Source organism: Pandoraea communis (genome assembly GCF_902459745.1).
GTDB classification, from domain to species: Bacteria; Pseudomonadota; Gammaproteobacteria; order Burkholderiales; family Burkholderiaceae; genus Pandoraea; species Pandoraea communis.
The window spans coordinates 1-227,510 of sequence record NZ_CABPSJ010000001.1; the positions used below are offsets into that span (position 1 = coordinate 1).

Consider the following 227,510-nt stretch of genomic DNA (forward strand, 5'->3'; position numbering starts at 1 on the left):
CCCGAGAGAATCTGCGGCAGACTTGCGGGCAGAATGACCTCGCGCATCACCTGCGCGTTACTCGCGCCGAGGTTCTTCGCGGCGCGAATGAGCAACGGGTCGACATTGCGTGTGGCTTCGATCACATAGACCAGCGCCGGAGCGAACGTGCCCATGAACACGATGCTGTACTTCTGCGTCTCAGAGATACCGAACCACAGCAGCGAGAGCGGAATCCAGCTCATCGACGGCAGCGGGCGCAGGAACGACAGGATCGGATCGAAGGCCGCGCGGGCGTAGCTCGACGTGCCGAGCACGATGCCCAGGGGAATGGCCACGACCGTTGCAGCGATGAAGCCGGTCATCACGCGGCGCGTAGAGGCGAGCACATTGGCGAGCAGCGAGCCGTCGGCCAGCATCGAGACGATGCGTTCCCCGACAGCCGACGGCGGCGGCAAGAACAGGGGATCGACGATCCCCGAGCGGCAGGCCATCTCCCACGCGAGCAGGAACACGACCACGGACGCAAATCCCACGCCGAGCAACGTGGCGCGGGACGGTTGACGATGATTCACTATCAGACTCCTTTTGCGAACACCGGTACCCGTCGGGTGGGTACCGGCGCGCGACAGCTTACAGATACGACGTATTGACCCACTGACGCACGGCGGGCGCTTTATCGATCTGCTTGTACGTCACGAGCATTTCGGCAAGACGTTGCAGGCCGTCGACATAGTTACCCGGCGACTTGAGCAATTGAGTTTGCTGCTCGAGTGAGTACCACTCGGCGTCCTTGATGGCTTCAATCTGATCAAGCGCCGACATACCGGTCAGGGCGATCAGCGAGCGCGCTGCCTCCTCGGGCTTCGTTCGCAACATCTGACTGGCTTCGAAGTACGCGCTCAGATACTTGCGCACGGTGTCGACGTTCTTCTCGGCCCACGCGTTGCGCACGATCAGCACGTCGGGGCCCGGCGTTACGCCGTACTTCTTATGGAGCGAAAACTGTGTGTCGTCGGCGAACACCTTCATGCCAGACATGGCGCGGATGCGATTGAACTGCGGCGCCCAGACTGCGGCGGCGTCGATCTGGCCCGACTGAATCGCGCCAGGCAGCTCGGGCGCAGGGACATTCAGGAGGGTCACATCGTTCGACAGACCGGCGCTACCCAGCAGATCCAGCACCAGCAGGTGCGAGCTGGAGGCAAACGTCACCCCCACCTTCTTGCCCTTGAGATCCTGTATCGAACGCACGCTGTCGCGCACAAGTAGCCCTTCGACACGTGAGAAGCTATCCGGGATCGCCACGATGGAGAAGTGTTTGGAGCCGCGCGCCATCAGCGCGAGTGCCGACACGATGCCGGTGCAGGCGATGTCGATGCCACCTGAGAGCACGGCGCTCATGCGGGCAGATGACGTGCCGAACGATTGCCATTGCTGATTGATGCCGGCGGCCGCGAATGCACCGGTCTTCATGGCGAGATAGGCCGGATAGTGACCGAGCCACGCCGAGCCACCGTACTGAACCGTGATGGCGTCTGCGGCGCGGGCCGTGCCGGTCAGTGACAGACCGCCGACGGCGCTAACGGCGGACAGGGCTGACATGGTGGCGCTGGTGCGAAGGAACTGACGTCGTGAAAAGTTCATGCATTTCTCCTGGGAGGCTTCGTGAAACTCGCGTCGAACGTAGGGTGCGCCTCAGATTGGGGCTGCCCGCCTTGGCACGCCTCGTGCCGGAGGTGGTGCACCCCGGCAACGGCAGGCAGCCCAATTGTTGCGCCACAATGAATTTGCACTCGAATTTCCGGCGATTGTAGGGATGCGAGGAGAGGAAAAAAATAAGTGAAGTAAAACTAATACGGCTTATTAGGGGCTGTCGCCATGCTCCCCCCGGCATCCTTCCGTTCAGGGAATGGGTGGTTGGGGTGATTGGGGGGGTTGGCCCCGGCGAGCATTTGCCCGATGACCCGACGTAGTCGTTCAGAAACTGAAATCTTCAGTATTAGATCGTCTTATCCGGATTCATGTTTGGTCCCTCGAGTGGCATCTTTGTCATTTCTTATTCCCATGGACATCTTCTGTCGATGGGACAAGCTCGATCGACAGATCAATGAGTTGAGGAATCCGATGGGACCTGAAGTACAAAACGTTGCGCTGGACCCTGTCTTGCCGGAAAAGGTGGACGTCGTCGTCGTCGGTGGAGGAATTGTCGGCCTCTGTACCGCGCTGCATCTGTCCGAAAAGGGGTTGAGTGTTGCTGTCTGCGAGAAGGGACGTATTGCCGGAGAGCAGTCGAGTCGAAATTGGGGATGGGTTCGCGTCATGCGCCGCGACCTCCGCGAACTCCGCCTGAGCATCGAAAGCTCGAAAATGTGGAGACAGTTCGACCAGATGTTAGGTGGGAACACCGGCTATCAGCAATGTGGGTTGCTGTATATGACGTCGGATGAAAAGACGCTGGACACCTATGTGAGCTGGCTCAGACGCGCGAAAGATCTGGTGGGCGACGCACTTCACACGGAGTTGGTCGGCACCGAACAGATCGCCCGGCTGTTGCCACAGTCGGCAGTGCGATTCAAGGGCGGTTTGTATACGCCGACTGACGGCCGTGCCGAACCTCAGCAAGCGGCGCCCGCCGTTGCCGCTGCCCTACGTGCGCGAGGGGTCAGCGTGGTGGCGCCTTGCGCAGTTCGGGGCGTTGAGACGAGCGCTGGAGCGGTGAGCGGCGTTGTGACGGAATGGGGTGAAATCAAGTGTAAAGGCGTCGTGATTGCAGGCGGCGCCTGGTCGCGGCTGTTATGCCGCAGCCTGGGCGTTGAGCTTCCTCAGCTTCTGGCCAAAGGCTCGGTTCTACGGACCACCGCCGTCAAGGACGGTCCGGCAATAGGGGCGAGCAACAAGCACTTCGCGTTCCGGAAAAGAGCCGACGGCGGGTACACGATCGCGAGCGGTTTCCGGACGTATGCCGACCTTACCCCGGACGCATTTCGCTTGTTCTTCAAGTACATAGAAGCATTGAAAAGTCAGGGCTCGGCCTTGCGCCTGAGTGTGGGTTCGCGATTCTTCTCGGAACTCATGCGCCCCAGCCACTGGCCGTTGGACAAGAAATCGCCCTTCGAAGATGTGCGCGAGCTGGATCCGTCTCCGGTCTTGCAAAGTACGGAATACGCGCTGCGCGGATTTCTCGAGGCATTTCCGCAGCTTCGCGGCATCCAGGTTGCGCAACGCTGGGCCGGGTACATGGACGTTACCCCCGATGCCATTCCGGTCATATCCGGCGTCGCCTCGCATCCCGGCTTGTACGTGTCGACCGGTTATTCGGGGCACGGGTTCGGGATCGCGCCGGCAGCCGGCCGATTGATGGCTGACATCGTCTGCAACGACGACCCAATCGTCGACGCCAGAGACTTTCGTCTGGAGAGATTCAGTGACGGGTCTCCCACTATCGTGGACGCGGGATTCTAACGGCGGGCCGTCATCGACGGGTACCGCAATTCGACAGCATTCTTTTTGACCAGGAATTCACTATGAAGAAAAATCAATTTCTCCATGCCCTTCGCTTTGCGAACGGTACCGCGGCGTTCGGCGAAGACTGGGGAGGCGCCCCCGTCCTTGGTGATCCCAAAGCATTCGTTGTCAACCGATACGAGTCTCAGGACAAACAGTACCAAGTCGGTACCTGGGAGTCGTCAGTGGGCACATGGGCGCTCGACTACAGCGATTGGGAATATTGCTTTGTCCTTGAAGGACGTTTTTATATCCAGCCCGAGGGCGGCGAGCGCGTGGAGTTTAGCGCGGGAGACACCTTCGTGCTCGAGCCCGGATTTAAAGGGACGCTAGAAGTCGTGGAGCGTACACGGAAGTGGTACGTGTTCCACAACCGTTAATCCGGAACCCCTTGCGACGCGCCCACCAAGGTTAATTGAATAGTTCGAGCGGCAGAGCCGGCATCGCTTTGCGAAGCGTCGGCTCGACTTCATTGCGCAGTGTCCGGATGGCACAGTCGGCGAGTAATTTTGCGATGTCGTCCCATTCCCCGTTGCGCCTCAGCAGGAAAAAATGGCGCTTTGCCAGAGGACTTTCGGGTAATGGCGCCAGCGCAACGTTGGGCAGGTGGTGGCGCGCCTGAAGCAAACAGAGTGGCGTTGTCAACGCGCAGCCGCGGCCGGAGGCAACCAGACTAAGCAATGGGTCCGTCGCGTCGAACTCATACATGGGGGGGGCGTCAATTCCGATATGGCGGATGAATCGTTCCGCTTGCTGCGCAGTCATTTGACGCCGGGAGTAACGAATCAAAGGAATGCTGCGCGCAACTTCGACAAATGGCGCACCCGCATGTGACAGCGGAACGACGGCGATGAATCTCTCGGAGAAAAGCAGTTGCTGAGTGACACGTTCGGGGTCGACTGTCGACTCGGTACAAATGGCGAGATCCAGCTCGCGATTTACCAACTGCTCACTGACCATCGGCGTCAGGCCGGACCACATTCGAAGATTCTCTGCCGTACCCACCAGTTGTTCTACCAGGGCCGGCCCGATCGTTGCGGCGAACGAGTCGACACAGCCTATGCGCAACAGCGACAAGCTCGTTTTGGTGGCCGCGCGAACACTGAGGGCAACGTCCCGGGCATGAGCGAGCAATGGACGCGCCCTGTCGAGCAGAACGCGGCCAGCGGCGTTAGGTCTCAACGGCCGCATCTGCCGGTCGAATAAAACATCGCCGTGCTCGCGCTCAAGTACCTTGATACATTGACTAATCGCACTCTGCGATATGCCGAGTACACGAGCGGCTTCAGTCATCGAGGCGGTTTCGCAGACGGTGACAAACACCTGCAATGCGCGAAGGTCGATCGGCGGTGCGATGGAATTCATGAAGGCGCATCTCCAATCAAACAAAAAACGCCATGTAGGGGAAGCACAAAGCTCATTGCGGCCTAAGCGCGCAGCAAGAATCTTCAGCGTACTTGCTGCGGCATTATAGCGTTGGCGGGAAACGATCCTTGATCGTTGCGACGTCGCCCTGATTCCAATGGCACCTGGCCTTGGCATCCGGGGGCCGCGGCGTTGAAAACCCGGCTTCGCGCCGGCTAACCGGGCTTGCCTGCCAAGATGGCGACGATCGATCGGAAGGGTCAGCGACAATACCGGCCGTTTCAGGCATCGTCAAACACCGGGTTTACGTGTCCAGATGTTTGCGCATCAGGTCTTCGAACCAATCCAGAAAGACGGTCAATCGCCGCGAACGCTGGCGGCGGTGCGGGTACAGCAGCGAGATGGGCATCGGCGCTGCACGGTACGCCGGCATCACCTCGACCAGTTCGCCGGCATCGAGCAGGTACTGCACGTCGAAGCGGGGGATCTGGATGAGTCCCAGGCCGGCGCGGCAACACGCGATATATCCCTCGGCGTTGTTCGTCACGACCTGGCTGGGCACATCGAGCAAGCGCTCGACACCATCGACGCCCAATGACGCCCAAGGCAACGCTTGCCCCGTCGTGGGCGAAGCGTAACCCACCATCCAATGCCCCGACAGCAGATCGTCCGGTCGCTCAGGTGTCCCCTGTTCCTTGAGATAGTCGGGACTCGCGCAGTTGATCAATGTGATCGCCCCCAGCGAGCGCACGACCAGACTGCTGTCCTGCAACGTGCCGACACGTACCGCGCAATCCACGCCCTCCTGTACGAGATCGACCGTGCGGTCGCTTGATCGCAATATCAGGCGTAGCCGTGGATGGCGGCGTAGCAGCGCCGGCAGCGCCGGTACGATCAGCCGGCGTGCGATGCGGCTGGGTACATCGATCTGAAGCTGGCCGGACACTTGACGCTGACTGGCATGGAACAGCAGGTCGATCTCTTCCACGTCCGCCAGCAGCGCACGTACGCGATCGAGCAGCAGCGCCCCGTCGCCGGTCAGTCGCACCTGACGCGTGGTTCGGTGCAGCAAACGCGTGCCGACCTGAGCCTCCAACTGCTGAATGGCCGCTGACACGGACGCGCGAGGCACGTCCAGCGCGTGTGCGGCCTTGATGAAGCTTCCCATCTCCGCGACCTGCGCGAAGATTCGGTACTGGTCGAATCTGTCCATGGGCGTCTTTTGCACCGCGCCTGTCGGGCGACCGGCACTCTCCTTCGGCTTGATCCAGAGAAGCCGTCATTGTCGCCCATGACGAAGAGCCGCCAATACGTTTTACTTGGTCGTGTATCCGCCGTTGATCAAGATGGTCTGGCCAGTAATCCACCAGCCGTCGCTGACAAGATGACGAATAAACGGCACGACGTCCTCGATGTCGGTAAGACCTGTTTTGCTGAACGGCGACAACGCAGCCGCCGTCTTGTGATACGCCACCGCATCGGCCCCTTCTGCGGGGTAGAAGAACGGCGTATCCATGGGCCCCGGCCCGACCGCCGTGACTGAAATGCCACGTGCGCCGAACTCCTTGGCTGCCGCGCGGGTGAAGTGCTCCACCGGCGCCTTGGTGCCGGCGTACGACGCGTAGAACGGCGTGAACGCGCCCAGCAGCGACGTCACCAGGGTGAGCACCTTGCCGTTATCGTTGACGTGCCTGCCGGCCTCGCGCAGAAAGAAAAAGGCGGTCTTCGAATTGACTGCGCTCATTTCGTCATATTCAGCTTCGCTGATCTCGACGAAAGGCTTTTTCAGTACTTTGCCCACGGTGTTGATCGCGATATCCGGGCGCCCGATGGCGTCGATCGTATCGGCGAAGAGCTTTTCGACGGCCCCTGCGGTACTCAGATCAGCTTGAAAGGCCACCGCTTTGGCCCCCAAAGCTTCGATGGCGGCCACGGTGGCATCGGCGTGCGCCTTACTCGGGGCACTGTTGTAATGGATGGCAATGGCCTTGGCACCCTGCTGCGCCAAATCGCGAGCGATCAACCCGCCCAGGTTTTTGGCGCCGCCCGCGATCAGAACGGTCTTGCCCTTGATGGAATGGTCTGCCACGGAAATCTCCCTGCCTGAACGATGGAGCTTCCAATGTAGACGCGCCACGCTGTCGCATAAATACCCGGAATCTGGATAGAGAATCCAGGAAATCGTGCTAATCGATTCCCCCGCCCTGCCTTAGCCGTGCGATGACTCCCTCGGACTGCGCTGCGACGCTGAACATCGCGCGAAGGCTCTCGACGTGCAGGACATCAAGACCAAGATTGCGACAACGGTCGTTGGCTGAACGGTATGCGCATCTGGCGCGCTAGCCGGCCTCGTGCTGACTCATTCACGCGGCGCAATGGCCGTGGGCACATCGGAGGTAATGCCGCAGCCAGCCGGCCCGGCCAACCCCAAGCTACGAAGTTCGTCTTGAATATGATCGATCAGCACCATCAGCAGCCGGCGCTGCCGCTGTGAACGAGCAAATTGGGCTCGAAACCAGAACTCGGGTAACGCGAAGTTCTCCAGTACTTGAACGAGCGTCCCGCTGTCGATCGCCTCCTGAGCGACATAGTTCGGCAGGATACCGATGCCCAGGCCGTCGACCACCGCCTGGTACATCACCTTGATGTCGTTGGTCTGAAACGTACTGTTGACGTGCACGTCCACTTGCCCGCGAATGCCCTTGAGCGTCCACGTGACGCCGGGACTCAGATATGAGTATTGCAGGCAGCGATGATTCGCGAGGTCCTCGGCCTGTAACGGTGTGCCCTTCTGCGCCAGGTATGAGGGCGATGCGAAGAGCATTCGCTGAATCGGGAAAAGGGCGATTTCCTCGATTTGATCATAGGATGGCGGCAACCCGGTGATGACGAGATCGAACCCCTCGGTGACCGGATTGACTGGCCGGTCGATCAGCAGCAACTCCAGAATCACTTTGGGATGCTGGACCAGGAAGCGGTTGATGATCTTCGAAAAGTGCAGGTAGGTCAGTGCCGAAGGCGCCTTCACACGCAGCCGGCCGGACAACTCGGCAACGTCGTTAGAGATGTCTCCCATCATGCGATCGTGAGCCTGGACGAGGTCGCGCGCGTGGGATAGCACGGCCTTGCCGGTCGCTGTCAACTCGACTCGCCGCGTGGTGCGCACGAACAGTTGCCGGCCGATCTGCGCCTCGAGTTGACTCACGCGCTTGGTGATCACCGACGGCACCACCTGAAGGTGCTTTGCCGCCGCCGAGAAGCCTCCCGTCTCGGCCACTACCAGGAACGCACGAGCCTGGTCGATCGCATCCATTGTCATCCTCGCAGACCCGGCCGTCAGGTCGGGCATTATCCGGTCGCCGAATCGAGCGACCGAAGGGCCGCTAGCCGCCTAGCGGCCAGACGTCAGACGATGGCGTTCTGTTCGAGCAGCGCGTGACGCAGCGCAGCACTCGACACCAGCTTGCTTCCGGCCACGCTCAGCGCCGCCGATACCCCCGCCGCATGCCCGGTGGCGAACGCCGTGCCCATCACCCGGATCGAGCCGTACGCTTGACGATCGCTACCGATCGCGCGGCCGGCCAGTCGCAGATTGGTCACACCCTTCGGCAGCAGCGCCTGATGCGGAATATCGAAAAAGCCTTCGCCGCCAATGGGTGAATACTTGATCTTCCCTGGACTGGCATGCACTTCCATCGGCCAGCACCCTCGTCCAATGCCGTCTGGCGAGCGCAACCCCTCAACGGCATCCGTCACGCTGACATCGCGCACGGATTTCGGATGACGCGTCTCGCGAATGCCCAGTTGCGGTCCGGTCGTCACGATATACGCCCGCTCGAAGCCTGGCTGCTGGCGCAGCACGTCGAGATACGACCAGGCCAGCTCGCGCGCGGCAGTTTCGGCACGCCCCACGTCGTCGCCCGACAGGCCGCCAGTCTGCAAATCGACGGCCATCCACAATACGTCGCCCGATAACGGCAGGTCAAGCATGATGCCGCCATCGGCACGCGGAATCGGATATGGGGCCGCGCGATTGTACTGCTCGATGCTCTGGCGAAGCAGCGCACGATCGATCCGGGTGGCTTTTGCCACGCCACCGATGCGCACCGGCAAGGTCGCAGGTTGCAGTGGCGCGTCGCCGGCTGCGCCGGTCTGCAGGTCGACGCCGGAGAAAGCCGACAGGCTTGCCTCACCGCTGGCGTCAACGAAGGCACCTGCCTCGATCTCATGCATTCCTTCGTGATCGGCCACGACCACCGACGCAATAGTGTCACCGGCACGCTTAACATCCACCAGACGGCTATGCAGCTTGAGCTCGACCGCGGCAGACAGCAGCAGGCGGTCGAAAGCGAACTTGGTCGCTTCCGCGTCCAGCGAGATGATCCAGTTTCCGGTCCTGGTGAACACCGGGGTCGTGTCGATGCCCAGGCTGCGCATTTCGCGCAACACGTCCTCGCCGACGCCAGCCACCTGCTGCACCGGCGCCTGCCCCTGCCCATAGAAGCCGCAGTACGCGAGCACCTGTGCGTTGGTCGCCGCACCACCGAGAAAACCGTAGCGCTCGACCAGCGCAGTGCGAGCACCGGTACGTGCCGCGCCCACTGCTGCCGCCGCGCCGGCAGCCCCTCCGCCGACGACCACCACGTCGTACTGAGTTTTCGTCATCGCCGCCATCATTTGCCTTGTTCCGCGCTAATGTCGGCGGCGTCCGAAGTCATCACGTTCATGAACGCCCCCATCAGCGGCATTTGCGCGTGCGCCATCTCCGCGCCCGTCTGTATCTTGCAGCCACGTTGCACCGCCAGCGCTAGCCACTGGGTCAGTTCTGGCGAAGTCACCACATCGGCGACCAACGCGCCCGGTGCATTTGCCTCGATGACCCACGCGGGCAGCGGCAGCGACATATCGTCAGCCATCCCCGCAGGCGTGGCGTTCACGAGCAGATCGGCGTGCACGTCGACAAGTGCCTTCGGCGGCCCCCCTGTGCCGACGTCGACCCACGGGAAGTCATCCAGCAGCCGTGCCGCGAGCGATTCGGCGCGAGCGTCGTCACGATCCAGCACGATCAAGCGGGCGATACCCGCCTCGCACAGGGCGTGAGCAATGGCGCTGCCAGCGCCTCCGGCGCCGGCGATCATCGCAGTGCGCCCCCGCGCTGCGAAACCATGGCGCTGCGCAGCACGCAGGAAACCCAGTCCGTCGGTCATATCGCCGACCAGCCGACCGTCCGGCTCACGCCGAACGACATTGATCGCGCCCAGTGCTGCCGCGCGATCACTCAGACAATCGACACGCCCGGCGAGCTGCTGCTTGTAGGGCACGGTCACGACGCAACCGGCAAGGTTCTCCCAGCCGCGCAGCAACGCAACAAAACCGTCCAGCGCGGCGGGTAGCACGTTCATGGGAATCATGGCGATGTCGGCACCGACACATGCGAAATGCGCATTGAAGTTCGCGGGCGACTTCACTTGCGCCACCGGCGATCCGACGATTGCCACCAATCTAGTATGTCCAGTGATCAAACCAACCTCTTGCATGAGCTAAAAGGAAAAACCTGTCGCCGCGTTGCCGGGCAACGTCAGAACGAATGCCGGATGCCTATACGCGTGGCCAGTTGCGTCTGGGTGCTTGACGCACTCAGGGTCGCAATATTGGCGACGGCTTCCCCGCCCAGCGAGCTTTCGCCCGAGGCGTGCTGCCAGGCCACAATCGCGTACAGGTAGGTGAGTTTGGAGAGGTTGTACTGAGCGCCAAAGTTCACCTGGCTGTAATGCGCCTTCGGCGCCTTGGTGTAGTCGTAGCCGACACCGGCATCAACTGATGGCGAGAACTGGTAGGTGTAGCTGACCTCGACGTTCGAGAACTGCGCACTGCCCCTGTTCGGCGTGGAAGCGGTATGCACCATGTCGTCGAAGAGCGTGAGCGAATACTGGGCGCCAACGGTCGAAGCGCCGAACGAATACAGCCCCCCCACTGACGTCACCTGCAGACGGTTGGCCGAGATATAGCCGTTGAAGATGGGGTTCGTGATCGGATTGGCATAGCCGGCGCCTGCCACCGGCGCCGCACCGCCGTACAACGACACGGCCGGATTGCGCAGATTCAGATATGTCGCCCCAAACCTGAGGTTGCTGCCGGCATAGCCGGCGCCGAATTCATAGGCGCTGTTACGCGATCCGTCACCGGCCACGCCCCCGAGACTGACCATTGTCGCCGCCGAGAACCCTCCGAAGCTGGGGGTCACGTACTTGATGTCATTGTCGAGTTCGTAAGTGCCCCACAGGTTGTCGACGTCGCCCGCGTGCGTGGCTAGCGCACCGGCAAAGCGCAATGCGCCGGTCAGGCCCTGCGCATAGTCGATGGCCAGGTCGTACTGCCGGCCGACCGTCACCGTACCAAACGGGCCGGTGATGCCGACGTCAGCATAGCGTCCGAATTCGCGATTGCCGAGGTAAGTCCCGCTGATCGAACTGATCGCCCCTTCGAGATTGAAGATCGCCGCGTAGCCGTCGCCAAGATCTTCGCGCCCCTTGAGGCCCCACTTGCTGGCGCCCCGCGACCCACTGTTCTCTTGCCAACTCGCCGCACCGCTCTGGTTGTTCGTATACGTGATGCCGGTGTCGAGCGTGCCGTAAAGGGTAACCGCGCTTTGCGCAAGCACCGGCAGACTGGCACAGGCGAGCAGGGACGCAACGACGAATCGCTTTTGCATAGAAGTCTCCTTAATGTTGTAGTTTTGGGTACTGCGTGTTTCCACTGTCAACGGGCAGCGATGCCCGAATCGTTCGACGGCGCAGGCGCGCTCGCCTCGGCGTGCGTGACGGGCATCCGCAGGCCGGCGACGCAGATGGCTGCGACCAGCGCGGGGATCGACACCACCGTGAAGATCGTGCCGATGCTCCAGCCGCCGCCTAGCAGCAAGCCGCCCAGCAGCGAGCCCGCGATCGATCCCAGGCGACCAATGCCGGACGCCCATGCCACCCCTGTCGCGCGCATGGTGGTCGGATAGCACAACGTCGCCAGGCCATTGACACCGACCTGCGAGCCGCTGATGCAGAAGCCCCCGAGAAAGATTGCCAACGCGAGCACGACCGGCAAATCGACCAGGTGACTGATCGAGAAGATCACCGCGGCGGCGACGGTGTAAGCGCATGCCAGCACGACCTGCGGCATGGCGCGGTCCATCACGCGACCGAGCACCACGGCACCGCACGTGCCGCCGATCGACCACGTCGCCATCAGCAGCGACGCCGCACGTACCGAACCGCCGGCATTGGCGACGATCGTCGGCAACCAGCTGGAAAACAGATACAGGACAAGCAGCCCCGCGAAGAAGGTGATCCACAGCAGCACGGTGGCTTTCAGATGTGCGGCCGTGAGCAGGTCGCGCACGGGAGAGCGGCGTGTGACGACTTCCGCGGCAAACAATTGCGAAGCGTCTACCGTCGAGCCAGACGACATGCGCGCGACCATCTTCTGTAGTTGCGCCTTGCGCGCGTTCCCACGCAATCCCACGAAGCGGATCGATTCCGGCAACAGGACGTATAGCAACGGCCACAGCACCAGCGGCGTAACGCCGCCGAACACCAGCATTGCCCGCCAACCGGCATGGCCGATCAAGAACGACGCCACCAAGCCGCCGAAAGCCGAACCCAACGACAAGCCGCAGAACATCATCGTGACCAGCGAGAGCCGACGCTTCCTGGGAGAAAACTCGGCGGTCAGGGTCACGGCATTGGGCGCTGCCCCGCCCAGCCCGATGCCGCTGAGCAGGCGCAGCACCGTCAGGTCCGTCACGTCATGGGCCGACAGCGTCAGCAGGGTCGCGACGCCGAACACGAACACCGAGCACAGAATGACCGGCCGACGGCCGAAGCGATCCGCCATGGGTCCGAAGAGCAACGCCCCCAGGGTCAGGCCGATCAGGCCCGAAACGAAGATCGGCGACAGTTGCGCGGCCGTGAGATGCCACTCATGCCGGACCGACGGCGCGACATAGGCCGCCAGCCCCAAGTCGATGCCGTCGATGGCGACGATGAGAAAACACAGGAAGATAGTACGGATCTGAAAGCCTGAGAGCGGTACCGAATCGATGAAGTCCTGAATCTCCATGGGGCGGGGTGCCGTCATGGTGTCTCCTTTAATTATTTGTTGTACGCCTGGCGACGCTTGTTCGATGTTGGAGTGTAGCCACGACGATATCGGCAGAGAACGCATCGCCGGAGAAAACGACGATTTGCGATTCGCGAATGATGACTGTGCGTTTCAATAGACAACCCGGCGCTTACGCGCGCAGTGCCGAGCCCACGTGAACCATGACGCGTGTGTCATGGTGTCGTTGGTCATGAAGTCAAACGTTCAGTCTGGGGGGCGAGGTCGTTACCCAGCAGCGGATCGCCGAACCAGCAATCCACCAGTTGGCGAAACTTCAGCTCGAAGGTCATCGTCAGCGGGGTGCTGACGGCATCGCGCCGTCGCGAAATCACGAGTGGCGCCGCCATCGGCGGTGCAATTGGCAGCGTATGCAGACCACGCATGCCAGCCGACCTGGCGGTCAGGCCATCAACAATTGCCACCGCCGATTGTTGCTCGATCACACTGCACGCTGTCGCGCCGTTTCGCACGAGCACTGTCGGATCCGGTTCGAGCCCGCCAAGCCCGAACCAGCGCCGCACCGCCATGTCGCCGTACGAGCCCGGCAAATAGGAAACCAAGGCATGTCCTGCGAGATCCTTGGGGCCAACCCACAGCTTCTCGCTGAGTGCCGGCAGGTTTCTGAACACCGCAACCAATGGCACGTCGCCCATCGGATATACGCCGAAATCGTCATCCGGGAGGCCAAACAAGGTCACCGCGAGATCTGCCCGCCCTTGCTCAACGTAGGTGGCGAGCATTTCCTTTGGCAGACACTCGAACGTCAGTTGCGCCGCGGGAAATCGACGGCAAATGTCGGCGATAACGATGGGAATCAGTTCGATACCGGATTCCCGCGTCGAGACGATGCGCAATCGGCCTGCGGTCGTGCCACGAAGCGATTCTGCAAACGCGTTCAGGGAGTTGACCCATTGGCTGATCGGCTTGGCGTGTTCGTGAAGCGACAGTGCTGCCTGCGTCGGCCGAATGCCGCGGGGAGTGCGATGAAACAGACTGATACCGAGCCGGTATTCCAACAACGATATCGTTTTACTGACATTCGGGGTCGAAACGTGCAATTGCTGAGCAGCCGCCGTAAATCCACCATGGCGCATGACTGCATCAAATATCTCGATCTGCCGCATATTGATCTGCATGTTGGCCCTCATATCGAAGCATGTTGAGAATGCTGTCGGCGTCGCGTTGTTTTCTGTGAGTTTCGTTTTCACAACAGCGACATCGGGACTTCGCGGCACCAACTCTAATCCAAGAAATGAGCGCAAAAAACGTGCAACCGGGAAATCGATTTTTTCTCCGGCGAGAATAATTTCGGAATATTACAGATCGACATTCCCCGGACGATGCTTCCCCTCGGGAGAGGGACTGTTCGTCCGGAAGCGGGAGAAATGATGGCTTCCGGCGCGGGACGGCGCACCGCACCGGGCCGTTCTGCACGGGCGGCGCAGAGCCCGGCGCCCGTGTTAGCCGGCGAAAGCCTTTTCCACTACGTAATGACCCGGCGCGCTATTGTTACCCTCCTTGAAGCCCAGATCGTCGAGCAGATAACGGGTATCACGCAGCATCTCGGGACTGCCGCACAGCATCACGCGGTCGGCGTCCGGCGAGAAACTCGGCACGCCAAGGTCGCTGAAGAGCTTCCCGGTCTTGATCAGTTCCGTAATGCGGCCCCGATTCTTGAAAGTCTCACGTGTCACACTAGGGAAGTACAGCAGCTTCTCCCTGACGACCTCGCCCAAATGCTCGTGTGCGGGCAAATGATCCGTGATGAATTCCCTGTAAGCCAATTCGTCGACGAAGCGGCACGTATGCGTAAGCACGATGCGCTCGTACCGGTCGTAGGTCTGCGGATCCTTGATGATCGAAATGAAGGGTGCGAGACCGGTGCCCGTGGAAATCAGCCACAAGGTCCTGGCGGGCAAAAGACTGTCGGCCACCAGCGTACCGACGGGCCTTTTGCCGATCAACACCTGGTCGCCGACCCTCAGATGCTTCAAGCGCGACGTCAGCGGACCGTCCTTCACCTTGATGCTGAGGAACTCCAGACAGGCTTCGTAATGCGCACTCACAAGACTGTAGGCGCGGATCAGCGGTTTTCCGTCGACTTCGAGGCCCACCATGGTGAACTGCCCGCTCTCGAAGCGGAATGCCGGATCGCGCGTACACGTAAAGCTGAATAATGTGCTTGTCCAGTGATGCACGCTCAGGACCGTTTGTGAGGTCAGATTGGACATGGGCGTTCGATCATCATGCGAGCGGTGGGGTAGATCATTGCGTGCCGCCGCTTATATCCACACGTTGCGCGGCCACGACTTCCTGTTCCAACTGACATGCGCCGACATGGATCGCCTGGTAAATGGCTTCGACCATGCCTGCGTCAATCCCGTGGCTTGTCGCGGCAGCACGGAGCCTTGCCTTGATCTGCTGGAATCTGGCATCCGCCAGGACTGGCGCGCGAAGTCTGGCCTTCACTTTCGCCACTTCCCGTACATGCACGAACCGTTCTGCCAGCAATGCAATGATCCTGTCGTCGAGCACATCGATTGCATCTCGCAGAGGTTTAAGTTCGACATCCAGTCCGTGGTTCGATTGCGTGGTCATGTAGTAACTTCCATCCTTTGTAAATCGGCTTTCCCGTTTTCCAGTAAATCCCGGCCCTGATCGACGAGCGCATCGGAAACAAAGCCCCTGCCGCGGGACACGAGGTGGATCGTGGTTGCAGAGGTCGAACGCCGCGCGTTCAGGTACGTTCCAAAGGTCGTCGGAGCATCTTACGGTGCACCTCGCTCGCGACACACGATCTGAAGTGGAAAATCACTTTTCCTGAAACGCGAATAGTGGTGGGACGGGCACTATCCCGCGCCTTTCGCCGCGAGCGTTGGCTTCGAGTACAGCACCTGTCGAGAAAGCGCCGTGCGCGCAACCGAGGCCGCCCACGAGATCAGGCGAAGCTCGCGTCGTAATGAAGATGAACTCTCTCGACCAGATCGGAACGTCCTATGGCCGCCTGCGGCCAGCCCCCCGAGGCTACGTCGTGACACGCAAACGCGCACGCGAGACTGATCTCCAGCAAGGGATTGACGCCATCGGTGCGCTTCCAGACAGTTGTCAGCGCGTCGGCCCACGCCAAGGTTCCGGCTTCGGGGTCTGATCCGAATGCAAAATCGAAGAGGCCTGACGTATTGATTTCCTTCAAATTCCGGCCCCCCATCGCGCTTTCGGCAGGACCGCTGTTTCGGGAATCAACAGTCACCGCCTCCCATTCAATGGCGCGCGTTGCGGCGGCTCGGCGCGCAACCGCGTCATTGACGAGTGCTGCGCCAACGATACAGTTGACCAGCGCTACCCCCGGAAATCGGACCTTGTGTCCGCACCAGTAGCCGGTGCCGGCGGCATCGCCGACGGCAAACAGGTTGCGCATGCCCGCGACCGTGAAGCCGTCATGTGTCTCGATCCCCATGTGGCTGTAGTGATGCGACACACGACCCAGCTTCTCTGTCTGATCGGGGAACACAATCCGCACCACCCCGCCATGCCGGATAAATCGCTTCGATATCTCGGCAAACTGATAGTGCGCCTGATGTTGTGCCAGCAGATGTGTGGTTTCCTCGTCGAGGACATCGAAGTGTCCGCTCGCACTGCGAAGATAAATCGTGGCCTGATCGAGCACGTCGGTCTCGAAGCATCCGACGCGTGCAGCACCGGCGCGATCGCAGTTTCCCAGGATGTGGAACATCGTGAGGTCAAGGTCCGTGAGCGAAAGGCCGGCCTCCCAAGCAAGTTCATGCGGACTGTGCCGGATCTCGACGTTCGTCGATTGAAACAGGGCGCCCCCCGGATTCCCCCCGGCCAGGACATAGGTATCGGCACGCAGCAGGTTTCGCCCAATGGAACCATCCGGCTGTTTCGTCTGCACCGTGACATGCTCGATGATATCTGCCTGGCGGGACAGTCGCGTCACGGTCCCTTGCACCGTGCGTACGCCGAGTCCCTTCGCAAGCTCGGAAAGCCATTGCATCAACGCGAATCCGCGGGCGTTCCCCCATTCATTCGGCCGTCCCAGCTGCGGCCCGAACCACGTGGGTTCGTCATCGAAGTCGAGCGGCGGCAGGTCAATGCCATGATCGGCAGGGTTAAGCGACAGCCATCGTGACAGTTCCGAGACAGACAATAGGGCGAAGCGCTTCATGGCATCTGTCACGACACCGCCGTTTCGGTCTGCAAACAATTTCTCGAGTTGCTCTACCCGATCACCCGTCTGATGGGCAACGCGATTCCGAAACCGTTGGCCAGCCACTCGCGTATTGCTTGGCCTGGCATCGGTGACCAGAACAACCTCCTCGTCCAGGTCTGACATCTTCAGATTGATGGATAGCGCTATCCCAGCCAAACCGCCGCCAATAATGCATACCGACATGTCGACCTCTCCTGAAGCGTGGATTTTCAGTGCATTCCGGCGCGAAACACGAACCGTCGAACGCAATGCGTGCAGGGCGGAGTATCGAGGGGAGAATCACGGTCGGCAACCAGTTAACCGATAGTCAACGGCAAAGCAAATATGTTCGCTTGATAGACAACATCGGATAGCTAAACTTCTTCCCATTGCCAATCCGGTTTTTTCATTCCCCGACACACTCACTTTCCGGAGAAAGTCAATGACGCACGTGGTCACGGAGGCATGTATCAAATGCCGTTATGCGGACTGTGTGGCAGCTTGCCCGGTCGAGTGTTTTCATGAAGGTCCGAACTTCATGTGTATCGATCCCCGATCCTGCATCGACTGCGGCGTATGTGTCAGCGTGTGCCCCGTCGACGCAATCCGGCAGGCCGACAGCCTGGCCGAACACGAGAGAGTTTTCCTAACGATCAATGCTGAATTGGCGCAATCCTGGCCGGTCGCCTCACACCCCATCGAGGCGTTGCCCGAGGCCTCCGCCTGGCGAGCCAGCACCGGCAAGCTGCCATTTCTTGAGCGCTGACCGAACATCGTGCCGCAACGATGTCGAGACGCAAGCGTGTCTCGTACCAGAGTATTTGTGTGTCACAACACTTCGCAACCCGTGCATCGAGAAGACGAAGCCAGTCGCCCAACTCCTGAGAGAAATCGATCATGACGCAACAGCACGATCCTTACAACGCATTGCCCGCGCGGGGATATGCCGTGTTTAATGGCGTTCGCAATCGGGCCGAATATCTGAACCTTATTCAACGTCTTGGCCGCCCTACCCCTCAATACGACGGGAATATCATGTTCGACGTTGCCAGGGACGACTCAAGAATGCAGACGTACTACTCCAAAGGATCGGCCTCCATAGGGCCACATACCGACGGGCACGATCTGGAGGCGCCGCCGAAATACCTTTTCCTTTACTGTATCCGGGCGTCCCAGAATAATGACGGCGCTACTGAAGTGTCCGATTTTCGTCAGATTCATGACAACGTCGATACCGACGTCCGTCAGTTGCTGGAGACTCGCCCCTACGTGTTCAAGTCAAAGCCGAAACATCAGGAGGAGGCCACGCGCGAGGTCATGCCCATCCAATGCCCCATATACGACGCCGCACGTTCAATCTATCGATACAGCACCAACTACATCTCCCGGCAGAGCGACGACGCCCACACGAAAAAACTCGTCGCTGACATTGCGACCCGCCATGCGCAATCGAAAACATCCATCCTTCTGAAGCCTGGGGACGTTCTCGTCGTAGCCAATCACCATATGTTGCACTCGCGGACCGAATTCTCCGACCCAAATCGCCTCTTGGTTCGTGCGTGGGCGTCGGTGGATTGAGCGATCTTGGGGCAGGGTCAATCGCCTGCGGAATTTCCTCGAATGAGCCTTTTCCTGACGCGGCACAACCTCACACCCGCGCTTGATCTCAACGGTATTGGCGTTACCGCACGCCACCACGAGCGATTGGACCGGGCATTCTGTTCGGAATCCCGGGCCATTCCAGGGGTAACTTAGCCGACAGTTCTACTAAAAATCGCCCGCACTTATATTGAAGGTATGTCTTTTCGGCTGTACGAGACTTCGACTATCCATTCGTAAACCTCGCATTCGGAAAGGCAGAACCGTGAATACATACGATGTCGTTGTCATCGGCGCTGGCGTGATCGGTAGCTCAGTGGCATTTCACCTCGCCAAGTTCGGCGCAAAAAACGTGCTCGTGCTCGATCGCGGCACCATTGGCGCCGGCACGACGTCTCAGTCCTCGGGAATTCTGCGCACGCATTACTCCGTCAAGGAGAACGTCGAGCTTGCGCGTCACTCCTGGCAAGTCTTCAACAACTTCGCCGAGTATCTCGGCGACGACGAAGCCTCGTGCGGCATGGTCAAGTGCGGCTACATGATCGTCGCGCCTGAAGGTGACAAGCTCGAACCGCTGCGCGCCTCACTCGACCAACAGCGCGAACAAGGCATCCCGCTGGAGACCCTGTCTCAGGCTCAGGCACGCGAACTGCTACCCATCGCACAGTTCGACGACGCCGCACTGATCGGCTACGAGCCGGAAGCCGGTTTTGCCGACGCCTATCTTGTGGCGACCAGCTTCGCCCGTGCAGCACGCCGCGGCGGCGTGACAATTCGCGAGAATGCCGAGGTCAATCGCGTGCTGATCGAGAACGGCAAGGTCGTTGGCGTTTCCACGTCGATCGGCGACTTCAAGACGTCGATGGTCATCAGCGCGCAGAACATCTGGACGCCGGAACTCGCCGGCTGGACCGGACGCGAACTGCCGGTGACACCGGAGCGCCACGCGGTGCTCGCGCTCGAATGCGACGTCGCCAAGTACACCTTCTCGATGCCGGTGTTCAAGGATCTGGCGTCGCCGGGCATGCTCTACTGCCGTAGCTACGGTGGCAGTCAGATGCTCGTGAGCGAGGGTGTCGTGGGCGAAAGCCTTGCCGCCGCTCAGGTCGAACAGGGCGACATCCCGATGGACTATGTCGTCGAAGTGGGCGCCCAGGTCGCAGAGCGTTTCCCGGCCTACGAAGCGTCGGGCATTGCGTCGTCGTGGACCGGCGTCTATGACGTCACGCCGGACTGGAATCCGGTACTGGGCAAACTCCCGGGAATCGAGGGACTTGTCGTCGGTTACGGCTTCTCGGGCCACGGCTTTAAGCTCTCGCCGACGGTTGGCCGCATCCTCGCGCAGGAAGCGCTCGGCATGCCGACCGACGTGTCGCTTGCGCCGTACTCGATCGAACGCTTCCACACCGGCAAGCTGCTGACCGGCAAGTACGGCCTCGGCGCGGTGTCCTGATCGGATAGCGCACGCCATGATCGCGTCGCACAACGTCATCGCGCTCGATCGGGTGAGCGCGGAACCCTGGAAGAATGGCGGGGGGGTGACCCGGACACTCGCCGCGCACGACGGCTTGCGTTGCCAGTGGCGGGTGAGCCTTGCCGAGATTACCCAGGATGGTCCCTATTCGCGTTTTGACGGTGTAGTCCGTCATTCGTTGATCGTCGCGGGTCGTGGCATCGTGCTTCGCAATGGCAGCGATACGGTCGTGCTCGCCCCCGGTGCGCCCGCGCAGTATGACGGCGAGCCGGTATGGGAAGCCTCGCTCGTCGACGGCGCTTGCCAGGCCTTGAATGTCATGGTCGATCGCACCCGTTGGCTGGCGCGCGTCGAGACATTGGCCCCCGAAACCCTTGCCGAGTTTGTGCCGCGCATCGGTAGCGTCCTGGTCGTGTTCTCCGGCGACGGCAAATGCGAGATTCGTCGCGCAGGCGAGCGTTGCATGATGCCTCCCCGTACGTTCGTAACGCTCGACGCCGATGCATCGCCCCTCACATGCACGGTGACGTCGAGCGCGCTTGAAGACGCCATGCCGTGTGCGGTGGTCGTGATCGAGCCATTAGCTTGAGCGGTGAAACGCCAGGCCACGCCGACGAACCGCAAAATCCCCATGAATTCGGAAACGGCGCTGTGGCGCCGTCCGTGGAAGACTTTGTAATGAGGAATCTCTGATGAAAATAATTACGGCAGTCAAGCGCGTGGTTGACTACAACGTCAAAGTCCGCGTGAAGTCCGACCAGAGCGGGGTCGATATCGGCAACGTGAAGATGTCGATGAACCCGTTTGACGAGATCGCCGTGGAAGCGGCCACGCGTCTGAAGGAAGCTAACGTGGCGACCGAAGTCGTCGCGGTGTCTTGCGGTACGGCGCAGAGCCAGGAGACGCTACGCACCGCGCTGGCGATCGGTGCTGATCGCGCGGTGCTGGTCGACACCGATGCTGAGCTGCAACCGCTCGCGGTCGCCAAGTTGCTCAAGGCCGTCGTCGAGAAAGAACAGCCGCAACTCGTGATTCTCGGCAAACAGGCCATTGATGACGATGCGGGGCAGACCGGGCAATTGCTCGCCGCCCTGCTCGATTGGCCACAGGCCACGTTCGCCAGCGATATCCAGATCGAAGGCGGCTGGGCGACGGTTACGCGTGAGGTCGACGGTGGTCTGGAAGTTATCTCGCTGAAGTTGCCGGCGATCATCACGACGGATTTACGTCTGAATGAGCCACGCTATGTGACGTTGCCCAACATCATGAAGGCAAAGAAGAAGCCGCTCGACGTGGTGACGGCTGACGCGCTGGGTGTCGATCCGTCGCCTCGACTGAAGACGTTGCGCGTTGAAGAACCGGCGGGGCGAAAAGCCGGGGTGATGGTGCCCGATGTGGCGACGTTGATCGATAAACTGCAGAACGAAGCGAAGGTGATCTGAATGACAACGCTGGTAATAGCTGAACACGACAACACGCAACTCAAGGGCGCGACGCTGCATACCGTCGGCGCTGCGCGCAAGATCGGCGGGCCGGTGCATGTACTCGTCGCGGGCTTGGACACACAGGCTGTGACCGACGCGGTGGCACGCATCGAGGGTGTCGAGAAGGTGCTGGTCGCCGATGCGCCGCAGCTCGCCGAAGGCTTGGCCGAAAACGTGGCCGCGCAGGTGATCGCATTGGCGAGGGGGTATTCGCACATCTTGTTTTCCGCCACGGCGGCAGGCAAGAATGTGGCGCCGCGTGTGGCCGCGAAGCTCGATGCTTCGCAGATTTCCGAGATCGTTGCGGTCGAGGCACCGGACACGTTCAAACGTCCTATTTATGCAGGCAATGCGATGGCGACAGTGCAGTCGTCCGACGCCGTGATCGTGGCGACGGTGCGAACGACGGCTTTCGATGCCGCTCGCCCGGAGGGGGGGACGGCCACGATCGAGACGGTGGTGGCAGTACCTGACGCGGGTACCTCGCGTTTTGTGAAGCGCGAGGTGGTAAAAAGCGACCGTCCGGAACTGACAGCGGCACGCGTTGTGGTGTCGGGGGGGCGTGGGCTGGGTAGTGCGGAGAACTTCGCGATACTTGATCCGCTGGCGGAAAAACTTGGTGCGGCGATTGGTGCGTCACGCGCTGCGGTGGATTCTGGGTTTGCGCCGAATGATTATCAGGTGGGTCAGACAGGCAAGATCGTCGCACCGGAGTTGTACATCGCCGTGGGCATTTCGGGCGCAATACAACATCTGGCGGGGATGAAAGACTCCAAGGTGATCGTGGCCGTGAACAAAGATGCCGACGCACCGATTTTCAGCGTGGCCGACTACGGGCTTGTCGGCGATCTGTTTGAGGTCGTGCCGGCGCTGACGCAGTCGGTGTGAGGTTCATCGGGATGCGATGCCAACAAAAACGCCGAGGCTAGCGCGTCGGCGTTAATGAGATGGCCCCTCACCCTGTACGCGGTAACGCGGCAGGGTGTATTTCATTTGAAGAGGCCATCATGCGGAACGTGGCGCTCAAGGGAAGCACCCGGACACGACCGCTCACACCGCCTTGAGCGCATCCAACGCAGCCTGCATCATGCGTTCGACCACCGGACGCACGCCGTCCGCGAGGTCGGGACGATAGGCGAACGGTGAGCTTTCGTTCATATACGTCGACTGGCACATCTCCAGTTGAATCGCATGCACGCCCTGCTCCGGCCGGCCAAAGCTGCGCGTGATGTAGCCCCCCTTGAAGCGGCCATTGGCCACCCAGGTGTAAGGCTGCTCGCCCAACGTCGCGGTCACCGCATCGAGCACTCTCGCGTCGCAGCTCGCGCCGGAATTGGTCCCCAGGTTCAGGTCCGGCAACTTGCCCTCGAACAGGCGCGGCAGCACACTTGCAATCGAGTGCGCCTCCCACAGCAATACCGATCCAAATTCCGACTTCAGCCGCGCGATCTCTGCTTCCAGTTTTGCGTGATACGGCTGCCAATACGTCTGGAGTCGCATGGCTTGTTCGGCAGTGTCCGGTTCCGAGCCATTTCGGTAGAGCGGCTCACCACGGAACGTCTCCATCGGGTACAGGCCAGTCGTCGTCTGGCCCGGATAAAGACTCTCCCCCGTCGACGGACGGTTCAGATCGACGACATAGCGCGAGTATTTCGCGCCGAGTACCGACGCGCCCATGCGTTGGGCGAAATCGTACAGACGGTCGAGGTGCCAATCGGTGTCGGCCACCTCCAGCGCGTGCGGCTGCAACTGCGCGGCGATCGCAGCAGGAATTTCAGTGCCGAGGTGAGGTATCGAAATCAGCAGCGGCACGGTGCCCTGCTGGAAGTGGAATACGGATTCAGACATGATTTCAGCCATCCGGTAAAGTTTGCGATCTACGTTGATAACAGTCGTTACGCCACGCTCAGTCAAGCGACGATACACGTGGCTCGGGAGACGATGGCGAGGTCGAGCCGTACCTGCCCGCCGCATCGTGTCTTGCGCAATGCGCCGGTCGTTTGATCTGACGCGTGATGTCGACCTTGAGCGCCCCCCTTGTACTTGAGCGTCTCGTCGAAGTGCAATGAGCCGAAGCCGCGCTCCGAGCTGAAGGTGCCATAAAGCTCAACCGCAATGTCACACCACATGGCCGCCTTGTAGGCATTGATCCACGCTGACTCCACATTGAAACCAAGGGAAACCCTGAAGCAATGGGCGATTCAGGGATTGGTGTGCGATGGCGTCAAGCGTAAGCCGCACAAAAAAAGAGGCGCCTTACTTAAGGCGCGCTTATGTTCTAGGTCGGGCTTCGGTTATATCAGTCGCTCGCCAGTCCGAACGAGAACACATGGTCTGGGTTGAGCGAAAGCGCCTGCGCGATATCCTTCGCCACCTGCTTCTCATAGGCGCGGCATAGCAAGTCGTGCATTTCATTCGGCATGTTGCCGAGTTCGTTCTCGCGGGAACTTAGATAGAACGTGCGCGACAACGGCTCGTACGGACGGCCGTGGCGCGAGAAGTCCGACAGCGGCACTACCCGGAGTTCGGGCACGAAATGGCGCGACTGCCAAATGCACAGCGGCGTGGTGATTGCAAAGCCAAGACCCGCTGCTACGAGACTCAGCATCGGGTCAGTGGCGTCGAACTCGCACGTCCGCTCGATGTTGTCGGTGTGGGCCATCAGATAGGCGTCGACATGCTGCCCGATCACCGAGCGTGCGCTGTAGCGAATGAAGCGCAGATGGCGGCTGAGTTCGGTCAGCGAGGTGAAACGATCGAGCGCTGCCTCCTTGGGCAGCACCACATAGTAGGGCTCGGAGAACAGTTTCTGTCGACGCACGCCGGGCGTGCTGCTCACCCCCGTCGTGGTGACGGCCATGTCGAGTTGGCGCGCGTCGAGCAAGGCGTCGAGCGTCGGCGTGATGCCGGACCAAAGCCTGATCTGCTGCGACGTTCCGGTGAGCGCCTTGATGATGATGGGCCCCACGGTGGCAGCGAATGAATCGACGGCGCCAAGTCGCACGACGACCCGTTTGGCGCGCGTGACATTACGCACGCTTTCCACCATCTGGTCGGCGCTTTGCAAGATGGCGGTCGCATGTTCGAAGAGGCGCTGCCCCGCAGCGTTAGGACGCGCCGGACGTGTCGAGCGGTCAAGCAACACCGTATCGAGCATCGACTCGATGGCCTTCACGCGCTGCGACACGCCTGCCTGCGAAATGCGCAGGCGCTTGGCGGCGTCGGAGATAGACCCGGCTTCGACAACGGCCACCCAACTTTCGAGCAACTCCCAGTCAGGGTACCGTCCACTGACCACATCATTCATAGCCGTATAAATTGCATGCGAGAGCGACGACTTTAGCATAGCGAGTCACATGCACAAGGAAGCGACTCAAATTGTTGGGATAACGCGGTTGCCGAGTCGTTCTTCAGCAGTTTGAAAAAGTAGAGCATGCGCAAACGCCTTGGATTTTCCCCCGTCGCCACAATCTGCGCCAGTGCTTGATCGATATCCGCGTCGCCGGTCGGATGGGAATTCGGGGTTGTCAGAATTTCCGTGTTCAAGGCGGGTTGAGAGTCACACGGACGGTCGAACGAATCGATCCGCGTAAAGGATAGCGAGTTGTTTCATTGCTGTCTTCCAGTCCTTGGCTGCGCGGTCCCAATCAGCCGCGATGCTGCGTAGCGCCAGATAAACCGCCTTGTTGCGTACAACGGCATCCTCGCGAATCTTCACACGCATCGCGTCGAAGAACACGACCGGGTACATCGGTTCGAGCGGCCGGGACTACCGGGCGGTGACTTCACTCATCACCTCATCGGTGACCGAACTGATGAATTCGGGCGAGACTTCCATGCCGTACTGCTCCAGTACGAAACCCTGAATTTCACGTACGGTCATGCCACGGGCATACATGGCGATGATCTTGTCGTCAAAGCCCGTGAAGCGTCGCTCGTGTTTGGGAATCAACAGCGACTCGAAGCTGCCGTCGCGGTCGCGCGGCACCTCGATGCGGATCGGTCCGTCCTCTGTCAGGACCGTCTTGGCGCCACGGCCGTTGCGCTGGTTCGTCACGCTGGCCGGTTTGGCCTTGCCCGATGGGTAGCCGAGATGGTGGTTCATCTCGCCGCCCAGCGCTCGCTCGATCAACGCTTTCCTGGAGGCCAACGATGCGGCATTGATGGCGTCGCGGGCCGTTGCCGAACTGCTCAAGCAGCTCGGCGGGGATCGTCGGCGGCTCTGCCGGTGGGGGTTTCGGTTTGCGAGGCATAGTCACTCCTTAGCGACATGTTATGCCTTAAACACGAAATTAATGACAGGCCCAAGCGAGGTGGACGAACTGCAGGCTGGTGTTGAGCTTTCGACCAAACGCCCTCTCGCCGAAGCTTGCGGTGCTGCTCGAAAAGATCGCGGGAGGCGCGTCTGGGCCGGCGCCTCGCTGTCGGAGCGGTGGAAGCCAACCAAGTTTGTGCATGAAATCTCCAGCGACAGGTCGCCATGCACTGCTGTGGGGCCTCGAAGCGCTCCCGTTGGCACCGGCGTCACTTCTTCGGCTGCTCGGACGGCAAGCCGAAAATTGTGCGCAAATCTGCCTTTGAGCCAATTTTGACGCTCAAATCCAGGCTGGCTTCCAGGTCGTCCAGATGCTGGCGCATGGTGTCGATGGCACGCTTCGTGCGACGGGCCCTGAGGTGTCCGATCAGCTTGCCGTGATCGTCATGCCAGCAACTCATGCCGCTGGCGTTGTCGTACAGGCTCGTGACCAGCGACGTGCGCGCGACCAATTGCTTGACCAGGTCCGCGAGGATCGCGTTGCCGGCGATATCGGCCAGCAACAGGTGAAAGCGGCCCGACTCCTTGATCGCCTCGCGCATCCGCCCCGCACGGCGCAATGCGTCCTCGTCGGCAATGGATTTTTCCAGAACCTTGAAGTCGGCGCCAGAGGCTCGAGTGGCCGCCAGTTCGACGATGCCGGCCTCGATTGATTTGCGCGCTCCGAAGATGGCGCGCGCCTCCTGCGCGTCTGGCGACGCCACGAAAGCCCCTCGGTTCTGAATCGGCACCACGAGCCCCTCACACTCGAGTCGCGTAAACAAGTGCCCCATCTCCCGACGTGATACATCGAACAGCTTGCTCATTGCCAACTCATTTAGCCGGGTGCCGGGAAGCAAGCGCTGGTCGACGATCGCATCGATAAAAGTCCGATACAACGATTTGGCATCCGTTGCGCCTGGCGTCAATTTGTCCTGCGCATTTTCAATCGATTTCCCCGTACCTTTTCGTGCCATTTCCGTCTCTTTGATTAGCCGCTGCAATTGTGCGCAATTTTAATAAAAAATTGACCCAAAAAAAATATCAAAATAGCGAGCAACAATTGGCACATTAATTGCGTTGCTGGGGCTGTCAGCCGATATCCAAAGGAGAGCCCGCATGCGCACCATCCTGAAACACGGAAAAAACCACTACCTCAATCGGGGTCTGCACCCGCGTCGAATCGACGTACTCCCATCTTTGATTTCCAAGGTAATCGCTGCAATCTTCACAGCGATGCTTATTTACTTCGGATTGCTAGGTCAGGCGGCCGGGCAACCCGCCACCACAGTCAAGCTATCGCTCAACGCTCCCTTCGACGGTAGCAACGCGGCCTTCTTTTTGGCCCAGGAAAAAGGCTACTTTGCGGCAGAGGGACTTACCGTCGTCATGGACCCGTCGGGTGGATCGGGGGAGGCCGTGACGCGCATCGGGTCCGGTGCCTACGATTTCGGCTTCGCGGACGTCAACGTCCTGCTCGATTTCGCCGCGCGCAACCCGGCCAGCGCCGGCAAGGCGGTCTACATGCTGTACTACCGCTCGCCGTTGGCGATCGCGAGCTTCGCCAAGACCGGGGTCAACAAGCCCGGCGATCTCGCAGGCAAGAAGATTGGTGGCGCGCTGACGGACGGCGCCTACAAGTTGTTTCCCGCCTACGCCCAGGTAACGGGCGTGCCCGTGGGCTCGGTCAAATGGGAGTACGGCGACCTGCGCCTGCGCGAAGCCATGCTGCTCAAGGGTGATGTCGATGCGATCCTCGGCTTCGACTCGACCATGTATTTCAATCTCACCCGACAAGGCATCAAGCCCACCGATATCAAGCTGCTCTACTACTCGGACGCCGGCCTCGACCTTTACGGCAACGCCATTCTTGCGTCGAAAAAGATGCTGGATACACAACCGGATGTCGTCAGGCATTTCGTTGCAGCATCGGCCAAGGGCTGGCGCGACGCCATCGCCGATCCGGCCGCCGCCATTGCCGCGCTCAAGAAATATGCGCCGATGACTGACGAGACTCTCGAACTGGCCAAGTTGCGCTGGATCATCTCCCACCAGATGGAAACCGCCGAGTCGAAGGCCGACGGCCTGGGCGGTGTGCGCGCACCACGCTTTCAGAAGTCGGTCGTCTTGCTGACCAAGGCGTTCGAGCTGCCCGCGGAAGTGCCACCTGGCAACGTCTTCACCGACACGTTCCTGCCTGCCGCCGCTGTGCGCCGTCTGCCATGAACGCCCGTGCTCGCATGCTCGAAGGCGCCATGCCGTGGTGTTTCGTAACCGGCATCCTGGTTATCTGGGAAATCACCTGCCGCCTGTTCTCGATCCCGACATTTCTGCTGCCCAGTCCGTCGGCCGTGGCCGCATCGATCGCCAAATGGTCGGGGCCGATCCTGGAAAACGCAGGCTTCACCCTGCTCTCCACGCTGATCGGCTTCGCTCTGGCGGTGGCCGCCGGGCTCGTCATCGGGGTGGCCATCGGCTCGTCGCGTCTGATCTACCGCGGTCTTTTTCCGGTACTGGTAGCGTTCAATAGCGTGCCCAAGGTAGCCGTCGTGCCGGTCTTCGTGATCTGGTTTGGCGCGGGCACGATTCCGGCTGTGCTCACGGCGTTCATGGTGTCGTTCTTTCCGATCGCCGTGAACATGGCCACCGGCCTCGCCACCGTCGAACCGGAGCTGCTCGACGTGCTGCGTGCGCTGGGCGCGACGCGACGCGACATTCTTGCGAAGGTGGGCATGCCTCGATCGATGCCGTACTTCTTTGCATCGCTCAAGGTGGCCATCACGCTCGCTTTCGTCGGCACGATCATCTCCGAGACGGTCGCGTCCCGCCATGGCATCGGCTTCCTCATGATGTCGGCCACATCGAACTTCGACACGCCGCTTGTCTTCGGCGGTCTGGCTGTCACTTCCGTCATGGGTGTGGTGCTCTACGCCCTGTTTGCGCTGATCGAACGGCGCACCACCTTCTGGTCGCAGCGAGACGGCGGCCTGCTCTCGGCCACATGATGTCAGCACACTCCATCGACTTGTTCGATACCGTCATCCATGGCGGCACGGTCGCCACGGCCAGCGACACCGCGCTTTGCGACGTCGGCATCCGGAACGGCAAGATCGCCGCGCTAGGCCAGGACCTGCGGGGACGACAAATGCTCGATGCCCGTGACCGGCTTGTTCTGCCCGGAGGTATCGACGCCCATTGCCATCTGGATCAGCCGCGTGCGCAGGGTCTGGCGTCCGGCGGCGCACTGATGGCGGACGACTTTCACTCCGGCAGCCTGTCGGCCGCATTTGGCGGCAATACGACGATCATCCCCTTCGCCGTCCAGCATCGCGGACAATCGCTCGTGGCCGCAGTGGCCGATTATCACCAACGCGCCAATGCCCGGGCGTTCATCGACTACGGGTTCCACCTGATCGTCTCCGACCCGCGCCCGGAAGTCCTCTCCGACGAGCTTCCGATGTTGATCGCTCGCGGGCACGCGTCAGTCAAGGTCTATATGACCTATGAAGCGATGCGCCTGTCGGACCGGCAGATTCTCGACGTTCTCGACTGCAATCGACGGGCCGGGGCCCTGACGATGATTCACGCGGAGAACTACGAATGCATTTCGTGGCTCACCGATCGTCTGGAAGCGGAGGGAAAGCTCGCTCCGAAATTCCATGAAGACTCGCGCCCCATGGCCATCGAACGCGAAGCGACCCATCGGGCCATCACACTCTCCGAAGTCGCGCAGGCCGAGATGCTCATCGTCCATGTTTCCGGGCGAGAGGCCATCGAAGAAATCCGGCGTGCACGCGCGAGAGGCATCCGGATCTACGCCGAGACGTGTCCTCAATACCTGTTCCTGAGTACGGACGACCTCGATCAGCCCGACTTTCGCGGCGCGATGTGCATGTGCAGCCCTCCGCCGCGCGACCCCGTCAATCAGACGCATGTCTGGCAGGGAATCGAGGACGGTTTATTCGACATTTTTTCGTCGGACCACGCGCCGTATCGCTTCGATCCGTCGGGCAAGCTGATGTACGGACCGAAAGTCTCGTTCCGGCGAGTCGCTAACGGCATTCCGGGCCTGGAAACGCGCGGGCCACTGCTTTTCTCGGAAGGCGTGATGACCGGCCGCATCGACCTGAATCGCTTCGTCGCGCTCAACTCGACCAATTCCGCGAAGTTGTACGGCCTGCACCCCCGCAAGGGCACGATCGCCGTGGGTTCGGATGCCGATATCGCCATCTGGGACCCGGCGCGGCGCGTGACGATTACCAACGACATGCTGCATCACAACGTCGACTACACCCCTTACGAAGGTCGCGAGATTTGCGGCTGGCCGGTCACTGTCATCTCGCGCGGCGAAGTCGTCGTGCACGAGGGCGAGCTGCTCGGCCACGCAGGCCACGGTCACTTCCTCGAACGCTATCGTCCCGCGAAAGGAGCTGCATCATGGAACTAGGCATTATCGGCAAACGTGCCCTCGTACTCGGCGGCAACCGAGGCATCGGCCTCGGTATTGCGCGCGCACTCGTGGCGGAAGGCGCGAGCGTCGTCGTCACCGGACGCGATGCTACGCGACTGGGCGAGGCCGTTGACGAACTGAGGGCGATTGCATTCGACCGTGGCGGCAACAGCCAGCAACGCGTTGAAGGCCGCACCGTCGACCTCACGCGCGTCTCAACACTACCCGCCTTCGCGGCTGAGATCGTCGAGACGTTCGGCGACATCGACATCCTCGTCAACAACACGGGCGGCCCGGGATACGGCGGTGCCTCGGGGCGCAGCGCCAGCGATTGGAACGACAGCTTCCAGGAGATGGTGCTCTCGGTGATCACCGTGACGGACGCCCTCCTCCCCGCCATGCGAAAACGCGGCTGGGGACGGGTCATGACGGTTGTCTCGAGTGGTGTCGTGCAACCGATTCCGATCCTCGGTATTTCGAACGCGTTGCGCAATGCGCTCGTGACCTGGTCGAAGACGTTGTCGCAGGAAGTGGCACGCGAGGGCGTCACCGTCAACGTACTGGTGCCGGGTCGCATCGATACGGAGCGGGTGCGACTGACGGATGCGGCCGTGGCCGACAAGGAGAGGATCACGGCGGAGGAAGCCCGGGCCCGTTCCACCGCGACGATACCCATGGGACGGTACGGTACGACGGCCGAATTTGGGGCATTGGCAGCGTTTGTAGCAAGCGAGCCGGCCAGCTATATCACGGGCAGCCTGATGCGCTGTGACGGCGGCAATATCCGCTCTGTTTGAGGACCAGATCATGTCGAATTTCGTTGAGCGACTCAAGCTCACCCACGCCGGCGCCCAAGCGATCGTTACCGCCGCAGTCGCGCATGCACAGGCCATGGGGCAACCGCAGTGCATCGCCGTGGTGGACGATGGGTGCCGTCTGATGGCGTTCCTGCGCATGGATGGCGCGAAGGTGCTTTCGGAGCAGTCGGCCATCCGCAAGGCGATGACCGCTGCCTCGAACCGGGCACCGACCGGCAACGCGACACCAGGACTGGACATCAAGCTTGCGCTTGCGACCGACGGCTGTGTGACTCATCTGCTCGGTGGCTTGCCAATCGTGGTGTTCGGCCATGTCATTGGCGGCATCGGCGTGGGCTCAGGTACGGGCGAGCAGGACGTCGAGGTCGCAAAACACGCCCTGAAGTGCCTTGACGGCACGCCGTCGTTTGAATGAAGGAGTCCCCATCGATCATGAATACGCTGAAAAACGCCGTCCCGCTGGATCGAGTCGCCTCGCCGGCGCTTGCCGAAGCGCCTGAACATGAGCATTTCATCGACTTTCGCAACGTATGGCTGGCCTACGACGAGCGCCTGATGCGCCAGCGAAAATTCGCCGTCGAAGGCATCGATCTGAAGATCGCACGGGGCGAATTCGTCGCTATCGTTGGGCCTTCGGGTTGCGGCAAGTCCACGTTCATGAAGCTCGCCACCGGCTTGCGCTCGCCGTCGTTGGGCGAGATCCATATCGACGGCCGCCGACTCGACGGTCCGCTAAAAATTTCGGGCATGGCATTTCAGTCGCCGTCGTTGCTGCCGTGGCGCACGACGCTCGAAAACGTTTTGCTACCGCTTGAGATCGTGGCGCCATATCGCCATGACTTTCGCAAACGCCGCGACGAATACGCTGCGCGCGCGCAGCGATTGCTGGCCGACGTGGGGCTTGCCGGCTACGAGGACAAATATCCGTGGCAGCTATCGGGAGGTATGCAGCAGCGCGTCAGTATCTGCCGTGCGCTGATTCACGAACCGTCGTTGCTGCTGCTCGACGAGCCCTTCGGTGCGCTCGACGCATTCACGCGTGAGGAGCTGTGGTGCATCCTGCGCGACCTATGGCAGAAGCGGCGCTTCAACGTGATTCTGGTGACGCACGATCTTCGCGAGTCGGTGTTTCTGGCCGACACCGTCTACGTCATGAGCGCCAGCCCTGGGCGCTTCCTGCTACGCCAGCAGGTCGACTTGCCGCGCCCACGCCCGATCGATGTGACCTACACGTCTGACTTCGCCCAGATCGTGATGACGCTGCGCGGTCATATCGGGCACGCCCGTGCGACATCCGCAACCGTCGACGAGCCGCCGTCTGCGCGACACGTCGACGCTATTCCTTCGCTGATAGGAGACACACGCCACCTTCCGACCTGAACGCTTCACTACACAGCGGCATCCCGGGCACCCCGCGTCGACGGCGTAGCCCTCACATTACCGATAGAAAAAGGAAATAAGAAATGGCACTTGATCCGGCAAATGGCTACCCGACGACCGATCCGGCGATTGGCGCCTGGGCAGGCGACCTCAAGCAGCAATCCATGCAGTTCGTGCTCGATATCGATACGGCTATGCGTGCAAATTACGCGACCAACATCGAGATCATCGGACAACGAATCTTCCCGATGATGTACGTGGAATCGACCTTCGACGGCGGCCGCTACACGCTTCTCGTTGACGAGGACACGCGTTACGTGAAGCAGAACGTCGGCCCGGTGTATGACATCTGTAAAGCGATCGCACATATCCCGCTGGGTATCTATTCGATCATCGGCGGTTATATCGACGATCCCCGCCAAGGGCAGTGGATCCCGGCATTGACCAGCTATTTGGAGCAGGTGATGCTTGTTCGCAGCAACTATTTCGAGCTCGACATTGCGGGTACCGAAGCAGAGGAGGCGGGAATCACGATCGTTTTGTACATGTCGGACTGGATGAAAAAGGTGATTCAGCAGAAGACATTTACCCTGGACGATTACCTCAAGTATTGCCGATTTGTTACCGGGTCAATCGTCGTGTGCCAACAATTTGCGGCAAAGATCCAGGTCGACGAGATGACCGCCACACTCAAAGCGTGGAAAGCCGAAATCGGTGAAGCTCAGTGGAAAAAGCTCTATGTGGTGATCTCCGCGCTGTGGACCTTGTCGCAGGAAAACGCCCACGAAATGATCATTAAGTCGACCATGAGTCCGGACCAGCAGGAAACGAACGTCATCGTCTCAGAAGCGCCGCAGACATTGCAGGACGCACAAACGCTGCTCGGCCGCATTCTAGGCGATCGCGTGATGGCGGGATACGTGTTCAACAATAAGGGAACGCTCGACGAGAAGGAAAATATCTACTCTTTGTCGACAAAGCGCGACCTCCTGTCGCAGGCCGTGGAGCAGGTGTTAGCCAGCGAAGGCGCGGCCAAGGCAAGCGTCGCCATCGCGTGTCCGCACATGGTGGGCTGACCCTGCGGCAGTCCATGCCCGACACGCGACGGCGCTCGGGCACCCCCTAGCGGCACGGCGTCTGATCGCGAGCAGACGCCTCTGCCCCCCCCTTCAGGCACTGAACTATCCACGTCGGTTGGAGGGAAACGCACGTCCGAACGACGACTGATCACGACCGCAACGGCGCCTTCCGAGGCAAGCCCGCGCCAACGCGACAATGCAATGACGGGAAACGAGAACATGAAACTACGACCACTAGTCCTGTGGGCGGGATTACTCGCCGCAGGTGCAGCCCATGCGCAGTCTGGCGTCACGATATACGGGATTCTTGACGAGTATGTCGGCTACATCCGCAGCGGCACCGGCACCAACGTGACTTCGATCAATGACGGCGGCTTGTTTAAGAGTCGCTTCGGCTTCAAGGGTATCGAGGATCTCGGCGGTGGTTACAAGACCACATTCCAGTTGGAAAGCGGATTCAACGGCAACAACGGTGCGTCGACACAAAGCAACCGAATCTTCGATCGGCAGGCCTGGGTCGGCATGCAGACACCGGCGGGAGAATTTCGCGTCGGCCGGCAAGCCACGGCCATCTTCTTCACTGGTCTGATGAATGACTACACAGGCCGAACGACGTATGGGTCGGTGATGAACGACATCGGCAACCCGACGCAGTACGACAACGATATCTCGTGGCGCTCCCCTCGCTTGTCGGACCTTCAACTGGAGCTGCATTACGCAGTCCCCGGGATTGCTGGCGGGTCGGCAGCGCGCGGTATCTACCAGGCGGCGCTGGATTACAGCCATGGGCCGTGGCGTGGCGGCTATGCAGGCCTCGTCGCGCTGCCCGACGAGAAAACCGCGATCTACCGCAATGCGATTCAGTATCACAACGTGTACCTGAACTACAACTATGGTTCGGGCACGATCTATTTAGGCTACGTGCGTACCAACAACGTCACGTCCAGCGCCAACGGTAATACCGCAACCACAATCCTGAGCAATATCAGCAATCCGAACAATTCGTTCGCAGGCACCGACCCGAACGTGAAGCGTTTCTACAATATCTATCAGATATCGGTCGACTACGTGATTTCGGCCGCGTGGCGGGTCGGGGCGCTGTACGGCGAGTTGCGCGACACCTCCGGCGGAAGCGCGGGGGCGCGTGGCGGCAGCGTAGGGGCGTTCTACTCGTTATCGGTCCGGACTCAGATTTATAGCGTGGCTAGCTATCTCAAGAATGACAAGAACGCGGGCTTTCGTTTCAGTGGCTCAGGCGCCCCCAGCGGTAACCTGGCCGGAAGCGATGTCAACGGCAAGTCGCAACTCGGCTTGCAGTTGGGCGTTTTGACCAAGTTCTAGCCTACATAAAACCAATCACGCGGAGCTCGCCACGGTCCACTCCCGTAAAAGGCGATCGGAATGGCTCGATCAATTGGAAGCGGTAGGCGTGCCGTGCGGGCCCGTCAATAACCTTGAGGGGGTGTACAACGAACCTCACATGAAAGCGCGAGGGGCCGCGATGGACATTCCCTGCAAACGGGCACTGGGCGGGAGCGTCAAGCTGCTGGAAACACCGTCACCTGTGCCCGTCCCTCCCCGCCCTTGGCCGAATTCGTAAGCTCGTCGATGAGCAACCGTGCTGCAGCGCTCAATGAAGTGCCCCGTCTCGTGACGATTCCATAGGGCTCCGTGCGCGACTGGACATCGATGTCCAGTCGAATCGACAGTCCATGCTCGATCAGAAAGTCGGACATGTCGCGCGGCATGAGGGTCACCAAATTGGGGTCTGTTTGCAGGAGTAACATCGTGGCCGTCATCGATGCTGTCTCAATCGGGTGCGCGGGAAACGGGAGCCCCGCCTCCTTGAACTCTCGCTCGAGGAGACTGCGCAGCGGCATGACGCTTGGATAGACGATCCACCCACAGTCAGCAAGATCGGTGAGCGCGAGGCTTGGCGTGCGGGCCAGTGGATGCGTGGGACCCGCGATTATCGCCAGCGGTTCGTCGCGCAAGGGGATATAGACAAAATTCTCCGGCTGGCGCGCGACACTCAACCGGCAAAGTGCTAACTCGAGCCTTCCGCTTTCTACCAGCGCCAAAAGACGGACACTGGTGTCTTCCGTGATTTCCGTTCTGAGCGACGGTTGCTTCCGGCGAAGTCGCATCACTGCATCGACCAGCACGCCAGATACGGCGCCCATGATGGCTCCCACCGCGAGCCGCCCGCCAATACCGGTAAGCACGCCTTCCATCTCTTCGACAAGGTGGGTCACATCGGTCTGTATCAACTTGGCATAACGAATGACACATCGGCCCAGCTCGTTCGGCACCATGCCCTGAGACGTCCTGACGAAAAGCTCATTGCCGAAGGTGGACTCGATCTCCCGCAACGCCTTGGTCGCCCCAGGTTGCGTCAAAGCCAGTTCGTCGGCAGCTCGATGGAGCGATCCGAAATCGTCTATCGCCACAAGTAACCTCAGTTGCTTGAGCTTGAGGCGAGTGGAAAGCACGTCGGGACTTGGAAGCATGTCGTTGTCTCTAGGGGAAAGACCCGATGAGGGAAAGTTATCGCCTGCTCGCAATCTATCATTATTCAAAACATCTGCACTCTTCTACATTTCGGATCACGCCTCGCCGGCAAGGTAGTGCCGGCAGAACGAGAAAAATGCATAGGAGAGAGTTGAAATGAAGTTGCTCAGATTTGGCGAGCGTGGTCAGGAGAAGCCCGGTGTACTCGACGCACAAGGGGACATTCGCGATTTGTCTTCCATCGTTAGCGATATCGGAGGAGAGGCATTGCTGCCGGAGGGGCTTGAACGGTTAAGAGGTATGGATCTGTCGGCGCTTCCGCGAGTGGACCAAGCGACCCGCCTTGGCCCCTGCGTTGGCGGTATCGGGAAGTTCATTTGTATCGGGTTGAACTACGTAGACCACGCGGAAGAATCCGGAATGCCCATTCCGTCCGAACCCGTCGTGTTCAACAAGTGGCTTTCTGCGGTTTGCGGCCCCAACGACGACGTGATCATTCCGCGCGGTTCGAAGCGGACCGACTGGGAAGTCGAACTGGGTGTGGTGATCGGGAAGGCAGGGAGCTACATCGACGAAGCGCACGCCCTCAGTCACGTCGCGGGTTATTGCCTGATCAACGATGTGTCGGAGCGGGAGTACCAACTGGAGCGGGGTGGCACATGGGACAAGGGCAAAGGTTGCGATACGTTCGGACCGCTCGGCCCTTGGCTTGTCACTTCCGATGAGGTTCCCGACCCTCAAAAGCTGGAGATGTGGCTGGACGTCGACGGGACCCGCTACCAGTCTGGCAATACCAGCCGGATGATTTTCTCTGTCGCGCAGATCGTTTCCTATCTGAGCCGGTTCATGAGCCTTCATCCTGGCGACGTCATCTCGACGGGAACGCCTCCGGGGGTGGGTATGGGACAGAAGCCCCCCGTCTATCTGCGTGCAGGTCAGGTGATGAGCCTCGGTATCGAAGGCCTCGGTCAACAGCGCCAACATCTCGTGCAGGGTTGAGGGGCTTCGATGAACCAATACGACTATTTGGGGCGATCCGCCGTTGTCACCGGTGGCGCGCACGGTATCGGATTTGCCGTGGCAGAACGACTGCTGACCAGTGGCGCACGCGTGACGCTGTGGGATCGGGACGAAGCCGCGCTTGCCGCTGCGCGCGCCGAGCTTGGACGCTTCGGCGAGGTCAGTACCGTTACGGTGGATGTCACAAATTCGCAGGCGGTGAGCGAGGCTGTAACCGTAACGATTGGCGCCTTTGGCAAAATCGACGCATTGGTGCACAGCGCTGGCATTGCCGGTCCCAATGCGCCGCTGGCTGAGTACCCGGATGACGAATGGCGGCGTGTTATCGACGTGGACCTGGACGCAACCTTCCATGTCAACAAAGCCGTGATTCGGACCATGATCGAGCGAGGTTACGGCCGCGTTGTCAACGTCGCATCGATTGCAGGAAAGGAGGGCAATCCGAACGCGTCTGCCTATAGCGCCGCAAAGGCGGGGGTCATTGCGTTGACGAAGAGCTTGGGCAAAGAGACGGCGAAGCTCAACGTGTCGGTCAACTGCGTAACACCCGCCGCCGCGCGCACGCGCATCTTCGAGCAAATGGCGGCGGAGCACATCGACTACATGCTCTCGAAAATCCCGCGTGGCCGTTTTGTCGAGGTGAGCGAAATTGCGTCGCTGATTGCCTGGCTGGCCTCAGACGAAAACTCGTTCACTACCGGCGCCGTATTCGATCTTTCCGGTGGCCGGGCAACTTACTAAAACGCAAAAAAAATAATCAACAATGGAGACAACAATGGAGACTGCTCGCCCTATTGGGCCGCTGGATGTCGACGCAGACGTGGACGCGCAAAATGCTACGCGAAAAGTGTTCTGGCGATTTATCCCGCTGTTCGTGATGTGCTTTGTCTGTTCCTATCTCGATCGGATCAATATTAGCTTCGCAAAGCTTCAGATGCAGAGCGAGCTTGGTTTGAGTGATGCAATCTACGGTACCGGGGCAAGCGTCTTCTTCATAGGCTACTTTCTGCTCGAGGTTCCGAGCAACATCATCCTGCACCGCGTGGGGGCCAGAAAGTGGATCGCACGCATCATGGTGACGTGGGGGATTGCGTCGGCAGCCATGATGTTTGTGCGCGACGAGACATGGTTCTACGTACTTCGATTTGCTATCGGTGCGCTGGAAGCCGGGTTCGTTCCGGGGGTCCTCTATTTCTTTACAACATGGTTCCCCTCGGAGCGACGCGGTCGATGCAATTCGATTTTCATGGCGTCGATTCCGCTTTGCGGCATTATCGGCGGCCCTATCTCAGGGGCGATTCTCAAATACTTCGACGGCATGCACGGGCTGGCGGGGTGGCAATGGCTGTTTCTTCTGGAGGGCATTCCGTCGATCTTACTCGGGGTCGTCGTTTTCTTTTTCGTCGACGACTCCATCAGTTCGGCACGTTGGTTGACCGCACAGGAGAAGCGGGTGCTTCAGACGCAGATTGCCAATGACCCCAAGGCTCGGGAAGTCCATTCGCTGGGGGCGTCGCTGCGAGATCCCGTCACGATCATGCTGGCGTTCATCTACGTGTTTCTTGCGATGGGCATCTATGGCCTGGTTTTCTGGATGCCGCAGTTGATCAAGAGCGCAGGAACATCGGATGCATTACAAATTGGCATCATTTCCATGCTTCCATATGCAGTGGCTGGCGTTGTAATGGTTCTCGCCGGCAGGAGTTCGGACCGGACGGGTGAGCGCAGGTGGCACCTCGGAATGAGCGCGCTTGCCGGGGCAGTGGGATATCTGGTTTGCGGGCTGTTTCCGTCCAACACGCTGATACTTGTGATTGGCCTGACTGTTGCAGCGACCGGGATCATCACGTCGCTGGGGCTGTTCTGGATTCTGCCTTCCCGATTTCTCACTGGTATTGCCGCGGCAGGAGGCATTGCTCTGATCAACGGATTTGGCCAACTTGGGGGAATCATCAGCCCGTACATGGTCGGCAAAGTCACGACGGTGTCAGGGAGCCCCGCCCTTGGTCTGTACGCAATTGCCGGCGCGTGCCTTGTTGCGACGTTGCTAATACTCTGGGGTGTGCCTCGCCATCTGTACCTGAAGGAGCGGGGTCAAATCTGAGATGCGCGGTGGCGTATATGGCTGCCGCAAGGTCACGGCAGATCGTTGCGATCTTGTGTCGTCGCCACCTCCAATTGCCTTTGGCACGATCTTAATCAGCTCAGTTCGAGCGGGACGGGTTCGATGTTGCGATTCGGGTGGGGATCCCGCCGGCGCAAAGGGGCGCCCCGCGTTGATCCGGTCATGACGGTCGAGTGGAAAGGGGCAGCAAGGGCCGGCGAGCGTGATCTGCGCTTCGGACACTTTTTCATGTCGGTACGCGCAGACGAACCCGCGATCGCCGCATTCCGGGAGTGGATTGCCGCGGAAAGAGCGGCGGTGGCCACCGGGCAGAAGTTGAGGGGAGGTTGAATTCAAGGGCGCATCAACCGCCCATTCAATTGCCGCCAACACTGGAGCGAAGTGTTTCAGCGAATGCTTGCGCCGGTGTGGGCATCTCCCTGCCCTTTCGCGTAATCAGTTGAAACTCGGCATGGTGCGTGAGGCGCTCCGGACAGATTGACCGCATCGTGCCCTGCGACACCCAAAGCCCGGCATAGTGCGAAGGCAAGTAGCCGATGAATCGCCCCGACAGAATCAGCATTGCGACGGCTTCCATGTGAAAGACCGTCGCCGTATGTTTGAAGCTCGCGATACTTCCGGACTCCTTTGTTTCACGCAAATATCCGCGTGCAACATAGTCGAAACTTGCCAAGGTCTCTACATCGATATCATCTGGCGACGCATCGAATAGCGGATGCCCCGATCCGCAATAGAGCTGCAACTCCTCGCGATAAAGCGGCTCATAATTCAGCCCCGGCTGGGCGTTGCGAACAGGGCCGATGCCCAGGTGCAGTTTCCCCTGCGACACCCCATCCTCGATCTCGGAGGGGGATTTGATTTCCAGCCTTATCTCCAGATCACGACTCTGACGCTTCAGCACATCGATCGCGCGGGCGACTTGCGACTGCGTGTCGGTAATCGTGTTGTCGACGATACCAATCAGCAATTCCCCGCTGATCTGACGATGTAGCGCCCCCACATCCATCCGAAAGGCCTCGACCGAATCGAGCAACCGCTGCGCTGACAGGTAAAACGCGCGACCCTCATCGGTCAGCCGAAAGCCGCGACGCCCGCGGTCGCACAACCGAATTCCCAGACGCGCTTCCAGATCCGCCATGTGCGTGCTGATCGTCGACAGATTCATATTCAGCGCAGCCTCTGCAGCCGAGAATCCACCGCAATCCGACACCGTTTTGAATATGCGTAGCAAACGCAGGTCGAAGTCCGTGACTTTGATCATGACAAGGTAACCGTGAATACCGCGGGTTGCATTGCGCCGCAACGCCTTGCCGCGCAGATTGTTTGGAAAGTGCCGAAGTTCAGTTTGATTGTTCGGGATTCCATGAGCACTGTGGAACGGGACACACTCGCTTCACGCCGCCAATTGCGTCGTGTGGCGGTGGGAGTCAGCTAGCCCTGCAAATTCACGACGCGTTCCCGGGAATTGTCCATGAGAGAAAATAAATTTGCACCCATCACCGGAACCGTCATGCCCCGCTTCTCGGGGCTCGCAACCCTCATGAGGCTGCCCTATCTCAGCCTGGCGGATGAGACTATCGGTGAAGTGGACATCGGCCTGATCGGGGTGCCATGGGACGGCGGCACCACGAATCGACCGGGTGCGCGTCACGGCCCGCGTCAGGTGCGCGATCTTTCCACGATGGTGCGCAACGTCAACAGAGCCAGTGGCATTAACCCGTTTTCGTTATGCAACTGCGCCGATCTTGGCGATACCCCTGTGAATCCGGTCGATCTGATGGACTCGCTGGCGCGCATCGCTTCGTTTTATGACGAGGTCTGCAACGCGGGCATTACGCCTCTGTCGGTCGGTGGGGATCATTTGGTGACGCTCCCGATTTTGCGGGCCATCGCCAGGGATCGTCCTGTCGGCATGGTGCACTTCGATGCACACACGGATACCTGGAACCGGTATTTCGGTGATAACCCTTACACACACGGCACCCCATTTCGACGTGCCATCGAAGAAGGCTTGCTCGACCCGAAGCGCACGGTACAAATCGGCATTCGGGGCGCTTTATATAACGATAGCGAAAACGATTGGGGAGAGCGCCAGGGCATTCGCGTCATCGACATTGAGGAATGCCGTGCGTTGGGAAGCGAGGCAGTCATTGCCGAAGCGCGGCGGGTGGTTGGCGATGGCCCTACTTATGTGACATTCGATGTCGATGCGCTTGACCCGGTCTATGCGCCCGGCACAGGAACACCGGAGATTGGCGGACTGACGACCCTCGAAGCGCAGCGCATGATTCGGGGTCTGCAGGGACTGAATCTGGTAGGCGGTGACGTTGTGGAAGTCTCACCGCCGTTCGACACAAGTGGCAATACCGCACTGGTGGGTGCAACACTCATGTTCGAGATTCTTTGTGTGCTGGCAGATAGCCTTCGGCGCCGGAAACCGCGTTGACTGCGGCAACCTGAATACCGTGGGGGCGAGACCTGACCGCTCCTCGTGAACAGTTACTTTGGAGAAACGGATGAATCAAATCGGGAGAATCGCCAGGTCACTCATATGTGGTCTGGGCCTTGTAGCCGGCAGCCTGCTTACGCCGCTTCACGCAGCCGAAAGAGTTGTCAACATCGCGTACCAAACCACGTACAGCCCCTGGATTGCGGCGATGGTCACCGGTGCGTTCGAAAAGACGACCGGTTATCGAATCAATTGGAAGAAATTCGATTCCGGTGCTGCGGTCATGAGCGCGATGGCGTCGGGCAGCATCGACATCGGCGTACTCGGATCGAGCCCGATCGCAGCGGCAGCCAGCCGGGGGATGGACATTCAATTGTTCTGGATTCTTGAGGACATCGCCAATGCCGAAGCACTCATGGTGCGCAACGCAGCGAATATCAATTCGCCACAGGATTTGAAAGGCAAAACGATCGCTGTGCCCGTCGCGAGTACGAGCCATTATCAACTAATGTACATGCTCGGCAAATGGGGCATCACCTCCCAGGTGAAGCTGGTCAACATGACACCTACACAGGCTGCGGCAGCGTGGGAGCGAGGCGACGTCGATGGCGCGTTCATTTGGGGACCCGCGCTGGGGCGAATAAGGCCGACGGGGAAACCGTTGATCACGGCTGGGCAAATCTGCGAACAAGGACGATGCACGTTTGAGGGCATGGCAGTTACCCGATCCTTCGGATCGGCCAATCCGGAGTTCATGACCAAGTTCATCGAAGTCCTCGACTCGACCAATCGCGACTTCGTCGCGCACCCGCAAGCGTGGGCTGTCGGTTCGGCCAATCTCGCGGCTGTGATCAAGGGACTCGGGGGCAAAGCCGAAGACGCGGCAGAAGAAATGGCCCTTTACAAATACCCGACGCTGGAAGCTCAGGTGTCATGCCAATGGCTAGGCTGTGGCGCGAAGAGCGGCGCTGCGCAGACGCTCATGTCAACCGCAGAATTCCTTTTGCAGCAAAAGAAGATCGACGCGGTCAAGCCGGACTATGGCGACGCCGTTGCCGCCGGCTATGCGGAAGCCGCAAGGAAGACGACGCGGAAGTGACGAACCTGCGTGCCGAGATCCGGCACGCAGATCAAGTCCATCCTGGGTGAGGGCAGCTTCCGGCGCCCTCACCGGCGGACTTCGCCGTCACACTTGCGCGTCGAACACCTCCCGGGCTGCCCGGAAACTATCGATGGTGGCAGGCACACCGGCTAGTGGTCTTGTGCGCATAGGCTGGTCTGGCTCCGCAGGCGCTCAAGCGGCTTGGCGTCAAGACATACCCAAGCAGATTCGCGGCCCATAACGCTGGCAGCACCATGCAGTTGCCCGCGAACATTGTCATCAATACCGGGCGCCGTGTTACCCACAAGCTGGGGTTTGGCCGGCAATTCACCCGGTATGAGAACGATTTCGAAAGAACCCTTTGAACTTATCGACGCGTCTGTCGCTAGAGAATATCTCAGCACCTTCCATCACACCAAATGCGGATGCTCTGCAATGAACTGCCGCAACGCCGCATCGATTCTCGTCTGCCAACCGCTCCCCGACGCCTTGAAGTAATCGACAACCTCCGGCGACAGCCGAATGTTGATTCGCTCCTTCGTCACTTCGGCCCTGGGCCGACCACGAGGCTTGAGCAGTTTCTCAGCAGCCTCCTCGCCAACAATCCCCGACAACATTTCACTCGCAGGTCGCGCCTTAGCGAACTCCGTCTTCGTCCATTCCGGATTCTGAGAATCCTGGCCCATCTGCTTCTTGATCTTGGCGTCCTCAGCCGGCATAGGGAGGACGGTTCCCGGCTTAAGTTTCGGCATAGCGTTTCACCTCTCGCTAATTCGCCTTGCGCAAGCTGATGACATGTATTTTTTACATGTGGGTTTCCGGCTTTTCACGCCCTCCCGCTTTCGAAGCAACGCCTCCCTAACCCCTTCCCCCACAACGATTTCCCAGCAGGACTTGAAAACCAGCAAAGAGGTAATCAGGGGGACGTCACTGCTCTGGCAGCCGACAGCGGTCATCCGTCGCGTTCCCTGATTGAGGTGACGTCCAACGTTCGCGTTTTCGCAACGATGGTTTCGCCCTTGCCTGCTTCTTTGTCCGGTCTGCGCCGGGCACTATGCGGTCCATGCCTCGATACCTCTTCGGGGCGCCTTTCACAGGACGGCCCCAAATGGACACGATTCACAGTTATCAGATCGGGAACGCGACGGTCACTCGCGTGACCGAACTCATCCTGCCAGAGATTCCCGCGGATTATCTTTTCCCTGACCGCGACCGATCCGTTCTGACCGACGCCCGGCCGCACTGGATTGGCTCGGAAAACACCTCTGATGACGGCCAGAACGTCGCGCTGAGCGTACACAGCTGGATCGTTCAGATTGGTGGCAAGACCCTCCTTATCGACACCGGCGCAGGTAACGGCAAAAACCGCCCGCTGAATCCGGTATTCAATCAGTTGAAAACGCCGTATCTGAGCCGGCTTGCGGCCGCGGGCGTGCGACCAGCCGACATCGACCTCGTTCTCATCACGCACCTGCACGTCGATCATGTTGGCTGGAATACGGTGCTCGCCGGTGATCGCTGGATACCGACCTTCCCGAACGCGCAATACGTGTTTTCTGCGCCCGAGTACCAGTTCTATGCGAACGAAAAGCATGTGCAAACCCCGAGCGCCGGCATCTTCGCTGACAGCGTGCAGCCGATCGTGGACGCGGGTCAGGCTGTATTGATCGATGCCTCGCATCAGCAGCCTGTCGAGGGCTTCACCTTCCACCAGACCAAAGGACATAGCTTCGATCATCTGTCGATCAGCCTTGAATCGGCGGGCGAACTGGCCTTGTTCTCAGGTGATGTCATGCATCACCCAGTGCAGGTCGCCAAACCTGACTGGAACTCAGTCTTTTGTGAGTTCCAGGACGACGCGCGACGCTCACGCGACTGGGCGCTGAATTTCGCAGCGGACAATCACGCCACGTTTTTCAGCAGTCATTTCCCAGGCACCTCGGTTGGCGTTGTTGAGCGCGACGGCACCGGATTCAACTGGATTCCGCGCTAATCAATCCCATTCTTTCCCGAGAGAAGATCATGACCAAGAAAACCGAAGTTCACGTCCGCGACTTCATGATTCCAAGCGACACGCCAGACATCGAGCTCCATATCCGCAACAAGCGTCCCGTCGGTCAGGAGGAGTTCGACGATGCCCACACCGTGATGATGATGCACGGCGCAACGTACGGATCGGGGAGCCTTTACGATACGTCCCTCGAAGGGTACTCGTTCATGGACTATCTGGCGCAGGCAGGCTTCGACGTGTACGCCGTCGATGTCCGTGGCTACGGCGACTCCACCCGCCCGCAGGAAATGGACCTCCCGGCATCGCAAAATAAGCCGCTCGGTCGAACTGAGTCCGGCATTCGCGACTTCACGACAGCAGTCAACTTCGTGTTGCGCACGTCGGGCATTGCGCGATTGAATGTGATTGGCATGTCGTGGGGCGGCAGCGTCACAGGTACTTTTACAGCGCGTAACGGACACAAGGTTCGCAAGCTGGGACTTATCGCGCCTCAGTGGGTCAGCGACAAGCCGATTCCGCTGGATGCAGGCGGCCCGCTTGGCGGCTACCGTGTGGTGCGCGCCGCTGACGCACGTGAGCGTTGGGTGGGCGCAGCACCGCAATGGAAGCGCGATACCCTGATTCCCGCCGGTGGCTTCGAAGCCTGGCTCGACAACACGGTTCGGTCTGAACCGGATGCGGAACTTCGTGCGAATCAATCGGTGCGCGCTGTTAACGGACCGGTACAGGATATTCGCGAGTTCTGGTCCAAGGGGAAGCCGTTTTATGACCCGGCCCAGATCGAAGTGCCCGTTCTCCTGATCCACGGCGAATGGGATGTTGACGTGCCGATTGCGCTGGCTCAAGACTATTTCCTCCATCTCACCGGCACCACCGACAAGCGCTGGCTTGAACTCGGGGAAGCAACTCATATGCTGGTGCTCGAGAAGAATCGCCGGGAAGCCTTCGAGGCGCTTGTCCGGTTCATGGGCGAGGCGTAAGCCATCCGGGTCGTGCGCGGGAACAACACGCAAGCGGCGTCCCGCGGACGCGACTATCCGCCGTTGACACATTGGGTGTGCGAGAATTCAGCGCGCACGCGTTGCTGCCGAACCGACCTTCGTCATAGCTCTGCGTCTGGCCCATCGTAATGGCTCAATGAATGGATAAACTCTCTGCGATGCAAGCATTTGTTCGGGTCGTCGACTCCGGGACATTTACTCGGGCGGCTGATCTGATGAATGTGCCGAAGTCAACTGTGACACGTTTGGTCCAGGAACTCGAAAAGGAATTGGGTGTGCGCCTTCTGCATCGAACCAGCAGACAACTCACCTTGACCCAGGAAGGTCAGGTTTATTACGAAGGTTCAATACGCGTACTCGACGAAGTTGGCTCATTGGACGGCAGCGTGCTCAGTGCGACTCGCTCTCCGAAGGGGAAGATCAAGATCGAGCTACCCAGTTCGCTGGCCCAGCACGTCGTCATACCGGCAATGCCTGATTTTTTTGCGCGCTACCCGGATGTACAGGTCGACATGAATGTGGGAAATCGGCCGGTGGACCTGATTGCCGAAAACCTCGACTGTGTGCTGCGGCTGGGACCGTTGCTCAACGACTCGCTGATTGCGAGGCCCGCAGGTACGCTGACGCTTGTGACCTGTGCGGCGCCGGCATACCTTTCCCGACAGGGCACACCGCAAGCCCCTTCCGACCTCGGTCAGGGCCATACGATCGTGCGAATGGCTTCACCGCGCACCGGTCGTGACCTTGTGTTCCGGCTCGCAATGGGCGACGCTGTAGCTGACGTACACGGTGCCTATCAGATCACGGTCAACGACTCCGGCGCGGCGCTCGCCGCGGGTATTGCTGGTCTCGGCGTGCTCACCACTTACGAGTTCCTGGTGAGTCCCCATCTGCAATCTGGCGCTTTGCAACGACTCTTTCCAGAATGGCACGGCGCCCAGATTCCGGTCCACGTGGCTTACCCCGCCAACCGGCATCTGGCGTCGAAGGTCCGTGTATTTGTCGATTGGGCGATTGAGATTTTGCGCAAGGCCTAGCCTTCCTGGGCGCGGGGTCCGGCCGACTCTGTCGAGCGCTACCGGTTTCGCGTCGCTTCTGGCCCACGCGAGGACGCCTGATCCCAGTATGGAGGGGTCCCGACATGGTCGCGCATATGTTCAAGAAAGAGACGGGCCTTCTTCACATGTGATCGACCGGGAAGACGGACTGCATGGATTGCTGGGGCATCCTTCGCGGCGCTCCCGTCCTCCGACGGAAACAGTGAGACAAGTTCGCCACGTCGCAAACGCTCATCGACCAGCCACGTAGCCGGATGCACAATGCCGAACCCCGCGACCGCGGCGTCGGGCAACGTCTCGGTGTCGTCGCATTGCAGTCGCCCTTTAATGGGCAACGGGGCACCGCGGTTCAGACCGGGAAAAGTCCACCACCCACGTGGCGTCGGCTTCGACGACACCGTGAGGCATTCGTGATCGAGCAGATCTTTCAGCGTCTCCGGGCGCCCGTCCTTTTCAAGGTATCCCCGGGGACACACAAAGCAGCCGCTGTCCACGCGACGTCAATTCCGCGGAGAACATGCGCAGTGCTTCGATTATCGAACTATCGACATCCGGCGTTTCCTCGAGGCTCAGTATCACCGTCTGCACCAGGGTTGACTGGAGTTCCCATGATTTCGTGGAGACTCTATAACCAACTGACAGAAGATCCTGGCCTGAGCGATTTGGCCGCTCACTGGAACGGCCATCGCCACTGTCGACCGATGACTTTCAGAAGAGTTTGACGAGCGCAGGCACACTCAATACCGCGACGTAATAGCCCATGAACTGCACACCGGTATTGAAAGCAAACATGCGCGACAGCAGCCCGCCGAATAACCCCACTGTCAGGATGACCGCCAGCCCGAGAAGCTGCCCCTCCCACACGCTGATGACGACGATGAGTCCGGCGAACGTCGCGATGATGGCTTCGTGACTCAACTTTCGGGCCACGATCGATGCGGCACGGTGCGCGTAGTTCATGGCGAGCGGATACGCGATTAACGCGGCAAGCAGCACCGATAGCAATCCGTAGCCGAGGAATTCCCCGCTCGACATCAGCGTATGCAGGTTGTTGACATGCCCCGTCGATGCATCGACAAAGAAGCGCGGCGGCGCGTTGAAGAGCGGCGCGGCCGGTCCCGCAGCGACCGGACTCAATGGCAGGCCGAACGCGATGAGCGGAATCAGCGCCTCAGCGATATACGTTGCCTCCGTCACACCATTTCTCGCCGCGATGACCGTGGTCAGCCGTTGATACGCGTGCTTGATGCGCGCGCCGACGACCTCCCCCATCACGACCGTCATGGCGACCGGACTGAATACGAACGTCGCACTTGAAACAGCAGCGGTCGCCATTGTCCATCCCGCCTGCTGGCGATCCAGAACCCGAAACGGATTGGGAAAATAACCCTTCCATCCCTTCACATCCGGCGCCAGCGAAAACGTCGAACGGTGTTCGCGACGCATGCGACGGCGCTCGACCGGAGACAGCACGGCAAACAGGTCAGCGATCAATGGGCCAATGGCAATGCCGAGAAAATAGCTCACGCTCAGCTTTACGCTGTACGTGCTCGTCAACGCCTGCAGACCCACGATCAGCAACACGAACGGAATCAACAGCAGCACGGACGCCAAGCGGCCCGCCGAGAAGTAGGCGATGCCGATCGCAGCGGCAAGAAACACCCACGGCGCTGCCTTGGCGATGGCGCCGCCGAACGGTGCAAGCAGCACCGCAAACAAGACCGCCAGCGGAACCGCGACAAAAGCCGCGATAATCGCACCGGACGTCATCTTGCGCAGCGCGATATGTGGCACGCCGAGTGCGCGCAGCATTGTCGCCTGCTGAAGCAGTGGCGCCGCCATCGTGTCGCCGGGAATGCCTAGCAATGCCGTAGGAATCGAGTGCGTCATATGCTTGGCAACTGCCCCGGCCATGAAGAACGTGAACACGCCCGCCGGCGGCACCCCGAGCAAGGCGACCAGCAAGGTGAGCGGCGCAATGGTCGTAGTTTCGTCGGTGCCGGAGATCAGACCGATGCCTGAAAAAACGATCGCGCCGATCAGTCCCATGCCGAGCGCGACGACGATTTGATGGACGAGCGGACTCATTGACGTTCTCCATGAATCGCAGCATCGTCACCGCGGCGCTTTTCCGCCGACGCAAACAGTTCGAGCAGACCGAGCTCCTCCATCTCGGCTCGAGCCGACGGCGAAAGATCGTCGATGGATCCCAGACCGCCAGATTCCGCGGCGAGTAATTGCAGCACGCGCATGCGCTCGGACTCGTCGGTCGTGTGCTCAACGACCAGCCGCTTCGGTTTGAACAGGTATGCGCAAATAGCGCCGGCCATCAGACAGCCGGCAAGTCCCACGAGCATCGCGTAAGCGCGCGCGATGGCCGCGTCGGCAACGAACGCCGACAGCACATGCTTACCCGCAAAAAACGCCCCGACGCTGATGCCTATGCCAAGCGCGACCGACCCTCCGAGATGACGGAGATCGACCGTGTCACCCCACACCTCGGCATAGCGCGCAGAGGTCTCCTCGGCGCGGATTGCCGATGCCGATTGCACCATAGCGGTTGTCGCGGAATGTCCGCGGTACTGTTCCATCTGTCTCCTCCGTTCTGAAGCATTTGTTATGGGATTCGCGTGTTTCCCGCCATCCCTTTCAAACCGACGCAAGCCTGACTTCACGCGCGCGGCTCGCGCGTGCAACGCTCGACGATGTCGTCCTGCTCAACGCATTCGAAATGAAGCTGCCTGCGTCGATGAGTGCTGCAAGATCGATTCCCGTCGCAATACCGAGTTCGTGGCACAGATAGACCACGTCTTCTGTCGCCACATTGCCCGTCGCGCCCGGCGAATACGGACATCCGCCGATTCCCGACACCGAACTGTCGAACGTCGAGATACCCGTCTGCAACGCAGCGTAGACGTTGGCCGTCGCCATGCCCCACGTGTCGTGGAAGTGTCCGGCGAGCGCTGCGACCGGCACATCCTTCGCGCACGCATCGATCATGCGCCGCGTCTTCACTGGTGTGCCGGTGCCGATAGTGTCGCCCAGACTGATCTCATAACAGCCCATCCGGTACAGCCGCGCTGCCACCGCGGCAACGTGGTCCGGATCGACGTCGCCTTCGAACGGACAGCCCAGCACGCAGGAAACGTAACCGCGCACGCGAACGTCCGCTGCCAGGGCCTTCTCCACGACGGGGGCAAAGCGATCGATGCTCTCCGCGATCGAGCAATTGATGTTCTTCCGAGAGAAAGTCTCCGATGCCGCAGCGAAGACGGCGACTTCGTCGCATCTCGCCGCCAGCGCGGCATCGAGTCCCTTGAGGTTCGGCACCAGCGCCGAGAACACGACGCCTTCCTTGCGTTCGATGTCGCGCAGCACCTGCGCGCCGTCCGCCATCTGCGGCACCCATTTCGGCGAGACGAACGATGCCGCCTCGATCCATCTCACCCCCGCAGCGACCAGCCGGCGGACCAGCTCAACCTTCGTCGCACTCGGCACGATCGACGACTCGTTCTGCAACCCGTCGCGTGGACCGACCTCGACGATCTTCACGCCCTGCGGTAGCACCTGCTCACGCATGACGAGGCCCTGCCAGCAATTCGATAGCGAAATCGGTGCGTACATCCTTCGCGGCGACCATCTTTTTCACGACCCAGTCGATCTCGTCACCTTTCGCGCCCGCCGACATTGCAATGTTGCGGGCATGCAGCGCCATGTGTCCGCGCTGAATCCCCTCGGTCGCGAGTGCGCGCAATGCGCCCAGATTCTGCGCGAGACCCACCGCAACCGCGATCTCGCCCAGTTCCTGTGCCGATTTCACATCCATGATCTTCAGCGCCAGGCGTGCCAGCGGGTGCGTCTTGGTCGCGCCGCCGACCAGACCGACCGGCATCGGCAACTCGATTGTCCCGACGAGGTCGCCGTTCTTCGCTTTCTCCCACGTCGTCAGCGATGTATAGCGCCCGCTGCGGCTCGCGTAGGCGTGCGCGCCCGCTTCGACCGCGCGCCAGTCGTTGCCGGTCGCAACGATCACCGGATCGATGCCGTTCATGATCCCCTTGTTATGCGTCGCCGCGCGGTACGGATCGATGGACGCGAACAGATAGGCGTCGATCACGCCATTGATGACGTCTTCGCCCGAATACGCCTTGGTTGCGAGCGTCTCGGCGGAATAACGGACCTGCGCACGCGCGAGCCGCAGATCGGCGAGGTTGGAGAGAATGCGCAGACGCACCTTGCCTCCCGTCAGCGTCTCGATGCGGCCCGCAACGGATTCGGCCATCGTGTTGACGGTGTTTGCGCCCATCGCATCGCGCACGTCGACGATCAGGTGCGCGACCACCATCGCGCCGCGTGGCGTGTCGGGAAACACATGCACTTCGATGTCCCGGCATCCTCCGCCGAGACCGATCAGAACCTTGTCACGGCCGTTCGCGAGTTCGATCAGCTCGTCCTTGTGCTTCAGGATCGACAGTCGCGCGCCATACGGATCGGACACGTCGACGATCTGTACCTGCGCGCGCATCAGGGGCCCCGTGCTCGACGTTCGAAAACCGCCCGACTCTCGCGAGAGTTTGGCCATGAACGATGCGGCCGCCACGATCGAGGGTTCCTCGACCGCCATCGGCACGATCACGTCCTTTCCGTTGATCTGGAAGTAGCCGGCGACAGCCATTGGCAACTCAAACGTGCCGATGACGTTTTCGATCATTCCATTCGCGATGTCGAGCGGTAGTGCGCCGGGTTTGGCCAACTGCGCGTGCGCCGCATCGTCAAGACCAACGGCCTTGCTGAGATGTGCGAGACGCTGTGCTGGTGACAGCGCACGATAGTTGGGAAGCGTCGAATCGATGGTCATTCATTTGTCCTTTGTGTCGAATGCCGCAGGGGCGCTATTGCTTGCGGTGGCCAGTCAGTGGACGAATAATAGGCTCCGTGTACCCATTTTGAAGATACAGTTATCCACGACAGTCGAATGACTGTACCCATTACGGTCGGCTTATTTTGCGGAGCAACAATGAGGAATCGGCATGAGAGGGGCACCCTATCAAGCTCGATGGCAGACAATTTGGCCAGACAGATCGAGGACGGCTTACTGCCCGCCGGCGCCAAGCTCCCCTCAATTAGGGAATACGCTGAGGCGGCCGGTTGCTCGAAGAACACGGTCATCAGCGCGTTCGACAATCTGACGGCGAAAGGGCTGATCGAGCCGCGGCGCGGCTCCGGCTTCTTCGTGGCACGGCGCGTGAAAGCCACCGACGAGATCGATGAACCATCGACGCTCGATCGCGCAATGGATATCGTTTGGCTGATGCGCGAGCAGTTGCAGGTCAAACCCGACGTGCTCAATCTCGGTGAGGGGTTCCCGCCGGTCGAATGGCTCGAAGAGACGCGCCTCGATCAGTACCATCAACGCGTCGTGCGCACCGGCGTGGCGTCGCTGTTCCGTTATGGAAGCCGCTACGGCTATCTGCCTCTGAGGCAGTCGCTGCAGCAAAAACTGGCAGGCTACGAGATCGACGCGAGTCCGTCGCAAATCGTGCTCGCGCACGGCGCCAATCAGGCAATGGACCTGGTGCTGCGTTACTTCGTACGGCCCGGCGACACGGTTCTGGTCGACGATCCCGGGTATTACCCGCTGTTCGGAAAGCTCAGGCTGAGTGGGGCGAACATCGTCGGCGTGCCGCGCGCCGTCGATGGGCCAGACATCGGCAAGCTCGAAGCGCATCTCGTCGCGTATCGGCCGAAGCTTTTTTTCACACAGTCGGTGGGCCATAATCCGACGGCGACCGATACCAGTGCGGCGAAAGCCCATCGCATTCTGCAGCTGGCCGAACGACACGATCTGACGATCGTCGAGGACGACGCGCTTGCCGATCTGAGACCACGCTCGTTGACACGCATCGCGACCCTGGACCAACTGCGGCGCACGATCTACATCGGAAGCTTCGCCAAGTCCGTTTCCGCAGCATTACGCGTCGGATTCCTTGCGTGCAATCCAGCGCTTGCCAGCGATCTGGCCGACGTGAAGATGCTCACTCACGTAAGCAGCTCCGAATACTGCGAACGCACACTCGATGCGATCATCAGCGACGGTCACTTCCTGCGGCACACAAATCGTCTCCAGGAGAAGCTACGACGCGCTACAGGCACGGCTATCACCGCGCTGACCCGTTTGAATGCGGAAATCTATCGGCCTTGCGACCAGAGTCTGTATTTGTGGGCATCGTTGCCGGGCTGGTCCGATTCGATGAAACTGGCCGCGGCGCTCATCGAACATGGCGTCATCCTCGCGCCGGGCGCGGTGTTCTCGCCGACGGGGGAGCAAGTGTCGGCTTACTGCCGGTTCAACGTTGCGTACCTCGCGGACAAGCGCTTTGCGGCTGCGTTGAACGCCTGCGCGTAACCGAGCCTCACCGCCGTAGTCCTGCGAGGCTCTCCATCCCGCCGAATGGTCGAGATCGAAAATTGGCACTTCTGTAATGACCCAGCGAAACCTGCTCAGATTAAGCGGCTAATGCAAATACCTCAGCCGGGGTTTTCATGTTCAGCGCCTGATGGGGCCGTCGATGGTTGTAGAACTGAATCCAGTCGGCGATCACACGGCTGGCGTGCTGCAGCGTTTCGAAGCGGTGACGATGTACGCCTTGCTCCTTGAGCGTGCGAATCACGCGCTCGACCAAACCGTTCTGTTGCGGGCAGTGTGGCGTGACGAACTCCTGACGCAGTCCGTAACCGCGCACCAGGGCCGTGTAGGCACGACTAGTGAAGACCAACCCGTTGTCGCTTCTCAGCAGGAACGGCTTCGGCACCCGTCCGAGCGTACCAAAGCGAGCAATCAACGCATGCTCCAACGCGCTCGAAGCCGTGCTGGCGCGGCCACTGCGTGACAGATGCCAGCCCAGTAGCTCGCGCGTATGACAGTCGATCACCCGTGCCAGTGTCGCCCTGCCGTCCCGGCGTCCCGCCCAGACCACACGCGACACAAATCTGTTGACCAACGTTCATTGGGCATCGTCGCCACCGATGGCAACGCCTGAATCCTCGGTCTGAAGCCGATTGGCCGCTTGCGAACCTGCCAGCCCATCAACTGGAACACCCGCTGCACGGTGTTCTTGTTGAACCCCAACAGGTACGCGACCGTCCGATAGCCAAACGACGGCGACTCCTCGATCAACGCCTTGATCAGCGCGGCGAACTTCGCATCGACCTTGCGCGCCGATTTCACGGGCTTGTAGTACACGGTGCGACGCGGTACACCGAACCCGCGGCACAGCTTGGCAATCGAGACGGTGATGCCGTCGGCTTGAAGTCCCTGGCGGATCGTCTCGATCACTTCTCGTCCTCGCCCAGCAGGGACTGCAATTTTTTTCTGGCACGCAACTCCAGCATCGCCTCGCCGTAGGCCTCCTGGAGGTCCTTGATCTGGTGTTCATACTGTTCCCGCACGTCTTGTGGGTTGGCTCTCAAGGCATTCTCCATGCCCCGCCTGCCGTCATCGACCCACGGCTCGACCTCCGAAGGGTGACAGATCGTACTGGCGGCTCGCCTCCGCCACTGTGGTCTTGCCCTGAATGATGTCCAGCACCAGGGCGCTCTTGCGCTTCGCTGTCCACCTTTTGATGTCGTCCTCCATCACCTTGCTCATCGTCTTTTCCTCGATTATGACGTGAGCAGGTTTTCACTGGGTCATTACACCCCCTCGACCAACGAGTCTACGTTTGATGTCTATTTGATAGTCGAAAAACAAAAACCCCATAAAACACTTGATTTTATGGGGTTTTTTGATGCTTTTGGCGGAGAGAGGGGGATTCGCCCCCCCCGATAGGCTATTAACCTTGGCTAGGGGTGGCTGGGGGGCTTATCTGGCAAGGGATTGCGAGTGGGGCGTTTACTATTTTGGGGTGTTACGCGAAGAGGGTAAGTGTTTGATTTTTATAGTGGGGGGATTGGGGTGATAGTAGGGGGTGTGGCGGGAAACTAAGCCCAAAAGGACGGCATTAAGATGGCAATTTTTTCGACCCATAACTGCTCGGCTAACTCGTGGATCGATGAGGGTCGCTTTCAAGGTGCGACCACCATTCGACCAGGAGTCCGCTGCCAATGCGATCGATAATGGATAAGATGTCATAAGACCGCAAACTGATCCGCACCTCTCCGGTGAATCATTCCGGGGGTGCCGAAAATTGACCGCTAGCTTGCGTCCAAATTGCAGACAAGCCTCCGCAAATCACAATTATGTCGAAGATCAATCAGATGGATCGCGCTCGCCTAGCTTGGCCGGTGCTAGCGGCAATAGCAGAACAGAGAAAAACCATTACATACAAGCAGCTAGGCGACCAGATTGGAGTACATCACCGCGCTATTCGCTTTGTGTTGGGACGCATACAGGATTACTGCATGGAGTCTCGACTCCCTCCGCTGACGATTCTGGTCAGAAATGGATCCGGCCTCCCGGGATCCGGCTTCATTGCACATGATCGAAATGACCTCGATGCTGGGCTCAAACACGTCTGCTCGTATCGTTGGCGGCGGGAGGGAAACCCTTTCGATTTCGCGGCGAAGGGACTCTCGTACGACTCGTTGCTCGCAACTCTTACGGAAGCTCCCGATGAATCGGAGCAAGTCTACACGCAGGTCAAATCCCGCGGTATCCAACAGATCCTATTTCGTGATGCGGTCAACAAGGCCTACTCTAAGCAGTGCGCGTTCACTGGGATGGAGTTCCATGACACACTGGAAGCTTGCCACATTGTCCCTTGGTCGGAGGGGACGCGGCAACAGCGCCTTGACGTGCGCAACGGCATTTTGCTCAATCCCTTACATCACAAGCTGTTTGACAAAGCCTATATAACGCTCCGGTCAGACTACACGATCGCCTATCGGGATCCGAGAGCATCCTCGCGAAAGCACTCGAAACTGGAGGCAAGTCTGACGACAAAGCTTCACGGCCATCAGATGAGACTGCCGCGCCTACCTAAACATTGGCCGCTAGCCGACTATATTGAGCAGCACAATGATACTTTGCGCTCAAAATTAAAATTCGATGACTGGAAAGATTTCGATCTTTAGAGGGATATGAGCAAAGCTACGCGCTTGCCGTCCCTCTGATTTAATAGAGGAAAGATTCACTCCTTATTTTTTTAAAAAATTACTTATTAACTGTGTCAAATCGGAATAGGACATCCTTCTTGCAAAGCGTATCGCCGACTCCAATCTGAGCAGAGAATTTTGTGGAAGACCGTACATCGTGCGGCTCTATAATGACTACGGCCCCCTCACCAACATCCATACATTCTACATACTTGCAGCCTGACGGGCATGGAGTATTATGTGGTACGTATTGAGATGAAAATGATTTTATTTAGGGGGCGAGGTGGCAGTCTATGTCGATAATGCTCGAATTAGGTGGCGAGGACGACAATGGTGCCATCTGGTAGCCGACTCGCTTGACGAACTGCATTTTTTTGCCACTGCTCTCGGGTTGAAACGCGGCTGGTTTCAAGCCGAGGCGTCACTCCCGCACTACGATGTGACGACGGAAGTTCGGGACCTGGCGATAAGTCGGGGAGCTCAAGTGGCAGACCGACGGACGTTGGTTATGCGTGGTCGAAAATTGAAACTCGAATTACAAGCACTTCGGGCCAGTCAGACAAGCCAACTTAAGCTGTTTGACTGAATCCGCGTAACTCCGAAGCGGAGATGCGCGCGCACGTCGATGAACCAGCGTCGACGATAAGAACAATGCTATGTATCTCAGTGCCGATACGCTAGATGACCTACTCATCAGGGTCTACAAGCGACTGCTGCGACGACGGGGCGCAGCAGAAATTAATCCAAGCAAAGGTCAGGCAACCGAACTCAACGGTGTGCTCCTCCATATCCGGCAACCTCGTGCTCGGCTAAGTCGCACGGAGCGAAAAGGGACGTTTTTCAGCTGCTTGGGGGAGTTCCTTTGGTATCTATCAGGCACTGATGAGGTCGCTTTCATTGAGTACTATATTCGTGGCTACGACAAATTCTCTGACGACGGCAAGACCATTTTTGGTGCATATGGTCCGAGGTTGTTCGGGCAGAACGGTACGAATCAAGTAGAGAATGTCATCACGACGCTAAAGGCACGCCCGGATTCTCGGCGCGCAGTCATACAACTCTTTCATGGAGAAGACTTGGCCGCAGATATTGCAGCGAGGCGAAAGGACATTCCTTGCACCTGCACGCTACAGTTTTCAATTCGAAGCGGCCGACTTCATCTCTTGGTCATGATGCGTTCGAACGACGCATACATGGGGCTACCACATGATGTGTTCGCGTTCACAATGCTTCAAGAAATCGTCGCTAGGTCGCTGAAGGTGGAGTTGGGCTCGTATAAGCACGCGGTCGGCAGTCTTCATCTTTACGCGACCAATACGCGAGACGCAGAGGCCTACATCGAAGAAGGCGTGCAGGCGCGAGTGGAGATGCCACCAATGCCATACGGAGACCCCACCCCGTCGATCCGTAAGCTACTCAAAGCAGAGCAAAGCATCAGGGCCGGAAGATTTCCAGCTCTCGGTGCGTTAGATCCATACTGGGCGGACCTCGCTCGCCTGCTTCAAGTCTTTCGTATTTCTAAAAGGCGACCGACGCTTGAGAACCGAAAGCGGGTCGTCAGGATTAAGAAAGAGATGCATTCTGACATCTACGAGACGTACATCCTAAAGCGCGAGCTTCGAATGGCTCGACACGCCGAATCGCTAGAGCCACTTCTTTTTGATAAGGCTGAACTGGACGCTCAGCAAGCGCCACCTTCTGTTTGAATTTTTCGTTGCAGTAGCCATATCTACATCATCGGCAGACATGAAGAATCCGCAACTGACCAGACACCTCGAAGAAAATTTAAGGGAATATGGAGCTAAAGTGCGACAGCTCCCCGGACTAACAAGTCGAGCGGCCATTTCCGCATTGGCCGCACAGATGGTAGAAAGCATCCATCGGGTCAAATATGTGTCAGCAATTGGTAAGCGACCGATTTCGCCGAGACGCCTGGATCCAAAGGACGTTGAGATGTTCGATCCACTACGCGCCGCGATAGTCCATATGCGCGAGGGGAACGTCGACGAAGCTTACTGGCTCGTGTATCTTTTTGTGCACTGCGGAAAACATGCGAGCAAAGGCTACGCACTGCTCCGCATGGTTTACGGCGCTTACACCGATGATTTCGTGTGGACTTGGGAACGGTTTTCGAGTTCGCCGGTAGATTTCTATATTTGGTTCAACCAGCACATCGATAACATCAAACGGGAGCGCAAGAATTTCCCGTTCGGAAATCATCGAAAGTATGAAAGTCTAGAAGACCTAGCCAATGTCCTGAACAGCTACGTGGAGTGGGTAGGTCCCGGTCGCTCGCATGTTGCAATGCTTTCAGCAGCGCAGGAGGTGGTTGGTGATGATCCTAAGGAGCTCTTTGACTATCTGTATAAGAGCATGGATGCTGTCCATCGATTCGGACGAACTGGAAAGTTTGACTACTTGACCATGTTGGGCAAGATCGGACTCGCCAACATCGCCCCACCTTCGGCATACATGATTCACGCTACCGGGCCAGTTCGAGGTGCACGCCTACTTTTTGGCGGGAGCGTCGAGGCCGGAATCTCAAAATCCGAACTTGATTCACTAAGCATAGAGTTAGACCAAGTATTAAATGTTGGCATGCAAGTAATTGAAGACTCCCTCTGCAATTGGCAGAAAAGTCCTGAGAAGTTCGTCCCATTTCGTGGCTAGTTCTACGCCCATTTGTATCGAACTTTTAGCTTATTAAAGTGCTCACGTCGCACTAATCCTTGATGCTGAAGCTGCCCCACAACAATACCATTGGATATACCAGCATCTCGTGCAAGGCGCACAATTCCGCGGACACTCTTCGCAGCCTCAGGCATTCGCGCCTGCAAATGCTTGGGCACCAAAAAATCTGAGGCGAACAGGTTTGCCTCCTCCTCCTTGGGAGATGTCGGCCCGCCTGTTGAAATCTCAAGAATTAGCGCCTTTTCATCGTAGTGAAGTACGAGATGCCCTGCCTCGTGGAAAAACGAAAACCAGAACTGATCGTCACTCAAATAGCGAGCCGACAATAGAAGGACTGCCTTGTTTGGGGTCGCAAAGAACGTCGCTCCGCTCGCCCGACACCCCGTAGGTGCTTTGGCAATCACGACGGCAACGCCAACCTCCGCACAGAGCTTCTGTAGCAGGGGGACGAATTCGGCCGGATTCGAAAGCCGCGTGAGCGCTCGGACTTTGGTGAGTTGCTTTTTGAACGACTCAGGATTCCAATCATTGCAAACCATTGCATCGGCGACTACCTCACCACGTCGGAGCCACGCGATAGTTGACGGTGCATTCTCTGGATGCGCTTCCGTAGTCCGAAACACGGCAGCTTCTTTGTAATCTCCATAGGTTCTCCGCCAAGCGGCAACGCTCGGAACACCGAAAAATTCGAGACACTTACGAATTTTTCCTGCCTTATCTACCGGCAAATCAATCCAACCAAACTCCACCATTTGTCGCAAGGGCAAAGCGCGCAACAAGTCAGCATACTGGGCATCATTGGCGTCCACATCCATGTCTAACCTAGCAGCTTGCTCGCGATACTGCCCCTCTCGCCGAAGCCAAAAATCTGCGGAAGCACCAATAGTCTTCGCAAGGCCATCGGCAATCGCGTCAGTAAGAAAGGCACGCCCCTGAAGCAGCTCCTGAAGCTCTCCCTTTGTTAGATTAATTGACAGAGCTAGAGTCTCAAGCGAAATGCCTTTTGACTCCATCAGGTCCGATACTGTTCGACCAGGAGGGATCGCCCATGCGGGAAGGAAATCGGCTTCAGCTCTCATCAGCACACCCAATGGAAAGAATTTTGAGGCGGGAAACCTGGCCCCAGTTTACTTGGCCATTCGCAAATCGTGGCACGGGTCTATGGCCAATCGTAGTGACCACCACGTTGTTCTCGCCAATAGGTATGACCATTTGAACATCCGAATTTTGGTCGAATTTGGCGAGCCCCATGCGAACGAACTCGCTCGGTGAGCCGATCGCCCGAAGATCGGCCAGTCTCGCGCGCAAGGTTCTAGCAATCTCGTCCCCCAATTTACGCTTCGACGAGACAGGACTTTCGCATATCGTGCGAAGTTTCTCATCCTTGAAGGAAAGTTCTATCGACATGGACGCGAAGTCAAGCATACGTTCTGCTTCGCGACACCGCTCAGTACTCGCATATCAAGTGCATCGTGAAATTTTCAAAAAAGGCAAATATCCATTGCGGCATGCCTACGCTAGCATCTCTACGACGCGCGCCCCCATATGAAATCAATGAATAAAATTCATTCTTTTACTAAGCAATAGATTTTAAACACCACACCTCTTTTTAAAAAATCAATCTTATATTATCGCCCCCGACTAGTCGAGCATCTTCGTGATTGTCGGTCGAAGCTATAGTTGAGTGATAAGAAAAGGCGAGAAAATCGTCTGCATCACCCATACAAACGTGCGCGGCGCTTACGCATCTCGAATGATTACCTCCCCACCGCAGCTAGCGACTGGACCGGCCAGAGTTTCGCAGACACGCATGAGCCGTTTAGCGCGTAGCGCCGCTCAAACTCTACAGGTGACATGTCGCCGGCGGAACCATGTCGGCGAATCGTGTTGTAGAACATCTCAATGTAATCGAATACGTCCGTGGCAGCAGCAGCCCTGTTCGGGTAAATGCGCCGCTTGATTCGCTCCTTCTTCAATGCGCTGAAGAAGCTTTCGGCAACGGCGTTATCGTGGCAATTGCCACGGCGACTCATGCTCGGCACCATATGGTGCGCCCTCAGGAATGGCTGCCAGTCATCGCTGGTGAACTGGCTGCCCTGATCCGGATGCGCCATCACGCCGGGTCTCGGTTTGCGTTTCCATACTGCGGCGAGCAAAGCCCGCAATACCAGATCGCTGGTCATCGTTGAGCGCGTGGCCCAGCCGACGATCTGACGCGAGTACAGATCCATGACTGCTGCCAGACACAGCCAGCCTTCGTAGGTTCGGATGTACGTGATGTCGGTGACCCGAGCCTTGTTCGGCGCGTCGGGGGGCGAACTCCCGATTCAAGACATTGGCCACCACGCCGACCGGACCGCCACGATAACGAGGCTTGCTACCGTAGCCGACCTCCGCACGCAGACCTTCGCCTTTCATCAGTCGATGCACGCGGTGGCGGCGGAAAAGATATCGGCCCCGAAAGCCTGCCACGTCAGCTTAGTCTCTAGTTTCGCAAAAAACTTTTAGATTTCCTGTCTCAGCAATGAGAATTATCTCCAATCAATCATACAAAAACAATCTATAAAATTCGCTATCCAAATCACCTATAAGAGGCTATCGACCTACTAATCTTCACATCCTGTATGTAGTTTGTTTCGAGAAACGCGGCTACACTAACTTCAAGCGATGAGTTTTTTGGTCCGAGAATCACCTCGACAATGGCTCCATTGACGTTTTTTCTGGAAAAATCGATATCCAAATGCGGGACTGGCGCGCTCTCTTTCAAATGAAATTCAACTTTCGCTCGATACCAATCCGGATCATCTGCGGGACCGAAATCATCACTCAATCGAAACATCCGGTCCCCATTCGTTAGATTAGCAAGTCGCATTAGGCGAACCTCCCTCTCCTCCGAAAAAGCCGGACTCTTAAATGCGGCCATATCGAACGCCAAACCAGTACATAGGTGAAGAAATCCCTGTGGATCGCGAGGCTCTCCATTCTTCTCAACCTCGTACATCGCATTAACGAGACCGCGGATTTCCGCCTGCTGCTCTTCCTTATCGTATGTCACGCGAAGCGCCCGAGCACCGAGATTTACAAGGCGTTTAGCGTCAAAACCAATCGCATAGCCGCGCCCATCTTGAGCATAAGCACGCCATTGGCTCAAGACATCCCCCTGAGTTGATAGACATGTTGCGAGTGGATACCCTGCGATCCACGCAGCTTGCATACATTCACCAATGTCGTGAACCAACGGCTCTCCACACGTCTCTATCAGATCTGTCTTGCTCTCCCGCCACACTTGGCGCCCCCACTCCAACTCCATGAAATCGTTCATGGAATACAAGTCTGAGAACCGCAACTTTTTATTAGAGATGATCGCTAGAAATGTTTCTGGCTTGCAATAGTGATAGAGAACGTCCCCATCATTAGGTTCGTATGAACGATTTTTCAACATATTTTTGATCGCATGAGATTGCTACTTGACATTTCATTTATGAATATCAATATTAAACCATGACATTCCAACCAAGCTAGCCAAGAAGGCCATTCGGCTCTGCAATCTGTTCCAGAGAATCGACCTATTTGATCCGTTGGAAGGAATTCTTCGGCGCTGGACGAGAGCGAACGGTAGGCCCGGTTCCGGCCAGTATGCGACAACCGCACTGGCCACTGGAGGAGCGATGCCGTCTTCGGCCACGTCGTTGCTATGCCCGCTCCCCGCTTCGAGCCCCGAGCGCAGCGCCAAGTACGCGGCGCTCATTTCAATCTCGATGGACAAGCGAGCGCTCAGGTGTATCGCTCAGCTATCTCCATCTCCAGCAGTTCGTCGCCACTAGGATGACCGTCTCTTCCAATCAATGCGCTCTGAGTGCCTCATTGATCAATGCCTTCGCGAATTGGAGGCCTGCAAGCGCCTTTGCCTTCGCCAGTAGTTCGTAGTCAAGCGTGAGGGATGTGAGCATTCGATACATCCAGTAACGTGGCTGGAGCAGCTGTTCAGGATTCTGGCGGCTGAGGGGAGTTGTAGCACCGCCCACAAAACCCTACATTGAACCCTACATTTATCTGCACACAAAATCAAAAAAAATCTATAATTCACAAACACTTAGACATCCTACAACCCTCCAAACAACCCTACATTCGTCCCTCCAAAAAGCTATACAAACCCGGGAGAATAGGCGAGTTCACGAGGAAAAATCTACGCAAAGAAGGTCCCATGGTTACTGTCGTCTCGATCCAGCCCCTCTTCCCGGAAGACCGCGTGCTCGACGGTTCACTCGAACTGGCGGCCACTCTGTCTGAGAAAGCCCGCGAGTTGCAGGCCGACGGGAAAGGCCCGGTCGCTGAGGCACTCATTCCGCTCCTTCGTAATATGAACTCGTATTACACGAACAAGATCGAGGGGCAACACACCACTCCGGCGCAGATTCAGCAGGCTCTTGAGCAACACTATTCGTCGGACACGGAAGAGCACAAGAAGCAGCTGATGGCCACAGCGCATATTCACGCTGAGGAGCAGCTAGAAAGGCAATGGGGAGATACAACGGTTGGCAAGATGTTCGATGCGGAGCGCGTGTGCACCATACACCGACTGTTCTTCGAAGCGCTGCCGGAAAAATTCCGACTTACGAACGAAGGCGACCTTATCCGACCTGGCGAATTTAGGGAGAAGGATGTCACCGTTGGCAAGCACATGGCGCCCCCCGCAGATCTCATACCCCAGCTAATGGAGGAATGGGGGAAGCGCTACTCCCGCATCAAGGCCTCTGAGTACCAACTGATAGCGACAGCTTGCTCACATCATCGCCTCGCGTGGATACACCCGTTCATCGACGGCAATGGTCGCGTCTGCCGCTTGCATTCGCATTTGACGCTACACGCATCTAGATTGACCGACGGCCTTTGGTCCCCGTTACGCGGATTCGCTCGTACCCACGATGAGTACTACGCTCGCCTCGCCGCAGCGGATATGTCTCGACGCAACGACTTGGACGGACGAGGCAACCTGTCGCAGGAGGAGCTAGCCAAGTTCATCAATTACTTCCTCGACTGCTGCCTGGATCAAGTCACCTTCATGTTGAAGATGATGGAGTTCGGAGGCTTCACAGCACGGTTGCGCGACTTGCTCTACTACCTTGACGCGAACCCGTGGCAGATAGGTTCCGACAAATCGGTTATCAGGCCGGAGAAGTCGGCCCTAGCCCTCGAATTCATCGCTCGCACCCGACCGCTTTCGCGGGCGGAATTCGCACAGATTCTCGGAGAGAGCGATGCAACTGCGAGACGTATTACCCGGAGCCTTTTGGATTTCGGGATTCTTCGTTCTGACTCACATCGGGATAATCTTGCCTTCGCTCTGTCGCTAAAGAGCTTGAGATTCCTGTTTCCGAAGCTCTGGCCCGAAGTAGATTCCGAGTAAACACCGCCGTCATTCGATAGATACCGTTCCCGTGCGGGAACGAAATGCCGAAATTGCACCGCTTTAACGGCTTTCGTTCCCGAGCGGATACGAAACAGTGTCCTTAGACGCGGTTGAACCAATCGCCCGCTTACACGTGAGTGGAGCCCAAGGCTCCGTTTTCATGCAACACATTGTTCAGACCGCCCACATCAACCAAGAAGAGTCCCTATTGAGGCATCGGAATGTTCCGAATCGCAACGAGTGACCTAGAATGGGACTCGGAACGCGTGGTGCCGATATTGTCGGATCGCTAATCTTGTCCCCGTCGCGCCACAAACGCGACCGGGTTTAGCGACCCGAACGGTCATATCTCCGGCACACGGCCGCGAAATTTGCGGCTTTCGTGTGCGTAGTGCCGCGCATCCGTGTCAACGGGCGGGCCTGGATTGGGACACCTTCGGGTGTGCCGCCTATCGGAGTGACCAGCGGTTCGCTAACCTAGTCCAGTGCCCGCCCACCTCTGCGCAATGCGGTGGGTGGCGGGGCTCTCGAAAGTTGGCTAGAACGAGGCACTCGCATGACTTCCTATTTCCCTGCAGGTCCCTTAGTCCACGCTTCCGTGGATAGACTCAACACCCTCTCAGAACGCATCCTCGCTCTCGCGATGTGCTCGACCACAGACGCAGGCAAAGAGATCCCTCACAGATTTCTACTCGCGATCTTCGAAGAACTCGGCGAAATGGCCGGGGAACTTGTCAGCGAATGCCATAGGCTGAAAACCAACCTTCTGGCGGCATAGCCTCAACCTCAGCGTCTAACTCTGCCCCCGGCATGGCCCCCCGCATGTTTCGGCTGCTCTCATAGCATCGCGCTGCGCACGACGCGGCGCGCTGCTTCAATCTCAAGCCACGCCACTCGCCATGCAAGCCATCACCCTCCCCACTTCCGCGCCAATCGGAATTTCCCTATATACGCTGATTTCGCGCGCTGCTTTAATACCCAGACATTCCCGCCGCGTATACATGCGCGGCCTACGTTTGTACCGTTGTATTCAGTGCATAGAAGCATGGGTTCGCACTGGCCCATATTATTTCCGGCGACAAATGCCGGATTTACATCGGCGCTCAGATGCGTACGCTGGGGCAGTTTTACGAGAGCTCGGCCAATCCCTAATGCGGGCAGTAACCTTCGTCGTGCTGCGGCCATCATCCAAAAAATTTCCTATCTCACCCGGCAGGTAACACAGTCGTAACCCAACCTCACCGTTGGTTCGTGCATTGACGTTTTTACTTCCGCTAACCGGTCGTCTTTCAGGACGTCTAGCGTCGGGAGTGTCAGCGCCGTACCCGGAGAGAGGGTTGCGTGTGCGTGCCTGCGGAGTCCGGGCGGTTATCGCGCGGCTCAGCGCGGCTCGCGTGACCGAGCAGCGGGTCTCTCCTCGTGCGCTTGCCACAACCTCATACCTATGCATTCCGGCTTTGATGCCGAACCTTTCTGCGATCGATGCAGCGATATCGCTTGTCTTGAACGTGAAGGGTTACGGAAAAAAGTTGGGAAGCGCTGCGAGCGCCCGCCGCCCGCAGGGGCGAGGACGGCGGGCGCGCGAAGCGCGCCCTTAGACTTGTATCTACAACACTTAACGTACAAGTCATCGGAATCGCCGGCCAGATCAGGCACGACAAGAACACTTACCCCCAAGCGATCAATGCGAGGGGCATCCTGATCAGAGAGATAGAGGTTTGCGATGAATGACACCCCCTTGATGGATTACTCGCCGTTCCGCCGTGAATGGATCGTCCGCCGACGTGTGTTTGAGGATGGACAAGTTGAAGCCTTTGCAATCCGCTTTGATCGGTACATGAAAGCTCAAGATCTTCATCTCATGCCTAGGGCAAAGCGTGGCGAGTCGAAGGACGAGGAGAAGAGCATGCTGAGCGCCGCAAAACGCGCCAAACAACAAGTGCGGTTGCGCTGCAAAGCAATTGGCGCCGACCGCATGATCACGCTTACGTATCGAGAAAACGTGCTCGACAAAGAGCGAATCAAGCGCGATTTCGACGCGCTGCGGCGCCTCTTGGGTCGAGTTCAGAACTTTCAATACGTCGCTGTCCCCGAGCGACAAAAGCGGGGTGCGTGGCATCTGCACATCGCGGTCAAAGGGCGGCAGAACTATCGCGTCCTGCGAGCGATGTGGCTCCGTGTCGTCGGCGAGGGTAACGGCAACGTTGATGTGCGCAACCCGAATCGCGAGGTCGGTCTTCGTCACAAGATCGCGACTTACATTGGGAAGTACATCGTCAAGAATTTCGACGAGCACAATCTCAATGAAAAGCGGTACTGGGCAAGTCGGGGGATCAAGGTTCCGGAAGCGGAGACTATTGTTCATTTTCTCGAAGACGAAGCTCACGATGCCATTGTTGCCGCGTACAACTCCGCAACTGAGACCGGCGTATCGCTCGAAGGTCACCAGTTTTACTGGAACGAGGACGCGGGATATTTCTGGCTCGCAACACGAGAGCGACGTGACTCCGACGGCAAGGCGTAAGGAGGTACATCGATGAGAAATCTGACCTCGATGTTTCTCGAACCGGATGAGTTAGTGACACTGACTGGACGCACTCAGAACCGTGCTCAGGCACGCGCATTGCGCATGATGGGCATTGAGCACCGTGTGCGGCCAAACGGCACGATTGTGGTGTTGAGCGAACATGTTGCCGTGGTGCTTGGCGCGCAAACGGCCATAGCCGCCCGTGACGCCTCCATCGAACCAGACTGGAGGGCGATGAATGCCGCGAAAGCGTGATCCCCGCAATAAGGGCTTACCAACGCGCTGGCGGCATATCAGCGGCGCGTACTACTACCAAGTACCTCCGGGCCTCGAATCGATGTGGGATGACAAACAAACGTTCCGTCTCGGATCGTCGCTTCCCGAGGCATATCGAGTCTGGTCGGATCGGCTTGCCGATCTGGAAAACGTGCGAACCATCGACAAGTTGCTTGAACGCTATGCCCGGGAGGTCTTGCCGACCAAGGCGGTAACAACACAAGCGCAGAACACGTCTGCGTTGAAGTCGCTTAAGCCGGTTTTCGGACGCATGCCTCTCAATGGTATTAAGCCTCGTCACGTCTATCAGTACATCGACAAGCGCGAAGCAAAGGTGGCTGCACGTCGCGAAGTCGAAGTGCTATCGCACGCGCTGACGAAGGCTGTCGAGTGGGGGTACATCGACCGGCATCCGTTTAAAGGCGAGTTGCGCTTGGCGAGCATTCCACCGAGGACGCGGTATGTAGAAGACTGGGAGATCTTGGAATGCTTCTCGCTAACGTCGAAGCGGAAGACCGGCAGCATCCTCGCTGTGCATGCCTATATCCGCGTAAAGCTACTCACGGGATTGCGTCGTGGGGATCTATTAAGGCTTCGTCTCGATGAACTGAAGGAGGACGGAATACACGTCATGCCAGCAAAAACGGTGAACACCACCCGCAAGCGGTTGATCATCGAGTGGACGGATGCGTTGCGGGAGGCTGTGGAGGAGGCTAAGGCCGTGAGGCCGTCTCAAAGGTCCGAGTGGTTATTTTGCACTCAACAAGGGGAGTGCTTCCTCAGCGAGAAGACAGGTAGGGCTGGCTCATGGGACTCGATGTGGCAAGGATTTATGCGACGGGTGCTAGCCGAAACAAAGGTCGAAGCTCGGTTCACGGAGCATGATCTTCGTGCCAAGTGCGCCAGCGATGCTGAGACGCTTGAGCATGCCCAAACACTTCTCGCGCATGCCGATAGCCGCCTAACCGCGAGGGTCTATCGACGCAAACCGGAGCGTGTCAAACCGCTCCGCTAAGCATCTGAAGGTTACGCATGTCGCATGGGAATGTGCGAAGGGCTTCCTGCGCGGAAGCCCTTCGGTTCATCTCTGGTTTTGAGTCTCGCTCCAAGACGAGGAATTCAGGCCAGCACTTCCAATCCATGCTTCTCTATGACTTGAAGGAGTTTCGCGGCCGCCCCGCTGGGCTTCTTTGTGCCCGCCTCCCACTTTTGAACTGTCGACGGACTGGTGTTGAGATATGCGGCAAGCACGCCTTGGCTCACGTGAACGCTCTTGCGAATCTTAATGATCGCAGTCTTCGTGTACTCAGGCACCGGGGGCACGCACAATTCGTCGTACTCGCGCATCGTCCGCTTACTGATACCGCCAGCGGCATGCATATCTTTAGCAATCTCATGAATCGCCGCTAACGGATCAGACTCATCGATGGCAGCACGGCGTTTCGATCTTTCCTCTGAGGCTGTATACATCGCGGTTCTCACCTTAACGGCCATTTTTCGGCTTGGCTTGGTCACAGCATTGGATGCAACAGTAGATTTAGTCATTTTTGCAAATCTCCACTAACGCGCCCGACCTAAGCATTTCCTCAAATGCCTTTGCAGGCAAGTTTTTGAAGTCTTTCGCAAGCTTCTTAAAGCCCGTCAAAGTCTTCGGCCCAACATTCTTTTCGTCTTGCTTGTCGAACAGGTAGGCAAAAATTATCCATATCTCCTCTTTCTCCAAGAAGAGCGCTCGGAAGTCTCCATTGCGAAGTCGCGCCTTTACAACTCCCGCGCCCAATGGATTACCACCCACTCCCCTGCTGGCCCATTCCCTTGCCACTTTGTATAGCTGGTCGTTCGCTATTCCGGCATTCCTCGCGTCTCCCGCAAACTTCCGTGTTACGAAGATCCGGATCCTCTCTTGACCGGTCTCGGTCGCTCGATTTCTCGCTACAGGCATCTGGTCAGGTTGTGTGTATTATGACCGAAAACTGTAGCACCCAGTGCTATAGATCTCAATTTAGCACCAATCTGCGGACACCGCTGGACGACGCGTTGATCGCTGCAATTGCATATCAAATCGCCTATCGGGAGACAGTATGCGGCTGTCCGAGGCGAACTCAGGTGTTATCGAGCGGCGCTGACGCCGTTCAAGGGCGCCTAGGAGAATTTCCGAGGGTGTGGCTGGGGAGCAAAGTGGAATGTCAGCACCTCGAATCGAGGCACTTAGTCAAACTGCTGGCGTGACTTTCGCGCACACATGCGCGAGCAAGGCGGAGATGCTACCGAGCGCTCCGACACCTCATCTCTCGGGAGCCGGAGTACGTCGAACCGCCCCCGCCAGCCCCCGGAATAGTAAACATCCGCCCTATAGTAAAACGCGAAAGGGCTCCCTTGCGGGGAGCCCTTTAAACATCTGTGGCGGAGAGAGGGGGATTCGAACCCCCGATAGGCTATTAACCTATACACGCTTTCCAGGCGTGCGACTTAAACCGCTCATCCATCTCTCCTGAAGGTCGCGCATTATAGCAGATCGTCGGCAACATCCCATACCCTTTCGTGCGGACCCCGCAAAATTTCTTCGCGATCTCCTCGTTACGGACGGCGCAAATGGTCCACCAGATGCCTGTCCCGCGCGCTCGGACGTCCGCCCAGCAAGCTGAACACAATCGCCACCGCAAACCCCACCGGCACCCCGAACGCCCCCGCCGAAATCGGATCCACTCCCCACCAGCGCGCCCCAGCAAATCCCGTCAACCGCGTAAAGAACGGATACGTCGTCGTGATGTAGTACACGCACACCAATAACCCGCTCACCATCCCCGCCGTCGCTCCCAATCGCGTCGTACGCTTCCAAAACACCCCCAGCACCAATGCCGGGAACAAACACGACGCCGCCAACGAAAATGCCGCACCCACCAGAAACAAGATATTCCCAAGCTTCAGCGACGTGACATATGACGCAAACATCGCCACGCACAGTAACAAGATCTTCGACGTCGTTACCCGCTTCTGGCTCGACGCATTCCTGTCCACCATGTGGAAATAGACGTCGTGCGACAACGCATTCGCAATCGTCAGCAGCAACCCGTCCGCCGTCGACAACACCGCCGCCAACGCCCCCGCCGCCACTAACCCCGAAATGACATACGGCAACCCCGCGATCTCCGGTCCGGCCAACACCAGCATGTCCGGCTGCATCCAGATCTCACCCCACTGCACCACCCCGTCGCGATATACGTCCGAGATGTCCAACTGCACCGGCGTCGCATGACGCCATTGCGTCACCCACCCCGGCAGATTCTCATATCGCGCACCCACCAGATGCAGCAGCATGTCGTACTTGAGCATCACCGCCAATGCCGGCGCACTCACATACAACAACGCCACAAAGAACAACGTCCACCCCACCGAACTGCGCGCGCCCTGCACCGTCGCTGTTGTGCCATAGCGCGTCAAAATATGCGGCAAGCTCGCCGTGCCTATCATCAGGCACACCATCAGCAACAAGAAGTTCAAACGCTGCGAACTGCGTGTCGTGTCGTCTCGCGCCGGAAACGGCTCCGTCATCGCATGCGGCGGCTCGCTGCGCTCAACATACTGATTACGCATCTCCAGCCACTGGTTTTGCGCCTCACCCACGTCGCGCGGGAAAGCATCAAGCTTCGTTTCAAGCACCTTCACGTCACGCAACGGCCCATTTCGACGCTTGGTATCCAGCAACTGCCGCTCCAGTTCCGCACGCTCGCTATAGAAGCTGTCCGGCAAGCCATCCAGACAACGCTGCATCTGCTCCGCCTGCTCGCGGTAATAATCCCGCACCTCGCGCTCCGGCACCGATTGCTGGATCTCTCGCTCCAACGCCTCAACCTTCGCCAACGCCTCGCCATAAGCGAACTGCGGAAACCAGCCATTGCCCGTCTGATGACCAATCATGGCCGTCGGCACCAGGAACGCGGTAATCATGATGATGTACTGCGCGACCTGCGTCCAAGTCACAGCGCGCATGCCGCCCAGGAACGAGCAAACCAGAATGCCCGCCAACCCGAAAAAGATGCCGATAGTGAACTCGACACCAATGAATCGCGACGCAATCAGGCCCACGCCCTGAATCTGCGCCACGAGATAAACGAACGAACACAGAATCGTCGAGAACACGCCCAGCGCCCGCACCAGATTGCTGTCGTATCGCGTGCCAAGAAAATCCGGCACCGTGTAACGCCCCATCTTGCGCAAATACGGCGCCAGCAGGAACGCCACCAGGCAATACCCCCCCGTCCATCCCATGACGTACGCAAGGCCGTCGTAACCCGACACGTACAGCGATCCCGCCAGCCCCATGAACGACGCCGCACTCATCCAGTCCGCCGCACACGCCATGCCATTGAACATCGGCGGCACACGTCGACCCGCAACGTAGTACTCCGTCGCGTCAGAGGTCCGGGAGATCAAGCCGATCACCGCGTAGACGGCAATCGTTACGAACAGAAAGGCATAGCCGATCCACACGCCCGGACCATTGACCCGCTCAAGCAAGCCAATCATCAGCACGAACGCAAGAAAGCCCGCCGTGTAATACAGATAGTAGCGCAGCAGTCTGCGCGTGAAACTCATCGGTGAGTCGGCGCCGAAACGGCGCGAGAGGAAGCACTTCTCGATGTTGCGGGTGCCGCCGACTGGCCCAGCCCGGCACCGTCAGGCCCCAGACTGTCGCGATGGGCATCGCGCAATGCGTGCAACTCACGGTGGTAGCGGGCGTCATTGCGACGCTGCCGCCACGCATAAACGACGATCAGTCCGATGTCGATCAGGATCGAACCCTGCGCGCCCATGTAGAACGGCAGCGGCCACCCGGCCACCCGCAGCGACGCCCACTCGCGCGCCCAGAACTGCGGCACGAACGTCGTCACGAAGCCGATCACCATGAGGACCGCCACCAGCCGCAACGTGCGCCACCAGTGACGCGACGCAATGCCAGCCGCGGCCCCATGCCAATCGACATCGGGCCGCGGACCGCCGGAAGCAGCGCCCGGCAGCGACCCGCCGACGCGCATCGTGTCAGCCGTGCCGGCCGCGCCGGTCGGCGAGCGATTTGCCATAGCAGGCCGGGTACCGCGCGCTTACTGCGCCTGCTTGAGTTGCTCCAGAATGGCCGGATTCTCAAGCGTAGACGTGTCCTGCGTGATTTCCTCGCCCTTCGCAATCACACGCAGCAAACGGCGCATGATCTTGCCCGAGCGGGTCTTCGGCAAGTTGTCCCCGAAACGGATGTCCTTCGGCTTGGCGATCGGCCCGATCTCCTTGCCCACCCAGTTACGCAGTTCAAGCGCCAGTTGCTTGGCCTCGTCACCCGTCGGCCGCGAACGCTTGAGCACCACGAACGCGACGATGGCCTCGCCCGTCGTGTCGTCCGGACGCCCCACCACCGCAGCCTCCGCCACGATCGGGTTCGCCACCAGCGCCGACTCGATCTCCATCGTGCCCATGCGGTGCCCCGAGACGTTCAGCACGTCGTCGATACGGCCCATGATCGTGAAGTAACCGGTCTTGGCATCGCGAATCGAACCATCGCCCGCAAGATAGATCTTGCCGCCCAGCTCCGACGGGAAGTAGCTCGACTTGTAACGCTCCGGGTCCCCCCAGATCGTCCGGATCATCGCCGGCCACGCACGCTTGATCACCAGCATGCCGCCCTGACCGTTCGGCACGTCCTGCCCGGTTTCGTCGACAATCGCCACCGCAATGCCCGGCAGACCCAGCGTGCACGAACCCGGCACCAACGGCGTCGCGCCCGGCAGCGGCGTGATGATGTGACCGCCCGTCTCCGTCTGCCACCACGTGTCGACGATGGGGCAACGCCCTCCACCCACGTTCTCGTAGTACCACATCCACGCTTCCGGGTTGATCGGCTCACCGACCGACCCGAGAATGCGCAGCGACGACAGGTCGTATTTGTTCGGATGCACCTCAGGCGTCTGCTCAGCCGCCTTGATCAGCGACCGGATCGCCGTCGGCGCGGTGTAGAACACCGTCACCTTGTGACGGCCGATCATCTCCCAGAAACGGCCAGCGTTCGGGTACGTCGGCACGCCTTCGAACACGACTTGCGTCGCACCCACGGCCAACGGGCCATAAGCGATGTACGTGTGACCGGTAATCCAGCCGATGTCGGCCGTACACCAGAAAACGTCGTCCGGCTTGATATCGAACGTCCACTGCATGGTGAGCGACGCCCACAGCAGGTAGCCGCCGGTGCTGTGCTGCACCCCCTTCGGCTTGCCCGTCGAGCCCGACGTATAAAGGATGAACAGCGGATGCTCCGCACCAACCCACTCGGGTTCGCACTGGTCCGACTGGCCCGCGACGAGGTCCTGCAGCACTTCGTCTCGACCGGCCTGCATCTTGACGTTACCGCCGGTGCGGCGGTAGACGATCACAGACTTCACATGGTCGCAGCCGCCCATCTCGAGCGCTTCGTCGACGATGGCCTTCAGCGGCAATGCCTTGCCGCCGCGCATCTGCTCGTCAGCCGTGACGATGGCCACCGCGCCGGCGTCGATCACGCGCTCGTTGAGCGACTTGGCCGAGAAGCCGCCGAACACCACCGAGTGCGTCGCGCCGATACGCGCACACGCCTGCATGGCGACCACGCCTTCGACCGACATCGGCATGTAAATGACCACGCGGTCACCCTTCTTCACCCCCTTGGCCTTGAGCGCATTGGCGAAACGGCTCACGCGCGCCAGCAGGTCGCGATAGGTGACGGGCGTCACCGTGCCGTCATCGGATTCGAAAAGAATGGCGTTCTTGTCGCCCAAACCCGCCGCGATCTGACGATCCAGGCAGTTGTACGAAGCGTTGATCTGACCATCTTCGAACCACGTATAGAACGGGGCGTTGGTCTCGTCGAGGACTTTGGTGAACGGCTTGTGCCAGGCCAGATTCTCGCGCGCCTGACGCGCCCAGAATCCCTCGTAATCTTTCTCGGCCTCGGCGCACAGCGCCTCATAGGCCGGCATGCCGGAGATGTTCGCTTTGGCGACCAGCGCCTGCGGTGGCGCGAAGACGCGCTGCTCCTGCAATACCGATTCAATTGCTGCCATGAGTTGTCCCCTCTTATGGATATGCAAAAACGATTGCAATCAAGCCTAAACAAATCGCTAACGTCACATTAAGACGAGCGACTTACTAACGCCTTACACTGCTGCATCCGAGTTCCGCGCCCCCCGTGCGGGACTCACGCGAACGCATTACCGCATGGCAACAGACTGTGGCGTATTCGCTACAATCCTACCCGTATCAACCCCGTCTCGCCACCCCGGACTCGCCCGGAGCCCCCGTGAATTCGACATCTCCGCCTCAACCGTCCGCCGACATTCCCTCAGCGCCCTCGGCCACCGAGCGTGTCTTTGCCCGTTTTCCGAGCTTCGCGCTCGCCCTCGCGATGACCTTCGTGGGTATCAACGTCGGCATCGGCAAAACAATGGTCGCCGTCATGCCCGTGGCCGCCTTCGCCCTGTGGCGCTTCGTGATCGCCGTCATCGCCCTCGCCCCCCGCTACCGGCCAGCCGCCATGCGACGCGTGACGCGCGGCCAATGGGGACACCTCTTCGTGCAAACGTTCTTCGGCACGTTCCTCTTCACCCTGCTCATGCTCTCGGGCGTGCGGATGACGACGGCCACCGCCGCCGGCGTCATCACCGCCACGTTGCCCGCCTGCGTGGCGCTACTGTCGTGGGCGGTGCTGCGCGAACACCCGTCGCGGCGCACGTTGGTGAGCGTTGCGCTCGCGATTGCCGGTGTGGCGCTGCTGAACCTCTCTCGCGACGACGCGCACAGCGCCGGCGCCTCCGAGGCAGGCAACGCATGGCTCGGCAACGCCCTCGTGCTGGGCGCCGTCGTTTGCGAAGCCATTTACGTGATCGTCTCGAAGCGGCTCGCCGCAGAATTGTCCGCCATCGATATCTGCGCCTATACGCATCTGATAGGCGGCGTGCTGATGCTGCCGCTCGGCGTGGTCGGGCTGATGGCTGTGGATTACGCGTCGCTCACCCCCGGCCATTGGGCTCTCATCGTCTGGTACGGCCTCGCCGCCAGCGTGTTCTCGTTCTTCCTGTGGATGCGCGGCATTCGACACGTCAGTGCACAACTGGCAGGGGTCTTCACCGCCATGGTGCCCGTGGCCGCCACGGCGTACGGCGTGATCTTTCTGAGCGAGCGGCTGACGGTGGCGCAGGGCGCTGCACTGGCCCTGACGGTGGCCGGGATCGTGCTCGCCGCGTTGCCGTCCGCCGGGACGCGCAAAACGCTATTGCCGGCCCGGGACTGAATCGGACACGGCGTCCCCGGCAAGACGTTGTAAAATGCCCGCCATGCCGATTTTTGCGACGCGCCATCCGTGACGTTTCAGCGGTAAGCGCGTTGCCCGGTGGTTTCGCATTTGCTTTGCGTATTTGATAACTACAGCCTGCGGCCGTCATCGCAGGCTTATGCCTCCACTCCGTCAAAATAGCCATGTCGACTCCCGGCCGCCCGTCCGACGCGCCGATGCGCCCCTTGCCCCGCGTCATTTTCTTCAGCCGCTGGCGCCAACTGCCGCTGTACCTGGGCCTGATCGACGTGGTGATGATCTCGAACCTGCTCGTCATGGTGATCATTCACCGTGCCTTCCTGCTTTCCGCCGTCGTCGTGGCGTTCGTCAACAAGATGACGAACGACAGCCACGCCCCGGTGTACGCGACCCCGCAAGTCCTCACCCATACCAGTCCCCACTAAGTCGAGAGCCGTTTCATGTCTACCGTCATTAAAGAAGACGACGTCATTCAGAGCGTCGCCGGTGCCCTGCAGTACATCAGCTACTACCATCCGGAAGATTACATCCAGGCGCTGGGCCGCGCCTTTGATGCTGAACAAAGCCCCGCCGCGAAGGACGCCATCGCGCAAATCCTGACCAACAGCCGCATGTGTGCCGAAGGCCGCCGCCCGCTGTGCCAGGACACCGGCATCGTGACGGTGTTCGTGAAGGTCGGCATGAACGTGCGCTGGGATGCCAAGCGCAGCCTCACCGACATGATCAACGAAGGCGTGCGTCAGGCTTACCTGCACCCGGACAACGTGCTGCGCGCCTCGATCGTGGCGCCGCCCGAAGCCGGCCGCAAGAACACGAAGGACAACACGCCCGCCGTCATCCATTACGAAATCGTGGAAGGCGACAAGGTCGACATTACGGTCGCGGCCAAGGGCGGCGGCTCGGAGAACAAGTCGAAGTTCGTGATGCTCAATCCGTCCGACTCGATCGTCGACTGGGTCGTGAAGACCGTGCCGACGATGGGCGCCGGCTGGTGCCCGCCGGGCATGCTCGGCATCGGTATCGGCGGCACGGCGGAAAAAGCCATGGTGCTCGCCAAGGAATCGCTCATGGACCCGATCGATATCCATGACGTAATCAAGCGCGGCCCGCAGAACTGGAACGAAGAACTGCGTATCGAGCTGTTCGAGAAGGTCAACGCCCTCGGTATCGGCGCACAAGGCCTGGGCGGTCTGGCCACCGTGCTTGACGTGAAGATCCTCGACTATCCGACGCACGCCGCGTCCAAGCCGGTCGCCATGATCCCGAACTGTGCGGCCACGCGCCACGCACACTTCACGCTGGACGGCTCGGGCCCGTCGTTCCTTGCCGCACCGTCGCTCGACGCCTGGCCGAACGTTCACTGGGCACCGAACACCGAGACGAGCAAGCGCGTCGATCTGGACACGCTCACGCCGGAAGAAGTCGCAAGCTGGAAGCCGGGCCAGACCCTGCTGCTCTCGGGCAAGATGCTCACGGGCCGCGACGCCGCCCACAAGCGCATCGCCGACATGATCGCCCGCGGCGAACCGCTGCCGGTCGACTTCAAGGGCCGCGCCATTTACTACGTCGGCCCGGTCGATCCGGTGCGCGACGAAGTCGTCGGCCCGGCAGGTCCGACCACGTCCACGCGTATGGACAAGTTCACCGACATGATGCTGTCGAAGACGGGGCTCACCGTCATGATCGGCAAGTCGGAACGTGGCCCGGCCGCCATCGAAGCCATCAAGAAGCACAAGGCTGCGTACCTGATGGCGGTCGGCGGTGCCGCTTACCTCGTCTCCAAGGCGATTCGTGCCGCGCGCGTGCTGGCCTTCGAAGACCTCGGTATGGAAGCGATCTACGAGTTCGACGTCAAGGACATGCCGGTGACCGTGGCCGTCGATTCGACCGGCGTGTCGGTGCACCAGACGGGCCCGAAGGAATGGCAAGCCAAGATCGGCAAGATTCCGGTCGCGGCCGAGTAATTCAGGCCAGCAGAACAGCAACACAGGCTGCACGAGACCCGCAAAGGGCCTCGTCGGCCCGCAGGACCCAGCCCGGCATCGACCGGGCTTTTTTGTGCACCGGCGCCGCCTTGCGCCACGTCGATGTCGCGTCGATGGGCGCGAATGGATCGTATTTCCATTCGCACCTCGGTTCACGAAAAGCCTTGCGAAGCTTGGCTTCCCGGCCTTTTCAGGCTACGCTTCAACCGCTCGCAAATTGCATGAAAAACAGGGATCCGAAATGAAAGGCGACAAGAAAGTCCTCGAACTCCTCAACGCACAGCTCACGAACGAACTGACGGCGATCAACCAGTACTTTCTGCACGCCCGGATGTACAACCACTGGGGTCTCAACAAACTCGGCAAGCACGAATATGACGAGTCCATCGGCGAAATGAAGCACGCCGACAAGCTGATCGAACGCATCTTCATGCTCGACGGCCTGCCCAACCTGCAAGACCTGCACAAGCTGCTCATCGGCGAGGACACGCTGGAAATCCTGAAGTGCGATCTGAAGCTCGAATGCCTCTCGCAGAAGACCTGCAAGGAAGGTGTCGCGCATTGCGAAAGCGTGAAGGACTTCGTCTCGCGTGAAATCTTCAACGAGATCCTGCACGACACCGAAGAACACATCGACTGGCTCGAAACGCAGATCGAACTGGTCGGCAAGGTCGGTCTTCAGAACTACCAGCAGTCGGGCATGGCGTCGTTCGAAGAATAAGCCCGTCACTCCCCACAAGACACATAACAGGCGCATCGCCGGGTCAGTATCGGCCGGCAAGGTTTGCGCTAGAATTTCGGGGCCGGCATTTGCCGGCCCTTTTTCATTTGCCATGCCCTCCAACGCGCCGATTGGCGTCTTCGATTCCGGCCTCGGTGGCCTGTCGGTCCTTCAGGCCGTACGCGCCCTGCTCCCCCATGAGTCGCTGCTCTACGTGGCCGACTCGCGCTTCGCCCCCTACGGCGAACGCCCCGATTCGTTCATCGAACAACGCAGCCTCGCGATCGGCCGGTGGCTGCGAGAGCGCGGCGCCAAGGCGCTCGTCGTTGCCTGCAACACGGCAACGGCGCATGGGGTGGCAGCGCTGCGCGCCGACGCGTCGTGGCCGGTCGTCGGCGTCGAACCCGGCATCAAGCCTGCCGCAGCGGCATCGCGCAGTGGTGTCATCGGTGTGCTCGCCACAGCCGCTACGCTGCGTAGCGCCCGGTTCGCGGATCTGCTCGCGCGTCACACTGCGCAGGGGCAACGCTTCCTTTGCCAGCCGGGCCACGGGCTTGTCGAGCGCATCGAAGCCGGCGACGTCGACTCCCCAACGGTCATGGCGCTTCTCGACCGCTTCATCGAGCCGATGGTGGCGCAAGGCGCCGACACGCTCGTACTCGGCTGCACCCACTACCCGTTCCTGATCCCCGCCATCCAGCGACGCTTCGGCACGGCCCTCACCCTCGTCGACACAGGCGCCGCCATTGCCCGCCAGCTTCAGCGACGTCTTGAAACCAATGGGCTGAACGCTTCCCAACCGTCAGACGGACACGGCAGTCTGCAACTGATGACGACCGCCAACGCGGAAGCGCTGCAAACCATGGCAGATCGGCTGCTGCCCAACGCCCCCCGCGTACAAACGGTTGACATTGCCGGGATCGCGCCGCACGGCCCGGCCTGTCTGGATCGGCCGCCGAACCTTCCCATCATTCCCGCTTAAAACCGCCGACGTATATCCCTGCGCGGACTATGGGATAGGTCGATGGGGCTTGCAAAACACTAGGTCTTGAATAATAATTATTCTCATTAGTGTTACATTTTGACGTTTTCACCATGATCGTCTGTGTCTGCAAATCCGTTTCCGAGCGCCAGATCAAGGCTTGTCTCGACGCTGGCGCCTCCACGATGGAAGATCTCCAGATCGACCTCGGCGTTGCGCTATGCTGCGGCAAGTGCGGGCCGTACGTTCAGGAGATGGTGTCGGGTGCCACGCCGTGCTGCGGCCGCTCGTGCGGGGGCTGCTGTCAATCCGCGCAGGTTGAAACCTCGACCGAAGCCGTGGTCGTGACACGAGAATTCGCACTGGCGGCATAATCGCTGCCAGCACGTTCGGTGAAGGCGAAACTTCGCCCATATCATCCATGTCGATATCACCGTCATGACCGGAGTGCGTCCGGATCACGACGGCTACGGAGCCAGCCAGGCGTCTCGCAGACGTCATGCGCCAGCCAGCGATTCGTCACCCTGGAGGTGTCCGATGGAACTCCTGATTGGCTTTGTCTCGACGCTATGCTTGTCTTTTTTTCTGTTTAGAAGGTGAGTGCAAGCCCGGTGCTTTTACTCACTGCGTTCGCCGACCGCGCCCCTTGGCGCGGTTTTCCTTTGATCGTACGTCCGGCCCTCCCGAACTCCGAGGCTTCGCACACCGCGCTTGCCTCATCGTTCACCGCCGCAATTTAGCGTACCCTAGCCGTTATCATGTCGACCGCCGTGCCCCCATCTGGCCTTGCGCTCACGCAGATCCGAGATCCGCTGACGTCGCCGCACGCCATCGCGATCGCGGCTGCGATCGTCGTCCTTCACATTGCCACCTTGGTCGGTCTGTCGCACCTGCGCAGCGACCCCGAGAAGGCAACGATCGAACCGACGACATTTACCGCCACGATTATTCCGCTCACGCCCGCGCCAACGCCACCGCAACCCGCGCCGCCCAAACCACAGCCGGAACCGCCGAAACCGAAGGTCGCACAGCCGCTGCCCAAGCCGCGCGAGCAACCGAAGAACGCCATCACCCAGAAGGCCGAACCGGTCGCACCGCCGCAGCAGCAAGTCGAACCGGTACAAAACGCCGCGCCGACGCCCCCCGCCCCGCCCGCACCGGCCCCGGCACCCGCGCCGTCGGGTCCGATCGAAGGGCTCGCCGTCAAATGCGAAGAACCGCGTACGGTCTATCCTACGCAGTCACGTCGCGTTGGCGAGGAAGGCACCGTCACATTGCGTCTTGTGATCGACACCCGCGGTGTGGTCTCGAGCGCCAATGTCGTCAAATCGAGCGGCTTCCCCCGTCTCGATCAGGCCGCCCGCACCGCTGCACTGGCGATGCGCTGCGCGCCCCCGATACAAAACGGCCGAGCGGTGGAAGCCGCGGCGACCAAACCATTTAATTTCAATCTGAACGATTAACGTCACGATTTACGAACTGGATCTCCCGAGGAACGCAAAATGCAAGAGTATGGTTTGAGTCACGTCTGGGCGCAGGGCGATTTCGTCACCCGCGCGATCGCGATCGTGCTGTTGGTGATGTCGGTGCTGTCCTGGACTGTCATCATCATCAGGGGCACGCAAGTCTTCCGCCTGAGCCGCCTGACGCGCACCGCCGAGCCGGACTTCTGGCACTCGGAGAACTTCTCCGCCGGTTTGCAGAAGCTGGGCGAATCCGGTCAGAACAACCCGTTCCTCGCCCTCGCCCTCGCTGGTCAGGACGCCGCTGAACATCACCGCCAAAGCCAGCCGCATCTGCACGACAAGATGGACGTGAGCGACTGGATCACGCGCGCACTGAAGAACTCGGTGGACGACACGGTTTCGCGTCTGCAAAGCGGTCTGGCCATGCTGGCATCGATCGGCTCGACCTCGCCGTTCGTTGGCCTGTTCGGTACGGTGTGGGGTATCTATCACGCCCTGCTGGCCATCGGCGCATCGGGTCAGACGACCATCGACAAAGTGGCTGGCCCTGTGGGTGAGGCGCTTATCATGACCGCCTTCGGTCTGTTCGTCGCGATTCCCGCAGTGCTGGGCTTCAACGCACTGACACGCGCCAACAAGGGCATCGTCTCGAAGCTCAACCGCTTCGCCCACAGCCTGCACGGTTACTTCCTGACCGGCGCCAGCCTGCACTCGACGCAGTTCGCGACCAACATCACGCCGGTGCGTAAGTCCACGCCGGCCAGCGCCAGCTAAGCGGCAGCGCAAAGGAAGGAGTTCGCTATGGCTATGGGTTCATACAGCAGCGACGACGGTGCCGATGACGCCATGATGAGCGAGATCAACATGACGCCGCTCGTCGACGTCATGCTGGTGTTGCTGATCATCTTCATCGTGACGCTGCCGGTGCTCAATCACGCGGTCAAGCTCGACTTGCCGCAGGCGAGCAGCCAGCCCGAAGACACCAAACCAGCCAAGGTCGACCTGTCGATCCAGGCCGACGGCACCGTCTTCTGGGACAAGCAGGCCATCGACGACGCCACGCTCAAGGCGCGTCTGGCGCAGGCCGCCGCAGCGCAGCCGCAACCGGAACTGCATCTGTTCGCCGATAAGAACGTGCGTTACGAAAGTGTCGCGAAGTTGCTCTCGGAAGCCCAGACGGCAGGGGTGACCAAACTCGGTTTCGTGACCGAGCCGGCGGCCAAGTAAGTCCGGCCGATCCACGAATCGCAGAAGGAAAGCGCGGTGCTCGCCACCGCGCTTTTTTTCGTCCCTGAGATTCTCGATTCGCGCAACGCACCATCGTTTTCCCGATATTGTTCCAATCGGGTAACAATCCTTCCTGTGTTGCGGGCTACTCCCGATGGCATTTACCCCGATATAGTTTGGGCATGACATTGGACGCAAGACGCCATCTCGGCGCCCGTCCCCACAGGAGATTTCCCCCATGAGCACTCCCTACGCCCGCCCGGTCGCCCGCGTCTTCACGGCAGCGCAAACGCAGGAAGGCGCCGGTTTCCACGTCAATCGTCCGTTCCCGACCCGCATGCTGGCGGACTTCGATCCGTTCCTGCTGCTCGACGAGATGGGCCCGATGCAAGTCGCCCCCGGTGATGCCAAGGGTGCGCCCGACCACCCGCACCGCGGCTTCGAGACCGTGACGTACCTGCTTGCCGGCGAGATGGAGCATCGTGACTCGCAAGGTCACGCAGGCAAGCTCACGCCCGGCGACGTGCAGTGGATGACGGCAGGCGCCGGCGTCATTCACTCGGAGATGCCCTCGCAAGCCTTCCAGCAGCGTGGCGGCGAGATGCATGGCTTTCAGCTCTGGGTGAACCTGCCGCGCACCGACAAGATGATGACGCCGCGCTATCAGGAACTGCCTGCGGCGGGCATCCCGAGCGCGACGAGCGACAACGGCAAGGTCTCGGTGCGTGTGATCGCAGGCGAAGCGTTGGGCACGCGTGCCGCCATCGAGACACGCACCCCGATCCTGTATCAGCACTTCACGCTGCAACCGCAGGCCTTGCTCGATCACCCGGTGCCCGCGGACTTCAACGTGTTCGCCTACGTGATTGATGGTGAGGGGCATTTCGGTGCCGATGCCTCGCTCGCAAAGACCCATCAAATGGTCGTCTTCGGCAACGAGGGGGAAGGCGTCACGGTGCGCAACGATAGCGACAAGCCGCTGTCGTTCCTGCTGATCGGCGGCAAGCCGCTGGGCGAGCCGGTCGCACGTTACGGCCCGTTCGTCATGAACACGGAAGGCGAAATCCGTCAGGCCATTCTCGACTTCCAGGCGGGCCGGATGGGACGCATTCCCGCCTCGGGTTCCGCCACCTGAATCTGGGCCGGCGGGAAGGCCCCGCCGTTCACACCTGCTCGGCCAAATTGGGTCACAATGGCACGCAGAGTGCGTTGTGGCCCGATGGCTTTGCCGGGCCGTGTTTGTCATCTCTCGACACGTTTCATGACGTGCATCGAGCCCCTACAGGAGTTGCCATGGCCGCAGACGCGATTGTCACCGCCCATTTGGGCGCCGCAGGTTTCACCACTCATCTCACGGACGGCAAGCACGAATGGAGCGCCGACGAGCCTGCAACGCTCGGCGGTGCCGATCTGGGCCCTGTCCCGGCGGCGTTGCTGTTGTCCAGTCTCGGTGCTTGCACGTCGATTACGTTGCAGATGTATGCACGTCGCAAGGAGTGGCCGCTCAAGGACGTGAAGGTGACGCTCGCGATGAACCCTGACGGCAAACCGCCCGCCGGGACAACGCAGATCACCCGCAAGATCGAACTGGCAGGTGATTTGTCGGAAGAGCAACGTCAGCGCCTCTTGGAAATTGCCAACGCGTGCCCAATTCACAAGGTGTTGTCGGGCACCATCGCCATCGACAGTACATTGGTCGAGTAATAGCATCCGGCGCATTGCCGGCATGTCGTCACGACACGCCAGCCGTCATCGATTGAAGGGGAAATTTTCTTGCAGTACGAACACCTGATCGAGGTCAACGACCTCCTGAATCCGCTGGCCTTCGCGCTCACGCGCGACCAACTCTGGCGTGGCCTCGTGCTGCGCGCCGAGCAGCCGGAATCTTTCGTGCTGGGACTCGACGAGTGCATCGTGCACGAACGCACCGACGACACGCTCACCCGAGAGCTGCGCTTTGGGCAAGCCGTGGTGCACGACCGGGTCGTCTTCGACGCCCTGCAGTCCGTGCGCTATGAAACGGCAGCCACCGAGCAGCACGCCGGCGGCACCCTCACGATGCGTATCGAAGAGCCGACACCGACGCACTACTTCGTGCGCTTCACCTACAGCACGACGCTGCCGGAAGACGCCGCCACCGCCGACACGCGTTACAGCGAGTTCGTGAAATCCGCTTACCGCGAGGCCGACATCGACACGATTGGGCAGATCCGCGCGCTCGCCGAGCAGGGCGCACTGGGCTGAACGGCCGGGAGCCGCCTCAGGCAGACCATTTGCCGGATGGTGACATCCACCGTCCGGCAAAGCGGCGTTTAGCCAAAATCTATGCGAAAAAAACAGCAATAACCAAATTTAAATATAAATGGGAATGATTCTCATTTAATATTCATCTCACAGTCAGCCACACGGATGAGCGAGATGACCGCAAGCCCCCCCACTGCCCGCCAGACCCAGCCCGCTACGGCGCCGCGCCGCACCACCTTGTCGGTGTCGCGCACGCAAGTGGCTAGCCCGGCGGCAGAAAAGCCGGCCAGCCACGCCACGGGCCGAGTGCTGACCAGCGATCACCTGCTGCAAGGCACGCAATGTGTGAATATCCTGCACAACGGACAGACATATCAGTTGCGCGCCACGCGTTATGGCAAGTTGATTCTGACGAAGTAAGACGCCGGAGTTGTGACGAATTTTGGCGGCGGCATGACCACGACCGTGCCGTCGCCTTCACCGAGTTTTGTGGGGACCACCTCGCCTAAGAGGTGTTTGGCAGTAGCCAGCGAACGCAACGCGATCCCATGTAGTTACGGCAAGCCCCTCTCTACCTGCGTTGCACGCCAGCCAAGCCGCTTTTTTTGTCCATCCACTCGGGTTTCATTGATGTTCTCCTCGTGGCCCAGCCTGCCAAGCCTCAGGCGAGGCCATCCGGCCTGACAAGCCTTTGCCCCGTCCTCCCGGACGGGGTTTTCTTTTGATATGCGAAAAAAATCGCCGACTTACGTCAGCGATTTTTTATCCTTCCGGTGCCGAACAAAGCCCCGGACGCACCACCGCGCCGATCAGGCGCCGGTCACGGCCGCAATGCCCGCGCGGGCGATCTGCGCGTCTTGCGCCGACTTCACGCCCGACACCCCGACCGCACCAATGACGTTGCCATCGACGATGATCGGCACACCGCCCTCGAGCATCGCGGTGTTCGGCGCGCTCAGGAACGCAAAGCGCCCGCCATTGATCATTTCCTCGAACGCACCGCTTTCACGACGGCCGACCGCCGAGGTCTGCGCTTTGCCCAGCGACATCATGGCGGTACTGGGGGCTGCGCCATCCATACGATGCAACGACAGGGCATGGCCACCGTCATCGACGATCGTGATGCATACGTTCCAGCCATTGGCGGTAGCTTCGGCCACGGCAGCGGCGTTGATCTTCTGCACGTCTTCAACGCTCAGAACTGCTTTCGTCTTCATACGTCTCTCTCGTTTAAGGTTGGCAATTCAGGAAGCCTCGCCAACGCGGGGCTCCGGACAATTCATCTTCGTGCCTAGGATGCCGGTGCTTCGTGACATTGTGCGGATACCGCGCGGGTCAGTGTCCCACCGCCAGGCCCATCCATTCGCGCAACGCCTGATGCGTGGTGCGCAGGCCGCCAACGGTCGGCCACCAGCCTGGGACGATATCCGGCTCGAACGCGTTCGCATTGCAGCACGGTGCCGGTACCACCGTGAGTCCGGCACGTTCGAACTGGTCGCGGGCACGGCGCATATGCCATGTGTTCGTGACCAGATAGATGCGCGATACGCCAGCGTTAGTCAGCATACTCGCGCTAAAAGCGGCGTTTTGCGCCGTATTCAATGATTGCGCTTCTATCCAGCGCACGGGTACACCGAACTCTTCCGTCGCAATCTGCGCCATAACGCGCGCCTCGACAGCTTCGCCCGTCGGACTGCCCCCCGAGACAAGCACCGGCAACTGCGCCCGGCGTGCGAGAAACGCACCGTAACGCACGCGGCCCAGGGTGGCATCGCTGGCGTCAGCGCCGTTTGCACGGCCGAATTCCGGCGCGTGAAGGCTCGACCCACCGCCGAGGATCACCACGGCTTGCGGCAGCTTCGCGGTAGCGTCAGGCGCCTGACGCGCAGCGTCGAGCGCCTTGAGATCGATCGCAGTCCCGACCTCTAGCGGATAGGCCAGTTGCCGGCCGAACCAAGGCATCCCCTGCACCCAAAGCGCCAGCACGGCAGCGACTGCCAACGTCTTGCCGACGCGCGGCCAGCGCCGCCAGACGACGAGCGCAAGCCCTGCAAGCACCAACACATTGACCGGTGGCAGGAACAGACTGACGAGAAGGTTGCGGGCGAGCCAATCGAAGGGCATCCGGCGAGTGTACTGGACTGCACTACGAAGTGCACCTTTTCTCTATGACATTTCTCGCCTGATAGGGGCTAGGTATGCGTACGTGGAAAAGCAAGCGCGCCGCCTCCGTACTTTCCTCGAGACGTTCGCCTCGGCATTCCGGTTACACTGCGCGCATACCTGCCGCTACCGCGGATTCAGCAGATTCCGCCTACCGCCTGTCGATGCCCACTCATCCCGCCGGAATGTCACGCGCGAGCGCCGTTGCGAACGACGCCTCATCCCCCGCTCAGATTCCCCTGCCCCGCCAGCTTCTGGTGACGCCCGATATCGCATCGCGCACACAGATCGCCACGTTTGCGTCGCAGCTCGCGCAAGCGCTCGCGCGCGGCACGCGTCTGGTGCAGCTTCGCAATCGGTCGCTCGATGCAGACGGCTATCGTGCCCTGGCTGAGAGTGCGTTGGCGTTGACGCATGCGGCTGGCGCGCAACTCATCCTCAATCCGCCGCACGACGTCGCGGATCTCTGGCTGGACGCCACGAACGGCGTGCATGCCGGCACTGTACCGCTGGCGGACGGCTGGCACCTGACCAGCGCGCGGCTCATGGCCTGCCACGAGCGGCCGGCGGGCTGGAAGGTCGTGAGCGCCGCCTGCCACGACGCCGCACAACTCGCGCACGCCACGCGTCTGGGACTCGACTTGGTAACGCTGTCGCCGGTGCTCGCCACTGCGACGCATCCCGACGCCACACCGCTCGGCTGGCCCGCGTTCACAGCACTCGCCGCACAGACGTCGCTGCCAGTGTTCGCCCTCGGCGGCATGCGCGCCGACATGTTGACGAGCGCTCGCCATGCCGGGGCCTACGGCATCGCGGCGATACGTGCCTTCTGGCCGTCTGCCTGACGCCTCCCACGAACCACGGTCCACAAGCCACCGCCGCCAGCAGTCGCGGCAGCACGGGGACGGTGCCACCCGCCCCCGCCGACTGACTGAGCGTCTTGCTTCGGCGCGATTGCGCCGTCGCACGACGCCTTTGCGTTACTTCTCCAACGCCTCACGTGCGGCGATCACCCCTTGCGCGTACGCCGGATCGATCTTGGCAAAGTGACCGATCTGACGCTCGGCCACATCGTCCGGCACGCCCTGCATGGCGGCGGCAATATTGCCGAACAGGCGCGACTTCTGCGCATCGTCGAACAGATTGAACAACGCGCGCGGCTGCGAGTAGTAATCGTCGTCCTCGCGATGGTCGAAGCGATCGGCCACGGTGCCCACGGCCTGCGGGGGCTCGCGGAACGCCGGCTGCTCGGCAAACGCGCCGTAGCGATTCGGCTCGTAGTTCGGTGTGCTGCCCAGATTGCCGTCCACACGCATCGCGCCATCGCGATGGAAGCTGTTGTGGAACGGGCACTTCGGCGCGTTGACCGGGATCGCGCTGTGATTCACGCCCAGGCGATAACGCTGCGTGTCGCCATACGAGAACAGACGCCCCTGCAACATGCGATCCGGCGAGAAGCCGATGCCTGGCACGACGTTGGCCGGATTGAACGCCGCTTGCTCGACGTCGGCAAAGTAGTTCTCCGGGTTGCGATTGAGTTCCAGCACACCGACGTCGATGAGCGGGTAATCCGCATGCGGCCACACCTTCGTCAGATCGAACGGGTTGATACGATAGGTCGCGGCGTCTGCCTCGGGCATCACCTGCACCTGCATGCGCCAGCGCGGGAAGTTGCCGGCCTCGATCGAGGCGAACAGATCACGCTGCGCGCTCTCGCGATCGCCTGCCACCACTTCCGCCGCCTGCGCGTTCGTCAGGTTCTCGACACCTTGCATCGACTTGAAATGGAACTTCACCCAGAAGCGCTCGTTCGCGGCGTTGATGAAGCTGAACGTATGCGAGCCGAAGCCGTGCTGCTGGCGATAGTTCGCCGGCAAGCCGCGATCGCTCATGAGAATCGTCACCTGATGGAGCGACTCGGGATGACGCGACCAGAAGTCCCAGGCGGCCGTCGGGTTGCGCAGGTTGGTCTTCGGATCGCGCTTCTGCGTATGGATGAAGTCGGGGAACTTGAGCGGATCGCGCACGAAGAACACGGGCGTGTTGTTGCCTACGAGATCCCAGTTGCCCTCGTCGGTATAGAACTTCATGGCGAAGCCGCGCACATCGCGCTCGGCGTCGGCCGCACCGCGCTCGCCCGCCACCGTCGAGAAACGCAGGAAGACCGGCGTTTCCTTGCCAATCGCCTCGAACACACGAGCGCGGCTGAACTTCGTGATGTCATGCGTGATGGTGAGCTTGCCGAATGCACCCGAGCCCTTCGCGTGAACACGACGCTCGGGAATCACCTCGCGGTCGAAGTGCGCGAGCTTCTCGAGGAACCACACGTCTTGCAGCAATGCCGGACCGCGGGGTCCGGCCGTCATCGTGTTCTGATTGTCGGGCACCGGTGCACCAGCGGCGGTGGTGAGTTTTTTCGTATCTGACATGTGACGCTCTCCTGTTTCCTGATCGTGCAATCTCGCGAGACTCAAGCGCTCATGAGCGCGAAGTCGGCGAGTATTCGTTCCAGCGTGGTTTCGATGTCGTGCAAATAGGCCTTCAGTTGGGTCATCGTCGGCACCTCGAATGCGTCGTGCTGCGGGGGCAGCGATCGGCGTCTGGCAGCCCGGCATCTCGGGTGGCACCGGTTTCAAACGCGCGACACCAGATTAATTATTTTTATTAAAACCGTCGAATTAATCGTTTTTATATATGCAATAGGCAAAAGCAATACGCCGCGGCACGAGGCAGCGGCGTATGGCGGTTTTGGGGGTGTCGGGGCGAGTGCGCCCCGGTGTGTCAGTGCGACATCAGTTCGATGTTGCAGGGAGGTCGAGAGGAATCACGCCCGGCAGATGGCACCGGGCAATGGCCTGCGCCACGGCGTCGATGGCCGGCAGACGCGTGAAACTCTTGCGCCACGCCAGCACGACACGACGGTCGGGCACCGGCGCCGAGAACGGCACATAGCGCAGCAAGCTGTCGGGCGCTTGCATATCGGGTACCGATGTTTTCGGCAGCACGGTGATGCCGACGCCGCTCGCGACCATATGACGAATCGTCTCAAGCGAGGAGCCCTCGAACGTCTTCTGGATGCCGTCGGCATTCTGCGAGAAGCGCATCAGTTCCGGGCACACACCCAGCACGTGATCGCGGAAGCAATGCCCGCTGCCCAGCAGCAGCATCGTCTCCTGCTTGAGATCGCCGGCGTCGATCTGCGAACGGTCGGCCCACGGATGCGAGCGCGGCAGCGCCACCACGAACGGCTCGTCGTATAGCGGACGCACCATCAGGCCGCTCTCCGGGAACGGCAGCGCCATGATCGCCGCATCGATTTCGCCCTGCTTGAGCAATTCGATGAGCTTGAGCGTGTAGTTCTCTTGCAGCATGAGCGGCATCTGCGCCGTGGTCTCGATCATCTCCTTGACGAGCGCCGGCAGCAGATACGGCCCGATCGTGTAGATCACGCCAAGACGCAGCGGCCCGGCGAGCGGATCGCGGCCCTGCTTGGCAATTTCCTTGATGGCAATGGTCTGCTCGAGCACGCGCTGGGCTTGTGCCACGATCTGCTCGCCGAGCGGCGTCACGCTCACTTCCGCCGCACCACGCTCGAAAATCTGTACGTTCAGCTCGTCTTCGAGCTTCTTGATGGCCACCGAGAGCGTCGGCTGGCTGACGAAACAGGCTTCCGCCGCGCGACCGAAATGGCGTTCACGCGCCACCGCCACGATGTACTTGAGTTCCGTGAGGGTCATGTCGTCCTAACCTGTGTAAATTAATCGAAATACCGCAATCGATAGATTTTCTTTTTTATAGCACAATCGGGCGGCAATTGCCCGTTTTCGGGCGACGCGCTTACCGTCATCCTCCGGCCCCGCCGCCGTACAGACGCCGGGGGTCACGCTTTCAGATAGTCTTCCCGCGCCCCGAGCCAACGCTCCAGATGCGCCGCCACCGCGCCAGGATGGGACTTCAGCAGCACATCGGCCGCTTCCTGCGCCCCTGGGATCAACCAGGCGTCTTCGTTCAGATCGACAAAGCGCAGCATGGCCGCGCCCGACTGCCGCGCACCGAGAAACTCGCCCGGGCCGCGGATCTCCAGATCGCGCCGGGCAATAACGAAACCGTCGGTGGTCTCGCGCATCGTCTGCAAGCGCGCTTTCGCGCCCATCGACAGCGGCGATGCATACATCAGCAGACAGACCGATTCTGCGGAGCCCCGCCCGACACGTCCCCTCAACTGGTGCAATTGCGCGAGTCCGAAGCGCTCGGCGTGCTCGATCACCATCAGAGACGCGTTGGGCACGTCCACCCCCACTTCGATGACCGTGGTCGCCACCAGCAGATGCGTGTCGCCCCGCGTGAAGTCGTCCATCACGGCGGCCTTTTCCGCAGGAGAGAGTCGCCCGTGAACGAGCCCCACGCGCAGTTCGGGCAGCGCCGCCACCAATTGCGCGTGGGTGTCGACGGCCGTCTGCAATTGCAGCGCTTCGCTCTCCTCGATCAGCGGGCAAACCCAGTACACCTGACGCCCGGCAAGCGCCGCCGCGCGAACGCGGTCGATCACTTCGGGCCTGCGCGTGTCGCTGATCAATTTCGTGACGACCGGGCTACGGCCCGGCGGTAACTCGTCGATCACCGAGACGTCGAGATCGGCGTAGTACGTCATGGCGAGCGTACGCGGAATGGGCGTCGCGCTCATCATCAACTGATGCGGCATCGCACTCTCGCCGATGCCTGCCGTCTGCATCTTGCTGCGCAGGGCCAGACGTTGCGCGACCCCGAACCGGTGTTGTTCGTCGACGACCGCCATGCCCAGCCGCGCGAACGTGACCGTGTCCTGAATGATGGCGTGCGTGCCGATGACGAGTTGCGCTTCACCGCTCGCCACACGGGCAAGGGCTTCGCGCTTTTCCTTCGCCTTCATGCTGCCCGCCAGCCACGCGACGTCGACGCCCAGCGGCACGAGCCACGCCGAGAGCTTGCGCAGATGCTGTTCCGCGAGAATTTCGGTCGGCGCCATGATGGCCGCCTGGAAACCGGCGTCGATGGCCTGCGCGGCCGCCAGCGCGGCAATGATCGTTTTGCCGCTGCCCACGTCTCCCTGCAACAGACGCTGCATCGGATGCGGTTCGGCCAGATCGGCCTGAATCTCCGCCCACACTCGCTGCTGCGCGCCCGTCAGCCGGAACGGCAGCGCCGCTTCGAAGCGCGCGAGCAAACCGCCCGGCACGGGTTTGCCAAAGGACGGCGCCGCCAGACGCCGGCGCGCCGCCTGCGCCCGCTTGAGCGAGAGTTGCTGCGCGAGCAGTTCCTCGCACTTGATGCGCAACCACGCCGGATGCGAACGCTCGATGAGCGCCGTCTCCGACACCTTGGGCGGGGGCGCGTGCAGCAAACGCACGGCGTCGGCCAGTGCCGGGAGCGGGTGATCGGGACCGATAGCGTGCTGAAGCAGCCCCTGAGGCAGCAACTCCGGCAGCGGGGTACGCTCCATGGCGTTGTGAATCGCTTTGCGCAGATAGGCTTGCGAGAGTCCCGCCGCGCTCGGGTACACCGGTGTGAGGGCCTCCGGCAACGGTGCTGCGGCGTCCTGCACGACGCGATACGCGGGATGCACCATCTCCAATCCGAAAAAGCCGCCACGCACTTCGCCGCGCACTCGCACGCGGGTGCCGATGGCGAGCTGTTTCTGCTGGCTGCCGTAGAAATTCAGAAAACGCAGCACGAGTTCGTGGCCTTCGTCAGCGATGCGTACCACCCACTGACGGCGCGGCCGGTAGGCCACTTCGCTCGATGTGACAACGCCTTCGACCTGCGCCAGTTCGCTGGGCAGCACGTCGCCGATCTTACGTAGCGTGGTTTCGTCCTCGTAGCGCATCGGCAGATGCAGTATCAGGTCGATATCGCGCTTCAGGCCGAGCTTGGCGAGCTTGTCGGCGGTGCCGGAGCCCGCCGTCTTTCGTACGGCCGGCTTGACCGCTTTCGAGGCCTTGGCGGATTTGGAAGGCTTCCCCGATTTGGCGGGAACCGGCGTGTCGATGTCAGTCTGCGCGTCGGCTGGCGAGGACGTGCGCCGCGCGCGTTTCGCAGCGGGGCGTGGCGCGGGGTCTGCCTGAGCGCCTGCGGCACCGGCAAGATCCACAAGGTCGGCAGGGGCGTCGTCAGGCGCGGTGGCGGGCATTCTGCGTTCGGTCATGCAGTCGCGAGTCGGGGGCGTTCGCCCGTGCGGCGCACACCGTGCCGGCAGGCCTTCGGACGAACCAAGTAAAATGTCGGTTGCTACGCATTGTAAACGCTGATGTATACCCTTTCCGATTTCGATTTCGACCTGCCGCCCGATCTGATCGCGCAGACCGCGCTTACCGAGCGCACGGCCAGCCGCCTGCTGGAGGTCGACGGCAGCGTCGCGCCCCCCCATCTGTACGACCGGCACTTTGCCGATCTGCCCAACCTGCTCGCGCCGGGCGACCTGCTCGTGTTCAACGACACGCGTGTCATCAAGGCCCGCTTGTTCGGCCAGAAGGCGAGCGGCGGCAAGATCGAAGTGCTCGTCGAGCGCGTGATCGACCGCCACACGGCCCTCGCCCAGATTCGCGCAAGCAAGAGCCCGGCGCCCGGCACCGTGCTGCGTCTGGCCGATGCCTTCGAGGTGACGGTCGGCGAGCGCGTCGAGCCGTTCTACACCCTGCATTTCCCTGACGACTGCTACACGCTGCTCGAGACCTACGGCCGCTTGCCGCTGCCGCCGTACATCGAGCACGACGCCGACGCAGCCGACGAAACGCGCTACCAGACTGTCTACGCCCGCAATCCGGGCGCTGTGGCCGCGCCGACGGCCGGCCTTCACTTCGACGACGCCCTTTTCGCCCGCCTCGACGCGCTGGGCGTCCAGCGCGCCGCGCTCACGCTGCATGTCGGCGCGGGCACGTTCCAGCCGGTACGCGTGGAGAACATCGCCGAGCACAAGATGCATTCGGAATGGTACGAGATCACGCCCTCGCTGGTAGACGCCGTGGCCGCCACACGGGCGCGCGGCGCTCGCGTGATCGCGGTGGGCACGACGTCGATGCGGGCGCTGGAATCTGCGGCACAGGCCACGCTGGCAGCCGGCGGCACACCGGGCACCCTGCGCGCCGGGAGCGCCGAGACGAACATCTTCATCACGCCGGGCTACCGTTTCCAGTTGGTTGACCGTCTCGTCACCAACTTCCATTTGCCCAAATCGACGCTGCTCATGCTCGTGTCGGCATTCTCGGGCGTTGAGACGATCCGCGCGGCCTACCGGCACGCCATCGAGCAGCGTTACCGCTTCTTCAGCTACGGCGACGCCATGATCCTCTCGCGCGTGGCGCTGCACGACGCACCGAAAGCCGCCGCCTGAAGTCGCATGGCCGTCTGATCCGCGTCCGACGGCGGTCCGACCCGGTACAATGGCGCCTTGGCCGCGCATGGGGCGCTGGCCGCTTTTTTGACGTCCCGCGCGGGCGCCGGCTTGTGTTGCCGGTGGTGCCGGGGCGCACGACACATGCTCAAGTTCGAACTCATCACCACCGACGGGCAGGCCCGCCGGGGGCGCGTCACGCTCAACCACGGCGTGGTCGAGACGCCCATCTTCATGCCGGTCGGCACCTACGGTTCGGTCAAGGCGATGTCGCCGGCCGAACTCGTCGAAAACAACGCTCAGATCATCCTCGGCAACACCTTCCACCTCTGGCTGCGCCCGGGGTTGGAGACGATCGCCGCTCATGGCGGCCTGCACCGCTTCATGGGCTGGGACCGTCCGATTCTCACGGATTCCGGCGGTTTTCAGGTGTTCAGCCTCGGTGAACTGCGCAAGATCAGCGAAGAAGGCGTGAAATTTGCCTCGCCGGTGAATGGCGACCGCCTCTTCCTCTCGCCGGAAATCTCGATGCAGATCCAGCGCGTGCTCAATTCGGACATCGTCATGCAGTTCGACGAGTGCACGCCGTACGAGATCGACGGCCGTCCCGCCACAGAGGCCGAAGCCGGCCAGTCGATGCGCATGTCGCTGCGCTGGGCCAAACGCTCGATCGACGAATTCAACCGTCTCGAGAACCCGAATGCGCTGTTCGGGATCGTGCAAGGCGGCATGTACGAACATTTGCGCGACGAGTCGCTTGCCGGGCTGTCCGAGCTGGACTTCCACGGATATGCGATCGGCGGGCTGTCGGTCGGCGAGCCGAAGGAAGACATGATGCGCGTGCTCGAGCACGTGGCGCCGCGTCTGCCGGCGAACAAACCGCACTACCTGATGGGCGTGGGCACGCCGGAAGACCTCGTGGCCGGTGTGGCGGCGGGCGTGGACATGTTCGACTGCGTGATGCCCACGCGCAACGCCCGCAATGGCTGGCTCTTCACGCGGTTTGGCGATCTGAAGATCCGCAACGCCTCGCACAAGAGCGACACACGCCCGCTGGACGAAACTTGCGGCTGTTACACCTGTCGAAACTTCTCGCGCGCCTATCTGCACCACTTGCAGCGAGCCGGGGAGATTCTTGGCGCGCGGCTCAACACCATCCACAACCTGCATTACTATCTCACGCTGATGCAGGAAATCCGGGATGCCATTGAAGCCCACGCCTTCGACGCATTCGTCGCCCGGTTCCGGGCCGATCGCGCACGCGGCGTGCAGTAAGTGGCCGGAGCCCGGCAGCGGGCACCGAATCCCCCGGGGGAACGGGGTCGGGCAGTGGTAAAATGCCGGGCTTGGATCATGCGTCCTCGTACCGAAACACACGCCGCGCGTGTCCGGAGACCCGGCCACACGCGGCTTTTACACGTCTTACATAAGGAGAACCGAACGTGCTGATTTCCGAAGCCTTCGCTCAGACGGCTGGCGCTGCCAGTCCGACCAGCAACCTGATGAGCTTCCTGCCGCTCGTGCTGATGTTCGTGGTGTTGTACTTCATCATGATCCGTCCGCAAATGAAGCGCCAGAAAGAGACCCGCAACATGCTGGCGGCCCTCACCAAGGGCGACGAAGTCGTGACCTCGGGCGGTCTGGCCGGACGCATCTCGAAGGTCGGCGAGACCTTCGTGACCGTGGAGATCGCCGAGAACGTCGAGATCAACGTGCAGAAGGGCGCTATCACCACCCTGCTGCCGAAGGGCACCATCAAGGCGCTCTGATCCTTCGCGCATCCGCACGCGGCCGCCACGACTGGCGGCCGCAGTGCATGGCGACGCCGGTCGTGGCGACCTACGTCGCCATGCCGGCCGGTCCGAAGCACGGTTTGCCACGAGGCATCACCCTAGCCCGCTGCTATGAATCGCTATCCTCTCTGGAAATACATCGTCATTCTGGTGGCACTTGCCATCGGGGTGCTCTATACACTGCCGAACCTGTTCGGTGAAACGCCGGCAGTACAGATTTCCAGCGTCAAGGCGACCGTCAAGGTCGATCCCTCGACGCTTTCACGCGCCGAAGACGCGCTCAAGGCACAGAACATTGTCTATAACGGCGCCGTGTTCGATAACACGGGCGCCAACCCGAGCGTACGCATTCGCTTCGCCGATACCGACACGCAGCTTCGCGCCAAGGATCTGCTTCAGTCGTCGCTGAACACCGATCCGACCGATCCGACCTATGTCGTCGCGCTCAACCTGCTCTCGGCCTCGCCGGCATGGCTCTCCCGAATCCACGCGCTGCCGATGTACCTCGGCCTCGACCTGCGCGGCGGGGTCCACTTCCTGCTGCAAGTCGACATGGCAGGCGCCATCACCAAGCGTCTGGATGCTGCCGCAGCCGATGCCCGGACGCTGCTGCGCGACAAGAACATCCGCCATAACGGCGTGACGCGCACGGATACCGGTATCGAAGCCGTCTTCAGCAGCCAGGACGACGCGGACCGTGCCCGCACCGCCCTCACCGATGGTCTGTCCGATCTCACCTACACCACGCAAGCCGGCCCGAACGGTACGTTCAAGGTGGTGGGTGCGTTCACGGAAGCGGCACGGCGCGCCGTGCAGGACAACGCCGTCAAGCAGAACATCGTCACGCTGCATAACCGGGTGAACGAACTCGGTGTGTCCGAACCGGTGATTCAGCAGGAAGGCCCGGATCGCATCGTGGTGCAGTTGCCCGGCGTGCAAGACACCGCCAAGGCGAAGGACATCATCGGCCGTACGGCGACGCTCGAAGCCCGTCTGGCCGATCCGGATGCGCCGCGTCTGGTGTCGGCCGACACGCCGGTGCCGCCGCAGGACGAACTGTTCCTGCACGGCAATGGCGCACCGGTGATGCTCAAGCGTCAGGTGATCTTCAGCGGCGATCGCATCACGAGCGCTTCGGCTGGCTTCGACGATCACCAACAGCCGTCGGTCAACATCAAGCTCGACGCCGCAGGCGGCCGTGTGTTGCGCGATGTCTCGCGCGACAACATCGGCAAGCCGATGGCCATCGTGCTGTTCGAGAAGGGCAAGGGCGAAGTGCTGACGGTGGCGAACATCCGCAGCGAACTGGGCCAGAGCTTCCAGATCACCGGCATGGGCTCGGCGCAAGGCGCCAACGATCTGGCGCTGCTGTTGCGCGCCGGTTCGCTCGCCGCCCCGATGGAAATCATCGAAGAACGTACGATCGGCCCGAGCCTCGGTGCAGATAACGTGCAAAAGGGTGTCGACTCGGTGATGTACGGCCTGATCGCCATCGCGGTGTTCATGATGCTGTACTACATGCTGTTCGGCGTGTTCTCGGTGATCGCCCTGCTGTTCAACCTGTTGCTGCTCGTGGCCGTGCTCTCGATGATGCAGGCCACGCTCACGCTGCCGGGCATTGCCGCTATCGCGCTTACGCTCGGTATGGCCATCGACGCCAACGTGCTGATCAACGAACGTATCCGTGAAGAACTGCGCGCGGGAGCGTCGGCCCAGAAGGCGATTTCGCTGGGCTTCGAGCATGCCTGGGCAACGATTCTGGACTCGAACGTGACGACCCTCATCGCCGGTCTGGCGTTGCTGGCGTTCGGTTCGGGCCCGGTGCGCGCGTTCGCCGTGGTGCACTGCCTGGGTATCCTGACCTCGATGTTCTCGGCCGTGTTCTTCTCGCGCGGTCTGGTCAACCTGTGGTACGGCGGCCGTCGCAAGCTCAAGACGCTGGCGATCGGTCAGGTGTGGCGCCCGGATGGTGCGACGAACGCACCCGACGCAGGCGAGCAATAACCGCAGGCGCGAGAGGAAACAGTCATGGAATTTTTCCGCATCAAGAAAGACGTGCCGTTCATGCGGCACGCCCTGATCTTCAACATCATCTCGGCACTCACGTTCGTGGCGGCGGTGTTCTTCCTGCTCACGCGGGGCCTGCACCTGTCGATCGAGTTCACCGGCGGTACGGTCATGGAAGTGGCCTACACGCAGGCGGCCGATCTCGAGAAGATCCGTAGCGAAGTCGGCAAGCTCGGCTATCGCGACGTGCAGGTGCAGAGCTTCGGCACCTCGCGCGACGTGATGGTCCGTCTGCCGATTCAGACCGGTTCGGACGGCAAGCAGGTCACCAGCGCGCAGCAAAGCGACGCGGTGATGACCGCGCTGAAGGCCGACGCCCCCGACGTGCAGTTGCGTCGCGTGGAATTTGTCGGTCCGCAGATCGGCCACGAGTTGTTCACGGACGGTTTGCTGGCCCTGACCTTTGTGGTCGTCGGCATCATCATCTACCTGTCGTTCCGCTTCGAATGGAAATTCGCCGTGGCCGGCGTGATCGCCAACTTGCACGACGTGGTGATCATTCTGGGCTTCTTCGCGTACTTCCAGTGGGAGTTCTCGCTGGCGGTGCTCGCGGGGGTGCTCGCCGTGCTCGGTTACTCGGTGAACGAGTCGGTCGTTATCTTCGACCGGATTCGCGAGACGTTCCGCAAGATGCGCAAGGCGACCGTGCAGGAAGTGATCGACCACGCCATCACGACGACCATGTCGCGTACGATCATCACGCACGCGAGCACGGAAATGATGGTGCTGTCGATGTTCTTCTTCGGCGGCCAGACGCTGCACTACTTCGCACTTGCCCTGACCGTGGGTATTCTGTTCGGTATCTACTCGTCGGTGTTCGTGGCCGCGGCACTCGCGATGTGGCTCGGCGTGAAGCGTGAAGACCTTATCAAGCACAGCAACAAGGACGAGGAAGAAGGCGCCGATCGCAACGACCCGAACTTCGGCGCACGCGTCTGACCGGCTCGCAACGCATCGTCAGTCAGAAAAGCCGCCGGCATGTCCGGCGGTTTTTTTTCACCCGTGATTCGTCCGATGCGCCGTTGTGGGGACGCGTTGGGTTCGGCTCGCGGCTTACCTCCGAACGTGCAGGCGTAGCGGGCTTACGGTAATCTCGCGGAATTCGTCAATTACCAAACGTCACATCAATGAAGCCGATCCGCATCTGGGACCTGCCCACACGTCTGTTCCACTGGTCATTCGTCGTGCTCGCCGTCGCCGCTTACGTCACCGCCAAGACCGGCGGCAACGCGATGGTCTACCACTTCTGGTGCGGCTACGCGGTCCTCGCGTTGTTGCTCTTCCGGCTGGTGTGGGGCATCACGGGGCCGCGCTATGCGCGCTTCAGCGCGTTCATGACCGGGCCGCGAGCGTTCGTCCGGTCGTTACGCAGCGCCCCGGACACCGACGCGCGCTTCGCAGGCCACACACCGCTGGGCGGCCTGTCGGTCATCGCCATGCTGCTGTTCTTCGGCATTCAGGTCGTGCTCGGCCTGTTCTCGAACGACGACATCTTCAACGACGGCCCGCTCGTCAAATTCATCGACAAGGACACGAGCGACATGCTCACCGGCTGGCACCTGCGCAACCAATGGGTGCTGGTGGCGCTGGTGGCGCTGCATGTGCTTGCGATTCTCTACTATCGCATCGCGCGCAAGAAAGATCTGATCAAGCCGATGCTCGTGGGCGACAAGCGGCTCGCCGCACCGGTGCGCCCGGCGCGTGACGACTGGCGAGTGCGCGCGGGGGCGCTGGTGCTGATCGTGCTGGCCTCGGCGCTGGTGTACCGGATCGTGCACCTGACACCGGCCGTGGCGGCGCTGCCGTCGTATTGAAGGGGCCGCTTGAAGGTACGTCGCCGGCGAGAAACGTCGCTGTCCAGTCCTAAGCAAGTACGCATGCAGTCCCTATTTGCTCAACACCCTGTGGAGCTTCTCGGCGCGCCGTGTGCCGGGTTGCAGCGACTGGAGCGGCAACTGACTGACCTTGCCACTGTCCTCGTACCGGCGCCGCAAGAGGTAGACAGGCCGACCCTTCGCCTCATCGTAGATGCGTCCGACATATTCGCCGACCACGCCGATACCGATGAGCTGAAGGCCGCCCAGGAAGAGCAGCGCGCTCAGCAGCGAGGCGTAGCCGGGCACGTCGATGCCGAGCACGAGCGTGCGCCCGACGATGAACGAGCCATAGAAGAAGGCAGCGAAGGCGATTGACAGTCCGATGTAGGTCCAGCAGCGCAACGGCAGCGAGCTGAAGCTCGTGATGCCTTCGAGCGCGAAATTCCACAGGCGCCAGCCAGAGAACTTGGATTGCCCCGCGCAGCGCGGCTGCCGCTCGTAGCGCAGCACGGCGGTGCGGTAGCCGACCCACGCGAACAACCCCTTCATGAATCGGTGCCGCTCGGGCAGACGCTTGAGCGCCTCGACCACGCGCCGGTCCATGAGGCGGTAGTCGCCCACGTTCTCCGGCAACTTCACGTCAGAGAGCCGATTGTGCACACGATAGTAAAGGCCCGCCGTGACGCGCTTGGCCCACGAGTCGCAGACGCGGCTGCTGCGCTGCGCGAGCACGACTTCGGCGCCGTCACGCCATAGCTCGACCATCCTCGGAATCAACTGCGGCGGATCCTGCAGGTCGACGTCCATGGGGATCACGGCGTCGCCGCGCGCTTCGTCGATGCCGGCCGTGAGCGCGGCTTCCTTGCCGAAATTGCGCGTGAGGTCGAGCACCCGGATGCGCGCGTCGCGGCGGCGGTGCGCGATGAGGCGCCCGAGCGTGTCGTCGGTACTGCCGTCGTTCACGCACACGATCTCAAAGCGCGTGTCGGGCACCGCCTCGAGAATCGGCACGACGGTGCCGAAGAAGGCGTCGAGCGACTCGCTTTCGTTGAAGCACGGCACCACGAGAGACAAGCGCTTGATGTGGATGGGTTTGCTCATGATGTTTCCCCGGAAACTTGGCGCGTGGCTGCAAGCCCCCGCTCATGCACGGGCTCGGACGCGAGCGCCGGTGTGGGCAGCGAGGGGGTCTTCAAAGGGACGCCATGCCGGCGCGCGAGTTTGATGGCAACGATAGCCAGGGCGATGCCGGCAAGCACGTCGACGAGGTAGTGGCCGCCTTCGCTGAGCGTCGAGAGCAGTACCAGCGCGTTGAGCGGTGCAAGCACAGCGAACGCCGCCCGGCAGCGGCGCACCGCGTAGGCGAGCAGCACAGCCATGACGGCATGGAACGACGGCATCGAGATCAGGCCCTGCAAGGCCGACAGGTCGACTACGGTCAGGGTGTGGGCACGTAGCGGCGCAAAATGCGACAGCGTGGCCAGCTCGCCCGGCGAGCCCCCGAAATGGACGAAGGCGCCGGCCGCAGGGATGAGTCCCGAGATGGCGATGGTCGCCAGGCACGCGCCGGTCATTGCGTTGGCGAACTGGCGCAGCTCGGCGAAGCGTCCGGTGAACGACAGCAGCAGGACCACCAGCGCGATCTGTGGCATGCCGCTGTCATAGGCGAGCGGCAACACGAGCGAGAGCATGCGCGAGCCGCGCACGGTGGCGTGCCACGCCGTCCAGTCGAAGCCGAGACGCCCGTCCAGGGTGGCCAGCACCTGATCGACGAGCGGTGCGCCGGTGGCGACCACGGCGTAGTCGAGCGCGGCGGCCGCGTGCGTGAAGACGATGAGGCCGATGACGTGGCCTGCCGCGGCACCGATGCGTGCATCGGGCCGGCACCACGTGTAGACGGCCCAAAGGCACGCCAGCGCCAGGCAAGCGAGTCCCGGCATGGCGAGGCTCGCCAGCTCGACGCCCATGCCGAGCCAGCCGAGCGCCAGGGCGGCGAGTGCCACCGTAGTCAGGTTGATCTGCAGCCAGTTCATGGCGACACCGCGTACATGTTGTCACCGCCACCATCGCCACCGTTGCCATGCGCCTGGCCGTGCGCGCACAGCCAGGCGATCAGGATTCCGAACCATGCCACATCGTAGTCATGGACATAGGGACTCATCAGCGACGCGGCCGAGAGCAGGGCCCAAGCGAGCCACAGCGGCGCATGCGCCATGATGAAAACGGATGGTATGCGAAAGCGATGGGCCTGCCCCGCGCTCGCGGCAGCCTGCGCACTCTGTACGCCGTGCAGGAAGCCCGTGATCGTCTCGGGGCCAAACACCACCACGCTGGCGGCCACGCTGAGCACGAGTGTCGCCAGACGACGCGGCTCGTTCCCCGACGGTTGGCGCGCGTGCACGACGTCGCCCGTGTCGCTCGTCTTCATGTCCCGGTCCCCGAATCATTGTTGTGGCTGCCGCCTCGACGTTCCATCGCGATCGGGCGCGATTCCCCAGGGCGGTCTTGGCGCACCGACGGCATAGACGCGTTGCGTGGCGGCACCTCATGCAGAGCATTGTTGGCACACCTTTTTAAAAATACAACTAGGTGTTTATCCGAAATTAATCGACTAGGTGTTTATCCGAGATCAATCAACTAGGTGTTTATCCTCAATCAACTGACTAGGTGTTTATCCGAAATTAATCGACTAGGTGTTTATCCGAAATCAATTGAATTTTCCACCCTAGAATTTTCCTTAGTTTCAGAAATGTTACGGATTACTTCATTTGCCGACGCAACGCTTTTCTACGTTTGCATGCCGTAGCTGGTCATTGCGACCCTGAAGATTTCGGCAAAGCGGCAGCGACTCTCCATCAATATCCTTTGCACACCTGAAGTCGTTATCTGGCGGTGGCTCCGGCGAACCTATGCAGCGCGATGGGCGAAGGAAGCGAAGGCAATCTCAGCGCAGACCCTGTCAGCGAAAACCCCCGGCGGCACGCATGCCAATCAAGGGTAATCCTTTAAATCTCAGGTACGGCTTTTCCCTGATTAAATCAGACATCCAGAATTAATTTTTAAATCAAATCGATTTACCGGATGCCTGCGGCGATACGCGGACCGATTGAAATTACCTGGCGCGCGGCCTGATGTTTCATTTTTGAAACGTTTTTCCGCACCCGGCCGGATTTGCCGTTGCCGGCGGGGATGGCTGGCACGTCCAAACCCGCATGCCCACGGCTTTTCACGTGAAGCTGGCCCGCCTCTTGCTCGATCCGGGGCGTGCCGCCAAGTCACGGGGCGGACGGGTCGAGAACAACACTGCGTCACGCGCATCTGATCCGTCCGAGCGAAACGAGGGTTTCGCATGATCGAACGGCCACACGGCTTAGCCGCTGCATCCGACAGGAGCACGGCAGGCCGACCGGGGGAATGAAATGTCGACACCAAGACATTCGCAGACCAGATACGCTGGGCACGCACGACGCTGTGTAGCAGCCAGACGTGCGTTCCGAGCGCAACCTCTCCATGGCATTGCCGGTGCCGCGCGCCATCGCGCCGCGAGAGCCGGTGCCATCCCCTTTCGCTTCACGCCGCTGCGCACGCTGCGGCCAGCCCATCTTTGCGTCGCGGCACGCCAACGGCGCCGCCACGTCGCATCCCGAATCTGCCGCCTCCTGCGGCAGATAGCCCCTGCAATCTCATGAAGGAGTCTGTCATGCAAGCCATTCTGACTTTCAGCAAGCGTTTTTTTCGGGACGAAAGCGGTGTCACCGCAGTCGAGTACGGCCTGATCGCGGCACTGATCGCCGTGGTGATCATCACCGCCGTGACCACGGTCGGCACGCAGTTGAACGCCACGTTCAGCAAGATCGGGTCGGCGTTGACTTCGGCCAACGCCTGAGCGTGCGGTCGGCTTCACCTGGTGATGGCGGGCCGGCCCGGCCGGTTCGCTGTCGACAGGCGATGCCTGGGGCAGCGCAGTCGCGTCGCCCCGGCAAAGATTCGAGGGGCCGCTGCCCTTTTTAGACAGTAGCCACGCGAAATGAACGGACACGAAGGAGACACAGCGATGAATGCAAGCACAGTCGCCGCACCGAATTACATCGCCATCGGCGCCGTAACGCTGGTCATCGCTGCGGCCGTGTGCGACGTGCGCGCGCGCCGCATCCCGAACCGCCTGGTGCTGGCCGGCTGGCTCGCGGCATTGCCCGCGCAGTGTGCCGCGCATGGCCTGGCGGCCGGGGCACTGGCCTGGCTGGCCGGGTGGCTGACTGGATTCGCGATGCTGCTTCCGTTCTATCTGCTGCGCGGCATGGCCGCCGGCGACGTCAAGCTAATGGCCGGCGCGGGCGCCTGGCTCGGCACATCGCTGGCGTTCGACGCGGGGCTTGCGACGTTCGTGCTTGGCGGCATCGGCAGCGTGGCCCTTGCCATGTACCGGGGCCGGACACGCGACCTGCTGGCGGGCGCCTGCGCCGTCTTGCGCGGTCAGGCATGGCAGGTCCCGCATGCCGGCGGCGCCGACGGGGCGAGTTCATCGGCCGCTGAGTCGAGTGCTACAGCGCTCAACACTGCGGCCGTCCGCAGCCCGATCGGTGCCCTGCCGTACGGCGTGGCCATCGCGCTCGGCACGATCGGCGTGCTGTTCGCGCAGGCCTGACTTCGGACGCTCATTCTCATACGCATTCACACCATTGCGCTCACACGGGGAACGGACCATGACAAGTATGCAAACGGACTCGGCAAGCGTGGCGGCCACCACGCCGTGGAACCACGGTGCCAGCCACGTGGGTGATGGTGCCGGCGTGCAGTCGATTCGCTCGGTCGCCGACACCGGGATCCCGCTGGCGCTGCTCGTCGACCTGGTCGGCAAAGTGGGCCTTCAGCGCGGCTCGATCTGCATGCTCGACCTGATGGCGGTGCTCAAGCTGCCGCTTAGCGTGCTCGACGAGGTCGTAGCGTTCGCGGTGCGCGAGCGCCTGATGGAAATCACGCATCGCGGCGCGCTCGACGCCGACGTGTCTCTGCGCCTGACCGACGCCGGCACCGCCCGTGCGCGCGAGTCTATGGCGCGCTGCAGCTACGCGGGGCCCGCCCCGGTCACGCTTGAAGATTACATACAGGCCGTGCACGCGGTGTCCGTGCGGCACCAACATGTCAACCACGCGTTCGTGAAGGACATTTTTCGCGACACCACACTCGACGCCCGCCTGCTCGACGAGGTCGCCTCGTCGCTCAACGCCGGGCGTCCGCTCATGCTGTTCGGCCCGGCAGGCAGCGGCAAAACCTATCTGGCCGAGCGCCTCGGACTGCTGCTCGAAGGGCTCGTGCCAGTGCCGTTCGCGGTCTGCGTCGACAGCGAGATCATCCAGGTGTTCGACCCGCTGATCCACGAGGCGCTCGAGGGCGAGACACTGGCCGCCGTGTGCGCCAGGATCGATGCGGCGGGGGCCCCCAGCGTGCGCGACCGCCGCTGGCAGTGGTGCAAGCGCCCAGTCGTGGTCTCCGGCGGCGAACTCACGCTCGACATGCTCGAAGTGTCCTTCGACGCGGCCGCCGGTTTCTATCAGGCGCCGCCGCACCTGAAGGCCAACGGTGGCATCTACATCATCGACGACTTCGGCCGCCAGTTGGCATCGCCGCAGGCGCTGGCCAACCGCTGGATCATGCCGCTCGATCGCAACGTCGACGTCTACACGCTGCATACCGGACGGCGCTTTACCGTGCCGTTCGACGTCTGGACCGTGTTCTCGTCGAATCTCAATCCCTGGGAAGCCTGCGACGAAGCGTTCCTGCGCCGCCTGGGCTGCAAGCTCTTCGTCGGCCCGGTGGACGTTGCCGCATACCGCCGCATCTTCGACGCGGAATGCCATCGCTTCGGGATGTCGGCCGAAGCGGGTGCCTTCGCCTACCTGGCGTCCACGCTGCACGGCCGGTCGGCCACGCCGCTCATGGCGTGCTATCCGCGCGACCTGCTGGCGCTCGTCGATGCCGAGTGCCGCTACAAGGAATATCCGAAAGTCGTCACGGCCGACCGGCTCGACGAGGCGTGGCGGCGCTATTTCGACATGACTCACCGCCCGCGCCGGCACTCCGCCGGAACCGGCCCTGCGCACGGGCACCGAAGACGCAGCCCACGCCAAACCATTCGATCGTCACTGAGGAGCACATCATGAAAAACCCGAAGGCAATCTCGATGCTGCTGGTGGCCGTGTTGGCCGGGCTGGCGTCGGTGGTCTTTGCCGCGCAATGGCTCTCGCGTCAATCCTCGGCCTCGGTGACTACCGTGGCCGTGGCCGCCAACGACGTCAACCTGGGCCAGCCGCTGACCGCCGAGTTCGTGAAGGTGGTCAACTGGCCGGCCGACAGCATTCCTCCCGGCGCGTTTGCCGACGCGCAGCTCCTCCAGGGCCGCGTGGCGCGCGTGGGGCTGCAGCGCGGCGAGCCGATCCTCGAGTCGAAGCTCGCGCCGCAAGGCACCAAGGGTGGGCTGTCGGCCGTCATCGGCGAAGGCAAGCGCGCGATCACGGTACGCGTGAACGACGTCGTCGGCGTGGCGGGCTTTGCCCTGCCGGGCAACTACGTCGACGTGATCGTCAATACAACAGATGCCGAGAAGAAGAGCGCGGAGCAGAGCATCTCGAAGATCGTGCTCGAGAAGATTCTCGTGCTCGCCGTGGCCCAACAGGTCAGTCGTGACGACACTCAGCCGAAGGTCGTCAACGCGGTGACGCTCGAGGTCACACCCGAGCAGGCCGAGAAACTGGACCTCGCACGCAGTGTGGGCACGCTCTCGCTCGTGCTGCGCAACCAGGTCGACGGCGCACAGTTCGCCACGCTCGGCGCCACCAAGAACACGCTGCTCAACGTGCCGGCGGCCCCGGAACCGGTCAAGCCGGCCGTCAAGACCATTGTGGTGCGCAAGCCCGCGCCGCACGTGGCGGCACGCCAGGGGGATTGCGTTGGCGTGTTGACCGGCGCGCACGGCGGCGTCGAGTGCTTCTAAGCACGTCGCACGAAGTGAACAACAACAAGGACACGACAGCCAGTCGTCAATGAGACGCCGCGAGGGGGTTGCGCAGCAGCCAGGCCTCGCGGCCGGAACGAACAGGATCAGCCGGGGAAATGCCATGAACAGGACACGTCAATCGAGTAGAACTCACGCCTTCACGCGGGCCGCGCTGGCCGTGGCCGCCTGCGGCATGCTGGCTGCGACGGCGCCGGCCGGGGCGCAGACCGCCGTCGAATATGGTGCTGTCGCCAATGGCGCACCGGGCAAGACGGGCGCTTCGGCCGCAAAGGGCAGCGCACCGATGCAGATGACCATCAGCATGACGCCATCCGCGCCGCCAGCCAACGCCGCTGCGGCGTCCGCGCCGGGCAGCACGCGCGGACCGAACTGCACGGGCGAGTTGCGCAACGAGCGCACGGTCGTCGTGCCGATCGGCAAGTCCACCGTGCTGCAGCTTGAAGAGCCCGTGCGCAACCGTACGCTGGGCGATCCGTCGGTGGCGCAGGCCGCCATGGTCTCGCCACGCGCCATGTACCTGCTCGGTCTGTCGGTGGGCACCACCAATATGATCGTGCAGGGCCGCAGCGGCGCTTGCGAGATCGTGAACGTGGTGGTCAACGGCGACGCCGGCGGCGTGCAGACCTCCCTTGCGCAACTCATGCCCGAGGAGCACGGTATTCGCGTGACGAGTGCGGGCGCCAACCTCGTTCTGGCCGGGCGGGTATCGAGCGCGATAGCCGCGCAGCAGGCCGTGGAGATCGCCAAAGCGTACGCCAAGCGCGGCAACGCCGACGGCACGGTGCTCAACATGATGTCGGTCGACACCCCGCAGCAGGTCATGCTCGAGGTCAAGGTCGCCGAAGTGTCCAAGACACTCATCAACCAGCTCGGCTCGGCCCTGAACCTGCAGGGCGGCTTCGGCACATGGACCGGCGCACTGGTCAGCAACCTGCTCTCGGGCGCGGCCACGGCGCTAACGGCATCCAAGGCGAACCGGCTGCCGCTGCAGCTCTCGCTCGACGCGCAGAAGACCGACAACCTCGTGAAAATCCTCGCCGAGCCGAACCTCGTCACGCTCTCGGGGCAGGAAGCGAGCTTCCTGTCGGGCGGCAAGATCTTCATCCCGGTGCCGCAATCCAATGGCTCGACCACGGTCATCACGCTGCAGCAGGAGGAGTTCGGCGTTGCGCTCAAGTTCCTGCCAACCGTGCTCGACGGTGGACGCATCAATCTGCGCGTCGCGCCCGAGGTCTCGGAACTCTCGCCCACCGGTGTCACGCTCACGGCGACCAACATCAACGGCGTGAACATCCTGCCGCTGATCACCACGCGGCGCGCCTCGACCACGGTGCAGATGCGCGACGGCGAGACGTTTGCCATCGGCGGCCTGGTCAAGAACAACATCTCCGGCGCGCTCAAGGCGTTCCCGGGCCTGGGCGAAGTGCCGGTGCTCGGCACACTCATGCGCAGCACGTCGTTCCAGAACGACCTGACGGAGCTTGTGTTCATCATCACCCCGCACCTTGTCAAGCCGCTGCAAACGGCCGCCGCGGAGCTGCCGATGCCGACCGACAGCTTCACCACGCCCAGCGCCATCGACATCTACGCCACGGGCAACATGGAAGGCCGCGGCCAGAAGTCTGCACCGTCGGCCCCCAACGCACCTGCGCCGCAGCCCGCCGCAGCACCCGGCCCGCAACCGGCGCGTCCCTCGTCGTCGGCGCCGTCGAGCACGCCCAACCCGGCCAACGCGCCAACGTCATCGACCGGTGCTGCGCCAGGGACGCCTGCTGCGACGGCAGCGGCACCCGGGGCGGCACCGGCATCGGTGCCGGCACCGGCAGCACTTCGCGCGGTGCGTACTGAAGCGCACACCCAAGCGCCGTCCTTGCCCGCGTTCGCCGATGCGGGCTCGCCCTATCTCCATTGACTCTCGTGTTTCGGGGGAACTGCCATGAAAACGCTTACCGCTATCCTGTCCCGCGCCGGTGCCCTTGCGTCGCTGTGCGCAGCCTGCCTGCCGCTGGCGGCCTGCATGAGTTCGTCGCCGATCTGGGACGCCCACATGGGCGAGGCCATGCACAAGGTCATGAAGGCACAGATCATTCATCCCGGCCCGCCGGACGACGCCGGGCCCATGAGCACCGACGGCAAGGCGGCCGTCTCGGCGCTGAACAGCTACGACAAGGCGATGCGCTCGCCCGCGCCGAATTCCAACCCGTACGTGATCGGTGTCAGTCAGGGCGGTGCGCCGCTTGCGCCGAGCGGCGGCTCGGGCATGAATCAGTAGTGCATTGACAGACTCCGACCCAAGGAGGCAAACCGCAATGCGTAACTCTGTGAATCCCCAACGCTCGCGCGCCGCCAAACCACGGCGCGAAGACGGCGCGATCACCATCGTGGTGGCGCTTGTGCTGGCGGTGCTGATCGGCTTCGCCGGTCTGGCACTCGACCTGGGCAAGCTCTACGTCGCGCGCAGCGAACTGCAGAACAGTGCCGACGCCTGTGCACTGTCCGCCGCACGCGACCTCACGGGCGCCACGGCGCTGACGGTCTCCGAGGCCGCCGGCATCGCTGCGGGCTATGCCAACCGCGCCCTGTTCCAGTCGGCCAACGTCAGCATGAACGTCAACAGCAGTGTCACCTACAGCGCCTCGTCGAGCGGCCCGTTTCTGACCAAGGACAACGTGACCGGCAACATCAATACGATCAAGTACGTACAGTGCACCACCTCGATAAGTGGCATCGTGCCATGGCTCATCAGCGTGCTCAACGTCTTGCCGGGCATCAACATCGGCCCGAGTTCGGTCTCGGCGCGGGCGGTGGCGAGCACCACCTCCGCGCAGACCTCCTGCGCCATTCCCGTGTTCATCTGCGACCCGTCGAAGTTCTCGCCGGCGGCCAGTTACCTCCAGGGCCAGTGGCTGCAGGGTAAGGGCGACAGCCGCACCGGCACCTACAACCAGGGCGACTTCGGCTGGGCCAACCTGAACGGCACCGGCAACAGCGGCACACCGAACCTGGCCGGGCAATTGACCGGCAGCGGCCAGTGCAATCTGCCTGCCATCGGCACCAACATCGGCACGCCCGGCAACAAGTCGTCGCTCGACGATGCGTACAACACGCGCTTCGGCATCTACAAGAACGGCACGCCACCCGGCGACGGCAGCTCGGTGACCGATTTCACGGGCTACGCGTACACGGGTTCGACCTGGGCGGCGGGCGCCAACGCCTACAGCGATTTCGTCAACCAGCGCAAGAGCTACACGCCGTACCAGAACATCCCCGGCATGAAGCTCAGCGGTACTGCAGCGGCCGGCGCAGTCTACAGGAGCGGCGCCGACCGCCGCTTGCCGATCGCGCCGATGGTCGACTGCAGCAAAGTCGCATCGTCCACCGGGGCGCCTGTCACCAAGTGGGCCTGCGTGCTGATGCTCGACCCGATGCAGCAGGGCGGCGACATCAACGCGGTCCATCTCGAGTACCGCGGCCTGGCCAGCGACCCGGACAGTCCCTGCGCGACGCAGGGTACGCCGGGGCCGTCGACGTCGGTCGGGCCGCTCGTGCCGGTGCTCGTGCAATAGGACCGGAGACCATCATGACCCATCCCGCGCAAGCGCGCCGCACCTCCCGCCGCCCCCTTCACCACCAGACCGGTGCCGTGGCAGTCGAGTTCGGACTGCTGCTGCCGGTGCTCCTGATCCTGTTCGGCGGCATGGTCGAGATGGGGCATGCGCTCTACGAATACGACACGCTAACCAAGGCCTCGCGCAATGCCGCGCGCTACCTGTCGGAGTATTCGCCGTCGGATCCGACCTATCCGATCGGCGCCGCCAAGTGCCTGACAGTGTATGGCACCACGGATTGTTCGGGCACGGTCCTGGCACCGAACCTGAGTACCGCCAACGTCGTGATCTGCGACCGCAGCAACCCGACGGACGCCAACTGCCAGGACCTCGTGTATGGCAACTACACGGTATACGACACCACCGACAACAACGGGGCCACCGGCAGCTCGGTCGGCACCATCAACCTCGTCGCGGTGAAGATCGTCAACTACCAGTACACGCCGATCCAGGCGATCCTGGACGTCACAGGTCTGGTGTTCGGCAACATCGCGACCGTCATGAGGCAAGTGCTATGAAACCCGCCCATTTCCATTGCACCTGTGCCGGACGCCGTCGCCAGCGCGGTGCGGCCATGGTCGAGTTCGCGCTGGTGGCGGCGCTGTTCTTCACGCTGCTGATCGGCATCATGGAGTTCGCGCGCATCCTGTTCTATTGGAATACGGCCGTCGAGGCGGCACGCCTCGGTGCACGCGTGGCGGTCGTGTGCGACGTGAATGCCGCGGCGGTCAAGAACCGCATGACGAGCCTCATGCCGCAGCTCGCCGACGCGAACATCCAGATCAGCTACGTGCCGGCCGGCTGCGACGCCACGTCATGCACGCTGGTGACCGTGAGCTACACGGGACTGACCTTCAAGACCTTCATTCCCTTCGTGCCCCTGAGCCTGCCGCTGCCGGCGTTCGCCACGACGCTGCCGCGCGAGAGCCTCTCCAGCGCGACGGGCAACAACGTTTGCAGCTAAGCGGCCATATCCACAACCCAATCGACAACGAACCCAGAGGCCATCATGTTGAAAGTCCTGCTTGCATCACATGCCCCCGAGCGCCTCGCATTGCTCGCCAGGCTCGTGCGCGATCATCCCGAATACGATGTCGCAACGCTGGCCGCGACACCCGCGCAACTGCTCAACGCCGACGTTCGGCTGGAAGACTTCGACGCTGCCGTGGTCGACCTGCCAGGCACCCAGCAAGGCGAACTGTGCGATGTGCAGGTCATGTGCCAGCAATGGCCGAAGCTCGTATGCATCCTGGTGATGCACGAGGCCACGCCGGCACTGCTCATCGCCGCGATGCGCGCTGGCGCGCGCGACGTGCTGCCCTGGCCGCTCGAGCAGCACGGCCTTGACGATGCGCTTGCCCGCGTGCAGTCGCAGCATGGGCAGGATGCCCCCCGCCCGCTGCCGTCGATCGCGTTCATGTCGTGCAAGGGCGGGGCCGGCACGAGTTTTCTCGCCGCCAACTTCGCGCGCGGGCACGCCGCACAAACCGGCGAGCGCGTACTGCTCGTCGACCTCGATCCCGATTTCGGCGACGCCGCGTTCCTCGTCACCGACAAGGCACCGCCGGCCACGCTGCCCCAAGTCTGCGCGCAAGCCGAGCGCATTGATGCCTCGTTCCTCGATAGCTGCGTCACCCGCGTCGAAGACGGCTTCGACGCCCTGGCCGGCGCGGGCGACCCCGTGGCCAGTCTCGACGTGACCGAGGAGAGCCTCAAGCGCATTCTTGCTGCCGCTGCGCAACGCTACGACCTCGTCGTGTTCGACGCGGGCCGCACCGTCAACGTAAGCGTGACCTGGGCTTTGCAACGCAGTGAGCGCGTGTACGTGGTGCTGCGCGCGAGCATGCCGTTCCTGCGCGCCGCCTGCCGCCTGTTCGATCTGCTGCGCAGGCTCGGCGTACCGATGGACAAGGTCGGCTACCTCGTCAACCGGTCGAACCGGCACGACAGCGTGACGCACAAGGAACTCGAGCGTGCGCTTGGCATGCCAGCACTGGCGGTTCTGCCTGAGGACGGCGCTGCCGTGGCGGCCGCCATGAGCCAGGGCGTGCCCATCGCACGGGTGGCCAGGCGCAGCGCGATCGCCCGGGCGCTTGCAGCGCTCGTCGTGCGCCATGCCGCACACGCCGACACGCCACGCACGCCCCCGCCCGGCGGCGAATCGCTGTTCGGGCGGTTGTGGAGCAAAACCCACACGACTGAACGTGCGACGCCGCCGACGTTGATTTGAGTCGCATTAACGGACCGACAGGTCAACAAACCGCCCAACGGATTGATAGACAGATCGAATCACCCGATTAACGCATCGAATTCAGCCTCACCCGGGAGCCCCTCATGTCAGCCACCACACAATCCCTGCTGCTGTCGCCCGCCGTCGCCACGCCTGAGCGGACGACGGCACGCGCGAGCAACCTGAGCCCAGGCGTCGGCCCGCACTACGCCGAGCTCAAGCGCCGCATGCACGAGATGGTGCTCGAGCGCGTCGAGCTCGAGAAACTAGCGCGTCTGACCGAACTCCAGGTCAAGACCGAACTCGCGCTGCTCATCGACCGTGTCGTGGGTGAGCAGAACGTGCTCGTCAACGAAGCCGAACGGCGCCAGCTCGGCAGTGACATCTACGACGAGATGTTCGGCCTGGGGCCGCTCGAACCGCTACTGCGCGATGCGACCATCTCCGATATCCTCGTCAACACCCATCGGCGCACCTTCGTCGAGCGCTTCGGCCGCCTCGAGGCGACCGACATCACGTTCTACGACGACGCGCATCTGATGAAGATCATCGAGAAGATCGTCTCGCGCGTGGGCCGCCGCATCGACGAATCGAGCCCCATGGTCGACGCACGCCTGCCCGACGGCTCGCGCGTGAACGCCATCATCCCGCCCTCGGCGATCGACGGCCCGCTCCTGTCGATCCGCCGCTTCGGCTCCACGCCGCTGCAGATGGCCGATATCCTGCGCCTGGGCACCCTGATCGAGCCGATGGCGCAGGTACTGACCGCGCTCGTCGCGGCCAAGGTCAACATCCTTGTTTCGGGCGGCACCGGCAGCGGCAAGACCACACTGCTCAACATCCTGTCGGCCTCGATTCCGGATACCGAGCGCGTCGTCACCATCGAGGACGCCGCCGAACTGCAGCTCGACCAGCAACACGTGCTGCGGCTCGAGACGCGCCCGCCCAACATCGAAGGCAAGGGCGAGATCACCCAACGCACCCTCGTACGCAACGCCCTGCGTATGCGCCCGGACCGCATCATCCTTGGCGAAGTGCGCGGCGCCGAGGCGCTCGACATGCTCAACGCCATGAACACCGGCCACGAGGGGTCGCTCGCCACGGTCCACGCCAACTCCCCGCGCGACGCGCTCACGCGGCTTGAAAACATGGTGAGCATGTCGGGCGTACCGCTGCCGTCGCGCGCGATGCGCCAACAGATTGCCTCAGCGATCACCGTGATCGTGCAGACCGCGCGCCTGACCGATGGGCGGCGGCGCCTGACGAGCCTTCAGGAGATCACCGGCATGGAGGGCGAGATCATCACAATGCAGGAGCTCTTCACCTTCAAGCGCACCGGCGTGGAGCGCGACGGGACGGTACGCGGCTACTTCTGCGCAAGCGGCGTGCGGCCCAGGTTTGCCGAACGGCTGCAGACCTACGGTATGGCCTTGCCCGATGCCATCTACGATCCGTCGCGCCGTTACGAGGTGTGACGACGCAGGCTCGGCGAGCGCAGCGGATTCCGGCAGTTACGGGGAATATTCGGGGAATATGCGGGGGAAATAGCCATGGGTAATACGCCTTTCTACATCTTTGCCGTACTGTTGTTCCTGGCAGTGGTGCTTGCCGTCGAGGGCATCTACTACTGGTGGAGCAGCCAGCACAGCGCTGCGGCCAAGCGCGTCAAGGCACGCATTCGTGCCCTGTCGGCGGGCGGCAACGTCGACCGCGAGCACATCTCGATCCTCAAGTCGCGCCTGCTCAGCGGCTCGCCGGGCGTCGAGCGCATGCTCCTGCGCATGCCTCGCGTGCACGCGCTCGACCTGCTCATCCAGCAATCGGGCCTGTCGTGGTCCGTGGCACACCTGCTCATGTGGATGCTGGTGCATGGACTGGGGCTCGCCATGCTCGTCCTGCTGCTGCCGCTGACCTGGCGCCTGGCCGTGCCGGCGGGACTCATCGGCGCGAGCTTGCCAGCGCTATACGTCAGTCGCCGGCGCGGCAAGCGGCTCGAACGACTTGAGCGGCAGTTGCCGGAGACGGCCGACACCATCGCGCGCGCCTTGCGTGCCGGCCATGCTTTCCCCGCGGCCATCGAAATGATCGGCAACGAAATGGCCGAGCCCATCGGCGGGGAGTTCCGCATCATGTTCGACGAGATCAACTACGGTGTGGGCATCAACGACGCCTTGCGCAACCTCGCCACGCGTGTGCCGATCGACGACCTGCGTTATTTCATCACCGCCGTGATGATCCAGCGCGAGAGCGGCGGCAATCTCGCCGAAATCATGACGAATATTGCCGAGCTCACGCGCGAACGGCTCAAGCTGCTCCAGAAGGTGAGAGTGCTTTCGGCCGAGGGCCGGCTCTCGGCGATCATCCTCGAGGTCCTGCCGTTTGGTGCGGCGGGGCTACTGATGATCGTCAACCCGACCTTCCTCGAGGTGCTGTGGAAAGACCCGGCCGGCATCAAGATCAGCGTGACGGCGCTGGGATTGATGGCACTTGGGATGCTCTGGATGCGCCGGATCGTGCGCATCCACGTGTGAGCCCGCGCGCGGGCGATTGAACCAGATAGACCATTCGGGGAGTGTGCCATGTTGCATTGGAACGAAGGACATATCGCGTTGCTGGCGGGGGTATTCCTGATGACGTTCAGTGTCGTGCTCGGACTCGTGCTGCTGCTCGCGCCGGGGCGCACGCGCGGGCGCGTCGAGAGCATCGAGGGTTTTGCGGGAAGCGGGGGCCGCGGTTCGTCGAGCGCTCCCGTCGATGCGGGTGACAGCCCCTGGGTCGAGCGTCTCGCGAAGTGGTCGAAGCCCGTTTCTAAACTGTCCCTGCCCAAAGAGGGCAGAGAGTCATCGACGCTGCGCACCCGGTTCATCAACGCCGGCTGGCGCGACGCCTCCGCCCCGGCGTTGTATTTCTCGGCCAAGACATTATTGGCGCTGGCCCTGCCGTTCATCGGCTTCGAGGTCGCGAGTCCGCATTACGCAGCCACGCATCGCGACTTGCTGATGGGGCTGCTGCTGGTGCTCGGCGCCGTCGGCTACTACCTGCCGAACATGGTCCTGTCGCGCCGCATCGCGTGGCGCCAGGGTGTGATCTTCGAGGACTTTCCCGACGCGCTCGACCTCATGACCGTGTGTGTCGAAGCGGGCCTGAGCCTCGACGCCGCGCTCATGCGTGTGACTGGCGATATCCACGTACGCAGCCCCGTATTGTCCGACGAGTTCGAACTGCTTCTGCTGGAGTTTCGTTCAGGCTTCTCCAAGGAGCAAGCGCTGCGCAACCTGAGCCTGCGCACCGGCGTCGAGGACATCGACACCTTTGTCTCGATGTTGATCCAGGCGGAGCGTTTTGGCACCAGCGTTGGCGCGTCGTTGCGGGTGCTGTCCGAGATGCTGCGGACCAAGCGGCGCATGCGGGCCGAGGAGCGCGCGGCCAAGATCGCGCTCAAGCTGTTGTTTCCGCTGGTGTTCTTCATCTTCCCGACGCTGTTGCTAGTGCTGCTCGGACCGGCATTTATCCAGATTTACCGTGTACTGCTGCCAACGTTGTCGGGCGCGCTCTAGCCTCATAAGGACCGTGATCATGCATAGCGAAAAAGAGTTTGACGTATCGTCGATCGAAGACTGGCGCGCCAACCCTTATGCCGTCGCGCCGATGATTCCGCCCTTGGCGGTCCCTTCGTTACCCAATCGCCGCAGTCTGCGAGAGATGGCCGTGGAAGTCTCCGTGCGCTTGATGGGCAGCCTCGTGCTGGGTGCGTTTGCTTTCGTCGCGTGGCTTCAGTGGAGCGCGGCGCCGGAGCGCATCACCTTGCTGCTTCTGGTCGCCACATCGTCGCTCACTGTCGGACTGGCACTCTTCACACGCGTACCGGCCAAGCGCGATTGGCGGCTGGTGCCGGTCATCGTATCCGTGTGCGGCACGTTCTACTTCCTCGCCGTGCGGCTCGATCCCGGCATACGACTGATTCCGGAGAGCTCCGGTGCGTTCCTGTGCGGCGCGGGAATACTGTGGCAGTTGTACGCCAAGGCATCGTTAAGGCGCTCGTTCGGCATCGTTCCGGCCAATCGCGGCATCGTTTCCAGTGGTGCCTATCGATGGGTTCGCCATCCGATCTATCTTGGGTACGTGATTGCGGACATGGGGTTCCTGCTGACCAACTTCGGCGCGTGGAACGTCATGGTGTACGGAGGACTGTTCACGCTACAGGTCACGCGCATTATCCAGGAGGAACGTTTCCTGGCCTCCGATCCGGCTTATGCCGAGTACCGCTCGAAGATCCGCTACCGAGTACTGCCCGGGCTGTTCTGACCCGTCGCCTTTCGGATAACACTCCCGTTCCTTACCCCCGGACGGGACGATGCTTCGAAAAAGTGCCGGACTGTTTCAGGACGTGTCAGGGTCAAAAAAAGCCGGTCGCTGAACACGACCGGCTTTTTTATCGGGAAGCGGACGACGCTTACTTCGCGCGGAAGCCGTCGTGGCAGCTCTTGCAAGTCTGCGCAGCTTCGCCGAATGCCGTCTTGATCGACGCGAGGTCGCCGCCCTTGGCCACGGTATTGAGCTTTGCGACGGCCGTCTCCATCTTCTCGGCGGCTTGCTGGAACTTCACCTTGTCGGAGAAGACTTCCGGCTTCGCCTTGCTCTTCGCGGTGGTCTGGCCGCCTTCGAACGCCGGCCACGGCAGCTTCGACAGGCTGGCGACGAGTTCGGCGTTCTTTGCCACGTCGTCCTTGTTGAACGGCACGTCGCCCTTGACGACGGCACCGATGCGGCCGAAGTGATTGCCGAGCAGGAAGAGCGACGACTGACGATACTCCACGGCGTCGTCGGGCTTGGCGAACTGGGCTTGGGCGAGGGCCGGAACAACGGCGGCGGCGAGTGCTGCAACTGCAAAAGTGAACTTCATCTGCGGGGTTCTCCTTATGGGTTATGCAGCTATGATACACAGCAACCCGGCAGCATGTATGACAGCCAGCCACCTGAATCCTCGCTGCCGGATAGCCGCTTTCCCGTGTCGTTTTTCACTTCGGTATCGCGTAAGGGGTGTGCAACGCACCATGCAAAACGGGCCGCAATGCGGCCCGTTTCGGTCAAGCGCAGAAGACTTAAACGCGCTTCGCGAGCGACTCGGCGATACCGATGTAGTTCGCCGGCGTCATTTCCAGCAGGCGGGCCTTCGCGTCTGCCGGAATATCCAGCTTCTCGATGAAAGCTTGCAGCGCTTCACGCGTGATGCCCTTGCCGCGCGTGAGTTCCTTGAGTTGCTCGTACGGGTTGGGGATACCGAAGCGGCGCATCACGGTCTGCACCGGCTCGGCCAGCACTTCCCACGTGTTGTCGAGGTCTTCGTCCAGACGCTGCGGGTTGACTTCGAGCTTGCCCAGACCGCGCAGGCACGAGTCGTAGGCGAGCAGGCTGTAACCGAACGCCACGCCGATGTTACGCAGCACGGTCGAGTCCGTCAGGTCACGCTGCCAGCGCGAGACCGGCAGCTTGTCGGCCAGATGGCGCAGCACCGCGTTGGCCAGCCCGAGGTTACCTTCCGAATTCTCGAAGTCGATCGGGTTCACCTTGTGCGGCATGGTCGACGAACCGATCTCGCCGGCCTTCGTCTTCTGCTTGAAGTAGCCGACCGAGATGTAACCCCAGATGTCGCGGTTCAGATCGAGCAGGATGGTGTTGGCACGCGCCACGGCGTCGAACAGCTCGGCCATGTAGTCGTGCGGTTCGATCTGGATCGTGTACGGGTTGAACGTCAGACCCAGACGTTGCTCGATGACTGCCTTCGAGAACGCCTCCCAGTCATATTCCGGGTAAGCCGAAAGGTGTGCGTTGTAGTTACCGACCGCACCGTTCATCTTGGCGAGCAGTTCTACACGGCGAACGCGCTCCAGCGCACGCGCCAGACGCACGGCCACGTTGGCCAGTTCCTTGCCGAGCGTGGTCGGCGATGCAGGCTGACCATGCGTGCGCGAGAGCATCGGCTGCGACGCGTGTTCGCGTGCCAGTTCGCCGAGCTTCGTGACCAGCGATTCGAGCGCGGGCACGATCACCGTGTCGCGTGCGCCCTTGATCATCAGGCCGTGCGAAGTGTTGTTGATGTCTTCCGACGTGCAGGCGAAATGGATGAATTCGCTGGCCTTTTCAAGTTCTGCCTGCCCCTGCACCTTCTCCTTGAGCCAGTACTCGACCGCTTTCACGTCGTGATTGGTGACTTTCTCGATGTCCTTGATGCGCTGCGCGTCGGCGTTCGAGAAGTTCGTGACCAGATTCAGCAGGAACGTCTCCGCACCGGCCGAGAACGGGGCGATCTCGGCGAAACCGGCCTTGGACAGGGCGATCAGCCAATGGATTTCGACCGTCACGCGGTGACGCATGAACGCCGCTTCGGACAGCCACGGACGCAGGGCGTCGGTCTTGCTGGCATAACGGCCGTCGAGCGGGGAAAGCGCGGTCAATGGGGAGAATTCGTCGGACATGGCACTGGGCACCGAAAAGGAAAACCGGGGAGCCGGCGAGGCGCCAACTCGGAAAGGCCAGTATTTTACCATTCCCTGCGCCGATCCTCCCGGGGCCGCTCGCAACCGGCTCCGGCCCGCCCCGGCCGGCCCCGACTGCACGTTATACTCTCCCCCGCGCTACAGCGATTTTTCAAGGATCCACATGAAGTTGATCGGTGCCCTCGCCAGTCCCTACGTTCGCAAAGTCCGCATTGTGCTGGCTGAAAAGAAGCTCGATTACAAGCTCGAGCTGGAGAATGTGTGGGCCGACGACACCTGTATCCAGCAGTCCAACCCGCTCGGCAAAGTACCGTGTCTGGTCATGGAAGACGGCGAAGCCGTATTCGATTCGCGAGTGATCTGCGAGTACATCGACACGCTTTCGCCGGTCGGCAAGCTCATTCCCCCTTCCGGGCGCGAGCGCACCGAAGTGCGCTGCTGGGAGGCGCTCGCCGACGGCCTGACGGACGCCGCCGTGCAGATCCGCGTCGAGACGATGTTCCATGACGAAGCCTCGCGCTCGCCGGCGCTCATCGCGCGGCAGCTCAGCAAGATCGAAGAAGGCTTGCGGGCCATGGAGCATGGGCTCAACGAACGCCAGTGGTGCGCGAGCAACCGCCTCACGCTGGCCGACGTGGCTGTCATCTGCGCCCTCGGCTATCTCGACTTCCGCAACCCCGAGATCCTCTGGCGCGACGCGCATCCGAACCTCGCCAAACACTTCGAGCGCATGTCCGTCCGCGCCTCGGTCGCCGATACCGTCCCCGTATAACAAGCCACGCTGACTGCCCGCCCGCCGGGCCGGCGCTCACGGCATGAGCACTGCCGGACGGTCGCGTCCGTGCCCGCCTGCGGCCTCGACCGACGGGCTGCGCGTCAGCAACGTTCCCAAGCCTCGCAGCAGATGCCAGGTCCGATCCGCCGCGACCTCGCCGGTCCCGGCCGTCCGGGCCGGCGGTTCCGCCCGGACGGCCTTCGGGTGGGGGGCGCCTTGCGCAACGGTGGTCGCGATCTCCCGGACGGCCGGGCGAGGTGTCGATCTGCGCGGTGGCACTGGCTCGCGCCGCGGTGCGACGGTTTGCGGCACATTCGTGGCCCGCAAACGCGAGTATCCCGTCATCACCTTGCGAACGTAGTTCTGCGTCTCGGGAAACGGTGGGATCTGACGCCCATAACGCAGCACAGCGCCTTCTCCCGCGTTGTAAGCAGCCAACACTAGCGACAGGTCGCCGTCGAAACGCGATAGCAACCAGCGGATGTAGGCCGCCCCGGCGCGCACGTTCTCTGCGGGATCTTCGAGACGCCTAACGCCAAAGCGCGCTCCCGTGCCCGGCAGCACCTGCATCAACCCGATCGCGCCTCGCCCGGACAACGCCTGCGGATCGTATCCCGACTCGACGTCGATAATCGCATGCAGCAACGCTGCGTCGACCGACGCCACCTCGGCCGCGCGTCGCACCAGCGAATCGAACGGTAACGCTCGCGTGGCCGGTACGGGGGGTTGCGCGGGCGGCAAGGCCGAGGCGGGTGCCGATGCCTGGGCCGGTACGAAGGCCGAGGCCATCGCCGTCGCCGAAGCGGGTGCCGCCGGGGCGGATTCGCGCACTGCATCGGGTGCTTCCGGCACATCGGCGAGCCGGACATCGGGGGCAACACCTGCGTCTACAGGCGGCCGGGCCGGGCTCGCTGCGGCGCGCGGTTCGGGCACCAGAAGCTGAGCATCGGCCACGCGCGGGTGAAGCGGCAGCAATGCCCGGTTGACGGCCAATGCGGGCATCGACAAACCCAGCAGGCTCAACACGATCAAGACACGTCGTAACGCCTCGCGCCCGGGTGAGCGCAGGTGCGAAATCGGGCCAAGAGAAACGCTCATGCCCGCCTCCCATCGCCGGCACGCCCCGATGGGTCGCCGCCATCCCCTTCGTGAGGAGCTTCCGCTGGCTTCGCGTCGACGGTCTGCCCTTCCTGCTCGTCCTGCGCCGTTTGCACCTCGTACGGCAAATCGAGAGCGAGCCGCAGAATGGCCGCGACGGCATCGAACAGATCGGCGGGAATCGGTGCATCGATCTCGACATCGCTCATCAGACGGCGCGCGACGGGCACATGCTCGACCACCGGCACGCCTTCGCGTTCGGCGAGCCGGACAATCGTCCTGGCGCGCGCGTTACGGCCCTTCTCGATCACCAGCGGCACCGGTGTCTCGCCGGGCACATAGCGCAGGCAGATGGCAATGTGCGCCGGGTTGCGCACAACGGCGGTCGAGCGCTTCACGTTGTTCGACAGACTGCCGCTTTCAATCGTCTCCCGGTGAATGTCGCGCCGCTTGTTCTTGAGATCCCGGTTGCCTTCGACCTCCTTCGACTCGCGCTTGATCTCGTCGTGAGACATCCTCAACTGCTTGTGCAACTGGTATTTCTGATACGCGAAGTCGAGTCCTCCGAACACCACGTAGGCAACGACAAGCACAGACATCAGCCAGAACAGCAGCTTGGCCGTCAGGGCAATGCCACAGGCGGGGCCGCATTGCGGCAGCGCCGCGAGCGACGGCGTGTATTGGCGAATGAGGTAGAAGAAGACCATCCCCAGCACCCCGACCTTGACGAGCGACTTGCCGAACTCGAAGAGCGACTGCATCGAGAACAACTGCTTGGCCTTGGCGATCGGGTCGATGCGTTCGTACTTGGGACGAATGACCTCCGGGGCGACGAGCGCGCCCACTTGCAACACCATCGCAAGCCACGTCGTCACGATCAGCAGCAGCGCGAGCCCGCCGCCGAAACGCACCAGGAGCAGCAACGATGGCCCCAGCATGCCGCGCACAGCATCATCCACCGGATCGTTCAGCACGAGCAGCATGCGCGACACGAGCCCCTCCATCGCGTGGTAAAGCGCGGGGCCTTCGAACGTCAGCCATGCGAGCACCACACCGAGCTGCATGCACACGGCAAGGTCGGCGCTTTTCGCGACACGCCCTTTCGCGCGTTCGTCCTTGATCTTCTTGGGGGTAGGCGGCTGACTCTTCTCGCTCATGCAGACCTCACGATGCGGGCAGCGTCAGCGCGGTCCAGGCGCGGAACACATCGGGTAAGCGATACCAGCCCGCGAGCGGCACCGCGACGGCAAACGGCAGGCTCGCCACGGTCACCAGCAGCGCCATCGCGCTTTTCACAGGCATGGCGAGGAAGAACACGTTGAGCTGTTGCGCCGCGCGGTTGACGAAACCCATCGACATGTCGACCAGCACCATCACGACCATCGCGGGCAACGCGACGGCCACGCACATGACCTGCATCGCCTGCCAGAGCGCGAGCAGCCACGCCACGCTGTCGTCGTGCCATTGCCATGGCTGTCCCACCGGCAACGCGACGTAAGAGGTGTACAGCGCGGTGAGCAGCGCATGCGCCGCCGGGGTGACGAAGAACAGCACGCAGAGCATCTGCGTGAGGGCGATACCGAAGATAGACGACTGCGCTCCCATCAACGGATTGAGCACGCTCGCCATGGAGGCGCCTCGCATCGTGTCGATCACGTATCCCGTCATGTCGACGGCCCAGAACGGCAGCGCAGCGGCGAACCCCAGCAGCCCGCCGATGCACAGTTCGCGCAGAATCAGCACGCCCCAGGCCCCCCAGTGCGCGGGCATTTCCGGCGTGGCGTGCACCAGCGGCACGACCGGCAATGCGAGCGCGAGCACCAGCGCATTGCGCAACATACCGGCCCCGAGCATGCCGACGGAGAACACCGGCAGCAGCATCGCAATGCCCAGCGGGCGCAGCATGGCCACGCCCCACGCAACCAGCCAGCCATAGAGGTCGACCCACAACGGCGAGAGCAACGTGTCGACGGCGGGGTCCATGCCCGGCACGAGAGAAGTCGCCATGCCGCTCACCGCATCCGGCTGATCTGCTCGAACGCGTTGCCCGCGTAATGCAGCAGTACGTGGCCCATCCACGCATAAGTGGCGGCGAGCGTGACCGACACGGCGATGAGCTTGATGAGGAACTGCACGGTCTGGTCCTGCACCTGCGTGAGCGCCTGCACCAGCGAGACGAACACGCCGACCACCGCCGCCACGACCACGGTCGGCAGCGACATGAGCAAGGTGAGCCACAACATCTCGCTCGTCAGATTGACGACGATGGCTTCACTCATCGGCGTGCTCCGGGGGCCGTCATGCGTACGAGAGCATCAACTGACGCACCAACTGCTCCCACCCGTTCATCATCACGAAGATCAGCAGCTTGAACGGCAGCGCGATAGTCATCGGCGAGACCATCATCATCCCCATCGCGAGAAGAATGTTCGAGATCACCAGATCGATCACGACGAACGGCAGATACAGCAGCAGGCCGATCTTGAACGCCTCGGCCAGTTGGCTCAGTGCGAAGGCCGGCATCAGCACGAGCAGGGAATCCGGCCCCAGACGATCGCGATGCGCTTCCGGCCACGTCTCGCCCGCGATGTTCGCGAAGAAGTCGCGTTGTCTCGCGTCGGTGTGACGCGTGAGAAACGCGCGGTACGGCGACAGGATGCTTGCGTCGACATCGGCCACGAAGGTCTTGGACGACAGCGCCACAGGACGCGCCTCGAGATTCGCCTCGATGTCGAACGCCACCGGGGCCATGATGAAGCAGGTAAGCACGAGCGATAAGCCGTAAATGGCGATGTTGGGCGGAATCTGCTGCGTCCCCAGCGCATTGCGCAGCAGCGCGAACACGACGGCCAGTTTCAGAAATGCAGTCCCCAACACCACCAGCAGCGGCATGATCGATAGCAGCGACAGCAACACGATGAGCTGCACCGGGTGGTCGAGCAGGGACATGCAGACTCCAATGAGCGTTGTTGGCCGCCCGATCTGCATGCCTGTCGGCGTCGATAACGCGGGAGGACGCAGAACGAAGCAGGACAAATCGGCTGGAAGAGGTCACCGCGCGAACGCGCGACGATGCGCCAGGCAGACAGACGATCGCGCATGGCGGCGACAGCACGAGCGATGTTAGGTCGCCACCGGATGCACGCCCATCGGGTCACGACCCGAAATCTCGCCGGGCGGATCGTCGCAGGCCGGCAGGCCATGCCCACGCTATGCGCCGTTTTTTTCGTCGATATGCACTGCGAGCCGCCCGTCTTCGAATCGCAGCAAACGCCCGCTGGCCCACGGCAAGCGGGCGTGCCAGAGCGCGATTCGTCCGGCATGCAGCGCGCATGTCGTCGTCTCCCGATGCGACGCCACGGGCACGCCCGAGCGCCAGGCCATCAACAACGGAATGGGAAATCGCCTCTCGGCAACGACGGCGAACCACCGGGCGGTGTCCGTGTGATCGAACTGCACGACATGGCGATCGGATGGCTGGCCATCGCACATGGCGACAGCGTAGTCGCCATCCACCAGCCAGTACTCGCCCCGCTCGATATCGGCCGCCACGTCGAGGAGGACGGCATCGCCCGCATGCAGGTCGTCGCATTGCGTTGCAGGCAACGCCACCCATCCCGCCACGAGCACGCACTGGCGCTCAGGCCAGCCCGCCGGGTCCAACGGCACATCGCAAGGCGTCGCCCGTCGGCAGCGCTCGCGCAGCCACGCGTGCGCCCCATCGAGGTAGGTCAGCGCCAACTGACGCCCCTCGCGCTGCAACACCATGCCGACGCGCCATGTCGTCTCGACACATTCACGCGACAGGGCCGTCGCACTTGGCCACGTTGATGTCTCGCAAGCGTCGAGCCGCGTCTCGCGAGCGGCATCGTTCGACGTGCCGCCGTTCAGATCCATCAAATCGCGCCTCTCACCGGCGCCCCCCGCCGCCAGCGTAAGCGACGCGGCGCTCGCGTGCCAGGCTGGCGGAAGGTCGTCCCATGACGGCACCGGCAAGCTCGCAGCAAGCCAGTCGCACCACTGCTGCGCATCGCACCAGAAGCGCGTCTGGCCGATCACACCTTCGTCGACGCGCGCGGTCACGACAAGGCCGTCGCCCCCGGCACGAAGCCACCCGACGCGTACTTGCGTATCGCTTTCGACGAAGGTCAGACTGCCCTCGCTTGTGAGCAGATCGTCCAACGGCCCCGGGGAGACCGTCGGCTCGGTGGTCGACTCATGGCGCATATCGCGCCTCGACCTCGACGGTGACGGAGAGCCCGAGGCGCGACGTCAGGGCGCGAGACAGTCGACCGCGATGGGCCAGCAATCGCCGGTACATCGCGAGCCGGACGCACAGCAGACTCACCGTGACGCCCTGCCGCCCTCGCCGTGCCTCGACGACCAACGTGTCGAGCGCGCCCCCATGCACGATGACGCGCAGCGAACTGCCGCCGTCCCAGTTAGCGTCCTGACGAGCGTGCCAGACACGCAACCAGCGCAGCACATCGGCGGGGCCCGTCACGCGTGCAGCGGTTTCGGATGCCAGCGAGAACGCCGGGTCCCCATTGTCTTCGTGGCGCTTGCCATGGCTCGTTGCGATGTCACGCCGATGCGAAGCCGATTTATCCGACAGGCCGAGGAAAGCATCGGCCGACAGGGCACTTCGGTGAATGGTGGTCATCGTGAAGTCCTCGTGATGGCGAAGGTTATGAACGCATTTCGATTGATGTGCGGGTTCGAGCTTCTCGACGTCGCGCGACACGGCGGCATGTGCCCCGTGGTCTCGCTGCCGATTCAACTGCGGTAAAGCGCCAGCAACTCCCTCAGTTTTTCCTGCTTGCGCGCGTTGGTCTGCAAACGTTCGCGCTGTTGCCGCAACGCGGCTTCGGCCTGTTGCACCTGTTCGAGCGCTGCGCCGTGCCGGGCCTTGGCCTCGCCCAGCGCCATGCGCTCCGCTTCCACCGAACGCGTCGCGCCGGCGGCCTCGCGTTGCCCATAGACGCCGCCGCGCGACAAGGCTTCCTGCCACACCCGACGCTGCGTGTCGCAAGCGCGCTCGCGCTCGGCAACCGCTTCACCGGCGTCGCGTGCTGCGGCCGTCATGCGAGCCATTGCGGCGCGCAGGGCGGCTTCGCGGCGCTTCGCGAGCGCGGCGAGCGCGTCAATGCTTTCATGCGCTTTCACGTCACCAGATGATCGAGCCATGTGCGGGTATCGTCGAAGGGCGCCACGTCGTGCTGCGACTGGCAAAGGAATGCGCGAATATCCGGGGCGCGTGTGAGCGCATCGTCCGTCTCGGGATCGTTGCCCACCTGGTATTCGCCCACACGCACCAGCAGTTCGACTTCCGCCGCCAGCGCCATGGCACGCCGGACACGGGCAGCGGCTTCGACATGCTTCGCATCGGTCACCTGCGGCATCACCCGCGAGAGGCTTTTCGCGACGTCGATGGCGGGATAGTGGTTCTCCTGCGCGAGACGCCGCGACAGCACGATATGACCATCGACAATCGAGCGCACCTCGTCGGCCAGCGGCTCGTCGAGGTTGTCGCCTTCGACAAGCACGGTGTAGAACGCGGTGATGCTGCCGTGCGCCGCAGTGCCGGCGCGCTCCAGCAGCCGTGGCAGACGCGCATAGAAGCTCGGCGGCAAACCGCTCGTCGCGCCGAGCGGTTCACCTGCGGCCATGCCGATATCGCGCACCGCACGCCCGAACCGCGTCAGGGAGTCCATGAGCAGCAGAACGTCCTTGCCCTCATCGCGGAACGCTTCGGCAATCGCCGTCGCGGTGTAGGCGGCCTTCATGCGCTCGAGCGCGGGGCGGTCGGACGTCGCCACCACACACACCGTGCGCGCGCGCGCCTGCGGTGTGAGCGCCAGTTCCAGAAACTCTCGTACCTCGCGGCCCCGTTCGCCAATCAGCGCAAGCACGATGACATCGGCTTGCGCGCCTTGACACATCATCGACAGCAGCGTGCTCTTGCCGCCGCCCGCCGCCGCGAAAATACCGAGCCGCTGGCCGCGGCCGCAGGTAAGCATGCCGTCGATGGCACGAATGCCGATGGGCAGGCATCGGGACACCAGCGCACGCGTCATGGCGGGCGGCGGCTCCGCGTCCAGCGCCCGCCACGCAACACCGGCGACGTCGGACGACGGCGCCTCATCGGGCGAAGCCAACGGAACCAGAAGCCGCCCCAGCCCGTCCAGCACTTCACCGATCATGTAATCGCCCACAGCGACGCGCGACGATGTTCCCAACGCCTGCACCAGCGCGCCGTTCGCCACGCCGTTCGGCTCGGCATACGGCGCCAGCCACACGTGCCGCCCCTCCACCGCGATCACCTCGGCGTCCAGTTCCGGCGACACGACGCGGCACTGCTCGCCGAGCGCCGCGCCCGGCAAGCGGGCGCGCATCGCATTCGGGGTGATCTTGTCGATACGTCCATAGCGGACCTCCTGACCCGGTACCCGGCGCCAGTCGTCGCAGGCTTTGCGCTGCGCGTCGAGCGTCCGGCGCAGTCCATTGGCGATGCGGGCGGCGTCCGGGCGGCGCATCTCAGAACGCGCCTTGCACATCGATGGTGCCCAACACGCGAACGTGCGGCTCGTCAGCCACTTCCTGGAATGACAAAACCGGCAGATCCGCGCGGTCGCGCTCGATCAGCTTGCGCAGAAAGCGACGCACGTCCATCGCCGTGAAGAGGACGACGGGCGTGCCATCGTGGGCGTTCAGCACGTCGTCGATCGCGCCCATGATGGCGTCGGTCTGCGTGGGATTCAGATCGGCGTAAGACCCCGACGATGTCTGCCGCACAGCAGCGCGCACGGCGTCTTCGATGCCGCGCCCCACGTTCCATCCCGTGATGTGCTCGGTGCCCCGGCGAAAGCGTCGCGTGATGTGACGCCGCAGACTCAGCCGCACATACTCCGTCAGCATGATCTGATCGCGCTCGCGCGGCGCCCATTCGATCAGCGCTTCGAAGACCCGCCGCAGGTCGCGGATCGACACCCCTTCGGCCACCAGCCGTTGCAGCACTTCCGCCGTGCGGCTAATCGGTAGTTGCCGTTGCAGCTCCTTGACGAGTTCGCCGTAGCGATCCTCCATGGCGTCCATCAGGAACCGCGCCTCCTGAACACCGAGGAAATCCGCAGCGTGGGCGTCGATGACAAGCGACACGCAATGCGCCACGCGGTCGGCACCGTCGATGACAGCGCCCCCCTGCGCCAGCCACGCCTCGCGCTGGGCGGTATCTAGCCAGAACAGAATCTGTCCGCCGAACGGCAGAGGCGTTTCTCGCGGTGCCCCGGCGTCGAGACCTCGCAATCTGCGTATCGGATGGGTGGCGTCGTGATGGGCCAGCGCAACGTCGGGAGCGACGTCGATGGTCATCACGCTCTCGTGATAAAGCTGAATGTCCAGCGTGCCGGAGGGCAATGTCTTGTCGACGTCGACCTTCACTTCCGGCATCGGCACGCCGAACTGCTCGAACTTCTTCTCGCGCAGCGCATCGATGCACGCGGCAAGCGCGGTCGTATTGCCATCGGCCTCGGCCAGCGTGGGGCTTACGCGCACCAGCAGCGGCTGTGCGCCTGGCCGGCCGCCCTTCGTCTTCTTGGCATCGTCGGTGTCCGCACCCGCGGCGTCCTTCGCGCCTTTACCCTCGCGTGCGAGACGCCCCGCCCACCAAGAGGCGACACCTGCCAACGCAGCCAGCAGCAGGAAGTAGTGCATCGGAAAGCCGGGAATCAGACCGAACAGGACGAGCACCACGGCCGCCAGCGTCAGCGAGCGAGGCTGTGCTGCGAGTTGATCGGTAAGCTCACGCGCCAGATTGCGACGCTGGTCGCCGGGCACCCGCGTGACGATGATCCCCGCCGTGACCGAAATGAGTAGCGCGGGAATCTGCGACACGAGGCCGTCGCCGATGGAGAGAATCGCGTAAATCGCTGCCGCATCGCCCGCACTCATGCCGCGCATGAAAACGCCCACGCCTATGCCGCCGAGCAGATTCACGACGATGATGACGAGCCCGGCGATGGCGTCGCCCTTGACGAACTTCATCGCCCCATCCATCGCCCCGTAGAACTGACTTTCCTTTTGCACCGTGCGCCGCAGCCGCTTGGCCTCGGCGGCATCGATAGTGCCCGCGCGCAGATCGCCGTCGATGCTCATCTGCTTGCCCGGCATGCCGTCGAGCGAGAAGCGCGCACCGACTTCCGCCACCCGCTCGGAGCCCTTCGTGATCACGATGAAATTCACGACAGTGATGATCAGGAAGACGATCATGCCGACGACGATGTTTCCTCCGGCCGCGAAATCGCCGAATGTGTAGACGATGTCTCCCGCGTCGGCGTGCAGCAGAATCAAACGGCTCGTGCTGATCGTCAGTCCCAGCCTGAACAGCGTGGTCATCAGCAATACGGAAGGAAACGCCGAGAAGTCGAGTGGCTCGTTGATGTAGAGCGCCACCATCAGGAGCAGCAGCGACACGCCGAGATTGAGTGCGATGAGCAGATCCATCACCGATGGCGGCATCGGGATGATGATCATCAGAACGGTGACCAGCAACAGCGCGGCCAGCACAATGTCCTGCCGTCCGGCCGCAAGGCGAAGCCACGTCAGCAGACGCGTCATGGACGGGTCTCCCGTTGCTGCTGAGCGTCGATTCGCTCAAGCAGCCGGCGCATCCGGGTAACGCACGACAGCCATTCGACCGCCTGAAAATTCGCGCTTGCCGGCGGACTGGCGATCAGCATCGGACGTCCCTGCGCCACGCAGGCCCGCACGGGGATACCGAGACTCCATTCCGGGGCACAGGTCTGCATCAGCGAGGGCAACCAGCGCTGGGCGCGCTCAGTGCGATGGGCCAGCGTCAACACCAGCGTCACACCGTGGGCATCGACCTCCGTCATCAGCACGCAGGGAGCCAGCGCAATCCGCATGCGCGGCGCGACACGTTGCGGCGGCAGCGCCAGCAATTCGAAGAGCAACTCGAGCTTGCGTTGGGTCTGGGTGTCCATCGGCGGTCTGGCATTGGCATCTTGCTGGCTGGGATGGCCGGGCTGGGAGAACATTCGGAAAGCGGCAGCGGGCATGGTCGCCCACCCAGGGAGGCTGCGGCTATCCGGCGCAGACCTGATTTTCGCGGCGAGCCTCTCTGCGAAAAGGGCAGCGAGCCTCACAACATCATGCGCAGGCGATGCGCCCAGTTCACGATATCGGCTACGTTGTGTGCGTCGAGCTTGCGCATCATGTTCAGCCGGTGTGTCTCGACCGTCTTCACACTGATCGACAACAGTTGCGCGATGTCGCGGTTGCGTTGCCCTTCCGCCACCAGCTTGAGTACCTGCCGCTCGCGCAGCGTCAGCAACCGCTCGGGCATCTCGACGGCGCACGGACGCGGCGCATATGACAGGCCCGCCGGATCGTGCGCGCCACCGAACACGGCAGGATCGACAAAGCGCTCGCCGCGTATCACCCGACACGCCGCGTGGATCAACGTCTCCCGCGCGCTGCTTTTGAGCACGAACGCCACCGCACCGGCCTCCAGCGACTGGCGCGCCCGCTCGCTGTCGTCGCTCGCGGAATTGACCACGATGCGCAAGTCCGGCCAACGCTGCGCGCATTGCCGGATCACATCCACCCCATCCATGCCGGGCAGCCCCAGATCCAACACCATCACGGCCGGTCGATGCACTACGCAGGCCCGGTACACGTCAAGCCCGTTGACAACCCTTGCCAGCACACACCACCCGAGATCCTGCTCGATCAGATGGCAAAGACCGTCGGCCAGCAATTCGTGATCCTCCACAACGACGACACCGATACACCCCGTCATTCGTAGCTCCTCGATTGTTAGTCATTAGCGTTCATGCAGATTTTTGTTCACTTTCTTTGGATTCCGAGTCAGTCGCTCGAAACTTGTGTCATCGCCAGACAAGACACGTGGGAAAACGTCGCAAACCAAGGTCTCCGGCGTCGACTTCAGGTCTGTGCCGGATGGCGGCACCAACGCTACGCTTGATAATGACGATCCTTGAACGGCGCCATATCGATCGGCGGCGCCAAGCGATGACGCGCGTCGTCGAGACTTCATCGACGCCGTGCGCGCCTCGTTCCCCGTGCCCTTGCATTGCCTCCTTCAGATACCTATGCGTTTGCCATTTGCGCTTGCCGCGCTCGACTGGATTGCCCCGCGCGACGTACAAGGTGCGCGCATTGCGCTCGATCTCGACGGCCAACGCGGCTGGACCTGCCCTGCCAGCGGCGGATACTGCGTGGCGACGGCGTTAGCCTTGCCGCACGATCCGCAAGCGCGGCACGCCCAGTCGCTCACGACAGCGCTCGACGGCGACACCGCGCTCTCACGCTGGCTCATGCGTCTCTCGCTCGTGATCGCGGGTCAACCGGAGTTGCGCGACGACAGTCTGTGCATCGCGAACGACGTCCTCTGGTGGGTTCACCGCTTCGACGGCGACGAAGCGGTAGCACGCGTGGAAGCGCAACTTCGACGCCAGCTCCTGGCGTGCACGATGGTGACCTCGCAAGGCGTGTGGACTCAGGCGGCATCGTCCGTATCGCCCGTATCGCCCGTATCGTCCGTATCGCCCGTATCGTCCGTATCGCCGGCGCCCCACGCCACCGGCGCCGCAGACGCCAGCCGGCGCCTTCACGCGCTGCGCCGTTGCTGACCATGCGGTCTCATCTCACGCGCTTTGCGCTATGCATCGTCGCCCCGCTTGCCGGGCTGCTGCCTGCCTCGTCGGCCATCGCGTCATCGCCCGCGTCGTTCCCGGAACACTCCCCCTTGACGTCGCCTGTCACGCCCGAGTGGCGTGGCGGCGCGTTCGTCTTTCAGAGCGCCGGCACGCCGCTTGCGGAGTTGTTACGCGACTTTGGCGCGCATCACGGCATTCCGACGGCGGTGAGCGCACAGGTCGACGACCGCTTCATCGGCACGCTGCCTGCGGGCACCGCCCAAGCGACGCTCGACGCGCTATCGGAACGTTATCGGCTTTCGTGGTACTTCAACGGCCAGACGCTGAACATCTATAAGTCCAGCGAGGCGACACGACGCGTCATGTCGCTGCGTCACGCGCCGCCCGGCGACTTGCTCAGACACCTTCGCGATGCCGGTGTGCTGCACCCGCGGCACTGCGTCGCACGGGCGATTCCGGCGACACACGCCCTCGAGATCGCCGGTGTTCCGGCCTGTATAGAAACCGTGTCGATGCTCGCCGAATACGTCGAACGCGGCGCCCGGGATCAGCAGGAAAGCGAGGAGACCATCAAGATATTTCCCCTGAAATTCGCTACGGCGGACGACACAAGGTACTTTTATCGCGGCCAGGAAGTGGTCGTGCCGGGCGTCGTCAGCGTACTGAAGGATCTGATTCTCGGCGCCGGCCCGCTCGTTGCCACAGCGGCCACGCCCGCAACATCCGGGGCACCGATCTCGGCCGTGCCGGCCACGAGAACCGGCACGCCGCGCTTCTCGGCCGATCCGCGCCGCAACGCGGTCATCGTGCGCGAGCGCCGGCAGAATATGCCCATTTATGGCGACCTGATCGCTCAGCTCGACATCCGGCCCCGGCTGGTCGACATCTCCGTGGCAATCATCGACGTCAACGCCAGCGACATTGCCGAGCTTGGCGTCGACTTCTCCGGCAGCGCGCGTCTTGGCGGGTTCGGCGCCGTGTCGCTCAACGGCCAGTTGAACGACGGCGACAGCGGCACGTTCACGACCGTGGTCGGCGACACCAACAAGTTCATGGTCAATCTGAGCGCGCTGGAGCGAAACTCCAAGGCGCGCGTGCTGTCACGGCCGTCCATCGTCACGCTCGACAATATGCAGGCTGTGCTCGATCGCAGCGTGACGTTCTACACGAAGGTCTCCGGCGAGAAAGTCGCCAAACTGGAAAGCGTGACGGCGGGCTCGCTGCTGCGCGTCACTCCACGCCTCGTTCCCAACGAAGGGAACGATGTCGGTCGCGAGCAAGTGATGCTCACGCTCAATATCGAAGACGGCGGCGAAGTGCGAAGCGAGCGCAATTCCCGCAACGAGGTTCCGTCCATTCGCAACTCGTCGATTTCGACGCATGCCACGCTACAGGCGGGGCAAAGCCTGCTGCTGGGCGGCTTCGTGCAGGACACGCAACACGAGCAGGAGCGCAAGATTCCGTTGTTGGGCGATCTGCCGCTGATCGGCCGCCTGTTCAGTTCGACGAGCAACCGGAATGACAGTGTCATGCGCCTGTTCCTGATCAAGGCCGAGCCGGCGGCCGACATGCCGAGCGCATGACGATGCTGACGCTGACGCTGCTAGACGGCCCGCTCGCCGGACGTCCCATGCCGTTACCGCCGGGCACGCTGACCATCGGGCACGGCGATTCCGACATCGCCATGGCGCTCGAGCATGACGCCCGGATCGAGCTTCACGTCGACGACGACGGCGTCCGCCTCGCTACCCCGGCGCCAGTCTGGGTGGACGGCACACCACTCTTGCCACTCGCGTCCATCGGCGACGACGCGCTCGCCCTCCCCGTGCTTCCGCTACATGCGGTGATCGATCTTGCGGGGTTGGGCATCTGGCTCGCGAACGGCACACAAAGCCCGCCGACACCCACGCCGAAGCGTCCCGAGCGCCGTGCGGCGCAAATGCCCTCGTCTCACGCGCCGACAGTTGCCTCATCGCGCACACGCGCACCGGCGGCGTGGATCGCCGTCACGGGAATATCGCTGCTGATGGTGGCGGCCGGCGTGGCGATCTGGCGCACAGGGACTGCCAACGTCATCTCTTCCCCCCCTCCGCCCGATGCCTTGAAAACCCTCGCGGCGCGCATTGCCCCCCAGGTGGAATTGAATACGGTGGGTGATGCCGTGCGCTTGTCGGGGGGCTGCATCGACGAAGGCGCACGGGCGCGTTTGCGGGCTGAAGCGCGTTGGCAGGGAAAGGCGCTGAGTGACGAGACGTGGTGTCCGGAAGACTCGATGCAGACGGTGAGCACGCTGCTGCGCCTGCATGGTTTTGGCACCGCGCAGGTGAATGTGGCAACCGGCGGTGAAATCGTCATCAACGGGCCCTTTGTCGCCGGCGCCCGCTGGCGTGCAGCGTCCGACGCGCTCGACGCCCTGTCCTTGCCTCACGGCTGGCGGGTCGCGCACGGCACCGCGCAGAGCTTCGAGCAACTGGTGAAGATACTGCGGGACGCCGGCCAGTTGCGCGGCATCGACATCTCCCGCGATCGCGCCGGGTGGCGGCTCACGGGAGCGCTGACGCCGGGACGGCAGGCGTCGTTGAAAGGTGTCGTCGACGCATGGAATACGACGGCTGACGCAATGCCCGTGCGCATCGAACCGCTGCCTGCACCGACACCGACCCTGGGCGACACGGGATTCTCAGCGCCGCTCGTGAGCATCGGCGGGTCGCCCGATGCGCCTCAGCTCACGCTCGCCGACGGCACGCGTCTTGCACAGGGCGTGCGCTTGCCCGGCGGCACACGCGTGCTCGCCATCCATCCCGACGGGGTGTCGATCCGCGCGCACGACCGGCTCTTCTACTTACCTCTGACTTCGGGGAATCAACATGGCGATTCGTCTGACCCAGCTTGAAGACCAACTCGCGGCGTCCCCCGGGCCTGTCGCCCGCGAGGTCAGCACGCAACTCGACGCCGCGCGTCGATCGCTGCAGCAGGCGCTGCGCCGGCCGCTCACGCCCGCACAGCACACACTGGCGCAAACGCAGATGCAGGCCGTTCATGCCGCCGCAGCGATTCTCGACAGCATGGCGCGGCGGTACGACACGTCATACGGACGGTCGTGATAGCCAGGATGACCGCCGATAAACGGATCAGGCGTGCGCAGAAGCCACAACCTGGCCCGCGCGACCAAAGTCTGCGGCGTCGGCTCGTGAGAGCCTTCGGCATCGCGCGCGCCCGCGCGAACGGGTCGCATTCCGGCCACGCCGGATAACGCTCGCTCGGGCACATGTCGATTTTTTTAACTCTCCACGTAAATCATGCCAAGTTACGACCTAGCGCAAACTCTCGTCGAAGCTCTGAAGTTGATCGGCTGCGACCCCGGCAAGATCGATACCGTCGACAATCACTCACCTATCGAGCTGACGTTCAACGCCTCGCCCAACATCATTGTGGAAACGCTGGAAGGCAACGCGTGCAGTATTCACGCCGTGGTGGCCACCGACGAAGCTGCGCGGCTGCATCGCGCGAACAGCGAGCGCCTTCTGCAGTTCCTCATCGAACCCGCCGAATGGGCCGTCACCGGTCATGTGCAGTTGAGCGAGCGCGACAACCGTCTCATTCTTCACGCGCAGGTCAAAGAGGAAACCGCGGCCGAACCCGAACCGTTTGCGCAGGCACTCACCGATTTCTACGACCGTATCAAACTCTGCCGGGAGCATTTGCGCGCCTGAGCGCGATCTCCGGCAAGTCTTGGCGCATTCGATGTGCGCCAATCCCCCCGTTTCTCTCTATCCCCCTCTTTTCACCGTCAGGGCGCGTCGCCTTCCTGAGCGATCTCCGTGCGCCAGACATCGAGCGCCTCTCCGAGCGTCTCGCGTTGCGTCTCGTCGCGAAAGCAGCCTTCGTGTGCCGCCTTGACCAGCCGCGTGAGTTCACGCGCGAGCGCGTAGCGGGCGTCGACCGTCACCATGCCCAGATACGCCGCGCGTTGCGCCAGCCACTCTGCGCCAGCCCAGGGTTGATCCAGCAGCGTCAGGACTTCCGCGATCATCGTGTCCGTCTCGAAGGCACGACATCCGGCCGAGCGCATGGCCTGCGCCGATTGCTCGCACGCCGACTCCAGCGTGAGGAACAACACCACCCGGCGCAGATCATCGACGACGGCGGCTAGGTGTTGCGTGTCCGCATCGGCCTGTTGGGCGCCCAACTCCAGACCCAGCGCTTGCATGAGCGCACGCAACCGCGCGCGGCGCTGCGCAAAGCGCCGGCATTCGTCGAACCATTGTGTGAGCGAGCGCTGTGTGCCCTGAGACTGGCGGAAAAGCGACTTGAGTTGTTGCAGCAACGCCATGCCCGGGCTTTGGCCGCCGCCACACTCCAGCGCCGCGAAGGCTTCGATGGCCCATGTCTCGGATGACGTCAGTTCGTCCAGCGTTTTTCGCAGGCGCTTGCGAGTCCCCGCATCGAGCCCGCCGTCGGCGAGCCATGCGGCGACGACCAGCGCAGCGTGCCCTGCCGACATCTGCGTCTGCCGAATCAGCAAGTGAGGATCGGGCACAAAGGGTAGATCGCGTAACTGCCCCCGCAGCGTCTCGAACTGTGCGCCGCTCACGCGCGCGAGGCGGTGCATCTGCTGCTCGAACAAGGCGCGTGCGCGCTGCTTGTCGTCACGCACGTCACGTTCGCCCGTGCGGCGGAATCGCACCCCCAGTGCGAAGCTGAGATTCTCCTGCGACTCTGCGAAGGCCGCCTCTTCGTTCTGCGCAACGGCTGCTTCGATCAGCGCGATATGTCCCGGCACCTCGGTGGCGCCTGCGCGCGACGGCCGCCCGTCGCCTTCGAGCATTTGCCACTCGTCGGCAAGCATGCGCTCGAGCGGTCGATTCTCTCGCGGCGTCTGGATGAGGGTGCCGCCGGACGACGGCAGACGTTCAACCATAAGCGACCTCCAGACCGGGACTCACGTGCAAGCGCTCGATCACCGCCGCCAGATCGGCTTCGAGATCCAGACATACGGTGACCCACTCGCTCTCGAGGCGGGCCTGCTGTGTGCCGAGCGTTGGGTCCGGCGTGCAGGCAAGTACGATATCGGCCTTGTGCAAGGCGAGGGCCACGGCGTCGAGATGCGCGGGCGGCACGCGCAACACGAGCGCCCCCTCACGGACCAATCCCGGTAATGCGCGCCCGACTCGCAGCGCGAAGCGCTCGCCGACGTCCAGTGTGCCGACAAAGTTCGACAGTGCACCGCTCAGGGCGTCTGCGACACGGCGCTCCAGTGAGCGAATGATCTCTCGCTCCAGCGCAGCCTCGTCAATCAGCCATTCCACGGTCTTGGCGACTGCCTCGCGATGTGCCGCGCCGGCCAGCGCCGCCGCCTCCTGCTGCGCACGCTCATGTGCGGCTTCCTGCCACGCGTCGCGCAGACGCTGCGCGTCGGCGCTCGCCTGCTCACGCTCGGCCAGTGCCGCTGCGCGTTCGGCCCGCGCCTGCGCCATCCACCGAGCACGTGCGCCCGCCTGCTCGCGAAGGCGATCGAGCGCCTCGCCGGAAATCACCGGCCCCACAGGCGCAGGGCCATCGATCGTTTCAATAGATGTCAATGCAAAGTCGATGACATACATAGCATCTTCTCCAACGCGACGAGCCGCGACCAGATGTCGTCCATCGCCGGCATGCCGCTTGGCAGCCCGGCATCTGCTGGTGGCGGCAACAAGATCCGTGCGGCTTTGCCCACCGTCGCCATATCCACCGCCAGCGGCACCGGCGCCCCATCCAGACATGCGACGGTAGTCGCCAGCGCCGCCTCGACGATCTCGCCGGGCGAAAACACGGAACGCGCCGGCCACTCACGTCGCGTGAGCAGCAGGCGGTCGCACTGCCAGGCATCGAGCCATGACGACAGTGCGCGACGGTAGGTTCCCAGCAACAGATAGTCCGGGCACCCCAGCGCGCGCAAGCCGTAGGCCAGCGAGACGCGTCGCAGGCTCGGCATCAGCCGCAACACGGCATGCGCGCCATCGCTCTCGGGCGGCGCGCAGTCGTGCGTCGTCATGCCGGGCCATCCCCGGCGCGCAATCAACAAGCGGTCGATGTGCGCGCGGCAGGCGGCGTGCTGCCGATAGGTTTCGCGCCACGACATCATGTCGAACTCGCGCCACCAGCCATCGTCCATGTGCAGCCCGGGCTGCCAGATCAGACGGGCAAGGTGCGCAACGGTACCGTCGTGCGCACGGATCACGAGGCCCTCGCTACCCTGGCACGCAAGCGCTCAACCCACCCGGAGCGCCGTCGCCATGCCATGGCCCCGGCAGCGATCAGGCCGATGCTCGCCGCCGCCAACAGGCCCCATCCCAGCGCGGCGCGCCACCGTCCGCCCTGCGCCGATACGGCGGCTTGCGCCTCCGGCGAGGCATGGATAGCCGCACGCGGCAGACGATAGTCCGAAGGCTGCAATACGATGCTGATGCGCTCCGGCGACACGCCCGGCACGCTGTCATGCACCAGGCTGCGAATATCGGTCATGCGCTGCGTCATGTTGACCTCGGGGCTGTACTTCACGAAGACAGCGACGCCTGGCGGCAAGGTCGAACGCCCTGCCGAGTCCACCGGCACCTGCGCGATGGACACCTCGGCCGCCATCACACCATCGAGCGCGGCCAGCATGCGCTCAAGCCGTTGTTCCTTGAGATAGGTGAGTTTCGCCTGCTCCTGCACAGGTGAGCTGACCAGTTGTCCCGGCGGGAAAACGTCCTCGATCGAGGCTCGCTTCTGACGCGGCAACCCGTTCTGACGGAGCACTTCGACACCGCGCACGAAATCGCCGCGCTCGATACGAACCGTCATGCCATTGGCGTCGGCACGCTTGTCTGCCTGCAATCCGGAGACGAGCAACAACGCCAGCATCTGGTTGGCCTCCGTCTCGCTCAACGCGCGATGCAATTCGACCTTGCACCCCGCCAGCACGAACACGAGCGCGCAACCGAGCCACCACCGGCCAAGGAGACGTCTCGTTGCCACGGCCCTCGCGAGCGCCACCAGCATCGTCGGCACGTCAGCGATGCGAATGCCGTGCGTCATTGCATGTGAACCAGCTTGTTCACGCCCTGCGTCAGCGCGCCCGCCGTCTTCGCGACGAATTCCAGCGCCAACACGCGCTCGGTCAACACGCGCTGCGCTGCAAGCATGTGGCTCGGATCGTCCAGCACGCGCTCGTCCAGCGCGACGCGCTCAACGAGACGCTCCGTGTTGCCGGCCAGCTTGCCCGCCGCACTGAGCAGGTGATGTTCCGGCAGCGACGGCGCGCTCACCAGCGCCTGACCAAAACGCACGGCGTCACTGTCGCCGGCAGTGGGAACCGAGGGGGCAGCCTTCGCAGGCGCCGTTACCGTAGCGACGTGAGCCGCGATTTCGGAGATCGAGGGTGTCGTCATGACAGGGAAGTCGGAGAAGGGGAGGAAGACGCGTTCCCGCACGAGACGGCCTGACGCGTATCCATCGCCTCGAGCCAACGGGTGAGCACGTCGAGCGCCGCGTCGTCGTCACGCATCGTGGCAGCGGCGTCCGCCAGATAGGCACGCGCGGCGCAGGTATCGTCAAGCGCGATGAGAAGCGCCACATGCAGCCATTCACGCGTCTCGCGATCCGTCACGAGCGACGGCAAGGCGCGCAGGATGGTGCGCGCCTGCGTCCGCATGCCGTGATGCGCGCCCGCGATGGCCAACTCGACGATGCGTTGCCTGACCGGCGCCTCCAGCCATTGGCCGACAGCGTCGCACGGCGTCTGCGTCTGTTCGGCGTGCGTCATGCGATTTTGGCGATGATGCCCATCAACGTGTCCTTGATGAGCTTGATGGCCGAGCTATGCAGGCCGACCATCGTCGAGAATTGCTGCAACTTGAACTGCACGTCGAGCATGTGCCGGGGGTCGTTGACCTCCCGTGCGCGGACTGCCTGCGTGGCTTCGTCAGACATGCGCCGCACGCCCTCGGACATGCCGCGATGGACCTCTTCGACGTTCATTGCACGCCTCCTCCGTCGGTCGCGGCCCCGTGACCTGCCACCAGATCGGCGCGCATGGCCGCATAGGCGTCGGCGCGCGGCATGGCAACGCGACGCCCCCCCCGCTGCGGCGGCGTGCCCAGACGAATCTCGGTCGGGGCGCAGTCGAAACGTTTGCGGAAGGTGTCGGTGAAATGTGCGTGGTTGGTGAAGCCGCACTCGAGCGCGATGTCGAGCACCTTATGACGGGTGGACAGCAGCAGGTCGCGCGCCAGTCGAAGGCGCCGCTCGAGCAGCCACTGCTTCGCGGGCATGCCGTATGTCTGCTGGAACAGGTAGCGGAACTTGCGCAGCGGCATGCCGAATTCTTCGGCGAGCCGCCCGACCGGCCACGGCCGGTGGAAATTCGCTTCGACGAAATCGAACAGCGAATGGCTGCCCGCAATCGTCTGGCGCAGCATCGCAGAGAAGTAACGCTGGTCTCGACAAAGGCAATACACGTAGAAGAAGCGCAGCATCGCCATGCGGTCGATGTTCTGCAGCGTCATCGCCACGTCCACCATGCTGGGCTCGAGGATCAGCGTGCGTGCCGCCTGCCGATGGAAGACGCCAAGGGGGCGGCGATCGAGCAGATCGACGACATCCGGGTACAGCGCCTGCAGGTCGCAGGCATGAAAGTCGTGTGACATCACAGGCCCTGGGGCATCCATCGTCGCATCCGAACTGGTCGCGGTCATGCTGCCTGCCGGCAGCGCGTGCACGAGACCGCTCACATTCAGTTTGACGTCGTGGCGGCTGATCAGAAATCGCACCGTACTCATAGGCTCCTCCTCTGACGATAATTCGTCGGCGGGATGACAAAGTCGAAGGTCACACCATAGGCGAGTACGCGCGCGAGCATCATCCGGTGGACACCTTAATGTGAGCCGCCATGCACAGGAGTTTCTGCTTTTAGGAAGATAACTGTCGGGAAGCGAAAAAAAACCCGACGCAACATCGCGTCGGGTTTTTGGGGAGGTGCTTCCTGCCGCCGTTCGCTCAGATCGCCTGAGCCGGGGAGAAGCTGTCGGCGCGCGCCATCGGCCAGAATTTCTCGTAGAGCTGATAGCGGAACTGTCCGCGCAGCAGATCGCCGGGCTCGAGATACTTCAGCGACTCCGACATGAGACGGATCTCATTGGACGACACCCGCCTGACGATGTGATGCGCCCGCAGGTCCGACGGATGCGACAACCCCGCCGCCTGAATCAACTCTTGCAGGGCATGCAGCGTATGCGAGTGGAACTGGTGCACACGTTGCGCCTTGTCCGGCACCACAAGTGCGCGTTGGCGCAACGCGTCTTGCGTTGCCACGCCCGTCGGGCAGCGGTCGGTGTGGCATTTCTGCGATTGAATGCAGCCGATCGCAAACATGAAGCCACGTGCCGAGTTACACCAGTCGGCGCCGATCGCGAGCGTGCGTGCGATATCGAATGCCGTGACGATCTTACCCGATGCGCCGATGCGGATCTTGTCGCGCAACCCGGCGCCCACGAGCGTGTTGTGCACGAGCAATAGCCCTTCCTGCAACGGCGCACCCACGTGATCGGTGAACTCCAGCGGCGCGGCGCCAGTGCCGCCTTCCGAGCCATCCACGACGATGAAGTCGGGCAGGATGCCGCTTTCCAGCATCGCTTTCACAATGCCGAAGAATTCCCACGGATGGCCGATGCACAGCTTGAAGCCGGTCGGTTTGCCTCCGGAGAGCGTGCGCAGACGGTCGACGAACTGCAACAGGCCGAGCGGCGTCGAAAACTCGCTGTGGCGCGCCGGCGAAATGCAGTCCTGCCCCATCGGCACCCCACGCGTGGCGGAGATTTCCGGCGTGATCTTCGCGGCGGGCAGCACACCGCCGTGCCCCGGCTTCGCGCCTTGCGAGAGCTTCACCTCGATCATCTTCACCTGAGGCGTTGTCGCCTGGGCCGCGAACTTTTCGGCACTGAATGTGCCGTCGTCGTTACGGCAGCCGAAGTAGCCCGAAGCGACTTCCCAGATCAGATCGCCGCCCTGCTCGCGGTGATGCGGCGAGATCGAACCCTCGCCGGTATCGTGAATGAAGTTACCGAGCTTCGCCCCGCGGTTGAGGGCGCGAATCGCGTTGGCCGACAACGCGCCGAAACTCATGGCGGAGACGTTGAAGATCGACGCCGAATAGGGTTGCGCGCGATCCGGGCCGATGGTGATGCGAAAGTCGTGATCCTTCAGAACGGTCGGCGCAAGCGAATGCGCAATCCATTCGTAGCCGGTCGCCTTGACATCGACCTCGGTGCCGAACGGCCGGCTGTCGACATCCCCCTTGGCACGTTGGTAGACGATGCTGCGCTGGGCACGCGAGAACGGCGTCTCGGACGTGTCGTCTTCCACGAAATACTGGCGAATCTCCGGCCGGATGGATTCGAAAAGAAACCGGAGATGTCCCCACAACGGGTAGTTGCGCAGCACGGCGTGGCGCTGCTGAACGACGTCCCAGACCCCAAGTACGACCAGCGCCGCAAACGGCAACGGCCAGAACGGATGCCAGCCGTCGAAGAGTACCAGCGCGAGCGCTGCCACGAGCAACACAACAACGAGCCAGAGAGCCAGGAATCGGCGCGAAAACATGTAACCTCCTTGCTGGGGGGGGACACCCGCCGATCACGCTGCCGGGTGTGCCCCCGGCGAGCGCTGGCGGCTTCAGTGCGTGTTGAGGATGGTGTGTTTGGCTGCCGCCACGGCCTGCGTATTGACCTGGATATCGGCCTGCCCTGGCACGGCGGGCGTCGTAGCGGCGATGATGCCGCCGCCCAGACAGATTTCGCCGTCATACAGTACGGCCGACTGGCCCGGCGTGACGGCCCACTGCGGCTCGGAGAACGAGAGCGTCAGCGCACCCGCGCCGGCGCGCACGACTTCGCATGCGGCGTCGGCCTGACGATAGCGCGTCTTCGCACCGCAGCGCGTGCCTTCGGCCGGCGGCTCGCCCGCGACCCACGACAGGTCTTCGGCATCGAGCGTGCTCGAGAGCAGCCACGGATGGTCGTGCCCTTGAACCACGTACAGCGTATTGCTCGCCATGTCCTTGCGCGCGACGAACCACGGCTCGCCCGAGCCGTCGCGGCTGCCACCCAGCCCGATGCCCTTGCGTTGCCCCAGCGTGTAGAAGGCCAGCCCCACGTGCTCGCCCACGATCGTGCCGTCCGGCGTCTTCATCGGCCCCGGCTTGGTCGGCAGATAGCGATTGAGGAAGTCGCGAAACGGGCGTTCGCCGATAAAGCAGATACCCGTCGAGTCCTTCTTCTTCGCGTTGGGCAGGCCGATCTGCGCAGCGATCTCGCGAACCTTGGTCTTCGGCATTTCGCCGAGCGGGAACATCGTGCGCGAGAGTTGCTTCTGGTTCAGCCGGTGCAGAAAGTAGCTCTGATCCTTGGTGTGATCGAACGCCTTGAGCAGCTCGAAGCGCCCTTCGCGCTCGCGCACACGGGCGTAGTGGCCGGTGGCGATGGTTTCACCGCCCAGCGCCACCGCGTGGTCCAGAAATGCCTTGAACTTGATCTCGGCGTTGCACAGCACGTCCGGATTCGGCGTGCGGCCGGCCGAATACTCCCGCAGGAATTCCGCGAACACGCGGTCCTTGTACTCGGCGGCGAAGTTCACGGCTTCGACGTCGATGCCGATCAGATCGGCGACCGACACCACGTCGATCCAGTCCTGCCGGGTCGAACAGTACTCGCTGTCGTCATCGTCTTCCCAGTTCTTCATGAACAGACCGACGACGTCGTAGCCTTGTTGTTTGAGCAGCCATGCCGTGACCGACGAATCGACGCCGCCCGACATGCCCACCACTACGCGTTTTTGACTCATGTATTGCCTTGCCCGCCGGCAACGGCCGGATGGGTCTGAAGTATCGCGAGGTCGTAACGTACCCCCCGCAGGTAATCGTCCATGCATCGCTCGAGAATGGGTGAGCGGTGCCGCGCGCGCTGCGCACGCACTTCATCCGGCGTAAGCCAGAGCGTGCCAACGATCCCGTCGTCGAGCGTGCGCGACGCATCGAACGCCCCCAGCGTACCGGTGAAGGCGAAGCGCAGATAGGCGATATCGTCCGGGCCAGGGGCCAGATAGATGCCCAGCAGATGCTGCGGCTCGAACGGATGCGCCGTCTCTTCGAGAACCTCACGACGCACCGCGTCAAGGATCGACTCGCCCGGTTCCAGATGGCCGGCCGGTTGATTGATCAACAGGCCCGCACGCTTTTGCTCCTCGACAAACAGAAAACGGCCGTCGCGCTCGACGACCGCGGCAACCGTCACATTGGGCTTCCAGCGTGCATTCATGGCACATCCTTGCGGAACGCGACCTCTGGCGGACATTGATAGCCAGGACGTTACCCCGGTAAAACCGACATTTTACCGTCTGACGGTGTTTGGCGCAGGAGACCGGCCGCGCAGAGAACCGACCGGTCGGTTGGCTCACGCGGCCGCGCTGCGATCTCACCGGCATAACCCTATGTCGTTTGGTGCAATAGGCGGGTTTGTAATCTTCGGGTAAGCTTCGAGCTCCAGCAATGTGCAGCACGCAGTGGCAGTACCGCATCACCGGTTTGTGCAGTAGTTCGTTTGCAGTGGTTTGTGCAGGACTAATGTCATCAGCGGCGAAACAGGTAATGCGTCTGCCCCGGCAGCGCACGTGCTGCGGCTCCTTGGCCGTTGATGAGATCAGTTCACAAACCCAAGGAGAGACGCAATGAGAATCGGCATCCCCGCCGAGACGCTTGCCGGTGAATCCCGTGTCGCGGCCACGCCCGAGACGGTAAAAAAGCTGGTCGCGTCGGGACATCAGGTCGTTATCGGACGCGGCGCAGGAGACACCGCCAGTGTTCCCGACAGTGCCTTCGAGGCCGCTGGCGCCACGCTGGGCAGCCCCGCCGATGCGCTGGGCGCGGAACTCGTGCTCAAGGTACGGGCGCCGTCGCCGGACGAACTGGCGCAAATCCCGCGCGGCAGTGTGGTCGTCGGCATGCTCAATCCGTTCGACGCCGAGAACAACGCTCGCATGGCGGCAGCCGGCGTCACGGCCTTCGCTTTGGAAGCCGCGCCGCGGACCACGCGTGCGCAAAGCATGGACGTGCTGTCCTCACAGGCCAACATCGCCGGCTACAAAGCCGTGATGCTCGCCGCCAATCTCTATCAACGCTTCATGCCCATGCTCATGACGGCGGCCGGCACAGTCAAAGCCGCACGGCTGGTCGTGCTGGGTGCGGGCGTTGCGGGCTTGCAGGCCATTGCCACGGCCAAGCGTCTGGGTGCGGTGATCGAAGCGTCGGACGTGCGTCCCGCCGTGCGCGAGCAGATCGAATCGCTCGGCGCCAAGTTCATCGACGTCCCCTTTGAAACCGACGAAGAACGCGAGATCGCCAAGGGCGTGGGCGGCTATGCCCGCCCGATGCCCGCCGCGTGGCTCGCGCGTCAGGCGCAACTGGTGCACACCCGTCTCACGCAGGCCGACATCGTGATCTCCACCGCGCTGATTCCGGGACGCGCCGCGCCAACGCTCATCAGTGAAGACACCGTCAAGGCGATGAAGCCGGGCTCGGTCATCATCGATCTGGCGGCCGGACGCGGCGCGAACGGGGGCGGCAACTGCCCGCTGTCGGTCGCCGACGAGGTCGTCAAAGTCCACGGCGTGACGATTGCCGGGTACACCAACCTCGCTGGCATGGTCGCGGCAGACGCCTCGGCACTGTACGCACGTAACGTGCTCGACTTCCTGAAGCTCATCGTCGACAAGGAAGGCAAGCTCGTCATCGATACCAACGACGACATCGTTGCCGCGTGCCTGATGTGCCGCGACGGTGAAGTGCTGCGTGCAGCTTAAGGGGGGAGTCACAACCATGGAAATGATCAATCACACGGTGATCAATCTGATCATCTTCGTGCTGGCGGTGTACGTCGGCTATCACGTGGTGTGGAACGTCACGCCTGCGCTGCACACGCCGCTCATGGCAGTGACGAACGCGATCTCGGCCATCGTGATCGTGGGGGCGATGCTCGCGGCAGGTCTCACGGAAGGCAGTCTCGGCAAGACGATGGGCGTGGTTGCGGTGGCACTTGCTGCGGTGAACGTGTTCGGGGGCTTCCTCGTCACGCAGCGCATGCTCGAAATGTTCAAGAAGAAAGACAAGCCGGCGAAGGCTGAAGGGGACAAGCAATGAGCATGAATCTCGTCACGCTGCTATATCTGGTCGCGTCGATCTGTTTCATTCAGGCGCTCAAGGGCTTGTCGAACCCGAAGATGGCGCGTCGCGGCAACGCGTTCGGCATGATCGGCATGGCCATTGCGGCGCTCACCACGCTTGCGCTGATCTACGAGTTGCGACGGCTGATGGGCGGCGGCTATTCGGGCCTCGGCCTGATCCTCGCGGGCCTCGTTGTCGGTGGCGGCATCGGTGCGTTCGTTGCGCGCAAGGTCGAGATGACCAAGATGCCGGAGTTGGTCGCGGCGATGCACTCGCTGATCGGTCTGGCCGCCGTGTGTATCGCGGTGGCCGCCGTCGCAGAACCAGCCGCGTTCGGTATCGTGCCTGCCGGGGAAACGGTATTGCCGCCGGGTAACCGCATCGAGCTGTTCATCGGTACGTTCGTCGGCGCGATCACGTTCTCGGGCTCGGTCATCGCCTTCGGCAAGCTCTCGGGCAAGTACAAGTTCCGCCTGTTCCAGGGCGCACCGGTCCAGTTCACCGGTCAACATACGATCAACCTGCTGCTCGCCATCGCGATGCTCGGTTTCGGTGTGATCTTCTTCCTGTCGCAAAGCTGGCTGCCGTTCATTCTGATGACGGCCATTGCTTTCGTGCTGGGTGTGCTCATCATCATCCCGATTGGCGGGGCCGACATGCCGGTCGTGGTGTCGATGCTGAACTCGTACTCCGGCTGGGCCGCCGCAGGCATCGGCTTCTCGCTGAACAACCCGATGCTCATCATCGCGGGTTCGCTGGTTGGCTCGTCAGGCGCGATTCTCTCCTACATCATGTGCCGCGCCATGAATCGCTCGTTCTTCAACGTGATTCTCGGCGGCTTCGGGGCAACGCCCGGCGCAAGCGCAGCGGGCGGCGAGCAACAGCAACGCCCGGTGAAATCGGGCTCGCCGGATGACGCCGCGTTCCTCATGAGCAACGCCGAATCGCTGGTGATCGTGCCGGGTTACGGTCTGGCCGTGGCCCGCGCACAGCACGCGCTCAAGGAACTGACCGACAAGCTCACGGAGAAGGGCGTGAACGTGCGCTACGCCATTCACCCGGTGGCGGGCCGTATGCCGGGCCACATGAACGTGCTGCTCGCCGAAGCCGAAGTGCCATACGATCAAGTGCTGGAAATGGACGAGATCAACGGCGAATTCGGCCAGACGGACGTGGTGCTGGTGCTCGGCGCGAACGACGTGGTGAACCCGGCGGCAAAGAACGATCCGCAATCGCCGATTGCCGGGATGCCGATTCTTGAGGCGTACAAAGCCAAGACGATCATCGTCAACAAGCGTTCGATGGCGGCGGGTTACGCCGGTCTCGATAACGAACTGTTCTATCTCGACAAGACCATGATGGTCTTCGGCGATGCGAAGAAGGTTGTCGAAGAGATGGTCAAAGCGGTGGATTAACGCGACGAACCGGCATCGGCGGAGACGCGGGGCGGCAAGGCGCAGCCCCGCGCTACAATGCGCGCTTCTCGTTGCCCGCTGGAATCGCGTCATGACGCTCGGTATTGTCGCTGCCCTTCATGAAGAAATTGCCGATCTGCTCGCCGAAATGGCCCCTGGGGCGCACGTCGAGCACATCGGCATGCGCGACTATCATGTAGGCAAATTGCACGGACACGACTGTGTCATCGTGCTCGCGCGTATCGGCAAAGTCGCGGCAGCGGCCACCACGACCGCATTGATTCACCGGTTCGATGTCGACGAAATCGTCTTCACCGGCCTGGCGGGCGGGCTCGCTCATGGATTGTCGGTCGGCGATGTCGTGGTAGCAGACACGTTCGTGCAACACGACATGGACGCCAGCCCTCTCTTCCCCCGCTTCGAAATCCCCCTGCTCGGACGTGCCGCCTTCGACACCGCCCCGGCACTGCGCGACGCGCTCGCACAAGCCGCCCGCGACTGGCTCGCCGACGAGATGCCGGCACAGGTTTGCGCTGCGTTGCGCGCCGAATTGCAGATGACCGCGCCGCGTGTGCACATCGGAAAGATTGCGAGTGGCGACCGGTTCGTCTCCAGCGCGCAAGAAGTCGATCGTCTGCGCAACGCGCTGCCCGAGGCACTCGCCGTGGAGATGGAAGGCGCGGCCGTGGCCCAGGTGTGTCACGAATACGGCATCCCGTTCGCCGTGATGCGCACGCTCTCCGATGCCGCCGACGATGACGCGCACGTCGACTTCGCACGCTTCCTGCGCGAGGTGGCCAGCCATTACTCGCACGGCATCCTGCGTCGTTTCCTGACGGCAAGGCAAGCGTAGACTGACGAGCACGGCGCCGCCGGACATCTGCGTCCGGCGCCGTGCGTGCATCACCCTCCCCGTTTGGACAATCCGCCGCACGATATCGACATCGCGCGCCGAATTCCCTCCCGACAATGCCCCTTTCACATTGTCCGAAGGAAATTGTCGATGAACGTTGGAGACTCTCATGTCGCGGCAGGCGCGCAGGCGCACCTGGGTACGACGGCACTGGCGCCGATTTACCGATCGCTCAGTTGGAGCGACGTTGTCCAGATCCGGGCCCTCAATCCGAAATGCAATCCGACGAAAGCCGCAGTGGCGCTCGCCGCCGCACACCCTGACAGCGTATTCGGACAAGAAATCGAGGCTTACGTCGGCAAGACGCCCATCGGGGAGTCTGCCCGTAACGCGCAACAGCACCTCACGCTGCGTCACCTCGCTGTGCTGGAAGATCATGAGGTGACGGTGGATTTGCTCAGAGATGCCGGTCTGCCCAACGCCATTGCCGTCGACCTCGTGCATCGGCTGATCGCGCTCCCGACAGGCTGGTCAATCTTCGAGCGGCTCGTGCTCACGCCGAACCTGAACGCCTGGGCGCGCTCGGTGCTGGAGCGAGACGAGGCGGTCCATGTCGCCGACGATGTTCTGACACTGCGTATCTTGCAGGCCTTCGGCCACGACGTCGCCGTGCCCTGGTCGTTCGATGTCACCAACAAATGGGTGCATTTCTACAGCGCCTCCACGAGCGAGACAGGAAGTCTCAGACAACTGCTCGATATGGCGACCATGGATCGACTGGACGACGACTGCGTACGCGACGCCTGCCGCAGGGCCTATCAGGCGTTGGCGCATACGCACCATGGCGCAGGCGGACAAGTCTGGCCGCATTGGGAGGTGAGAAACGGGCTCTGGGAGATTTATCCGGACCCGCGTGGGGCAACATTTCGGGACGACATCGTGTCCCACAATGCGGTGACCTGCGAGACAGAGCGGTGGCTCAGGAACGTCACGGTCGTGGGATGCGTCGACATCCCGGGTCACTCGCCACGCACCGGCCCCGACTACGACAGCGATCTCTCCGACCCGGACAACCTGACGGGCGATCCCGCCCTGCCCCCCATCAGGCCAAGCGAACTGTGGGACCGCCGCGCGGCATCGCCCACCGGGCGACGGGCGGTACGGGCAACCTCGGCGCCCCCCTTCGTTTCGCCTTCGCACGGCGTGAATATGTCCCCCTCCGATGAGAGCCGATAGCCTCGTGTAATCGGTGCCCTCCACAATGCAAAAGACCGGCAATCGCCGGTCTTCTTCGCAACGTCGGGCGACGGCTCGCTTACGCTTGCGGCGCGCCGTCATCTCCCTTGTCTTCGCTCTCGCCACGCTTGCGCACCGAACCGGCAATCAGATCGAAGCGGAACAGGCGGCATTCCAGCGCGCCATTGTACAGCGGCGTGCGGCGCGATTCGCGCAGACGCATCTGGCCCGGCAGGCTCATGTCGGCCGTCAGCAGATACGCGCTCCAGCCGGTAAAGCGTTGCTTGAGGGCATCGCCAAAGGCGCGGAAGAACTCGGCGTCCACGCCATCCGGCTGGTTACGCTGAAACGCGCCGCGATTGCCCTGCACATCGGGAGAATGGCGCTCGTCGTCGTCCCGGTTGTCACGTCCATCGCGCGAAGCACGGCGTCCGCGCACTTCGATACGCTCGCCGTACGGCGGATTCGCGACGATGATCCCCGGACGATCCACCGGCGGCGACATATCGCGCGCATCCACCTGCTTGAGCCCGATGTCGCCCACCCCCGCACGCTCCAGATTGGCACGCGCCTTGACCAGCATGTCGCCCGAAATATCGCTGCCGAAAATCGTCGACGGCACGCCGCGCACGCGCGCGTCGCGCTGTGCGTCCGACGCCTGCACCTTCAGCGCTTGCCACGCCGTGATGTCGTAGCCCTTGAGCTTCTCGAAACCGAAGCGGCGGCCGGCGCCCGCAGGCACGCCCAGTGCGATCTGCGCGGCTTCCGCGAGGAACGTGCCGCTGCCGCACATCGGGTCGTACAGCACCATGTCGGCGGCCGTATCGGTGCGCCAGCCGGCCAGTCGCAAGATGCCGGCGGCCAGATTCTCACGCAGCGGGGCCGCGCCCTTGTCCAGACGCCAGCCGCGCTTGAACAGCGCTTCGCCGGAGGTGTCGAGATAGAGCGTGGCGTCGGTCGCGGTCAGGAACGCGAACACACGAACGTCAGGCTCCGACGTATCGATGTTCGGCCGCGCGCCGGTCTTCTCGCGCAGACGGTCGCACACGGCGTCCTTGATGCGTAGCGTGACGAATTCGAGACTGCGCACCGGCGCCTTGATGCCGGTGACGTCCACACGCAACGTCTGCTGATAGGAGAACCATTCTTCCCAGCGTTGCGAGAGCGCGAAGGCGTAGATGTCCTGCTCGGTGCGATAAGCCTGCTGGGCCACGCGCAGCAACACACGGCTCGCGATACGCGAATGCAGGTTGGCGGCCATGCCGGCCGCCCACGGACCGGCGAAATGCACGCCACCCGGCACCTGTTTGCCCACCGATACCGGCGCCAGACGGCCCAGCTCTGCCAGTTCGGCGGCAAGCGCCTCTTCCAGTCCGCGAGGACAGGGCGCGAAGAATTCGAAGGAAGCCATTTCGATACGTACGACCGGCACGCGAAGTGCCGGCGGAGGGAATAAACCGCTATTGTACGCGCGCCGCCCCGACGGACGTCAGCGGCACACCACCAGGGCAGGCGGCGAGTTTGTGCAGCAGGGTCTCGACGATGGCGTCGGGCGACTCGCGGATATCGATCACCAGCGCGTCGCGCGGCTCTTCGAGCGTGTCGAACTGGCTTTGCAGCAGCGCCGGATCGAAGAAATGCCCCGAGCGCGACGCCAACCGCTCGCCAATCACCTCCGGGGCGCCTTTCAGATACACGAACACGACGTCGCCGTCGTGCTCGCCCAGAACATCGCGATAGCGCGAGCGCAACGCCGAGCACGCGAACACGTGATGACGCCCCGACAACCGGCGCGCGACGATGGCTTCACGGATCGCGGCAAGCCACGGGGCGCGGTCGTCATCGCCCAGCGCCTCGCCGCGACGCATCTTCTCGATGTTCGCGGGACTGTGAAACGAATCTGCGTCGGAAAACCCACAGCCCAGACGGTCGGCGAGCTGCTGCCCGACCGTGCTCTTGCCGCTGCCCGATACGCCCATTACCACGACGATCATGGCTCGCCTCCTTATCACTTAGCCACCTGCCGACTCGCGTCGGCGTGTTGCCGGCGTTGCGTTTTCTGCATCGTGACCTCAGACCACCGTCGCCAGGCCGAGCGTGAGCAACAACGCCACGACTGAAATGATCGTCTCGCAAACCGTCCAGGTCTTGAAGGTCTGCGGCACGGTCATGTTGAAGTACTCCTTGACCAGCCAGAAGCCGCCGTCGTTCACGTGCGACAGGATCAGCGACCCCGCCCCCGTGGCCAGCACCATCAGCTCAGGCTTCACCACGGTGCCTGCGGCCGCCGCGATCGGCGCGACAATGCCGCACGCGGTGGTCATCGCCACTGTGGCCGAACCCGTCGCGATACGGATCAGCACTGCCACCAGCCAGCCCAGCAACAGCGGCGAGAGGTTCGCGTGCGTCGCCACATCGACGATCGCCTTCGACACGCCGCTGTCCATCAGAATACGCCCGAAACCGCCGCCCGCACCCACTACCAGCGTGATCGTGGCAATCGGCGCCAGACACTCGTTGGTGAACTTCAGGATCTGGTCGCGATTGAAGCCGCGCCGCTTGCCGAACGTGAAGAAACTCACGAGCGTGGCGATGAGCAGCGCCATCACCGAGTTGCCGATGAGGCGCAGGAAATCGTTGGCGAAAGTCTTCGGCGCGAAGAACAGGTCGGCCCAGCTACCGATGAGCATCAGGATCACCGGCAGCAGAATCGTGAACAGCGTGACGCCGAAGCCCGGCAGTTCGCTCATGGCACGATCTTTTTCGACGAACTGCGCGAGCAGGGGATTGTCCGGGTTCGGCACGACGTAGCGCGACATCAGCTTCGCGAAGAGCGGACCGGCAATTGCCGCCGTCGGAATGCCGACGATCAGCGCGTACATGATGGTGTGGCCGATGTCCGCGTTGTAAGCGGTCACGGCCAGCAACGCCGCCGGGTGCGGCGGAATCAGGCCGTGTACGACCGACAGCCCCGCGACCATCGGAATACCGACGAGCACCATCGACGTACCGGTACGCTTGGCAACGTTAAAGGCAATCGGAATCAGCAGCACGAAGCCGACTTCGAAGAACACCGGCAGACCGACGATAAACGCGATCACGACCATCGCCCAGTGCACGTTCTTCTCGCCGAAGAAGCCGATGAGCGTGCGCGCGATGCGCTCCGCGCCGCCCGACTCGGCCATCATCTTGCCGAGCATCGTGCCAAGCCCCACCACGAGCGCGATGTGCCCCAGCGTGTTGCCCACGCCCGTCTCGAATGCCTTGACGATGCCGCCCATGGGCATGCCCACCGCCAGCCCGAGCACGAGCGAAACGACGATCAGCGTGATGAACGGACTCAGTTTGAAGCGCGCGATCAGCACAATCAGCGCGATTACCGCGACAAGCGCGTACACCAGCAACAAGTTGCCTTGCACCGCGACCATGGGGGTCTCCTCGTTTGGCTAGTTGGGCGGATGCCCGATGGGCTTGCGCCCGATTATTGAAATCTTGTTATGGGTAACACCGGCATTGCCGCGCTCAGCCGCGCGGCAATGCCGCGGCGGCGCGGGCCAGACGCGTGATGCCGCCCCAATCGCCGGCGTCGACGAGCGCCTTGGGCGTCAGCCACGAGCCGCCCACACACACCACGTTCGGTTGCGCCAGATACGACGGCGCCGACTCTGCGCTGATGCCGCCCGTCGGGCAAAAACGCACCTGGCGGAACGGGCCGTACAGTGCCCGCAGCATGGGAACGCCACCCGAGGGCTCGGCCGGGAAGAACTTCACCGTCTCGTAGCCGTCGGCGAGCGCCGTCAGAATGTCGGACGGCGTAACCACGCCCGGCAGCAGCGGCAGACCCGCCGCCTTGGCCGCAGCGCCCAGCGCGCTCGTGTAGCCCGGCGAGACACCGAAGCGCGCCCCGGCAGCCACGGCCTGCGCCATTTCGTCCGCACGTGTGAGCGTGCCCACACCAACGATCAGGTCGTCGGACAGCCCTGCGACGTGGCGAATGACGTCCATTGCAGCCGGCGTACGCAGCGTGATTTCGAGTACCCGCACCCCGCCCGCGAGCAGCGCGCGCGAGACATGCTCGCCCTGCTCGACGCTGTCGAACTGGAGCACCGGAACCACGGGGCCGGCACGAACGATGTCATTGATGTCCATTACGTTTTCCTTGAATGCCATGACGTGGACTGCACGTCACTCAGTACCGAAGAACACGGAAGCGCCGGTTTCTGCCGCGCCCACTGCCGCGCGCATATGACTGAAGAGCACACGCCCGGTGTCGTCGCCCGAGACCGGAACCTGCGCGATCTCGCGCGCCGCCCATTCCTGCGGCGCCACCTCGACGTGCAACATGCCGACGTTCGCATCGAGCACGATCAGATCGCCGTCGCGCACGCGGGCGATCGGGCCGCCGCCGGCGGCTTCGGGCGACACGTGAATCACGGCAGGCACCTTGCCCGATGCGCCGGACATCCGGCCGTCGGTCACGAGTGCCACTGCGAACCCTTCGTCCTGCAAGACACCGAGCAGCGGGGTGAGGCGATGCAGCTCGGGCATGCCGTTGGCGCGCGGCCCCTGGCCACGCAGCACCACAACCACGTCGCGATGCAACTCGCCGGCATCGAACGCGGCCTGAACCGCTTCCTGAGAAGTAAATACGCGTGCCGTTGCGCTCACGCGCCGATGTTCCGGCTTGACCGCCGACACCTTGATGACGCCACGCCCTACATTGCCGTGCATGAGCCGCAGTCCGCCATCGGGGGCGAACGGCTCGGCATGGCCGCGCAAAACGTCACGATCACCACTGTAGGCGCTCCCGGCGCGCCATGCCAGCCCTTCGGGCGAGAGCCAGGGCTCCGTGCGGTAACGGGCCAGCCCGGGGCCGGCCACCGTCTTCACGTCGTTGTGCAACAGCCCCGCGTCGAGCAGTTCGCCGATCAGGAAGCCCATGCCGCCGGCCGCGTGAAAATGATTCACGTCGGCTTTGCCATTCGGGTAGACGCGCGCCATGAGCGGCACCACGGCCGACAAGGCGTCGAAGTCGTCCCAATCGATCACGACGCCCGCCGCACGGGCCATCGCCACGAGGTGCAGCGTGTGATTGGTCGAGCCGCCCGTGGCCAGCAGGCCGACGATGCCGTTGACCACGGCACGCTCGTCGACCACATGGCCGATTGGGGTGTATTCGGGGGTATCCGCGCCGATGGCCAGCACGCGCGCGAGGGCGGCGTCGGTCAGCGCGTCGCGCAACGGCAGTTGCGGATGCACGAACGCCGCACCCGGCAGGTGCAGACCCATGATTTCCATCAGGAGCTGGTTGCTGTTGGCCGTGCCGTAAAAGGTGCACGTGCCCGCGCCGTGGTAAGCCTGTGACTCGGATTCGAGAAGCGCGTCGCGGCCGACTTTACCGGTCGCGTACCCCTGGCGGATCTTGGCCTTTTCGTCGTTCGACAAGCCGCTCGCCATCGGGCCGGCCGGCACAAAGACTGTCGGCAGATGGCCGAACTGCAACGCCCCGATGACAAGGCCCGGCACAATCTTGTCGCACACGCCGAGCATCAGCGCAGCGTCGAACATGTTGTGCGAGAGCGCAACGGCCGTGCTCATCGCGATGATTTCACGCGAGAACAGTGACAGTTCCATGCCTGCGTTGCCCTGCGTGACACCGTCGCACATGGCCGGCACGCCGCCGGCGACCTGTGCCGTCGCGCCGAGCTTGCGTGCCGCCTCGCGCAGGCGCGCCGGGTACTGCTCGTAGGGTTGGTGCGCCGAGAGCATGTCATTGTAAGCGGTGACGATGCCCACGTTCGGACGGCGCTGCTCGCGCAGGATGAGCTTGTCGTTGGCCGGCATGGCGGCGAAACCGTGCGCCAGATTGGCACAAGACAGCGCACCGCGCTGTGGGAAGCGGCCGGCGCTCGCATCAATGCGAGCCAGATACGCCGCACGCGTGTCGCGGCTGCGCGCGGCAATGCGCGCAGTGACCGCCATTACGGTCGGGTGCAGGGGCTTCGTTTGCTCTGACGTCATGCCGGGGAACGGGATTGCGACGCACCCAGGGGCAGGCGCGATTGGGAGCGGAGTTTAGTAGAAATTCTACATCTCATCAATCAAAAGCCATCGGCATCCGGGGTTTTACTTAGCATTCTCCATGAATTACATGAATTATTGTCATATAGAGAAATGACAATCCATAATATGAAACGAAGAATTTTTGTAGTTTTTGTACATTTCTGCCGCAATCACCCGGCCGAAACACCCGGCGCTGCGCGACGGCGCCACGCGTTGCGGGTGCTATAGTGGGCGCCTGCCCCGCCGGACCCGGCGCACGCCTGCATCACAGGGCGTATGCGATCGAGGCGTTACGGAAAACAGGGGAATTAGGGGAATGACGGCGCGTGGCGATGTCCGCTGCGCGCTCTGCTTTTGTGGGTGCCTGCCTGCCATGCTCAACCGAATCGAAGCCACGCTGACCCAATTGCGCCCGTCCGAGCGCAAGCTCGCGACCTATGTGCTGGACGCCCCGCGCGAAGTCGTCGATCTGTCGATGAACGAACTTGCCGAGCGCGCCAGCGTCAGCCAGCCCACGATCGCGCGATTCTGTCAGGCGGTCGGATGCAGCGGCTATCGTGAATTCAAGATCCGGCTGGCACAGGGCATCGCGCAGGGTGTGCCGTTCGTGCATCGCGATGTGCGGCCCGACGAACCGGTACCCGGCATCGCGAGCAAGGTGCTCGACCGCACCATCGGCAGCCTCATGCAGGTTCGCAACAACCTGTCGCCCGATAGCATCGGACAAGCCATCGACCTGCTCGCGGGGGCGCGGCGCATCGAGTTCTACGGTGCAGGGGCGTCGGGGATTGCGGCGCTCGACATGCAGCACAAGTTCTTCCGGCTCGGTGTGCCGGCCGTGGCGTATAACGATCCGCACGTCTACGGCATGTCGGCCGCGTTGCTGCGCGAGGGGGATGTGGTGGTGGCGATCTCCAACACCGGCCGCACGCAGGATCTGCTCGAAGCGGCGCAACTGGCACGCACGGCAGGCGCCAGCGTGATCGCGATTACGCACAGCAACTCGCCGCTGTCGCGGCTGGCCAGCGTGGCGCTCTTTGCCGACGTCGACGAAGACACCGACGTCTACTCGCCGCTGACGTCACGCATCGCGCATCTGGCCATTGGCGACGTGCTCGCCGTGGGCATGGCGCTGCGTCTGGGTGAGCGCTTGCCCGCACAACTGGCCCGCGCGAAGGAAGTCATCAATCGCCGCAGAACGACCAACGACGGCCGATAGCGGCGACGGCGGCATTCTCTGCCGCCGTCTCTCGCCGCCTGAGTGCCGCTGGCGTTATCCGCGCTGCTGCGCTCGCGGATTCACGGCGTTTTGCAGCGGCTTGCCGGTAAGCGCGGCAATCAGGTTGTCCGCCGCGCACGATGCCATCGCGTGACGCGTCTCGTGCGTTGCCGAGCCGATATGCGGCAGCGCCACCACGTTCTTCATTTTCAGCAACGGCGAATCCACCGGCACCGGCTCGCGCTCAAACACGTCCAGACCGGCCGCGCGCAGATGGCCGGACGCCAGCGCGTCGACCAGCGCTGCCTCGTCGATCACCATGCCGCGCGCCGCGTTGACGAAGATCGCACCGCGCTTCATCTGCGCGAATTCGCGTGCGCCGATCAAACGCTCGGTGGCCGGCGACAACGGTACCAGCGTCACGACGAAATCGGATTGTGCGAGCAATTCCGGCAACGTCCGGTATTGAGCGCCATACGCCTGCTCCGCTGCGTCGTTGCGCGAACGATTGCTGTACAGCACCTTCATGCCGAATCCGAGCGCCGCACGACGTGCGACGGCCCCGCCAATGCGTCCCATGCCGACGATGCCCAGCGTCTTGCCTTGCACGTCGGTGCCGAAATACTCCTCGCCGAGACTAGACTTCCAGCCGCCAGCCTTCACCAGTTCGGCAAGCTCGACCACCCGCCGGGCACTCGCCAAAATCAGTGAGAAGACGGTATCCGCCGTAGTCTCGGTGAGCACGTCGGGCGTATTCATCAACACAATGCCCCGGCGCGTGAGATCGGGCACATCGAACGGGTCGTAACCCACCGAAATGGTGGCCCATGCCTTGAGCTTCGGGGCCGCGTCGAGCAACGCCGGCGTCACGTTCATGCCCACGCCGATGGCGCCGTCGGCACGATGCAGCGCCGCCGCGAATTCCGCCCGGTTGCCGTCGTTCACTCCCTTGAATTCGCTGAGCGTGAATGCCTCGGCCAATCGCGCACGCACGTCTGGCGGCACGCTCTTGTACAACACAACTTCCGGACGACTCATCCTGTTCACTCCTGGGGGGTTGCCGCCGCTAGCACCCGCAGGCGGCAGACGAAATGATCGGCTTGCCGGTTCAGCGCTTTGCGCCGCGCGCTTCAGCAAAAGCCCGTTCGAGAAAATCGAGGCGGTCCTGCCCCCAATAGGGCTGGCCCTCGAAGACGAACCACGGCGCACCGAATACGCCCGCCTTCGCGGCTTCGTCGGTATTGGCGTCGTAGGCCGCCTGTACGCTCGCGCCGTTCGACGCCGCGAGCAGCGCCTTGCCGTCGAGCGACAGGCTCTCGGCAATGGCTTGCAGCGTGGCGTCGTCGGCGATGTTGCGCTCCTCGGTCCAGAGCGCCTTCGAGATGGCGGCCGACAGGTCGAGTGCCTTGTCCGTTCCGTGCGCGAGTTGCGTGGCGATCAGCAAACGCGCGGCCGGATCGCCCGCCACCGGGAAGAACTTCGGTTGCAGGTTGAGCGGCACGCCGAGGTACTTCGACCAGCGCGCGAGTTCGACCAGACGATACGCCTGCCGTTGTGGGGTGCGCTTGGCCAGCGGCAGCCCACCCGAGCCCGCGAAGATTCGTCCGAGATCGATCGGCTTGAACTGAATCTGTACGCCATGGCGACGTGCCAGTTCGACAAAGCGTGCGTGCCCCATGTACACAAAGGGCGACGGCGGCGCCACAAAATATTCGCAGGTCAGACTCACGGCAGACTCCTCTCAACTATCGGTGGTTGGCGCTCATACGTAGCGCTCGAATTGCATAACGACGTGCGCGGGATGGAACAAGGGGCACGTCAGAACGGTTTGACGACCGCGAGGATCACCGCGGCCAGCAATCCGAGCACCGGGAATTCGTTGAAATAGCGATACCAGCGATGCGAATGCGTGTTGCGGCCGCTCTCGAACTTGCGCAGCAGACGGCCGCACGCATGGTGATAGCCCAACAGCAACACCACGATCAGCAACTTGGCGTGCAACCAGCCGCCGTAGCGGCCGATGCCGTAATACAGCCAGAGGATCAGTCCGAAAGCGAGGGCAGGCACCGCGAGTATCGTCATGAAGCGATACAGCTTGCGCGCCATGAGCAGCAGACGTTGCGTTGCGGCGGCGTCGCTCTCCATCGCGAGGTTGACGAAGATGCGCGGCAGATAGAACAGACCGGCGAACCACGAGGCGACGAAAACGATGTGAAACGCTTTGATCCAGAGCATCGGGGACAGCGGCCTGCACGCAGGCCGTCGGATATTTTGAACAGCAAACAATGTACAACAATCTGCCATGCCGCGATGCCCAGCGCCCAGCGCCTTCGCGCATGGAACCTGCGGCATATCGACGCGACCGGGCGAGCACGCCAATCCGGCTTGGCAAGGCAGCGCACCGACGCAGGACATTGGCGCGTCTCACCCGACGAAACACGACTTCGGCGACGCCTGCGCCCGGCTGTGCCAGAATACGGGCCATATTGGCTTCTTTGCCCGAATCGGTCTGTACGCCGATCATTGGCCCCCGCATGAGAATTCTTGGCATCGACCCCGGGCTGCGTGTCACCGGCTTTGGCGTGCTCGAAAAGCACGGCAGCCGTCTGCAGTATGTGACCAGTGGCGTCATCCGCACCGGCGAAGGCACGCTGCCCGCGCGGCTGCGCATCATCTTCGAAGGCGTGGCGGAACTGGTCGACACTTACCGGCCCGATCAGGCCGCTGTCGAGAAAGTGTTCGTCAACGTCAACCCGCAATCCACGCTGCTGCTCGGGCAGGCGCGCGGTGCGGCCATTACCGCGCTATCGGTCGGCGGGCTCGAAGTCTTCGAATACACGCCGATGCAGCTCAAGCAGGCTGTGGTCGGCTACGGACGCGCCCGCAAGGAACAGGTGCAGGAGATGGTTACACGCCTGCTCACGCTCACCGGCACGCCGGGCAAGGACGCGTCCGATGCGTTGGGTGTGGCCATCTGTCACGCGCACAGCGGCGAGACGTACGCGGCGCTGGCCGAAGTCTCCCCCGCCCTCGCGGCAAAGGGCTTGCGCGTGCGGCGCGGACGCCTGATCGGCTAAACACCGCCCCTGTCGGGCATCGTAGGAAATCCCGTCGCCCGGCCCCGGCAAGCGACGTCCGAAGCGCTACAATGCAGCCATGATCGAAACCGACAAACTCGCCGCCGAGCGCATCATTGCGCCCACTCCGGTCTCGCCCAACGAAGAAGCCTTCGAGCGCGCACTGCGCCCCAAGCTGCTCGACGAATACGTCGGTCAGCGCAAGGTGCGCGAGCAGCTGGAAATCTTCATCGAGGCGGCTCGGAACCGCTCGGAACCGCTCGACCATGTGCTGCTGTTCGGGCCGCCTGGCCTGGGCAAGACGACGCTCGCCCACATCATCGCCCGCGAAATGGGCGTGCACCTGCGCCAGACGTCCGGCCCCGTGCTCGAGCGCCCGGGCGACCTCGCTGCGCTGCTGACCAATCTCGAAGCCAACGACGTGCTGTTCATCGACGAAATTCACCGGCTCTCGCCGGTCGTCGAGGAAATTCTTTATCCGGCGCTCGAAGACTATCAGATCGACATCATGATCGGCGAAGGACCGGCCGCGCGCAGCGTCAAGCTCGATCTGCAACCGTTCACCCTGGTCGGCGCCACCACGCGCGCCGGCATGTTGACGAATCCGCTGCGCGACCGCTTCGGGATCGTAGCGCGTCTGGAGTTCTATTCGGCCGAAGAACTGGCGGGTATCGTGCGCCGTTCCGCCAGCCTGCTCGGCGCGGTCATTGCCGACGACGGCGCCTTTGAGATCGCCCGCCGTGCGCGCGGCACGCCGCGTATCGCCAATCGCTTGCTGCGGCGCGTGCGCGATTTCGCCGAAGTGAAGGCCGACGGCCGCATTACCGCTGCCGTCGCCGACGCCGCCCTGATGATGCTCGACGTCGACCCGGTCGGCTTCGACGTGATGGACCGCAAACTGCTCGAAGCCGTGCTCCACAAGTTCGACGGTGGACCGGTCGGCGTGGACAACCTCGCCGCCGCCATCGGAGAAGAGCGCGACACCATCGAAGACGTGATCGAGCCGTACCTGATTCAGCAGGGCTTCCTGCAACGCACGCCCCGCGGACGCGTCGCCACCCTCGCGGCGTTCCGTCACTTTGGCCTGAGCGCTCCCGGCAGCGCGCCGGAAAGCGGCTCGCTCTGGTCCCCGGACGCCACCGGCAAGTGACGGTGACGTCCGCCGTCACGTCACGCTAAACGACGTATGTCCTCGCACGACGACCTCCCGACGCCACCTCCGGCAACGCCTCTGCGGCCTGCCGGACCGGTGACGGGCGTGTCGGGGCGCGTGCGGCACGCCATCGCCATGCGGCTGGTGAGCCTGACGTCAGGTCCCGGCGCACCGCGTCTGAACTACGACACCCCGGCCGGCGATCCCGGCCTGTTCGGCCCCGACGCCGCCTGCTGGCATGTGCACGGCGACTTCACCTCGATGATGATCGGCGGGATCAGCGCACTGCTGATGCAATCGCTGCATCCGCTTGCGATGGCCGGTGTCTGGGATCATTCGACCTTCCGGCAGGACGTGATCGGCCGTCTGCGCCGCACGGCGACCTTCATTGGCGGCACCACGTTCGGCAACACGGCCGACGCCGAAGCATTGCTCGAACGTGTGCGGCGCATCCACTTGAAGGTCACAGGCACCGCGCCCGATGGCCGCCCCTATGCCGCTTACGATCCCGGGTTGCTGACGTGGGTCCACGTGGCGGAGACGTCGAGCTTTCTGCGCAGCTATCTCGTCTACAAGAATCCGGGGTTCTCGCGCAGCGAGCAGGACCGTTACTACGCGGAAGTCTCACGCATTGCCGTGGCGCTCGGCGCACGTGATGTGCCGATGAGTGTGTCGCAGATCGACGAATATCTCGCCATGATGCGTCCGGCGTTGTGCGCGAGCGAGCGCACCGAAGAAGTCGTGCGCGTATTGCGCAACTTGCCTGCGCCGTTCGCGGGTGCGCGCATGTTCAGCGGGTTGTTGTTCCGCGCAGGTATCGATCTATTGCCGGACTGGTCGCAGGTAATGCTCGGACTCGAAGCGCAGTCGATGGTGCGCCGTCTCACGGTGCGGCCTGCCGTGCGTCACATGGCGCAGGTCGCGCGCTGGTCGATGCGAAACAGCGTCGCTCACCGGGCACGACGCCGTGCGCTGGCCACCCCCGATGTCGCCGCCGTCGTGCAGCCGTCGCTGGAGCGCTAAGCGCGCGTCGGAAGGCCATTGCGCCGTTATGCCGGAAAAACGTCGCGCGGATGCCCTACACCACGCGCGGATCCACGCGATCCGTCGCGCGGCCATGAACGTCGACCGGCTTGTCATTGCTTTCGTCGCGCACCGCGTCGTCCAGATGCGTGACATCCCCCCAGCTCAACACCTGCCAACGCGCCCCGTCGTATGCCAGACGATTCACGCTTGCATTGAGCAACGGATAGGAGCGCGGCTCGGACAACGCGAGCCCCGTCGCGAGCCGATAACAGCAGTCGAGCACGCCGCCGTGGGCTACCAGCGCCAGATGCTGGCCCTCATACTCGCGCACGAGTTGCACGACGAAATCCGTGATGCGCGTGTAGAAACCCCGCGTCGACTCGCCACCGGGAATCACGAAATCCGGATCGCGGCTCTGCCAGCGCGAATACTCCTGCGGAAATGCCGCCTGAATCTCATCGGGCATGCGGGTTTCGAAGGTGCCGTAGTGACGCTCCCTCAGACTCGCCGTACGCACGAGCGGCAAACCGCAAGCATGGGCGACGGGCGCCGCCGTCTGCACCGCGCGCTGCAAATCGCTCGTGAGCACATGGTCGAACACACGCCCGTGCGCCGCAACCTCGCGTGCGATACGCTCGCCCAGCAAGACCGCCTGGCGCTCGCCCTCCGTCGACAGCGCAATGTCGGTGTGCCCCTGAATCCGTTTGACGCGGTTCCAGTCGGTCTCGCCGTGGCGAATCAAGGTGAGGGTAGTGGTCGTGCCGGTCATCGTTACGAATGCGGTTTGCGTGAGTCCAGAGGAAACGGGAGGCAGGCGGTGCGCCGTCAGGCTACCTTCGGGTTGAGCGTGTAGGTGCCGGTCACGGTGCCACTGCCGAGCACATGCGGCTTGATCGCCGCGAGCACGTCGTCGCCACCGAAGCGGCCTTCGAGCGGTACGCGAGCGATGTCCAGCGCATACACGGTGAAGTGGTAGTGGTGCATGAGCGTGTCGTTCCACGGCGGGCACGGGCCGTCGTAGCCGTAGTAATCGCCCTTCATGCTCTCGTCGCCCGCAAACCATGCCGTGTAGTCGTTCACACCATGGCGCATGCCGTCGAGCGCGTCCGGACCAAACTTGCCGCGCGGCGTGACGTGATTGCTGTGGCTTGCCGCCGGGATCTCGGAGACCGATGCCGGCACGTCGACGAGTACCCAGTGATAGAAGTTGGCGCGCGGCAGATCTGCCGGCACTTCGCGGCCTTCCTTGTTGACGTCGTCGCCCTGACTCGGCACGTCGCTGTCGGTGCAGATCACGACAAACGAACGCGTACCGGCGGGCACGTCGGACCAGGTCAGATGGGGATTCTTGTTCTGCGACAGCGCGACATGCGACTGCGCATCCGGTTTGCCGAAGGCGAACTGTGCATCCATCGCCGCATTGTCGGCGAACGAGTCACTCCAGACTTTCATCAGATTCTCCCAAGCATTGATATTTCGGAACCCAACGACGGTATCACACCGATGCGAATCGCGTGCAATAGGTCCTGCACATCAGGACGATTCCGAGCGATTTTCGGGATAAGACCGGAGGCATGGGCGGCGCCATGCCACCGCAAGACTCAAACGGCGTCGGGACGCGTCTGAAGCCAGAACGTGACCGGCCCGTCGTTCACGAGCGAGACACGCATGTATGCGCCGAACTCGCCCGTTTCCACGATGGGATGGCGCACGCGCGCCTGCGTCACGAAATGATCGAAGAGCCGCTTGCCGTCGGCCGGACTCGCCGCCGGGGTGAAACTCGGGCGGGTGCCGCTGTTGGTGTCGGCGGCCAGCGTGAACTGCGAGACGAGCAGCAAACCACCCGCCGCCCCGTTTCCGTCGAGACTCGACACGCTGCGGTTCATCTTGCCCGCCTCGTCCGGGAACACGCGATAGCCGAGCAGTTTCGCCAGTAACTTGTCAGCACTCGCCTCGGTGTCACCGCGTTCGGCGCAAACCAACGCGAGCAGGCCCGGGCCGATGGCACCGACCGTGCGGCCATCGACCGTTACCGAGGCTTCGAGCACACGTTGGATGAGCGCGATCATCGCGAGCGATATCTCATGTACGGCAGCGGGAACACCGAGCCGACGACGCTCAGGCGAGCGTCACGCGCGCGAAGCGGCGCTTGCCGACTTGCACGACGTAGGTGCCGGCGTCGATCTTCACGCCCTTGTCGGACACTGCCTCGCCGTCGATGCGCACGCCGCCCTGCTCGATGTTGCGGTTGGCTTCCGACGTCGACGGCACCAGACCCGCCTGCTTGAGCAATTGTGCGATGCCCAGCGGCGCACCGTCGAGCGAGACTTCCGGAATATCGTCCGGCACGCCGCCCCTGGCGCGAGCGTTGAAATCCTCGAGTGCGTGCTCGGCGTCGGCCTGCGAGTGGAAACGCGCCACGATCTCCTGCGCGAGCAGCACCTTCACGTCGCGAGGATTGCGCCCGCCTTCGACGTCCTTGCGCAGTTGGGCAATCTCTTCGAGCGAACGGAACGAGAGCAACTCGTAGTAGCGCCACATCAGATCGTCCGAGATGCTCATGAGCTTGCCGAACATTTCGCTCGGCTTCTCGCTGATGCCCACGTAGTTGCCCTTGGACTTCGACATCTTCTCGACACCGTCCAGCCCTTCGAGCAGCGGCATCGTCAGAATGCACTGCGGCTCCTGACCGTACTGCTTTTGCAGTTCGCGGCCCACGAGCAGGTTGAACTTCTGGTCCGTGCCGCCCAACTCCAGATCCGACTCCAGTGCCACCGAGTCGTAGCCCTGCATGAGCGGGTAGAGAAATTCGTGGATGGCGATGGGCACGCCGCTCTGGAAGCGCCGCGTGAAATCCTCACGCTCGAGCATGCGCGCCATGGTGTAGCGCGACGCGAGCTTGATCATGCCGTCGGCACCCAGCTTCATCGACCATTCGCTGTTGTAGCGGATTTCAGTCTTGTTGCGGTCGAGTACGAGTGCGGCCTGCTCGAAATAGGTCTTGGCGTTCGACTCGATCTGCTCGCGGGTGAGCGGCGGGCGCGTGCTGTTGCGGCCCGACGGGTCGCCGATCAGCGAAGTGAAATCGCCGATCAGGAAAATGACCGTGTGCCCCAGATCCTGCAACTGGCGCATCTTGTTGAGCACCACGGTATGACCGATGTGGATGTCGGGTGCCGTCGGGTCGAGCCCCAGCTTGATGCGCAGCGGCTTGCCGGTGGCTTCGCTGCGCGCCAGCTTCTGCAGGAACTCATCTTCCACGAGAAGCTCGTCGCAACCGCGCTTGGCGATCGCCAGAGCGGCCCGCGTGGCGTCGGTCACGGGGTACTTCTTTTCCGAGGTGAGTGCGTGTTCACTTGTCATAACATCATTGTCCAGACTGGTTCAGGGTTTCCCTTAGCCAGCCAGTAAAGGCGGAGGCAGCGGCGGGTCTGCTATAATTGCCGCTCAATTCTCGGCTCGGGCCGAAGCGACGCCGGGTTGCCCCGGAATTCCGGCAGGCAATCTCGAAGCATGTCGCTCCGCCCGGGCTTTTTTCGTAAGTTGCGCAGAATTTTACGTGATGTGGCCAAAACTCCGTGATTTTTTTGCGCGTGAACTGCTGACCCTGATCGATCCCACGCAGCCGAAGCACCGTCGCAGAAAGGTGCAAATCGTGGCAACGGTCGGTTCGGCCCTGACGTTGGGAATGGTGACCGCTTTCGGCGTGGCGCCCATGGTGCCCGAAGCGGCGCGCAACGGTGCGAGCGTGACTTTACCGCTCACCTTCCCCGACCTGGCCAAACAGATCCAGCAGCTCGACGCGCAATCCCAGACCTTTGTCCATCAGGTGGCGCTGCGACGTGGCGAAACCCTTGGCGATATGCTCTCGCGCCTGTCGATCCAGGACCCCACCGCAGAACGCTTCATTCGTGAGAACGCCGTCGCCCGGCGCCTGATCGGCGTGCCCGCCGGGCAAGTCGTTCAGGCCGAAACGGACGACGACGGCAAGCTCGTCTCGCTATCCACCGTCCTGTCGACCGGCAGCACCGGCGCTCAGCAGCTGGTGATCGAGCGCAACGACGACGACCGTCTGCGCGCGCGCATGGAACAGCTCACGAACGACACCGAATGGGCCATGCGCTCCGGCGCCATTGCGGATAACTTTTTCACCGCGATGGACGATGCGGGCGTACCCGACGCCGTCGTCGCGCAGATGGTGAACATCTTCTCCGGCGTGATCAACTTCCAGCGCGACGTGCGCCGCGGTGACCGCTTCCGCCTTGTGTACGAAGTCGTCAAGCAGCAGGACCGTACGGTTCGCACCGGGCGCGTGCTCGCCGTCGAGTTCATCAATCAGGGCAAGACGCATCAGGCCATCTGGTACGCCGAGCCGCAGGGGGCGCCCGAGGGCGCTTACTACGGCTTTGACGGCCGCAACCTGAAGCAGGCATTCCTGCGCACGCCGGTCGAGTTTTCGCGAATTTCGTCGGCGTTCGGTGGCCGCGAGCATCCGTTCCAGCACCAGTGGAAGAAGCACGAGGGCGTGGATCTGGCAGCCCCCATCGGCACGCGCGTGTTCGCGGCGGGTGACGGCGTCGTCACGTTCGTCGGCTCGCAGAACGGTTACGGCAATCTGGTGACGATCGATCACGCGGGCAACTACCAGACACGCTACGCTCACTTGTCCGGCTTCGGTCAGGGCATGAAAGCCGGCACGCGGGTCACGCAGGGCCAAGTCATTGGCTTCGTCGGTCAGACAGGCTGGGCGACAGGTCCGCATCTGCATTACGAACTGCGCTACAACGGCGTTCCGCGCAATCCGTTCTCGACGGATGTCGCGGCCGTCGCACCGCTCTCAGGCGCCCGCCTGAAGGTGTTCGACATGTACGCCGAGAACCTGCTCAAGCGCATCGATCTGATGCGCACGGTACAAGTCGCCGAGCGCGATTAAGGTATGCTGGAAGCCGCGCTGCGCGAGCAACATGTGTTCGACATGCTTGCCCTGCCGGCGCGGACTTGATTTCTTCGGCTCCCCGCGCGCTCGCGCTACGCTCATGACCGACATCGCTCATCACTCCGGCTCTCCGGATTCCGCCTCCCATTTCATCGGCCTGATGTCCGGCACGAGCCTCGACGGCGTTGACGGCGTGCTGGTAGCGTCGGCAGATGGCCGGGTGCTCGCAGAAGCCTATCTTCCGTTCCCGAGCGATTTGCGCGAGACACTGATGGTGCTGCAAGCGCCTTCGGAAAACGAACTGCACCGCGAAGCGCTAGCGGCAAACGCCCTGGTGCGCGTCTATGCGGATTGCGTGCGTGACTTGCTGGCGACTGCCGGGCTGCCCGCATCGGCGATCGCCGCCATCGGTGCGCACGGGCAGACGATCCGCCATCGCCCGGGTGAATTCGACGGTGTTGGCTACACGCGCCAGCTCAATGCTCCCGCGCTGCTCGCCGAACTGACCGGCATCGACGTCGTCGCGGACATTCGCAGCCGGGACGTCGCAGCCGGCGGCCAGGGTGCGCCGCTCGTGCCGGCCTATCATCAGGCGGTGTTCTCTGACCCAGGACAAACGCGCGTCGTCTGTAATCTTGGCGGCATCAGCAACGTGACGATTCTGCCTTCAGCCGCGTCAGGCAAACCGGTCTGCGGCTTCGATTGCGGCCCCGGCAACGCGCTACTCGATGGCTGGGCCGCACGCCACCTCGGCAAAACCTACGACGACGGTGGCGCGTGGGCGGCGAGTGGAAGCGTTGACGACACCCTGCTGGCTGCGCTGCTGAGCGAACCCTATTTCTCCCAAACGCCCCCCAAGAGCACCGGACGCGATTTGTTCCACGCCAAATGGCTCGACACACGGTTGGGGGCATTCCCACGAGTCACGCCCGTAGACGTTCAGGCAACGCTCGTCGCCCTCACCGCCCAGTGCGTCGCCGACGACGTGCTTCGCTATGCCCCCGGCTGTCAGGGCTTTTATGCCTGCGGCGGGGGCGCTCGCAATCAAGCGCTCATGCAAGCCATCGCGGCCCGTCTGCCGGGCGTGACCGTTGCGACGACGCAGGCGCTCGGTGTGCCACCTCATCAAGTCGAAGCACTCGCTTTTGCATGGCTGGCCGAACGGTGTCTGGCGCGACAACCGGGCAGTCTGCCCACCGTGACCGGCGCGAATGGCCCGCGCATTCTGGGCGCAATCTATCCCCGCTGAAGGCAGGCACGCCGGGGGAAACGATTTGCGGTCTGCCATATGGCGATCGCAGCGGATTGCCGACAACCCTCCCACGCCGCACTTCGCGCGTCATGCGCGGAATATTCCGATGACGATGTCCGGCGCCCGGCATTGATCCGCGCCTACGCTCCGCTTCCCCTCGCTTTACACCACGAATCCGGCTGCCGATAGCACTCGGCGCAGTGATTTCGCGGCCCTCTTCGACCGGCAAATTCCGCGTGCCCCCCCTCCCCTCACCGGTCTTCCAAAATCCCAAATTTAGGATTCACCCCAAAAAATCAGCGGATTCCCTCGTTCTCCACCCGCAACATGCAACGCTTAAGGCGTCGTCACGACATCATCCGGAAGTACAGGAAGTCCAATCCCTCTCATCATTCCTTTGCCATGACAGAAAAGAAATTTCTCTATCCAATCGAATGGCTTGACGAAGAGCGCTCCACATCGAATGACAGATTCGAAGTGGCCCTGAACTCGGAAGGGCAAGGGTATGGCGTCCGAACACTTGTACCGTTTTCACGGGGAGAACTTGTCAGTCGAATGACCGGGCTGATTTCCAACAGCCGCAGACTGCATACATTGCAGGTGACTGAGACGATCCACTTGTACGACCCCTACTTTTCCGGACTGTTGCTTCACTCATGCTCGCCATCTGTCGGTCTTGATATGCAGCGTCTGGAAGTCTGGGCGCTGCGGGATATTGAGGCGAATGAGTTTCTGACGATGGACTATGCGTCCACGGAAGATGTTCTGTTCAGGCAGTTCGAGTGCCAGTGCGGGGCGCCCAATTGCAGAAAATGGATCACTGGATTCAAAGAACTGCCCAATAACGAGGGCAAAGCCTATCTGGCGAAAATCCGCCCCTCAAAAATAGCAGCAGAGTCCTCGACGGAGGCGTGATATGTCACGCGTCGAAACCACCTCGATCATTGGCGACCGGGAAATTACGGGCGAAAAAGGCGTTGCGCCGGCAATTCATTACTCTGCGGTTTTTGCAGCATCCGATAGCGAAGAATTCGCAGAGATGTCGAGCGTGCCGCAGCATGCCCGGAACTACACTCGCTATGGCAACCCGGTTCACGAAAGAGTCAAGTCGATCATGGCCGCACTTGAAGGCACCGAAACCGCCTTGGTGATGAGTTCCGGCATGGGCGCAATGGCCACCACGCTGCTTGCACTGCTCAGTGCGGGCGATCACGTCATCGCGCAGACCCACCATTACATGAGCACGACGAACCTATTCGATAAAATGCTGAGTCGATTAGGAGTCGAAGTCTCGTTGGTCGACCAGACGGAACCGTCCGCATTTATGTCGGCGATTCGGGAGAATACAAAACTCACTTTGCTGGAATCTCCCGCCAATCCATTGCTCGATTTGACGGATATCGAGGGTGTTGCCAAGATCGCGCGTGCGCGCGGCATCCTCACTGTTGCAGACAATACGTTTGCGTCTCCAATAAATCAGCAGCCTCATGCGCTTGGCGTCGACATTATTGTCCATAGCGCAACCAAGTATCTCGGCGGACATCACGACCTGACCGGCGGCGTGGTTTGCACAAGCCGTTCCCTTGCCGAACAGATCTGGCGCACACACGTTACCCTTGGATCGGTGCTGTCTCCTATGGATGCGTGGCTATTGCTGCGCGGATTACGTACGCTGCCGATACGGATGGAACGAATCAATGCAAACGCATTGGCGCTGGCAAGATTTCTTTCTCAACACCCGCGCATCGAACGCGTTATCTACCCGGGACTGGAAACGCACCCTCAGTTCGATTTGGCGCATCGACAAATGAAGGGATTTGGCGGCGTGTTTGTCTTTGGATTACACGAAGGCTCCGACGCGGCAAAGCGTGTCGTTTCTGCGCTTCGCATCCCTTTCAATGCCGGTAGCTTGGGCGGGGTCGATTCACTTGTGATTCATGTCGCCACGATGTGGTCGGGAACACGACCGGCAAGCGCACCGATTCCGGCCAATCTGATTCGTTACTCGGTCGGCATTGAGCATATTGACGACCTCAAGGCAGATCTCATTCAGGCGCTGGATAACGCTTAACCATCGACGTATGGCCCTTCGACTTTGCGTCGTACGGGACACCCCATCGCGTCATTCGCGGCACAAAAAAACACCCCTCTCGCGGAGGGGTGCAGAATGCCTGAATCCTGGCGATCCTTCGAGCTGCGCTCAAAGGAACAACCAACGGCGTCGCTCAGACCGAGAACGAAGAACCGCAGCCACAGGTCGTGGTTGCGTTCGGGTTCTTGATCACAAACTGTGCGCCGTTGATGTCTTCCTTGTAGTCAATCTCGGCGCCGACGAGGTATTGATAGCTCATCGAGTCGATCAGCAGCGACACGCCGTTCTTGTCGAGCACGGTATCGTCTTCGTTGACATCTTCATCGAAGGTGAAACCATACTGAAAGCCGGAGCAACCGCCACCCTGCACGAAAACGCGCAGTTTCAGCTCGGCATTGCCTTCTTCGTCGATCAGTTGCTTGACCTTGTCCGCAGCGCTGTCAGTAAAGACCAGGAATGCGGGCATTTCCGTGACGGCAGCCTCAAGCGGTGCGTTCATCGCAAATCTCCAAAAATCGGTTCGGTATCATTCTAGTCCCTAATCCAAAATTGTGCCGATAGTCGGAAAATCAATGGCTTAGAGACGATAAATACCGTTACGGCAGTACGGGAATATGGGTCAGCCCCATGTTCTCCGGCAAGCCGAACATCAGGTTCATACACTGCACGCCCTGACCGGACGCGCCCTTGACCAGATTGTCCTCGACCACGAGGATCACCAGCGTATCTTCATTGCCCGGGCGATGCACCGCCATACGGACATAATTCGACGCGCGCACCCAGCGCGTTTCCGGCATCGAGCCGGCCGGCAGCACGTCCACAAACGGCTCGCCCGCGTAGTACGTCTCGAACAGCGCCTGGAAGTCGGTGTCGCGCGCTTCGGGCAAAATCGTCGCGTACAGCGTCGAGTGAATGCCACGGATCGTCGGCAGCAAGTGCGGCACGAACGTCAGCCCCACCGGGTAACCGGCAATCGCCTCGAGGCCCTGCTTGATTTCCGGGTGATGGCGATGGCCCTTCACGCCATACGCCTTGAAGTTGTCGGCCGTCTCCGCGAGGATCAGCGACGTCTCGCCCTTCCGGCCGGCACCGCTCGCACCCGACTTGGCGTCTGCGATCAGATGCTTCGGATCGACCAGCTTGCGGCCACCGGCGAACAACGGCGCATAGCCCAGTTGCACGGACGTCGGATAGCAGCCCGGCAGACCGATCACGCGGGCGCTCTTGATTCGCTCGCGGTTGATCTCGGGCAGGCCGTACACGGCTTCCTCGAGAATGTCCGGGCAGGCATGGGGCATGCCGTACCACTTCTCGAACGTGGCGATGTCCTTCAGCCGGAAGTCTGCCGCCAGATCGATCACGCGCACACCGGCAGCAAGCAGCTCGCGCGCCTGCGCCATGGCAACCCCGTGCGGCGTAGCGAAGAACACCACGTCGCAATCGGTCAGACGGGCGTCGTCAGGCGTGCAAAACGCCAGGTCGACACGGCCTCGCAGGTTCGGATACATATCGGCGACCGGCGTGCCCGCTTCCTTACGCGAAGTGATCGCCGTCAACTGCGCTTCCGGGTGCTGCGCCAGCAAACGGAGCAGTTCCACACCGGTATAGCCGGTGCCGCCTACGATACCTACCTTGACCATGCCCTACCCCCTCTCAATCGGAAATGCGATTCTATCAAGCTTCCACGACACGCGTGAGACGGTGCCCCAACGGACGCCTCTCTTTTACACGCGGACAGAACACGGCGAAAAAAGAAAAAAGGCCGCGCGAGGCGGCCTTTCTCTGCACCTGCCAGAGGCAGATGCCCACAAACACCCGGGCGATTAACGCTTCGAGAATTGCTTGCGACGGCGGGCCTTGTGCAGACCAACCTTCTTACGTTCGACTTCACGGGCGTCGCGAGTGACGAAGCCTGCGGTCGACAGCGTCGGCTTGAGCGTCGCGTCGTAGTCGATCAGTGCGCGGGTGATACCGTGACGAACCGCACCGGCCTGACCCGTTTCACCGCCGCCCGAAACGTTGACCTTGATGTCGAACGTTTCAGCGTGGTTGGTCAGCTCGAGCGGCTGACGAACGATCATCAGCGACGTTTCACGAGCGAAGTACTCTTTGATCGGCTTGCCATTGACGACGATGTCGCCCTTGCCAGCCTTGATGAACACACGAGCAACAGCGCTCTTGCGACGGCCGGTGCCGTAATTCCAATCGTTTTTGAACATGGCTGGCCCTTAGATCTCGAGCGACTTCGGTTGCTGCGCTTCGTGCGGATGATTACCGTCGGCGTAAACCTTCAGCTTCTTGATCATCGCGTAGCCCAGCGGACCCTTCGGCAGCATGCCCTTCACGGCTTTCTCGAGCGCGCGGCCCGGGAAACGCTCTTGCATCTTGCCAAACGTGGTTTCGTAGATACCGCCCGGGTAACCCGTGTGGCGGTAGTACTTCTTGTCGGTTTGCTTTGCGCCCGTAACTTTCAGCTTGGCAGCATTGACGATGATGATGTAATCACCCGTGTCAACGTGCGGCGTGAATTCCGGTTTGTGTTTGCCGCGCAGACGGCGTGCCACTTCGCTGGCGACACGGCCGAGGACTTTGTCCGTCGCGTCAATCACAAACCATTCGCGCGTCACCTCTGCCGGCTTAGCGGAAAACGTCTTCATGATCGATCCAAATAAAATGCATTTGCCCCATTAACACCAACTTCCTGCTTGTCTGCCGGCCGCGTCCTTGCGATTTGGTCGCATGGCGCAGTCCTGTGCTTGCAGGCTCTCCCTGATGCTTTTTCCGTGGGCATTTCCGGAAAAGTCGTTGATTATACAGAAAAAACCACCCACCGGTAAAGCGCAGCAGGTAAACCGCGTTTCCGGCGCACAAAAAAAAAACCCGAACCTCATGGGTCCGGGTTAAATCCACCAAAGGAGGAGGGTGGAGGAGACACTTGCAGGATTGCTGTGAAGCACAACAACCAATGACTGCAGTCTAGCAAATCGAATTGTGCGATGCAAGAAAATTTATAGTACGAAATTAGATACCATAATATGAAATTTCCGAGGGATTGAGCACCTCAGAACATAATCTGAAAAATCAATAAGTTACCAATAAAAATCGCACACCGCACCCCGACCAGTCACACCCGACATTTGAATTTAGGGTTTATCCCTCTGAAAACCCGATCAAAAAAGCGCCAATATTGCGACGCAGCAACCAAGGCCGGAAGGGATGGCTTTCAGGGTTTGCGGGCGGCGTCGTACGCGGGTTTGCGGAAGCCGCTACAATTTTCGCTTGAACGGGATATCGGGGTTTCGAAATATGGAATGCAAGGTGAGTTGGATGGGCCAGGAGGGTATGGCCTTCGTCGCTCAGACGGGTAGCGGCCACATCGTCGCGATGGATGGCGCGCCGGAAGGCGGCGGCCACAATCAGGCACCGCGCCCGATGGAAATGCTGCTGGTCGGCACCGGCGGCTGCACCGCCTACGATGTGGTGCTGATTCTCAAGAAGAGCCGTGCCGAAGTGAAGGACTGCAGCGTCACGCTCAAGGCCGAACGCGCAAGCGAAGACCCGAAAGTCTTCACCAAGATTCACTTCCACTTCACCGTCACGGGCCGTAACCTGAACCCTGCCACCGTGGAGCGGGCCGTGACGCTCTCCCACGACAAGTACTGCTCGGCGTCGATCATGCTCGCCAAGACCGCCGAGCTGACACACAGCGTCGAGATTGTCGAAGGCTAAGATTCGTACGCACTGGCGATAGAAACACAAAAGGCTCCCACCGGGAGCCTTTTGTGTTTTGTTGGGATGCAGAGCCGGCCGATAAGCCGGATTCTGTGAACGCGACTCGCGCCGCGCCTGACAATCATTCCTCTAGGCGACGCATCACTACGCCGCTCAAGCTTCCTACCCGCAGGCTCCCGGGGGCCCCGTTGCCGGCACCCGCACGAGGCGAATGCCGCTCACCTGCCTATTTGGAATTGCTCCGGGTGGAGGTTACCGTGCCGTGTGCGTTGCCGCACGCCGCGGTGCGCTCTTACCGCACCGTTTCACCCTTACCTGATCCACCTGGCTTGCGCCAGGGGCCATCGGCGGTCTGTTCTCTGTTGCCCTGTTCCGCGTCTCACGACGGATGGCCGTTAGCCATCACCCTGCCCTGTGGAGTCCGGACTTTCCTCCCCCTCCCAAAGGGAGGCGGCGATTGTCTGGCCGACTCTGCGGGCCGAAGTGTAGCACGCGGACTGCCGTCATTGCCCGTCGGTCCTGCGCGCCGAGACCGCGCCCAGCCGATGTCATCCGCCCTTTTGCCGCCGCCCCGGCCGAAAGACCGACAGATCCTGATAGTAGGAAGGGTCATCGTTAGCAGGCCACCAGCCGGGAATGCCAAGCACCGGCAACGGCGCGAAGTCGCGTGTGGTCCACGCGGCGCTGGCGAGCGCTGGCGCGATCCGGCCGTCGAGCCAGGCGCGACGCTCAGACGGTGTCCAGCCAAAATAGTCACGGGGAACGTCCACGATCCAGGCATGCGCCGTCACCGATTTGTAAGGTGCAACAAGCTTTTCCAGCAAGGCATGCCCAAAGGGCTGGACTTCGCAGGCGCGTCCCCAGTCGGCGCGGCGCGCCACGAACAGCGTGTGCCAGTCGAATGCACGCAGCGCAGCGCCGAGGGCCGCGTCGCTGCATGCGAAGAGGACGGCGTTCTCATCGAAGACAGTCGCGGCGTCGCGCGTAGCGCCGCGCGTGGCCTGCACACCTTCGGTCGCGATCGCCACGGCCTGACGCGCGTTGAGCGCTGCCTTGCCGCGCGGATAGGTCAGCCAGATCAGCGCGTTGAAGAAGTCATGCAGGTTCCGGCGCGTCGGCACGCCGCCGGTGGCGGCGATGAACGCCTCGTAAGCCGTGGCGGCGGGCAGGTCTTCCTGCGCGACGAAGCGAAGCGCCCGTCCCTGACCGCTCACCAGCCCGGCGGCGGCGGCGTAGGCCGAAAGCGCCTCGCGCCAATTGCCGTCGGCCAATGCGGCCTGGCCGCGTTCCGATACGGCGTCGAACCACGGTGAGCGCCAGTCGATCTCCGGCAGGCCGGAAGGCGCACACCCCGCAGGCGCCACGGCGCCGCCCACACTCACCCCTTGAGCTTCCAGCCGATCACTTCGCCGGCGCGCAGGGGCACGACGGTCTCGTCGCCCATCGGCAGTTCGGCCGGCAGTTCCCAATCTTCGCGCACCAGCGTGATCTTGCCGGCGTTACGCGGCAGTTCGTAGAAATCCGGGCCGTGGAAGCTGGCGAACCCTTCGAACTTGTCGAGCGCGCCGGCCTTGTCGAACGCCTCGGCATACAACTCCACCGCATGCAGTGCCGTGTAGCAGCCCGCGCAACCGCAGGCGGCTTCCTTCACGCCGCGCGCGTGCGGCGCGCTGTCGGTGCCCAGGAAGAAGCGTGCGCTGCCCGAGGTTGCCGCTTTCACCAGCGCCTCGCGATGGGTCTCGCGCTTGAGCACCGGCAGGCAGTAGTAATGCGGACGAATGCCGCCCGTGAAGATGGCGTTGCGGTTGTACAGCAGGTGATGCGCGGTAATCGTCGCGGCGATGGGGCCTTCGGCCTGAGCGACATACTCTGCGGCGTCCTTCGTCGTGATGTGCTCGAACACCACCTTGAGGCCCGGAAAATCGCGGCGCAGCGGCGACATGACCTTGTCGATGAAGACCTTTTCACGGTCAAAGATATCGATGTCGGCACTGGTTACCTCACCGTGCACGAGCAGCGGCATACCGACGTCCTGCATGGCCTCGAGCGCGCTGCGGCACTTGGCCAGATCGGTCACACCGGCGTCAGAGTTTGTCGTTGCGCCCGCCGGATACAGCTTCACGGCGTGCACAAAGCCCGACGCCTTCGCGCGACGGATCTCGTCGGCAGGCGTGTTGTCGGTGAGATACAGGGTCATCAGCGGCTCGAACGTGTTGCCCGCCGGACGCGCCGCGAGAATGCGCTCGCGATACGCCGCCGCATGTTCGGTCGTGGTGACCGGCGGCTTGAGGTTCGGCATGATGATCGCGCGGCCGAACTGGCGGGCGCTGTCGGGCAGCACGCTCTTGAGCACGGCGCCGTCGCGCACGTGCAAGTGCCAGTCATCGGGACGAGTGATTGTCAGTTCTGTGGTCATGGCGTTTTCCGGGGGCTGGGAAGGCTGCTCTGGCCCATGAAACCGCGGCTGCGTGGTGACGCGTCGGCGCGACGGACTTCTTGGGCGGGAATGTACGTGCACAGGGGCCGGTGCTATGCTTGTGCAACCCCATATTGTAACGGCAGCGGCGCTCAGACACGACGTGCGCAGCCAACCTTCGATTAGCCTGTCCCATGTGCCAACTGCTCGCAATGAATTGCGCGGAACCGACCGATATCACGTTCTCATTTACCGGTTTCGCAGCGCGTGGGGGGGGTACGGATCACCATGCCGACGGCTGGGGCATCGCGTTTTTCGAAGACAAGGCCTGCCGTCTCTTCATCGATCATCAGGCGGCGGCGAATTCGCCCATCGCCGAACTGGTGAAGAAATACCCGATCAAGTCGAAAAACGTCATCGCGCATATCCGCAAAGCGACGCAAGGCATCGTTGAGCTGGAGAACTGCCATCCGTTCCAGCGCGAACTGTGGGGACGCCACTGGATCTTCGCGCATAACGGCGATCTGCACGACTACGACCCGTTTCTTTCGGGCGTCTATCAACCTGTGGGGACGACCGACAGCGAGCGCGCCTTCTGCGACATCATGCAGGGCTTGCGCAAGCGCTTCCCCGGCTCGCAACCACCGCTCGACGAGCTGTTCCATGCCGTCGAGGACATTACGCGCACGATCACCCGGCACGGCGTATTCAACTTCGTGCTTTCAAACGGCCAGGCACTTATCGCCCACTGCTCGACGCGGCTGCACTTCATCGCCCGCCAATGGCCGTTCGCGAAGGCGCATCTGATCGACGCCGACTGGGAAATCGATTTCGCCAAGTTCACCACGCCGGCCGATCGCGTCGCGGTGATCGCCACCGCGCCGCTCACGGACAACGAAGTCTGGACGACCTTCGAGCCGGGCGAATTGATTCTGTTCGAAAAGGGCGCGCCGTCGCTGCGCGCGGTGGTGCCGATTCCGGAAGCGGTGCGTCTGCGCAACGCGCAAAACACGGCCTGCCAGTAAGGCAGACAGCACCGGGCGAACATCCGTCTGCCCGCGACGCCCATAAAAAAAGCGTGCCCGAAGGCACGCTTTTTTCCAGCGGCTGACCGGAATCAGTGCAGGATCTTGGCCAGGAAGTCCTTGGCGCGGTCAGACTTCGGATTCGCGAAGAACTCGTCCTTCTTGTCGTCTTCGACGATGATGCCCTGATCCATGAAGATCACACGGTTCGCGACCTTCTTGGCGAAGCCCATTTCGTGCGTGACCACCATCATGGTCATGCCTTCCTGAGCGAGTTCGACCATCACGTCGAGCACTTCGTTAATCATTTCCGGGTCGAGTGCCGAGGTCGGCTCGTCGAACAGCATGGCGATCGGGTCCATGCACAGGGCACGGGCGATGGCCACACGCTGTTGCTGACCGCCCGAAAGCTGGCCCGGGAACTTGTGGGCATGCGCCTTCAGACCTACACGCTCAAGCAGCTTCAGGCCCTTGTCGCGAGCGGCGTCCTTGCTGCGGCCGAGCACCTTGATCTGCGCGAGCGTCAGGTTTTCGGTGATCGACAGGTGCGGGAACAGTTCGAAGTGCTGGAACACCATGCCGACGCGCGAGCGCAGCTTGGCCAGATTCGTCTTCGGGTCGGCGACCGACGTGCCGTCGACAATGATCTCGCCTTGCTGGATTGGCTCCAGACCGTTGACGGTCTTGATGAGCGTGGACTTGCCCGACCCCGACGGGCCGCACACCACCACGACTTCACCCTTCTTGACTTCAGTGGAGCAGTCCGTAAGCACCTGGAACTGGCCATACCACTTGGAGACTTTTTTAAGGGTAATCATTTCGCCAACCTCTTTTGAAGACGTTTAACCAACATCGAAACCGAGAAGCAGATCACGAAGTAGACCGTTCCGGCAAACACAATCATCGCAGGCAGCGTGCCGTCACGCTGGCCCACCTGATACGCCATGCCGAAGAAATCGGACAAAGCGATCGCATATACAAGCGACGTATCCTGAAACAGAATAATGCCCTGCGTGAGCAGCAAAGGCACCATGTTGCGGAACGCCTGCGGCAGCACCACGAGACCCATCGCCTGCCAGTACGACATGCCCAGCGCGAAGGCGGCGGACAACTGCCCGCGCGACACGCTCTGGATACCCGCGCGGATAATTTCCGAATAATACGCCGCTTCGAACAGCGAAAAAGCGACGAGCGCGGAGACCATCCGGATGTCCCACGTGGGCGGCACGTCGAGCAACGTCCGCAGCACCTGCGGCACGATCAGGAAGAACCACAGCAGCACCATCAGCAGCGGGATCGAGCGGAACACGTTTACATACAGATCCGCAAACCACTTCAGCGCCGTCACGCCGGACAGGCGCATCATCGCGAGCAGTGTGCCCCAGACGATACCCACGAACACCGCAAGACCCGTGACCTGCAGCGTGGTGATCATGCCCTTGACGAGCAGCGGCATCGCATCGACGGCGCCGCCCCAAGCGAAGATTTCACCCATTATTTGCCCCCGATGTAGCCCGGCAGGCGGGTCTTCGATTCGAGCCAACGCATGAACGTGAGCACGACGATGTTGATAAGCATGTACGCGAGCGTCACCGCGATGAACGACTCGTAGCTATGCGCCGTGTAATCGATGAGCTGTTTGCCCTGACCTGTCAGTTCGAGCAGGTTCACGGTCGAGATCACGGCCGAGTTCTTGAAGATGTTGACGAATTCCGAGGTAATTGGCGGAATCACCACACGGAAGGCCACCGGCAGCAGCACGAAGCGGTACGTCTGCGGCAGCGTGAGCCCCATGGCCAGACCGGCATTTTTCTGGCCCTTGGGCAGCGAATTGATACCTGAGCGCACCTGTTCACATACCCGGGCCGCCGTAAAGAGCCCCAGGCCGATCACCCCGGTGAGCAGCGAGACATTCGCCGGATTGAGCGAGAACAGCCATTGGCGAACGCCTTCGGGCAGGAAGTCGGGCGCTACGTAATACCAGAAGAACAACTGCACGAGCAGCGGGATATTCCGGAATAGCTCCACGTAACCTGCCGCGAAGCCGGAAATCCATTTGTTGGGAATGGTACGCATCACGCCGAGCACGGAGCCCACGATTAGCGCAATGATCCAGCCGCCAAGGCCGACCGCAAGCGTGAGCTTGAAGCCCGAGAGCAACCACCCGAAGTAGGTCGTGCCCTCACCGGTAGCTACCGGCTGGAAGAAAAAACTGAAATCGAGACCGAGAGCCATGATCTCCCCTTTTCTACTTGTCTTGCTTAAAAAGAAGCGGAAGGATTGACTCCTTCCGCTTCGGGCTTACGCACTGACGGTGCTCAGCGTTCCATCAAGCCGGCGAGGCTTACTTGGCACCTTGAACGTCAGCATTGTCGTTCGGCGCTTTCCACAGGGTGGCCATTTCAGCCGACGGCGGGAAGTCCATGTTCACGCCACCCAGTGCCGGAATCGGTTGCTGGAACCACTTGGCGTAGTCCTTTTGCGCCTGGCCCGACTTCTGGTAGTCACCGACAGCCTTGTCCACCAGCTTCTTGAAGGCCGGATCGTCCTTGCGCATCATGCAGCCGTAGGCTTCGTACGATTGCGGCTTGCCGACAATGCTGTAGTCCTTGGCGTCCTTGAACTTGGCACGCTCACCGGCGAGCAGGGCGTCATCCATCATGAATGCGACGGCACGGCCCGAATGCAGCGTGATTGCTGCTTCGCCATGGTCCTTCGCGCTGATGATGTTCATGCCCATGTTTTCTTTCTGATTCATCTCGCGCAGCAGACGCTCGGAGGTCGTACCCGCCGTGGTCACGACGTTCTTGCCCTTGAGGTCGGCGAAGTCCTTGATGCCCGAGCTGTTCTTCGCCAGCAGACGCGTGCCGATGATGAAGAACGTGTTCGAGAACGCAGCCTGCTTCTGACGATCAGCGTTGTTCGTGGTCGAACCGCACTCGATGTCGATCGTGCCATTTTGAACCAGCGGAATGCGGTTCTGCGACGTGATCGGGGTCTGCTTGGCTTCCAGCTTCGGCAACTTCAGTTCTTTCTTGACTTCGGCGACGATCGCCATGGCCACATCGTTGGCATAGCCGACGACGTTGTGGTTGTTGTCATAGAACGAGAACGGGATCGACGACTCGCGGTTCCCCAGCGAGATAATGCCTGTGTCCTTGATTTTTTTGAGGGTACCGCTTTCCTGCGCCTGAGCAGCACCTGCCATCAGGCCCACGCAGCACATCGCCAACGCAATTTTCGAGAGGGTCATTCCTTGGTCTCCTTGGCACAAAACGAATGCATTTTAGCACTGCAATTGCCCATTTTTTTATTCTCGAATGTTCGGAACGGACGTCTTTTTTGACGTAAATCGCCCCGAACATTCTGTTTTCACGCATTAATGCGTATTACTACTTAGCTCGACAGCCCCCTCGTATCAGGGGTACAGGCCGCGCATCTCACGGGCTTGCAGAATACGGGTACACGCGACGATGAATGCGGCGGTACGCAGCGAAACCTTATGTTCCTGCGCCACGTTCCACACCCCATCGAACGCTTCGCGCATGATGCGCTCCAGACGGTGGTTGATCTCTTCCTCGGTCCAGAAGAAGCTCGAGAAGTCCTGCACCCACTCGAAGTACGAGACCGTCACGCCGCCGGCGTTGGCTACGACGTCCGGCACGACAAGAATGTTCTTGCTGCGCAGAATGTCGTCGGCTGCCGTCGTCGTCGGGCCGTTGGCGCCTTCGACCACGACCTTCGCGCGGATCTTGTCGGCGTTTTTCTCGGTAATCTGGTTTTCCAGCGCCGCCGGGATCAGGAATTCACAGTCGAGCGACCAGAATTCGTCGTCCTTGATGGTCTCGGCTGCCGGGAAACCGCCCACGCCGCCGGTCTCGGCCACATGCTTGAGCAGATTCGTCACATCGAGGCCGTCCGACTTGTAGATCGTGCCGGTGTGATCTTGCACGCCGATGACATGGGCGCCAGCTTCGTGGAACAGGCGGGCGGCGATACCGCCCACATTGCCGAAGCCCTGCACGATCACGCGCGCACCGCGCACGTCCATGCCCAGACGGCGGGCCGCTTCGCAGCTCACCACGAACACGCCGCGGCCGGTCGCTTCGCGACGGCCCAGCGAGCCGCCCAGCGAAATCGGCTTGCCGGTCACAACCCCCGTGGCCGTGGAACCCTCGTTCATCGAGTAGGTGTCCATCATCCACGCCATGATCTGCTCATTGGTGTTGACGTCCGGCGCCGGAATGTCCTTCGTCGGCCCGATGATGATGTTGATTTCGCTGGTGTAACGACGCGTCAGGCGCTCAAGTTCGCCGCGCGAGAGCTGGCGCGGATCGACACGGATACCGCCCTTGGCGCCGCCGTACGGCACGTTCACGGCGGCGTTCTTGACCGACATCCAGGCCGACAGGGCCATGACTTCGGAGAGGGTGACGTCCTGGTGAAAGCGCACGCCGCCCTTGCCGGGACCGCGCGAGGTGTTGTGCTGGACACGATAGCCCTCGAAATGGGCGATGGTGCCGTTATCGAGTTCGATCGGGCAATCGACGATCAGGATACGTTTCGGACGCTTGAGGGTTTCGACCCAGCGCGAGAGCGGGCCCAGATAGGGCGTAACGCGATCCACCTGTTGGAGGTAGTTACCCCACGGACCGAGGTGCTCGGCGTCGAGGTAAGAGGGCAAGACATGTGACGTTTGCGACATCGTTGGATTCTCCGGCTTGATCATTCAGTGCCGCACGCACGGCACGAATGGCTGGCACTTTACAAAGAACCGCGAAGAACAATCCAATGCCGAATAAACATGTATCTATGCGTTTTGTGCATAGTTTCGACTTAGTGGCGACTTGATGGCTATTTCGCCGTTATGCCACGCGAAAGCCTGCGAAAACCCTCGAACACCCACGCGCCGGCGAGCCCCGATTTTGGGACGGGTCTCTCCCCGGCAAGGAGGGGAAATGTCCTCTGCGCGGAGAATGCCGCGCCGACGCGGCGTCAGCCTTTGACCTGATCGCGCACGGCCTGCCAGAACGCCTCCACCACATCGCGCTTGGCGCGCTCGCGCCGGTTGCTGGCGTCGGTATAGGCGAGGCGGTCGCGATACAGGCGAATCTCCATATCCAGGTGCCACGGCGCGGCCGCCTTGCCTGGGGGCGCGAGATCGATCAGTTCGTCACGTGCGACCGAATCGATCACCGCGCTTTCCGGAAGAAAGGCCACACCGTGCCCGGCCAGCACCATCGCCTTGAGCGCCTCTGCCATATCCGTCTCATACACCTTGTCCAGATATGGCTGACTCGATGCATCCCCGGCAAGCAGATCGGCCATTCGTCCGAGGTAGGCATTCGACGTGTAGGCCAGATAAGGCACCGGAGCGTCCGGTGTGCCGGGCAGCCTGAACCGTGCGCGCTTTTGCGCCGTCGGCGCACTGTAGGGGCTGAAGCGTTCGCTGCCGAGCACGATCATCTCGTAGCGTGCCGCGTCGAGTTGCAGCGGCTGGCTCGGGTGGTAGTAGCACATGAGCAGATCGCAGCCGCCGTCGGTGAGCGACATGGCGGCGTCGTGCACATTGAGCGCGCGCAGACGGCTGCGCAGCAGGCCCATGCGCTTTTCCAGCGCCTTGAGCCAGCGCGGGAAGAACGTCATCGACAGCGTATGCGGCACGGCGAAATCGAGCACCGAATGATCGGCCGAGCGCTGTTCGCGCAGCAGGGCGCGGGCTTCCTGTGCCTGAGAGAGCAGCGCAAGCGCCTGCTCGTAGAACACCTCGCCGGCCGGAGTGAGCCGCGTCGGGTAGCTGGAACGGTCGATGAGTTCGCTGCCGAGCCACGCCTCGAGCGACTGAATGCGGCGCGAGAACGCCGGCTGCGTCACATGGCGCAACTCGGCCGAACGGCTGAAACTGTTCGTCTTGGCGAGCGACACGAAGTCCTCGAGCCATTTGATTTCCATGCGGTGCTCCCGCGTCGGCAATGTCAGCGCGCTAGTCTACTCAATCGCCCGCCCGGATGACAGGCCTGCGCCCATCATCACGCGTCATGCCATCGTCCCGCTCGCCCTCGCTTGCCCCGCCAGGGTTCAGGACACCACCGTCGCGAAGTGCGACGCCTCGGCATCCCCTTCCCCGCCGCGACGTTGCTGCTGCAACGCCCACATCTGCGCGTAGAGCCCTTCGGCACGCAGCAACTCGTCGTGCGTACCGCGCTCGACGATGCGCCCCTTGTCGAGCACGATGATCTGCGCCGCATGCACGACCGTCGAGAGCCGGTGCGCGACGACGAGCGTTGTGCGCTCGCGGGCGATGTTGCGCAACTCCGACTGAATCGCCTGCTCCGAGCGCGAATCCAGCGCCGAGGTCGCTTCGTCGAAAATCAGGATGTGCGGGTTCTTGAGGATGGTGCGGGCAATCGCCACACGTTGCTTCTCGCCCCCGGAGAGCTTGAGGCCGCGCTCACCGACCATCGACTCGTAACCGGCCGGCAGGCTCTCGATAAAGTCGTGGATGTGCGCCGCACGGGCCGCCGCGATAACCTGTTCGCGCGATGCCGACGGATTGCCGTAGGCGATGTTGTAGTAGATGGTGTCGTTGAACAACACCGTATCCTGCGGCACGATACCAATGGCCGCGCGCAACGAATCCTGCGTCACGTCGCGAATATCCTGGGCGTCGATAGTGATGCGTCCCGCCGGCACGCCGGGGAAGCCAACGTCATAGAAGCGGAACAACAGCCGGGAGAGCGTCGATTTGCCCGAGCCACTGTGTCCGACAACCGCCGTGGTCGTCCCTGCCGCCACCGTGAAATCGACGTCGTGCAGAATCTGACGCGACGGTTCATAGCCGAAATTCACGTGCTCGAAACGCACCGTGCTGCCACGGCAGACGAGCGGCTGTGCCCCCGGCGGATCGGCCACTTCACGATTGACATCGAGCAGCGTAAACATGCGATCCATGTCCGTCATCGCCTGCTTGAGTTCGCGATAGATGACGCCGAGAAAGTTCAGCGGAATGTAGAGCTGCAACATGAACGTGTTGACGAGCACCAGATCGCCAAGCGTCATGCGTCCGCTCATCACACCCTGCGTGGCGTGCCAGAGAATCAGGATAAGCCCGCCCGCGATGATGACCTGCTGCCCGAAATTCAACACCGACAGCGAGTTCTGCGATCGAATCGCCGCGGCACGATAGCGCTTGAGGTTCTCGTCGTAACGCTGCGTCTCGAACGCTTCGTTACCGAAATACTTCACCGTCTCGTAGTTGATCAGCGAATCGATGGCACGGGCATTGGCCTTCGAGTCGAGTTCGTTCATCGTGCGGCGAAAGTGCGTGCGCCACTCCGTGACCTTCACCGTGAACACGATGTAGAACGCGAGCGCGATGAGCGTGACGATGGCGTAGAAGGCGTCGTAGCGCACCACGAAGAAGCCCAGCACGAGCGCCACTTCGATGAGCGTCGGCAGAATGCTGTAGAGCGAATACGAGATCATCGACTGGATGCCTCGCGTGCCGCGCTCGATATCGCGGCTCATGCCGCCCGTCTGACGCTCCAGGTGAAAGCGCAGCGACAGCGCATGCAGGTGCCGGAACACCTTGAGCGCGATTTGCCGCACCGCGCTCTCGGTCACCTTCGAGAACAGCATTTCCCGCAACTCGGTGAAGAGCGACGTAGACAGACGCACGATCCCGTACGCGATGACCAGCAGCCCAAGGCTGCCCACGACGATCAGACTCGCGTCGCCCGTCGCGCGGGCCGTGGCCGAGAGCGCCGTCACCGGGCCGAGCGCGTCGACGATGTGCTTCATGATGATGGGCACACCGAGGTTCGCCACCTTGGCCAGAACGAGGCACGACAGGGCCAGCGTAACGCGCCCACGGAATTCGAGCAGATAGGGAAACAGCGACTTGATGACTTGCCAGTCGCCGCGAGAAGGCTTGGGAGCGCCGGAGGCCGCCGGCGCAGGCTCGGCCGGAGTGAAACGTCTCATGATGGGGTTGGGGCGGCGTCCGGCTCGCGAGAGGGCTTTCCGCTAAAATCGTCAATGGCGTATTTTCGCAGAACCCGGCGTCTCATGCTGAGCCGACGCCGGGCGGCCCTCCCGCCAGTCAAGGGCCACGGAATGACCGGTGGCGCCTGCCAATGCCCGTCGTCCCCGCGGTTTCCGGCTTTTCCGGCTCAAGCAAGGAATCTCATGAGCACCCCAACCCCTGCCCTCACGGCCCTGCCTGAAGAAAAAGAACTGGCGCTACGCGTGCTGCCGATGCCCGCCGACGCCAATGCCCATGGCGACGTGTTCGGCGGCTGGATCATGTCGCAGGTCGACATTGCCGGCTCGATCCCCGCCGCGCAGCGTGCCAACGGCCGCGTGGCGACCATCGCCGTCAACTCGTTCCTGTTCAAGGAGCCGGTGTTCGTCGGAGATCTGCTGAGCTTCTACGCCACGATCGTGAAGACAGGCCACACGTCGATTACCGTCTACGTCGAGGCGTATGCGCAGCGTATGCGCCTGTCGCACGAGATCGTCAAAGTCACCGAAGCGATGGTGACCTACGTGGCGACTGACGAAAACCGCCGCCCGCGGCCGTTGCCCGAACTCGAAACGCTGATCTGAGCGACCCTCGAACGACAAACGCCGCCGCCTCGCGAACCGGGGCATGCGGCGTTCGTGTTTCTGCCCGCCCGCCGGGACGTCCGGCGACGGTGGTCTGTATTACGAGAACTGGCCGAAATCCGGCTTACGTTTCTCGAAAAATGCGGTGAAGGCTTCGCGCGCTTCGGGCGACACCAGCCGCTTGCCGAACTCCAGCGCTTCGTCGCGAATACGCTCCTGCACGTCGTGTGCGCTGTCGCCCTTCATCAACTGCTTGGTCGCGCGCAGCGATCCCGCAGGCATGGCAGCCAGTTGCGCTGCGCGCTTCGCGGCGTACTCCGCCAGTTCGGCCGCCGGCACGATGCGATTGACGAACCCCATCGCCACCGCCTCGTTCACGTCGAACGGCTCACCGAAGAGCAACTTCTCGGCCGCACGCTGGTAACCCGCCACGCGCGGCAGCAGCCAGCTCGACGCCGCCTCCGGGCACAGTGCCAGTTGCGCGAATGGCAGCGAGAAGCGCGCCGTATCGGCCGCATACACCACGTCGCAGTGCAGCAGCAGTGTCGTGCCGACGCCGACCGCGTTGCCCGACACGGCCGCGACGATCGGCTTGGTCGCCTGACTGATCGCGCGCAGGAACTGGAACACCGGTGCATCGTCGTCCTTCGGCGGATGCTTCAGGAAATCCTCGAGATCGTTGCCCGCCGAAAAGGCCTCCGGCTGCCCCTGAATCAGGATCACGCGCAGCGAGGGGTCGGCCTCCGCTTCGGCAATACCCTCGGCGATGGCCTGATACATCTCGGCGGTAATCGCGTTCTTCTTGTGTACGCGGTTGAAAGTCAGCACCTGCACGGCGCCCTGACGCTGCACCAATACGTCTTCCATCTCTTGTGTCTCCTCGGGTTTTCCGCGAATCCGGGGGCACCGGATCATCGCCCGCTGTAGATGACAACGCCGGGGGCGGCCCCGCATTCGCGAACCCGCACCCCGGCGCCCTGCACCGTCGCCGGCCAATCTACCGGACGTCTGTCGACGTCCGGCCGACGGCCGGCGCCGTCTGCGCTTACCTATTTACATACGCTCCAGAATCCCCGCAGCGCCCATGCCGGTACCCACGCACATCGTCACCATGCCGTACTTCAGGTTGTGACGGCGCAGCGCGTGCACCACGGTTGCCGCACGAATCGCACCGGTCGCGCCCAGCGGGTGACCCAGCGCAATCGCGCCACCCATCGGGTTGACCTTGCTGGTATCGAGATCCAGATCCTTGATGACGGCCAGAGCTTGCGCCGCGAACGCCTCGTTCAGTTCGATCCAGTCCATCTGGTCTTGCGTGAGCCCTGCGGCACGCAGCGCGGCCGGGATGGCTTCCTTCGGACCGATGCCCATGATCTCCGGCGGCACACCGCGCACGGCGAACGAGACAAAACGGGCGAGCGGCGTGAGGTTGAACTGCTTGAGAATCTTCTCGCTCACGACGAGCAGCGCACCGGCACCGTCCGACGTCTGCGAGCTATTGCCGGCCGTGACCGAGCCCTTGTTCGCGAACACCGGACGCAGCTTGCCCAGCCCTTCGATCGACGTATCCGGACGCGGACCTTCATCGAGCGAGAGCGTGCGCGTCTTGATGGACAATTCGCCCGTTGCCAGGTTCGGGAATCGTTCGACGATCTCGATCGGTGTGATCTCGTTGGTGAACTCACCGGCCTGTTGCGCCTTGATCGCCTTCTGATGCGAGGCCAGCGCGAAGGCGTCCTGCGCATCGCGCGTCACACCCCACTGCTGCGCTACCTTCTCGGCCGTCAGCCCCATGCCGTAGGCAATGCCCACGTTCTCGTCGCGCTCGAAGATCGACGGCGAAAGCGACGGCGTGTTGCCCATCATCGGCACCATGCTCATGCTTTCCACGCCGCCGGCGAACATCGCGTCGGCTTCGCCCACACGGATGCGGTCGGCGGCCATGGCGAGCGCTGTCAGGCCCGAGGCGCAGAAGCGGTTGACGGTCACGCCGCCCACCGTGTTCGGCAGGCCCGAGAGCAGCGCGCCGATGCGTGCCACGTTCAGACCTTGCTGGGCTTCGGGAATGGCGCAGCCGATGATCGCGTCTTCGATCACCTTCGGATCGAGATCCGGCACCTGCGCGAGCGTGCTCTTGAGGATGGTCGCGAGCAGATCGTCGGGACGGGTGTTCTTGTAGCTGCCCTTGGGTGCCTTGCCGATCGGCGCACGCGTGGCGGCAACGATGTAGGCGTCTTGCAGTTGTTTGCTCATGTCAGTCTCCGATCGGCTTAGTTGCGCACCGGCTTGCCGGATTGCAGCATGCCCATGATGCGTTCCTGGGTCTTCGACGTGCCCAGCAGTTCGATGAAGGCGCGACGCTCGAGCGTCAACAGCCATTCTTCGTTCACGAGGCTGCCGGCTTCCACGTCGCCGCCGCACACGGCTTCGGCAATGCGCGAGGCGATCAGGAAGTCGTGTGCCGAAATGAAGTTGCCGTCACGCATGTTCACGAGTTGCGCCTTGATCGTCGAGACACCCGAGCGGCCTGCCACCGGGATGCCGGCCGGCTTGAGCGGCGGACGATACCCGGCCACCGCCAGCGCGCGCGCCTCATTGCGGGCGACCGACAGCAGTTCGTGCACGTTGTAGACGATGGTGTCCGTCGGCTTCAGGTAGCCCATGTCGCGGGCATCGAGCGCCGAGCCCGAGACCTTCGCCATGGCCGCGTTGGTGAACGATTTCGTCACGAACTGGAGATACTGCACGCTGCTCGCGGCGTTCGCGGCGTCGGCCGCGCGAATCGCGGCTTCCTTCAGGCCGCCGCCGGCCGGCACGAGGCCCACGCCGACTTCCACGAGACCGATGTAGCTCTCGAGTGCCGCCACGCGCTTGGCGCTATGCAGCAGCAGTTCGCATCCGCCGCCCAGCGCAATGCCGGAGACCGCCGAGACGACCGGCACCTGCGCATATTTCACGCGCATCATGCCGTCCTGGAATTTCTTGATGAAGGGTTCGATCCCCTTCGCACCGCCCATCATGAAGGCCGGCATGGCGGCCGCCAGATCGGCACCGGCCGAGAACGGACCGCCCGGCGCGCCGAGTTGCAGCGACGTCGGCTGCCACACGACCACGGCGCGATATTGCTGCTCGGCCAGATCGATGGCGCGGATCAGGCCGTCAATGACGTCCGGCCCGATGGTATTCATCTTCGACTTGAACGAGACGATGAGCACGTCGTCCTGACCAGGGGTCTCGTCGACCCACAGGCGCACGGCGTCGTTCTCTTCGATGGTCTTGCCGAACTTGCGCGGGTCGGCGCTGGCGTCGCCCACGAGCGATGCCGGAAACACCTGACGCCGATACACCGGCAGCGTGCTGCGCGGCACGAAGGCGTCCTTGGCCGGCGCATACGAGCCGTCAGCGGTGTGCACACCGCCCGCCTCGGCGACCTTGCCGCTCGTCACCCACTTGGGCAGCGGTGCACTCGACAGCGCGCGGCCTGCGTCGATGTCTTCCTGCACCCACTGCGCGATATCCTTCCACCCTGCGGCCTGCCAGTCCTCGAACGGACCGGTGCTCCAGCCGAAGCCCCAACGAATCGCGAAGTCCACTTCACGTGCGTTGTCGGCAATCTGCTCAAGATACACGCCGATGTAGTGGAACACGTCGCGGAACACGGCCCACAGGAACTGGGCTTGCGGGTTGGTCGACTCGCGCAGCAGACGCAGACGCTCGGCCGGGGCCTTCTTCAGAATGCGCACGACCATCTCGTCGGCCTTCTTGCCCGACTCGACGTACTCACCCGATTGCGGGTCGAGCACCTTGATGACCTTGCCTTCCTTCTTGTAGAAACCGGCGCCCGTCTTCTGACCCAGTGCCCCCTTCTCCACGAGTGCCCTGAGCACGGGCGGCGTGGCGTACGTCGGGGCGAACGGGTCGTCCTTCAGGCCGTCCTGCATCGTCTTGATGACGTGCGCCATCGTGTCCAGACCGACCACATCGGCCGTGCGGAACGTGGCCGACTTGGCGCGGCCGAGCTTGCTGCCGGTCAGGTCGTCGACGACGTCGAACGGAATGCCATACTTCTGCGCTTCGGCGAACACCGCCAGAATCGAGAACACCCCCACGCGGTTGGCGATGAAGTTCGGCGTGTCCTTCGCGCGCACCACGCCCTTGCCGAGCGTGGACGTGAGGAACGTTTCGAGTTGATCGAGAATTACCGGCTCGGTGGTCGCGGTCGGAATCAACTCGACCAGATGCATATAGCGCGGCGGGTTGAAAAAGTGCACGCCGCAGAAGCGCGACTTCAGGTCGGCGTCGAAGCCCTCGGAGAGTTCGGTGATCGACAGGCCCGACGTGTTCGACGCGAAGATCGCATGCTTGGCCAGATGCGGCGAGACCTTCTTGTACAGGTCGTGCTTCCAGTCCATGCGCTCGGCGATCGCTTCGATCACGACGTCGCAGCCGGCGAGCTTCTCGAGGTCGTCCTCGTAGTTCGCCGTTTCGATGTATTGCGCGTCGGCCTTGTCGGCAAACGGCGCGGGGCTCAGCTTCTTCAGACCGTCGATGGCGCGCGTGACAATGCCGTTCTTCGGGCCTTCCTTGGCCGGCAGATCGAACAGGACAACGGGCACTTTCGCGTTGACGAGGTGCGCGGCGATCTGCGCGCCCATCACGCCGGCGCCGAGCACGGCGACCTTGCGTACGATCAGGGGTTTGTTGGTTTGACTCACGGTAATCTCCTCCGCTCTCAGAACAGGTCGACGTCGACTTCCATTTGCGTCTTCGCGCCAGCGCGAGCTACGCGGATGTGATACGCGGTCTCCGGCAGCAGCTTGGCGAAGTAGAACCGCGCGGTGGCGAGCTTCGACTCGTAGAACTTGTCGCCGCTGCCTTGCTTGTCGAGCGCGATACGTGCCATGCGCGCCCAGAAGTAGGCGAACACGAGATGACCGACCACGCGTTGATACGGCACGGCTGCCGCACCGACTTCGTCCGGGTTGGCCATCGCCTTCATGCCGATTTCCATCGTCAGCTTCTGGACCTTGTCGCCGATGTCCGCGAGCGGGTTGACGAACTCCTGCATCTCTTCCTTCACGCCTTCGGCTTCCACGAAGTCCTGCACGAGCTTGCCGAACTTCTTGAGCTTCGCGCCCATGTCGCCAAGCACCTTGCGGCCCAGCAAATCGAGCGCCTGAATCGAGTTGGTGCCTTCGTAGATCATGTTGATACGCGCGTCGCGCACGTACTGTTCCATGCCCCACTCGGCGATATAGCCGTGGCCGCCGTAGATCTGCAACGCATGGTTCGTGCACTCGAACGCGTTGTCGGTCAGGAACGCCTTGATGATGGGCGTGAGCAGCGCGACCAGATCGGCGGCCTCGCGACGCTCGGCTTCGTCGCCGTGCGACAGTTCCTTGTCGATGTGCAGCGCGGTCCAGTACGAGAACGCGCGGCCACCTTCCACATAGGCCTTCTGCGTGAGGAGCATGCGGCGCACGTCCGGATGCACGATGATCGGATCGGCCGGCTTGTCCGGTGCCTTCGGGCCGGTGAGCGAGCGCATCTGGATGCGTTCCTTCGCATACGCCAGCGAGTTCTGATAAGCGACTTCCGTCAGCCCCAGACCCTGCATGCCAACGCCCTGACGCGCAGCGTTCATCATCACGAACATGGCGTTCAGGCCCTTGTTCGGCTCGCCGACGAGCCAGCCACGGGCGCCATCGAGGTTCATCACGCAGGTGGCGTTGCCGTGAATGCCCATCTTGTGCTCGATGGAGCCGCACTTGATACCGTTGCGCTCGCCCGGTGCGCCATTCGCGTCGGGGATGAACTTCGGCACGACGAACAGCGAAATGCCCTTCGTTCCCGGCGGCGCATCCGGCAGACGTGCCAGCACAAGGTGAATGATGTTGGCGGCCATGTCATGCTCGCCGGCAGAGATGAAGATCTTCGTGCCGGAAATGGCATACGAGCCGTCGCCGTTGGGCTCGGCCTTCGTGCGCAGCATGCCCAGATCGGTGCCGCAGTGCGGCTCGGTCAGGCACATCGTGCCGGTCCACTCACCGGAGACGATCTTGGGCAGATAGGTGGCTTGCTGTTCGGGAGTGCCATGGGCGTGCAGGCACTCGTAGGCGCCATGCGACAGGCCGGGATACATCGTCCACGCCTGGTTGGCCGAGTTGAGCATTTCATACAGGGCATTGTTGATGACCTGCGGCAGGCCTTGCCCGCCAAACTCGGGATCGCACGCCAGTGCCGGCCAGCCGGCATCGATGTATTGGCGATAGGCCTGCTTGAAACCGGTGGGCGTGGTGACGACACCGTCGCCCGCGTACTTGCAGCCCTCGCGATCGCCCACTTGATTCAGCGGGAAGACCACTTCGCTACAGAACTTGCCGGCTTCTTCCAGCACCTGATTGATGGTGTCGGCATCGATGTCCGCGTGCTTCGGCAATGCCTTCAATTCGTTTTCCACGCCCAGCAGTTCGTGCATGACGAATTGCATGTCGCGCAGGGGCGCGTTGTACTGTCCCATGACCTACTCCTCCGAACAAATCGAATTGAATCGCGGACGGCTCGCGCCTCACCCGCGCTGATATGACGAAATCAGTTTTTCCAGTGCCACCCGGGTCATGTCGACGGCGCCGGGCTCCCGAAGGAAACGCGCGTCGTGATGCAGGCCGAGTGTCAGGCTGTACATTTCAAAAAGCATCAGGCGCGGATCGGTGTCCGCACGCAGATGTCCCTCCTCCTTCGCTTGCGTGATAGCGCGCAGCAGGGCAGATCGCCACAACCGCACGCTCTTCACCAAGGCTTCTCGCACCGGGCTGGCCGCGCGATCGTCGTACTCGACGGCACCGCTGATATAAATGCAGCCCGTCGTCACTTCCCGAATGCGCTTGTCTATCCAGCGATCCATGAGCACTCTGAGTCGCGGCAGGCCGCGCGGCGCTTCCATGCTGGGAGCGAACACCTCTTCCTCGAAGCGCCTGTGGTATTCCATCAGCACTTCGATCTGCAAGTCTTCGCGTGAACCGAAGTGCGCGAAGACGCCGCTCTTGCTCATTTGCATACGATCGGCCAGCAAGCCGATCGTCAGTCCCTCGAGTCCGTCCCGCCCCGCCAGCTCCAGCGCGGCATTCAGGATTGCGGCACGTGTCTGTTCACCCTTTCGCATGTGTATGGCATCGCTATCGTTATCCGTTCCCCGATGCTAACCAAAAAATCGAACGGCCGTCCTATTATTGGGGGACGCTCATGGGCGAACAAGGAATTTATTAGATCGGAATACCTAATCGGTTTCGTTGCCGGGAGGGGCTTCGGCCTTGACTGCACAAGGGCCGGCAGGCATGGCAGGCAGGCGGAAAGCCGCCGGCTGCGGGTTGGTCGTCAGTCGTGGGTCAGTCGTACCTGCCGCGCGTGAGAACCTTCATCACGAGACGGTAGAGGCGGTAGGCCGCCCATTGGCGCAAGCGCCGCCAGCGGGAGCGGCCGCCATAGCGGTGGGGGTCGATGAGACGCGCCTCGGCGAAGGCCTGGCGGATATGGTCGCGCAGCTCGATGACCACCGGGTCGTCGAGCACGACCACATTGGCTTCGTGATTCACGAACAGGGACAAGGCGTCCAGATTCGACGAGCCGACCGTTGCCCAGACATCGTCGACCACGGCCACCTTGCCATGCAGTTGGCGCATGTCGTACTCGCCGATGCGAACGCCGGCGTCGAGCAACTTGGCGTAAAGCCATGGCACCGCCGTGTCGAGCAGACGGAACTCCTTGCGACCAATCAGCAGATGCACCGCCACACCTCGCCTGGCCGCCTGTGTCAGTGCGCGCCGCAGCCGCCGGCCGGGCACGAAGTAGGGATTCGCAAGCCAGACTTCATGACGAGCGTGCCCCAGTGCCATCAGATAGGCCCTTTCGACCGCGCGGCGATTGTGCAGATTGTCACGCGCTACGAAGGCGGCCTGACCGGCATACGGCGCATGCAGTCGTCCGCGTTGCCCGCGGCGCCGGTGACGAAACGGCGTGCCCAGATACCCTGGGGCGAGACGCTGCCACTGAATATGAAATGCAATGGCGATCTCGGCAACGATGGGTCCCCGGCATTGCACGGCGAAGTCCCAACGCGGATCGCTCATGCGTGTGCCGCCCCCGCCGTTGAAGTCGTCGATGATGTTGATGCCACCGACGAAAGCCACCTCGTGATCGATGATGGCGAGTTTGCGGTGCGTACGCGAGAAACCGAACTTGCCGAACAGACGCGGATTGTAGATGCGATGCGCCATCCCGCTCTCACGCCAGTCGGCGAATAATGCCAGGCGCTGGCTGGTACCGAGGCCATCGGTGATAACGCGCACCTCGACCCCACGTTGTGCCGCCCGTTGCAGTGCAGCCGAGACGTTCGCCCCGGCCTCGTCCGCCTCGAAGATGTAAGTCTCGAGGGCGACTTCGCGAGTGGCGCCGTCGATCGCCGCGACAAGCGCCGTGAAGTAGTTCTGGCCGAGGTAGAGCAGCGTCAGATCATTGTTGTGAGAGAACGGAAGATACTTGCTCATCGGTGCGCGACGCTGCGGCTAGCGCACGCGCAACGGCAACTGCCGGATGGCATCGCCGTTCGAGGGTGAAAAACAGCGTGCGGCAGCCTCTTCCCATGGCAACCAGGCGTAGGCGACGTGCTCGCGCGGCGCGAGCGTCACGGCCGTGTTCTCCGGCACGCACAAACCGAACCAGTGCTCGGTGTTGCGCGTGACACCCGGCGCGTAGCGATGCGCCCAGCGCGGATAGATGTTGTACTGAATCTCGTGCTGCCAGTCGGTCAGGGCAGTCGTGGGTACTGTCGTCCCGTCTGCCACGCGGATGCCGGTCTCTTCGAACACCTCGCGCGCAGCCGTCTCGACCAGCGGCTCATCAAGCCGATCCTTGCTGCCGGTGACGGACTGCCAGAAATTTTCGGCGTCGGCACGCTCGATGAGCAGGACGTCGAGCGCCGGCGTATAAATCACGACAAGCACGGATTCGGGAATCTTGAAGGGCTTCATGCAGGCGGCGGTAGCGTGAAATCGACTCATGAACGACGGAAAACCAGCGACGGAAGACCGGCTTGAGCGCCTCATTGTAATGGGCAATGGCACTGTCTCGCTGCTGCAATGCCGCGTATTAGTCCGAAATAGGCCGCTGCACGGCGTAAGACAAAAACCCCCTCGCCTTTCGGTCGAGGGGGTTCGAGTTCAGCACACCGGCGTTTGCCGGTGCCGTCAGGCCTTCGGCGCTTCCGGCTGACGCAGACGGATGTGCAGTTCGCGCAGTTGACGCTCGTCGACCGGCGACGGCGCCTGCGTGAGCAGATCCTGTGCACGCTGCGTCTTCGGGAACGCGATCACGTCCCGGATCGAATCGGCGCCCGCCATCATCGTGATGATGCGGTCGAGGCCGAAGGCGATACCGCCGTGCGGGGGCGCGCCGTACTGGAGCGCGTCGAGCAGGAAGCCGAACTTCGCACGGGCCTCTTCCTCACCCAGCTTGAGCGCGCGGAACACTTTGCTCTGCACGTCTTCCTGGAAGATACGGACCGAACCGCCACCGATTTCCCAGCCGTTCAGCACCATGTCGTAGGCCTTCGCCAGGCACTTGCCCGGATCGGTCTCGAGATAGTCGATGTGCTCGTCCTTCGGGCTCGTGAACGGGTGATGGCAAGCGACCCAGCGGGCATCTTCTTCGTCGTACTCGAACATCGGGAAGTCGACGACCCACAGCGGACGCCAGCCGGCTTCGAACAGGCCGTGACTCTTGCCGAATTCCGAGTGACCGATCTTCAGACGCAGCGCGCCGATGCCGTCGTTGACAACCTTTTCCTTGTCGGCACCGAAGAAGATGATGTCGCCGTCTTGCGCGCCGGTGCGCTCGAGAATCGAGGCGAGCGCGGCGTCGTGCAGGTTCTTCACGATCGGGCTTTGCAGACCGTCGCGGCCCTTGGCCACTTCGTTGACCTTGATCCACGCCAGACCCTTCGCGCCGTAGATCTTCACGAACTCGGTGTAAGCGTCGATTTCGCTACGCGAGATCTCCGCACCGCCCGGCACGCGCAGCGCGACCACACGGCCGCCTTCGGTCGTGGCCGGCACCGAGAAGACCTTGAAGTCCACATCGGCCATCACGTCGGTCAGTTCGGTGAACTCGAGCTTCACGCGCAGATCGGGCTTGTCGGAGCCGAAGCGACGCATCGCTTCCGAGTACTCCATGACCGGCACCTTGGCGTCCAGATCCACGTTGATCGCTTCCTTGAACACGTGGCGGATCATGTTCTCGAACAGATCGCGGATTTCCTGCTCCGAGAGGAACGAGGTTTCGCAGTCGATCTGCGTGAATTCCGGCTGACGGTCGGCGCGCAGGTCTTCGTCGCGGAAGCACTTGGTAATCTGGTAGTAGCGGTCGAAGCCGGCCACCATCAGCAACTGCTTGAAGAGCTGCGGCGACTGCGGCAGCGCGAAGAACATGCCGGCGTTCACACGCGACGGCACCAGATAGTCGCGCGCGCCTTCCGGCGTGCTCTTCGTGAGCATCGGGGTTTCGATGTCGATGAAGCCTTGCGCGTCCAGATACTTGCGCACTTCCATCGCCACCTTGTAGCGCAGGCGCAGGTTGTATTGCATCTGCGGACGACGCAGGTCCAGCACACGATGCGTGAGGCGCGTGGTTTCCGACAGGTTTTCGTCGTCGAGCTGGAACGGGGGCGTCACCGACGGGTTGAGCACTTCCAGCGCGTGGCACAGCACTTCAATCTTGCCGCTCGTCAGGTTGGCGTTCTCGGTGCCGGCCGGACGGCTGCGCACCAGGCCCGTGATCTGCACGCAGAACTCATTGCGCAGGCCTTCAGCGGCCTTGAACATCTCCGCGCGGTCCGGATCGCACACGACCTGCACCAGACCCTCGCGATCACGCAGGTCGATGAAGATGACCCCGCCGTGATCACGGCGGCGATTGACCCAGCCACAAAGCTTGACCGTTTGGCCCAGTTGTTGCTCGGTCACCAGACCGCAGTAGGAGGTACGCATGGACATTTTGCTGTTCCGATTTTCAAAAAATGGCGCCGGCGATTCCCGGTGGCTCAAAGGAGCGGGCCGGGACGTTGCTGGCGCGGGTTGTGGGCGGGCGCCACCACGCCCATCGATACGATGTACTTGAGGGCCGCGTCGACCGACATGTCGAGTTCAACGACGTCGCTCGCCCGCATCATCAGGAAGAAGCCTGACGTCGGGTTCGGTGTCGTCGGGACATAGACGCTCACGTAGTCGCCCTGCAAGTGATTGACCACATCGCCGCCCGGCGCGCCGGTCAGGAAGGCGATGGTCCAGGAATCCGAATGCGGATAACGCACGAGCAACGCCTTGCGAAACGCGTTGCCGTTGCTCGAGAGCAATGTGTCGGATACCTGCTTGACGCTGCCGTACAACGGTCCAACGATGGGAATGCGCGTCAGAACGGCCTCCCACCAGCCGACCAGCTTCTGGCCGATGAAATTATGCGCCAGAAGACCGACGACGAAAACGAACGCCAGCGTGACCACCACGCCGAAGCCCGGCACGCGCATGCCGATGAGGCGCGACGGCTGCCATTCGTCCGGCAGCAGCAGCAAGGTCTGATCCATCGTACCGATGATCAGACCCAGTACCCACAGCGTGATGGCGAGAGGCACCAGCACCAGCAGGCCGGTGAGGAAAATCGTCTTCAGCGCGGGTTTCTTAACGCTCATGGCAGGACTCGCGAATATTGGCGGCTACGGGGTATCAGCAGGGTTTCACAGCGCCAGACGCCAGAGGCGCCCGGGGCGGCTTCGGTACTATTGCACGCCAGGCCGCCAGGCTCGGCGTGCAGTGTCTTGTCTCGTTTGTCTCGTTCAGTGGCAGGCGCAACCGCCGCCACAGCTTGCCGACGGGGTGCCGGACGACTCGCCGCCGGACGACGATGCCGACGACGCGCTCTCGCCCGACGATGCTGCCGGTGCCGCTGCGGACGACGATGCCCCGGCAGCCGGGGCACTCGTGCCGCCCGAACCACCGCGGAAGTCAGTCACATACCATCCCGACCCCTTGAGCTGGAACCCGGCCGCAGTCACCTGCTTGCGAAACGTGTCCTTGCCGCATTCCGGGCATTGGGAGAGCGGTTCATCGCTCATTTTTTGCAGCACATCCTTGGCGAAACCGCATGTTTCGCAACGATAAGCGTAGATAGGCATGATTCTTCCGACGGAAAAAGGCGCGCAAAGCCTTGAATTATAACCGCTTCACAAGGCTTTCGGGATTTGTCGGAGATATATGGGGCCACAGCCGCGCAAGATCAAGACGGCAGCGTGCCCGCACTTGGCGTAGCGGGCACACCACCTGCCGTCGCACGCCGTCAGATCGTCGAAATCTGCTGCTCCGGCGGCTGATCGCGCGCCGACGCGGGTTGCAGGAGCGAACCGAGCACCATACCGGTGATCGACGCCAGCAAACCGGCCAGTTGCGGCGGCACCAGCGCGTCGGGCGCCATCGCTTCGCAGGCGATCCACACGATCAGCCCGAAGAAGACGGCCAGCGTGCCGCCCAGCGAACTCGAACGCTTCCAGTACAGACCGAAGGCCAGGGGCACGAAGCAGCACACGAGCGTGACCTTGTACGCGCTTTCGACCATCTGGAAGATCGATGCCTTCGAATTCAGCGCATACACCAGCACGAGCGCCGTGAAGCACAGCACGACGATACGCATGAGGCGCAGCAAGTGCCTGTCGTCGATACGGCCCTTGAGCATCGGGCGAACGACGTTCTCGGCAAACGTCACCGACGGCGCCAGCAGCGTGGCCGACGCGCAGCTCTTGATCGCCGAGAGCAGTGCACCGAAGAACATCACCTGGGCGACGATCGGCACACTAGTAAGCACCAACTGCGGCAAAATCTGTTGCGGATCGGTACCGATGTATTTCTGCACCATCGACGGGGCAATCAGCAGCGCCGAGTAGGCGAGGAAGATCGGGATGAAGGTGAAGAAGAAATACAGCACGCCGCCCGTCACCGAGCCGGACACCGCGATGTTCTCCGACTTGGACGACATGACACGCTGGAACACGTCCTGCTGCGGAATCGATCCGAACATCATGGTCACACCGGCCGCAATGAACGCCAATACGTCCGCAGGATTCATCTCAGGCAGAAACACGAACTTGCCGGCCTCCGAGGCGTGCGCGATCACGGCGCTCGCCCCGCCCGGCACCATACCCGAGACGACCACGGCGATGTACATGAGGCCGACGACGATGATGATCATCTGGATGAAGTCGGTCACCGCCACCGAGATCATGCCGCCGAGCAGCGTGTAGGCCAGCACCGAGATCGCGCCGATGATCATGCCCGTCGGCTCCGACATCGCACCGCCCGACACGGTATGGAACACGAGGCCCAACGCCTTGATCTGCGCACCGACCCAGCCGAGGTACGAGATCACGATGGCGATGCTGGTCACGAGTTCGACCGTGCGGTTGTACTTGAGCTTGTAGAAGTCGCCGATCGTCATCAGGTTCATGCGATACAGCTTGCGGGCAAAGAACATGCCCACGAGAACCAGACACATCGACGACCCGAACGGATCGGAGACCACGCCGCGCAGGCCTTCTCCGAGGAAGGTGGCGGGGATGCCGAGCACCGCTTCCGAGCCGAACCACGTGGCGAACACGACGGCAACGACCATGCCGTAGGGCAGACGGCGGCCGGCGACGGTGAAATCCTTGGTATTGCGGACCTTGAGGGCGGCCAACAGCCCGATGGCCACCGAAATGACCCAATACAGAATGACAAACCAGATCAGCATAACGCGGCCCCAGCCAAGCCCCAGGGCGACGGTCTTGGCAGAGCGGCGTCAGCTGCGGGCATGATCCGGCCGCATGAAGCCGCCGCGCGAGCTAACGATACCGAGCCTTGGGCCGCAGCCTTCCGGGCAACAGAAAATCAGGTCGAGCATGACGGGGCTGATGCGATTCAGCACTCGGGGGCGCCCGTTTTGCCACCTGGCGAAAAAATTTCCGGCCGATTATAGCGGCGCGAAAGACGTGCGGGGAAAAAATCACAATTCCCCCCGCGGATCATGGCAAATATCGGGAAATGCCCAATGTCTGGGGCGACTTACCGGCAGTTGGCATCAACGCTTGGCTGCGGTCAGTTCGCCGCAACAGCAGGTTGCGGCTCAGCGGCGGCGCCAGACCATCCAGTGCTCGGCCCCGGCGAAGACCGGCACCGAGTCGTCGACCTGCCGATTCGTCTCGCAGACGAAGTCCTGGGCCAGCAGGGTGTCAAGCGCGTCGGGCGCGATGCCGAACGGCGGGCCTTTTACCGTCTCTTTGAGGAAAAAGAATCCGGCCAGACGCGCCCCTTGCGGCAGCAGTTGCGCCATGCGGCGGGCATAGTCCTGCCAAAGTGTGCGAGGCAAGGCGCAGAGAAACGCCCGCTCGTAGATCAGGTCGAGCGCGAACGGTGGGGTGTAGGTGAAGAAATCGGCCTGCTCGACAAGCGATGCACGCGGCCCCAGTTGGGCTTGCGCCGATTCGACGGCGACCGGAGAGAAATCGATGGCCCGCACAGGCCAGCCTTGTGCGTCGAGCCACGCCGCTTCGTACGCCGCGCCGCAGCCTGGAATCAGCGTGGCGCGCGGTGCGCTCTCTGCCGCCACGAAATCGCGCAGCGCCTGCGGCACACCGGCGGCATCCCACGGCATGAACGCGTTTGCGAAGCGTTCATCCCAGAATTCCGCACGCGACGGATCGCGGTGGGAAAAAGAGGGTGCGGATGGCACGGATGCCGTCGACGGCGCCGTTGATGGCACGGGTGCCCCGCCCGCTTCCGGGCGGTCATCGCCGCGAGGTGCGGCGGGCATGGCAGATATCTTCCGAGCGAAGGGCACCGTCGGCTCCTGTTCGAGAATCAGCTATAGAGCCAGGCGAAGGCCGCCAACACGCCGATGGCGAGCCCGCCCACCAGACAGAACGCGCCCGTCAGCAGCCGGTTGGTGCGGCGTTGCTCCTGCAGCAGCGCAAGCAGCAGCGTGTCGTCTTGCGGACGTGCATGGGCCGCCAGCGCCTGATGAATGAGACGCGGCAGTTGCGGCATCGTCTTGCTCCACTGCGGCACCTCGGTCTTCAGGCGTTCGAGCCAGCCGCGCGGGCCGATCTGCTCGGCCATCCAGCGCTCGAGGAACGGCTTGGCCGTCTTCCACAGATCCAGATCCGGATCGAGCTGACGACCGAGTCCTTCGATATTGAGCAGCGTCTTTTGCAGCAGCACGAGTTGCGGCTGAATCTCGACATTGAACCGGCGCGACGTCTGGAACAGACGCATGAGCACCAGCCCCAGCGAAATTTCCTTGAGCGGCCGGTCGAAGTACGGTTCGCAGACTGCGCGAATGGCCCCTTCCAGCTCTTCGACGCGCGTATCCTGCGGCACCCAGCCCGACTCGAGGTGCAGCGAAGCCACCCGGTGGTAGTCGCGACGGAAGAACGCGAGGAAGTTCTGGGCCAGATAATTCTTGTCGAATTCGGACAGCGCGCCGACGATGCCGCAATCAAGCGCGATGTAACGGCCGAACGTTGCGGGGTCGAGGCTGACAAGAATGTTGCCTGGGTGCATATCGGCGTGGAAAAAGCCGTCGCGCAGGAACTGCGTAAAGAAAATCTCGACGCCCTCGCGTGCGAGCTTCTTCAGATCGACACCCGCCTCGCGCAGCACTTCGATCTGGCTAATCGGCACCCCGTGCATCCGTTCCATCACGAGAACGAAGCTGGAGCTGAACTCCCAGTAGATCTCGGGCACCATCAACATGCCCGAGTCGAGGAAATTGCGGCGAAGCTGCGCTGCGTTGGCGGCTTCGCGCATCAGATCGAGTTCGTCATGCAAATATTTGTCGAATTCGGCGACCACCTCGCGCGGCTTCAGACGCTTGCCATCCGGCCACAGGCGCTCCACCCAGCCCGCCAGATCGCGCATGAGGGCCAGATCGCTGTCGATCACGCCGAGCATGTTCGGGCGCAGCACCTTGACGGCGACTTCCTTGCCCGCATGTTCGCCGTGACGAATGCGTGCGAAGTGCACCTGCGCAATCGACGCGCTCGCAACCGGCGTGCGCTCGAACTCCACGAACACCTCTTCGAGCGGGTGCCCCAGCGACTTCTCGATGGCGGCGCGCGCCACCTCGGGATCGAACGGCGGCACCTGATCCTGCAGTCGGGCCAGCTCCTGCGCAATGTCGGGCGGCATCAGATCGCGACGCGTCGAGAGCACCTGTCCGAACTTCACGAAGATCGGGCCCAGCGATTCGAGGGCGAGGCGCAGGCGTTCGCCGCGCGGGGCTTTCAGCCCGCTGCGTCCGAACGACAGCACGCGCAACACCCCGCGCGCGAAGGGATGGGGAATGCTCGAGAGCACCAGCTCATCGAGCCCGTATCGATAGCAGACGAAAAAGATCTTGATCAGGCGCAGAAGACGCATCGGTCAGCGGCCTCCCTGAGTGCGGGATGCCGGGGCGGGCGCGTTGTTGCGCACGCCCTTCTGGCGTTCGAGCTTTTCGATGCGTTTCTCCAGACGCGCGAGGTCGTCGCGCAATGTGCCGATATCGTTGCGTATCGCGTCGAGGCGCCCACGCGCCACGAGCAACGGATTCTCTTCCACGAGGTAATCCGCGAGCGATCGTGCCAGCGTGTCGCCGGTGCGGCGCGCGGTGGCCACGGCGGCCTTGCCGGTCTGCGTCACCCGATGGGCGGCAGCGTCGCCGATGACCTTGCTCAAGTCTTCCGCCACCTCCCAGCGCAGGTGCTGGGCAAGATACGACACGGTGTTGGCAAACTCGGCATCGCCTTCGATCTTGACGTGACGCATGACGGCGGCCTGACCGCCCCCCGCGAAATCGGCGAGCGCCGACGGTGGCACCGAGATGCTGACGTCGCAGGGCAGGTCGGCCTCGGCGGCGGCGAGGTAGCCGTCGTCACCCACACGAAGACGCAGGTCGATAGCCGACATCGCGAGCCGGGCAGACGCGCCGATATGATGGCGCAAGCGCTCGCGCGCCCACGGTTCGCGGGCAAGCAGGTGGTTCACGGTGGCGGCAAAGGCTTTGGCGGCGACGGTCATGAGCTTGGCGGCCGGCCGGACTGAACACCGGTCGTACCGAAAGACGCCGCCCGACGATGCATTGCGGACGGCAAAAACAAAAGAGCCCGCGCTTCAAACGCGGGCTCTCATTGTAAGGCAGGTTACGGCAAAAACGGCGCGAGGCTTAGAGCTGCTGAATTCCGGCGAGCACCCAGCCACCGCTGCCGGCGACCGGCTTGGTCAGGTTCCACACCTCGTTGAACGGCTCGGCCGCTGCGCCTTCGGCTTCGCGGATCAGGCCCGAGAAGCGGACGCTTGCCATGTACTCGGCGGCCGTTTGCTCGATGCCGAGCAGTTCGGCGTCGAGTTGCACGACGTCCGTACGGTTGGTCGACTTGCCGCGCTCTTCGAGGTCCATCTTGATTTCCGCGAACATCTGCGGCGTGGTGAACTCGTTGATATCGGCCTGATCGCCCTTGTCCCATGCGGCTTGCAGACGATTGAAGTACACCTTGGCACTACGCAGGAAGCCCTCAACGTCGAAGCCTGCCGGCACCCCGAACGGGGCAGCGGCGGCAGCAGTGGCAGCACCGGCAGCCGGCACAGCCGACAGCGACGGCTGAGCCAACGGCGCCGGTTGCGACGACGGTTGCTGCTGGCTGTCCCACGACTGACGCAGGGAGTTGTTCGACGCATCGTTGCCTGCGCCGGCATAGGCCGGCGTCTGCGACTGCGACTTATTGCCGCGGAAACGACGGATCAGCCACATGGCGGCGAAAGCGATCAGCGCAATGATGATGACGTTGGCCATCATGCTCGCGAAGGCCCCGCCCATACCGAAGTGCGACAGCAGCGCCGCGATACCGAGGCCAGCGGCCAGACCGGCGATCGGGCCGAGCCAGCGATTGGCCGGCTTGGCGGCGGCTGCCCCTGCGGCCCCCGCACCTGCGGCAGCCGGCGCGGCTTGCTGCGGCGCTGTGCCCGGCGCGGCTTGCGTCGGTTGTTGCGGCGTTTGCTGGCGTTGCGTCACGGTGTTGGACTGCTTGCCGATGCTCCGGCCGCCGCCAACGCGTTTGGCATCGGCATCCGCGATCGTCATGCCGACCGCCAATACGCCGGCCACTACGCCCAACAACAGCTTGTTTTTCAGGAACTGGAACATCGTTCTGGTCTCTCCGTGGAGTTTATAGGTTGCTGTCTACAGACATGCGTCGCCCCGAATGGTTCAGTACTTTTTTTACGTATTGAAACCAGACTAGGCGACGACCGATTCTGCCACAGCAAAATTAGCTTGTACTTAGAGAAGCGCCCCGGCGCGGAATTTTTCCGCAAACCGAGGCGCTGAGTCGAATCAGGTGAGTGAGTACTTAGTTTTCCGACGCGTCAGAACTTGCGTCCGATATGCAGCGCGACCACGCCGGCGCTCAGGTTGTGGTACTCCACGCGCTCCAGACCGACCTCTTCCATCATCGTCTTGAGCGTTTCCTGATCGGGGTGCATGCGGATCGACTCGGCCAGATAGCGGTAGCTCTCGGCGTCGCCTGCAATGCGCGAACCCAGCCACGGCAACACCTTGAAGGAATAGGCGTCGTACGCCTTTTCCAGCGGTTGCCAGACTTTCGAGAACTCCAGCACCATCACCTTGCCGCCCGGCTTGATGACACGGCGCATTTCGGCGAGGGCGGCGTCCTTGTGGGTCATGTTGCGCAGGCCGAACGCCACGGTCACCACATCGAAATAATTCGACGGGAACGGTAGTTTCTCGGCGTCGCACAGCAGCGTCGGGGTGACGATGCCCGCGTCGAGCAGGCGATCGCGGCCCACGCGCAGCATGGATTCATTGATGTCGGTGAGCCAGACCTCGCCGGTCGGGCCCGCGGCACGGGCGAACGCCTTCGACAGGTCGCCGGTGCCACCCGCGATGTCGAGCACCTTGAAGCCGGGGCGCACGGCAGCGCGCCCGATCGTGAAGGCCTTCCAGATCCGGTGCAGACCGCCCGACATCAGGTCGTTCATGATGTCGTACTTGCTCGCCACCGAATGGAACACCTCGGCAACCTTGCCGGCCTTTTCCTTCTCGTCGACGGTTTCATAACCGAAGTGGGTCTGTTGGCCCATTGCAATCTCCAAAATCATGTAAGCGGGTGCCCACTCTGTGGGCGCCCCGCCGGGGCCTCAATGGTGGTGGCAGCCGCCGGCAGCCGGCGACGGCATCGGCGTGTCGCGGTCGACGCCCGCCGCCGCGAGCTTGTCCAGATATTCCTGCCACAGGGCGTCCTGACGCACGCACAGCTCGTAGAGGTAATCCCACGAATAGATGCCGGTGTCGTGACCGTCCGAAAAGACCGGCCGCACCGCGTAGTTGCCGATGGGCTCGAGACCGTTCAGCGTAACGTCACGCTTGCCGGTTTGCAGCGTCTCCTGCCCCGGCCCGTGACCGCGCACTTCCGCCGACGGCGAGAGCACGCGCAGCAATTCGAACGGCAGGCGGTAGTGTGTGCCGTCCTCGTAACCAAGTTCCAGCACCTTTGATGCGCGATGCAGCGTCAGGGAAACGGGAATCGGCGTGTCTTTCTCCAGCCCAGCCATTGTCTTGCTCCAGAAGAATCAGTCGGTGTGCCGACAGGCGGCACATCGGCCGGCAGTATAGCTGCTCAGGTTCCAACGGTCATGCCGGCCACGCCGGAACACGGCCCAATTCTGCCACGATAGCCCCGCGCAGCGCGGGCATCCAGGCCGCGCGTTCGGCCAGCACTGGCTGCGGCACCTCGCGTTGCGGCGCACTCCAGACCGAGTCGGGGAAATGGACATCGTCCCGATATCGCGGAATCACATGCCAATGCACATGCGGCACCCTATTGCCCAGACTGGCCACATTGACCTTATCGGGCGACATCACCGTGCGCAGGGCGGTCTCGACGCCAAACACCACACGCATCACGTGTTCGCGCGCGGCTTCGGGCAAATCGCTCATTTCAGCGACATGGGCATGCCAGATCACCCGCGCGAAGCCGGGATAGCCGGGTTCGTTCGCGAGCACCACGCGCAGCACCGGATCGCGCCACACGACTTCCCCGCCATCCCCCGTGCAAAACGGACACTCCATGATTGTTCTCCCTTTGTTAGCCTGCCATGCGCCGACGCCGGCACCGCCACCGGAAGCGGCTCGCGTCAGCGTTTTCTGCTCTTCTTGCGCTTGCCAGTGGCTGGGTCAACCGATCCGAGCGCGAGTTCGGCGAAATCGATTTCGCTGAGCAACTCGCGCAACGTCTCGTCGTTGATTCGATGGGTAATGCGCAAACGCGACAGCTCCACGCGCTCGGCTTGCAGCGACGCCGCCCGCAACCGGCGCTCGACTTCGACCTCGCGCACCGCACGCGCGCGCATTTCGTCGGTGGCGCTCGACACGTTGAGCGTGCGGCGATAGCGTCCCATGACCCGCGCGGCGGCTTCGGCACAAACGGCGGTATCGAGTTCGTCGCCCGACTTGGCGATCACTTTCTGCAACGATTCGATGGCCCGGATGGCGGCCTCCGAGGCCGCGAGTCGCGCTTCGCTCAACTCGCGATTACGCATGTCTTCCGCAGGCCAGCGCACGCCCCGCAGCAAGATCGGCAAACCGACACTGCCCCCGATCAGCGAAAGCAGGATCACGCCGGCGGCCAGAAAGATCAGCAGATCGCGTCCTGGGAACGGCGCCCCGCCGGGCAATGCCAGCGGCACCGAGAGTGCACCGGCCAACGTCACCGCGCCGCGCACGCCCGAGAGGGCCGTCACGCTGGTAAAGCGCATGCCGGGCTTCATCGTGATTTCACCGCGCCGCATGCCGAGGAAATACATCGCCCGCCACGCCACCCACACCCAGCAGAAGCGCAGCACGATGAGAACCGCCGAAATCGCGCCGACGTAGAACATCAGTTCGCCCAGATTCGTGAGCGTACCCCACAGAGGCTCGCCTGGGCGCAGCGCAGCGCGCACGATATCCGGCAATTGCAGCCCGAGCAGCACGAACACGGCGCCGTTGAACACGAACTCGAGCATCGACCACACGCCGTTACCGAGAATGCGCGTCGCTGTGCGAGAGTTGAGCAGGTCGGTCGAGCTGACCGCCATGCCGGCGGCCACGGCCGCGAGAATGCCGGAAAAACCGAAGTGTTCGGCCAGCAAATAGGCGGCGAACGGTAGCAGCAGCAGAAGCAGCACGACAGTGGCGGGCTCCTCCGTGGACGCGTGCATCACCCGGCGGTGGAACTGCGTGAAGAGCCACGTCACGGCCCAGCCGGCGAGCAGTCCGCCCAGCGCGATGACGAAAAAAGAGAACGTCGCGCTGCCGATGGAGAAGAGTCCCGTGGTAGCGGCAACGAGTGCGAACTTGAAGACGACGAGGCCCGACGCGTCGTTCATCATCGCCTCGCCTTCGAGCACGTGCATCAGCCGCGTGGGCATGCGCATGCGTCCGGTGAGCGCGGAGACAGCCACGGCGTCGGTCGGCGAGAGCACGCCGCCGAGCGCGAACGCCACGGCGAGCGGAATCGACGGAATCATCCAGTGGATGAAATAACCCACACCGAGCACGGTGAAGATCACCAGGCCCAGCGCCATGGCGACGATCGGCACGCGCAGATGCCAGAACTCGCGTTTGGGCATGCGCCAGCCGTCGGCGAAGAGCAACGGCGGGATGAACAGCAGGAAGAAAATCTCGGGGTCCAGATCGATGTGCAGCCCCGCGCCCGGATAGGCGAGCGCGGCGCCCACGGCGATCTGCACGAGCGGTACCGGCAGGAATCGCATGAAGCTGACCAGCACGCCGGTCAGCGCCACCACGAACAGCAGGACGAGTGCTGTATAGACTACTTCCATGCCACCTCCGTGGCCCGTCGGTCAAGCATCGGCCGCGTCCCCAGGAGGTGCATCAGACCAGCACGCGTTCGATACCGCCGTTGTTTGCATCCTTGACGTAATCCACCAGCCATTCTTCGCCCAGTACATGCTTGGCGATCTCGACGACGATGTAGTCGGCCGTGACGTTAGCGTCTTCGTTATAGCGCGACAGACCTTGCAGGCACGACGGACAGCTCGTGAGGATCTTGACATCGCCGACCTTGCCATCTGCACGCAGCTTCGCGGCCCCCTTGCGCATTTCCTCTTCCTTGCGGAAGCGGATCTGCGTCGAGATGTCGGGGCGCGTGACCGCCAGCGTACCCGATTCGCCGCAGCAGCGATCGTTCTTCTCGATCTTGTAGCCGTCGTTCTCGCTGCCCATCAACTGGTTCACGAGCTTGACCGGGTCCATCGTCTTGATCGGCGTGTGGCAGGGGTCGTGATACATGTAGCGCGTGCCGTTCACGCCTGCGAGCTTCACGTCCTTCTCGAGCAGGTATTCATGGATATCGATGATGCGGCAGCCCGGGAAGATCTTCTCGAATTCATAGCCCGCGAGTTGATCGTAGCAAGTGCCGCACGACACGACCACCGTCTTGATGTCGAGGTAGTTCAGCGTGTTCGCCATACGGTGGAACAACACGCGATTGTCCGTCACGATCTTCTCGGCCTTATCGCCCTGCCCCGAGCCGCGCTGCGGATAACCGCAGCACAGATAGCCCGGCGGCAGCACCGTCTGCACGCCCACATGCCAGAGCATGGCTTGCGTGGCCAGTCCGACCTGCGAGAACAGACGCTCCGAGCCGCAACCGGGGAAGTAGAACACCGCTTCCGAATCCACCGTGGTGGTCTTCGGATTGCGGATGATCGGCACCACCTTGTTGTCTTCGATGTCGAGCAGTGCGCGCGCCGTCTTCTTCGGCAGATTGCCTGGCATCTTCTTGTTCACGAAGTGGATCACCTCCTCGCGCAGGGGCGGCTTGCCGACCGTCGCAGGCGGGTGCGCCGTCTGCTTCTTCGCGATTTTCTTGAAGATGTCCGCGCCGAAACGCTGGGCTTTGTAACCCCAGTCGATCATCACCTTTCGGGTGATGTTGATCGTTTCCGGACGGGTGGCGTTCAGGAAGAACATACCGGCGGCAGCGCCCGGATTGAACTTCTTCTTGCCCATCTTGCGCAGCAGGTTGCGCATGTTCATCGTCACGTCGCCGAAGTCGATCTTCACCGGGCAGGGCGTGACGCACTTGTGGCAAACCGTGCAGTGATCGGCCACATCGTTGAACTCGTCCCAGTGCTTGATCGACACACCGCGGCGCGTCTGTTCCTCGTACAGGAACGCCTCGATGAGCAGCGAAGTTGCGAGAATCTTGTTGCGCGGGCTGTACAGCAGATTCGCGCGCGGCACGTGCGTGGCACACACCGGCTTGCACTTGCCGCAGCGCAGGCAGTCCTTCACGCTGTCGGCAATCGCCCCGATGTCCGACTGCTGCATGATGAGCGACTCGTAGCCCATCAGCCCGAAGCTGGGCGTATAGGCATTGCGCAGATCGGCGGGCAGGTCGGGCAGGTCGAGCAGCTTGCCCTTGTTGAAGCGCCCTTCCGGGTCCACGCGTTGCTTGTACGCGCGGAATTCGCCGATCTCTTCTTGCGTCAGGAACTCCAGCTTGGTGATGCCGATGCCGTGTTCGCCCGAGATCACACCGTCGAGCGAGCGCGCGATGCCCATGATGCGAGCCACCGCCTTGTGCGCGTCCTGGAGCATCTCGTAGTTATCCGAGTTCACCGGGATATTCGTGTGCACATTGCCGTCGCCCGCGTGCATATGCAGCGCGACGAACACACGGCCATGCAGCACGCGCTTGTGAATGGCTTGCGCTTCGTCGAGGATCGGCTTGAACTCGCCGCCCGTGAAAATCTGGCGCAGTTCGGCGCGAATTTCCTGCTTCCACGACACGCGGATCGTACGATCTTGCAGCAGATCGATCAGACGTGTTTGCGGCTGCTTGTTCAGCCGGTCGTTCAGCGCCACGTTCATGTCGCGGATGCCGTGACGATTGAGCAGCGGAATCGCCTCGGCCAGCGGCAGTTCGAAGTGATCGCGCAGAAACACCCAACGTGCGCGCACGTCGCGCAGCAGCGTAAGCGCCGTCTGCACGCGATCTTCGAGCAGTTCGGCCGACGGAATTTCGTTCGCGTCGTCGGTCTTGCCCAGCGGCAGATTGCCGGCTTCGAAGAACGTTTCGAGCGCATCGACCAGTTGCAGCTTGTTCTTGAGCGACAGTTCGATGTTGATGCGTTCGATGTGATCCGTGTACTCGCCCATGCGCGGCAGCGGGATCACCACGTCTTCGTTGATCTTGAAGGCGTTGGTGTGGCGCGCGATGGCGGCGGTACGCGAGCGGTCGAGCCAGAACTTCTTGCGGGCTTCGGCCGACACGGCGACGAAGCCTTCGCCGCTCTTGCCGTTGGCCATGCGAATGACTTCCGACGTCGCCTGTGCGACCGCGTTGTCGTCGTCACCGACGATATCGCCGATCAGCACCATCTTCGGGAACGCGTTGCGCTTCGACTTCGTGGCATAGTCCACGGCGCGCAGATAACGTTCGTCCAGATGTTCGAGGCCGGCCAGAATCGCACCGCCCGAGGCCGTCTGGGCGAACATGTAGTCCTTGATTTCGACGATGCTCGGAATGGCTTCCTTCGCCTGGCCGAAGAACTCCAGACAGACCGTGCGCGTGTGCGCTGGCATCTTGTGCAGAATCCAGCGTGCGCTCGTGATCAGCCCGTCGCAGCCTTCCTTCTGAATGCCGGGCAGACCGGCGAGGAACTTGTCCGTGACGTCCTTGCCGAGGCCTTCCTTGCGGAAGCGCTTGCCCTCGATCTCCAGCATTTCCGTCTTGAGCAGCACAGCGCCGGGCGCCTGATTGCCATCGAACCACTTCAATTCGAAGCGAGCGACCGGAATGTCGTGAATCTTGCCGAGATTGTGATCGTGGCGGGTGACTTCAAGCCAGTTGCCTTGCGGGTCGACCATACGCCACCACGCGAGGTTATCGAGCGCCGTGCCCCACAGCACGGCCTTCTTGCCACCGGCGTTCATCGCCACGTTGCCGCCGATGCACGACGCGTCGATCGACGTCGGGTCAACCGCGAACACCAGACCGGCGCGTTCGGCGGCTTCGGCGACACGGCGCGTTACCACACCTGCGCCCGAGAAAATCGTCGGCACCGGCTTGTCGACGCCCGGCAGGACCGAATATTCGACCTCGTCGAGCTGCTCGAGTTTTTCCGTATTGATGACGGCCGAGAACGGCGTGAGCGGAATCGCGCCGCCCGTATAGCCGGTGCCGCCTCCGCGCGGAATAACCGTCAGTCCGAGTTCGAAGCAGCCCTTCACCAGCGCCGCCATCTCGGCCTCGCTATCCGGTGTGAGCACGACGAACGGGTACTCCACGCGCCAGTCGGTGGCGTCCGTCACATGCGAGACACGCGACAGTCCGTCGAACTTGATGTTGTCGTGAGCGGTCGTGCGGCCGAGCACCTTCTTTGCGCGGCGGCGCAGATCGGCCATCTTGCCAAACTCGGCGGCGAAATCCGCTACGGCGCGGCGAGCGGCCGCTTCCAGTTGCTCCACGCGGGCGGCGCGCTCGCGGCCAGTTGCATCGGCGTGCTCGGCCACATCGGCACGACGACGCTTGTCGATCTCGTTGAGCCGGTGATCGAGGGCGTCGATCAGCAGCTTGCGACGCTTCGGATTGTCGAGCAGGTCGTCTTGCAGATAGGGATTGCGGCGAACCACCCAGATGTCGCCGAGGACTTCATACAGCATGCGGGCCGAGCGGCCGGTACGGCGCTCTGCGCGGAGTTCGTCGAGGATGGCCCAGGCGTCGGCGCCCAGCAGGCGCATGACGATTTCGCGATCCGAAAACGACGTGTAGTTATAGGGAATCTCGCGCAGCCGCGCGGGTTGTGCGGCTACGGCATGCTTTGCGTCGTGCGGCTCGAAGGCAGGCAAGGGTGCGTTCATCTTGTCGGGCTCGTCAGGTGCGGCGGTGCATCCGCCGTCGGCGTTCGTCTCGCGAGACGCGCCGAAAGTCAAAATCGGGTATGCGCTAGGAATGCCGGCGGCAGACGCGACGGATGCGCGCGCGCCGGCAACAGACGATCTGCGGTCAGCGAGATCGACGACTGCCGTGCGAAAACGTCGATGACGAATCGTGTCCGGTCATCGAGCAGAAGCACAGAGGGGTGAGGCAGTTGGTGCGCATGCCCAGATCTTTCTTCCGGCTTGGAAAGTGTTGGTAGGGGAATGTAGTCAGAATTGTACTTCATTGCACCGCAACACGTCGGGGCCGCAGCGAATTCCCCCTTGGTGGCGCGCGATTCCCCTCCGCCCCCCTCCTCCGCCGCGCCCCGGCAGATTCATTGCAGCGTTGATGGTGCGTCCACAACCGCTCGCTCCACGAATCCACCAAGGCGATCGCGCAATCCCCGTATAGCGCTATATCCATTTAAACACAACGACTTACACCACATTTCTGGGCTGAAATTTCCAACGAATGGGAGTATGTTTGGGCGGTCCCCCGATCCATCCACCCGTCAAGAGGTGTCTCTATGGTTACGTTTCAACTGAACGGCCGTCCCGTGCAGGTCGATGTCGACCCTGCCACGCCCTTGCTCTGGACCTTGCGCGATGCGCTCAATATGACCGGCACCAAGTTCGGTTGTGGCATGGCGCTGTGTGGTGCGTGCACCGTGCATCTGGACGGTGCGCCCATCCGGAGCTGCATCACCCCGATTTCCGCCGTCGCGGGCAAAAAAGTCACCACCATTGAAAACGTTGGTGCAGATCCTGTCGGACGCGCCGTGCAGGATGCCTGGGTCAAGCACGACGTGCCCCAGTGCGGTTACTGCCAGAGCGGCCAGATCATGTCTGCCGCTGCGTTGCTGCGCGAGAACAAGCAGCCGAACGACGAGCAGATCGACGCAGCCATGGCTGGCAATATTTGCCGCTGCGGCACCTACGCCCGCATTCGGGCGGCCATCAAAGACGCTGCGGCGTCGCTGGCCTGAGGCGAGGAGAAAATCACCATGCGTGAACTTCGTTTTTCCCAGCGCCCCGGCGTGGCTGTGGGCGACTTCACCGGCCTGACGCGCCGTGCGTTTCTCAAGACGTCGGCGATTGCTGCCGGCGGCCTGATGCTCGAGATGTCGCTGCCCGGCGCGGTGCGCACTGCCAGTGCGCAGGGGGCGGCGGCCACGCCCGTCGTACCGTCGGCGTTCGTACATATTGGCACGGACAATACCGTCACCATCCAGGTCAACCGCCTCGATTTCGGACAGGGGGTGCAGACAGCGCTGCCCATGCTCGTCGCGGAAGAACTCGATTGCGACTGGTCCAAGGTGCGAAGCGAACTGGCGCCTGCGGCCGATGTCTACAAAGACCCGCTGTTCGGCATCCAGATGACGGGCGGCTCCGGTTCCGTTGCCCACTCGTGGCTTCAGTACCGGCGCATCGGGGCATCTGCGCGCGCCATGCTCATCGCGGCTGCCGCGCAGCAATGGAAAGTTCCGGCGGCGCAGTTGCGCACCGAAAACGGCGTCGTGCTGGGTCCGAACGGCCAGCGCGCCACGTACGGCAGCCTCGCCGCGCGTGCGCAGGCACTGCCGGTGCCGGCTGACGTTGCCCTCAAAGATCCGTCGGCGTTCCGATTGCTCGGCAAGCCGACGGGCCGGCTCGATGCGCGTGCCAAATCTACCGGCGTGCCGATGTACGGCATGGACTTCAAGCTGCCGAACCTGAAAGTGGCCGTCGTTGCGCGTCCGCCCGTCTTCGGTGCGAAAGTCAAGCGCTTCGACGCCAAAGCGGCGCGTGCGGTCAAGGGTGTGCGCGACGTGCTGGAGATCCCGGACGATCGAGGCGGCACTGCGGTGGCCGTGATAGCCGATGGTTACTGGCAGGCCAAGACTGGCCGTGACGCGCTCAATGCCACATGGGACACCGGTAGCGTAGAGCACGTAGACACCACAGCGCAGTTGGCCAAATTCAGAGAGATGGCCAAGACGCCGGGCACGGTCGCCATCGATGGGGACATTTCCAAACTCAAGGGTGCTCCCAAAACGCTCGTGGCGGAGTACAGCTTCCCGTATCTGGCGCATGCGCCGATGGAGCCTTTGAACTGCACCGTGCAGCTCTCCGACAGGGGGGCTGAAGTGTGGACAGGCACGCAATTCCAGACCGTCGATCAGGCGGCCATTGCGCGCACCCTCGACCTGAAGCCTGAGCAGGTCAAGCTGCACACCTTGATGGCGGGTGGTGGATTTGGCCGCCGGGCGGTGCCGACGTCGGACTATGGTGTTGAGGCGGCACAGGTGGCGAAGGCGTGGCGGCGCGCGGGGCATCGTGAGCCGGTCAAAGTGATCTGGAGCCGCGAGGACGACATTCGCGGGGGCTACTATCGCCCGATGTACGTGCATCGAGCCGAGATCGGGCTTGACGCCAAGGGCAACGTACTGGCGTGGAATCACACCATCGTGGGCCAATCGATTTTGCAGGGCACGCCGTTTGAAAAGATGATGGTCAAGAACGGGATCGACGGCACCAGTGTGGAGGGTGTGTTGGGAACCCCGTACGCCGTGCCATTGCGCCTGACGTTACACAGTCCGCAGGTCAACGTCCCGGTGTTGTGGTGGCGGTCGGTGGGCAACACACACACGGCGTTCGTCATGGAGACGCTGATAGACGAGTTGGCGAAGAATGCTGGGCAGGATCCGGTGGCGTATCGATATGCGTTGATGGGGGACAAGCATCCGCGTCACCGTGAGGCGTTGGCGTTGGCGGTGGAGCGTTCGGGTTATGGAAAGGCCAAGTTGCCGGCGGGACAAGCGTGGGGCGTGGCGGTCCATGAGTCCTTTGATTCCGTGGTGGCGTACGTGGTGGTGGCTGAGATGCGAAATGGGTCGCCGCGATTGATAAGTGCGACGGCGGGGGTACATTGCAATTTCGCGGTCAATCCGTTGACGGTGGCGGCACAGGTAGAGGGTGCGGCGCTGATGGGATTGGGCACGACGTTACCGGGTGCGGCCATCACGTTAAAGGATGGGGAAGTGGAGCAGAGCAACTTCCATCAGTACATGGTGGCGCGGTTGACGGACATGCCCGCGATCAGTGTGCACGTGGTCAGCTCGGGGGATGCACCGACGGGCATGGGCGAGCCGGGTTTACCGCCGTTAGCGCCGGCGTATGCGAATGCGCTCTTTGGGTTGACGGGTAAGCGGCAGCGAGCGTTGCCGTTCGAAGTAACGCAGGCGTAAGGATGAGAGGGAGGGGGGGGCAAAGAAAGAGAGATGAAAAGCGGGACTGGGGCCCCTTTCTGCAGCGAGTTGGGTTTATGTCTGAGAGGCGGAAAGGGGCCCCAGTCCCGCTCCCCGGACTTCGGACAGAACTCTGGGGGGGGGGGGGGGGGGGGGGGGGGGGGGGTGCGTGGCAGGACGAGGCGGAGGGATACCAATCGTCCTTACCCGACCAGCAAATGCTTGAACGGCGCAAAAAACCCCTGCCAAAAGGACTCGGGCACACGAAGCATGAGGTAAGTAATAGCGATATACCGGAGTGTCTTCCCGATGGCGATATAGAAGAGACAGGTGCGCCAGGGGAGTCGAAGCCATCCTGCGAGGGAGCAGAAGGGGTCGCCGACGATGGGGAGCCAGGAGAGGAGGAGAAGGGGTGGGCCGAAGCGGCGCATCCAGCGGTGATAGCGTTCATTCATTGGCGCTTTGCTGTCGGCGCGTTTGCCGTCGTCGTCAACGCCTACGGTGATGGCAGTCGCAGCTCCCCCACTGGCGAGCACGGCAGCGCGAGCATGCGCCCGCCGGCGGGCCTTGAGGCGTACAAAGCCGCGTCGTGCGGCGAAGCCCATCCACCAGTCGAGCATGCCACCGGCGGTGTTGCCCACGCTTGCCACGGCGATGGCGGGCCAGAACATGTGGGGATTGAGGGCCACATACCCGAATAGCGCGGGTTCCGAGCCCATGGGCAGCAGTGTGGCGGACAGAAACGACACCAGAAAAATGGCTGGCAGTCCGATGCCGGGCAGTGCGAGCGCGCCTAGCAGCCAGGTGATGAACGACTCCATGCAACTCCGGAAAAAGCAAAACCGATAGAGAAATAAGGCGAATCCCGCCCCGTGACCGACCGGGCGGTGGGCACATGCGCAATGCGGCGCAAGCACGCGTCGTTTGGCAGAATCAAAAAGTCTGGCGCATAATGCGAGACCATGACCCGACTCCTGACGCCGCCCGTGGCCATTCTACTGGCTGGCGGACTCGGTACCCGCTTCGATGCGGCTGGGCGCCGGAACAAGCTGCTCGCGCCGCTGCCCGGAGATCCCCTGAACCGATCCGTTGCCCTTGCCAGCGCCCATGCGCTGCTGGCGGTATTGCCGCGCGTCATTGCGGTGGTGCGTCCGGATTCGGCCGAGTTGGAGAACGTGCTGTTGCAGGCGGGTTGCGAAGTCGTGATGAGCCGCGCGACCAAGCGCGGCATGGGTGCGACGCTCGCTGCCGGCATCCAGTCCGGCGTCGACGAAGATCCGCCCCCTGGGCTTGAGCATCTCGATGGCTGGCTCGTTGCGCTGGCCGACATGCCGTACATCCACCCGAATACCGTGCGTGCGATCGCCAGCGGGCTCACCTCGCCCGAAGCCGTCGTCGCGCCGAGCTACCAGGGACAACGTGGCCATCCCGTCGCGTTCGGTTCTGCCTTTACCTCGCGTCTGGCCGCCCTTGATGGCGACATTGGCGCGCGCGACCTGTTGATTAGCGAGCACATTACGATCGTCGATGTCGACGACGCCGGAATCGTGCGCGACATCGACACCCCAGACGACCTTCGCTAGGGCGCGCACTCCCCTTTCCCGTTTTTTCCCGAGAGACAAGCGCGACCGCCCCAGCGGACGTGCTGGTCTATCATTGTCCTTTTGTTCCTTGATGTGCCTAACCTGAAGAAGCCTTAAATCATGTCCGACGCAGCTCCCGACTACCTGAAGAAGATCCTGACCGCAAAAGTCTACGACGTCGCTAAAGAAAGCGAACTCGAATTGGCGCGCACGCTATCCATGCGGCTGCACAATCGAATTTATCTCAAGCGCGAAGACAACCAGACGGTGTTCTCCTTCAAGATTCGGGGCGCGTACAACAAGATGGCCAACCTGAGCGAAGCCGAGCGCGAGCGCGGTGTGCTCACCGCGTCGGCCGGCAACCATGCACAGGGTGTGGCGTACTCGGCGGCACGTCTGGGCTGCAAAGCCGTCATCGTCATGCCGATCACCACGCCGCAACTGAAAATCGACGCTGTGAAAACCCACGGCGGGCGCGCCGTCGAAGTCGTGCTTGCGGGCGACTCGTATAGCGACGCGTACGCTCACGCCATGACGTTGCAGGAAGAACGCGGCCTCACCTTCGTGCCGCCGTTCGACGATCCCGACGTCATCGCCGGCCAGGGCACCATCGCCATGGAAATATTGCGCCAGCATCAGGGGCCGCTGCATGCCATCTTCGTGCCCATCGGCGGTGGCGGTCTCGCAGCCGGTATCGCCGCCTATGTCAAAGCGGTGCGCCCCGAGATCAAGATCATCGGTGTGCAATCGGTCGACTCCGATGCCATGGCCCAATCCATCCATGCAGGCGAGCGCGTGTTGCTGGGCGACGTTGGCCTCTTCGCCGACGGCACGGCCGTGAAATACGTCGGCGCGGAAACCTTCCGCCTGTGCCAGGCCTACCTCGATGAAGTCGTGCGCGTGGATACCGACCAGCTCTGCGCCGCGATCAAAGATGTCTTCCAGGACACCCGCAGCGTGCTCGAACCGTCCGGCGCGCTGTCCGTAGCGGGCGCAAAGCTGTACAGCGAGCGCGAAAAGCTCAAAGGCGAAACGCTCGTGGCCGTCACCTCCGGTGCGAACATGAACTTCGACCGCCTGCGCTTCGTAGCAGAGCGTGCCGAAGTCGGCGAGGCGCGTGAAGCCGTGTTCGCCGTCACCATTCCCGAGGCGCGCGGCAGCTTCAAGCGCTTTACCGAAGTGGTGGGCAGCCGCAATGTGACCGAGTTCAACTACCGAATTAGCGAAGCGTCGAGCGCCCACATCTTCGTGGGTATCCAGATGCACAATCGCGACGAAGGCGACCGCATCAAAGCGGGTTTCGAGCGCCACGGCTTCCCCACGCTCGACCTGTCCAACGACGAGTTGTCCAAACAGCACATCCGCTACATGGTCGGTGGCCGCTCGGCGCTCGCCAGCCACGAAGTGCTGTACCGCTTCGAGTTCCCCGAGCGCCCCGGTGCGTTGATGAAATTCCTCTCGGCCATGAGCCCGAACTGGAACATCAGCCTGTTCCATTACCGGAATCAGGGGGCCGACTACAGCAACATCCTCGTGGGTATTCAGGTGCCGGACAACGAGAAAGCCGCGTTCCGCGACTTCCTTGCCACGCTCGGCTATCCTTACTGGGACGAAAGCGATAACCCCGTCTACAAACTGTTCCTCGCGTAAGCCGGAACCGCGTAGACGCCTCCCGCCACCCGATCACGACAGGACCACGCCGCCACCATGCCGATCTCGCTCGAAAACAAACTCGTCGTCGCGATATCCTCGCGCGCGCTGTTCGACTTCGAAGAAGAGAACCGCGTGTACGAGACCGGTGTGGCGCACGGCGACGACAAGTCCTACATGCGCTATCAGCTCGAACGCCTCGACGTGCCCGCGCGGGTCGGTGTGGCGTTCCCGCTTGTGAAAAAGCTGCTCGCGTTCAACGAAGGCAACGAGATCGACAAGCATCGCGTCGAAGTCGTCGTGCTCTCGCGTAACGACCCCGTGAGCGGCATGCGCGTGTTTCGTTCCGCGCGTCAGGTCGACCTCAAGATCGAGCGCGGCGTGTTCACGCGCGGACGCGATCCGTTCGGGTATCTCAACGCGCTGGGCGCACACCTGTTCCTGTCGGCCAACGAGCGCGACGTGCGCAGTGCACTGGCAGCCGGCTTTCCGGCAGCGCGCGTGTATCCCGATTCAGCCAAGAAAGCGGAGCTTCATCCCGGCGAAATCCGCATCGCCTTCGACGGCGATGCGGTGCTCTTCTCCGACGAAGCCGAGCGGATCTTCCAGAGCAACGGCCTCGACGCGTTCCAGCAACACGAAATCGAACGCGCCGCCACCCCGCTGCCGCCGGGTCCGTTCAAACCGTTGTTGCTGGCACTGCACCGCTTGCAGACGCTTGCGGGTCACGAAGTCCCGGTCAAAATCCGTACCGCACTCGTGACGGCGCGCTCCGCCCCGGCGCACGAACGCGCCATTCGCACGCTGATGGACTGGCAAATCGACATCGATGAGGCGATGTTCCTGGGCGGGCTGGACAAAGGCACATTCCTGCGCGAGTTCGAGCCCGATTTCTTCTTCGACGATCAGACACGCCACTGCGAGTCGGCCGCGCGGGTCAGCCCGACCGGACACGTCATCAGTGGCATTGCAAATCATGACAACGCCTGACCAATCTCCGCTCGGCAAAGAAGTTGCCTACACCGAGCAATACGCGCCGTCCCTGCTCTTTCCGATCGCCCGCGCTCCGGCGCGCGCAGCCATCGGGGTGCCCGATGTCCTGCCGTTTTTCGGCGCGGACATCTGGAACGGATACGAACTCTCATGGCTCAACGAAAAGGGCAAACCGCAGATTGCGCTGCTGACCGCCATCGTACCGGCCGACTCGCCCAACATCGTCGAATCGAAGTCGTTCAAGCTGTATCTCGGCTCGTTCGCACAAACCAAGCTGGCGAGTGTCGATGCCGCACGCGCGCTGATTCAGCAAGACCTGTCGGAAGCGGCGGGCGCGGCCGTACAAGTACGCCTCGTCGAGCCGGCCGCCTTCGTCAAACTCGAACTCGATGAACTCGACGGCCTGCTCGTCGACCGTCTCGACATCGAGACCGACGTCTACGCGCCCGATGCCACGTTGCTCAAGGCCGCGCAGGGCGAGCCGCACGTGGACGAAACGCTCGTGTCGAACCTGCTCAAGTCCAACTGCCCGGTGACCGGACAACCCGACTGGGGCAGCCTGCAAATTCGCTACGTCGGGCCGCCGATCGATCAGGAAGGCCTGCTCAAGTACGTGATTTCGTACCGGCGCCATACCGGCTTTCACGAGCAATGCGTGGAAGGCATCTTCATGGACATCCTGCGTCAGTGCAAACCGAGCCAGTTGGCCGTCTACGCCCGCTACACGCGACGCGGCGGACTGGACATCAACCCGTTTCGCACCAACTTCACGCTGCCGATGCCGGACAACGCGCGCACTGCGCGTCAATGACGCGGCCTGAACGCGACGTAAAAAATGGCGACGGGTGAGTGAGTCCCGTCGCCCAATCCACCGACTCAGGAGTCCTTGCGTAGCGCTCAGTTCAGATAGCTGACCCTGGCCATCATCCTGCGCGCGGCATTGCCTACGTTCACATACTTCGGCTGACCGGCGCATCGATGCAGCGTCTCCTTCATGGCCCGGTACGCCGCTTCGAAATGCTGTAGCTCGATCAGACACTCGCCAACGCGATACATCGGACCGGGCGCCTCCTCGTCCATCAACGCCGCGGCCATGAACAGCGGCAGCGCCGCCCGGGGCTCGCCGTGCCGTTGCACCGAAAGCGCCAGGGCCACCGCATAGTCGGCATCGAGCGGACACGCCGATAGCAGCGGCGCGAAACATTCGATGGCCTGCGCATAGTCGCCGCGCTCGAACGCGCCGTAGCCGCAGCGATAGGCGGTATCGCACTGCATCGCGTCCCACGCACCGGGGCGTGGCATTCCCATCGCCTCGCGCTGCTTTTCGGCGTCGCGCACCGCAGCGAGCGCCACGTCTATCTCATCGGCGATGTCCTGCGAGGATGGCATCTTACTTTGGGGAATTTCAAACGGGCTCACGCCGGGAGTCCTCCGCATAAGTATTCGCGAATTGCACACGCGTGCTCAGCGTAGCGATTTCCTGCGCCGCCGCGCGACGCTTTTGCAACGACTGACACACCTGAGTGAGACCGAACGTCACCGCTACCGACGACACGAATCCCATGCCCCCGCCAAAGCCGTATCCCAACCACCGGCGGTTGTGCGCGGCGATCGAGTTATCGGGCTCCGCATTGGCCTCGAGGCAGATGTACGCGGCACCCGCGAGCCCCGCCAATCCCAGGACGGTACTCGCCAGGCCCACCAGTCCGGAGGCGCACCCCGCAGCGGCGAGACGGTCTATCGCCCGAAATCGAAAACGCACCTCGTCGGGCGTTAGCGGAAAATCGATGTTGACCTGCCCCTGCTCGGCAGATTCGACTGGCGCGTGGTGCTGCGGCGCTTGCAGACCCGCTCCCGAAATTGACCCTTGGCTCACAGTCCGTCTCCTTTCTGATCGGAAAATTGAAGACTGCGCTCAATCGATGTCGCCGGCCATCGAAGGCAAACCGCAAACTTTGCGAAACGGTTACCAAGGTGCCCGTCAATGTGAAAGCGTGGTGTAAAAACGAAAACGGGCGACGATGCCGCCATCGCGATCTGGAGACGCTCAAAAAAAATGGCGACGGGTGAGTGAGTCCCGTCGCCATTTCATCTCAGGAGTGCTTGCTTACCGGTTAGCGCCGGGAACTGACCTTGACCATCAATTTGCGCGCGGCATTGCCTACGTCCGCGTACTTCGGCTGACCGGCGCATCGATGCAGCGTCTCCTTCATGGCGCGATACGCCGCCTCGAAGTGCTGTAGCTCGATCAGACATTCACCAATGCGATACGTCGGCCCCGGCGCCTCCTCGTCCATCAATGCCGCCGCCATGAACAAAGACAACGCCACCTCGGGCTTACCATGCCGCTGGACCGAAAGCGCCAGCGCAACTGCGTAGTCGGCCTCGAGCGGACATGCCGATAGCAGGGGAGCGAAACACTCGATGGCCTGCGCATAATCGCCACGCTCAAATGCGCCGTAACCGCGGCGGTAGGCAGTGTCGCACTGTGTCGCATCCCACTCACCGGGTTGCGGCAAACCCAATGCCTCATATTTTTTGCCGGTATCGCGCACCAGATTGAGCGCCGAATCGATCGTGATGGCGATGTCTTTCGACGAAGGGTTATCCCCGATCGGGATCTCAAGCGTATTCACGTGCCGCCCCTCCATTCATTTCGTACTGTGGCCCTACGCGCATTTCCTGCATTTCGGCCGCCGACGCGCGACGTTCCTCCCACCCCGCGCAAAGCCGGCTGAGACCGATCGTGACAGCCAACACCCCGAGCCCGAGAAGTGACCCGCCTGCGGTGTATTCAGACCTCTGATTGCTTCGCGCCAGCGACGAATCGTCAACCGTCGCCGCAGCGTCGACAACAAAATACGCGCCACTCACTACGCCCGCCAAGCCGAGAACCGTCACAGCCAGCCCCGTCAACAATGACGAACATCCCTCCTGACATACTCGGCCTCCCATTTGCCGATGAAGTCGTACATCGTCAGGCGCAGGCGGGAAGTCGATGTGGATGGCAGAATCGCTCTGGGTCAGGCCCTCCGAATGCTGCGGTATCGCGGCGCGCTGTACAGCCGGTACCGAATTTGAGTCCAGTCTCACGGTTCGTCTCCTCACAGGTTAGGAAACGCAAGCCTGCACGCCCTTCTCCTCCTGTGCCATCGAAGCCAAACCGTAGACTTTGTGAAACAGGTACCCGGGGGGCCGCCAATGAGGAAATTGGCTTAGGCGGCAGGCTTCTTGTATGCCACGCAATCCACCTCCACCTTGCAGTCGATCACCATGCTCGACACCACGCAAGCGCGCGCGGGCGGGTGTTCACCGAAGTACTCCTTGAATACCTTGTTGAACGACGCGAAGTCGCGCGGATCGTCCAGCCATACGCCGCAGCGCATCACGTGCTCGGTGCCGTAACCGGCCTCGGCAAGTATCGCCAGCATGTTCTGAATGGCCTGATGCGTCTGGGCGACGATGCCCCCATCAATCACTTCGCCGTCTTTCATCGGGGTCTGCCCCGAGACGAACAGGAAGCCATCGGCTTCGGTGGCGCGTGCAAATGGCATGCGCTGGCCACCTGTGCCCTGCCCGCCTTCCACGCCATATCGTTTGATACTCATCATCGCTCCTTTCGACAAAACGGCTTCAACAACACTGATTCAAAACACCGGTTGGGGCGCGCCGCGACGCACGAAACGGCCTGCACGCGCATTCTGCGTAGGCGCACGGTCCTGCCACGACAACACCCCGTTGACCCATACGGCGGCGATACCATACGCCGGCTGCATCGGATCGGTGAAGGTGGCGGCATCGGCCACCGTGGCCGGATCGAACAACACCAGATCGGCCCAGTAGCCTTCGCGCACGAAACCGCGCTGCGTCAATCCGAAACGCTCGGCAGAAAGGCCCGTCATCTTGTGCACGGCCTCGGCGAGCGGAAACAATTGCTGCTCGCGGCTATAGCGGCCGAGCACGCGCGGGAACGCGCCCCACAGACGCGGATGCGGCAACGGATCGTTCGGCAGCCCGTCCGAGCCGACGACAGTCGCCGGATGACGCAGGATGCGGCGCACATCGTCCTCTTCCATGCAGTGATACACGGCGCCCGCCGGTTGCAGACGCTTCGCCGCTTCCATCAGATCGACGCCCCACTCGCCGGCAATCGTCGCCAGCAGCTTGCCGCCTTGCGCCGGGTACGGTTGCGACCACGTCACGAGAATGTCGAAGTCGTCCGTCACCTGTTTGAGATCGAGCGTCGACGAACTCGCCGTATACGGATAACAGTCGCAGCCGACCGGCTGGAAGCGTTGCGCGTTGTCGAGCGCCTCGAGAATCTCTGTACTGCGTCCCCAGTTATCCACGCCCGCACACTTCAGGTGCGAGACAACGACCGGCACACGCGCATGGCGTCCGATGCGGAAGGCTTCATCGAGCGCTTCGAGAATCTCGGCGAATTCGGTGCGCAGGTGCGTCGCATAGAGACCGCCCGCCTCGGCGATCGGCTCGGCCAGCGCGAGCACTTCCTCGGTCGGCGCGGCATTCGCGTTTGCGTAGGCAAGACCGGTCGACAGTCCCAACGCGCCGTGTTCGAGCGCTTCGCGCAATTGCGCGCGCATGCCCTCGATTTCCGCTTCGGTCGCGGGCCTGTCTAGCCGATCCATATGGTTATTGCGCAACGCGGTATGGCCGATCAGCGCGGCCACATTGATCGCCGGCTGCGCTTTCTCGAGCGCGTCGACATAGGCGGCGAAGGTCGGATACCGGAACGCGCCGGCGTCTCCCAGCAGGTTCATCGGGTCGGGCGGATCTCCTTTGAGTACCACCGGCGACGCGCTGATGCCGCAGTTGCCGACAACGACCGTCGTCACGCCCTGCGAGAGCTTGGGCGTCATTTCCGGTGTACGTACAACGTTTGTGTCGTCGTGGGTATGTACGTCGATGAACCCCGGGCTCAGTACGTAGCCGTCCCCGTGAATCTGTTGCACGGCATGCCAGCCGGACAGTGCACCTGCCTGCGCGATCGTGTGAATACGACCGTCGCGCAGCGCGACGTCGAAACGCTCGTCGGTCATCGGCGCGCCGGAGCCGTCCGCCAGACATACGTTAGTGATGAGGGTGTCCACCGTCCGGTTCGCAAGTCTGTCAGTCATATCAATCTCCCAGAGGCTGGCGATCGCCGCCGCCCCGATGCGTGTCGAGCACGTACTTGATCCGCCGCAACAGCGCCTGGCTCTGCGGCTTGGCGAGCAACGCCAGTTCCGTGGCCAGCACATCCATCGCCAGCAGCATCGCGTAACGCGAAGACGACGGTTTGAAAATGAAATCCGTTTCCAGCGCACGGATCGGCAACACCTCGTCGGCCAACGCCGCGAGCGGCGAGCCTGTCGCGGTGATCGCCACCACCTGTGCGCCGTACTCCCGCGCGATCTCGCATGCGGAGACCAGTTCGGGCGTGTGGCCGCTCACCGAGAAGGCCAGCACGACGTCGTCGCGGCCGAGCGTGCCGGCGACCATGCGGGCCATCACGGCGTCCTGATAGCTCGCCACGGGCCGCCCCAGACGCACGAGCCGGTAGCGCGCTTCGTCAGCCATTAGCGACGAACCCCCGCCCATGCCGAAGGCGTACACCATGCGCGCCGATAACAACCGGTCCGCCGCACGCCGCACCACTTCCGGTTTGATGAGGCCGCGATGCACCTGCAACGTGGTTTGAATATCGTCGGCGATCCGGTCGATGGTCTCGCCCGCGCCGTCTTGCCCGTTCGCCGCGTTCGCGCCGAAAAAGCGCTGACCGACCACGGCCGCCTGGGCCAGACGCAGCTTGAGATCGCGCACGTCGCGGCAGCCCATCGCCTTGGCAAAGCGCGTCACGCTCGCCTCGCTTACCCCCGCGCGTTCGGCCAGCACATTGATCGATGCCGCCGCCGCGCCCGCCACATCTTCCAGCACCACCTGCGCGACTTTGCGCTCTGCCTGACTCAACGCGTCGCTGCGTTCGGCAACGCGCGTCACGATATCGAAGGTTTCGGCCATATCTCTGATCTGTGTGGCACCCGCGGCAATTCGCCGGGATGCCTTTTTGAAAGATTCGCTAATTTTTTGGTACTTTATAACAAATCGATCAAAAACTGATAATTAAAAGCTATTATAGGAGCCATCCGGCGGTTGTCGGCGCATTGTCACGTGGAGGATTCTCAATGAATGATACAAACTATCAGCATGGCATGATCGATACCCTCAACAAGGGCTTGGGTGCGTTGAATGCCCCGCTTGCACCGTCTGCAACGACCGGATTGGGCTGGAATTTGCTCAACGAAGACCTGAGCCTGCCGACCGCCGTGCTCTATGAAGACAAGATTCGTCACAACCTGGCGTGGATGCAGCGGTTCGTTCATGAGTACGGTGTGAAGCTCGCGCCGCACGGCAAGACGACGATGGCGCCGAAGCTGTTCCGCCGTCAGCTCGAGGGCGGTGCGTGGGGCATCACGTTGGCCACGGCGCAGCAGACCAACGCGGCGTATCACCATGGCGTGCGACGCATCCTCATGGCGAACCAGCTCGTCGGCAAACGCAACATGGCGGTGATCGCCGATCTGCTGAAAGACCCCGATTTCGAATTCTTCTGCCTGGTGGACTCTGCCGCTGCGGTGGCGCATCTGGGCGAGTTCTTCCGCGCGCGCGGTCAATCGATTCAAGTCCTGATCGAACTGGGCGTGACGGGCGGACGTACCGGCGTGCGCGACGCCACGCAGCACCAAGCCGTGCTCGACGCGCTGACGCAGTACCACGACGCCGTGAAGCTGGCCGGCGTGGAAGTCTATGAAGGCGTGCTCAGCACCGAGGCGGACATCCGCGCGTTCCTGCAACGTGCGGTGAGCATGACGCGCGAGCTGGTCGCGGCGGGTCGCATCGAGCGCAGCCCGGCGGTGCTCTCCGGCGCGGGTTCTGCGTGGTACGACGTGGTCGCAGATGAGTTTGCACACAAGGACGTGGGCACGGTGCTCGACGTGGTTCTGCGCCCCGGCTGCTACCTCACGCACGACGTGGGTATCTACAAGGCCGCGCAGGCGCAGATCGCCACGCGTAACCCGATCGCGAAACAAATGCGTTCGCAACTGCAGCCGGCACTGCAACTGTGGGCGTACGTACAGTCGATCCCCGAGCCGGAGCGCGCCATCATCGCCCTCGGCAAGCGCGATGCGGCGTTCGATGCGGGCATGCCGGAGCCGGCGCAGCAGTTTCGCCCGGGGCAGAGCAAGACACCGAAGGCGACGCCCGCGCACTGGGAAATCACCGGCATGATGGATCAGCATGCGTACCTGCGCATTGCGCCGGGCGACGACGTCCGCGTCGGCGACATGATCGCGTTCGACATTTCGCATCCGTGCCTCACGTTCGACAAATGGCGTCATCTGCCGGTCGTCGACAGTGACTACAACGTCATCGAGATCGTACAGACGTTCTTCTGAATGCCGGCGCGTTTGGCACGCGAAATACGCGGACTCAGCCGCAAGAAAAAAAGGAGAAAAGCCGCCCGATGGGCGGCTTTTTTCGTCTCACGACATCGTCGCACGCACACGCTTACGACTGTCTTCGTGACGCGCGTTTTCGCGGTGCGGCGACGGGCACGGGCGAGGCCGGTTCGGCTGGGGCGGCAGCAGTTCGTCGTTTGGTCTCACCACTGGCCTTCTCGACCGGCTCGGCCTCTTTCGCCCGAGTCGCCACCGCCTTGAACTGCGCCTCGAGATGACCCAGCGCACTTTCCAGCGTTGCGATCTCTGCAGGTGTCATGCCTGCGAGCGCGTCGTCGAAGAAGGCTTGACGGCGTGGCGTCGCCTCGTCGTACACGGTCATGCCTGTTGCGGTAAGCGTGACATTCGTGAGGCGATTGTCTTGCGGATCGGTCGCGCGCGAGAGCCAGCCGAGCGCTTCCATCGACTGCAACTGACGCGTGAGCGACGCGGGATCGAGCCGGCAGTGTTCCGCGAGAAACTTCTGCGAACAGGTGCCACGTTCCGCCAGCGCGAGAATGATTCGCCAACGCGGCAGGGGATGGCCGACCTGCGCGTCGAACGCAAGCATCATCGCCCGATACGTCAGGCTGAGTTGCTGGACGACGTTACGTTTCAGTGGCATGGGCATCGCGTCACTCCCCGGCGGGCGCCTGCGGCTTCGCGCCGCGCGTCAGACGAATGAGCGGCACGCGCCGCACGAACCACAGACCGGCAAGCGCCGCCGCGAGCGAGACCATCTGTCCGTTGTGAATAGCCGCAACGAGCGACGTGCGCGCCGACTCGATAAACAGTGCGCCGTTCTGGCCCATGTGCGCGAGTGTCATCATGAAGTCGTTTTGCGCCTGAGTGTTCACGAGAATCTGCGGGTCGGAGAGTTGAGCGGTCCACTGCGTGCCCTCGCTGACGGCGAGGGCCTCCTTCACGCGCGCGGTGTAGCTGTGATTCACGAGCGTGCCGACGATGGCCGTGCCGAGCATCCCGCCGATCATCCGCAGCGATTGCATGA

The 227,510-nt window shown here is 62.2% G+C and carries 220 protein-coding genes, 1 tRNA gene, 1 other RNA gene and 4 pseudogenes (1 of these 226 running past the window's edge); 97 read left to right on the forward strand and 129 right to left on the reverse strand.

Annotated elements, in window-relative coordinates:
- The coding region (locus PCO31110_RS00005; protein ID WP_174979253.1) for an ABC transporter permease at positions 1–554 on the reverse strand (554 nt) is incomplete at its 3' end.
- 58 nt (positions 555–612) lie between these two features.
- A complete protein-coding gene (locus PCO31110_RS00010) occupies positions 613–1,626 on the reverse strand; it encodes an ABC transporter substrate-binding protein (RefSeq protein ID WP_150689336.1) in 1,014 nt (337 codons plus the stop codon).
- Between the two features lie 480 nt (positions 1,627–2,106).
- Between PCO31110_RS00010 and PCO31110_RS00015 the strand changes: the two genes are divergently transcribed.
- Together PCO31110_RS00015 and PCO31110_RS00020 are read left to right on the forward strand one after the other, a co-directional pair.
- The gene (locus PCO31110_RS00015) at positions 2,107–3,444 is read left to right on the forward strand and encodes an NAD(P)/FAD-dependent oxidoreductase (RefSeq protein ID WP_150689875.1); all 1,338 of its coding nucleotides are present in this window, start codon (positions 2,107–2,109) and stop codon (positions 3,442–3,444) included.
- A gap of 62 nt (positions 3,445–3,506) precedes the next feature.
- Positions 3,507–3,866 carry a cupin domain-containing protein gene (locus PCO31110_RS00020; RefSeq protein WP_010805813.1) on the forward strand — a complete coding sequence of 120 codons (360 nt, stop codon included), beginning with the start codon at positions 3,507–3,509 and terminating at the stop codon, positions 3,864–3,866.
- A 31-nt stretch (positions 3,867–3,897) separates the two neighbouring features.
- Here the strand turns inward: PCO31110_RS00020 and PCO31110_RS00025 are convergent, their stop codons facing one another.
- From PCO31110_RS00025 to PCO31110_RS00080, 12 genes are all read right to left on the reverse strand, one after another.
- Entirely contained in the window at positions 3,898–4,851 is a 954-nt protein-coding gene (locus PCO31110_RS00025; protein ID WP_010805812.1) for a LysR family transcriptional regulator, read from the reverse strand.
- A gap of 304 nt (positions 4,852–5,155) precedes the next feature.
- A complete protein-coding gene (locus tag PCO31110_RS00030) occupies positions 5,156–6,064 on the reverse strand; it encodes a LysR family transcriptional regulator (RefSeq protein ID WP_150689337.1) in 909 nt (302 codons plus the stop codon).
- Between the two features lie 102 nt (positions 6,065–6,166).
- A complete protein-coding gene (locus tag PCO31110_RS00035) occupies positions 6,167–6,940 on the reverse strand; it encodes an SDR family oxidoreductase (RefSeq protein ID WP_010805810.1) in 774 nt (257 codons plus the stop codon).
- Positions 6,941–7,210: 270 nt separating this feature from the next.
- Positions 7,211–8,164 carry a LysR family transcriptional regulator gene (locus tag PCO31110_RS00040; RefSeq protein ID WP_010805809.1) on the reverse strand — a complete coding sequence of 318 codons (954 nt, stop codon included), beginning with the start codon at positions 8,162–8,164 and terminating at the stop codon, positions 7,211–7,213.
- 92 nt (positions 8,165–8,256) lie between these two features.
- Complete coding sequence (locus tag PCO31110_RS00045; protein WP_246189680.1) at positions 8,257–9,516, reverse strand: FAD-dependent oxidoreductase; 1,260 nt, start codon at positions 9,514–9,516, stop codon at positions 8,257–8,259.
- 8 nt (positions 9,517–9,524) lie between these two features.
- Positions 9,525–10,349 carry a shikimate dehydrogenase family protein gene (locus tag PCO31110_RS00050; protein WP_246189681.1) on the reverse strand — a complete coding sequence of 275 codons (825 nt, stop codon included), beginning with the start codon at positions 10,347–10,349 and terminating at the stop codon, positions 9,525–9,527.
- An 80-nt stretch (positions 10,350–10,429) separates the two neighbouring features.
- Positions 10,430–11,563: a porin gene (locus tag PCO31110_RS00055; RefSeq protein WP_150689338.1), complete on the reverse strand. Its 1,134-nt coding sequence runs from the start codon at positions 11,561–11,563 to the stop codon at positions 10,430–10,432.
- A 47-nt stretch (positions 11,564–11,610) separates the two neighbouring features.
- Complete coding sequence (locus PCO31110_RS00060; RefSeq protein WP_010805805.1) at positions 11,611–12,981, reverse strand: MFS transporter; 1,371 nt, start codon at positions 12,979–12,981, stop codon at positions 11,611–11,613.
- Positions 12,982–13,193: 212 nt separating this feature from the next.
- The gene (locus tag PCO31110_RS00065) at positions 13,194–14,141 is read right to left on the reverse strand and encodes a LysR family transcriptional regulator (RefSeq protein ID WP_010805804.1); all 948 of its coding nucleotides are present in this window, start codon (positions 14,139–14,141) and stop codon (positions 13,194–13,196) included.
- A gap of 324 nt (positions 14,142–14,465) precedes the next feature.
- On the reverse strand, positions 14,466–15,236 hold the full coding sequence (locus PCO31110_RS00070) for a ferredoxin--NADP reductase (protein WP_010805803.1): 771 nt from the start codon (positions 15,234–15,236) through the stop codon (positions 14,466–14,468).
- Positions 15,237–15,270: 34 nt separating this feature from the next.
- A complete protein-coding gene (locus tag PCO31110_RS00075) occupies positions 15,271–15,603 on the reverse strand; it encodes a chorismate mutase (protein WP_010805802.1) in 333 nt (110 codons plus the stop codon).
- Positions 15,604–15,943: 340 nt separating this feature from the next.
- On the reverse strand, positions 15,944–17,419 hold the full coding sequence (locus tag PCO31110_RS00080) for an FAD-binding oxidoreductase/lyase (protein WP_150689339.1): 1,476 nt from the start codon (positions 17,417–17,419) through the stop codon (positions 15,944–15,946).
- Positions 17,420–17,657: 238 nt separating this feature from the next.
- Here PCO31110_RS00080 and PCO31110_RS00085 point away from each other — a divergent pair, with 238 nt between their 5' ends.
- The 6 genes from PCO31110_RS00085 (at position 17,658) to PCO31110_RS00110 (ending at position 22,660) form a co-directional block, all read left to right on the forward strand.
- On the forward strand, positions 17,658–17,981 hold the full coding sequence (locus PCO31110_RS00085) for a ferredoxin family protein (RefSeq protein ID WP_010805800.1): 324 nt from the start codon (positions 17,658–17,660) through the stop codon (positions 17,979–17,981).
- 131 nt (positions 17,982–18,112) lie between these two features.
- Positions 18,113–18,793 (forward strand): TauD/TfdA family dioxygenase, encoded by a 681-nt coding sequence (locus PCO31110_RS00090; RefSeq protein WP_010805799.1) that lies wholly within the window; start codon positions 18,113–18,115, stop codon positions 18,791–18,793.
- A gap of 286 nt (positions 18,794–19,079) precedes the next feature.
- On the forward strand, positions 19,080–20,267 hold the full coding sequence (locus PCO31110_RS00095; RefSeq protein ID WP_010805798.1) for an NAD(P)/FAD-dependent oxidoreductase: 1,188 nt from the start codon (positions 19,080–19,082) through the stop codon (positions 20,265–20,267).
- A 16-nt stretch (positions 20,268–20,283) separates the two neighbouring features.
- Positions 20,284–20,877, forward strand: coding sequence for a HutD/Ves family protein (locus tag PCO31110_RS00100; RefSeq protein ID WP_010805797.1), 594 nt, complete (start codon positions 20,284–20,286; stop codon positions 20,875–20,877).
- Between the two features lie 103 nt (positions 20,878–20,980).
- A complete protein-coding gene (locus tag PCO31110_RS00105) occupies positions 20,981–21,730 on the forward strand; it encodes an electron transfer flavoprotein subunit beta/FixA family protein (RefSeq protein WP_010805796.1) in 750 nt (249 codons plus the stop codon).
- Entirely contained in the window at positions 21,731–22,660 is a 930-nt protein-coding gene (locus PCO31110_RS00110) for an electron transfer flavoprotein subunit alpha/FixB family protein (protein WP_010805795.1), read from the forward strand.
- A gap of 162 nt (positions 22,661–22,822) precedes the next feature.
- Here PCO31110_RS00110 and hutG read toward each other — a convergent pair whose 3' ends face one another.
- The 5 genes and pseudogenes from hutG to PCO31110_RS00135 all read right to left on the reverse strand — a co-directional run bounded on the left by hutG (position 22,823) and on the right by PCO31110_RS00135 (position 27,043).
- Entirely contained in the window at positions 22,823–23,620 is a 798-nt protein-coding gene (hutG, locus tag PCO31110_RS00115; protein ID WP_150689340.1) for an N-formylglutamate deformylase, read from the reverse strand.
- 62 nt (positions 23,621–23,682) lie between these two features.
- Entirely contained in the window at positions 23,683–23,901 is a 219-nt protein-coding gene (locus tag PCO31110_RS00120) for a hypothetical protein (RefSeq protein WP_150689341.1), read from the reverse strand.
- 170 nt (positions 23,902–24,071) lie between these two features.
- The gene (locus tag PCO31110_RS00125) at positions 24,072–25,079 is read right to left on the reverse strand and encodes a LysR family transcriptional regulator (protein ID WP_036663574.1); all 1,008 of its coding nucleotides are present in this window, start codon (positions 25,077–25,079) and stop codon (positions 24,072–24,074) included.
- A 294-nt stretch (positions 25,080–25,373) separates the two neighbouring features.
- Positions 25,374–26,025, reverse strand: a pseudogene (locus PCO31110_RS00130) (transposase); the annotation flags it as partial.
- Between the two features lie 271 nt (positions 26,026–26,296).
- On the reverse strand, positions 26,297–27,043 hold the full coding sequence (locus tag PCO31110_RS00135) for a GntR family transcriptional regulator (protein ID WP_150689342.1): 747 nt from the start codon (positions 27,041–27,043) through the stop codon (positions 26,297–26,299).
- 142 nt (positions 27,044–27,185) lie between these two features.
- On the opposite strand from PCO31110_RS00135, the gene PCO31110_RS00140 reads away from it, so the two are divergent.
- From PCO31110_RS00140 to PCO31110_RS00180, 9 genes are all read left to right on the forward strand, one after another.
- On the forward strand, positions 27,186–28,292 hold the full coding sequence (locus PCO31110_RS00140; protein ID WP_150689343.1) for an ABC transporter substrate-binding protein: 1,107 nt from the start codon (positions 27,186–27,188) through the stop codon (positions 28,290–28,292).
- Complete coding sequence (locus PCO31110_RS00145) at positions 28,289–29,071, forward strand: ABC transporter permease (protein ID WP_036663389.1); 783 nt, start codon at positions 28,289–28,291, stop codon at positions 29,069–29,071. The genes PCO31110_RS00140 and PCO31110_RS00145 overlap by 4 nt, the downstream gene beginning before the upstream one ends.
- Complete coding sequence (gene hydA, locus PCO31110_RS00150) at positions 29,071–30,513, forward strand: dihydropyrimidinase (protein WP_370855810.1); 1,443 nt, start codon at positions 29,071–29,073, stop codon at positions 30,511–30,513. The genes PCO31110_RS00145 and hydA overlap by 1 nt, the downstream gene beginning before the upstream one ends.
- The gene (locus tag PCO31110_RS00155) at positions 30,504–31,313 is read left to right on the forward strand and encodes an SDR family oxidoreductase (RefSeq protein ID WP_010805782.1); all 810 of its coding nucleotides are present in this window, start codon (positions 30,504–30,506) and stop codon (positions 31,311–31,313) included. Before hydA ends, PCO31110_RS00155 begins: the two co-directional genes overlap by 10 nt.
- A gap of 10 nt (positions 31,314–31,323) precedes the next feature.
- Positions 31,324–31,749 (forward strand): GlcG/HbpS family heme-binding protein, encoded by a 426-nt coding sequence (locus PCO31110_RS00160; RefSeq protein ID WP_010805781.1) that lies wholly within the window; start codon positions 31,324–31,326, stop codon positions 31,747–31,749.
- Between the two features lie 140 nt (positions 31,750–31,889).
- Entirely contained in the window at positions 31,890–32,714 is an 825-nt protein-coding gene (locus PCO31110_RS00165) for an ABC transporter ATP-binding protein (protein ID WP_370855811.1), read from the forward strand.
- Positions 32,715–32,797: 83 nt separating this feature from the next.
- Positions 32,798–33,790, forward strand: coding sequence for a hypothetical protein (locus PCO31110_RS00170; protein ID WP_010805779.1), 993 nt, complete (start codon positions 32,798–32,800; stop codon positions 33,788–33,790).
- 222 nt (positions 33,791–34,012) lie between these two features.
- Entirely contained in the window at positions 34,013–35,134 is a 1,122-nt protein-coding gene (locus PCO31110_RS00175) for a porin (RefSeq protein WP_051126420.1), read from the forward strand.
- 73 nt (positions 35,135–35,207) lie between these two features.
- On the forward strand, positions 35,208–35,393 hold the full coding sequence (locus PCO31110_RS00180; protein ID WP_246189682.1) for a CoA transferase: 186 nt from the start codon (positions 35,208–35,210) through the stop codon (positions 35,391–35,393).
- Here PCO31110_RS00180 and PCO31110_RS00185 read toward each other — a convergent pair.
- Positions 35,332–36,303, reverse strand: coding sequence for a LysR family transcriptional regulator (locus PCO31110_RS00185; protein WP_150689345.1), 972 nt, complete (start codon positions 36,301–36,303; stop codon positions 35,332–35,334). The two genes, PCO31110_RS00180 and PCO31110_RS00185, sit on opposite strands and share 62 nt — an antisense overlap.
- A gap of 157 nt (positions 36,304–36,460) precedes the next feature.
- Between PCO31110_RS00185 and PCO31110_RS00190 the strand changes: the two genes are divergently transcribed.
- From PCO31110_RS00190 to PCO31110_RS00200, 3 genes are read left to right on the forward strand one after another with little or no spacing between them, the layout of a single operon-like run.
- Positions 36,461–37,303, forward strand: a complete 843-nt coding sequence (locus PCO31110_RS00190; protein ID WP_150689346.1) for a fumarylacetoacetate hydrolase family protein — start codon at positions 36,461–36,463, stop codon at positions 37,301–37,303.
- Positions 37,304–37,312: 9 nt separating this feature from the next.
- Positions 37,313–38,065: an SDR family oxidoreductase gene (locus PCO31110_RS00195; RefSeq protein WP_150689347.1), complete on the forward strand. Its 753-nt coding sequence runs from the start codon at positions 37,313–37,315 to the stop codon at positions 38,063–38,065.
- Positions 38,066–38,087: 22 nt separating this feature from the next.
- Positions 38,088–39,428: an MFS transporter gene (locus PCO31110_RS00200; RefSeq protein ID WP_370855796.1), complete on the forward strand. Its 1,341-nt coding sequence runs from the start codon at positions 38,088–38,090 to the stop codon at positions 39,426–39,428.
- A 376-nt stretch (positions 39,429–39,804) separates the two neighbouring features.
- Here the strand turns inward: PCO31110_RS00200 and PCO31110_RS00205 are convergent, their stop codons facing one another.
- Positions 39,805–40,710 carry a LysR family transcriptional regulator gene (locus PCO31110_RS00205; protein WP_150689348.1) on the reverse strand — a complete coding sequence of 302 codons (906 nt, stop codon included), beginning with the start codon at positions 40,708–40,710 and terminating at the stop codon, positions 39,805–39,807.
- 210 nt (positions 40,711–40,920) lie between these two features.
- On the opposite strand from PCO31110_RS00205, the gene speB reads away from it, so the two are divergent.
- Positions 40,921–41,895, forward strand: coding sequence for an agmatinase (gene speB, locus PCO31110_RS00210; RefSeq protein WP_150689349.1), 975 nt, complete (start codon positions 40,921–40,923; stop codon positions 41,893–41,895).
- Positions 41,896–41,953: 58 nt separating this feature from the next.
- On the forward strand, positions 41,954–42,997 hold the full coding sequence (gene tauA, locus PCO31110_RS00215; protein ID WP_246189683.1) for a taurine ABC transporter substrate-binding protein: 1,044 nt from the start codon (positions 41,954–41,956) through the stop codon (positions 42,995–42,997).
- 413 nt (positions 42,998–43,410) lie between these two features.
- Here the strand turns inward: tauA and PCO31110_RS00225 are convergent, their stop codons facing one another.
- Positions 43,411–43,752 carry a BrnA antitoxin family protein gene (locus PCO31110_RS00225; protein ID WP_150689350.1) on the reverse strand — a complete coding sequence of 114 codons (342 nt, stop codon included), beginning with the start codon at positions 43,750–43,752 and terminating at the stop codon, positions 43,411–43,413.
- Positions 43,753–44,108: 356 nt separating this feature from the next.
- On the opposite strand from PCO31110_RS00225, the gene PCO31110_RS00230 reads away from it, so the two are divergent.
- The 3 genes from PCO31110_RS00230 to PCO31110_RS00240 all read left to right on the forward strand — a co-directional run bounded on the left by PCO31110_RS00230 (position 44,109) and on the right by PCO31110_RS00240 (position 47,049).
- Positions 44,109–44,993: an MBL fold metallo-hydrolase gene (locus tag PCO31110_RS00230; protein ID WP_150689351.1), complete on the forward strand. Its 885-nt coding sequence runs from the start codon at positions 44,109–44,111 to the stop codon at positions 44,991–44,993.
- Positions 44,994–45,022: 29 nt separating this feature from the next.
- Positions 45,023–45,991, forward strand: coding sequence for an alpha/beta hydrolase (locus PCO31110_RS00235; protein ID WP_150689352.1), 969 nt, complete (start codon positions 45,023–45,025; stop codon positions 45,989–45,991).
- 161 nt (positions 45,992–46,152) lie between these two features.
- Positions 46,153–47,049: a LysR family transcriptional regulator gene (locus PCO31110_RS00240; protein WP_036663394.1), complete on the forward strand. Its 897-nt coding sequence runs from the start codon at positions 46,153–46,155 to the stop codon at positions 47,047–47,049.
- 38 nt (positions 47,050–47,087) lie between these two features.
- On the opposite strand, the gene PCO31110_RS26220 is transcribed toward PCO31110_RS00240, so the two are convergent.
- The 5 genes from PCO31110_RS26220 to PCO31110_RS00265 all read right to left on the reverse strand — a co-directional run bounded on the left by PCO31110_RS26220 (position 47,088) and on the right by PCO31110_RS00265 (position 51,928).
- Positions 47,088–47,564, reverse strand: a complete 477-nt coding sequence (locus PCO31110_RS26220) for a LysR substrate-binding domain-containing protein (RefSeq protein WP_081636316.1) — start codon at positions 47,562–47,564, stop codon at positions 47,088–47,090.
- A gap of 214 nt (positions 47,565–47,778) precedes the next feature.
- Positions 47,779–49,158 carry a tripartite tricarboxylate transporter permease gene (locus PCO31110_RS00250; RefSeq protein ID WP_010805765.1) on the reverse strand — a complete coding sequence of 460 codons (1,380 nt, stop codon included), beginning with the start codon at positions 49,156–49,158 and terminating at the stop codon, positions 47,779–47,781.
- Positions 49,155–49,661 carry a hypothetical protein gene (locus PCO31110_RS00255; protein WP_010805764.1) on the reverse strand — a complete coding sequence of 169 codons (507 nt, stop codon included), beginning with the start codon at positions 49,659–49,661 and terminating at the stop codon, positions 49,155–49,157. Before PCO31110_RS00255 ends, PCO31110_RS00250 begins: the two co-directional genes overlap by 4 nt.
- Before the next feature lie 58 nt (positions 49,662–49,719).
- A complete protein-coding gene (locus tag PCO31110_RS00260) occupies positions 49,720–50,649 on the reverse strand; it encodes a hydroxymethylglutaryl-CoA lyase (RefSeq protein WP_010805763.1) in 930 nt (309 codons plus the stop codon).
- On the reverse strand, positions 50,642–51,928 hold the full coding sequence (locus tag PCO31110_RS00265; protein WP_010805762.1) for a hydroxymethylglutaryl-CoA reductase, degradative: 1,287 nt from the start codon (positions 51,926–51,928) through the stop codon (positions 50,642–50,644). The genes PCO31110_RS00260 and PCO31110_RS00265 overlap by 8 nt, the downstream gene beginning before the upstream one ends.
- A gap of 198 nt (positions 51,929–52,126) precedes the next feature.
- Between PCO31110_RS00265 and PCO31110_RS00270 the strand changes: the two genes are divergently transcribed.
- Positions 52,127–53,476 (forward strand): aminotransferase-like domain-containing protein, encoded by a 1,350-nt coding sequence (locus tag PCO31110_RS00270; protein ID WP_010805761.1) that lies wholly within the window; start codon positions 52,127–52,129, stop codon positions 53,474–53,476.
- Positions 53,477–53,576: 100 nt separating this feature from the next.
- Here PCO31110_RS00270 and PCO31110_RS25930 read toward each other — a convergent pair whose 3' ends face one another.
- From PCO31110_RS25930 to PCO31110_RS00285, 3 genes and pseudogenes are all read right to left on the reverse strand, one after another.
- Entirely contained in the window at positions 53,577–54,002 is a 426-nt protein-coding gene (locus PCO31110_RS25930; protein WP_246189684.1) for an integrase core domain-containing protein, read from the reverse strand.
- A complete protein-coding gene (locus PCO31110_RS25935) occupies positions 53,999–54,406 on the reverse strand; it encodes a hypothetical protein (protein WP_246189685.1) in 408 nt (135 codons plus the stop codon). The genes PCO31110_RS25930 and PCO31110_RS25935 overlap by 4 nt, the downstream gene beginning before the upstream one ends.
- Positions 54,403–54,718: pseudogene (locus PCO31110_RS00285) on the reverse strand (transposase). The gene PCO31110_RS25935 and the pseudogene PCO31110_RS00285 overlap by 4 nt, the downstream one beginning before the upstream one ends.
- A 590-nt stretch (positions 54,719–55,308) precedes the next feature.
- Between PCO31110_RS00285 and PCO31110_RS00290 the strand changes: the two are divergent.
- From PCO31110_RS00290 to PCO31110_RS00305, 4 genes are all read left to right on the forward strand, one after another.
- Positions 55,309–56,142, forward strand: a complete 834-nt coding sequence (locus PCO31110_RS00290; protein WP_150689353.1) for an HNH endonuclease — start codon at positions 55,309–55,311, stop codon at positions 56,140–56,142.
- A 304-nt stretch (positions 56,143–56,446) separates the two neighbouring features.
- Positions 56,447–56,749 (forward strand): DUF4031 domain-containing protein, encoded by a 303-nt coding sequence (locus PCO31110_RS00295; RefSeq protein WP_150689354.1) that lies wholly within the window; start codon positions 56,447–56,449, stop codon positions 56,747–56,749.
- Between the two features lie 70 nt (positions 56,750–56,819).
- Positions 56,820–57,869 (forward strand): thymidylate synthase, encoded by a 1,050-nt coding sequence (locus PCO31110_RS00300; RefSeq protein ID WP_150689355.1) that lies wholly within the window; start codon positions 56,820–56,822, stop codon positions 57,867–57,869.
- Positions 57,870–57,909: 40 nt separating this feature from the next.
- Positions 57,910–58,833, forward strand: a complete 924-nt coding sequence (locus tag PCO31110_RS00305; RefSeq protein WP_150689356.1) for an alpha-glutamyl/putrescinyl thymine pyrophosphorylase clade 3 protein — start codon at positions 57,910–57,912, stop codon at positions 58,831–58,833.
- Between the two features lie 2 nt (positions 58,834–58,835).
- Here the strand turns inward: PCO31110_RS00305 and PCO31110_RS00310 are convergent, their stop codons facing one another.
- The 5 genes and pseudogenes from PCO31110_RS00310 to PCO31110_RS26225 all read right to left on the reverse strand — a co-directional run bounded on the left by PCO31110_RS00310 (position 58,836) and on the right by PCO31110_RS26225 (position 62,813).
- Positions 58,836–59,933, reverse strand: a complete 1,098-nt coding sequence (locus PCO31110_RS00310; RefSeq protein ID WP_150689357.1) for an ImmA/IrrE family metallo-endopeptidase — start codon at positions 59,931–59,933, stop codon at positions 58,836–58,838.
- Positions 59,923–60,279: a hypothetical protein gene (locus PCO31110_RS00315; protein ID WP_150689358.1), complete on the reverse strand. Its 357-nt coding sequence runs from the start codon at positions 60,277–60,279 to the stop codon at positions 59,923–59,925. The genes PCO31110_RS00310 and PCO31110_RS00315 overlap by 11 nt, the downstream gene beginning before the upstream one ends.
- Before the next feature lie 332 nt (positions 60,280–60,611).
- Positions 60,612–61,293, reverse strand: a pseudogene (locus PCO31110_RS00320) (IS3 family transposase); the annotation flags it as partial.
- Between the two features lie 142 nt (positions 61,294–61,435).
- On the reverse strand, positions 61,436–62,296 hold the full coding sequence (locus PCO31110_RS00325) for a DUF2971 domain-containing protein (protein WP_150689359.1): 861 nt from the start codon (positions 62,294–62,296) through the stop codon (positions 61,436–61,438).
- Between the two features lie 400 nt (positions 62,297–62,696).
- Entirely contained in the window at positions 62,697–62,813 is a 117-nt protein-coding gene (locus PCO31110_RS26225) for a type II toxin-antitoxin system VapB family antitoxin (RefSeq protein ID WP_370855797.1), read from the reverse strand.
- Between the two features lie 245 nt (positions 62,814–63,058).
- Here PCO31110_RS26225 and PCO31110_RS00335 point away from each other — a divergent pair, with 245 nt between their 5' ends.
- The 4 genes from PCO31110_RS00335 to PCO31110_RS00350 all read left to right on the forward strand — a co-directional run bounded on the left by PCO31110_RS00335 (position 63,059) and on the right by PCO31110_RS00350 (position 68,082).
- Positions 63,059–64,261 carry a Fic family protein gene (locus tag PCO31110_RS00335; protein WP_150689361.1) on the forward strand — a complete coding sequence of 401 codons (1,203 nt, stop codon included), beginning with the start codon at positions 63,059–63,061 and terminating at the stop codon, positions 64,259–64,261.
- Positions 64,262–65,987: 1,726 nt separating this feature from the next.
- The gene (locus tag PCO31110_RS00340) at positions 65,988–66,788 is read left to right on the forward strand and encodes a rolling circle replication-associated protein (RefSeq protein WP_036663398.1); all 801 of its coding nucleotides are present in this window, start codon (positions 65,988–65,990) and stop codon (positions 66,786–66,788) included.
- Positions 66,789–66,800: 12 nt separating this feature from the next.
- The gene (locus tag PCO31110_RS00345; protein ID WP_150689362.1) at positions 66,801–67,046 is read left to right on the forward strand and encodes a DUF4224 domain-containing protein; all 246 of its coding nucleotides are present in this window, start codon (positions 66,801–66,803) and stop codon (positions 67,044–67,046) included.
- Positions 67,030–68,082, forward strand: coding sequence for a tyrosine-type recombinase/integrase (locus PCO31110_RS00350; RefSeq protein WP_150689363.1), 1,053 nt, complete (start codon positions 67,030–67,032; stop codon positions 68,080–68,082). Before PCO31110_RS00345 ends, PCO31110_RS00350 begins: the two co-directional genes overlap by 17 nt.
- Positions 68,083–68,186: 104 nt before the next feature.
- Here the strand turns inward: PCO31110_RS00350 and PCO31110_RS00355 are convergent, their stop codons facing one another.
- The 6 genes from PCO31110_RS00355 to acs all read right to left on the reverse strand — a co-directional run bounded on the left by PCO31110_RS00355 (position 68,187) and on the right by acs (position 74,152).
- A complete protein-coding gene (locus tag PCO31110_RS00355) occupies positions 68,187–68,537 on the reverse strand; it encodes a helix-turn-helix domain-containing protein (RefSeq protein WP_150689879.1) in 351 nt (116 codons plus the stop codon).
- 67 nt (positions 68,538–68,604) lie between these two features.
- Positions 68,605–69,009, reverse strand: coding sequence for a type II toxin-antitoxin system RelE/ParE family toxin (locus PCO31110_RS00360; RefSeq protein WP_150689364.1), 405 nt, complete (start codon positions 69,007–69,009; stop codon positions 68,605–68,607).
- 459 nt (positions 69,010–69,468) lie between these two features.
- Positions 69,469–69,559: transfer RNA gene (locus tag PCO31110_RS00365), tRNA-Ser, on the reverse strand.
- Positions 69,560–69,644: 85 nt separating this feature from the next.
- Positions 69,645–71,663, reverse strand: a complete 2,019-nt coding sequence (locus PCO31110_RS00370) for a sodium:solute symporter family protein (protein ID WP_150689365.1) — start codon at positions 71,661–71,663, stop codon at positions 69,645–69,647.
- Positions 71,660–72,148 carry a DUF4212 domain-containing protein gene (locus PCO31110_RS00375; protein WP_246189686.1) on the reverse strand — a complete coding sequence of 163 codons (489 nt, stop codon included), beginning with the start codon at positions 72,146–72,148 and terminating at the stop codon, positions 71,660–71,662. Before PCO31110_RS00375 ends, PCO31110_RS00370 begins: the two co-directional genes overlap by 4 nt.
- Positions 72,149–72,169: 21 nt before the next feature.
- Positions 72,170–74,152 carry an acetate--CoA ligase gene (gene acs, locus PCO31110_RS00380; protein ID WP_150689366.1) on the reverse strand — a complete coding sequence of 661 codons (1,983 nt, stop codon included), beginning with the start codon at positions 74,150–74,152 and terminating at the stop codon, positions 72,170–72,172.
- A gap of 272 nt (positions 74,153–74,424) precedes the next feature.
- On the opposite strand from acs, the gene PCO31110_RS00385 reads away from it, so the two are divergent.
- The 13 genes and pseudogenes from PCO31110_RS00385 to hemP all read left to right on the forward strand — a co-directional run bounded on the left by PCO31110_RS00385 (position 74,425) and on the right by hemP (position 84,444).
- Positions 74,425–75,378 (forward strand): DMT family transporter, encoded by a 954-nt coding sequence (locus PCO31110_RS00385; protein ID WP_150689881.1) that lies wholly within the window; start codon positions 74,425–74,427, stop codon positions 75,376–75,378.
- 185 nt (positions 75,379–75,563) lie between these two features.
- Positions 75,564–75,707 (forward strand): annotated as a pseudogene (locus tag PCO31110_RS25940) (TIGR00645 family protein); the annotation flags it as partial.
- Positions 75,708–75,839: 132 nt separating this feature from the next.
- Positions 75,840–77,363 carry a fumarate hydratase gene (locus PCO31110_RS00395; RefSeq protein WP_010805745.1) on the forward strand — a complete coding sequence of 508 codons (1,524 nt, stop codon included), beginning with the start codon at positions 75,840–75,842 and terminating at the stop codon, positions 77,361–77,363.
- Between the two features lie 262 nt (positions 77,364–77,625).
- On the forward strand, positions 77,626–78,105 hold the full coding sequence (gene bfr, locus PCO31110_RS00400) for a bacterioferritin (RefSeq protein ID WP_010805744.1): 480 nt from the start codon (positions 77,626–77,628) through the stop codon (positions 78,103–78,105).
- Positions 78,106–78,217: 112 nt separating this feature from the next.
- Positions 78,218–79,087, forward strand: a complete 870-nt coding sequence (gene murI, locus PCO31110_RS00405; protein ID WP_150689368.1) for a glutamate racemase — start codon at positions 78,218–78,220, stop codon at positions 79,085–79,087.
- A 113-nt stretch (positions 79,088–79,200) separates the two neighbouring features.
- Positions 79,201–79,461 carry a (2Fe-2S)-binding protein gene (locus PCO31110_RS00410; RefSeq protein ID WP_010805742.1) on the forward strand — a complete coding sequence of 87 codons (261 nt, stop codon included), beginning with the start codon at positions 79,201–79,203 and terminating at the stop codon, positions 79,459–79,461.
- Between the two features lie 384 nt (positions 79,462–79,845).
- The gene (locus PCO31110_RS00415) at positions 79,846–80,550 is read left to right on the forward strand and encodes an energy transducer TonB (protein WP_150689369.1); all 705 of its coding nucleotides are present in this window, start codon (positions 79,846–79,848) and stop codon (positions 80,548–80,550) included.
- A gap of 39 nt (positions 80,551–80,589) precedes the next feature.
- The gene (locus tag PCO31110_RS00420; RefSeq protein WP_010805740.1) at positions 80,590–81,327 is read left to right on the forward strand and encodes a MotA/TolQ/ExbB proton channel family protein; all 738 of its coding nucleotides are present in this window, start codon (positions 80,590–80,592) and stop codon (positions 81,325–81,327) included.
- 27 nt (positions 81,328–81,354) lie between these two features.
- Positions 81,355–81,780: an ExbD/TolR family protein gene (locus PCO31110_RS00425; protein WP_010805739.1), complete on the forward strand. Its 426-nt coding sequence runs from the start codon at positions 81,355–81,357 to the stop codon at positions 81,778–81,780.
- Positions 81,781–82,018: 238 nt separating this feature from the next.
- A complete protein-coding gene (locus tag PCO31110_RS00430; RefSeq protein ID WP_010805738.1) occupies positions 82,019–82,915 on the forward strand; it encodes a pirin family protein in 897 nt (298 codons plus the stop codon).
- A 158-nt stretch (positions 82,916–83,073) separates the two neighbouring features.
- The gene (locus PCO31110_RS00435; protein ID WP_010805737.1) at positions 83,074–83,484 is read left to right on the forward strand and encodes an OsmC family protein; all 411 of its coding nucleotides are present in this window, start codon (positions 83,074–83,076) and stop codon (positions 83,482–83,484) included.
- A 69-nt stretch (positions 83,485–83,553) separates the two neighbouring features.
- Entirely contained in the window at positions 83,554–84,024 is a 471-nt protein-coding gene (locus PCO31110_RS00440) for an SRPBCC family protein (RefSeq protein ID WP_150586594.1), read from the forward strand.
- A 174-nt stretch (positions 84,025–84,198) separates the two neighbouring features.
- Positions 84,199–84,444, forward strand: coding sequence for a hemin uptake protein HemP (gene hemP / locus PCO31110_RS00445; protein ID WP_010805735.1), 246 nt, complete (start codon positions 84,199–84,201; stop codon positions 84,442–84,444).
- Between the two features lie 389 nt (positions 84,445–84,833).
- Here hemP and PCO31110_RS00450 read toward each other — a convergent pair whose 3' ends face one another.
- Positions 84,834–85,241 (reverse strand): GlcG/HbpS family heme-binding protein, encoded by a 408-nt coding sequence (locus tag PCO31110_RS00450; protein WP_150623393.1) that lies wholly within the window; start codon positions 85,239–85,241, stop codon positions 84,834–84,836.
- 118 nt (positions 85,242–85,359) lie between these two features.
- A complete protein-coding gene (locus tag PCO31110_RS00455; RefSeq protein ID WP_150689370.1) occupies positions 85,360–86,148 on the reverse strand; it encodes a YdcF family protein in 789 nt (262 codons plus the stop codon).
- 224 nt (positions 86,149–86,372) lie between these two features.
- Between PCO31110_RS00455 and PCO31110_RS00460 the strand changes: the two genes are divergently transcribed.
- Positions 86,373–87,032 (forward strand): thiamine phosphate synthase, encoded by a 660-nt coding sequence (locus PCO31110_RS00460; RefSeq protein ID WP_150689882.1) that lies wholly within the window; start codon positions 86,373–86,375, stop codon positions 87,030–87,032.
- A 135-nt stretch (positions 87,033–87,167) separates the two neighbouring features.
- On the opposite strand, the gene PCO31110_RS00465 is transcribed toward PCO31110_RS00460, so the two are convergent.
- The 3 genes from PCO31110_RS00465 to recG form a co-directional block, all read right to left on the reverse strand.
- Entirely contained in the window at positions 87,168–88,616 is a 1,449-nt protein-coding gene (locus PCO31110_RS00465; RefSeq protein WP_150689371.1) for a catalase, read from the reverse strand.
- Between the two features lie 363 nt (positions 88,617–88,979).
- A complete protein-coding gene (locus PCO31110_RS00470; protein ID WP_010805730.1) occupies positions 88,980–89,924 on the reverse strand; it encodes a LysR substrate-binding domain-containing protein in 945 nt (314 codons plus the stop codon).
- A gap of 143 nt (positions 89,925–90,067) precedes the next feature.
- Positions 90,068–92,368: an ATP-dependent DNA helicase RecG gene (gene recG / locus PCO31110_RS00475; protein ID WP_150689372.1), complete on the reverse strand. Its 2,301-nt coding sequence runs from the start codon at positions 92,366–92,368 to the stop codon at positions 90,068–90,070.
- Between the two features lie 102 nt (positions 92,369–92,470).
- On the opposite strand from recG, the gene queA reads away from it, so the two are divergent.
- From queA to PCO31110_RS00505, 6 genes are all read left to right on the forward strand, one after another.
- Positions 92,471–93,553 carry a tRNA preQ1(34) S-adenosylmethionine ribosyltransferase-isomerase QueA gene (gene queA / locus PCO31110_RS00480; RefSeq protein WP_150689373.1) on the forward strand — a complete coding sequence of 361 codons (1,083 nt, stop codon included), beginning with the start codon at positions 92,471–92,473 and terminating at the stop codon, positions 93,551–93,553.
- A gap of 144 nt (positions 93,554–93,697) precedes the next feature.
- Positions 93,698–94,828, forward strand: coding sequence for a tRNA guanosine(34) transglycosylase Tgt (gene tgt / locus PCO31110_RS00485; RefSeq protein ID WP_010805727.1), 1,131 nt, complete (start codon positions 93,698–93,700; stop codon positions 94,826–94,828).
- Positions 94,829–95,055: 227 nt separating this feature from the next.
- Positions 95,056–95,322, forward strand: coding sequence for a preprotein translocase subunit YajC (yajC, locus tag PCO31110_RS00490; RefSeq protein WP_237165309.1), 267 nt, complete (start codon positions 95,056–95,058; stop codon positions 95,320–95,322).
- A 135-nt stretch (positions 95,323–95,457) separates the two neighbouring features.
- Positions 95,458–97,350, forward strand: a complete 1,893-nt coding sequence (gene secD / locus PCO31110_RS00495) for a protein translocase subunit SecD (protein WP_010805725.1) — start codon at positions 95,458–95,460, stop codon at positions 97,348–97,350.
- Between the two features lie 24 nt (positions 97,351–97,374).
- Positions 97,375–98,352 carry a protein translocase subunit SecF gene (secF, locus tag PCO31110_RS00500; protein WP_010805724.1) on the forward strand — a complete coding sequence of 326 codons (978 nt, stop codon included), beginning with the start codon at positions 97,375–97,377 and terminating at the stop codon, positions 98,350–98,352.
- A 188-nt stretch (positions 98,353–98,540) separates the two neighbouring features.
- Positions 98,541–99,227 (forward strand): cytochrome b/b6 domain-containing protein, encoded by a 687-nt coding sequence (locus PCO31110_RS00505; RefSeq protein ID WP_150689374.1) that lies wholly within the window; start codon positions 98,541–98,543, stop codon positions 99,225–99,227.
- A gap of 72 nt (positions 99,228–99,299) precedes the next feature.
- Here PCO31110_RS00505 and PCO31110_RS00510 read toward each other — a convergent pair whose 3' ends face one another.
- The 3 genes from PCO31110_RS00510 to PCO31110_RS00520 are packed head-to-tail and all read right to left on the reverse strand — an operon-like array spanning position 99,300 to position 101,658.
- On the reverse strand, positions 99,300–100,331 hold the full coding sequence (locus PCO31110_RS00510) for a glycosyltransferase family 2 protein (protein WP_150689375.1): 1,032 nt from the start codon (positions 100,329–100,331) through the stop codon (positions 99,300–99,302).
- A complete protein-coding gene (locus PCO31110_RS00515) occupies positions 100,328–101,263 on the reverse strand; it encodes a phosphatase PAP2 family protein (RefSeq protein WP_150689376.1) in 936 nt (311 codons plus the stop codon). The genes PCO31110_RS00510 and PCO31110_RS00515 overlap by 4 nt, the downstream gene beginning before the upstream one ends.
- On the reverse strand, positions 101,260–101,658 hold the full coding sequence (locus tag PCO31110_RS00520; RefSeq protein WP_150689377.1) for a hypothetical protein: 399 nt from the start codon (positions 101,656–101,658) through the stop codon (positions 101,260–101,262). Before PCO31110_RS00520 ends, PCO31110_RS00515 begins: the two co-directional genes overlap by 4 nt.
- 1,272 nt (positions 101,659–102,930) lie before the next feature.
- Here PCO31110_RS00520 and PCO31110_RS00525 point away from each other — a divergent pair.
- The 14 genes from PCO31110_RS00525 (at position 102,931) to PCO31110_RS00590 (ending at position 116,388) form a co-directional block, all read left to right on the forward strand.
- Positions 102,931–103,116, forward strand: a complete 186-nt coding sequence (locus PCO31110_RS00525) for a Flp family type IVb pilin (protein ID WP_010805719.1) — start codon at positions 102,931–102,933, stop codon at positions 103,114–103,116.
- A gap of 168 nt (positions 103,117–103,284) precedes the next feature.
- Positions 103,285–103,875: an A24 family peptidase gene (locus tag PCO31110_RS00530; RefSeq protein ID WP_150689378.1), complete on the forward strand. Its 591-nt coding sequence runs from the start codon at positions 103,285–103,287 to the stop codon at positions 103,873–103,875.
- An 88-nt stretch (positions 103,876–103,963) separates the two neighbouring features.
- A complete protein-coding gene (locus PCO31110_RS00535) occupies positions 103,964–105,391 on the forward strand; it encodes a DUF8689 domain-containing protein (protein WP_150689379.1) in 1,428 nt (475 codons plus the stop codon).
- Positions 105,388–106,221: a Flp pilus assembly protein CpaB gene (gene cpaB, locus PCO31110_RS00540; RefSeq protein ID WP_150689380.1), complete on the forward strand. Its 834-nt coding sequence runs from the start codon at positions 105,388–105,390 to the stop codon at positions 106,219–106,221. Before PCO31110_RS00535 ends, cpaB begins: the two co-directional genes overlap by 4 nt.
- 124 nt (positions 106,222–106,345) lie before the next feature.
- Positions 106,346–108,157, forward strand: coding sequence for a type II and III secretion system protein family protein (locus tag PCO31110_RS00545; protein WP_150689381.1), 1,812 nt, complete (start codon positions 106,346–106,348; stop codon positions 108,155–108,157).
- A 24-nt stretch (positions 108,158–108,181) separates the two neighbouring features.
- Positions 108,182–108,517, forward strand: a complete 336-nt coding sequence (locus tag PCO31110_RS00550) for a hypothetical protein (protein WP_010805714.1) — start codon at positions 108,182–108,184, stop codon at positions 108,515–108,517.
- A gap of 37 nt (positions 108,518–108,554) precedes the next feature.
- Positions 108,555–109,811: a pilus assembly protein TadG-related protein gene (locus PCO31110_RS00555; RefSeq protein ID WP_150689382.1), complete on the forward strand. Its 1,257-nt coding sequence runs from the start codon at positions 108,555–108,557 to the stop codon at positions 109,809–109,811.
- Positions 109,812–109,825: 14 nt separating this feature from the next.
- Complete coding sequence (locus tag PCO31110_RS00560; protein WP_010805712.1) at positions 109,826–110,371, forward strand: TadE/TadG family type IV pilus assembly protein; 546 nt, start codon at positions 109,826–109,828, stop codon at positions 110,369–110,371.
- Positions 110,368–110,817, forward strand: coding sequence for a TadE/TadG family type IV pilus assembly protein (locus PCO31110_RS00565; protein WP_150689383.1), 450 nt, complete (start codon positions 110,368–110,370; stop codon positions 110,815–110,817). Before PCO31110_RS00560 ends, PCO31110_RS00565 begins: the two co-directional genes overlap by 4 nt.
- Positions 110,818–110,862: 45 nt before the next feature.
- Positions 110,863–112,083: a CpaE/TadZ family protein gene (locus PCO31110_RS00570; RefSeq protein ID WP_150689384.1), complete on the forward strand. Its 1,221-nt coding sequence runs from the start codon at positions 110,863–110,865 to the stop codon at positions 112,081–112,083.
- A 104-nt stretch (positions 112,084–112,187) separates the two neighbouring features.
- A complete protein-coding gene (locus PCO31110_RS00575; protein ID WP_150689385.1) occupies positions 112,188–113,558 on the forward strand; it encodes a TadA family conjugal transfer-associated ATPase in 1,371 nt (456 codons plus the stop codon).
- Between the two features lie 75 nt (positions 113,559–113,633).
- Positions 113,634–114,614 (forward strand): type II secretion system F family protein, encoded by a 981-nt coding sequence (locus tag PCO31110_RS00580; RefSeq protein WP_010805708.1) that lies wholly within the window; start codon positions 113,634–113,636, stop codon positions 114,612–114,614.
- A gap of 48 nt (positions 114,615–114,662) precedes the next feature.
- Entirely contained in the window at positions 114,663–115,640 is a 978-nt protein-coding gene (locus PCO31110_RS00585) for a type II secretion system F family protein (RefSeq protein WP_010805707.1), read from the forward strand.
- Between the two features lie 19 nt (positions 115,641–115,659).
- The gene (locus PCO31110_RS00590) at positions 115,660–116,388 is read left to right on the forward strand and encodes a methyltransferase family protein (protein WP_246189688.1); all 729 of its coding nucleotides are present in this window, start codon (positions 115,660–115,662) and stop codon (positions 116,386–116,388) included.
- 148 nt (positions 116,389–116,536) lie between these two features.
- On the opposite strand, the gene PCO31110_RS00595 is transcribed toward PCO31110_RS00590, so the two are convergent.
- On the reverse strand, positions 116,537–116,986 hold the full coding sequence (locus PCO31110_RS00595; protein WP_010805705.1) for a c-type cytochrome: 450 nt from the start codon (positions 116,984–116,986) through the stop codon (positions 116,537–116,539).
- A gap of 199 nt (positions 116,987–117,185) precedes the next feature.
- Entirely contained in the window at positions 117,186–118,559 is a 1,374-nt protein-coding gene (purB, locus tag PCO31110_RS00600; protein WP_150623342.1) for an adenylosuccinate lyase, read from the reverse strand.
- Between the two features lie 184 nt (positions 118,560–118,743).
- Here purB and PCO31110_RS00605 point away from each other — a divergent pair, with 184 nt between their 5' ends.
- Positions 118,744–119,352: a glutathione S-transferase family protein gene (locus PCO31110_RS00605; RefSeq protein ID WP_150689386.1), complete on the forward strand. Its 609-nt coding sequence runs from the start codon at positions 118,744–118,746 to the stop codon at positions 119,350–119,352.
- A 36-nt stretch (positions 119,353–119,388) separates the two neighbouring features.
- On the opposite strand, the gene PCO31110_RS25845 is transcribed toward PCO31110_RS00605, so the two are convergent.
- From PCO31110_RS25845 to PCO31110_RS00665, 12 genes are all read right to left on the reverse strand, one after another.
- Positions 119,389–120,453 carry a lytic transglycosylase domain-containing protein gene (locus tag PCO31110_RS25845; protein WP_246189689.1) on the reverse strand — a complete coding sequence of 355 codons (1,065 nt, stop codon included), beginning with the start codon at positions 120,451–120,453 and terminating at the stop codon, positions 119,389–119,391.
- Positions 120,450–121,610: an EscU/YscU/HrcU family type III secretion system export apparatus switch protein gene (locus PCO31110_RS00615; protein WP_010805701.1), complete on the reverse strand. Its 1,161-nt coding sequence runs from the start codon at positions 121,608–121,610 to the stop codon at positions 120,450–120,452. The genes PCO31110_RS25845 and PCO31110_RS00615 overlap by 4 nt, the downstream gene beginning before the upstream one ends.
- 7 nt (positions 121,611–121,617) lie before the next feature.
- Positions 121,618–122,460, reverse strand: coding sequence for a type III secretion system export apparatus subunit SctT (sctT, locus tag PCO31110_RS00620; RefSeq protein ID WP_150689387.1), 843 nt, complete (start codon positions 122,458–122,460; stop codon positions 121,618–121,620).
- 5 nt (positions 122,461–122,465) lie between these two features.
- Entirely contained in the window at positions 122,466–122,732 is a 267-nt protein-coding gene (gene sctS / locus PCO31110_RS00625; RefSeq protein ID WP_010805699.1) for a type III secretion system export apparatus subunit SctS, read from the reverse strand.
- Positions 122,733–122,751: 19 nt separating this feature from the next.
- The gene (gene sctR / locus PCO31110_RS00630) at positions 122,752–123,402 is read right to left on the reverse strand and encodes a type III secretion system export apparatus subunit SctR (RefSeq protein ID WP_010805698.1); all 651 of its coding nucleotides are present in this window, start codon (positions 123,400–123,402) and stop codon (positions 122,752–122,754) included.
- Between the two features lie 261 nt (positions 123,403–123,663).
- On the reverse strand, positions 123,664–124,680 hold the full coding sequence (locus tag PCO31110_RS00635) for a type III secretion system protein SepQ (protein WP_150689388.1): 1,017 nt from the start codon (positions 124,678–124,680) through the stop codon (positions 123,664–123,666).
- Entirely contained in the window at positions 124,670–125,116 is a 447-nt protein-coding gene (locus PCO31110_RS00640) for a hypothetical protein (RefSeq protein ID WP_150689389.1), read from the reverse strand. The genes PCO31110_RS00635 and PCO31110_RS00640 overlap by 11 nt, the downstream gene beginning before the upstream one ends.
- Positions 125,117–125,229: 113 nt before the next feature.
- Positions 125,230–125,640, reverse strand: a complete 411-nt coding sequence (locus PCO31110_RS00645) for a hypothetical protein (protein ID WP_150689390.1) — start codon at positions 125,638–125,640, stop codon at positions 125,230–125,232.
- Positions 125,616–126,989, reverse strand: a complete 1,374-nt coding sequence (locus PCO31110_RS00650) for a FliI/YscN family ATPase (protein WP_150689391.1) — start codon at positions 126,987–126,989, stop codon at positions 125,616–125,618. The genes PCO31110_RS00645 and PCO31110_RS00650 overlap by 25 nt, the downstream gene beginning before the upstream one ends.
- Before the next feature lies 1 nt (position 126,990).
- Positions 126,991–129,069: a type III secretion system export apparatus subunit SctV gene (sctV, locus tag PCO31110_RS00655; RefSeq protein ID WP_150689392.1), complete on the reverse strand. Its 2,079-nt coding sequence runs from the start codon at positions 129,067–129,069 to the stop codon at positions 126,991–126,993.
- Positions 129,066–129,455, reverse strand: coding sequence for a hypothetical protein (locus PCO31110_RS00660; RefSeq protein WP_010805692.1), 390 nt, complete (start codon positions 129,453–129,455; stop codon positions 129,066–129,068). The genes sctV and PCO31110_RS00660 overlap by 4 nt, the downstream gene beginning before the upstream one ends.
- Before the next feature lie 158 nt (positions 129,456–129,613).
- Entirely contained in the window at positions 129,614–130,273 is a 660-nt protein-coding gene (locus PCO31110_RS00665) for a two component system response regulator (RefSeq protein WP_010805691.1), read from the reverse strand.
- Positions 130,274–130,586: 313 nt separating this feature from the next.
- Between PCO31110_RS00665 and PCO31110_RS00670 the strand changes: the two genes are divergently transcribed.
- The 5 genes from PCO31110_RS00670 to PCO31110_RS00690 all read left to right on the forward strand — a co-directional run bounded on the left by PCO31110_RS00670 (position 130,587) and on the right by PCO31110_RS00690 (position 134,866).
- Entirely contained in the window at positions 130,587–131,126 is a 540-nt protein-coding gene (locus PCO31110_RS00670; RefSeq protein WP_150689393.1) for a hypothetical protein, read from the forward strand.
- 2 nt (positions 131,127–131,128) lie between these two features.
- Entirely contained in the window at positions 131,129–132,736 is a 1,608-nt protein-coding gene (locus PCO31110_RS00675) for an EscC/YscC/HrcC family type III secretion system outer membrane ring protein (protein ID WP_150689394.1), read from the forward strand.
- Positions 132,733–134,046, forward strand: coding sequence for a type III secretion system inner membrane ring subunit SctD (gene sctD / locus PCO31110_RS00680; RefSeq protein ID WP_150689395.1), 1,314 nt, complete (start codon positions 132,733–132,735; stop codon positions 134,044–134,046). Before PCO31110_RS00675 ends, sctD begins: the two co-directional genes overlap by 4 nt.
- Positions 134,021–134,257, forward strand: a complete 237-nt coding sequence (locus PCO31110_RS00685) for an EscE/YscE/SsaE family type III secretion system needle protein co-chaperone (protein ID WP_150689396.1) — start codon at positions 134,021–134,023, stop codon at positions 134,255–134,257. Before sctD ends, PCO31110_RS00685 begins: the two co-directional genes overlap by 26 nt.
- Before the next feature lie 195 nt (positions 134,258–134,452).
- Positions 134,453–134,866, forward strand: coding sequence for an InvB/SpaK family type III secretion system chaperone (locus tag PCO31110_RS00690; protein ID WP_010805686.1), 414 nt, complete (start codon positions 134,453–134,455; stop codon positions 134,864–134,866).
- Between the two features lie 77 nt (positions 134,867–134,943).
- Here PCO31110_RS00690 and PCO31110_RS00695 read toward each other — a convergent pair whose 3' ends face one another.
- The 11 genes from PCO31110_RS00695 to PCO31110_RS00745 form a co-directional block, all read right to left on the reverse strand.
- The gene (locus tag PCO31110_RS00695) at positions 134,944–136,074 is read right to left on the reverse strand and encodes a TyeA family type III secretion system gatekeeper subunit (protein ID WP_150689397.1); all 1,131 of its coding nucleotides are present in this window, start codon (positions 136,072–136,074) and stop codon (positions 134,944–134,946) included.
- Positions 136,067–136,735, reverse strand: coding sequence for a hypothetical protein (locus PCO31110_RS00700; RefSeq protein ID WP_168162930.1), 669 nt, complete (start codon positions 136,733–136,735; stop codon positions 136,067–136,069). The genes PCO31110_RS00695 and PCO31110_RS00700 overlap by 8 nt, the downstream gene beginning before the upstream one ends.
- Positions 136,732–137,373, reverse strand: coding sequence for a type III secretion system domain-containing protein (locus PCO31110_RS00705; protein ID WP_150689399.1), 642 nt, complete (start codon positions 137,371–137,373; stop codon positions 136,732–136,734). Before PCO31110_RS00705 ends, PCO31110_RS00700 begins: the two co-directional genes overlap by 4 nt.
- Positions 137,370–138,212: a type III secretion system inner membrane ring lipoprotein SctJ gene (gene sctJ / locus PCO31110_RS00710; RefSeq protein ID WP_150689400.1), complete on the reverse strand. Its 843-nt coding sequence runs from the start codon at positions 138,210–138,212 to the stop codon at positions 137,370–137,372. Before sctJ ends, PCO31110_RS00705 begins: the two co-directional genes overlap by 4 nt.
- Complete coding sequence (gene sctI / locus PCO31110_RS00715) at positions 138,209–138,565, reverse strand: type III secretion system inner rod subunit SctI (RefSeq protein WP_010805681.1); 357 nt, start codon at positions 138,563–138,565, stop codon at positions 138,209–138,211. Before sctI ends, sctJ begins: the two co-directional genes overlap by 4 nt.
- Positions 138,562–138,939 (reverse strand): DUF1039 domain-containing protein, encoded by a 378-nt coding sequence (locus tag PCO31110_RS00720; protein WP_010805680.1) that lies wholly within the window; start codon positions 138,937–138,939, stop codon positions 138,562–138,564. Before PCO31110_RS00720 ends, sctI begins: the two co-directional genes overlap by 4 nt.
- Complete coding sequence (gene sctF, locus PCO31110_RS00725) at positions 138,936–139,154, reverse strand: type III secretion system needle filament subunit SctF (RefSeq protein ID WP_010805679.1); 219 nt, start codon at positions 139,152–139,154, stop codon at positions 138,936–138,938. Before sctF ends, PCO31110_RS00720 begins: the two co-directional genes overlap by 4 nt.
- Positions 139,151–139,954, reverse strand: coding sequence for a helix-turn-helix transcriptional regulator (locus PCO31110_RS00730; RefSeq protein WP_246189690.1), 804 nt, complete (start codon positions 139,952–139,954; stop codon positions 139,151–139,153). Before PCO31110_RS00730 ends, sctF begins: the two co-directional genes overlap by 4 nt.
- A 217-nt stretch (positions 139,955–140,171) precedes the next feature.
- Positions 140,172–141,773, reverse strand: coding sequence for an FMN-binding glutamate synthase family protein (locus PCO31110_RS00735; RefSeq protein ID WP_150689401.1), 1,602 nt, complete (start codon positions 141,771–141,773; stop codon positions 140,172–140,174).
- A 72-nt stretch (positions 141,774–141,845) separates the two neighbouring features.
- Positions 141,846–143,012 carry a tRNA 2-thiouridine(34) synthase MnmA gene (mnmA, locus tag PCO31110_RS00740; protein ID WP_150689402.1) on the reverse strand — a complete coding sequence of 389 codons (1,167 nt, stop codon included), beginning with the start codon at positions 143,010–143,012 and terminating at the stop codon, positions 141,846–141,848.
- A complete protein-coding gene (locus PCO31110_RS00745) occupies positions 143,009–143,485 on the reverse strand; it encodes an NUDIX hydrolase (RefSeq protein WP_010805675.1) in 477 nt (158 codons plus the stop codon). The genes mnmA and PCO31110_RS00745 overlap by 4 nt, the downstream gene beginning before the upstream one ends.
- 409 nt (positions 143,486–143,894) lie before the next feature.
- On the opposite strand from PCO31110_RS00745, the gene PCO31110_RS00750 reads away from it, so the two are divergent.
- The 5 genes from PCO31110_RS00750 to PCO31110_RS00770 all read left to right on the forward strand — a co-directional run bounded on the left by PCO31110_RS00750 (position 143,895) and on the right by PCO31110_RS00770 (position 148,890).
- Complete coding sequence (locus tag PCO31110_RS00750) at positions 143,895–145,025, forward strand: Re/Si-specific NAD(P)(+) transhydrogenase subunit alpha (RefSeq protein ID WP_150689403.1); 1,131 nt, start codon at positions 143,895–143,897, stop codon at positions 145,023–145,025.
- Between the two features lie 16 nt (positions 145,026–145,041).
- A complete protein-coding gene (locus PCO31110_RS00755) occupies positions 145,042–145,362 on the forward strand; it encodes an NAD(P) transhydrogenase subunit alpha part 2 (RefSeq protein ID WP_010805118.1) in 321 nt (106 codons plus the stop codon).
- Complete coding sequence (locus tag PCO31110_RS00760; protein WP_150689404.1) at positions 145,359–146,801, forward strand: NAD(P)(+) transhydrogenase (Re/Si-specific) subunit beta; 1,443 nt, start codon at positions 145,359–145,361, stop codon at positions 146,799–146,801. The genes PCO31110_RS00755 and PCO31110_RS00760 overlap by 4 nt, the downstream gene beginning before the upstream one ends.
- A gap of 91 nt (positions 146,802–146,892) precedes the next feature.
- The gene (locus PCO31110_RS00765; protein WP_010805116.1) at positions 146,893–147,654 is read left to right on the forward strand and encodes a 5'-methylthioadenosine/adenosylhomocysteine nucleosidase; all 762 of its coding nucleotides are present in this window, start codon (positions 146,893–146,895) and stop codon (positions 147,652–147,654) included.
- A gap of 150 nt (positions 147,655–147,804) precedes the next feature.
- Entirely contained in the window at positions 147,805–148,890 is a 1,086-nt protein-coding gene (locus tag PCO31110_RS00770) for a hypothetical protein (RefSeq protein WP_010805115.1), read from the forward strand.
- 79 nt (positions 148,891–148,969) lie between these two features.
- Here PCO31110_RS00770 and PCO31110_RS00775 read toward each other — a convergent pair whose 3' ends face one another.
- The 5 genes from PCO31110_RS00775 to edd all read right to left on the reverse strand — a co-directional run bounded on the left by PCO31110_RS00775 (position 148,970) and on the right by edd (position 154,911).
- Positions 148,970–150,301 carry a THUMP domain-containing class I SAM-dependent RNA methyltransferase gene (locus PCO31110_RS00775; protein ID WP_036663646.1) on the reverse strand — a complete coding sequence of 444 codons (1,332 nt, stop codon included), beginning with the start codon at positions 150,299–150,301 and terminating at the stop codon, positions 148,970–148,972.
- A gap of 49 nt (positions 150,302–150,350) precedes the next feature.
- The gene (locus PCO31110_RS00780) at positions 150,351–150,884 is read right to left on the reverse strand and encodes a gluconokinase (RefSeq protein WP_010805113.1); all 534 of its coding nucleotides are present in this window, start codon (positions 150,882–150,884) and stop codon (positions 150,351–150,353) included.
- A 78-nt stretch (positions 150,885–150,962) separates the two neighbouring features.
- Positions 150,963–152,318: a GntP family permease gene (locus PCO31110_RS00785; RefSeq protein WP_010805112.1), complete on the reverse strand. Its 1,356-nt coding sequence runs from the start codon at positions 152,316–152,318 to the stop codon at positions 150,963–150,965.
- 94 nt (positions 152,319–152,412) lie between these two features.
- Complete coding sequence (gene eda, locus PCO31110_RS00790; RefSeq protein WP_150689405.1) at positions 152,413–153,039, reverse strand: bifunctional 4-hydroxy-2-oxoglutarate aldolase/2-dehydro-3-deoxy-phosphogluconate aldolase; 627 nt, start codon at positions 153,037–153,039, stop codon at positions 152,413–152,415.
- A 36-nt stretch (positions 153,040–153,075) separates the two neighbouring features.
- Complete coding sequence (edd, locus tag PCO31110_RS00795; protein WP_150689406.1) at positions 153,076–154,911, reverse strand: phosphogluconate dehydratase; 1,836 nt, start codon at positions 154,909–154,911, stop codon at positions 153,076–153,078.
- 415 nt (positions 154,912–155,326) lie between these two features.
- On the opposite strand from edd, the gene PCO31110_RS00800 reads away from it, so the two are divergent.
- Positions 155,327–156,172, forward strand: a complete 846-nt coding sequence (locus PCO31110_RS00800) for an SIS domain-containing protein (RefSeq protein WP_036663648.1) — start codon at positions 155,327–155,329, stop codon at positions 156,170–156,172.
- 54 nt (positions 156,173–156,226) lie between these two features.
- Here the strand turns inward: PCO31110_RS00800 and PCO31110_RS00805 are convergent, their stop codons facing one another.
- The 3 genes from PCO31110_RS00805 to PCO31110_RS00815 all read right to left on the reverse strand — a co-directional run bounded on the left by PCO31110_RS00805 (position 156,227) and on the right by PCO31110_RS00815 (position 158,407).
- Entirely contained in the window at positions 156,227–157,210 is a 984-nt protein-coding gene (locus PCO31110_RS00805; RefSeq protein WP_150689407.1) for a 2-hydroxyacid dehydrogenase, read from the reverse strand.
- 70 nt (positions 157,211–157,280) lie between these two features.
- On the reverse strand, positions 157,281–157,901 hold the full coding sequence (locus PCO31110_RS00810) for a 2-hydroxychromene-2-carboxylate isomerase (RefSeq protein WP_150689408.1): 621 nt from the start codon (positions 157,899–157,901) through the stop codon (positions 157,281–157,283).
- 89 nt (positions 157,902–157,990) lie between these two features.
- Entirely contained in the window at positions 157,991–158,407 is a 417-nt protein-coding gene (locus tag PCO31110_RS00815) for a CopD family protein (protein ID WP_010805106.1), read from the reverse strand.
- 299 nt (positions 158,408–158,706) lie between these two features.
- On the opposite strand from PCO31110_RS00815, the gene ruvC reads away from it, so the two are divergent.
- The 3 genes from ruvC to PCO31110_RS00830 all read left to right on the forward strand — a co-directional run bounded on the left by ruvC (position 158,707) and on the right by PCO31110_RS00830 (position 161,425).
- Positions 158,707–159,249, forward strand: coding sequence for a crossover junction endodeoxyribonuclease RuvC (gene ruvC, locus PCO31110_RS00820; RefSeq protein ID WP_010805105.1), 543 nt, complete (start codon positions 158,707–158,709; stop codon positions 159,247–159,249).
- Positions 159,250–159,328: 79 nt separating this feature from the next.
- Positions 159,329–160,399 (forward strand): Holliday junction branch migration DNA helicase RuvB, encoded by a 1,071-nt coding sequence (gene ruvB / locus PCO31110_RS00825; RefSeq protein ID WP_010805104.1) that lies wholly within the window; start codon positions 159,329–159,331, stop codon positions 160,397–160,399.
- Between the two features lie 36 nt (positions 160,400–160,435).
- Entirely contained in the window at positions 160,436–161,425 is a 990-nt protein-coding gene (locus PCO31110_RS00830; RefSeq protein WP_150689409.1) for an oxygenase MpaB family protein, read from the forward strand.
- A 55-nt stretch (positions 161,426–161,480) separates the two neighbouring features.
- Here PCO31110_RS00830 and PCO31110_RS00835 read toward each other — a convergent pair whose 3' ends face one another.
- From PCO31110_RS00835 to tyrS, 4 genes are all read right to left on the reverse strand, one after another.
- A complete protein-coding gene (locus PCO31110_RS00835) occupies positions 161,481–162,197 on the reverse strand; it encodes a histidine phosphatase family protein (RefSeq protein WP_150689410.1) in 717 nt (238 codons plus the stop codon).
- A gap of 56 nt (positions 162,198–162,253) precedes the next feature.
- Positions 162,254–162,880, reverse strand: a complete 627-nt coding sequence (locus tag PCO31110_RS00840; RefSeq protein ID WP_010805101.1) for a YbhB/YbcL family Raf kinase inhibitor-like protein — start codon at positions 162,878–162,880, stop codon at positions 162,254–162,256.
- A 149-nt stretch (positions 162,881–163,029) separates the two neighbouring features.
- Positions 163,030–163,497 (reverse strand): D-aminoacyl-tRNA deacylase, encoded by a 468-nt coding sequence (gene dtd / locus PCO31110_RS00845; protein ID WP_010805100.1) that lies wholly within the window; start codon positions 163,495–163,497, stop codon positions 163,030–163,032.
- A 49-nt stretch (positions 163,498–163,546) separates the two neighbouring features.
- Positions 163,547–164,791, reverse strand: a complete 1,245-nt coding sequence (tyrS, locus tag PCO31110_RS00850) for a tyrosine--tRNA ligase (protein WP_010805099.1) — start codon at positions 164,789–164,791, stop codon at positions 163,547–163,549.
- A 199-nt stretch (positions 164,792–164,990) separates the two neighbouring features.
- On the opposite strand from tyrS, the gene PCO31110_RS00855 reads away from it, so the two are divergent.
- The 4 genes from PCO31110_RS00855 (at position 164,991) to PCO31110_RS00870 (ending at position 169,687) form a co-directional block, all read left to right on the forward strand.
- The gene (locus tag PCO31110_RS00855) at positions 164,991–166,361 is read left to right on the forward strand and encodes a M23 family metallopeptidase (protein WP_150689411.1); all 1,371 of its coding nucleotides are present in this window, start codon (positions 164,991–164,993) and stop codon (positions 166,359–166,361) included.
- Between the two features lie 103 nt (positions 166,362–166,464).
- Positions 166,465–167,613, forward strand: coding sequence for an anhydro-N-acetylmuramic acid kinase (locus tag PCO31110_RS00860; protein WP_150689412.1), 1,149 nt, complete (start codon positions 166,465–166,467; stop codon positions 167,611–167,613).
- 405 nt (positions 167,614–168,018) lie between these two features.
- Complete coding sequence (locus PCO31110_RS00865; RefSeq protein WP_036663415.1) at positions 168,019–168,531, forward strand: SET domain-containing protein; 513 nt, start codon at positions 168,019–168,021, stop codon at positions 168,529–168,531.
- Between the two features lies 1 nt (position 168,532).
- Positions 168,533–169,687, forward strand: a complete 1,155-nt coding sequence (locus PCO31110_RS00870; RefSeq protein ID WP_150689413.1) for a trans-sulfuration enzyme family protein — start codon at positions 168,533–168,535, stop codon at positions 169,685–169,687.
- A 154-nt stretch (positions 169,688–169,841) separates the two neighbouring features.
- Here the strand turns inward: PCO31110_RS00870 and erpA are convergent, their stop codons facing one another.
- The 4 genes from erpA to rplM all read right to left on the reverse strand — a co-directional run bounded on the left by erpA (position 169,842) and on the right by rplM (position 172,365).
- Positions 169,842–170,207 (reverse strand): iron-sulfur cluster insertion protein ErpA, encoded by a 366-nt coding sequence (erpA, locus tag PCO31110_RS00875; RefSeq protein ID WP_010805094.1) that lies wholly within the window; start codon positions 170,205–170,207, stop codon positions 169,842–169,844.
- A gap of 97 nt (positions 170,208–170,304) precedes the next feature.
- A complete protein-coding gene (argC, locus tag PCO31110_RS00880; RefSeq protein ID WP_010805093.1) occupies positions 170,305–171,348 on the reverse strand; it encodes an N-acetyl-gamma-glutamyl-phosphate reductase in 1,044 nt (347 codons plus the stop codon).
- Between the two features lie 183 nt (positions 171,349–171,531).
- Positions 171,532–171,927: a 30S ribosomal protein S9 gene (rpsI, locus tag PCO31110_RS00885; RefSeq protein ID WP_010805092.1), complete on the reverse strand. Its 396-nt coding sequence runs from the start codon at positions 171,925–171,927 to the stop codon at positions 171,532–171,534.
- 9 nt (positions 171,928–171,936) lie between these two features.
- Complete coding sequence (gene rplM, locus PCO31110_RS00890) at positions 171,937–172,365, reverse strand: 50S ribosomal protein L13 (RefSeq protein WP_010805091.1); 429 nt, start codon at positions 172,363–172,365, stop codon at positions 171,937–171,939.
- 649 nt (positions 172,366–173,014) lie between these two features.
- Here rplM and PCO31110_RS00895 point away from each other — a divergent pair.
- A complete protein-coding gene (locus tag PCO31110_RS00895) occupies positions 173,015–173,437 on the forward strand; it encodes an OsmC family protein (RefSeq protein WP_010805090.1) in 423 nt (140 codons plus the stop codon).
- 66 nt (positions 173,438–173,503) lie between these two features.
- On the opposite strand, the gene rnpB is transcribed toward PCO31110_RS00895, so the two are convergent.
- The 3 genes from rnpB to pyrC form a co-directional block, all read right to left on the reverse strand.
- Positions 173,504–173,913: RNase P RNA component class A (rnpB, locus tag PCO31110_RS00900), an RNA gene on the reverse strand.
- A 75-nt stretch (positions 173,914–173,988) separates the two neighbouring features.
- Positions 173,989–174,822, reverse strand: a complete 834-nt coding sequence (locus PCO31110_RS00905; protein WP_010805089.1) for a DUF3025 domain-containing protein — start codon at positions 174,820–174,822, stop codon at positions 173,989–173,991.
- Positions 174,819–175,856, reverse strand: coding sequence for a dihydroorotase (gene pyrC, locus PCO31110_RS00910; protein WP_010805088.1), 1,038 nt, complete (start codon positions 175,854–175,856; stop codon positions 174,819–174,821). Before pyrC ends, PCO31110_RS00905 begins: the two co-directional genes overlap by 4 nt.
- A gap of 194 nt (positions 175,857–176,050) precedes the next feature.
- Here pyrC and PCO31110_RS00915 point away from each other — a divergent pair, with 194 nt between their 5' ends.
- On the forward strand, positions 176,051–176,881 hold the full coding sequence (locus PCO31110_RS00915; protein ID WP_010805087.1) for a class II glutamine amidotransferase: 831 nt from the start codon (positions 176,051–176,053) through the stop codon (positions 176,879–176,881).
- 92 nt (positions 176,882–176,973) lie between these two features.
- On the opposite strand, the gene PCO31110_RS00920 is transcribed toward PCO31110_RS00915, so the two are convergent.
- From PCO31110_RS00920 to PCO31110_RS00950, 7 genes are all read right to left on the reverse strand, one after another.
- Entirely contained in the window at positions 176,974–177,699 is a 726-nt protein-coding gene (locus PCO31110_RS00920) for an amino acid ABC transporter ATP-binding protein (RefSeq protein WP_010805086.1), read from the reverse strand.
- On the reverse strand, positions 177,696–178,376 hold the full coding sequence (gltK, locus tag PCO31110_RS00925; RefSeq protein ID WP_010805085.1) for a glutamate/aspartate ABC transporter permease GltK: 681 nt from the start codon (positions 178,374–178,376) through the stop codon (positions 177,696–177,698). The genes PCO31110_RS00920 and gltK overlap by 4 nt, the downstream gene beginning before the upstream one ends.
- Complete coding sequence (locus PCO31110_RS00930; RefSeq protein ID WP_010805084.1) at positions 178,376–179,116, reverse strand: amino acid ABC transporter permease; 741 nt, start codon at positions 179,114–179,116, stop codon at positions 178,376–178,378. The genes gltK and PCO31110_RS00930 overlap by 1 nt, the downstream gene beginning before the upstream one ends.
- A 109-nt stretch (positions 179,117–179,225) precedes the next feature.
- On the reverse strand, positions 179,226–180,134 hold the full coding sequence (locus PCO31110_RS00935; RefSeq protein WP_010805083.1) for a glutamate/aspartate ABC transporter substrate-binding protein: 909 nt from the start codon (positions 180,132–180,134) through the stop codon (positions 179,226–179,228).
- 165 nt (positions 180,135–180,299) lie between these two features.
- On the reverse strand, positions 180,300–181,586 hold the full coding sequence (locus tag PCO31110_RS00940; protein ID WP_010805082.1) for a Glu/Leu/Phe/Val family dehydrogenase: 1,287 nt from the start codon (positions 181,584–181,586) through the stop codon (positions 180,300–180,302).
- 290 nt (positions 181,587–181,876) lie between these two features.
- Positions 181,877–182,833 (reverse strand): LysR family transcriptional regulator, encoded by a 957-nt coding sequence (locus PCO31110_RS00945; protein WP_150689414.1) that lies wholly within the window; start codon positions 182,831–182,833, stop codon positions 181,877–181,879.
- A 126-nt stretch (positions 182,834–182,959) separates the two neighbouring features.
- Positions 182,960–184,864: an ABCB family ABC transporter ATP-binding protein/permease gene (locus PCO31110_RS00950; RefSeq protein WP_150689415.1), complete on the reverse strand. Its 1,905-nt coding sequence runs from the start codon at positions 184,862–184,864 to the stop codon at positions 182,960–182,962.
- A 204-nt stretch (positions 184,865–185,068) separates the two neighbouring features.
- Here PCO31110_RS00950 and PCO31110_RS00955 point away from each other — a divergent pair, with 204 nt between their 5' ends.
- Positions 185,069–185,488: an acyl-CoA thioesterase gene (locus PCO31110_RS00955; protein ID WP_010805079.1), complete on the forward strand. Its 420-nt coding sequence runs from the start codon at positions 185,069–185,071 to the stop codon at positions 185,486–185,488.
- Positions 185,489–185,587: 99 nt separating this feature from the next.
- On the opposite strand, the gene PCO31110_RS00960 is transcribed toward PCO31110_RS00955, so the two are convergent.
- The 20 genes from PCO31110_RS00960 to PCO31110_RS01055 all read right to left on the reverse strand — a co-directional run bounded on the left by PCO31110_RS00960 (position 185,588) and on the right by PCO31110_RS01055 (position 211,489).
- Positions 185,588–186,355: an enoyl-CoA hydratase gene (locus PCO31110_RS00960; protein ID WP_010805078.1), complete on the reverse strand. Its 768-nt coding sequence runs from the start codon at positions 186,353–186,355 to the stop codon at positions 185,588–185,590.
- A gap of 186 nt (positions 186,356–186,541) precedes the next feature.
- Complete coding sequence (locus tag PCO31110_RS00965; RefSeq protein WP_150689416.1) at positions 186,542–187,741, reverse strand: acetyl-CoA C-acyltransferase; 1,200 nt, start codon at positions 187,739–187,741, stop codon at positions 186,542–186,544.
- A 17-nt stretch (positions 187,742–187,758) separates the two neighbouring features.
- The gene (locus PCO31110_RS00970) at positions 187,759–190,203 is read right to left on the reverse strand and encodes a 3-hydroxyacyl-CoA dehydrogenase/enoyl-CoA hydratase family protein (protein WP_150689417.1); all 2,445 of its coding nucleotides are present in this window, start codon (positions 190,201–190,203) and stop codon (positions 187,759–187,761) included.
- Positions 190,204–190,220: 17 nt separating this feature from the next.
- Entirely contained in the window at positions 190,221–192,008 is a 1,788-nt protein-coding gene (locus PCO31110_RS00975; protein ID WP_010805075.1) for an acyl-CoA dehydrogenase C-terminal domain-containing protein, read from the reverse strand.
- A gap of 48 nt (positions 192,009–192,056) precedes the next feature.
- Complete coding sequence (locus PCO31110_RS00980) at positions 192,057–192,650, reverse strand: TetR/AcrR family transcriptional regulator (RefSeq protein ID WP_010805074.1); 594 nt, start codon at positions 192,648–192,650, stop codon at positions 192,057–192,059.
- Between the two features lie 223 nt (positions 192,651–192,873).
- Positions 192,874–194,031: a cardiolipin synthase ClsB gene (clsB, locus tag PCO31110_RS00985; protein ID WP_010805073.1), complete on the reverse strand. Its 1,158-nt coding sequence runs from the start codon at positions 194,029–194,031 to the stop codon at positions 192,874–192,876.
- An 18-nt stretch (positions 194,032–194,049) separates the two neighbouring features.
- Complete coding sequence (gene nudB / locus PCO31110_RS00990; RefSeq protein ID WP_370855798.1) at positions 194,050–194,544, reverse strand: dihydroneopterin triphosphate diphosphatase; 495 nt, start codon at positions 194,542–194,544, stop codon at positions 194,050–194,052.
- Positions 194,545–194,730: 186 nt separating this feature from the next.
- Positions 194,731–196,533: an aspartate--tRNA ligase gene (aspS, locus tag PCO31110_RS00995; RefSeq protein WP_010805071.1), complete on the reverse strand. Its 1,803-nt coding sequence runs from the start codon at positions 196,531–196,533 to the stop codon at positions 194,731–194,733.
- A 47-nt stretch (positions 196,534–196,580) separates the two neighbouring features.
- On the reverse strand, positions 196,581–197,225 hold the full coding sequence (locus tag PCO31110_RS01000; RefSeq protein WP_150689418.1) for a DUF502 domain-containing protein: 645 nt from the start codon (positions 197,223–197,225) through the stop codon (positions 196,581–196,583).
- Positions 197,226–197,369: 144 nt separating this feature from the next.
- The gene (locus tag PCO31110_RS01005; RefSeq protein ID WP_010805069.1) at positions 197,370–197,708 is read right to left on the reverse strand and encodes an FmdB family zinc ribbon protein; all 339 of its coding nucleotides are present in this window, start codon (positions 197,706–197,708) and stop codon (positions 197,370–197,372) included.
- Between the two features lie 161 nt (positions 197,709–197,869).
- Positions 197,870–199,315, reverse strand: a complete 1,446-nt coding sequence (locus tag PCO31110_RS01010) for a high affinity choline transporter 1 (protein ID WP_150689419.1) — start codon at positions 199,313–199,315, stop codon at positions 197,870–197,872.
- Between the two features lie 372 nt (positions 199,316–199,687).
- Positions 199,688–200,374, reverse strand: a complete 687-nt coding sequence (locus PCO31110_RS01015) for a methyltransferase domain-containing protein (RefSeq protein ID WP_150689420.1) — start codon at positions 200,372–200,374, stop codon at positions 199,688–199,690.
- Between the two features lie 47 nt (positions 200,375–200,421).
- Positions 200,422–201,981 (reverse strand): ubiquinone biosynthesis regulatory protein kinase UbiB, encoded by a 1,560-nt coding sequence (gene ubiB, locus PCO31110_RS01020; protein ID WP_010805066.1) that lies wholly within the window; start codon positions 201,979–201,981, stop codon positions 200,422–200,424.
- Between the two features lie 3 nt (positions 201,982–201,984).
- Complete coding sequence (locus PCO31110_RS01025; protein ID WP_010805065.1) at positions 201,985–202,620, reverse strand: ubiquinone biosynthesis accessory factor UbiJ; 636 nt, start codon at positions 202,618–202,620, stop codon at positions 201,985–201,987.
- Between the two features lie 145 nt (positions 202,621–202,765).
- Entirely contained in the window at positions 202,766–203,743 is a 978-nt protein-coding gene (locus tag PCO31110_RS01030) for a Tim44 domain-containing protein (RefSeq protein ID WP_150689421.1), read from the reverse strand.
- A 221-nt stretch (positions 203,744–203,964) separates the two neighbouring features.
- Positions 203,965–204,699, reverse strand: a complete 735-nt coding sequence (gene ubiE, locus PCO31110_RS01035) for a bifunctional demethylmenaquinone methyltransferase/2-methoxy-6-polyprenyl-1,4-benzoquinol methylase UbiE (RefSeq protein ID WP_150689422.1) — start codon at positions 204,697–204,699, stop codon at positions 203,965–203,967.
- A gap of 57 nt (positions 204,700–204,756) precedes the next feature.
- Positions 204,757–205,170, reverse strand: a complete 414-nt coding sequence (locus tag PCO31110_RS01040; RefSeq protein ID WP_010805062.1) for a gamma-butyrobetaine hydroxylase family protein — start codon at positions 205,168–205,170, stop codon at positions 204,757–204,759.
- A 79-nt stretch (positions 205,171–205,249) separates the two neighbouring features.
- Positions 205,250–205,687 (reverse strand): HIT family protein, encoded by a 438-nt coding sequence (locus PCO31110_RS01045; RefSeq protein WP_150689423.1) that lies wholly within the window; start codon positions 205,685–205,687, stop codon positions 205,250–205,252.
- Positions 205,688–205,752: 65 nt separating this feature from the next.
- The gene (locus PCO31110_RS01050; RefSeq protein ID WP_150689424.1) at positions 205,753–207,441 is read right to left on the reverse strand and encodes a Na+/H+ antiporter; all 1,689 of its coding nucleotides are present in this window, start codon (positions 207,439–207,441) and stop codon (positions 205,753–205,755) included.
- A gap of 52 nt (positions 207,442–207,493) precedes the next feature.
- Complete coding sequence (locus PCO31110_RS01055) at positions 207,494–211,489, reverse strand: DUF3683 domain-containing protein (RefSeq protein ID WP_150689425.1); 3,996 nt, start codon at positions 211,487–211,489, stop codon at positions 207,494–207,496.
- A 587-nt stretch (positions 211,490–212,076) separates the two neighbouring features.
- Here PCO31110_RS01055 and PCO31110_RS01060 point away from each other — a divergent pair.
- Together PCO31110_RS01060 and PCO31110_RS01065 are read left to right on the forward strand one after the other, a co-directional pair.
- Positions 212,077–212,535: a (2Fe-2S)-binding protein gene (locus PCO31110_RS01060; protein WP_010805058.1), complete on the forward strand. Its 459-nt coding sequence runs from the start codon at positions 212,077–212,079 to the stop codon at positions 212,533–212,535.
- Between the two features lie 18 nt (positions 212,536–212,553).
- A complete protein-coding gene (locus tag PCO31110_RS01065) occupies positions 212,554–214,776 on the forward strand; it encodes a xanthine dehydrogenase family protein molybdopterin-binding subunit (RefSeq protein WP_174979260.1) in 2,223 nt (740 codons plus the stop codon).
- 203 nt (positions 214,777–214,979) lie between these two features.
- Here the strand turns inward: PCO31110_RS01065 and PCO31110_RS01070 are convergent, their stop codons facing one another.
- The gene (locus tag PCO31110_RS01070; RefSeq protein WP_150689426.1) at positions 214,980–215,597 is read right to left on the reverse strand and encodes a YqaA family protein; all 618 of its coding nucleotides are present in this window, start codon (positions 215,595–215,597) and stop codon (positions 214,980–214,982) included.
- A 141-nt stretch (positions 215,598–215,738) separates the two neighbouring features.
- Between PCO31110_RS01070 and PCO31110_RS01075 the strand changes: the two genes are divergently transcribed.
- The 4 genes from PCO31110_RS01075 (at position 215,739) to queF (ending at position 219,813) form a co-directional block, all read left to right on the forward strand.
- Entirely contained in the window at positions 215,739–216,359 is a 621-nt protein-coding gene (locus PCO31110_RS01075) for a nucleotidyltransferase family protein (RefSeq protein ID WP_010805055.1), read from the forward strand.
- 120 nt (positions 216,360–216,479) lie between these two features.
- Positions 216,480–218,009, forward strand: a complete 1,530-nt coding sequence (gene ilvA / locus PCO31110_RS01080; RefSeq protein ID WP_010805054.1) for a threonine ammonia-lyase, biosynthetic — start codon at positions 216,480–216,482, stop codon at positions 218,007–218,009.
- 57 nt (positions 218,010–218,066) lie between these two features.
- The gene (locus PCO31110_RS01085) at positions 218,067–218,999 is read left to right on the forward strand and encodes a 5'-nucleotidase (protein WP_010805053.1); all 933 of its coding nucleotides are present in this window, start codon (positions 218,067–218,069) and stop codon (positions 218,997–218,999) included.
- On the forward strand, positions 218,986–219,813 hold the full coding sequence (queF, locus tag PCO31110_RS01090) for an NADPH-dependent 7-cyano-7-deazaguanine reductase QueF (protein WP_150689427.1): 828 nt from the start codon (positions 218,986–218,988) through the stop codon (positions 219,811–219,813). Before PCO31110_RS01085 ends, queF begins: the two co-directional genes overlap by 14 nt.
- 86 nt (positions 219,814–219,899) lie before the next feature.
- Here the strand turns inward: queF and PCO31110_RS01095 are convergent, their stop codons facing one another.
- The 6 genes from PCO31110_RS01095 to PCO31110_RS01120 form a co-directional block, all read right to left on the reverse strand.
- Positions 219,900–220,391, reverse strand: coding sequence for a hypothetical protein (locus PCO31110_RS01095; protein ID WP_150689428.1), 492 nt, complete (start codon positions 220,389–220,391; stop codon positions 219,900–219,902).
- Positions 220,392–220,407: 16 nt separating this feature from the next.
- On the reverse strand, positions 220,408–220,878 hold the full coding sequence (locus PCO31110_RS01100) for a hypothetical protein (RefSeq protein WP_010805050.1): 471 nt from the start codon (positions 220,876–220,878) through the stop codon (positions 220,408–220,410).
- A gap of 238 nt (positions 220,879–221,116) precedes the next feature.
- Positions 221,117–221,638 carry a hypothetical protein gene (locus PCO31110_RS01105; RefSeq protein WP_150689429.1) on the reverse strand — a complete coding sequence of 174 codons (522 nt, stop codon included), beginning with the start codon at positions 221,636–221,638 and terminating at the stop codon, positions 221,117–221,119.
- Positions 221,639–222,217: 579 nt separating this feature from the next.
- Positions 222,218–222,604: a RidA family protein gene (locus tag PCO31110_RS01110; protein ID WP_036663661.1), complete on the reverse strand. Its 387-nt coding sequence runs from the start codon at positions 222,602–222,604 to the stop codon at positions 222,218–222,220.
- A 45-nt stretch (positions 222,605–222,649) separates the two neighbouring features.
- Positions 222,650–224,140 (reverse strand): N-acyl-D-amino-acid deacylase family protein, encoded by a 1,491-nt coding sequence (locus tag PCO31110_RS01115; RefSeq protein ID WP_150689430.1) that lies wholly within the window; start codon positions 224,138–224,140, stop codon positions 222,650–222,652.
- Between the two features lies 1 nt (position 224,141).
- On the reverse strand, positions 224,142–225,023 hold the full coding sequence (locus tag PCO31110_RS01120; protein WP_010805046.1) for a MurR/RpiR family transcriptional regulator: 882 nt from the start codon (positions 225,021–225,023) through the stop codon (positions 224,142–224,144).
- Positions 225,024–225,187: 164 nt separating this feature from the next.
- On the opposite strand from PCO31110_RS01120, the gene PCO31110_RS01125 reads away from it, so the two are divergent.
- Positions 225,188–226,459 carry an amino acid deaminase gene (locus tag PCO31110_RS01125; protein ID WP_150689431.1) on the forward strand — a complete coding sequence of 424 codons (1,272 nt, stop codon included), beginning with the start codon at positions 225,188–225,190 and terminating at the stop codon, positions 226,457–226,459.
- 112 nt (positions 226,460–226,571) lie between these two features.
- Here PCO31110_RS01125 and PCO31110_RS01130 read toward each other — a convergent pair whose 3' ends face one another.
- The gene (locus tag PCO31110_RS01130; protein ID WP_150689432.1) at positions 226,572–227,126 is read right to left on the reverse strand and encodes a MarR family winged helix-turn-helix transcriptional regulator; all 555 of its coding nucleotides are present in this window, start codon (positions 227,124–227,126) and stop codon (positions 226,572–226,574) included.
- Positions 227,127–227,136: 10 nt separating this feature from the next.
- Positions 227,137–227,510 carry the 3' portion of an MDR family MFS transporter gene (locus tag PCO31110_RS01135; RefSeq protein WP_150689433.1) on the reverse strand. Its footprint extends 1,222 nt past the window's final position, so the window shows 374 of its 1,596 coding nt (coding positions 1,223–1,596); its start codon lies beyond the right edge, outside the window — the gene reads right to left on this strand; its stop codon occupies positions 227,137–227,139.

Excerpts from the sequence above, each read along its gene's own strand:
- clsB (WP_010805073.1), bottom strand. The coding sequence starts at position 194,031 with ATGAGCAAGTATCTTCCGTTCTCTCACAACAATGATCTGACGCTGCTC.
- PCO31110_RS00835 (WP_150689410.1), bottom strand. The coding sequence starts at position 162,197 with ATGACCGGCACGACCACTACCCTCACCTTGATTCGCCACGGCGAGACC.
- PCO31110_RS00670 (WP_150689393.1), top strand. The coding sequence starts at position 130,587 with ATGCGTTTGCCATTTGCGCTTGCCGCGCTCGACTGGATTGCCCCGCGC.
- PCO31110_RS00660 (WP_010805692.1), bottom strand. The coding sequence starts at position 129,455 with ATGGACACCCAGACCCAACGCAAGCTCGAGTTGCTCTTCGAATTGCTG.
- eda (WP_150689405.1), bottom strand. The coding sequence starts at position 153,039 with ATGGACATCAATGACATCGTTCGTGCCGGCCCCGTGGTTCCGGTGCTC.
- secD (WP_010805725.1), top strand. The coding sequence starts at position 95,458 with ATGAATCGCTATCCTCTCTGGAAATACATCGTCATTCTGGTGGCACTT.
- PCO31110_RS00930 (WP_010805084.1), bottom strand. The coding sequence starts at position 179,116 with ATGGCTCTCGGTCTCGATTTCAGTTTTTTCTTCCAGCCGGTAGCTACC.
- PCO31110_RS00270 (WP_010805761.1), top strand. The coding sequence starts at position 52,127 with ATGGCAGACAATTTGGCCAGACAGATCGAGGACGGCTTACTGCCCGCC.
- PCO31110_RS00230 (WP_150689351.1), top strand. The coding sequence starts at position 44,109 with ATGGACACGATTCACAGTTATCAGATCGGGAACGCGACGGTCACTCGC.
- PCO31110_RS00915 (WP_010805087.1), top strand. The coding sequence starts at position 176,051 with ATGTGCCAACTGCTCGCAATGAATTGCGCGGAACCGACCGATATCACG.
- PCO31110_RS00060 (WP_010805805.1), bottom strand. The coding sequence starts at position 12,981 with ATGACGGCACCCCGCCCCATGGAGATTCAGGACTTCATCGATTCGGTA.
- PCO31110_RS00590 (WP_246189688.1), top strand. The coding sequence starts at position 115,660 with ATGCATAGCGAAAAAGAGTTTGACGTATCGTCGATCGAAGACTGGCGC.
- PCO31110_RS00920 (WP_010805086.1), bottom strand. The coding sequence starts at position 177,699 with ATGATTACCCTTAAAAAAGTCTCCAAGTGGTATGGCCAGTTCCAGGTG.
- PCO31110_RS01040 (WP_010805062.1), bottom strand. The coding sequence starts at position 205,170 with ATGGCTGGGCTGGAGAAAGACACGCCGATTCCCGTTTCCCTGACGCTG.
- PCO31110_RS00435 (WP_010805737.1), top strand. The coding sequence starts at position 83,074 with ATGGCCGCAGACGCGATTGTCACCGCCCATTTGGGCGCCGCAGGTTTC.
- PCO31110_RS00675 (WP_150689394.1), top strand. The coding sequence starts at position 131,129 with ATGCGGTCTCATCTCACGCGCTTTGCGCTATGCATCGTCGCCCCGCTT.
- PCO31110_RS00055 (WP_150689338.1), bottom strand. The coding sequence starts at position 11,563 with ATGCAAAAGCGATTCGTCGTTGCGTCCCTGCTCGCCTGTGCCAGTCTG.
- PCO31110_RS00575 (WP_150689385.1), top strand. The coding sequence starts at position 112,188 with ATGTCAGCCACCACACAATCCCTGCTGCTGTCGCCCGCCGTCGCCACG.
- bfr (WP_010805744.1), top strand. The coding sequence starts at position 77,626 with ATGAAAGGCGACAAGAAAGTCCTCGAACTCCTCAACGCACAGCTCACG.
- PCO31110_RS01005 (WP_010805069.1), bottom strand. The coding sequence starts at position 197,708 with ATGCCTATCTACGCTTATCGTTGCGAAACATGCGGTTTCGCCAAGGAT.
- PCO31110_RS01120 (WP_010805046.1), bottom strand. The coding sequence starts at position 225,023 with ATGGCCGAAACCTTCGATATCGTGACGCGCGTTGCCGAACGCAGCGAC.
- PCO31110_RS00290 (WP_150689353.1), top strand. The coding sequence starts at position 55,309 with ATGTCGAAGATCAATCAGATGGATCGCGCTCGCCTAGCTTGGCCGGTG.
- ruvC (WP_010805105.1), top strand. The coding sequence starts at position 158,707 with ATGAGAATTCTTGGCATCGACCCCGGGCTGCGTGTCACCGGCTTTGGC.
- edd (WP_150689406.1), bottom strand. The coding sequence starts at position 154,911 with ATGACGTCAGAGCAAACGAAGCCCCTGCACCCGACCGTAATGGCGGTC.
- queF (WP_150689427.1), top strand. The coding sequence starts at position 218,986 with ATGACAACGCCTGACCAATCTCCGCTCGGCAAAGAAGTTGCCTACACC.
- PCO31110_RS00250 (WP_010805765.1), bottom strand. The coding sequence starts at position 49,158 with ATGAGTCCGCTCGTCCATCAAATCGTCGTCGCGCTCGGCATGGGACTG.
- PCO31110_RS00615 (WP_010805701.1), bottom strand. The coding sequence starts at position 121,610 with ATGAGCGAGAAGAGTCAGCCGCCTACCCCCAAGAAGATCAAGGACGAA.
- PCO31110_RS01055 (WP_150689425.1), bottom strand. The coding sequence starts at position 211,489 with ATGAACGCACCCTTGCCTGCCTTCGAGCCGCACGACGCAAAGCATGCC.
- PCO31110_RS01115 (WP_150689430.1), bottom strand. The coding sequence starts at position 224,140 with ATGACTGACAGACTTGCGAACCGGACGGTGGACACCCTCATCACTAAC.
- ruvB (WP_010805104.1), top strand. The coding sequence starts at position 159,329 with ATGATCGAAACCGACAAACTCGCCGCCGAGCGCATCATTGCGCCCACT.
- PCO31110_RS00070 (WP_010805803.1), bottom strand. The coding sequence starts at position 15,236 with ATGTCCAATCTGACCTCACAAACGGTCCTGAGCGTGCATCACTGGACA.
- tgt (WP_010805727.1), top strand. The coding sequence starts at position 93,698 with ATGCTCAAGTTCGAACTCATCACCACCGACGGGCAGGCCCGCCGGGGG.
- PCO31110_RS00225 (WP_150689350.1), bottom strand. The coding sequence starts at position 43,752 with ATGCCGAAACTTAAGCCGGGAACCGTCCTCCCTATGCCGGCTGAGGAC.
- PCO31110_RS00085 (WP_010805800.1), top strand. The coding sequence starts at position 17,658 with ATGACGCACGTGGTCACGGAGGCATGTATCAAATGCCGTTATGCGGAC.
- PCO31110_RS01015 (WP_150689420.1), bottom strand. The coding sequence starts at position 200,374 with ATGCCCGCCGCACCTCGCGGCGATGACCGCCCGGAAGCGGGCGGGGCA.
- PCO31110_RS00895 (WP_010805090.1), top strand. The coding sequence starts at position 173,015 with ATGGAATGCAAGGTGAGTTGGATGGGCCAGGAGGGTATGGCCTTCGTC.
- PCO31110_RS00950 (WP_150689415.1), bottom strand. The coding sequence starts at position 184,864 with ATGAGACGTTTCACTCCGGCCGAGCCTGCGCCGGCGGCCTCCGGCGCT.
- PCO31110_RS00955 (WP_010805079.1), top strand. The coding sequence starts at position 185,069 with ATGAGCACCCCAACCCCTGCCCTCACGGCCCTGCCTGAAGAAAAAGAA.
- PCO31110_RS00040 (WP_010805809.1), bottom strand. The coding sequence starts at position 8,164 with ATGGATGCGATCGACCAGGCTCGTGCGTTCCTGGTAGTGGCCGAGACG.
- PCO31110_RS01125 (WP_150689431.1), top strand. The coding sequence starts at position 225,188 with ATGAATGATACAAACTATCAGCATGGCATGATCGATACCCTCAACAAG.
- PCO31110_RS00750 (WP_150689403.1), top strand. The coding sequence starts at position 143,895 with ATGAGAATCGGCATCCCCGCCGAGACGCTTGCCGGTGAATCCCGTGTC.
- PCO31110_RS00605 (WP_150689386.1), top strand. The coding sequence starts at position 118,744 with ATGAAGTTGATCGGTGCCCTCGCCAGTCCCTACGTTCGCAAAGTCCGC.
- PCO31110_RS00695 (WP_150689397.1), bottom strand. The coding sequence starts at position 136,074 with ATGGTTGAACGTCTGCCGTCGTCCGGCGGCACCCTCATCCAGACGCCG.
- PCO31110_RS00175 (WP_051126420.1), top strand. The coding sequence starts at position 34,013 with ATGAAACTACGACCACTAGTCCTGTGGGCGGGATTACTCGCCGCAGGT.
- PCO31110_RS00080 (WP_150689339.1), bottom strand. The coding sequence starts at position 17,419 with ATGTCGGTATGCATTATTGGCGGCGGTTTGGCTGGGATAGCGCTATCC.
- PCO31110_RS00580 (WP_010805708.1), top strand. The coding sequence starts at position 113,634 with ATGGGTAATACGCCTTTCTACATCTTTGCCGTACTGTTGTTCCTGGCA.
- PCO31110_RS00235 (WP_150689352.1), top strand. The coding sequence starts at position 45,023 with ATGACCAAGAAAACCGAAGTTCACGTCCGCGACTTCATGATTCCAAGC.
- PCO31110_RS00530 (WP_150689378.1), top strand. The coding sequence starts at position 103,285 with ATGAATGCAAGCACAGTCGCCGCACCGAATTACATCGCCATCGGCGCC.
- pyrC (WP_010805088.1), bottom strand. The coding sequence starts at position 175,856 with ATGACCACAGAACTGACAATCACTCGTCCCGATGACTGGCACTTGCAC.
- PCO31110_RS00770 (WP_010805115.1), top strand. The coding sequence starts at position 147,805 with ATGAACGTTGGAGACTCTCATGTCGCGGCAGGCGCGCAGGCGCACCTG.
- PCO31110_RS00010 (WP_150689336.1), bottom strand. The coding sequence starts at position 1,626 with ATGAACTTTTCACGACGTCAGTTCCTTCGCACCAGCGCCACCATGTCA.
- PCO31110_RS00525 (WP_010805719.1), top strand. The coding sequence starts at position 102,931 with ATGCAAGCCATTCTGACTTTCAGCAAGCGTTTTTTTCGGGACGAAAGC.
- PCO31110_RS00065 (WP_010805804.1), bottom strand. The coding sequence starts at position 14,141 with ATGCAGATCAATATGCGGCAGATCGAGATATTTGATGCAGTCATGCGC.
- PCO31110_RS00305 (WP_150689356.1), top strand. The coding sequence starts at position 57,910 with ATGAAGAATCCGCAACTGACCAGACACCTCGAAGAAAATTTAAGGGAA.
- secF (WP_010805724.1), top strand. The coding sequence starts at position 97,375 with ATGGAATTTTTCCGCATCAAGAAAGACGTGCCGTTCATGCGGCACGCC.
- PCO31110_RS00935 (WP_010805083.1), bottom strand. The coding sequence starts at position 180,134 with ATGACCCTCTCGAAAATTGCGTTGGCGATGTGCTGCGTGGGCCTGATG.
- PCO31110_RS00815 (WP_010805106.1), bottom strand. The coding sequence starts at position 158,407 with ATGCTCTGGATCAAAGCGTTTCACATCGTTTTCGTCGCCTCGTGGTTC.
- PCO31110_RS00730 (WP_246189690.1), bottom strand. The coding sequence starts at position 139,954 with ATGAGTACGGTGCGATTTCTGATCAGCCGCCACGACGTCAAACTGAAT.
- PCO31110_RS00565 (WP_150689383.1), top strand. The coding sequence starts at position 110,368 with ATGAAACCCGCCCATTTCCATTGCACCTGTGCCGGACGCCGTCGCCAG.
- PCO31110_RS00120 (WP_150689341.1), bottom strand. The coding sequence starts at position 23,901 with ATGTGGTGTGACATTGCGGTTGAGCTTTATGGCACCTTCAGCTCGGAG.
- PCO31110_RS00755 (WP_010805118.1), top strand. The coding sequence starts at position 145,042 with ATGGAAATGATCAATCACACGGTGATCAATCTGATCATCTTCGTGCTG.
- PCO31110_RS00560 (WP_010805712.1), top strand. The coding sequence starts at position 109,826 with ATGACCCATCCCGCGCAAGCGCGCCGCACCTCCCGCCGCCCCCTTCAC.
- sctT (WP_150689387.1), bottom strand. The coding sequence starts at position 122,460 with ATGGCGACTTCTCTCGTGCCGGGCATGGACCCCGCCGTCGACACGTTG.
- recG (WP_150689372.1), bottom strand. The coding sequence starts at position 92,368 with ATGACCGAACGCAGAATGCCCGCCACCGCGCCTGACGACGCCCCTGCC.
- sctS (WP_010805699.1), bottom strand. The coding sequence starts at position 122,732 with ATGAGTGAAGCCATCGTCGTCAATCTGACGAGCGAGATGTTGTGGCTC.
- PCO31110_RS01045 (WP_150689423.1), bottom strand. The coding sequence starts at position 205,687 with ATGGAGTGTCCGTTTTGCACGGGGGATGGCGGGGAAGTCGTGTGGCGC.
- PCO31110_RS00805 (WP_150689407.1), bottom strand. The coding sequence starts at position 157,210 with ATGAGTCGTCCGGAAGTTGTGTTGTACAAGAGCGTGCCGCCAGACGTG.
- PCO31110_RS00310 (WP_150689357.1), bottom strand. The coding sequence starts at position 59,933 with ATGAGAGCTGAAGCCGATTTCCTTCCCGCATGGGCGATCCCTCCTGGT.
- PCO31110_RS00830 (WP_150689409.1), top strand. The coding sequence starts at position 160,436 with ATGTCCTCGCACGACGACCTCCCGACGCCACCTCCGGCAACGCCTCTG.
- hutG (WP_150689340.1), bottom strand. The coding sequence starts at position 23,620 with ATGTCTGAATCCGTATTCCACTTCCAGCAGGGCACCGTGCCGCTGCTG.
- PCO31110_RS00470 (WP_010805730.1), bottom strand. The coding sequence starts at position 89,924 with ATGACCCTCACGGAACTCAAGTACATCGTGGCGGTGGCGCGTGAACGC.
- PCO31110_RS00870 (WP_150689413.1), top strand. The coding sequence starts at position 168,533 with ATGTCACGCGTCGAAACCACCTCGATCATTGGCGACCGGGAAATTACG.
- acs (WP_150689366.1), bottom strand. The coding sequence starts at position 74,152 with ATGGCAGCAATTGAATCGGTATTGCAGGAGCAGCGCGTCTTCGCGCCA.
- PCO31110_RS00300 (WP_150689355.1), top strand. The coding sequence starts at position 56,820 with ATGTATCTCAGTGCCGATACGCTAGATGACCTACTCATCAGGGTCTAC.
- PCO31110_RS01070 (WP_150689426.1), bottom strand. The coding sequence starts at position 215,597 with ATGGAGTCGTTCATCACCTGGCTGCTAGGCGCGCTCGCACTGCCCGGC.
- murI (WP_150689368.1), top strand. The coding sequence starts at position 78,218 with ATGCCCTCCAACGCGCCGATTGGCGTCTTCGATTCCGGCCTCGGTGGC.
- PCO31110_RS00690 (WP_010805686.1), top strand. The coding sequence starts at position 134,453 with ATGCCAAGTTACGACCTAGCGCAAACTCTCGTCGAAGCTCTGAAGTTG.
- PCO31110_RS00775 (WP_036663646.1), bottom strand. The coding sequence starts at position 150,301 with ATGGCTTCCTTCGAATTCTTCGCGCCCTGTCCTCGCGGACTGGAAGAG.
- PCO31110_RS00350 (WP_150689363.1), top strand. The coding sequence starts at position 67,030 with ATGCCGCGAAAGCGTGATCCCCGCAATAAGGGCTTACCAACGCGCTGG.
- PCO31110_RS00545 (WP_150689381.1), top strand. The coding sequence starts at position 106,346 with ATGAACAGGACACGTCAATCGAGTAGAACTCACGCCTTCACGCGGGCC.
- cpaB (WP_150689380.1), top strand. The coding sequence starts at position 105,388 with ATGAAAAACCCGAAGGCAATCTCGATGCTGCTGGTGGCCGTGTTGGCC.
- hemP (WP_010805735.1), top strand. The coding sequence starts at position 84,199 with ATGACCGCAAGCCCCCCCACTGCCCGCCAGACCCAGCCCGCTACGGCG.
- PCO31110_RS00975 (WP_010805075.1), bottom strand. The coding sequence starts at position 192,008 with ATGGGACAGTACAACGCGCCCCTGCGCGACATGCAATTCGTCATGCAC.
- sctV (WP_150689392.1), bottom strand. The coding sequence starts at position 129,069 with ATGACGCGTCTGCTGACGTGGCTTCGCCTTGCGGCCGGACGGCAGGAC.
- tyrS (WP_010805099.1), bottom strand. The coding sequence starts at position 164,791 with ATGACAAGTGAACACGCACTCACCTCGGAAAAGAAGTACCCCGTGACC.
- mnmA (WP_150689402.1), bottom strand. The coding sequence starts at position 143,012 with ATGAGTCAAAAACGCGTAGTGGTGGGCATGTCGGGCGGCGTCGATTCG.
- PCO31110_RS00100 (WP_010805797.1), top strand. The coding sequence starts at position 20,284 with ATGATCGCGTCGCACAACGTCATCGCGCTCGATCGGGTGAGCGCGGAA.
- PCO31110_RS00640 (WP_150689389.1), bottom strand. The coding sequence starts at position 125,116 with ATGACCACCATTCACCGAAGTGCCCTGTCGGCCGATGCTTTCCTCGGC.
- PCO31110_RS00315 (WP_150689358.1), bottom strand. The coding sequence starts at position 60,279 with ATGCTTGACTTCGCGTCCATGTCGATAGAACTTTCCTTCAAGGATGAG.
- hydA (WP_370855810.1), top strand. The coding sequence starts at position 29,071 with ATGTCAGCACACTCCATCGACTTGTTCGATACCGTCATCCATGGCGGC.
- PCO31110_RS00665 (WP_010805691.1), bottom strand. The coding sequence starts at position 130,273 with ATGACGGGGTGTATCGGTGTCGTCGTTGTGGAGGATCACGAATTGCTG.
- PCO31110_RS00170 (WP_010805779.1), top strand. The coding sequence starts at position 32,798 with ATGGCACTTGATCCGGCAAATGGCTACCCGACGACCGATCCGGCGATT.
- PCO31110_RS00370 (WP_150689365.1), bottom strand. The coding sequence starts at position 71,663 with ATGAGTTTCACGCGCAGACTGCTGCGCTACTATCTGTATTACACGGCG.
- PCO31110_RS00645 (WP_150689390.1), bottom strand. The coding sequence starts at position 125,640 with ATGGCTCGATCATCTGGTGACGTGAAAGCGCATGAAAGCATTGACGCG.
- PCO31110_RS00570 (WP_150689384.1), top strand. The coding sequence starts at position 110,863 with ATGTTGAAAGTCCTGCTTGCATCACATGCCCCCGAGCGCCTCGCATTG.
- PCO31110_RS00520 (WP_150689377.1), bottom strand. The coding sequence starts at position 101,658 with ATGAAGACGAGCGACACGGGCGACGTCGTGCACGCGCGCCAACCGTCG.
- PCO31110_RS00455 (WP_150689370.1), bottom strand. The coding sequence starts at position 86,148 with ATGCCCTTCGATTGGCTCGCCCGCAACCTTCTCGTCAGTCTGTTCCTG.
- erpA (WP_010805094.1), bottom strand. The coding sequence starts at position 170,207 with ATGAACGCACCGCTTGAGGCTGCCGTCACGGAAATGCCCGCATTCCTG.
- PCO31110_RS00760 (WP_150689404.1), top strand. The coding sequence starts at position 145,359 with ATGAGCATGAATCTCGTCACGCTGCTATATCTGGTCGCGTCGATCTGT.
- PCO31110_RS00840 (WP_010805101.1), bottom strand. The coding sequence starts at position 162,880 with ATGAAAGTCTGGAGTGACTCGTTCGCCGACAATGCGGCGATGGATGCA.
- ubiB (WP_010805066.1), bottom strand. The coding sequence starts at position 201,981 with ATGCGTCTTCTGCGCCTGATCAAGATCTTTTTCGTCTGCTATCGATAC.
- PCO31110_RS00635 (WP_150689388.1), bottom strand. The coding sequence starts at position 124,680 with ATGCGCCATGAGTCGACCACCGAGCCGACGGTCTCCCCGGGGCCGTTG.
- PCO31110_RS00195 (WP_150689347.1), top strand. The coding sequence starts at position 37,313 with ATGAACCAATACGACTATTTGGGGCGATCCGCCGTTGTCACCGGTGGC.
- PCO31110_RS00160 (WP_010805781.1), top strand. The coding sequence starts at position 31,324 with ATGTCGAATTTCGTTGAGCGACTCAAGCTCACCCACGCCGGCGCCCAA.
- nudB (WP_370855798.1), bottom strand. The coding sequence starts at position 194,544 with ATGAGTCGATTTCACGCTACCGCCGCCTGCATGAAGCCCTTCAAGATT.
- queA (WP_150689373.1), top strand. The coding sequence starts at position 92,471 with ATGTATACCCTTTCCGATTTCGATTTCGACCTGCCGCCCGATCTGATC.
- PCO31110_RS00735 (WP_150689401.1), bottom strand. The coding sequence starts at position 141,773 with ATGTTTTCGCGCCGATTCCTGGCTCTCTGGCTCGTTGTTGTGTTGCTC.
- gltK (WP_010805085.1), bottom strand. The coding sequence starts at position 178,376 with ATGGGTGAAATCTTCGCTTGGGGCGGCGCCGTCGATGCGATGCCGCTG.
- PCO31110_RS01000 (WP_150689418.1), bottom strand. The coding sequence starts at position 197,225 with ATGAGCGTTAAGAAACCCGCGCTGAAGACGATTTTCCTCACCGGCCTG.
- PCO31110_RS00855 (WP_150689411.1), top strand. The coding sequence starts at position 164,991 with ATGTGGCCAAAACTCCGTGATTTTTTTGCGCGTGAACTGCTGACCCTG.
- PCO31110_RS00185 (WP_150689345.1), bottom strand. The coding sequence starts at position 36,303 with ATGCTTCCAAGTCCCGACGTGCTTTCCACTCGCCTCAAGCTCAAGCAA.
- PCO31110_RS00260 (WP_010805763.1), bottom strand. The coding sequence starts at position 50,649 with ATGCGTGAGCAGGTGCTACCGCAGGGCGTGAAGATCGTCGAGGTCGGT.
- PCO31110_RS00415 (WP_150689369.1), top strand. The coding sequence starts at position 79,846 with ATGTCGACCGCCGTGCCCCCATCTGGCCTTGCGCTCACGCAGATCCGA.
- PCO31110_RS00265 (WP_010805762.1), bottom strand. The coding sequence starts at position 51,928 with ATGACCATCGATTCGACGCTTCCCAACTATCGTGCGCTGTCACCAGCA.
- PCO31110_RS00765 (WP_010805116.1), top strand. The coding sequence starts at position 146,893 with ATGACGCTCGGTATTGTCGCTGCCCTTCATGAAGAAATTGCCGATCTG.
- PCO31110_RS00650 (WP_150689391.1), bottom strand. The coding sequence starts at position 126,989 with ATGCGCCGCCCGGACGCCGCCCGCATCGCCAATGGACTGCGCCGGACG.
- PCO31110_RS00325 (WP_150689359.1), bottom strand. The coding sequence starts at position 62,296 with ATGTTGAAAAATCGTTCATACGAACCTAATGATGGGGACGTTCTCTAT.
- PCO31110_RS00505 (WP_150689374.1), top strand. The coding sequence starts at position 98,541 with ATGAAGCCGATCCGCATCTGGGACCTGCCCACACGTCTGTTCCACTGG.
- PCO31110_RS00165 (WP_370855811.1), top strand. The coding sequence starts at position 31,890 with ATGCGCCAGCGAAAATTCGCCGTCGAAGGCATCGATCTGAAGATCGCA.
- PCO31110_RS00125 (WP_036663574.1), bottom strand. The coding sequence starts at position 25,079 with ATGAATGATGTGGTCAGTGGACGGTACCCTGACTGGGAGTTGCTCGAA.
- PCO31110_RS01095 (WP_150689428.1), bottom strand. The coding sequence starts at position 220,391 with ATGCCATCCTCGCAGGACATCGCCGATGAGATAGACGTGGCGCTCGCT.
- PCO31110_RS00200 (WP_370855796.1), top strand. The coding sequence starts at position 38,088 with ATGGAGACAACAATGGAGACTGCTCGCCCTATTGGGCCGCTGGATGTC.
- yajC (WP_237165309.1), top strand. The coding sequence starts at position 95,056 with ATGAGCTTCCTGCCGCTCGTGCTGATGTTCGTGGTGTTGTACTTCATC.
- PCO31110_RS00465 (WP_150689371.1), bottom strand. The coding sequence starts at position 88,616 with ATGTCAGATACGAAAAAACTCACCACCGCCGCTGGTGCACCGGTGCCC.
- PCO31110_RS00685 (WP_150689396.1), top strand. The coding sequence starts at position 134,021 with ATGGCGATTCGTCTGACCCAGCTTGAAGACCAACTCGCGGCGTCCCCC.
- PCO31110_RS00800 (WP_036663648.1), top strand. The coding sequence starts at position 155,327 with ATGCTCAACCGAATCGAAGCCACGCTGACCCAATTGCGCCCGTCCGAG.
- sctJ (WP_150689400.1), bottom strand. The coding sequence starts at position 138,212 with ATGACGCACGGCATTCGCATCGCTGACGTGCCGACGATGCTGGTGGCG.
- PCO31110_RS00395 (WP_010805745.1), top strand. The coding sequence starts at position 75,840 with ATGTCTACCGTCATTAAAGAAGACGACGTCATTCAGAGCGTCGCCGGT.
- PCO31110_RS01030 (WP_150689421.1), bottom strand. The coding sequence starts at position 203,743 with ATGTTCCAGTTCCTGAAAAACAAGCTGTTGTTGGGCGTAGTGGCCGGC.
- PCO31110_RS01010 (WP_150689419.1), bottom strand. The coding sequence starts at position 199,315 with ATGCTGATCTGGTTTGTCATTCTGTATTGGGTCATTTCGGTGGCCATC.
- PCO31110_RS01130 (WP_150689432.1), bottom strand. The coding sequence starts at position 227,126 with ATGCCACTGAAACGTAACGTCGTCCAGCAACTCAGCCTGACGTATCGG.
- aspS (WP_010805071.1), bottom strand. The coding sequence starts at position 196,533 with ATGTCCATGCGTACCTCCTACTGCGGTCTGGTGACCGAGCAACAACTG.
- PCO31110_RS00595 (WP_010805705.1), bottom strand. The coding sequence starts at position 116,986 with ATGAAGTTCACTTTTGCAGTTGCAGCACTCGCCGCCGCCGTTGTTCCG.
- PCO31110_RS00555 (WP_150689382.1), top strand. The coding sequence starts at position 108,555 with ATGCGTAACTCTGTGAATCCCCAACGCTCGCGCGCCGCCAAACCACGG.
- PCO31110_RS00965 (WP_150689416.1), bottom strand. The coding sequence starts at position 187,741 with ATGAGCAAACAACTGCAAGACGCCTACATCGTTGCCGCCACGCGTGCG.
- PCO31110_RS00450 (WP_150623393.1), bottom strand. The coding sequence starts at position 85,241 with ATGAAGACGAAAGCAGTTCTGAGCGTTGAAGACGTGCAGAAGATCAAC.
- rplM (WP_010805091.1), bottom strand. The coding sequence starts at position 172,365 with ATGAAGACGTTTTCCGCTAAGCCGGCAGAGGTGACGCGCGAATGGTTT.
- PCO31110_RS01025 (WP_010805065.1), bottom strand. The coding sequence starts at position 202,620 with ATGACCGTCGCCGCCAAAGCCTTTGCCGCCACCGTGAACCACCTGCTT.
- PCO31110_RS01075 (WP_010805055.1), top strand. The coding sequence starts at position 215,739 with ATGACCCGACTCCTGACGCCGCCCGTGGCCATTCTACTGGCTGGCGGA.
- PCO31110_RS00030 (WP_150689337.1), bottom strand. The coding sequence starts at position 6,064 with ATGGACAGATTCGACCAGTACCGAATCTTCGCGCAGGTCGCGGAGATG.
- purB (WP_150623342.1), bottom strand. The coding sequence starts at position 118,559 with ATGTCCGACGAATTCTCCCCATTGACCGCGCTTTCCCCGCTCGACGGC.
- sctF (WP_010805679.1), bottom strand. The coding sequence starts at position 139,154 with ATGAACGTCGAAGAGGTCCATCGCGGCATGTCCGAGGGCGTGCGGCGC.
- PCO31110_RS01060 (WP_010805058.1), top strand. The coding sequence starts at position 212,077 with ATGGTTACGTTTCAACTGAACGGCCGTCCCGTGCAGGTCGATGTCGAC.
- PCO31110_RS00375 (WP_246189686.1), bottom strand. The coding sequence starts at position 72,148 with ATGGCAAATCGCTCGCCGACCGGCGCGGCCGGCACGGCTGACACGATG.
- PCO31110_RS00425 (WP_010805739.1), top strand. The coding sequence starts at position 81,355 with ATGGCTATGGGTTCATACAGCAGCGACGACGGTGCCGATGACGCCATG.
- PCO31110_RS00240 (WP_036663394.1), top strand. The coding sequence starts at position 46,153 with ATGGATAAACTCTCTGCGATGCAAGCATTTGTTCGGGTCGTCGACTCC.
- PCO31110_RS00135 (WP_150689342.1), bottom strand. The coding sequence starts at position 27,043 with ATGGCACGAAAAGGTACGGGGAAATCGATTGAAAATGCGCAGGACAAA.
- PCO31110_RS00720 (WP_010805680.1), bottom strand. The coding sequence starts at position 138,939 with ATGACGCACGCCGAACAGACGCAGACGCCGTGCGACGCTGTCGGCCAA.
- PCO31110_RS00960 (WP_010805078.1), bottom strand. The coding sequence starts at position 186,355 with ATGGAAGACGTATTGGTGCAGCGTCAGGGCGCCGTGCAGGTGCTGACT.
- ilvA (WP_010805054.1), top strand. The coding sequence starts at position 216,480 with ATGTCCGACGCAGCTCCCGACTACCTGAAGAAGATCCTGACCGCAAAA.
- PCO31110_RS00980 (WP_010805074.1), bottom strand. The coding sequence starts at position 192,650 with ATGCGAAAGGGTGAACAGACACGTGCCGCAATCCTGAATGCCGCGCTG.
- PCO31110_RS00585 (WP_010805707.1), top strand. The coding sequence starts at position 114,663 with ATGTTGCATTGGAACGAAGGACATATCGCGTTGCTGGCGGGGGTATTC.
- PCO31110_RS00045 (WP_246189680.1), bottom strand. The coding sequence starts at position 9,516 with ATGACGAAAACTCAGTACGACGTGGTGGTCGTCGGCGGAGGGGCTGCC.
- PCO31110_RS00020 (WP_010805813.1), top strand. The coding sequence starts at position 3,507 with ATGAAGAAAAATCAATTTCTCCATGCCCTTCGCTTTGCGAACGGTACC.
- PCO31110_RS00340 (WP_036663398.1), top strand. The coding sequence starts at position 65,988 with ATGAATGACACCCCCTTGATGGATTACTCGCCGTTCCGCCGTGAATGG.
- PCO31110_RS00105 (WP_010805796.1), top strand. The coding sequence starts at position 20,981 with ATGAAAATAATTACGGCAGTCAAGCGCGTGGTTGACTACAACGTCAAA.
- PCO31110_RS00745 (WP_010805675.1), bottom strand. The coding sequence starts at position 143,485 with ATGAATGCACGCTGGAAGCCCAATGTGACGGTTGCCGCGGTCGTCGAG.
- PCO31110_RS00860 (WP_150689412.1), top strand. The coding sequence starts at position 166,465 with ATGACCGACATCGCTCATCACTCCGGCTCTCCGGATTCCGCCTCCCAT.
- PCO31110_RS00940 (WP_010805082.1), bottom strand. The coding sequence starts at position 181,586 with ATGTCGCAAACGTCACATGTCTTGCCCTCTTACCTCGACGCCGAGCAC.
- PCO31110_RS01085 (WP_010805053.1), top strand. The coding sequence starts at position 218,067 with ATGCCGATCTCGCTCGAAAACAAACTCGTCGTCGCGATATCCTCGCGC.
- sctR (WP_010805698.1), bottom strand. The coding sequence starts at position 123,402 with ATGTCCCTGCTCGACCACCCGGTGCAGCTCATCGTGTTGCTGTCGCTG.
- PCO31110_RS00460 (WP_150689882.1), top strand. The coding sequence starts at position 86,373 with ATGTCACGCGCGAGCGCCGTTGCGAACGACGCCTCATCCCCCGCTCAG.
- PCO31110_RS00360 (WP_150689364.1), bottom strand. The coding sequence starts at position 69,009 with ATGCCTGTAGCGAGAAATCGAGCGACCGAGACCGGTCAAGAGAGGATC.
- ubiE (WP_150689422.1), bottom strand. The coding sequence starts at position 204,699 with ATGGGCCAACAGACCCACTTCGGTTATGAAACCGTCGACGAGAAGGAA.
- PCO31110_RS25845 (WP_246189689.1), bottom strand. The coding sequence starts at position 120,453 with ATGAGCGTTTCTCTTGGCCCGATTTCGCACCTGCGCTCACCCGGGCGC.
- PCO31110_RS00110 (WP_010805795.1), top strand. The coding sequence starts at position 21,731 with ATGACAACGCTGGTAATAGCTGAACACGACAACACGCAACTCAAGGGC.
- PCO31110_RS00075 (WP_010805802.1), bottom strand. The coding sequence starts at position 15,603 with ATGACCACGCAATCGAACCACGGACTGGATGTCGAACTTAAACCTCTG.
- sctI (WP_010805681.1), bottom strand. The coding sequence starts at position 138,565 with ATGACGACACCCTCGATCTCCGAAATCGCGGCTCACGTCGCTACGGTA.
- PCO31110_RS00145 (WP_036663389.1), top strand. The coding sequence starts at position 28,289 with ATGAACGCCCGTGCTCGCATGCTCGAAGGCGCCATGCCGTGGTGTTTC.
- argC (WP_010805093.1), bottom strand. The coding sequence starts at position 171,348 with ATGGTCAAGGTAGGTATCGTAGGCGGCACCGGCTATACCGGTGTGGAA.
- PCO31110_RS00025 (WP_010805812.1), bottom strand. The coding sequence starts at position 4,851 with ATGAATTCCATCGCACCGCCGATCGACCTTCGCGCATTGCAGGTGTTT.
- PCO31110_RS00335 (WP_150689361.1), top strand. The coding sequence starts at position 63,059 with ATGGTTACTGTCGTCTCGATCCAGCCCCTCTTCCCGGAAGACCGCGTG.
- PCO31110_RS00345 (WP_150689362.1), top strand. The coding sequence starts at position 66,801 with ATGAGAAATCTGACCTCGATGTTTCTCGAACCGGATGAGTTAGTGACA.
- PCO31110_RS00510 (WP_150689375.1), bottom strand. The coding sequence starts at position 100,331 with ATGAGCAAACCCATCCACATCAAGCGCTTGTCTCTCGTGGTGCCGTGC.
- PCO31110_RS00515 (WP_150689376.1), bottom strand. The coding sequence starts at position 101,263 with ATGAACTGGCTGCAGATCAACCTGACTACGGTGGCACTCGCCGCCCTG.
- PCO31110_RS00780 (WP_010805113.1), bottom strand. The coding sequence starts at position 150,884 with ATGATCGTCGTGGTAATGGGCGTATCGGGCAGCGGCAAGAGCACGGTC.
- PCO31110_RS00410 (WP_010805742.1), top strand. The coding sequence starts at position 79,201 with ATGATCGTCTGTGTCTGCAAATCCGTTTCCGAGCGCCAGATCAAGGCT.
- PCO31110_RS00090 (WP_010805799.1), top strand. The coding sequence starts at position 18,113 with ATGACGCAACAGCACGATCCTTACAACGCATTGCCCGCGCGGGGATAT.
- PCO31110_RS00140 (WP_150689343.1), top strand. The coding sequence starts at position 27,186 with ATGCGCACCATCCTGAAACACGGAAAAAACCACTACCTCAATCGGGGT.
- PCO31110_RS00155 (WP_010805782.1), top strand. The coding sequence starts at position 30,504 with ATGGAACTAGGCATTATCGGCAAACGTGCCCTCGTACTCGGCGGCAAC.
- PCO31110_RS00865 (WP_036663415.1), top strand. The coding sequence starts at position 168,019 with ATGACAGAAAAGAAATTTCTCTATCCAATCGAATGGCTTGACGAAGAG.
- dtd (WP_010805100.1), bottom strand. The coding sequence starts at position 163,497 with ATGATCGCGCTCATCCAACGTGTGCTCGAAGCCTCGGTAACGGTCGAT.
- PCO31110_RS00550 (WP_010805714.1), top strand. The coding sequence starts at position 108,182 with ATGAAAACGCTTACCGCTATCCTGTCCCGCGCCGGTGCCCTTGCGTCG.
- PCO31110_RS00205 (WP_150689348.1), bottom strand. The coding sequence starts at position 40,710 with ATGATCAAAGTCACGGACTTCGACCTGCGTTTGCTACGCATATTCAAA.
- PCO31110_RS00785 (WP_010805112.1), bottom strand. The coding sequence starts at position 152,318 with ATGGTCGCGGTGCAAGGCAACTTGTTGCTGGTGTACGCGCTTGTCGCG.
- PCO31110_RS01065 (WP_174979260.1), top strand. The coding sequence starts at position 212,554 with ATGCGTGAACTTCGTTTTTCCCAGCGCCCCGGCGTGGCTGTGGGCGAC.
- speB (WP_150689349.1), top strand. The coding sequence starts at position 40,921 with ATGAGAGAAAATAAATTTGCACCCATCACCGGAACCGTCATGCCCCGC.
- PCO31110_RS00430 (WP_010805738.1), top strand. The coding sequence starts at position 82,019 with ATGAGCACTCCCTACGCCCGCCCGGTCGCCCGCGTCTTCACGGCAGCG.
- PCO31110_RS01050 (WP_150689424.1), bottom strand. The coding sequence starts at position 207,441 with ATGGAAGTAGTCTATACAGCACTCGTCCTGCTGTTCGTGGTGGCGCTG.
- PCO31110_RS00355 (WP_150689879.1), bottom strand. The coding sequence starts at position 68,537 with ATGTATACAGCCTCAGAGGAAAGATCGAAACGCCGTGCTGCCATCGAT.
- PCO31110_RS00015 (WP_150689875.1), top strand. The coding sequence starts at position 2,107 with ATGGGACCTGAAGTACAAAACGTTGCGCTGGACCCTGTCTTGCCGGAA.
- PCO31110_RS00420 (WP_010805740.1), top strand. The coding sequence starts at position 80,590 with ATGCAAGAGTATGGTTTGAGTCACGTCTGGGCGCAGGGCGATTTCGTC.
- rpsI (WP_010805092.1), bottom strand. The coding sequence starts at position 171,927 with ATGTTCAAAAACGATTGGAATTACGGCACCGGCCGTCGCAAGAGCGCT.
- PCO31110_RS00190 (WP_150689346.1), top strand. The coding sequence starts at position 36,461 with ATGAAGTTGCTCAGATTTGGCGAGCGTGGTCAGGAGAAGCCCGGTGTA.
- sctD (WP_150689395.1), top strand. The coding sequence starts at position 132,733 with ATGACGATGCTGACGCTGACGCTGCTAGACGGCCCGCTCGCCGGACGT.
- PCO31110_RS26225 (WP_370855797.1), bottom strand. The coding sequence starts at position 62,813 with ATGTATCGAATGCTCACATCCCTCACGCTTGACTACGAACTACTGGCG.
- PCO31110_RS00255 (WP_010805764.1), bottom strand. The coding sequence starts at position 49,661 with ATGGAACAGTACCGCGGACATTCCGCGACAACCGCTATGGTGCAATCG.
- PCO31110_RS00945 (WP_150689414.1), bottom strand. The coding sequence starts at position 182,833 with ATGGAAATCAAATGGCTCGAGGACTTCGTGTCGCTCGCCAAGACGAAC.